The 163,567-nt window shown below is 37.7% G+C and carries 146 protein-coding genes, 6 tRNA genes, 5 pseudogenes and 1 riboswitch (1 of these 158 only partly in view); of the genes and pseudogenes, 58 read left to right on the top strand and 99 right to left on the bottom strand.

The genetic code is table 11. The features are described from left to right. Positions 1-143: 143 nt before the first annotated feature. From IMO47_RS12650 to IMO47_RS12565, 18 genes are all read right to left on the bottom strand, one after another. A tRNA-Thr gene (locus tag IMO47_RS12650) sits at positions 144-218 on the bottom strand. A gap of 12 nt (positions 219-230) precedes the next feature. After that, positions 231-306, bottom strand: a tRNA-Gly gene (locus IMO47_RS12645). A 33-nt stretch (positions 307-339) separates the two neighbouring features. Next, positions 340-423 (bottom strand) — tRNA-Tyr (locus IMO47_RS12640). Positions 424-477: 54 nt separating this feature from the next. Continuing rightward, a tRNA-Thr gene (locus IMO47_RS12635) sits at positions 478-553 on the bottom strand. A gap of 98 nt (positions 554-651) precedes the next feature. Further along, entirely contained in the window at positions 652-2,145 is a 1,494-nt protein-coding gene (trpE, locus tag IMO47_RS12630) for an anthranilate synthase component I (RefSeq protein WP_196076304.1), read from the bottom strand. Between the two features lie 142 nt (positions 2,146-2,287). Next, complete coding sequence (locus IMO47_RS12625) at positions 2,288-2,956, bottom strand: HAD-IA family hydrolase (protein ID WP_196076305.1); 669 nt, start codon at positions 2,954-2,956, stop codon at positions 2,288-2,290. 128 nt (positions 2,957-3,084) lie between these two features. Further along, complete coding sequence (locus tag IMO47_RS12620) at positions 3,085-3,819, bottom strand: FHA domain-containing protein (RefSeq protein ID WP_196076306.1); 735 nt, start codon at positions 3,817-3,819, stop codon at positions 3,085-3,087. Between the two features lie 175 nt (positions 3,820-3,994). Beyond that, entirely contained in the window at positions 3,995-6,241 is a 2,247-nt protein-coding gene (gene gspD / locus IMO47_RS12615; protein ID WP_196076307.1) for a type II secretion system secretin GspD, read from the bottom strand. 41 nt (positions 6,242-6,282) lie between these two features. Beyond that, on the bottom strand, positions 6,283-7,134 hold the full coding sequence (locus IMO47_RS12610) for a type II secretion system protein N (protein ID WP_196076308.1): 852 nt from the start codon (positions 7,132-7,134) through the stop codon (positions 6,283-6,285). Beyond that, the gene (gene gspN, locus IMO47_RS12605; RefSeq protein WP_196076309.1) at positions 7,131-7,877 is read right to left on the bottom strand and encodes a type II secretion system protein N; all 747 of its coding nucleotides are present in this window, start codon (positions 7,875-7,877) and stop codon (positions 7,131-7,133) included. Before gspN ends, IMO47_RS12610 begins: the two co-directional genes overlap by 4 nt. Positions 7,878-8,040: 163 nt before the next feature. Continuing rightward, entirely contained in the window at positions 8,041-8,367 is a 327-nt protein-coding gene (locus IMO47_RS12600; protein ID WP_196076310.1) for an H-NS histone family protein, read from the bottom strand. Between the two features lie 227 nt (positions 8,368-8,594). Beyond that, positions 8,595-9,032, bottom strand: a complete 438-nt coding sequence (locus IMO47_RS12595) for a thioesterase family protein (protein ID WP_196076311.1) — start codon at positions 9,030-9,032, stop codon at positions 8,595-8,597. A 9-nt stretch (positions 9,033-9,041) separates the two neighbouring features. Then, the gene (locus tag IMO47_RS12590; protein ID WP_196076312.1) at positions 9,042-10,235 is read right to left on the bottom strand and encodes a heme biosynthesis protein HemY; all 1,194 of its coding nucleotides are present in this window, start codon (positions 10,233-10,235) and stop codon (positions 9,042-9,044) included. A gap of 1 nt (position 10,236) precedes the next feature. After that, complete coding sequence (locus tag IMO47_RS12585; protein ID WP_196076313.1) at positions 10,237-11,070, bottom strand: hypothetical protein; 834 nt, start codon at positions 11,068-11,070, stop codon at positions 10,237-10,239. Beyond that, a complete protein-coding gene (locus tag IMO47_RS12580) occupies positions 11,067-11,849 on the bottom strand; it encodes a uroporphyrinogen-III synthase (RefSeq protein ID WP_196076314.1) in 783 nt (260 codons plus the stop codon). Before IMO47_RS12580 ends, IMO47_RS12585 begins: the two co-directional genes overlap by 4 nt. A gap of 10 nt (positions 11,850-11,859) precedes the next feature. Then, complete coding sequence (gene hemC, locus IMO47_RS12575; RefSeq protein ID WP_196076319.1) at positions 11,860-12,786, bottom strand: hydroxymethylbilane synthase; 927 nt, start codon at positions 12,784-12,786, stop codon at positions 11,860-11,862. A 96-nt stretch (positions 12,787-12,882) separates the two neighbouring features. Further along, positions 12,883-13,620, bottom strand: coding sequence for a LytTR family DNA-binding domain-containing protein (locus IMO47_RS12570; protein ID WP_004826215.1), 738 nt, complete (start codon positions 13,618-13,620; stop codon positions 12,883-12,885). A 52-nt stretch (positions 13,621-13,672) separates the two neighbouring features. Further along, positions 13,673-14,689 carry a histidine kinase gene (locus IMO47_RS12565; RefSeq protein ID WP_196076320.1) on the bottom strand — a complete coding sequence of 339 codons (1,017 nt, stop codon included), beginning with the start codon at positions 14,687-14,689 and terminating at the stop codon, positions 13,673-13,675. A 134-nt stretch (positions 14,690-14,823) separates the two neighbouring features. Between IMO47_RS12565 and argH the strand changes: the two genes are divergently transcribed. Then, the gene (gene argH, locus IMO47_RS12560) at positions 14,824-16,254 is read left to right on the top strand and encodes an argininosuccinate lyase (RefSeq protein ID WP_196076315.1); all 1,431 of its coding nucleotides are present in this window, start codon (positions 14,824-14,826) and stop codon (positions 16,252-16,254) included. A gap of 11 nt (positions 16,255-16,265) precedes the next feature. Further along, on the top strand, positions 16,266-16,535 hold the full coding sequence (locus tag IMO47_RS12555) for an oxidative damage protection protein (RefSeq protein WP_004826212.1): 270 nt from the start codon (positions 16,266-16,268) through the stop codon (positions 16,533-16,535). Between the two features lie 22 nt (positions 16,536-16,557). On the opposite strand, the gene IMO47_RS12550 is transcribed toward IMO47_RS12555, so the two are convergent. Both IMO47_RS12550 and IMO47_RS12545 read right to left on the bottom strand, forming a co-directional pair. Further along, positions 16,558-16,746 carry a hypothetical protein gene (locus IMO47_RS12550; RefSeq protein ID WP_196076316.1) on the bottom strand — a complete coding sequence of 63 codons (189 nt, stop codon included), beginning with the start codon at positions 16,744-16,746 and terminating at the stop codon, positions 16,558-16,560. 451 nt (positions 16,747-17,197) lie between these two features. Beyond that, on the bottom strand, positions 17,198-17,836 hold the full coding sequence (locus tag IMO47_RS12545; RefSeq protein WP_196076317.1) for a sterol desaturase family protein: 639 nt from the start codon (positions 17,834-17,836) through the stop codon (positions 17,198-17,200). A gap of 217 nt (positions 17,837-18,053) precedes the next feature. Here IMO47_RS12545 and IMO47_RS12540 point away from each other — a divergent pair, with 217 nt between their 5' ends. Together IMO47_RS12540 and aqpZ are read left to right on the top strand one after the other, a co-directional pair. After that, positions 18,054-19,061 carry an AraC family transcriptional regulator gene (locus IMO47_RS12540; RefSeq protein ID WP_196076318.1) on the top strand — a complete coding sequence of 336 codons (1,008 nt, stop codon included), beginning with the start codon at positions 18,054-18,056 and terminating at the stop codon, positions 19,059-19,061. A 284-nt stretch (positions 19,062-19,345) separates the two neighbouring features. Continuing rightward, on the top strand, positions 19,346-20,038 hold the full coding sequence (aqpZ, locus tag IMO47_RS12535; protein ID WP_196076528.1) for an aquaporin Z: 693 nt from the start codon (positions 19,346-19,348) through the stop codon (positions 20,036-20,038). Positions 20,039-20,127: 89 nt separating this feature from the next. Here aqpZ and IMO47_RS12530 read toward each other — a convergent pair whose 3' ends face one another. Both IMO47_RS12530 and IMO47_RS12525 read right to left on the bottom strand, forming a co-directional pair. Next, positions 20,128-20,373, bottom strand: a complete 246-nt coding sequence (locus tag IMO47_RS12530) for a hypothetical protein (RefSeq protein WP_196076529.1) — start codon at positions 20,371-20,373, stop codon at positions 20,128-20,130. 209 nt (positions 20,374-20,582) lie between these two features. Then, positions 20,583-21,662, bottom strand: a complete 1,080-nt coding sequence (locus IMO47_RS12525; RefSeq protein ID WP_196076530.1) for a DNA/RNA non-specific endonuclease — start codon at positions 21,660-21,662, stop codon at positions 20,583-20,585. Positions 21,663-21,958: 296 nt separating this feature from the next. On the opposite strand from IMO47_RS12525, the gene IMO47_RS12520 reads away from it, so the two are divergent. Then, the gene (locus tag IMO47_RS12520) at positions 21,959-22,309 is read left to right on the top strand and encodes a hypothetical protein (protein ID WP_196076531.1); all 351 of its coding nucleotides are present in this window, start codon (positions 21,959-21,961) and stop codon (positions 22,307-22,309) included. Positions 22,310-22,356: 47 nt separating this feature from the next. Here the strand turns inward: IMO47_RS12520 and IMO47_RS12515 are convergent, their stop codons facing one another. Beyond that, positions 22,357-24,237 carry a potassium transporter Kup gene (locus tag IMO47_RS12515; RefSeq protein ID WP_196076532.1) on the bottom strand — a complete coding sequence of 627 codons (1,881 nt, stop codon included), beginning with the start codon at positions 24,235-24,237 and terminating at the stop codon, positions 22,357-22,359. A 120-nt stretch (positions 24,238-24,357) separates the two neighbouring features. On the opposite strand from IMO47_RS12515, the gene IMO47_RS12510 reads away from it, so the two are divergent. Beyond that, positions 24,358-24,448: transfer RNA gene (locus IMO47_RS12510), tRNA-Ser, on the top strand. A 181-nt stretch (positions 24,449-24,629) separates the two neighbouring features. After that, positions 24,630-25,802, top strand: a complete 1,173-nt coding sequence (locus IMO47_RS12505) for an integrase arm-type DNA-binding domain-containing protein (protein WP_196076533.1) — start codon at positions 24,630-24,632, stop codon at positions 25,800-25,802. Between the two features lie 81 nt (positions 25,803-25,883). Here the strand turns inward: IMO47_RS12505 and IMO47_RS12500 are convergent, their stop codons facing one another. From IMO47_RS12500 to IMO47_RS12485, 4 genes are all read right to left on the bottom strand, one after another. Then, a complete protein-coding gene (locus tag IMO47_RS12500; RefSeq protein WP_196076534.1) occupies positions 25,884-26,891 on the bottom strand; it encodes a PoNe immunity protein domain-containing protein in 1,008 nt (335 codons plus the stop codon). Positions 26,892-26,896: 5 nt separating this feature from the next. After that, entirely contained in the window at positions 26,897-28,498 is a 1,602-nt protein-coding gene (locus IMO47_RS12495; protein WP_196076535.1) for a hypothetical protein, read from the bottom strand. After that, complete coding sequence (locus tag IMO47_RS12490) at positions 28,498-31,572, bottom strand: type VI secretion system Vgr family protein (protein WP_196076536.1); 3,075 nt, start codon at positions 31,570-31,572, stop codon at positions 28,498-28,500. The genes IMO47_RS12495 and IMO47_RS12490 overlap by 1 nt, the downstream gene beginning before the upstream one ends. 96 nt (positions 31,573-31,668) lie before the next feature. Next, positions 31,669-32,613, bottom strand: coding sequence for a hypothetical protein (locus IMO47_RS12485; protein ID WP_196076537.1), 945 nt, complete (start codon positions 32,611-32,613; stop codon positions 31,669-31,671). 628 nt (positions 32,614-33,241) lie between these two features. Between IMO47_RS12485 and IMO47_RS12480 the strand changes: the two genes are divergently transcribed. From IMO47_RS12480 to IMO47_RS12470, 3 genes are read left to right on the top strand one after another with little or no spacing between them, the layout of a single operon-like run. After that, entirely contained in the window at positions 33,242-34,813 is a 1,572-nt protein-coding gene (locus tag IMO47_RS12480; protein ID WP_196076538.1) for a recombinase family protein, read from the top strand. Beyond that, positions 34,795-35,685: a ParB/RepB/Spo0J family partition protein gene (locus IMO47_RS12475; RefSeq protein ID WP_196076539.1), complete on the top strand. Its 891-nt coding sequence runs from the start codon at positions 34,795-34,797 to the stop codon at positions 35,683-35,685. The genes IMO47_RS12480 and IMO47_RS12475 overlap by 19 nt, the downstream gene beginning before the upstream one ends. Positions 35,686-35,698: 13 nt before the next feature. After that, positions 35,699-36,574, top strand: coding sequence for a plasmid partitioning protein RepB C-terminal domain-containing protein (locus IMO47_RS12470; RefSeq protein ID WP_196076540.1), 876 nt, complete (start codon positions 35,699-35,701; stop codon positions 36,572-36,574). Positions 36,575-36,760: 186 nt separating this feature from the next. Here the strand turns inward: IMO47_RS12470 and IMO47_RS12465 are convergent, their stop codons facing one another. The 3 genes from IMO47_RS12465 to IMO47_RS12455 all read right to left on the bottom strand — a co-directional run bounded on the left by IMO47_RS12465 (position 36,761) and on the right by IMO47_RS12455 (position 43,985). Continuing rightward, on the bottom strand, positions 36,761-39,895 hold the full coding sequence (locus IMO47_RS12465; protein ID WP_196075828.1) for an HsdR family type I site-specific deoxyribonuclease: 3,135 nt from the start codon (positions 39,893-39,895) through the stop codon (positions 36,761-36,763). Between the two features lie 78 nt (positions 39,896-39,973). Further along, positions 39,974-41,227 (bottom strand): restriction endonuclease subunit S, encoded by a 1,254-nt coding sequence (locus IMO47_RS12460; RefSeq protein ID WP_196075829.1) that lies wholly within the window; start codon positions 41,225-41,227, stop codon positions 39,974-39,976. Position 41,228: 1 nt separating this feature from the next. Next, positions 41,229-43,985, bottom strand: a complete 2,757-nt coding sequence (locus tag IMO47_RS12455; RefSeq protein ID WP_196075830.1) for a type I restriction-modification system subunit M — start codon at positions 43,983-43,985, stop codon at positions 41,229-41,231. Between the two features lie 296 nt (positions 43,986-44,281). Here IMO47_RS12455 and IMO47_RS12450 point away from each other — a divergent pair, with 296 nt between their 5' ends. Both IMO47_RS12450 and IMO47_RS12445 read left to right on the top strand, forming a co-directional pair. Further along, positions 44,282-45,349 carry a hypothetical protein gene (locus IMO47_RS12450; protein WP_196075831.1) on the top strand — a complete coding sequence of 356 codons (1,068 nt, stop codon included), beginning with the start codon at positions 44,282-44,284 and terminating at the stop codon, positions 45,347-45,349. Next, the gene (locus IMO47_RS12445; protein ID WP_196075832.1) at positions 45,330-45,914 is read left to right on the top strand and encodes a hypothetical protein; all 585 of its coding nucleotides are present in this window, start codon (positions 45,330-45,332) and stop codon (positions 45,912-45,914) included. The genes IMO47_RS12450 and IMO47_RS12445 overlap by 20 nt, the downstream gene beginning before the upstream one ends. Positions 45,915-45,945: 31 nt before the next feature. Here the strand turns inward: IMO47_RS12445 and IMO47_RS12440 are convergent, their stop codons facing one another. The 4 genes from IMO47_RS12440 to IMO47_RS12425 all read right to left on the bottom strand — a co-directional run bounded on the left by IMO47_RS12440 (position 45,946) and on the right by IMO47_RS12425 (position 49,627). Continuing rightward, positions 45,946-46,173: an AlpA family phage regulatory protein gene (locus IMO47_RS12440; RefSeq protein WP_196075833.1), complete on the bottom strand. Its 228-nt coding sequence runs from the start codon at positions 46,171-46,173 to the stop codon at positions 45,946-45,948. Between the two features lie 81 nt (positions 46,174-46,254). Beyond that, entirely contained in the window at positions 46,255-47,190 is a 936-nt protein-coding gene (locus IMO47_RS12435; RefSeq protein WP_196075834.1) for a hydrolase or metal-binding protein, read from the bottom strand. A gap of 109 nt (positions 47,191-47,299) precedes the next feature. Then, on the bottom strand, positions 47,300-48,361 hold the full coding sequence (locus IMO47_RS12430; RefSeq protein ID WP_227552310.1) for a lambda-exonuclease family protein: 1,062 nt from the start codon (positions 48,359-48,361) through the stop codon (positions 47,300-47,302). Positions 48,362-48,595: 234 nt separating this feature from the next. Continuing rightward, positions 48,596-49,627, bottom strand: a complete 1,032-nt coding sequence (locus IMO47_RS12425; protein ID WP_196075835.1) for a DUF932 domain-containing protein — start codon at positions 49,625-49,627, stop codon at positions 48,596-48,598. Between the two features lie 321 nt (positions 49,628-49,948). Between IMO47_RS12425 and IMO47_RS19885 the strand changes: the two genes are divergently transcribed. Continuing rightward, positions 49,949-50,080 carry a hypothetical protein gene (locus IMO47_RS19885; RefSeq protein ID WP_262455250.1) on the top strand — a complete coding sequence of 44 codons (132 nt, stop codon included), beginning with the start codon at positions 49,949-49,951 and terminating at the stop codon, positions 50,078-50,080. A gap of 91 nt (positions 50,081-50,171) precedes the next feature. Here IMO47_RS19885 and IMO47_RS12420 read toward each other — a convergent pair whose 3' ends face one another. Next, entirely contained in the window at positions 50,172-51,287 is a 1,116-nt protein-coding gene (locus tag IMO47_RS12420; RefSeq protein ID WP_196075836.1) for a hypothetical protein, read from the bottom strand. 592 nt (positions 51,288-51,879) lie between these two features. Between IMO47_RS12420 and IMO47_RS12415 the strand changes: the two genes are divergently transcribed. From IMO47_RS12415 to IMO47_RS12400, 5 genes are all read left to right on the top strand, one after another. Then, complete coding sequence (locus tag IMO47_RS12415) at positions 51,880-52,134, top strand: hypothetical protein (RefSeq protein WP_151798676.1); 255 nt, start codon at positions 51,880-51,882, stop codon at positions 52,132-52,134. Positions 52,135-52,137: 3 nt separating this feature from the next. Beyond that, complete coding sequence (locus IMO47_RS19880) at positions 52,138-52,269, top strand: hypothetical protein (protein ID WP_265092642.1); 132 nt, start codon at positions 52,138-52,140, stop codon at positions 52,267-52,269. After that, entirely contained in the window at positions 52,266-52,490 is a 225-nt protein-coding gene (locus tag IMO47_RS12410; RefSeq protein WP_196075837.1) for a hypothetical protein, read from the top strand. Before IMO47_RS19880 ends, IMO47_RS12410 begins: the two co-directional genes overlap by 4 nt. 33 nt (positions 52,491-52,523) lie before the next feature. Continuing rightward, a complete protein-coding gene (locus tag IMO47_RS12405; RefSeq protein ID WP_196075838.1) occupies positions 52,524-52,985 on the top strand; it encodes a hypothetical protein in 462 nt (153 codons plus the stop codon). Positions 52,986-53,247: 262 nt separating this feature from the next. Next, a complete protein-coding gene (locus IMO47_RS12400; RefSeq protein ID WP_196075839.1) occupies positions 53,248-53,841 on the top strand; it encodes a hypothetical protein in 594 nt (197 codons plus the stop codon). A 598-nt stretch (positions 53,842-54,439) separates the two neighbouring features. Here IMO47_RS12400 and IMO47_RS12395 read toward each other — a convergent pair. After that, entirely contained in the window at positions 54,440-55,309 is an 870-nt protein-coding gene (locus tag IMO47_RS12395; protein WP_196075840.1) for an inovirus-type Gp2 protein, read from the bottom strand. A 640-nt stretch (positions 55,310-55,949) separates the two neighbouring features. Between IMO47_RS12395 and IMO47_RS12390 the strand changes: the two genes are divergently transcribed. Both IMO47_RS12390 and IMO47_RS12385 read left to right on the top strand, forming a co-directional pair. After that, entirely contained in the window at positions 55,950-56,924 is a 975-nt protein-coding gene (locus IMO47_RS12390) for a hypothetical protein (RefSeq protein ID WP_196085098.1), read from the top strand. A 358-nt stretch (positions 56,925-57,282) separates the two neighbouring features. Beyond that, the gene (locus IMO47_RS12385; protein ID WP_196077063.1) at positions 57,283-58,110 is read left to right on the top strand and encodes a TIGR02391 family protein; all 828 of its coding nucleotides are present in this window, start codon (positions 57,283-57,285) and stop codon (positions 58,108-58,110) included. A gap of 282 nt (positions 58,111-58,392) precedes the next feature. Here the strand turns inward: IMO47_RS12385 and IMO47_RS12380 are convergent, their stop codons facing one another. From IMO47_RS12380 to IMO47_RS12350, 8 genes and pseudogenes are all read right to left on the bottom strand, one after another. Then, the gene (locus tag IMO47_RS12380) at positions 58,393-61,530 is read right to left on the bottom strand and encodes a type I restriction endonuclease subunit R (protein WP_196077062.1); all 3,138 of its coding nucleotides are present in this window, start codon (positions 61,528-61,530) and stop codon (positions 58,393-58,395) included. A gap of 1 nt (position 61,531) precedes the next feature. Beyond that, a complete protein-coding gene (locus tag IMO47_RS12375) occupies positions 61,532-62,821 on the bottom strand; it encodes an AAA family ATPase (protein ID WP_196077061.1) in 1,290 nt (429 codons plus the stop codon). A gap of 1 nt (position 62,822) precedes the next feature. After that, positions 62,823-64,022 (bottom strand): restriction endonuclease subunit S, encoded by a 1,200-nt coding sequence (locus tag IMO47_RS12370; RefSeq protein WP_196077060.1) that lies wholly within the window; start codon positions 64,020-64,022, stop codon positions 62,823-62,825. Further along, positions 64,019-65,578, bottom strand: a complete 1,560-nt coding sequence (locus tag IMO47_RS12365) for a type I restriction-modification system subunit M (protein WP_196077059.1) — start codon at positions 65,576-65,578, stop codon at positions 64,019-64,021. The genes IMO47_RS12370 and IMO47_RS12365 overlap by 4 nt, the downstream gene beginning before the upstream one ends. A 182-nt stretch (positions 65,579-65,760) precedes the next feature. Further along, positions 65,761-65,916, bottom strand: a pseudogene (locus tag IMO47_RS19670) (AlpA family phage regulatory protein). A gap of 137 nt (positions 65,917-66,053) precedes the next feature. Then, on the bottom strand, positions 66,054-67,904 hold the full coding sequence (locus tag IMO47_RS12360) for a DUF262 domain-containing protein (protein WP_196077058.1): 1,851 nt from the start codon (positions 67,902-67,904) through the stop codon (positions 66,054-66,056). 77 nt (positions 67,905-67,981) lie between these two features. Continuing rightward, positions 67,982-68,932, bottom strand: coding sequence for a hypothetical protein (locus IMO47_RS12355; protein WP_196077057.1), 951 nt, complete (start codon positions 68,930-68,932; stop codon positions 67,982-67,984). 62 nt (positions 68,933-68,994) lie between these two features. Next, entirely contained in the window at positions 68,995-69,918 is a 924-nt protein-coding gene (locus IMO47_RS12350; RefSeq protein ID WP_196077056.1) for a GIY-YIG nuclease family protein, read from the bottom strand. A 694-nt stretch (positions 69,919-70,612) separates the two neighbouring features. Between IMO47_RS12350 and IMO47_RS19875 the strand changes: the two genes are divergently transcribed. Further along, the gene (locus tag IMO47_RS19875) at positions 70,613-70,738 is read left to right on the top strand and encodes a hypothetical protein (protein WP_265092649.1); all 126 of its coding nucleotides are present in this window, start codon (positions 70,613-70,615) and stop codon (positions 70,736-70,738) included. 56 nt (positions 70,739-70,794) lie between these two features. Next, positions 70,795-71,379, top strand: coding sequence for a hypothetical protein (locus IMO47_RS12345; protein WP_196077055.1), 585 nt, complete (start codon positions 70,795-70,797; stop codon positions 71,377-71,379). Between the two features lie 163 nt (positions 71,380-71,542). Here IMO47_RS12345 and IMO47_RS12340 read toward each other — a convergent pair whose 3' ends face one another. Next, positions 71,543-71,890 carry a hypothetical protein gene (locus IMO47_RS12340; RefSeq protein ID WP_196077054.1) on the bottom strand — a complete coding sequence of 116 codons (348 nt, stop codon included), beginning with the start codon at positions 71,888-71,890 and terminating at the stop codon, positions 71,543-71,545. 255 nt (positions 71,891-72,145) lie between these two features. Between IMO47_RS12340 and IMO47_RS12335 the strand changes: the two genes are divergently transcribed. After that, positions 72,146-72,373, top strand: a complete 228-nt coding sequence (locus tag IMO47_RS12335; protein WP_004826172.1) for a hypothetical protein — start codon at positions 72,146-72,148, stop codon at positions 72,371-72,373. A 669-nt stretch (positions 72,374-73,042) separates the two neighbouring features. Further along, positions 73,043-73,118: transfer RNA gene (locus tag IMO47_RS12330), tRNA-Thr, on the top strand. A 105-nt stretch (positions 73,119-73,223) separates the two neighbouring features. On the opposite strand, the gene IMO47_RS12325 is transcribed toward IMO47_RS12330, so the two are convergent. From IMO47_RS12325 to IMO47_RS12315, 3 genes are all read right to left on the bottom strand, one after another. Further along, positions 73,224-74,039 (bottom strand): class I SAM-dependent methyltransferase, encoded by an 816-nt coding sequence (locus IMO47_RS12325; protein ID WP_196074813.1) that lies wholly within the window; start codon positions 74,037-74,039, stop codon positions 73,224-73,226. A gap of 54 nt (positions 74,040-74,093) precedes the next feature. Continuing rightward, a complete protein-coding gene (locus IMO47_RS12320; RefSeq protein WP_196074812.1) occupies positions 74,094-75,392 on the bottom strand; it encodes an FAD-dependent oxidoreductase in 1,299 nt (432 codons plus the stop codon). A gap of 717 nt (positions 75,393-76,109) precedes the next feature. Beyond that, entirely contained in the window at positions 76,110-76,985 is an 876-nt protein-coding gene (locus IMO47_RS12315) for a pirin family protein (RefSeq protein ID WP_196074811.1), read from the bottom strand. Between the two features lie 276 nt (positions 76,986-77,261). Between IMO47_RS12315 and ycaC the strand changes: the two genes are divergently transcribed. After that, positions 77,262-77,888 carry an isochorismate family cysteine hydrolase YcaC gene (ycaC, locus tag IMO47_RS12310; RefSeq protein WP_196074810.1) on the top strand — a complete coding sequence of 209 codons (627 nt, stop codon included), beginning with the start codon at positions 77,262-77,264 and terminating at the stop codon, positions 77,886-77,888. A 118-nt stretch (positions 77,889-78,006) separates the two neighbouring features. Further along, positions 78,007-78,930, top strand: coding sequence for a LysR substrate-binding domain-containing protein (locus tag IMO47_RS12305; RefSeq protein WP_196074809.1), 924 nt, complete (start codon positions 78,007-78,009; stop codon positions 78,928-78,930). Between the two features lie 68 nt (positions 78,931-78,998). Here IMO47_RS12305 and ahpC read toward each other — a convergent pair whose 3' ends face one another. Beyond that, on the bottom strand, positions 78,999-79,562 hold the full coding sequence (ahpC, locus tag IMO47_RS12300; RefSeq protein WP_196074808.1) for an alkyl hydroperoxide reductase subunit C: 564 nt from the start codon (positions 79,560-79,562) through the stop codon (positions 78,999-79,001). Positions 79,563-79,759: 197 nt separating this feature from the next. On the opposite strand from ahpC, the gene IMO47_RS12295 reads away from it, so the two are divergent. Next, positions 79,760-80,095: a hypothetical protein gene (locus IMO47_RS12295; protein WP_196074807.1), complete on the top strand. Its 336-nt coding sequence runs from the start codon at positions 79,760-79,762 to the stop codon at positions 80,093-80,095. 207 nt (positions 80,096-80,302) lie between these two features. On the opposite strand, the gene IMO47_RS12290 is transcribed toward IMO47_RS12295, so the two are convergent. Continuing rightward, positions 80,303-81,208: an AraC family transcriptional regulator gene (locus tag IMO47_RS12290; RefSeq protein ID WP_196074806.1), complete on the bottom strand. Its 906-nt coding sequence runs from the start codon at positions 81,206-81,208 to the stop codon at positions 80,303-80,305. 183 nt (positions 81,209-81,391) lie between these two features. Between IMO47_RS12290 and IMO47_RS12285 the strand changes: the two genes are divergently transcribed. Beyond that, positions 81,392-82,297 carry a DMT family transporter gene (locus tag IMO47_RS12285; RefSeq protein WP_196074805.1) on the top strand — a complete coding sequence of 302 codons (906 nt, stop codon included), beginning with the start codon at positions 81,392-81,394 and terminating at the stop codon, positions 82,295-82,297. Positions 82,298-82,651: 354 nt separating this feature from the next. Here IMO47_RS12285 and IMO47_RS12280 read toward each other — a convergent pair whose 3' ends face one another. Further along, entirely contained in the window at positions 82,652-83,263 is a 612-nt protein-coding gene (locus IMO47_RS12280) for a hypothetical protein (RefSeq protein WP_196077852.1), read from the bottom strand. Positions 83,264-83,727: 464 nt separating this feature from the next. Here IMO47_RS12280 and yhhB point away from each other — a divergent pair, with 464 nt between their 5' ends. The 6 genes and pseudogenes from yhhB (at position 83,728) to IMO47_RS19665 (ending at position 88,057) form a co-directional block, all read left to right on the top strand. Then, the gene (gene yhhB / locus IMO47_RS12275) at positions 83,728-84,852 is read left to right on the top strand and encodes a cyclophane-forming radical SAM/SPASM peptide maturase YhhB (RefSeq protein WP_196074804.1); all 1,125 of its coding nucleotides are present in this window, start codon (positions 83,728-83,730) and stop codon (positions 84,850-84,852) included. After that, a complete protein-coding gene (yhhC, locus tag IMO47_RS12270; RefSeq protein WP_196074803.1) occupies positions 84,849-85,433 on the top strand; it encodes a cyclophane-containing peptide 2OG-Fe(II) oxygenase YhhC in 585 nt (194 codons plus the stop codon). Before yhhB ends, yhhC begins: the two co-directional genes overlap by 4 nt. 5 nt (positions 85,434-85,438) lie before the next feature. After that, positions 85,439-86,179: an HEXXH motif-containing putative peptide modification protein gene (locus IMO47_RS12265; RefSeq protein ID WP_196077818.1), complete on the top strand. Its 741-nt coding sequence runs from the start codon at positions 85,439-85,441 to the stop codon at positions 86,177-86,179. Positions 86,180-86,372: 193 nt separating this feature from the next. Next, positions 86,373-87,448: pseudogene (locus tag IMO47_RS12260) on the top strand (IS3-like element ISAbe6 family transposase). Between the two features lie 133 nt (positions 87,449-87,581). Next, positions 87,582-87,829: pseudogene (locus IMO47_RS19500) on the top strand (transposase); the annotation flags it as partial. 60 nt (positions 87,830-87,889) lie between these two features. Beyond that, positions 87,890-88,057 carry a transposase gene (locus IMO47_RS19665; protein ID WP_347339648.1) on the top strand — a complete coding sequence of 56 codons (168 nt, stop codon included), beginning with the start codon at positions 87,890-87,892 and terminating at the stop codon, positions 88,055-88,057. A gap of 432 nt (positions 88,058-88,489) precedes the next feature. On the opposite strand, the gene IMO47_RS12250 is transcribed toward IMO47_RS19665, so the two are convergent. Continuing rightward, positions 88,490-88,828 (bottom strand): helix-turn-helix transcriptional regulator, encoded by a 339-nt coding sequence (locus IMO47_RS12250; RefSeq protein WP_196076211.1) that lies wholly within the window; start codon positions 88,826-88,828, stop codon positions 88,490-88,492. A gap of 152 nt (positions 88,829-88,980) precedes the next feature. On the opposite strand from IMO47_RS12250, the gene IMO47_RS12245 reads away from it, so the two are divergent. Together IMO47_RS12245 and IMO47_RS12240 are read left to right on the top strand one after the other, a co-directional pair. Beyond that, complete coding sequence (locus IMO47_RS12245; protein WP_196076210.1) at positions 88,981-89,985, top strand: ATP-binding protein; 1,005 nt, start codon at positions 88,981-88,983, stop codon at positions 89,983-89,985. Positions 89,986-89,997: 12 nt separating this feature from the next. Then, entirely contained in the window at positions 89,998-92,514 is a 2,517-nt protein-coding gene (locus IMO47_RS12240) for a S8 family peptidase (protein WP_196076209.1), read from the top strand. 178 nt (positions 92,515-92,692) lie between these two features. On the opposite strand, the pseudogene IMO47_RS19660 reads toward IMO47_RS12240, so the two are convergent. Beyond that, positions 92,693-92,998, bottom strand: a pseudogene (locus IMO47_RS19660) (IS5/IS1182 family transposase); the annotation flags it as partial. 1 nt (position 92,999) lies between these two features. Beyond that, a pseudogene (locus IMO47_RS12235) lies at positions 93,000-93,173 on the bottom strand (recombinase family protein); the annotation flags it as partial. Positions 93,174-93,515: 342 nt separating this feature from the next. On the opposite strand from IMO47_RS12235, the gene IMO47_RS12230 reads away from it, so the two are divergent. The 4 genes from IMO47_RS12230 to IMO47_RS12215 all read left to right on the top strand — a co-directional run bounded on the left by IMO47_RS12230 (position 93,516) and on the right by IMO47_RS12215 (position 97,442). Beyond that, a complete protein-coding gene (locus IMO47_RS12230; RefSeq protein WP_196076208.1) occupies positions 93,516-94,001 on the top strand; it encodes a hypothetical protein in 486 nt (161 codons plus the stop codon). Between the two features lie 127 nt (positions 94,002-94,128). Then, positions 94,129-94,368 carry a hypothetical protein gene (locus tag IMO47_RS12225; RefSeq protein WP_196076207.1) on the top strand — a complete coding sequence of 80 codons (240 nt, stop codon included), beginning with the start codon at positions 94,129-94,131 and terminating at the stop codon, positions 94,366-94,368. 199 nt (positions 94,369-94,567) lie between these two features. Beyond that, positions 94,568-96,769, top strand: coding sequence for an ATP-binding domain-containing protein (locus IMO47_RS12220; protein WP_196077817.1), 2,202 nt, complete (start codon positions 94,568-94,570; stop codon positions 96,767-96,769). Next, the gene (locus tag IMO47_RS12215) at positions 96,750-97,442 is read left to right on the top strand and encodes a DUF2290 domain-containing protein (protein ID WP_196076205.1); all 693 of its coding nucleotides are present in this window, start codon (positions 96,750-96,752) and stop codon (positions 97,440-97,442) included. The genes IMO47_RS12220 and IMO47_RS12215 overlap by 20 nt, the downstream gene beginning before the upstream one ends. A 527-nt stretch (positions 97,443-97,969) precedes the next feature. Here IMO47_RS12215 and IMO47_RS12210 read toward each other — a convergent pair. The 9 genes from IMO47_RS12210 to IMO47_RS12170 all read right to left on the bottom strand — a co-directional run bounded on the left by IMO47_RS12210 (position 97,970) and on the right by IMO47_RS12170 (position 109,088). Next, positions 97,970-99,208 carry a tetratricopeptide repeat protein gene (locus IMO47_RS12210; protein ID WP_196076204.1) on the bottom strand — a complete coding sequence of 413 codons (1,239 nt, stop codon included), beginning with the start codon at positions 99,206-99,208 and terminating at the stop codon, positions 97,970-97,972. Between the two features lie 25 nt (positions 99,209-99,233). Next, a complete protein-coding gene (locus IMO47_RS12205; protein WP_196076203.1) occupies positions 99,234-99,842 on the bottom strand; it encodes a hypothetical protein in 609 nt (202 codons plus the stop codon). 564 nt (positions 99,843-100,406) lie between these two features. Further along, complete coding sequence (locus IMO47_RS12200) at positions 100,407-100,823, bottom strand: hypothetical protein (RefSeq protein ID WP_196076202.1); 417 nt, start codon at positions 100,821-100,823, stop codon at positions 100,407-100,409. 1 nt (position 100,824) lies between these two features. Beyond that, complete coding sequence (locus IMO47_RS12195; RefSeq protein WP_196076201.1) at positions 100,825-102,942, bottom strand: integrase; 2,118 nt, start codon at positions 102,940-102,942, stop codon at positions 100,825-100,827. Then, on the bottom strand, positions 102,935-104,491 hold the full coding sequence (locus IMO47_RS12190; RefSeq protein WP_196076200.1) for a site-specific integrase: 1,557 nt from the start codon (positions 104,489-104,491) through the stop codon (positions 102,935-102,937). The genes IMO47_RS12195 and IMO47_RS12190 overlap by 8 nt, the downstream gene beginning before the upstream one ends. Beyond that, on the bottom strand, positions 104,484-105,710 hold the full coding sequence (locus tag IMO47_RS12185; protein ID WP_196076199.1) for a site-specific integrase: 1,227 nt from the start codon (positions 105,708-105,710) through the stop codon (positions 104,484-104,486). The genes IMO47_RS12190 and IMO47_RS12185 overlap by 8 nt, the downstream gene beginning before the upstream one ends. 155 nt (positions 105,711-105,865) lie before the next feature. Continuing rightward, positions 105,866-106,450, bottom strand: a complete 585-nt coding sequence (gene ssb / locus IMO47_RS12180; protein ID WP_004826134.1) for a single-stranded DNA-binding protein — start codon at positions 106,448-106,450, stop codon at positions 105,866-105,868. A 51-nt stretch (positions 106,451-106,501) separates the two neighbouring features. Continuing rightward, positions 106,502-107,866 carry an MFS transporter gene (locus tag IMO47_RS12175; protein ID WP_196076198.1) on the bottom strand — a complete coding sequence of 455 codons (1,365 nt, stop codon included), beginning with the start codon at positions 107,864-107,866 and terminating at the stop codon, positions 106,502-106,504. A 139-nt stretch (positions 107,867-108,005) separates the two neighbouring features. Then, on the bottom strand, positions 108,006-109,088 hold the full coding sequence (locus tag IMO47_RS12170) for a DUF475 domain-containing protein (protein WP_196076215.1): 1,083 nt from the start codon (positions 109,086-109,088) through the stop codon (positions 108,006-108,008). Between the two features lie 237 nt (positions 109,089-109,325). Here IMO47_RS12170 and tenA point away from each other — a divergent pair, with 237 nt between their 5' ends. Next, a complete protein-coding gene (gene tenA / locus IMO47_RS12165; protein ID WP_196076197.1) occupies positions 109,326-109,997 on the top strand; it encodes a thiaminase II in 672 nt (223 codons plus the stop codon). A gap of 190 nt (positions 109,998-110,187) precedes the next feature. On the opposite strand, the gene IMO47_RS12160 is transcribed toward tenA, so the two are convergent. Further along, complete coding sequence (locus IMO47_RS12160; RefSeq protein WP_196076196.1) at positions 110,188-111,996, bottom strand: choice-of-anchor I family protein; 1,809 nt, start codon at positions 111,994-111,996, stop codon at positions 110,188-110,190. A 342-nt stretch (positions 111,997-112,338) separates the two neighbouring features. Here IMO47_RS12160 and mdtD point away from each other — a divergent pair, with 342 nt between their 5' ends. From mdtD to dinB, 4 genes are all read left to right on the top strand, one after another. Beyond that, complete coding sequence (gene mdtD, locus IMO47_RS12155) at positions 112,339-113,730, top strand: multidrug transporter subunit MdtD (RefSeq protein WP_196076195.1); 1,392 nt, start codon at positions 112,339-112,341, stop codon at positions 113,728-113,730. Between the two features lie 42 nt (positions 113,731-113,772). Continuing rightward, a complete protein-coding gene (locus tag IMO47_RS12150; protein WP_196076194.1) occupies positions 113,773-114,741 on the top strand; it encodes a hypothetical protein in 969 nt (322 codons plus the stop codon). A 13-nt stretch (positions 114,742-114,754) separates the two neighbouring features. Next, complete coding sequence (locus IMO47_RS12145; RefSeq protein WP_196076193.1) at positions 114,755-115,498, top strand: GH25 family lysozyme; 744 nt, start codon at positions 114,755-114,757, stop codon at positions 115,496-115,498. Between the two features lie 729 nt (positions 115,499-116,227). Continuing rightward, entirely contained in the window at positions 116,228-117,283 is a 1,056-nt protein-coding gene (gene dinB, locus IMO47_RS12140; protein ID WP_196076192.1) for a DNA polymerase IV, read from the top strand. A 15-nt stretch (positions 117,284-117,298) separates the two neighbouring features. On the opposite strand, the gene IMO47_RS12135 is transcribed toward dinB, so the two are convergent. Both IMO47_RS12135 and IMO47_RS12130 read right to left on the bottom strand, forming a co-directional pair. Continuing rightward, the gene (locus IMO47_RS12135; RefSeq protein ID WP_196076191.1) at positions 117,299-117,916 is read right to left on the bottom strand and encodes an alpha/beta hydrolase; all 618 of its coding nucleotides are present in this window, start codon (positions 117,914-117,916) and stop codon (positions 117,299-117,301) included. 29 nt (positions 117,917-117,945) lie between these two features. Then, positions 117,946-118,587, bottom strand: coding sequence for a glutathione S-transferase (locus tag IMO47_RS12130; protein ID WP_196076190.1), 642 nt, complete (start codon positions 118,585-118,587; stop codon positions 117,946-117,948). 148 nt (positions 118,588-118,735) lie between these two features. On the opposite strand from IMO47_RS12130, the gene IMO47_RS12125 reads away from it, so the two are divergent. Then, a complete protein-coding gene (locus IMO47_RS12125; RefSeq protein ID WP_196076189.1) occupies positions 118,736-119,182 on the top strand; it encodes a surface-adhesin E family protein in 447 nt (148 codons plus the stop codon). An 87-nt stretch (positions 119,183-119,269) separates the two neighbouring features. Here the strand turns inward: IMO47_RS12125 and IMO47_RS12120 are convergent, their stop codons facing one another. From IMO47_RS12120 to IMO47_RS12050, 15 genes are all read right to left on the bottom strand, one after another. Beyond that, positions 119,270-119,668 carry an OsmC family protein gene (locus IMO47_RS12120; RefSeq protein ID WP_196076188.1) on the bottom strand — a complete coding sequence of 133 codons (399 nt, stop codon included), beginning with the start codon at positions 119,666-119,668 and terminating at the stop codon, positions 119,270-119,272. 150 nt (positions 119,669-119,818) lie between these two features. Then, the gene (locus IMO47_RS12115) at positions 119,819-120,766 is read right to left on the bottom strand and encodes a pirin family protein (RefSeq protein ID WP_196076187.1); all 948 of its coding nucleotides are present in this window, start codon (positions 120,764-120,766) and stop codon (positions 119,819-119,821) included. Between the two features lie 432 nt (positions 120,767-121,198). After that, the gene (locus tag IMO47_RS12110; protein ID WP_196076186.1) at positions 121,199-121,501 is read right to left on the bottom strand and encodes a DUF3861 domain-containing protein; all 303 of its coding nucleotides are present in this window, start codon (positions 121,499-121,501) and stop codon (positions 121,199-121,201) included. 18 nt (positions 121,502-121,519) lie between these two features. Beyond that, positions 121,520-121,912 carry a transcriptional repressor gene (locus IMO47_RS12105; protein ID WP_196076185.1) on the bottom strand — a complete coding sequence of 131 codons (393 nt, stop codon included), beginning with the start codon at positions 121,910-121,912 and terminating at the stop codon, positions 121,520-121,522. A 22-nt stretch (positions 121,913-121,934) separates the two neighbouring features. Next, entirely contained in the window at positions 121,935-122,369 is a 435-nt protein-coding gene (locus IMO47_RS12100; protein WP_227552354.1) for a PadR family transcriptional regulator, read from the bottom strand. A gap of 425 nt (positions 122,370-122,794) precedes the next feature. After that, positions 122,795-124,498 (bottom strand): single-stranded-DNA-specific exonuclease RecJ, encoded by a 1,704-nt coding sequence (recJ, locus tag IMO47_RS12095; RefSeq protein WP_196076183.1) that lies wholly within the window; start codon positions 124,496-124,498, stop codon positions 122,795-122,797. Then, positions 124,499-125,155 carry a pyridoxamine 5'-phosphate oxidase gene (gene pdxH / locus IMO47_RS12090; protein ID WP_196076182.1) on the bottom strand — a complete coding sequence of 219 codons (657 nt, stop codon included), beginning with the start codon at positions 125,153-125,155 and terminating at the stop codon, positions 124,499-124,501. Positions 125,156-125,188: 33 nt separating this feature from the next. Further along, positions 125,189-126,520, bottom strand: coding sequence for a phosphoglucosamine mutase (gene glmM, locus IMO47_RS12085; protein ID WP_196076181.1), 1,332 nt, complete (start codon positions 126,518-126,520; stop codon positions 125,189-125,191). Positions 126,521-126,637: 117 nt separating this feature from the next. Next, entirely contained in the window at positions 126,638-128,104 is a 1,467-nt protein-coding gene (guaB, locus tag IMO47_RS12080; RefSeq protein ID WP_004826103.1) for an IMP dehydrogenase, read from the bottom strand. Between the two features lie 358 nt (positions 128,105-128,462). Further along, positions 128,463-128,828, bottom strand: a complete 366-nt coding sequence (locus IMO47_RS12075; protein WP_196076180.1) for a YkgJ family cysteine cluster protein — start codon at positions 128,826-128,828, stop codon at positions 128,463-128,465. A gap of 90 nt (positions 128,829-128,918) precedes the next feature. Beyond that, positions 128,919-129,716, bottom strand: coding sequence for an MBL fold metallo-hydrolase (locus IMO47_RS12070; RefSeq protein ID WP_196076179.1), 798 nt, complete (start codon positions 129,714-129,716; stop codon positions 128,919-128,921). A 216-nt stretch (positions 129,717-129,932) separates the two neighbouring features. Further along, on the bottom strand, positions 129,933-130,511 hold the full coding sequence (locus tag IMO47_RS12065; protein ID WP_196076178.1) for a TMEM165/GDT1 family protein: 579 nt from the start codon (positions 130,509-130,511) through the stop codon (positions 129,933-129,935). Between the two features lie 88 nt (positions 130,512-130,599). Beyond that, a riboswitch (yybP-ykoY riboswitch) is annotated at positions 130,600-130,756 on the bottom strand. A 137-nt stretch (positions 130,757-130,893) separates the two neighbouring features. Next, on the bottom strand, positions 130,894-132,855 hold the full coding sequence (locus IMO47_RS12060; protein WP_196076214.1) for a 2-oxo acid dehydrogenase subunit E2: 1,962 nt from the start codon (positions 132,853-132,855) through the stop codon (positions 130,894-130,896). 2 nt (positions 132,856-132,857) lie between these two features. Beyond that, entirely contained in the window at positions 132,858-135,566 is a 2,709-nt protein-coding gene (gene aceE / locus IMO47_RS12055) for a pyruvate dehydrogenase (acetyl-transferring), homodimeric type (RefSeq protein WP_196076177.1), read from the bottom strand. A gap of 281 nt (positions 135,567-135,847) precedes the next feature. Further along, positions 135,848-136,525 (bottom strand): M23 family metallopeptidase, encoded by a 678-nt coding sequence (locus IMO47_RS12050; RefSeq protein WP_196076176.1) that lies wholly within the window; start codon positions 136,523-136,525, stop codon positions 135,848-135,850. Between the two features lie 105 nt (positions 136,526-136,630). Here IMO47_RS12050 and IMO47_RS12045 point away from each other — a divergent pair, with 105 nt between their 5' ends. Then, a complete protein-coding gene (locus IMO47_RS12045) occupies positions 136,631-137,080 on the top strand; it encodes a DUF721 domain-containing protein (RefSeq protein WP_196076175.1) in 450 nt (149 codons plus the stop codon). Between the two features lie 98 nt (positions 137,081-137,178). Here IMO47_RS12045 and lpxC read toward each other — a convergent pair whose 3' ends face one another. From lpxC to gshB, 8 genes are all read right to left on the bottom strand, one after another. Then, positions 137,179-138,081 (bottom strand): UDP-3-O-acyl-N-acetylglucosamine deacetylase, encoded by a 903-nt coding sequence (gene lpxC / locus IMO47_RS12040; RefSeq protein WP_196076174.1) that lies wholly within the window; start codon positions 138,079-138,081, stop codon positions 137,179-137,181. 125 nt (positions 138,082-138,206) lie between these two features. Beyond that, positions 138,207-139,400, bottom strand: a complete 1,194-nt coding sequence (gene ftsZ, locus IMO47_RS12035) for a cell division protein FtsZ (protein WP_196076173.1) — start codon at positions 139,398-139,400, stop codon at positions 138,207-138,209. A 163-nt stretch (positions 139,401-139,563) separates the two neighbouring features. Beyond that, a complete protein-coding gene (ftsA, locus tag IMO47_RS12030) occupies positions 139,564-140,826 on the bottom strand; it encodes a cell division protein FtsA (protein ID WP_196076172.1) in 1,263 nt (420 codons plus the stop codon). Between the two features lie 63 nt (positions 140,827-140,889). After that, complete coding sequence (locus IMO47_RS12025) at positions 140,890-141,744, bottom strand: cell division protein FtsQ/DivIB (protein ID WP_196076171.1); 855 nt, start codon at positions 141,742-141,744, stop codon at positions 140,890-140,892. A gap of 3 nt (positions 141,745-141,747) precedes the next feature. Further along, positions 141,748-142,677, bottom strand: a complete 930-nt coding sequence (locus IMO47_RS12020; RefSeq protein WP_196076170.1) for a D-alanine--D-alanine ligase — start codon at positions 142,675-142,677, stop codon at positions 141,748-141,750. Between the two features lie 83 nt (positions 142,678-142,760). Next, the gene (gene murC, locus IMO47_RS12015) at positions 142,761-144,209 is read right to left on the bottom strand and encodes a UDP-N-acetylmuramate--L-alanine ligase (protein WP_196076169.1); all 1,449 of its coding nucleotides are present in this window, start codon (positions 144,207-144,209) and stop codon (positions 142,761-142,763) included. 13 nt (positions 144,210-144,222) lie between these two features. Next, a complete protein-coding gene (gene murG / locus IMO47_RS12010) occupies positions 144,223-145,320 on the bottom strand; it encodes an undecaprenyldiphospho-muramoylpentapeptide beta-N-acetylglucosaminyltransferase (protein WP_196076168.1) in 1,098 nt (365 codons plus the stop codon). A gap of 321 nt (positions 145,321-145,641) precedes the next feature. Next, a complete protein-coding gene (gshB, locus tag IMO47_RS12005) occupies positions 145,642-146,586 on the bottom strand; it encodes a glutathione synthase (RefSeq protein ID WP_196076167.1) in 945 nt (314 codons plus the stop codon). Positions 146,587-146,696: 110 nt separating this feature from the next. Between gshB and IMO47_RS12000 the strand changes: the two genes are divergently transcribed. From IMO47_RS12000 to IMO47_RS11990, 3 genes are read left to right on the top strand one after another with little or no spacing between them, the layout of a single operon-like run. Next, on the top strand, positions 146,697-146,897 hold the full coding sequence (locus IMO47_RS12000) for a DUF3565 domain-containing protein (protein ID WP_196076166.1): 201 nt from the start codon (positions 146,697-146,699) through the stop codon (positions 146,895-146,897). Positions 146,898-146,931: 34 nt separating this feature from the next. Then, positions 146,932-147,639, top strand: a complete 708-nt coding sequence (locus IMO47_RS11995) for a class I SAM-dependent methyltransferase (protein ID WP_196076165.1) — start codon at positions 146,932-146,934, stop codon at positions 147,637-147,639. Positions 147,640-147,650: 11 nt separating this feature from the next. Further along, a complete protein-coding gene (locus IMO47_RS11990) occupies positions 147,651-148,367 on the top strand; it encodes a VanW family protein (RefSeq protein ID WP_196076164.1) in 717 nt (238 codons plus the stop codon). A gap of 269 nt (positions 148,368-148,636) precedes the next feature. On the opposite strand, the gene IMO47_RS11985 is transcribed toward IMO47_RS11990, so the two are convergent. Beyond that, the gene (locus IMO47_RS11985) at positions 148,637-149,176 is read right to left on the bottom strand and encodes a hypothetical protein (RefSeq protein WP_196076163.1); all 540 of its coding nucleotides are present in this window, start codon (positions 149,174-149,176) and stop codon (positions 148,637-148,639) included. Between the two features lie 75 nt (positions 149,177-149,251). Beyond that, positions 149,252-149,902 (bottom strand): orotate phosphoribosyltransferase, encoded by a 651-nt coding sequence (pyrE, locus tag IMO47_RS11980; protein WP_004826066.1) that lies wholly within the window; start codon positions 149,900-149,902, stop codon positions 149,252-149,254. Positions 149,903-149,942: 40 nt separating this feature from the next. Here pyrE and IMO47_RS11975 point away from each other — a divergent pair, with 40 nt between their 5' ends. Together IMO47_RS11975 and IMO47_RS11970 are read left to right on the top strand one after the other, a co-directional pair. Beyond that, positions 149,943-150,761: an exodeoxyribonuclease III gene (locus IMO47_RS11975; RefSeq protein WP_196076162.1), complete on the top strand. Its 819-nt coding sequence runs from the start codon at positions 149,943-149,945 to the stop codon at positions 150,759-150,761. Positions 150,762-151,261: 500 nt separating this feature from the next. Continuing rightward, complete coding sequence (locus IMO47_RS11970; RefSeq protein ID WP_196076161.1) at positions 151,262-151,618, top strand: Spx/MgsR family RNA polymerase-binding regulatory protein; 357 nt, start codon at positions 151,262-151,264, stop codon at positions 151,616-151,618. A gap of 73 nt (positions 151,619-151,691) precedes the next feature. On the opposite strand, the gene IMO47_RS11965 is transcribed toward IMO47_RS11970, so the two are convergent. Next, positions 151,692-152,123 (bottom strand): DUF2147 domain-containing protein, encoded by a 432-nt coding sequence (locus IMO47_RS11965; protein ID WP_196076160.1) that lies wholly within the window; start codon positions 152,121-152,123, stop codon positions 151,692-151,694. A 159-nt stretch (positions 152,124-152,282) separates the two neighbouring features. On the opposite strand from IMO47_RS11965, the gene IMO47_RS11960 reads away from it, so the two are divergent. The 3 genes from IMO47_RS11960 to IMO47_RS11950 all read left to right on the top strand — a co-directional run bounded on the left by IMO47_RS11960 (position 152,283) and on the right by IMO47_RS11950 (position 155,504). Next, the gene (locus tag IMO47_RS11960; protein WP_196076213.1) at positions 152,283-153,191 is read left to right on the top strand and encodes an alpha/beta hydrolase; all 909 of its coding nucleotides are present in this window, start codon (positions 152,283-152,285) and stop codon (positions 153,189-153,191) included. 342 nt (positions 153,192-153,533) lie between these two features. Then, entirely contained in the window at positions 153,534-154,136 is a 603-nt protein-coding gene (locus tag IMO47_RS11955) for a GGDEF domain-containing protein (RefSeq protein ID WP_196076159.1), read from the top strand. Between the two features lie 180 nt (positions 154,137-154,316). Next, positions 154,317-155,504, top strand: a complete 1,188-nt coding sequence (locus tag IMO47_RS11950; RefSeq protein ID WP_196076158.1) for a GGDEF domain-containing protein — start codon at positions 154,317-154,319, stop codon at positions 155,502-155,504. Between the two features lie 18 nt (positions 155,505-155,522). Here the strand turns inward: IMO47_RS11950 and IMO47_RS11945 are convergent, their stop codons facing one another. The 4 genes from IMO47_RS11945 to IMO47_RS11930 all read right to left on the bottom strand — a co-directional run bounded on the left by IMO47_RS11945 (position 155,523) and on the right by IMO47_RS11930 (position 158,179). Then, entirely contained in the window at positions 155,523-156,194 is a 672-nt protein-coding gene (locus IMO47_RS11945) for a glutathione S-transferase family protein (RefSeq protein ID WP_196076157.1), read from the bottom strand. A gap of 128 nt (positions 156,195-156,322) precedes the next feature. Continuing rightward, positions 156,323-157,090 (bottom strand): transporter, encoded by a 768-nt coding sequence (locus IMO47_RS11940; RefSeq protein ID WP_196076156.1) that lies wholly within the window; start codon positions 157,088-157,090, stop codon positions 156,323-156,325. 15 nt (positions 157,091-157,105) lie between these two features. Beyond that, positions 157,106-157,648, bottom strand: coding sequence for an ankyrin repeat domain-containing protein (locus IMO47_RS11935; RefSeq protein ID WP_196076155.1), 543 nt, complete (start codon positions 157,646-157,648; stop codon positions 157,106-157,108). Positions 157,649-157,825: 177 nt separating this feature from the next. Next, entirely contained in the window at positions 157,826-158,179 is a 354-nt protein-coding gene (locus tag IMO47_RS11930; RefSeq protein ID WP_004826046.1) for an HPF/RaiA family ribosome-associated protein, read from the bottom strand. A 500-nt stretch (positions 158,180-158,679) separates the two neighbouring features. On the opposite strand from IMO47_RS11930, the gene IMO47_RS11925 reads away from it, so the two are divergent. From IMO47_RS11925 to IMO47_RS11915, 3 genes are all read left to right on the top strand, one after another. After that, positions 158,680-159,402, top strand: a complete 723-nt coding sequence (locus IMO47_RS11925; protein WP_196075789.1) for an outer membrane protein OmpK — start codon at positions 158,680-158,682, stop codon at positions 159,400-159,402. A 111-nt stretch (positions 159,403-159,513) separates the two neighbouring features. Continuing rightward, positions 159,514-160,038 carry a GNAT family N-acetyltransferase gene (locus IMO47_RS11920; RefSeq protein ID WP_196075788.1) on the top strand — a complete coding sequence of 175 codons (525 nt, stop codon included), beginning with the start codon at positions 159,514-159,516 and terminating at the stop codon, positions 160,036-160,038. A 234-nt stretch (positions 160,039-160,272) separates the two neighbouring features. Then, entirely contained in the window at positions 160,273-161,013 is a 741-nt protein-coding gene (locus IMO47_RS11915; RefSeq protein ID WP_196075787.1) for a hypothetical protein, read from the top strand. Between the two features lie 62 nt (positions 161,014-161,075). On the opposite strand, the gene urtE is transcribed toward IMO47_RS11915, so the two are convergent. The 3 genes in view from urtE to urtC are tightly spaced (at most 12 nt apart) and all read right to left on the bottom strand, a layout consistent with a single transcriptional unit that may run on beyond the window. Then, complete coding sequence (urtE, locus tag IMO47_RS11910) at positions 161,076-161,774, bottom strand: urea ABC transporter ATP-binding subunit UrtE (protein WP_196075786.1); 699 nt, start codon at positions 161,772-161,774, stop codon at positions 161,076-161,078. A gap of 12 nt (positions 161,775-161,786) precedes the next feature. Further along, positions 161,787-162,623: an urea ABC transporter ATP-binding protein UrtD gene (gene urtD / locus IMO47_RS11905; protein WP_004826035.1), complete on the bottom strand. Its 837-nt coding sequence runs from the start codon at positions 162,621-162,623 to the stop codon at positions 161,787-161,789. Further along, positions 162,623-163,567, bottom strand: the 3' portion of a protein-coding gene (gene urtC, locus IMO47_RS11900) for an urea ABC transporter permease subunit UrtC (RefSeq protein ID WP_196075785.1). Its footprint extends 126 nt past the window's final position; only the last 945 of its 1,071 coding nucleotides appear in the window; its start codon lies off the right edge, out of view; the stop codon is at positions 162,623-162,625. The genes urtD and urtC overlap by 1 nt, the downstream gene beginning before the upstream one ends.

Genomic DNA, 163,567 nt, shown 5'->3' with positions numbered 1-163,567 from the left:
TGCTCTTCCTCGTTTATGTCGAACACGAGTTAAACAACTCAGCATCGACAATCGTCTAAAAAACTAGACACCTAATACTTGAAAAGCAGACTAATAAGCCTGCTTTTTAAAAACTGGTGTAGAATAATCTACTAAATTGTATCTGGAGCTCTTATCGAGATTTGAACTCGAGACCTCTCCCTTACCAAGGGAGTGCTCTACCACTGAGCTATAAGAGCAATCATCTTCGATGGAGCGGGAGACGAGGGTCGAACTCGCGACATGTAGCTTGGAAGGCTACCGCTCTACCAACTGAGCTACTCCCGCTTAATGTTGGTAATTAACCACTTATCGAAGTAATGGTGGTGAGAGAAGGATTCGAACCTTCGAAACTTTCGTGGCAGAGTTACAGTCTGCTCCCTTTGACCGCTCGGGAATCTCACCATTTACACTTACTTTCAGTGTCGTTCGTCTACATTATAACACAAAACTTTAAGATGGTGCCGGCACACGGATTCGAACTGTGGACCTACTGATTACAAGTCAGTTGCTCTACCAACTGAGCTATGCCGGCGTTTCTTAGTGTTTCGTACGTTTCGTATCGGAACGGTGTGCAGTTTAGCAAAACTCAGAATCCTTGCAAGTGTTTTTTTCAAAAAAAACCTCAAAAACTCATAAAATCAATCCGTTTGATGATAATTCAACCGCTTTGATCACTGCGCGAGCTTTTATTTGGGTTTCATTCCACTCTGATTCAGGATTTGAGTCTACAACAAGCCCAGCTCCAGCCTGTACATAGACTTTATTTTCACGAATGACACAGGTTCTTATCGCAATCGACATGTCCATTTCACCATGCCAGCCCAAATAACCCACAGCTCCACCAAAAATACCACGTTTTACAGGTTCAACTTCGTCAATAATTTCCATCGCACGAATTTTTGGAGCACCTGAAAGTGTTCCTGCTGGGAAAGTTGCTTTAAAAACATCCAAAGCATCGACATCATCCAACACCTCCCCTTGCACATTGGAAACAATATGCATGACATGCGAGTAACGTTCGATCACCATTTGATCAGTCACTTGCACTTTACCGATTTTTGAGACGCGTCCAATATCATTACGCCCCAAATCAATCAGCATTAAATGCTCTGCGATTTCTTTTTCATCCGAAAGCAGATCTTTTTCCAGTGCCAAATCTTCTTCTTTGGTTTTTCCACGTGGGCGCGTTCCCGCAAGTGGTCGTACAGTTGCAATACCATTTTCAAGACGAGAAAGAATCTCTGGTGAAGAACCCACGATATGAAATGGTTTCCGGTCAGCAAGTGTTTGCCCTTGTACAAGAAATAGATAAGGTGAAGGATTTAAATGACGTAACGCACGATAGACTTGCAAGGGATCGCCATCAAAATCTGAAACCATGCGGTGCCCAGGTACAACCTGCATGACATCCCCAGCACGAATGTACTCTTTGACTTTTTCAATCGACTCTAGAAAACGATCATGTCCCGTCAAAGACTCAAAATGCGGTGCAGTATGTTTTTTTGCAACCAAACTGATTGGTGTTGCCAATAGCGCTTCTAAAGCATCCAGCTGTTGTTGCGCCTTGTCATAAGCCTGTGGATCATTAACATCTGCATGCACAATCAAGAACAAAGTATCTTTTAAGTTATCAAACACCACCACAGTCTTTGACAGCATCATCCATAAATCAGGCAATCCCACAGGGTCCGCCTCAGGGACATTGTTTAAACGTGGTTCAATATAACGTACAGCGTCATAACCAAAATACCCAACCAAACCACCCGTAAAATTTGGCAGTGCAGGTAAATCCTGTTGGGTGGGCACTTTAAACTGTGCTTGAAAATCACGAATATATTGAAATGGGTCAGTACACGTCTGCGTATCAATACGCCCATCCGGAAATTTAACTGTAAGCTGCCCAGCATTACAGGAAAATACGGTTGATTCGCCCAGTCCAATAATCGAGTAACGCGCCCAGTTCTCTCCCCCCTCAACAGATTCAAATAAATACGCCTGTTGGTGCTGTTGTAAACGTGCAAATACCGACAATGGGGTATCCGTATCTGCCAAACGTTGGCGATAAACAGGAATCAGGTTATATCCCGCTGATTTTAATTGTTCAAATTGCGTTAAAGTTGTCATGAGGAATTCTCTCTATTTTCGATATCACTAAGTGTAGGTTTGCATACAGTTCACTTAGTGACGCCATCGAAAAGTGCCTTTACCATTCATTCCTCTTTCCTTTTCTCACCACAATATTCAAAACAACATTCAAATCCAGGGATTAAGCCAAAAGCTCAGTCAAATCATCGACCACTTGTTGCGGTTGACACAAATGAATATCCTCACCGTGATTATAGCCATAGCTGACCACAATACAATCAACCTCTGCACGGCGTGCAGCTTCCACATCATTACTTGAATCACCAATCATTAAGGTTTTATCGACTGAAGATTGATATGTTTCAACACAGTACAACAATGGTTTTGGATGCGGTTTACGGACTTCAAAACGATCTCCACCAATCACATCAACAAAATAGTGATCCATTTTCAATTCTTCTAAGATTTTTCTTGCAGGCTGCTCAGGTTTATTGGTCACACAAATCAGTTTCTTGTTATTTTGCGTTCCCCAATCTAAAAACTCTAAAATGCCAGAGAATGGTTTGGTATCGACACAAGGTTCTGCATTGTAGATTTCCAAGAAAGTATCCAACAGCTGTTGATGCAGTGCAGGATCAACCTCACCTTTTAAATATTTTAATGTGCTTTCACAAAATAATGATGTGCCTTTACCAATCCAGACGCGAACTTGTTGTTCGGTGACTAAAGGAAGATTTAAACGTGCCAGGCTCAGATTCATGGCACGATATAAATCAAATGCTGAATCAACTAATGTTCCATCCAAATCAAATAAAATAAGTTCTCGTTGATCTAGCTTTGCCACATTCATGCTGTACACCCAAAATAGTTTTTAAAAATTTATTGCACCAAAAATAAAATCCAACTTCAGCCTTTATGCAGACCTCACATAAAACAAAGGCATGCGATTGCATGCCTTGAGTGTATCGCATTCACAGATTATTTAAACAACAGCCATGCAATAATTGCCAAAATGATTAAGCTCACCACAGTCATCAGGCCAACTTTGGCATTTTTCTGGGTTTCGACTTCTTCCTGAACACGCGTTACTGGCGCTTTAACTGCATCAGCTTCTGGAACTACAGGTGCATGAATATCCACACCCTCAGGAATTGGAGCCGGCTTAGGTACAGTTACACCTGATGGCATTCCTTCACGGGTGATTTGCACATTGCGATCTCGTGCGGAAAGCTCTGGCATACCTTGCTCACTCATTTGCTCAGCTGCGCTACGTTCTACAGGTGCAGTCTCTTTAAGCTCTGCTGTCGCCACCGCCTCAACCGGTTGCTGTACTGGAGTATCTCCAGTTTGTGTAAGCACTGGCTCAACCACCACAGCAGGTGGTGTCTCAACTTCGGATTGATGAGCCGTATCCTGCACTTTAGCAGGGGCAAGCACATTGAATTTAATGCTAGCAAATTGAACAATATCACCATCCATCAACATCTTATCTTGATCGATGCGGATATCGTTAACAAAAGTTCCATTTGATGACTTTAAATCTTGCACCCATAAAGCATCTTCTTTCAATAAAAAAGCAGCATGGCGACGTGAGATTTCCGCAGACTGCAATAAAAGATCTGCATCTTGATGGCGACCCACCAGCATGTCACGATCAATAGTGACTTCCTTCCCTTCTAACTCACCTGAAATTGCTTGTAATTTCCAAGTCATCGTCATTCTCTCATTCCAATTTACATTTATCTTAACACGACATTTCTAGAGTTCTAAATCCACTTAAAACCATACTTTAGCTTAAGAATCAAACAAGTCATTGCAACAAATTAACTGTAAATATCAAACACTCAATCAAAGAGAATGTTTGATTTTTAGTCCTTAAAAATATCCACTACTGCTTCAGAATATCGTTGGGTTCCTCTGCAACAGGTGTCGTGACCACATTGCTCTTATTGGAATTTTTCGCTGCTCCACCTGTGGGTACTTTCTGATACTGACTGGATGGCTGTGCTGTCGGCTGCGGTTGAACCAGTTTAGGCTGAGTACTCGGTGACGACGTAATAGGCAAACGCTGTTGGAATACATCATCAACATTGGCAGGCAGTTTGGCAAAATTACCGTCTTTATCCATCGCCAACTGCAAGCTATAAAGCTGATCATAGCGTTGTTGTGATAGACGGCGGATCTCTGTATCTCCACCCACGATGGTTGGATGGATAAACACCAAAAGATTGCGTTTAATATTCGATTTACCATCTGCTCTAAACAAACGTCCTAAACCAGGAATGTCTCCCAGGAACGGTACGGATTGACGTGAATGCTCGCTATCATCTGAAATCAGTCCGCCCAACACCACCGTTTGTCCATGATCAGCAAGTACCGTGGTTTTGATTGCACGTTTACTGGTAACCAAATCCTGAGCTTGTCCTTTATTCGATTTGACCCCTGAAACTTCTTGCTCAACTTCCAAACGAATTGAACCACCCTCTCCAATGTGTGGAATGACTTTTAAAGTCACCCCGACATCTTTTCGTTCGATTGAAGTATACGGGTTGACCGTTCCGCCCGTACCTGTAGATACCGAGCCCGTTACAAAAGGAACATTTTCGCCAACAACGATATACGCTTCTTCATTATCCATGGTCAGAATTGAAGGTGTAGAGAGTAGGTTTGATTTGGTCCGCTCTTTCAAGGCTTGAATCACTGCACCATAGAGCTTGCGTGAACCATCTGCACCTTCTTTATAATCCCCCAGAATAAGCGACGTACCCGAACCTACAGCACTCCCCAAACCTGCAGCACCACCGGATAGATAGCCTGCTGCCAATTTAGATAGACTGGTTCCGACATTGGAGAAATTAACTACCCCTACACCGCTGCTGATATCACCCAGAGCCCATTGCACACCCAATTGATCGATATCATTTCCTGACACCTCTAGAATGGTCGCTTCAATCAATACCTGTTGACGGCGTACATCAAGTTGCTGGATTGCAGCTTCTATCTCTCGCATCAATTGTGGTTCAGCTTTGACCACCAAGGCATTTTGTGCGCCATCAGCAATAATGCTGACACCATTGGCATTAAAACTGGTGACACTGTTTTGATTATTGTTATTTGAATTGCTGTTTAAATTAATCGCAGGTGTTGAAATAGTGCTACCTGAGCTGGAATTTGAAGATGTGCTATTGCTGTTATTATTTAAATTACTGGTATTACTAGAATTACTGTTAGTCGAAGAATTATTTGAATTCGAATTGACCGCTTGCCCAGTCACCAAGCCTTGTAAAATTTCAGAGAGATTTTTTGCACTGGCATATTTGAGTTTGAATACTTTTAAGCCGCCTAAACGGTCTGCCGATGGAACATCCAGCATCTCAATCATATTGCGGATACGTTTACGTGTACCCGTATCGCCTTTAATTAAAATACGATTGGTGCGTACATCTGCAATAATACGTACCCGTGCCCCTGCGAAATCTTTTGATGCACCGGTCGCACTCATGGCATCCAATTGCTTGATGATTTCTTCAGCCTGACTTTGCTGTAAAGGCACAGCCTCGATATCATTTTGTCCCGTACCATCCAGATTACGGATAATCGTTTCAAGTTGATAAATATTTGCAGCCCGGTCTGACACAATCAATGCATTGGTGCCTTGTATTGCTGCCAAGTGGGCGAATTGAGGCATTAAAGGTCTAAGTGCAGGGATGAGATCATTCGGATTGGTATTTTCCAACCAAATCACCCGTGTCACGACCTGATCGCCACGTGCATGATTACGGGGATCATAAGGCACACCTGAATTTTTAACATTACTGTCAGGCACTAGGCGAATCGTGTTACCAGAGGGAATAGCCACCACACCATTGACATTAAGTACACCTAGGAATAGGTCATAAACTTCGTTTTTATTGAGTGGTTTATTTGAAATAACGGTTACATTTCCACGTACACGTGGATCAACAGCAAAGTTTTTACCCGTAATATCTGCAACTTCATTGATAAAAGCCGTGAGATCAGCATCGCGTAAGTTAATCTTCCACGTCTGAGCATGTGCTGCTGTGCTAACCGCAACCATCATGGGTGCTGCTGCAACGATAGCCCAAAGTGGTCGATTGTGAGTCAAAAAAGCCATAACTTATTATCTATCCTAATTTTATTTGTAGTCCTAGCCACTTACAAACTTTGCTGAATGGTCATCACCTGATCACCACGCTTAATTTCAATTTTTACTTTTCCTTCACGCTTTGCCTGTTCTAGCAGTTGAACATCATTCTGTCCTTGACCGACTGACTGCCCATTGAGTGAAAGAATGCGATCCCCAGACCGAAGCCCTAATTTATTTCGAAGTGCTGCGGGGGTTTGTTCTGTCACCTCATAGCCTTGTCCGCTATTGGTGTTCACCCCCATGTTCTTTAGATATTGTTCTCGATTTTCATTCATTCGATCAATCGCCTGCCCCAAAGCATTTTGACTCGAATTTTGTTGTGGTGGTACAGCTTGATCTGGATTACTGGATGGCGATGCCGTATTCGAATCTGCAGGCTGCCCTGGCAAAGGCTGGTATAAATTAGCTAAACCTGTAAAACGCAACTCTTTACCATTATTGCCGCCTTGGCTTAAAACAATATGATCCCAGTATACCTCGGACAACTGATAACTGGTGCCTTCAATGGTTTCACCAACCACATAACGGTCGGCTGTTTCCTTGACTTTAATCACCGCTGAGGAAAAACGTGCAGGATAGCTCACCACTACGCCCTGCAATACCATTGGAATGCTATCATCGGCTGTCGCGCTCGAGCCCACTTCATTAAATAACGAAAAACTTGAAATATTAGGCACTTGAGCTTGTTGCGAACCTAAACTCACTTGTTCAGGCTGCATCACTTGCGGTGGTGCAACCACCCACCAAAAAATAGAGGCTAATTTCCAACACAATGCCAGAATTAAAATAAACAGGGCAACAGGTGCAAGATGCTCTGCTTTTTTCCAAGAAATATTTTCGAACTGTTCTTTTATATTCATTGGAAACCACCCTGAATCAGTGGTTGTCTTGAACTGATCACATATGTATCCAGTCCTGCTTTTCCATCATAAGACGGAACATTGAGCAACATTCTTTGGGTCAATTGCACATCCAACATCATGCTTGGATCTAAACTGATATTCGCCATTTTTTGACTGCGTTGATCCTGAATGTCAAAAATCAGTTTGCCTGCTTCATCTTTTAACTGAGCATTTAAAGAGGGGATTGTCATTTGATCTTGACGTTGACCAAAGGTATAACGCAACTCACCGCCTGCCCAATGGAGTTGGCCATCCACATCACTAAATCCAGTATCCTTTTTAAAACGAAGGCTCATGTCCGAAATCTGTATTGCATTTGCGGGCCATTGCCAGTTGGCGATATTTTTTAAAGTTTCAGGAGCAATCTGACCTTGCATTTGATTAACAATGATTTTTTTACCAAAACCATAACCCACAACTCCCTTGAGTTGAGTTTGCCCACTATGAACTTCAACATTTGCCCCAACACGCAGTAAGATTAAATCCCAAGGACGAGTGCGCCATGACACAGAACCCCGCAAGTTACCTTTGTGCCAATCTGCTTGTCCTTGCCAGATGTTGCCACTTACATTCTGTAAGGTTTGATTATTCTTATAAAATTTAGCAATTAACCATGTTGCAGGAACTTGTAAAAGTACAAAAATTAAAAAAGCAACAACTCCAGTAATCCACCAGGTCATCTGTTTTGATTTTTTATTCATCCAGCTTTACCATCATTGATTTATTCTTCCATGCAAGATGATGTCCTCTTGTTTATACATTATGCATAATTTTTTCATATCGCCAATTCACTCGTATAAAAAAACCAAGCAGTTTTGCTTGGTTCTTTTATTTTATCGTCATTGAATGACATTTAGATGAAGATTAGATCAAGAAATCTTCTAATTTAGCGCCTTTTTCAATTTCAGCAACTAACCAGCGAGGTTGCTTACCACGACCTGTCCAAGTTTCAGCCGCATTTTTCTTATTGCGGTAGCGTGGCTCAACAGCTTTACGTGTTGTCTTTTTACGTTTTTGAGCACCATACTCAATAAACTGCTCTAAGCTTAAACCCGCAGATTCTGCAATTTCAACAATCTTATTATAAGCATCTTCGATCGCTTGATCTTTTTTACTTTCAATTAAAGCTTCAGCTTCAGCTGTTAACTTTCTTAACTCTTCCACAGATAAATTACTAATATCAGGCATCATTAACGCTCCACATTAAACTTCGCAAACAGCTATTTAAAATAAATTCACAGCAATAGTATTTTTATTTATATCAATTGGCAATACATATATTCCCCAATAAATACATAAAACAACAAAAAATGATTATAACATGCCAAAATTGTTTATTTATCTCATTCAAAATAAACATACAACAAAAATAAATTTTCTTGTATGTTTTAAATATAATGATGATAACTGAAGCATTTTTATAAATTCAGCAAATTGTTTTGAACAGTTGACTCTAGATCAATTATAACTTTTCTTAAATTTTTAGGTATTAATGCTTTTTTCATAGAATGTTTATCTACAAATACGATGACCGCTTCACCATCAGCAACAATCTCCTGTTGCTGTTCACTGAATAATACATAATGCATGCGTATCGCACTATTTCGCATTTCCACTATACCTGCACCAATATGCAGCACATCTGGATAAAATACTGGTTTTAAATATTTACATTGACTTGAAGCAACCACAGTTAAAACATCTTGTTCAAATACATTTAAGCGATCGAAATATGCAATACGCGCACTTTCTATATAACGATAATACTGCACATTATTCACATGACCAAAAGCATCCATATCCCCCCAAGCAACCTTTTGTTCATAAATGATAGGAAACTGTGCCAATAGATTCATAATGTATTCTCAAATTTTAAACTGAATGTAATTGCTGTCTTTTTCAAAAATTGAATTCAATTGCTGAATTAATTCATCATTTCCATTTAACGTGGCTTTAATCCGCAAGTAATTCATCAATATATCATTTGGATATAATGACAAGAGCTGGTCCGCTTCTGTTTCTCGCTGGGTCGCCGTATATATATGCCACTTTGCAAAACTAAATACAGGAATGTTGATATATTTACTTTCCAGATGAATAATCTGTTGTTCCAGATATTCATAATCTGGATTTTGTCGAAGCAACTGTTGTTGAAACCACAAATAGAAAACATCCTGATCAAATTTCTCATCCAGCAATTGAATGGCAAGTTGTTGCTGTTGCTGTGCCAGCTCAGGTAGACGGGTAATTAACTTCAACCATAATACTTTGGTGTCATAGGGCATTTGTTCAAGTAAAGGGGCAATTTCAAAAAACTTATGCTGTAATAATTCCAAGTCTTCAAACTGTGCTTGATCATAACAACCTAAAAGCTCAATCAACCATTGTTGTTTGGTCGCTACTTCCAATTGTCCAAATTGACTTGAGTGCAAATAGTGCCAAGGTGACTGAATCGCAAACTGCCCCCATAACTTCTGTACTGATAATTTATAGCTTTCTGCAAGTTGGCTGAGCCATGGCGACAACTCATGACCATTTAAAAACTCGAGATGCGTCAAAGCTTGCTGGCTGTCATGCTGTGCCAAATAAATTTCGATACGTAGAATTTCCGCCAGTTCAAACGCCGAAGGTGGACTACTTTCTAAAGCGTGTAACTCTGCCGCATACTGACCTTGCTTAAACAATAATCGAGATTGAATAATCGGTTTTAATAAACCAGACTGATCAAAAATACTTTGAATGACTTGTTCTTGTTCGTCTTCGCCATCCAATAACCATAAGACGCCCAATTGCTCAAAAGGGTGCAAATCATTAAAGTTGAGTACTTGTTCTAATTTTCTTTTTTCTCTACGTAGATAGCGATTCAAGACATACCACATCACATGCATAACAAAGCTGATGATAATGCCTAGAAACAACAACACCCACAAGTTAGTCTGAATTTGAATATTATGCCAAAGTACATAGACATAGCCTGCCCCTGCGGCATAACTCAACACACTTAAAATCGCAAAAATAATCAGGCTAATAAAGGCATAGATCAAAAAGATATGTTTCATCTTACAACCCCAACACTGCCAAACTATTCAGTTTAGGTACGGGTGCCTGTGAGCTTTGCTTAATGTTGAGTAATTGCTGTTTGATTTTTTGGCTTGCTGCATCTGGCAGCAATTCAAGCTGTTGAATCGCCTGGTTCAGCATGGCTTTATATTCTACGTTCTGACCTTTAATCAACAATTGCTGTGCCAGCAACAGTCTCAACTGGGTTTCTTTTAAAATAAAGCGGCGATTGCTCAGTTCTGGTGCATCGGTATTGAGCACATCAACTTTGAACCATTTCTCCCAAAAATGAGCGCGCTGACTGGTGTTTAATTTGAGTTGATTATTTTTCAACTCTGCATTTAAACTTTGATCAACCTGTTTAATCAAGCTATCCAACTGATCTTGCTGCGCATTTCTTTCAATCACAAACTGTTGGATATTCTGCATATCTTGAGCAATGGTTTGATGCAGACTTTGCTTGACTGCTTCTGCCACGGCATACTGATCTAACGATTGGTTAATTTGGGTTAAATGCTCCAGAGCATAGACAAATTGCTGTTGTTGTATCGCAAATTGAACCAGCTCTAGTTGTTGTTTAATCAACACACTTGGGTTGATTCCAGTACTGGGTTCTTTAAATACAGGGGTTTGCTTGCTCGCTTCTTGACTCGGTTCATCCGCCTGTCTTTTTACTGCCACCAATTGATCGTTCAAACTGGCATTTTTTTGTTCACTTTTATGTAGTGTTTGTTGGATCTCATTCAACTGTTGTGAAACATGATAGAAGTCATAACTCAACTTAATGAGCCATCCTAAAGCGATCAACAATAAGATATAAATAAACTTCTTCATAATTTCCTTTGCAACTGCACGATGCTGTGTAAAATTGCTTCTGGTTCCAGTGTTAAAATTTCAGTGATATTAAAACATTTTTGAGTAGCATTTTTATCATGCATTAATAATTGATACAAACGCTCACCCAAAACCAAATAATGACAGGCATCGACCAAATGAGGATGCTTTTTTGTCAACGCCAACCAATTTCGCCAGCTTGCCTCACTACTGATGCAAATCCAATAAGGTGGCTCAAACTGATCAATTTGATCAAGCAAAGCAGCAAACCGTTTATGGGTTTCAGGTGGACATAGACGCTCATACAAAACAAAGTTTAAAACATCAATATGACGTTCTTGGCACTGCTGCATCATAAACTGACGACCACCTTCACCACGCCAAAATGCTATTCTCTGAATATTTTCTATGCTGTTAAATATCGGTAAACTCAGCATGCCTTCGGAGCTTTCTACTTCTGGGACATGGCTTTGAATACCAAACTCAGACAAATGTTGTGCGGTTTTCCTGCCTACGGCAATCCACTGTATATGTTGTATTTGCGCAAGTGACAGCCCAGACTGCTGAAGATATTGCATTCCCATCCGCACAGCCGTCGGGCTGACCACAACAATACACTGAGTTGTTAAAAGTTCTGCATACAGTGCAGATAAGCTATCGTCATATGGGCGGGGCTTTAACACCAATAAAGGCAGATCAACCACAGTAAAACCGGATTGACGCAAGCATGCTGTTAAAGGCTCAGCTCGATCAATCGGACGTGTATTGATAAACAGCATTGCAACCAAATTACTGTGTTTGATACAGTGCTTTGAGTAACTCTCCAGCACCCAGTTGTAATAAATCTTGTGCGAGTTGTACGCCCAACTGTTCTGCTTGATCGACTGTACCGAGAACTGTGCTACATAGCAAAGTCTGACCGTCGGTACTTCCAACACGCCCCTCTAAAGACAATATTTGATTGTTCAATGTTGCAAAACCGGCAATCGGTACCTGACAGCCCCCCTCCAGATAAGCATTGAAGGCACGTTCAGCACGTACACAGGCATTGGTTTCATTGTGCATCAAAGGCAGAATCAAATTTAAAGTTTCAGGGTCATTTGAGCGACACTCCAAACCCAATGCCCCTTGTCCCACAGCAGGTAAACTGAGCTCTGCTGAAAGCGTATGACGTATACGTTCTGCAAGTCCCAAGCGTTTTAACCCGGCACTGGCAAGGATAATTGCATCGTACTGACCTGCATCAAGTTTAGACAAACGTGTACCGACATTCCCACGTAAATCAATCACTTCCAAATCAGGGCGTTGTTTTAGAATTTGACATTTACGGCGCAGACTAGACGTCCCAAGCTTTGCGCCTTGCGGTAAGTCTTCAAACTTTGCATAGTGATTTGAAACAAAAGCATCAAATGGATCTTCACGCTCACAAATCACTGCCAGCTCTAAACCTTCCGGCAACTGCATGGGTACATCTTTCATAGAATGTACGGCTAAATCTGCACGTCCATCCATCAATGCTGCTTCAAGTTCTTTGACAAATAACCCCTTTCCGCCAATCTTGGCCAAGGGTGTATCTAAAATTTTGTCACCTTGAGTGACAAAAGTCACCAACTCTACTTTGATATGCGGATGCAATTGTTCCAAACGATCACGAATATGTTCTGCCTGCCACAATGCAAGCGGGCTTTGTCGAGTTGCGATTTTCAAGGTTTTCATCATTTCAGTTTTGCCAAACTTTTAAACACTCTAAACTTACCCTGCAATCTTAAAAATGCAAGTAAATTATCAAAATGATTTATCTTTCACACAAAGCTATAAATTCTGCATGCGTTCCCTAAGCAATGGTAAATGACGACGGCTCACGGCCAGACGTTCCTCTAGCTCACGACATCGCGCTTGATACTGTCCTGAAGCAACCATTTCCAGACCATCTAAATAATCTAAAGAAATGAGCGCATTACGATGTATTCGTATAAAACGATCTGAAAATTCAGTTTCCAGATCCTTTAACGTTTCATCAATCAAGACACTGCCATTTTTATGGCGAACGGTGACATATTTCTGATCTGCTAAAAAATAGTAAATATTTTCAACAGGGATTAATTCCAAACCACGATAGGTTTTTGCAGCAATCTGCTGCCTTTGCACTTTTTCTTCCATGAGTTCTTTTTTTTCTATCTGAGTTAATTGAGCTTGTGTCAGTTTAGTCACATTCCCTAAAACTGTTTCCAATTCATCCTTGGCAATTGGCTTTAACAAATATCCTTTTGCTTGAGATTGAATCGCTTGTAAAGCGTGCTCGTCAAACGCTGTACAAAATACGATTGCAGGCATCGGGTTAAAATGCGCCAAATGTTGCGCACAACTTAAGCCATCCATTTCTGGCATCTGAATATCCAGCAACACAACATCAGGCTCGAACTGTTGAACCATCTCCAACGCTTGCTTTCCATGTTGTGCTGTGGCAATAACCTGATGCCCAAGTTGCGACACCAGCCGTGATAAGCGTTCCACTGCAAGCGGTTCATCATCACAAATCAGGATGTCCATTGCTCCTCCTTACCCAAATACTTACATTATTTATTTTTAATACATGTTCCAATCATCTATTTTTATACTGATATTGAATGACCATTGTAAATAATCCATTCCCTGCATAATTCCGAAAATAAACAGAATCGCCAAAATGTGCTTTTAAACGCTGTTTTACATTTTCTAAAGCAATTCCATGCCCTTGTCTTACTTTTATTCTATCTTGTAAAAATGGGTTGGTAATGACTATATTGACTTGATTTTGCAATATTTCAACCAGTATACCGATCTTGGCCTCTTTCATTTGGTTTTCGACCCCATAAAAAATACTGTTTTCAATTAAGGGCTGTAATGTTAATAATGGAATTTGCACATATTCCAATAATCTAGGCTGTGGAATATTCCACTCAACATTCAAACGCTCGCCCAAACGGATTTGTTCAATTGCAATATATTGTTTCGATAATTGTATTTCTTCTTTTAAGGTCACCAATTTTAATTCTTGAAAGCTCGCTCTAAACAGTTTCGACAAATCAATCAGCATTTGTTCTGCTTTATCTGGATCAATTGCAATTAAACTCACCACACTGTTTAAACTGTTAAATAAAAAATGAGGATGAATTCGCGCCTGCATTGCTTGAACCCGCGCATTTAATTCACTGTGCTGCTGCAAAACAGCTTGCTCGCGAATATACATATAACGCAGGCAAAATGCGCCGAGTAATACGCCATAACTTAAATGCAAAATAAGATTATGACTGATCTCACTTACCGAAATATTTTGTAAAGAAAAATGCACAGCCCAATAGTACACAATATTCAGCACCACAGTAGTGCACATGACGATGATCTGTAAAAGTATAAAACTGAAAATCATCACCGATAAATAAGTATATTGCGCTAATCTTTTGGCAAATAAATCCTGAAAAGCAGCAAATGCCAATAATATCCAGTTAATATATAAAATATATTCTAAAACATGCCAAACATTCAGATTGCTCCACGACTGCGCCTCTGCCAAAGCCAGTAAAAAAGCCAGCACATTACTGGAAATAAATAATTCCAATAAATACTGACGACGCCCCATTTTGCTTAAAAAATACGAGGGCTGAAAATGCGATGCAGATTTTCTTGATGAATGATTGTGCTTTACTTCGGCAAGTGAGGTTGAATTTGTTATACTGCGTTTAGTTCTACTGCTTTTTTTCCTACTGAGCCGATATGACCACATCTTCTAATTCCTCTAATCCGTCACAAGCCCAAACTTCAGGCATGTGGGGCGGTCGTTTCTCTGAAGCTACTGATGCTTTTGTTGCTGAATTTACTGCTTCTGTCCAGTTTGACCAACGCTTTTATAAACAAGATATTGCAGGCTCTATTGCGCATGCAACTATGTTAGCAAAAGTTGGGGTACTTACAGAACAAGAACGTGATGACATTATCAATGGTTTGAACACAATTAAAACTGAAATTGAAGCAGGTCAATTCGAATGGCGCATCGATCTTGAAGATGTGCACATGAATATCGAATCTCGCTTGACTCAGCGTATTGGTATCACAGGTAAAAAACTCCATACCGGACGTAGCCGTAATGACCAGGTTGCAACAGACATCCGTCTCTATGTCCGCGATGAAATTGATGCAATTTTAAAATTACTGGAAAAACTACAAAAAGGTATTCTCAGTTTAGCCAGCAACAATACCCAAACCATCATGCCTGGGTTCACGCATTTGCAAACAGCACAGCCAGTGACTTTTGGTCATCATTTAATGGCATGGTTTGAAATGTTGCTACGTGACTCGGAGCGTCTGATTGACTGTCGTAAACGTGTTAACCGTATGCCTTTGGGTTCAGCAGCTTTGGCAGGAACAACCTACCCGATTGACCGCGCATTGACTGCGGAGCTATTAGGATTTGAAGCAGTTGCTGAAAACTCATTAGATGCTGTTTCAGACCGTGACTTTGCCATCGAATTCAACGCAGCAGCCTCACTGATCATGATGCATTTATCGCGTATGTCAGAGGAATTGATTCTTTGGACATCTGCACAATTTAAATTTGTGAACATTCCAGATCGTTTCTGTACTGGCTCTTCGATCATGCCTCAAAAGAAAAACCCGGATGTTCCTGAACTGGTCCGTGGTAAAACAGGTCGTGTCTATGGCGACCTTATGAGTCTGTTAACCTTAATGAAAGGTCAACCTTTGGCCTATAACAAAGACAATCAAGAAGACAAGGAACCTTTATTCGATGCGATTGATACCATTCGTGGTTCATTGATGGCTTTTGCCGATATGATCCCAGCACTGGTACCCAATGTTGATGTAATGCGTGAAGCAGCACTGCGTGGCTTCTCTACCGCAACAGATTTGGCTGATTATCTGGTTAAAAATGGGGTCGCTTTCCGTGATGCCCATGAAATCGTAGGTAAAGCAGTTGCATTGGGTGTGCAGGAATCTAAAGACCTTTCAGAATTAACGCTTGAACAATTACAGCAATTCTCTGATTTAATTCAGGCAGATGTATTTGAAAAGGCACTTACATTAGAAGCTTCAGTCAATGCCCGTAACCATATTGGTGGAACTGCACCTGCTCAAGTGGCTGCTGCGATTGAACGCGCTCATACACGTTTAGAAAAACTTTATGCATAAGGAGTTTTGATATGACTCGACAAGTATTTTGCCGTAAATATCAAAAAGAGTTAGAAGGTTTAGACTTTGCCCCCTTCCCGGGCGCAAAAGGACAGGAACTATTTGATACCGTGTCTAAACAAGCTTGGCAAGAATGGTTAAAGCATCAAACCACATTGATTAACGAAAAACGTTTAAATGTATTTGAAGCAGATGCAAAGAAGTTTTTAGAAGAACAACGTGAAAAATTCTTCAACAATGATGAATCGTTGGAAAAAGCAGAAGGCCTAAAACCAGAGTAATTTTCAAAGATTTATAAAATACTCATTGAAAACAACCTGTATATTGGTACTTCACAGAGAAATCCCCTACTGGGGATTTTTTTATGCTATCTCTCTGATCGACAGAGGAAAGTACCTCAGACATTTCAATGATCAATGCGCCAATCAGTTCAATATAAAGTCCATCTGTTGAAAAACGCATACCCAGCAAATGTAATTTTTCTTGATCCATACAATCAATCTGTTGCTGAAGGATATAAAGCCGTCATTGCTACACTTTACATCGAAAGCTTGAATAAATTTGCGTAGGCAATGCCCCGGCACTTCTTAAAAATAAAAACATGACAAAATTCTCTCGTTAAGCGAGGGTACAACCTAAACTCCCACTCAACAATGCTGATCGTACTCTATGGGAAGTCCGATTTTATGTTTTTCCAGACATAAAAAAAGGAGTCTTGGAGACTCCTATAAACTTGATAAACCACAGCTATTTGAAATATCAAACATATCTTGATGCTAGCCAGTATAATCATGAAAAAATGTTATACATTGACCAAACATACATATTTTATGACAAATTACGACAATCGAACTGATCATTTGCGCTTTCAGATCAACGGGGGTAAAAATAGCGCTCAAAACCAATCAGATTGATCGACGCTCAACTTCAATGAAATACAAATTCAGGCGACCGAATCCACACGGCTATCCAAATTTTGTTCAATCACTTGTGGCTTTTTCTCGACCCATTTGGCTGGGAAATACTTTTCAACGGTTTTTGAAACCCAACCTGCAATCGGCTGAGGCAGCGTGATCCCCAATGGATTCTGCTCTTTTAAATCTGCGGATGAGATCACCCGTGTGCCCATCAGATAGTCAAACCACGGTTTGGTCACACACCAGTTTGCATCTTGATTGGCATTCATATGATGATCATAATGCCAAGGAATTTTTTTCATTGCCCACTCAGGCTCTAAATGTGCACGGCGATGAATATAATAATAATTGCAGGCACTATATAACGATGCAGCCACCATGCCTTTTGAAATAGGATAAAAAATTAAACTCGCAGCACCCGCAACCACGGCCAATGAAACGATTTCATTTTTGGTGCGCCAATTCGATATGCCTTGCACATAGCCATCATCATGAAAATCCTGCTTACGGACTTCGCGATGATGTTCCCAGTGTGATTTCATACTTCTTGGCACAGGGCTAAAACGCGGTTTTCCAGGACGGTGTTGACCGTGCAAAATATAATTATGTGCAACCCACTCAAAGCCGTTCGCAAAGACCAGTCCAACTAAAAAGCCTTTTAACATCTTTTTTTCTCCTCTGCTTATTTTTTAATATAAAACGCTGCTGAAAAAAGATATTGACATAGAAAAGGCTTTTCATTGACAAATCACGACATAATCCATAGAGAAAATCCATGTCCAAGCGTATAAAATGCGACTTGTTTGCAGGAATTAAACTCGCTTAAAATAGCACCAAGTTTGATCTTACATGATGTAAATCACACAACCACAAGATGTGTTAATGATGCTATTAAAGGATTATGCAGGCTCCGTTTATGGAGGGCTTGGGCAATTACTCTATACCTTTAGCGAAGCTAAGGGCTTAAACATTTCACCCAAGCTGCAACACATTCAAAATCTTGAACGCTTTGACTATACCGTTTGGCGTGAAATTTTGGATGATATACAGTCACAGGTACACAGCCCTGCTTTGGGTTTGGAAATTGCCAATTTTGTCCAACCCAAACATATCGGCATCATTGCCTATATCGCACAATCCTGTGACAGCCTAGGTGAAGCGCTCACCCGTTATCATGATTTTCATCGCTTAATTTATGATGGCAGTCCACTTAAGATTGAGTATGTGGATGAAAAGTACATTTCGATCCGTTGGGAGAATCTACCTTTTCACCTAACCACGCAAATCACCAATGAAATCGCCATTGCAATGATGGTTCAATTTTTGCGCTTGTCGATTTCTTCCAACGATATTCGACCTCACCAAGTCAATTTTGTTCACCCTAAACCTAAAAACAGTAGGGTATATGAAAAATTTTTTGATTGTCCTGTAAAGTTTCAACAAGACAAAGTTGAGTTGATCTTTCCAACCAGCGCACTTACTATCCCCCTTAAACAAAGTGACCAAACCTTACAAAAGTTGCTTATGCAACAAGCGCAAGCTTTACTGGACAGCTTGCCGAATACCACCCAACTGGATGAGCGCTTACAACAAAGTATTTTATTGGGACTGCAAAAAAATAATTATCAAATTGAAGAAATTGCCAAGCAGCTCAATATGTCTACACGACAATTACAACGTCATTTACAAAGTCAAAATACCACCTATCAGCAACGTGTTCAGGACGTCCGGAAATTACTGGCTTTTCAATATTTGCAAGATCGCTATTTAGGACTGCATGAAATTGCTTTGCTTTTGAGCTACTCTGAACAAAGTGCTTTCCAACGCGCTTTTAAGCATTGGACTGGACTTACGCCGCAGCAATGGCGAATTCAAAACCCAAATACCTAAACCTCATCAAGCCTGATTTGAACGGATAAATATCCAGTAAATTTCGCATGTTATTGCCGTATTTAGATCATACTTTGGGCAAATCCAGATAGTTTTTTCCACAATTAAATCAGAACATTAAGTGATAGTATTAGCAATTTTTTTTATTTGTGATTCAATTTTCATATTTTTAAACTATGATAATGATGCTGAAAATATAAAGTTGTACCTCATCGAAAGGTTATCAACTATTTTAAAAATAGCGACATAACCCATTCCGTTCAAAAAAATAAATAGGAATCAATATGAATAAATATCTTGCAGAATTTATCGGAACCTTTTGGCTCGTCTTTGGAGGATGTGGTAGTGCCGTGCTTGCTGCGGCTTTTCCAGAGTTGGGTATCGGTTTTGCAGGTGTAGCACTCGCATTCGGTCTTACAGTCCTTACAGGTGCTTATGCACTCGGTCATATCTCAGGTGGTCATTTCAATCCTGCGGTCAGCGTCGGTTTATGGGTGGGTGGGCGTTTTGATGCCAAAGACCTCGTTCCATATATCATTGCTCAAGTTGTCGGCGGTATCCTTGCTGCTTTTATTTTATATTTAATTGTTCAAGGACAAGCTGGATTCGCTGGAACAGGTGGGTTTGCAACCAACGGTTATGGAGATTTGTCTCCTGGAAAGTATTCTTTGGTTTCAGCACTGATCATTGAAATTGTCTTAACCGCTGTGTTCTTGATTGTCATTTTGGGGGCAACAGATAAACGCGCACCTGCTGGTTTTGCGCCGATTGCCATTGGTTTAGCACTCACCCTGATTCATCTCATCAGCATTCCAGTGACCAATACCTCAGTGAATCCTGCACGTAGTACCGCTGTGGCATTATTTGCGGAAACGGCTGCACTGAGTCAGTTATGGCTGTTCTGGGTTGCACCGATCGTAGGTGCGGTTATTGGTGCAATTATTTATAAAGTAGTGGGCAATGAATCACACCATTAAGTCGTATTGATTCAACAACACGGTTGAGTCATTTAAATTAAAAAACCTGCTGCGGCAGGTTTTTTATTACAGCAGTATTGAGCGTATATTTAAAGAAATGGGTTTTCTATTTCACCTTCACTTTGCCGAACAATCTGCTCTGGCAGATCACTTTGCTTCTCCAAAGTTGCCACAATATCATTCAGATAACTTTGTAAAAGTTTGGCTGCCTTCAAACCTGCCTGATCCTTGGTAATCTGTAAGTTGCCATAGACATTGACACAATCCAGTTGATTTTCTAAGGTCAAATCATGAATTGCATGCGATTCCGTATCATTTTCAAAAGCTTTAAACATTTTAATTTTCTCTATTTTTAACGTTATAACCAAAAACCTGCTTGTATACGCCCTTTTTAGCATCTTCATTCAACTTTAAAGCACCGCCCTCATCGCCTGAGTCAAGGGAGTAGCCAGCTTAAATATCAATATGCTTTAGGCTGCATCAGTATTTCTTGATGAATAAAACAGTTCCAGTATAGATAGATTCTCTCCTGATCCTGCTTTAATTATTTCAAAATTTGTAAAATATAATGTAACAAAGCTTCCGCCAATTGTTTTACCAAAGCATCTTTGGTTTCTTCATCGACTTTAGGCACACCAATAGTGCTGTTCGATGTAGAACGGCTGCCAGGCTGGAATTGCTTTTGTACTGCTGTGATCTGATCTTGTGGCACAGCTTCGGCACATTGACTTTCTGCATCCCAATGAGAATATTCGATTTCCTTATTGGCTTTCACCTGATTGGCATTTAAAGGCAATTTATAGGTATTGCGCTTTTGTTCTTCAGTGAGCTGTGGAAATAAGTTGATCCCTAGCTGTTCCTCCAAATAACATACGCTGACGACTTTGACCTGCAATGAATTATTATTCGGTGCGTAATAAGCACCGATAATGCCATGTTTAGGCAAATAGATGGCTTTAAATACAGCGGTTGGAACGATCACTCCACGCCCAATCGTTTTGAGCTTTTTGCCACTAAACAATGGTCCAGTCACCACATAAACATCTTTTTTTTGCTTGGTCACAATTGCACGAGTGGCTTCTTCCAGTTCACGCCAGACTTGCTGATTATTTTTAGGCGCTTGCGGCACCATATTCGCCAAAGAAAAGCTATCGAATTGAGAAACTTTTGTCGACATATCGGCATTGGGTGACATATGCCCTCGGTCATAACCAGAGCCACGATAATCAGACAATAGCGCGCGATGCTGGCTGCTGATTCGCTCCTCTTCATGGAAGCTGTCTTCGCGCTTAATCTTTTGGCTTAAACGCTGTGGCGATAAATACTCTGCTGTCCAAAGTGGTGTTTTGGAAACACCCGAATACATCACATTAAAGCCATTAAAACACAGAGGATAACTGTTCTTTTTTAAACTGTCTTTCATCAAGATCGGCGGTTGATCTCGATAGAATTGATTTAAGCATTCAGCATTCAGAGAGCCGCCCTGCGTAAAAGGCAACAATTGCATAATTTTTTCTTGACCAAATGCGATCGCAAAGCTTCCAGTAGCCACAAGACCCAACACCAATTTAACTACTGAATTTTTCAACAAAAACCATCCCAAACAACATGAAGAACAATACATTCAAGTCAAACCCTATTCAGTTTTGACTTGAATGAAACAGCTTAACAAGCTCAGGCAATGAAAGATATTATGTGAATATTCAACTGAATAAAGCTTCTACAGATTTAACTCAATAAAACAATTCTGCTGTTCACAATAGAGGTTCTTAAAAAAACCAAGAAATTAAATCACTTCCCTGCTCTTGCTTGCACTTATGCTTTAGATTATGTCATGTTGATTCAATATCTTCGACAGCCTTGCGACATAATCTGTCGTATGATTTATATTTATCTATCCTATTTGCGGAATCACAGAGCATGCAAATATGCCGACGATTCAAACTCCACGCCAGATATGGAATGCTGCTGATCTTTACTTTGCTGCATTGCACTGCTTTTGCTGTTTCATCAACATCACATCAGCGTGTTGAAAAGCAATCCCCAGCCACAATAAAACCTCGTTTAGCGGATAAAAGCCAACATCATCAGCACTTAAAAACAACAGGGCTTCCCCCAGTTAAGCCTGCTCCACGTATGTTGGAAGTCATTCCAAAAGATCCTAACTCGACTGAGCCACGCCGAATTATCGATATTGCCCCTGTTCCGCGACACAAAGATCCCTCGCAGAATCCATCGTCCGCACCCACCTCAATACAGACAAGGGATTGAAACAAAAAAAGCCAGAATTACTTCTGGCTTTTGCGAGGTTGAGCGTTTTAGATCTCGATTTGACTGCCCATTTCCACCACACGGTTCGGTGGGATTTGGTAGAAATCACTGACAGGACTGGTATTACGTTGCATTGAAATAAACAGCTTTTCACGCCATGGCGCCATACCCTCACCCACAGTATGAATTAAACGATCACGTGAAATAAAGAAGCTGATATGCATCATATCGAACTCAACTTCAAGTTGCTTATATGCCAGCTCAAGTGCATTCGGAATATCCGGCTGATCTTTAAAACCATAATAAACAAAGACACGTTGAAAGCGATCATCAAGAACTTCAACACGAATCCGTTCTTGGTCAGGTACATAAGGCACATCACGGGTAATCACCGTCACCATGATATTGCGTTCATGCAGCACTTTATTATGCTTAATATTATGCAGCATCGCATGCGGTACGATATTTGGGTTACCTGTTAAGAATATCGCTTGTCCGGGTACAAACTGAGTTTCATCACTCAAGCTCACACTTTTAATAAACAGGTCCAGTGGCAAAGCATCTTTTTCCAAACGGTTAAAGACAATTTCACGTCCAGTTTTCCATGTCATCAAAATGGTAAATACGATTGCACCGATCAAAATCGGCACCCAACCACCAGATATAATTTTCAATGAGGTTGAGCCAATAAAAACACTGTCTATCACTAAAAATGGCACTGCAAATAATGCCACTTTCCACTTTGGCCAACGCCAGAAACCATAGGCCAAAATTGCGATTAAAATCGTGTCACACAGCATGGTCATGGTGACTGCCACACCATAAGCATTGGCAAGATTGGCACTGTTTTGGAAAATTACGATCAGCAGCAGGATTGAAACAAATAAAATCCAGTTAATAAACGGTAAGTAAATCTGTCCCTGCTCGACATCAGAGGTGTGATGAACCGTTAAGCGAGGTAAGTAGCGCAGTTGGATGGCTTGGTTTGCCATTGAGAATACGCCCGTAATCACCGCTTGTGAGGCAATCACTGCCGCTGCTGTTGCCAAGGCAATCATCGGGTACAGGCCCCACTCAGGCACGAGTAGGTAGAACGGGTTTTCGATCGCACTTGGATCACGCAGTAACAGCGCCCCTTGTCCTGCATAATTCAGTAAAAGACAAGGCAATACGATAATAAACCAGCCTAAACGAATCGGTAGTCGCCCAAAATGCCCCATATCTGCATAAAGTGCTTCCCCACCTGTTACGGTCAGAATCACCGCACCCATGGTTAAGAAAGCAACAAAAGGCTGATGAAAAATAAAGTTTAATGCCCAGTGTGGACTCAGCATGCTGAGTACATAAGGTGTTTGGCTAATACTGTGAATCCCGATCAAACCGATGGAGGCAAACCAAGTCAGGGTGATTGGACCAAAGAATTTCCCCATGGTCCCTGTACCGTGTCGTTGCACAAGGAACAATGCGGTGAGAATCCCAATCGCCAAGGGCATTAACCATTTGTTAAACATTGGTGTGGCAATACTTAAGCCCTCAATGGCAGAAAGCACTGAAATGGCGGGGGTAATGATCCCGTCACCAAAAAACAGCGATGCCCCGATAAAACCTAAAGCAATCAGGAAAATTTTTCGATTATCTGGAATTCGGTTGGAACGTAAGTTGAGTGCCAGCAAAGACATGATCCCGCCTTCACCATTGTTGTCTGCCCGCATGATGACAGTGACATATTTAAAGCTGATGGTGAGCATCATGCACCAGAAGATCAGCGATAGTATCCCCAGCACTGTTGCTTCAGTGATGGCGATGTGTGCAGTGAGAAAACATTGGCGTAGGGCGTACAAGGGACTGGTTCCGATGTCTCCAAATACCACCCCTAGTGCTGCGAGTGTGATCGCAGGTAACGCGGCTTTTTTTGCAGTACTTTGCATAGATTCGTCTTCAAAAATTAGACACTATTTTTGCGCAATCATATCACTGTGAAATTTTTTTTGCTCTAACTCAATTGTTGCTTGGCAGAATTCTTTTTTTTGGTTATCATCCTTCGCCTTGGTGAAGTGTCCGAGTGGCTGAAGGAGCACGCCTGGAAAGTGTGTATACGTTTATAGCGTATCGAGGGTTCGAATCCCTCTTTCACCGCCATTTTCAATTCTTACAATATCTCATGATGTCTTTAAAAGCTTAAACCTAAAGGGTTTAGGCTTTTTTTATGTCTGATATGATCTACTTTATCTGTTGCAAGCTTGATGTGATTGGGGGTATAACTGGGGGTATACTAAATTACCCCCAAAATTATACCCCCAAATTCTGTGGAAACATTACAATGCTTACAGATGCTCAAATCAGAAAAATAAAGCCATTAGAAAAGAAAACTAAATACGCTGATGAAAAAGGCATGTATCTAGAGGTGACCCCTTCTGGAGGAATGCATTGGCGTATGAAGTTTCGTTTGAATGGAAAAGAGAATATCTTCAGTATTGGTACATACCCAGAAACGACACTCGCCCAAGCTCGCCGTGCCAGAGATGAAGCTCGATTGAAATTGAAAGATGGGATTAACCCTAACGAAGCAAAAAAGCAAAAAAGATTACAAGCAGATGAAAATACACTTTTTAAAGCACTTGCTATGGAGTGGATGGAAGATCGTAAAACCGTCATAAAAGAAACCACTTACTTACGAGATCTGTCTGTATTTGAAAAAGATCTCTTCCCTGCTTTAGGTCACATGCCAATTGATCAAATTAAAGGTAAAGATGTACTTGCATGTGCTAAAAAAATTGAGGCTCGTGGTGCTCAGGAAATGGCAAAACGTTCAATTCCTTTAGCTGGACGTATTTTCCGTTTTGCAATCCGTAAAGGGTTGATTGAGAATGATCCAACTCCACATCTTCAAGAAGCGCTAAAGCCTCGAAAAGTGAAGCATATGGCTCGACTGGATATCTCTGAGTTCCCACCTTTTCTTGAGCGTATGGATCGTTATCATGGCAATCCTATGATCAAGACCGCAATACAGTTAATGACATTAACATTTGTGCGTACTGCTGAACTGAGAATGATGGAATGGAATGAGATTGATTTTGATAATCATTTATGGAGAATTCCTGCTGATAAAATGAAGATGGCTCAACCTCATATTGTTCCATTATCTCGACAGGCAATTGAACTGATTGAAGGATTACACCCACTGACGGGAAATAAACAGTACGTTTTTTATAATCACAGCACAGCCAAACCAATGAGTAGTAATGCCTTACTCTGTGTAATTCGAACAATGGGTTATAACGGAAAAATGACTGGACATGGTTTTCGTGGACTTGCATCAACGACATTACATGAAAAAGGCTATATGCATGATGCAATTGAAATTCAGTTAGCGCATAGAGTTGGTAATGCTGTGTCTCAGGCGTATAACCATGCACAGCATTTAGAGTATAGAATTAAAATGATGCAGGATTGGTCAGATTTTATTGATGAGTTGAGAAAAAAAACTATTTAAATCCGAGAACTAACTTATTGTATTGATACTCTATTGGATAAAATAACTCACCATCATCAGGTGAGTTATTTTTTATCATTTTTATAGGTCCATATACCAAATGGTTAGACCCCAAGCATTATTCGGAATCTCTGGCATAACTTCACCTTGGTTAAAATGACGCTTTTCCATATTGTTCGCAGGACTATACCACTCACCCGATTGTGGGCAGACTTCACCTGCAACGCAACGTAGACGACTTAAACCATCTTCAGGATTCCCTTGTTGGTCTAAAGGTGTGTATTGACTTCTGGCATAATCAACCAAGTCTTTTGGATAATAAGGTTTATCTCGATAACTACTGTCATCTACACGTAAAATAATTGTAACTGCTGCTGCTTCAAGTGACCAATAGCCTGGGAAAAAACTACTTTTATGACGGCCATGATACGGCTCTCGTTTGCTTGCACCATACCATTCATCCATATACTGAGACATTAGCTTCGGTCGATCTTCTTCTTTTGCTGCAAATACTTTATCTAGTTTTCTATAGGGCAATTGTCTTAAATAAATATTAGAAATATCTCTGTCTGGTAACCAAGGTGAGACTAACTTATCTAATAAAGCATCCTGTTCATCATTTTCGTAAGCCAAAATATCCATAATAGTTGATAGATGTTCAGGCTGGGCGAATAAGATGGAAAAGCAGACTAGTTGCAATGCTTCCCAATACTCATCGGTTGTCAATTCTAAATGAGGGACTAAGTGACCATCACATTCACTACTTTTATGAAAGTTGATATGGTGTTTAGCTAGAATTTGAAATGATTCAACAACTTTAGGGAAATATTTAGCAAGGTCTACAACATCTATTCCCGCGGAATAACTATATATAATTAGTTCCAAACTCTCTTTGAATAAAACATTTGATGCATTCATTAACCCTCCATAGTGATAGCCATCTACAGATAAATTTTCATCATTAAGAGATTTAATTGTCTCAGGAATACCATCTAATGCAGATGAAACAACCATTTGGTAATCTTTATATTTTTGATATGGTTCTCTCTTTTGTATTTTCCAACTACTTTCGTTAAGTAATGTGATCATTAGAACTATTCCATTAAAGCTGTATCAGGTAGTAAAATAACAGGTTGTTGAATGTTGTGTAATTTTCCTTTGGAACGATCATGCTGTTCATATTGCTTACCAGTTACCATATAAATTTCACGAAAATAAATTGTAATTGGACGCCTTGATCTTTGAGCATTCCTGTATTCAAGGATTATTTGATTTTTATACCCTGAGGATATTGAATCATCAACCATTATCGATGCATTAATCCATTTATGACTCATCTGGCGACCTTTAGTCTTTGTACCACCTAAACCAGCCTTGCCTTTACTGCCTTCCAAAGCACCCTCATTCTGAATAGAAGTTTCTGCACTGGTTGATCTTTTTCCTAAACCTGAGTGTTCATCATATTCCGTCTTATCATCAAATATTTTGCCAATCTCAGTACGATTGCCCTCAATAGCTTTGGCATCTGATTGTGCCATACCAGCTAAAAAAGAAAAATGACCAAAAATACTTCCCTTCGTTTCACCCACTAAATACTTCCGACCTTTATGACTTCCAAACCACAAATGATCTATACCAGTTTGGTTAATGTCTTGTTTACGTATGCGGTCACCATTCGCATTACGCTTTAAACGATCATATTCTTCAATCAGACGACCATGATCATTAACTTTTCTTAAGGTTTTACGTTTTTCTTTAGAGTAATAATCTACAATATGTTCAGCAGGAACGCCTGTAGACCAACGCTTTTTCTTTGCTTGGCGTATTTCATTACTTTTTTTAGGTTTTGGTTTTGCTGAACTTTGCGCTGTCGGTGCCTTATCCTTAACTTGTTTAGGTGCACCACCTCGCTGTGGATTTGAAGGTCGTTGAGATGGTGATGGTGTTGTCGTTCCTTTACCACCTCCACTCCCCTTACCAGATCCAGTCGGCACTACTGGTCTTGCTGGGACTTGGTGACTTGCTTTTCCAACAGCAGTCGAAGGTAATGGTGGATGCATATTCAGCATTTGATTTACTGTTTTTTGGATTTCAGCAAATGCAGAGTTAATATATTTAGGAGCATCCTTTTTGACCTGTGTCATCATCTGGACAACTTCTTTAACTTTTGCTCCACCCATAACTTGTTTTGCTAACCAAGAATCAAGTATATCTATAAACTCATCTAACATCTTGTTTAATAATGTAAGACACTCATTTTTCAGTTTATTCCAATCCATTTCTTTGAGTGCTTTTTTGGGATCAATCTTGGCATATTTACGCATTGCATCAAATACACGCTCTGCATTCTGGCCATTTTTTGCTAGCTTAAATCCTGCTTTGAACGCATCACCAAAACCCGGAATACATCCAATAAGCGTAATCACTAAATCTACCCACCCCATAACATTTGCTGGGGTTGCAGAAACAATAATAATGCCTTTAATGAGATCTCGCAGGTCAAATAGCTGTCCTACGACAGGAACGCAACCTAAGATTGCCGTCACAATAATCTGGCTTGGTCCGGTACCACTACCATCAACCAATCCTAAAAACCAAGTACCAACATCATCATCAGCTTTTTTTAGTTGTTGTTGAGAGACATGCGGTGGAATACTTCGAGTTGCATTTGCAGGTACAGAAGGTAAATTAGCCATTAAATATCACCTTCTTGAAAATTACGCTCTGTTTCATCCTCATCATCTGTTAATTCTTGGGAATGAGTTTCTGTGTAAGATTTAGTTTCAGGATTAAATTCATTTTCTAAAATATAGTCATCATAATGATCATGTGTAATGTCACCGCCATTCTGCATTTCTTCAATCTCATCATCGAAAAAATTATCAGTTAAAAATGACTGATATGAATCCGCAAATGAAGCCCTAACAGTTGAAACCTCACTCTCAGACCTAACTTTCTGATTTAATATTGGGTTTTCTAGGAGTTCGATGAAATGTTCAGGTTTAGTTCTTATATCTTCCCCATATAAAATTTTTGCTTTTTTTCCAAGCTCTATATTTTCAATTTTTGCATAACCATTTTCATCTAGTTGTCCCTTTTTGCTTGTGCCATCTTCAAACAGTAGCTCATAAGTTGCTTGTTTAACTGGTGACAAGTCTTCATAGACATAATTAAGTTCGATGAACCCCGTATTTTCTCCTATGACTGGTAAATAAGGTAATTCAGCACTAACACTTGCACCACTAGTAAATTTTTGCTGTCCAGATTTCACTTCAAACAATCCACCAGTCGTCGCAAACACACCTGAACCATTGATTTTTACTTCAGAGGTATCCGCAATCAATCTAATTTCTTTAGGACTCGTAATATAGATAGCGTCTTCTGTCGATATGATTTGAACCCCTTTACGTGCGATCAAATCAGCACCATCACCCTGAGCTTGAATTTCTAGCTTGCCTTTGCCTGCAAATAATCTTGCTCCTTCCTGAGCTGCGAATAGGCTGATCTTATTTTGTGCATGTGCAACTATGTTCTTTTGCGTACTGAAATTGATACTATTGCCCGCACTGTGATTAATTTGTCCGTCTGCTGAAAGATGAACATCTTCATTACTTGCTAAGCCAATAGAGTTCGGTGAAGTTAAAATCATTAGTGCTTGTTTAAAGGCTTTTGCTTTTGTCTCACTTTCTTGTTCGATTTGTTCAATAAACTGTTTTAGACCATCCAACATTTCTAAAGGATCAGTTTGTTGGTTTTTCGCAACTTCACTTAAAGCTTTTGAACTATTTAAGCTCGATTCTAACTGCGATTTTGTTTCAGCCGCATCCAGATGATTGCCCGATGCTGAATCTTGAGCAAAAGTAGAAAGCAATAAGCCTTTTTTCGCTCTTACTGCACCCCATTGATCAGTTCTTAGTTCAAAGCCTTCGCCACGACCTTCACTGGTCTCGGTTTCTTTAGGATGACTGAGATTACCTAAATTGAGTTGGCTTACGCCATGACTACTGTGCAACTGACTGCTGATCTGATTGGTCGTATCGTCAAATCTCAGTTGGTTGTAGCCACTACCCTGATATTCTTTACTTTTAATGCCTGAAAGTTTTTTGGTCTCTGGTAGTTTGCCTTTGTCATCAAACTTAGTCGGATGGCGGTGTCCTTCATGGATACGTCCCACCACGAATGGTCTATCAAGGTTACCATCAAAGAAATCTATAACGACCACCTCTCCAGCTCTCGGTAGGAACCGTGCCCCATAGCCTTCACCTGCCCAAGGGGTGAGTACATCGACCCAAGCTGAATCTGTGTCATTGTCGTTAGAACCTGCACCACCATCATGGCTATGATCTTCACTGCGAGTAAATAGGAAGCGAACTTTAATCCGTCCCCATTCATCAACATGAATTTCTTCCCCACTTAAGCCAACAACTCTGGCACGCATTGGATGGGCAGTTGGTCTTTGGGTTAGGGGATTATATTCAGGAACAATCTTAATATTACGTCGTTGTAGAACCAATTCATTGGCTTGGCGTTCTTCACTGTTGCTTGTGATGATATTGGTGGTCTGCCAATCACTTTGTTTCAGCAAAGTTTCAACTTGGTGGGCCAAGTCTTTCGGTAAATTATTCTGATTATAAAAGCGCTTCGCTATGATCAGAAACTGCTTATTTTGAGACTCGAGTTGAGATATGGTCGGATGTTCATCTAGCTCAAAAAAATAACCAACATGTGCATCTCGTACAGTGGAAGTAGCTGTAAATTGTTTGGCTTGTGAGTCGTAGTAATTACCCAAGTTTTCATTGAACTTTTCAATCTGACTGTTGCCTGATTTGGTTGCACCATCTTCACCATTCAAGTCTTGTATCCATGCTGGGCTAAAGTGCCAAGCTTGTTCTAAACCTAAACTGGTGTTGTCGTAGTTTTCACTGTGCTGATGGTTACTTTGAACAGAGCCTGCACCCTCTTCTGTTTCCAATGCATCTGCTTGCCATCGTTGGATATGCACTGCCGTCGGTTGAAGTGTACGTTGTCCTGTAATATTGATGATCGAATCAGAAGCTTCTACAGCAGAACTGCGATGAAAACGGATGTTACGTCGATCCAATGCTTGGTACTGATCATTGCTGTCAACAAGTCGTAGTTTTTGGGGTTGGATTTGTTCACTTGAACTGGACACTTTAAGCTGTGCTTCATCGATTAAAGTTGTAATCCCTTCCTCAGAAAGAAGCCTTTGAATGAATTCGGCATCTAATTCATTATTCTGCATAATGAATGGTCGGACATCATAGTCCTTGGTTAAGCCGCTTTTATCCAGTGTAAGACTGGTTGCAAACAAGGAACTTCGTTGTTGCCACTCAGAAAAAATGCATTGAACGATGTCCACAACAGATTTCGCCATGAACACTCTCGAATTTCTACGATATTTCCACAGCGCTGTCGGATCTTCTACAGTTAAACGATAAATTGTAAGGGCACCATCAGAGGCACCGACATCTGCTTTGGTCACAATGCCTGAAATTCGATTGAGTTCGGATTGATCGTTGACAATATCAATGGCGACTTGAGAACCAATGAAGGTCTTTAAAGGCAATTGAGCATTGGTTGAAAGGCAGATCAGCTGTAAGTGAATTCCGTCATTGAGGGCATGTGTGCCATCAATACGCTGAAGGAAGACTTGATCGTTGAGCATATCATTGCTGAACTTTAAGTGTATCGCACGTTGTTTTGCTGTAAGACCTAATTGCTCCAAAGCAGCATAAATATTGTTAGACATAGTTTATTATTGGATTTTAGATTGTGATCCATTCTACTCAATTACTTAATAATCTGTCTATACAGAACTGTCTATGATCATGTTCAGTACGACAATTTATGTCTCATTTTGTTTCAGCTTCTTAAGTAAATTGCGGCGATAATCCACTTGCCCTTTTGTGATTTGGAATAGCTCTTGTATTTGCTTTCGTTCTAAATTTTCTAACTCAAACTGATGTTGTCTCACCCAATCATAATCAGGTACTTTAGTCTCAACTACGATACCTAATTCTTTTCTGACATAAGCTTTTGCTTTCTGTAATTGAGATTCAGTCATATTTAACTGTAAAGCAAGACTTTTATCAGTTTGCCCTGAATTCAAAAGTAAGTCTTTATTGTCCAAAAACCATTGTTTTCGCTCCTTTCTTCGTTGCGCTCGTTGGATTCCAGTTATAGGTGATTGATTTTCCTCACACATTCTCAAATGTATGTCTCGTGCAATACTAATATGCACATTAAATTGTTCAGCGAGTTCGACAATTGTGTTGCAATGTACAATCTCATCTTTATGTTGTAAAAACATTTTTTCTCGCTCTACAACTTTGTGCAATGATCGACGTTTAAGCGGACCCGCAATGCCTTTACATCGCTGAAGATATCTCGCGTACCATTTCACTTGTTTTTTTGTCAATCCGTATTTTTCAAATAGTGTTTCAAAGCTTTCCGTAAACAACTCATCTTGATGGGCATAGACCCATTCATAATCTGCTTTTTGCTTCTTTCTCTGAATGTTGAGCTCACGCCTAAAACGCGTTAAAACATGCTTAGAAACTCCAAGTTGTCCTGCTAAGTCGTCAAGTTTCATGCTGCTGTTTTGCTTAATATAATCCGCAAGTTCAGACGTAAGTATATTTCCTTGGTTACTTCCATATACCTGCTCACTCATCCGACCTTTATATATCACCACTCCATTAATTAAATGTTTTTCCTCATAAACGTTCCAATCCTCACCCTGCCAATCCTTGATTATCTTTATTGGGTATAAATTATACTTTTTTGCCATAATAACTGAAATTTATTGTGTTGATGAATAACTCTTGTTTTATCAACTTCAGCTTAAAAATTGAAGTGTTTTTAAAAAAATGTAAAGAATTTGAAATTTTTTTGTGATTTAACATCAAAGTTATTTTCATTCAAAGGCTTGATCAACCTAGAATTAACGAAATTTAGAAAACTCTATTTAATCAATTGGTATTACTGTTTATGGATGAGCTTTCAATTAAATACATTGGCGGTGTACTTTACGGGCTCAGCCATGTATCCAATGTCGATGAGTTCAGCTATAAATATACCATGACAGGAAATGCCACTAAATATACAAAAAATAATGCAAGGGCAAATGTTTTTTTGTGGCTAATACAATCAATTAAAAGTTTGTCTCCCACAATTTCATTACAATTCAATTATTTTAAAACATAAAGTTGTGCACTCTTGATTTCTATTTTTTTCAATTAGCACATCATAGTTATTAGTCACAACAATGTCATAATGTAAATTTAGACTTAGACTTATTCAAGAGTAGTGGAATGACATCTTATTAGAATATTTTTTCCATTACGCATTTTTTATAAATCGTATTCAGCTTTTATCCCTTTCACTTTTATTTCATAAATTTTACTTAGGTTACTGTTATGGATTCAAACACCGCTGAACCACAACAAACTACTGAACTAGACAAGCCTATATTAGCGGCATGTTATGTCCGCATGTCTACAGATCACCAACAATACTCAACGTTAAACCAATCCGATAAGATTCAAGAATATGCAACCGCTCACAATATAAAAATCATCAAAACTTATTCTGATGATGGAAAAAGTGGACTAAGTCTAAATGGACGTTCTGGACTCCAACAATTAATACTAGATGTTGAATCACAAAAAGTTGATTTTAAAATTATCTTGGTTTATGACATAAGTCGTTGGGGTCGTTTTCAAGATGCTGACGAAAGTGCCTACTACGAATACATTTGTAAGCGTGCAGGCATTAATATCATTTATTGCGCTGAACAATTTGCCAATGATGGAACAAACTTTTCCAATGTCATGAAAAGCTTTAAACGAACAATGGCGGGAGAATATAGCCGTGAATTATCAAACAAAGTTTTTATTGGCCAATGCCGTTTAATTGAAATGGGTTTTAGGCAAGGCGGAACTGCTGGCTATGGCTTAAGACGAGCTTTGATTGATCAACATGGTAATTTAAAGACATTACTCAGAATGGGAGAACACAAAAGCTTTCAAATGGATCGAGTCATACTTGTAGCAGGACCAAAAGAAGAAATAGAAATTATCCATAAAATTTATGAATGGTTTATCCAGCATAATCTGACTGAATCTCAAATCGCAGAAAAATTGAATTCAGATAATATAAAAACTGACTTTGACCGTGCATGGACTCGAAATACAGTACATGAAGTGCTTACCAACGAAAAATATATAGGTAACAACGTTTTCAATAGAAAATCATTCAAACTCAAAAGGGTTCATATATCTAATCCTGAAGAACAATGGATTAGAAAAGATCAAGCATTTGAAGCAATTGTCCCTTTAGAAATGTTTTATACGGCACAAGGTATCATTCGAGAAAGGTCACGCAAATACACAGATGAAGAATTACTCGATTTATTAAAAAGCTTATATCAAAAACATGGTTTTTTATCTGGCATAATCATCAATGAATCTGAAAGTACTCCTAAGACAGGCGTTTATTCCAACCGTTTTGGAAGCCTGCTTCGAGCTTATGAGTTAATCGGGTTTCAACCTGAACGAGACTATCGTTATATTGAAATCAATAAATTTTTAAGGAAATTGCACCCTGAAATTACACAACATGTTATCAGTGAAATGGCTAAGTTAAATGGAGCGAACATTCAAAAAGATCCATTTAACGATCTCATTTTCATCAATGACGAGGTCAGTATTTCACTCGTTCTTACTCGTTGCCACCAACTTGGTAGTGGAAATTATCGCTGGAAAGTTCGTTTCGATACAATCCTGAATCCTGATATATCTGTTGTTGTACGCTTAGATTCAACAAATACAGCGATTAAAGATTATTACCTTTTACCTAGACTAGATTTTATGTGTGACAAAATTAACATTGGGGAGTTCAATTCAGTGGAGTTAGAAAGTTTTAGATTCGATAATTTAAACTATTTAATTGGAATGGCGGAGCGTGTCAAATGGAAAAGCGCGAGTTAACACAGTTAAGAGAAACCTCGATTCAACTTATTAAAATAGAGCAAATTGAAATTCTAAATCCGAGGGATCGAAATCCAAAAATCTTTGCAGAAATTATTGAAAGTATTCGTAAAGTGGGCTTAAAAAAACCCATTACAGTAACTCAGCGTATAAATAGTACCTTTCAATATCAACTTATTTGTGGCGAAGGAAGGATACAAGCTTTCAAAACTTTAGGAGAAATTGAAATTCCCGCTAGAATTATTGATGTTGATCAAGAAGATGCTCTGATTATGAGCCTGGTTGAAAATATTGCAAGAAAGCAACATAGGGCTTTAGATCTACTAAGTAGTATTGAAAGGCTATCTGATTTAGGCTATGACAAATTTACGATAGCCCAAAAAACGGGGCTTGTCCCTGAATATATCCAAGGAATTCTTACCTTGTTAAAAAATGGGGAAGAGCGTTTATTGTATGCTGTTGAACAAAAACGTATCCCATTGAGTATTGCTTTGACTATTGCAAAAACAGCAAATAATAATCCTGAAATGCAACTGGTTTTACAAGAGGCTTATGAGATGGGAAATTTAAAAGGAAATCAACTTTTACAAGCAAAGAGAATAATTGAACGTCGACAATTTTCAGGAAAAAGTCTGGGGTATGGTCAATATCAAATCAACAATAAAATTACGGCAAATGACATTGTTAAGACTTATCAAAAAGAAGTTGAGCGACAACAAATTGCTGTGAAAAAAGCTGAACAAACTAAACAAAAGCTAAGTTTTATTATAGGTGCTCTAACCCATCTAAAAGCTGATGAACTATTCAGTACACTATTAAGAGCAGAGAATTTAGATACTATGCCAAAATACTTAAATGAACAAATAAACTAGGGTGGTGATAAAAATGAAACAAACCAAAATATCATTCTATTTTCAGCCTTTATATCTCCGCCCAGAACAAATATTAGTCACTAGAAAATTAGGACCACATATTCCATATACCAGAAAATACAAGCAAATCAAAGCGTCCATTCTTGAGATAGGAGTTATTGAACCATTATCTATTTCAGAAATAAAAGGTGATAAAAATTTATTTTCGCTACTTGATGGACATCTGCGGCTTGAAATTTTAAAAGAATTAGACCATGCCGAAATTCCATGTTTACTTTCAACAGACGATGAAAATTATACGCACAATAAGCAAATTAATCGCCTTGCAACAATTCAAGAACATTTTATGATTCAACGAGCTATTGAACGAGGTGTAAGTGAAGAGCGGCTAGCAAAAGCTCTCCATATGGATATCAAATATATTAAATCAAAAATGAACTTACTCAATGGCATTTGTCCAGAAGTTGTTGAGCTATTAAAAAACAGAGAAATTTCACATCAGGTTTTTCCTTTTTTAAGAAAAATGAAGCCATTAAGACAAATTGAATGTACAGAACTTATGTTATCTGTGAATAACATAACGATGACATATGCAAAGGCATTACTTGCAGCAACTGATATCAATATGTTAGTTTCGCCTCCAAAAATAAAAAAAAATAGCCCTTCAGTTGATGCCATCAAAAAAATTGAAAATGACATCTCTAGTTTACACTTACAATATAAAGCAATCGAACAAAGCTACGCGCAAGATACGCTTAACCTTGTTATTGCTATTGGCTATATTAACAAAATCGTATCCAATGAAAATATTAAAAATCATTTAGTAAAATATCAGCCAGATATTTTATCTGGCTTCGACACATTAATTAATTCAAATGTGGTTAAGTAGCTTAACTAAAATTCAAATTATTCCATTAATTTTCAAAACCTTATCGCACCACAATATTAAATATAATATAAATTAACGTCAAAACATTCAAACGTCCTATATTTTCACGGATCTATGTAATCAAATGAATATTTTTGTATGTGATGGTATAAGGTAGTTGGTATTTCATATTAATGACCATCCATCCTAGTCGACATTTGAATTTTTCAAAACAAACTCTTTTAAAAAGGCTGCAACTTTCACATTGACTTTGAAAGGTGGTATCGCCTTTCCTTCTTCCTGCTCAAAATGTTGCTTTGCCTTTGTCTTATCCACAGTATTCAATAATGTATCAAAACGTGCAAATTCATTGATATTATTTTCATTGACATGCGCGCTGATCAACTGTCTTAGTTTTGACTCGTCTAGACCAAAAGAAGTCGCAATAGCATGTATTTCGTCCTCTTTGGCTTTAAATTGATACTCCGTAATATAATCTCTAAACGATTTATCTTCTTGTAATTTCACATCACCACGTTGTAAGTCATGCAAAAAGATATTGGCAATTCTTTGTTCATTATGCGTCAAAGCCGCAAAACTCTTATGTAACTCATTTAATGCGGCTTCAAGTGATATAGCTTTTTCACCATCATACAATGCTTTCAAATATTTGGTAAATCGACTGTTCATGTAATCTGAATCAATCTTATCAGTATCAATTTCAGTTAAATATCCCTCAACTTCAAATGGAACACTACCGCCACCACCACCGCTTCCAACTTCAGAAAATAACTCTTTGTATCGTAAAGCTAAAATTAAATAAGTCTGTTGGTCTATACAAACCTCAAATGGTGGCTCATTTGATTGTTTATCATCAAAGCAATAGGTAAGTTGCTTCCAATTAAAACCTTGAATTTTTGCAGCCTCAAGATGCTCATTGAACTGCTTAAATAGTTTTGCAAACTGACCACAATCATCTTTGTCTTCAGGTAACTTTTCAAAGTTTTCGATACCCGCACTTTTAAACAGTTGTTCTATATCAGTAAAAATCGCGTTTAATTTATTTAGGTTATCTTGCAGTTTATCTACAAATAAAGCCAAAGGCTTATCGCCTGAATACAACTTAACTGCTGCATCAATATTACGTTTCATCGTATGCGGACGTCGGTAATATCGAATGATACCGAATGGTTTATCTTTACCAAATAAGCGGTTGGTACGTGAGAATGCTTGAATCAAGTTTGCATACTCAAGCATCTTATCCAAATACAAAGTATTAACCCATTTAGAGTCAAAACCTGTCAGCATTTGATCAACAACAATCAATAGCTCAAGCTGTTTTTCAGGGGTATGTTCTACACGCTTATATAATTCTTTATGGGCTAAACGGTCAGCAATATCACGCTTCATTTTGGCGTGGGTGGCTAAACTGAACTCCATGCCATAACGATTATTATAGTCGCTTATGATCTCAACCAAGCCATCTTCTTTGAATTTAGCATTTTCATTATTATCAATATTTGGATCAAACAATGCCGTAATTTTTAGCTCAGGTTTTAATTTTTTAAATAAACGATAATATTCAATTGCTTCGGCAATACTACTGGTGGCAAACATGCCATGAAATTTATTATTTTGGCTATATTGAATCCAGTTCTCTAAAATATCTTCAACCACTTTATTTTGATGCTCAGGACGACGATACTGCTCTGTTGGCAAGTAATCTTCAATTCCTCTGATATAGTTGTTGGCTTTATCCCAATGACCTGCCATAGCAACCTGACTTTTATCCATAAAGCGTAAATAAATTTCTTTCTTTTTAGGATCAGCCATAGCCTCTCGAACAGTATTGGCTTTTGCTTCATCCAAAGCCACAGCTTCTCGTAATTTTGAATCTTTATAAGTTGAAATCAGGTAAGGATCAAAACCGAGTACGTTTTTATCTCGAATACCATCTGCAATACTGTAACGGTGCAACTCATGACCGAATACTGTTGCGGTGGTATTCATATTCTTTTCATTTTCGTCTTGAATCGGCGTCCCTGTAAAACCAAAGAAGACTGCCTGAGGAAAGGTTTCTTTAATGGTAATGAGCATATCGCCAAAGGTTGAACGGTGTGCTTCATCTACAATAATGACGATGCGCTTTTTCTGCATCTGCTCAATATCATGGGCTTTTAGACCACCCTCTTCTTGCTTGATATTACTCATTTTTTGAATTGAGCTAACAATCAGGACTTCGTTCGGATTGGTACTTTTGAGTTTGCTAATCAACGCATAAGTATTTTCAGTAGATTGTACAAAGTCGTCCGTGTCTGCAAAGTTATTGTATTGCTCTAATGACTGCGTGCCGAGCTCAATACGATCCATCAAGAAAATCACTTTATCTGCATCTTTAGAGGTTGCAATCAGATAAGCCGATTTAAAGCTGGTCATGGTTTTACCTGAACCAGTGGTATGCCAAATATAACCACCTAAACGATCTCGCCCGTCCCACTCGATACGCGCTACACGGTCAGAAATAGCACGAACTGCAAAATACTGGTAACTGCGCATGACCTTTAAAACGCCATCGGTTTTATCTGCTACGGTGTAAAATCCAATGAGCTGATGTGCCATCGGAATAGACAGCAAATGCGCAGCAATGTATTTCCAATAATTGATTGGTTCGTTGTTAAAATCTGCCCAGTTAAAATAGTAATCTGAGTTAAATGATCCATCTGGACCGGGATTGGCAAAGTATTTAGTTTCTTCTGGATTCATCGCTACAAAGATTTGTACCAATGAAAATAGCCCTGAAAAAATACCTGAACGGGCATAGTTTTCGATTTGATGTGCTGCCTGACTGACAGGGACGCCTGAGCGTTTCAATTCAATATGAAACAATGGCATACCATTGATCAGCAACATAATGTCGCCTTGTCGATCATTTAAAATCGTTGAAGACGTTGGGAATTTGGGTTGTTGTACGATTTGGTAACGGCTTTCCCCAGCTGCGATTTGCTGGCGGTCATAAATACTAAGGCTTATTTCTTTACCTAAGTGTGCTGGATCATTTGGGTTGTCTCGCTTGATAGAAACAGTTTTGCCATTAATAAAGCCATTGAGTGCCAACGGTGTACGCAAAGTTTTAATTTGTTCGAGTATTTGCGCCATTTCGGAGTCAGTCAGTGGCTGACCATTCAGCCGATCTATACCGCTGTTATTTTCAAATAAAATTTTTGCCCAGTTGTTAATTAAATCCTGTTCCGTTGGATTTTTTAGAACTGTGCTTTCCCACCCTTTGTTAAAAAGAGTTTCGATAAATGCCTGTTCAAATTCTTTTTCGCTTTTAAATGTCATGGTCGATTTGCTTTTATCAAGTCAATTTATAAAAAGTCTCCCTTTTACAAAGGGAGACTTAGAGGGATTAATATAAATTCAAACAAACATCTTTTCTAAAAAAGCCTGTTTTAGTTTTTTTAAGGTTTGAAGCTGTTGCTGTTGTAATACTAGAGTTTCATCGAGCTCTTTGAAAAAACTCGCAATAGCTTTTTGCTCATCATATTCAGGCACATCACAAACAAAAGCCAAAATTTTATTTGGGGAAGTATGTTTTACGGTTGTACCTGTGGCAGATAAAACAATATATTTATGATACGACTCAGTTTGTAACAAATAGAAAAGAAAACCTTTGTCTAATTCATCGTTCTCAAAAGTTATTAATCCTAACCGTTGATTATGGAGTAATATTTTTCCTCGAATTAAAGGAACCAAAGCAGGTAAACCCAAAGTGTCACTTTCTTTACTCAAATCAGTCATCGTTACTAACAGATCATTTTCTTGAAGTATATAATTTTTAGGTACTGCACCATTATAGTAAATGAACTTCTCAGCTTTGAAGCCACCACCAATCATAAAATTGCCAGGAGTCAATAAACATAAATTTGTCTCAGTTTCACTGAAATATGTCCCATCAAATGCAAAGCCATGTTTAATCGAAATAAAATTGGATAATTGAAAATTCCTCCACTTCTCACTAAACCCTTTTAAACGAATCTCAGGTTGCGTACTTCCTGCTTTTGGAAACATTTTTTCCAGCATGGCTTTTTTAAGATTTTGTGTTTGAGTCAGTTTCTTTTCGTGTAAGGCAATAGATTGGTCTAGATTTCGGAAAAAATTACCGATTTGGGTTTGTTCACCTGATTCAACTGATGGGGCAAAAAACTCCATTTGAGCAAGCTGATTTCTTGAAATTTCTAAAAAAGTAGACCCTGAAGCTTTACTCAAGGCAAACTTCTTGATTTTAGCTCCCATCGAATAGAGGAAATAAACATCAATACTATTGGCAATAAAAGATTGAAATCCTTGATTCGTTGCAGCTGGTTTACCCAATATTGCCATATCGCCAATGCCAGCTCTTGAACTGAATAACACTGTTTTCTTTGCAGGCAATACTTTTGCAGAACTATTTTTTAACCCTGATGCCGTGATCTTTTTTAGACTTCCATTAACATAAACATTCTCACCAATTTCAGTAGGCGAATACCAATCTATATCACCATTCCAAAATTCAGGCACGTTAGTATCAGGTGTTCCACCGCCTACAATATCAACAACTTCTCCTAATGTTGTTTCATTCCAATCATTTTTATACTGACTAAAACGAAGCTCAGGACACGTTTGCTTTTCCAAATTAAGCCCCTTTTAACAATGCTTGAAACTGTGCCAAACCTTGCATATCAAAATCATCACCTGTTAAATCATCTATCAAGTCAGCAAGACTATGCTCCGCTTCAATCAACTTTTGCGTGGTTTCAGTATAGGTTACGGCATACTTATCTGCCAAAGCCTGTACCACATCAGCCAAATGCTCAATCACTTCATTCGGCAACGCCAAAATTACAGATAGAATTGGTTGTACCCACTTCGCTTCCAACAACTCTAAAATTTGTGAATTTTCTAGTGCTTCAATCGTAGTTTTGGTCAACAAATGCAAGGTATTGGCATCGGCTTTAATCTCGGTTTTCAGCTCTTTTTCCTGTGCAAGCAAATCTTCCACTTGGAACAACTTCGCTTCCAGAGAGTCTTCCGCAAAAGTAAAATTAGCTTGTAACGTTTTTAAATACGCTTTCACTTTTCCTACTGCATAAGTACCGTTTTTATTGGCTTCAATCTTCGCCCACTGTACTTCAGGATGTGCCTGAACAAACTGTTCCTGTTCTGGCTTTTTCGCTTTATTGGCAAGCAATTCTAATAATTCATTAATCGCACGGATTTCTGGCGTTTCAATATATTCGAATGCCTGTTTCAATGCTTTAGAAATTTCTGCTGTAACAAACGCATCATTGGCATCGTTCAACAAAGTATCTTTATCTTCCTCAGACAACGAGTCCATGATCGCTTCAATTTCAGCACTGGCTTCAGTTAAAGCACGTTCTTTATTTTGCAACGCAGTGAGTTCATCAATAAGTAAATGTTGTTGTACCAAATCAAATGGCAACACATAACCCACCCAACCGTCTTGAACTTCCTGCTCTTTACCATCTTTCTTTTTTAAGACCATGTTAGGATTTACGACTTTGACTTTGTTCAAACCTTCTGTTTGGATAATTTCCAAATCTCCTATAATGGTTTGCCATTGATCATCCAAGGCTTGATAGGCTTGATATTTGTCAACTAAAGCAATATTTTCCAAACGCTTGAAAATATCCTGACTTAAAACATTTTCCTGCTGTGCAATATGCAAAGACTGCATCTTACCAATGAGTTCAGCTTTTAAATAATCATGGAAATTGGCAAAAGCCGTATTAAATTGCGTTTTAAATGTTTGAACATTGGCATGCTGATGAATAGCGTTACTGATTTCTGTCGTGGCTAAATCGACATAAGGTGTATCGCTGTCAGTAAATAAGTCTTGGCGTAACTGAGGGAACGCCTTCCAATACTCGGCATAAGCATCAATTTCTTTCTTTGGAATACCGCCAAACATGGTGGCATAAATATCCCAAGTTTCTGCTGTTGCAGACGAGTCTACATAACGAGGAATATTTAAGTTATAACCTTGCTCACGGATTTCTTCCAAGCTGACCAATTTAGAAAATTGCTCAATGTCTTCACGCTGTACAACGGCATCAACAATTTTCTTAATGTTGGATGCTTGTAGATGGTTATTTTTACCAACCTTGATAAAGCCTTTCGATGCATCAACAAAAAGCACATCACTGCTTTGTCGACGTTGTTTTAAAATTATGATTACAGTTGGAATACCTGTACCAAAGAAAATATTGGCAGGTAATCCAATGATTGCATCTATATGTTTATTTTCAAGCAAGTTTTTACGAATACGTTCTTCTTCACCACCACGGAACAATACGCCGTGTGGCAAAACAATCGCCATGATGCCATCAGGTTTTAAATGATATAGATCATGTAGTAGAAACGCATAGTCCGCCTTGGTTTTTGGTGCTAAACCAAAACGAGCATAACGTGGATCAGATTCTTTATTCGCTGAATCCCATGCTTGAGAATAAGGCGGATTAGACACCACAGCATCGACATACAACGGTGTATAAGTACTGATTGGATCATGGTCTTCAAAATACGGCCAATCATCCTCTAAAGTATCGGCATTTCGAGCCACAATGTTCGCAGGCAAAATACCACGCATCACCAAATTCATACGGGTTAAGTTATAGGTATTTTCCTTTAACTCTTGTGCGTAATATTTGATTTTATTTTCATCGTTGACGTGCTTGGCAACTGAACTACCAATATTTATCAATAGCGACCCAGAACCACTGGTTGGATCGTAAATTTTGATTTCTTGCTGATCTTTTAAGTGATGCGCAATGATTTCAGACATCAACACAGATACTTCATGTGGAGTATAGAACTCACCTGCTTTTTTACCTGCATTAGCAGCAAATGAGCCAATCAAATATTCATAAATAAAACCAAGTACATCGTAGTCTTGCTTGTTATTCATCGGAATAACTTTGATCAATTGCAATAAATCACTGATAGCTTTGGTTTGACTGTTTGAGTTGTCACCAAGTTTACTCAAACCTGTTTCTAGTGTTTTAAAAATACCATCGAATACTTTTTTATGTGATGGACTAATTAAACGAGAAAAGGCAGACAATGCATCACGAACATTGGCAACGTTGAAGTCATTGCCTTTTTTCAGCCATGTCGAAAACAGATTGTCATAAGCAATAAAATAGCCTATACCATCTTTAATAAATTCAACCGTTTCTGGGTCTTCTTCAGTGAGTGCTTCAATATCTGCTTGACTAAAATCTTTCGCTTCTAAAAAGGCTTGTTCTTTGTCAGATAAAAACTTGTAGAACATGAACCCTAAGATATAGTCTTTATATTCATTTGCCTCAATCTTTGAGCGCATTTTGTTTGCTGAGTCCCAAATTTTGGAAGCGAGTTGTTGCTTGTTCATAGGTTGTCTACAATGCTTAAAATTGGTTTAAAGCTCTCCTAAATATTCAAGAAAGCTAGAATTGCTTGTATTCTCACTAATTTGAGTACGGTTCTCAACCTATTGTTTCATTCTGGATTAAAAAATCTAATCAAAGAAATCTATACGCAAGATTTTGCATATATTGAATACAGCAATTTATTAACTATGCGAGAAAACACTTACTACCAAAGAAAACACTAAACTCCTTGTTATTACTTTTAATATTTTATACTATTTTCAATAACATATTTTAAAACAAACAATAATGAGGCAACATGACAGCAAGTTCACGTAAAGTAGTTCATGATATAGCGTGTGCATTTTATAAAATTAGTTTTAAAAATGAAAAACTACCAAAGCAACCTCGTGGGAAATTTACTCACTTTTTTAGTGTAGAACAGGTTTTTAATTTTATTGCGAAAAACAACCATAAAGATTTAACAGTTTCATCCGTAAAAGGTCGCTATGTTTACTCAATCACTGAAATTACTAAAAAGGATAATACTTTATATTTATTGATTGAACGATCTGATAAAGAAAGCGAAGATGTAAGAATATTTAATAGACCAAAAGCAGAAACGAAATTAGTTCCATTTGAAGATGGAGACGAATTGCAAAAATTTTTCCATGTAGTCATCCAATTGGATCCAAAAAATAAAAATTCTGCATTGATGGTGCTTGAACAATATGCAGGTGGCACAGGGTTTACTTTGGGCTATATCATCACAAATATTTTACATAATTTACGCGAATCAAATATCCAACCTGATTTTTTTAAAGCTCCATATGGAGGTGGCGGAACAAATGAAGATGGTACTCCGCGTATGGTTGAGTTTGCCACAAAAGCTGAAGTAGATAATGTTTGTGGTTTATCAATTCTTGACAGAGCAGCACAAGGAAATTTACTTAGTATTAGTGCAATTGAAGAAAAAACACAAAAACAAATTGAAAATGATCCGTTGTTAACTATTGCAAAAAAAGAATTTAAATATATTCCAGATCGTGCAATCTTTTTAGATCAAAATGGGCAAGAACTAGAAAAAGGCTTACTTAGTGTAGCTTTTAATAGTGTCTTAAATAAAATTAAAAACGATGCATCTTTAGGTGAAAACTTATTCTACAGAGTTCGCTGTAAGGAAAAATCTCGCACTATGAGTATTGATATTAAGGGTGATTTTACTGAATCTGATTTTGGCGTAAAAATTGAATTTATTGAAAGCTTTGAACGTCAACCTGTGACGCAAAATGCAACTTCTGACCAAAAACTTTTTAGCAGAATGAATACAATATTATCTCGTCACAAAGGCTTGGACATATTACCTAATGATGGAACTAATTCTTAAGCCATTAGCGTATTTATATATTAAATGGGCGATTGATGACTTAAATGGACGAAATAAAAAGCCAATTTTTGATTGGCTTCTACCTATTTTATTCTCAATTCTCGTAACAATTTTTCTGTATCTAACATTAGATCTCAATTCATCTAAATTTAAAATTTTTTTTGAATCAAAGGGTTTTGAAGTTCTTGGTAACTTTATATTAGCGCTACCTGGCTTTTTATTCGCAGCATTGACAGCCGTAGTATCATTTGGCAACAAAGAGCTTGATATTACTGCAAAAGTTAATCCACCCATTAATAAAGATGGTCATGAAATTTCAAGAAGGCGGTATCTATCCAATGCCTTTTCATATCTAACTTTTTTGAGTCTAGCATTACTAATTGCCACAGTTTTCATAAATTACGCCTATAGCTCAAACATTTTAGATTTTGGATTTACCTATTATAAATGGGGTTATTTGTTAACTTCTTTAATCTATTTTACTTTTGTTTTTCAAATGCTTTTTATTCTTATAATTACACTGTATTACATTGGTGATAAAGTACATCAACCATCCAGTTATTAACAAAAAAATAAGGGAGCTTTCGCTCCCACAATTATCGGCTTTCTATTTTACCTTCAATCCATTGATTAACCTCCCAAGCCACCCAACCAATACGTGAATCACTTAAACGTACTGGTTTCGGGAATGTTGGATCATAATACTTAGAACTAGCATTGATCATTTCATAGATTTTTGCTCGGCTGATACTTGTGAACTGAATCACTTCTTTAATGTTAATTATTTGATTCATTTGAAAAGTTTGACCTGTGAACGCATTCATGATGTTTACTCCTGATCATTGATGCGAGCGCTACTGCTCAAATAACCCCAAGATCTGTAATTTTTTAAACTTTGAGCTCATTCAGTTCACCGCCCTCACACTTCCCTGCAATCCCTGCTGAATATACTGCACAAACCCATCCCCCTGATTGAGCTTAGGCTTAACTTTAGATTTTGACTCAGGTTGTGCTTGTTCAGACTCAGTAACTTCATCCGTATAAAACTCCTCCACCAAATCCAGACCCTCTTCAGAATTCACCTCAAATCGTGCATTACTAAAACACTGTCGAGCCATCTGATCTAAAGCATTTTGATTAAATCCAGATGCTTTACTTTGCTGATCAATCTCTTTTGCCATTTGAATGGCTTGTTGAAGATTGACACCATCTCGTAGAGTTAAGTCCACGTAATACACAGGTGTTCGATAGCTTTGTGTGGTGGACTTACCTCGTAGCGTCAATTGCAAAGGCAAACATGAAAGTAAACCATTCGATGCCGCATGGTAATAAGACAAGCGTGCTGCCAAAGTACGGATACTATTGAATCCTGTAGTCCTAAAAATAAACGTACCGAGTTCATCCGATTCATCTAAGTTGACATGCAATCTACCAAAAGGCTTACAGTTCCCTCCTTGTGCCAATGGGCATAAATCAGGGGATGGACATGGATGTTGTTCTACGCCTTGATTGGTTTGTCTTTGGCAAGTCTCACCATTGCCAATACATACGGGTCGTCCTGTTTGGCGATCAAATAAGGTGTACTCAGCTCTGAGATTAAGCTCAGGATCATTGAAGATCATTCGGACTGGAATTATTCTAAGTTTTTGGTTTTGATTTGGTGCTTTGGCTCGAAGTTGTTCATCCAGTGGATGTTTAATCCAGCCATCTTTTCCTTGGATTTGGCTGGTAATGGTAAATTGGTCATCCTTTTCAGGGAGTCGTTTACCATTCTTTTCAACAATTTTACCAATGCTGATTCTACCGAGTATGGGTGGTGTAATCGCTAAACCTTTAATCATGATATTTCTCTCTTTTGAATAAATTAATGAGACATAAAAAAATCCCATACACTCTGGCATGGGACTTTTAATTGTTTATTTCACTTCAAATTACTTAGGCTAAATTCCTTTAATCATCGTTTGTATAGATGTTGAAACGCCTAGAACCTTGTTTGTTTTGTGGAAATTGATTGAGATATTCAGGGTACTGTTTGAGTAATGCCTTGCTATCTAAGCTGATTGAGTCTTTAGACTTTTTCCACGTCACTGAACCTGTTTTAAAGGTCGCTCGTTCAGCCTGTTGCATCTTGACTTGTAGTTGATGTTTCATCAGATCGAATGTCTCTTGACCAGTTTCAATTTGATGGCGTGCTTGAATCAATTGCTCAAACTGTTGATTGGCTTGTTCATCTTCGGATAGGTCAGTGGTACTGAGTGGCACATGTTCAGGATAAAGCTGTTGTAAGGCTTTGGCTGCTGATTCAGATGCATCAGCATCAGGTGGCGTATCTTTTTCCACATATTCCCAGAAATGTCGTTCTGCATTGATGATATGTTGGATCACTGATTCTGAACGAGTCACTTTAAAGATTCGGGTTTCATGTCCACAAATCAGTACACAGATATGTGCTGCTTTCTTGCCTGTCACTGCCAGTTGATGTTGCACTTGGCAAAGTACATATAGCGGTACACCATCTCGCCAAAGCTTAGCACCATGTTCTCCAGCGGTTTTACATTCCAAGATTTGTACATCTGCGTCACCAACAACGGAGTAATCTAAGTTGGCTAACATAAAGTGTTTATCAGCTTCAGGATGTTGCAATACCGCATTGACTCGACGCACTTTGTAGTTGGTATGCATGCTGTAATATTCAGCCACCAACGGCTCGAGTCGTTTGCCCCAATAGAGAGGTGCATGCCCTTCACTTTCATCCTCAATATTCTGTTGGATGCGTCCTGTTTTAATCATCCACAGTTCCAACATCGACATATAAGGATTGAGTCCACAGGCTGCTGCACAATCGCTACTGCCAATACCTTGTTTTCTTACTTCAAGCCATTCGGCTTGGCTCATGTGTTTGGTATTCACTAAGCGTTTAGCGGAAAAGAATTTAGGGGCATTAAATGTTGTGGAGGTTGTTGATGGAAGTAATTGAGCAGATTGAGTCGTGATATTGACATGGTTATTCATATCTACATTCCTATTGAATTATATTTTGGGCATAAAAAAACCATATCCGTAGATATGGTTAAGTTTTGTTAGATGATGGATATGGAAGGCTTTTAATCAGAGCGTAAAAAATCAGGCATAAAAAAAACCACACTTGGCGTGTGGCTATAAAATAGGTATGTGCAACCGAGGGGTATTCGCACATACTCAGCATGTTTGATAAGATTATTATTCAATCTTAAACTTAAATGAAGCTTAAGCTAGCATTTTTAATGCTTGTTCCAAACCTCGCTGTTTTAAGCCTGCGCCTGCACCAAACCATGCTGAATCGAGCCGATGATCCTGACTCATTGCACGACGTTCATGATCACAAAATTCTGTAATAGAACACAATAAGCCATAAGCCGTATCTTTGGCTGAAGATAGTGTTGCTCCTCGCCCATGCCCATTAAACATGGTCATGACCTTAGACATTGCTCTTCGGTTCGGTTCAGTTTTATTCGCCTCTGCTTGATTAGCAACATTGCGATAGAACTGAATGATGCTTTCATCCTGTTCGGCAATACTCAAACTCGTATTATTAAATACCGCATCAAAGTAAGCAGCCGCTTCTTGTTGAGTCACTTTTCGTTGACTGAGTTGTTTCATTTCATACATGTGTTCATCCCATGCACGGATTGAAATACCTAATTGTTGCTTGACCTTTTCAGCATCAAACTTGGTACTGTGTGGGACTTTGACTACACCATGGCTTGAATCTTGTCCTTTCAGTGCAATGGCTAAGGTATTGTTACATACCACACGAATGGAAGTAAATTGTGCAGTAGTAGCGAGTGTTCCATCACAAGCCGTAGCTAATAGAATATAGCCATTGCTGACATCTTTACCTTTAAGTGCATTCGTTTGTCCAGTTCTCGCCAAAGCCCAGAATTTCTTACCACCTTTTAGTACGCCTGCTGTTTCCAGTTCAAAGCCAGATTGTTCTGTTAAGTCTTTGTAGAAATGTAGAATCTCTTGAGGTTGTACTTCCTGAAAGCGTTGACTAACCACAGACAAAGGTGCATGGGTATCTGAACGATAAAGTACCCGTTGTTCTTCAAATGGCATGATGATACTTTGCCCACGATCATTCTGTGCCATATAACTGACATTTGAAGATTCAATTCGCCAATCCATACCTGCCTGTTGTGCCCAAACCGCTATGGGTTGGTTCTGCGTCAGTTGGTTGCCTAAACCATGCCAAGGCGTTTGTCCAACATATGCCATTTGTTCAATTTGATGTGCCATAAGAATTTTCCTATTCGTCATTTAATTGTTTAGATCCTCTATCCAAATTTGGGCATAAAAAAGGCTTGCGCAAAGAGCAAGCCGAAATTGTGATTCACCATATTTAGATTCAAATCAATTGATTCACTTAGATGATATATATTTGAAATTATTTGAAATAATCTTAAACCAGTTCTGCTATTTGTATTTTAGTGTTGGGTTTAAAAATCTTATTTTACAACTGATTAAAAAATAATCTTTTTGGTGATTTTAAGGGCAATATCGATTTTTTAGGTAAATAATAATGTGCTTGTCAAATACTCAATACATAAGGAGAGAATGATGACAAAGACAGCAAATGATCAACGTTCAACAGTAAAAAATCCGAATAATGATCAATTTAAACAAGCTCAAGATAATCGTGCTAATCAACTCAATCCAAATCATCGACCAACAAAATCAAATAGAGGATAAAGAAATGAGTAAAGCGGGTTTTCCGAGCACTACAGGCAATCCATCAGGCGGCGGACGTGATAACAATCCCCCACGAAGTAAATAGTCAATTTTAGCAATCCTGCGATATCAATTCGGAAGGCCAGATATGTTTGCCTTCCGAAGGGTATTGATTTAAAAAAGCGCCCCATATCATTATAAACTCTTCCGATAAGGCTAAATCACTTACACTAGCTGTCTTTTTAATGTGCTCGTAATAAAAATTTTGCCAATAATAAATTAACCATAAACCACTAATTGCATTGATACTTTCAAACCATTTTTCTTCTGGGAGCTCATTTTTTAGAAATAAGTGGTTTTCCCAACATACTTGCTCATAAATTTCATCGTTATGAAATTCACCATAGGGTAGCCCTATGAACTTATATACTTCATCCAAATAACATTGCCTTTGGTTTTCTCTCATTTTTTTTAAAAGTGTTCTAAATTTTTTGACTTGTTGATCATCTGTTTCTGGATCTAACCATTGATCAAACTTTCGAAGTTCAGGAATTTTTTTTAAGATGTCTACTTTTTGCCCCTTATTCGCTTCAAATTTAGCATTGATTTCACGAATAAATACCAAAAGATCAGTAAATGTTTTGGATGGGTAATAAGGTTTTCCCTTTTTAAACTTAAATTTCAATGCTTGGTTCATACAAATGGATTTGAATGTCCATTTTCTTGATATTAAATGATCTAGGTGAAGTAAAATTAAGAGGATATTGATACCAGGATTTCTCAGCATCGGAATAGAGATAAACTCTTTTAAAACTTCATTAAAATTGAAATTATCTATAAAAAAAATCTTTAATTTATTTGCATATTCCTCTGAAAATCCATTTCTTTCTAATTGTGAGAATAAATTAATGTGCTCATTCCAATAAGAAAAGTCTTCATTTTTAATTGGATATAGCCCTAAAATTTTTAAACAATATGAAAAAGGATAATAGCTCTCCTCCAATACTAATGCTGTGGCTGAATTAATTACAGTTTTTCCTGTTTGTGAACCTTGATGTTGTTTAGGGGGAATAATTTTTTCAGCAAATTCAGATTTAATTTTGATTATTGCAATTTCTTCATTTTTAAAACTTAACTTGGCAAACTTTTTTTCAATCGACACTATTTTTTTAGCTAGGTCCTTATCTAAATTTTTAATGATTGAATAGTTGAACGACAATAAGTCCATAAAAGACCCTATCTTTTAAATGCCAAGAGTAATTTAAAAAGCTTACCCATATTTTTTTTACTTCACCACTCCGGATGATTCATATTGATTTAACTCGCTTTTCAATTATGATTGATTGACTAAGTCTATCCTTAATTCTATCATTCAACTGCTGACCTACATTGTCAGTCGGTTTTAGCAGACCGTTTACCCAAAGCACGCTAAAAAGTTTAACTTTTTGGTGGGCTACCCTGCGTCTCCCCCTCTGCGGCGGAACGGGAGGGGGACACCTTCGGGTGTGCTGATCTTTTTGGGTATCAGTCTGCTAACCCCTTTTCGTTTCGCCACCATTATTTAGCAGTAATTTGGTGAAACTTCTTTATACCCAAAGGAGTCATTACCATGACTAAATCTTATCTATCTTTACTCTTTTCTCTAAAGCTCTATCGGCTATTGCCCTGCCTTTGGTATAACAGCTAGTTTTTCATTCAACAGACATTCAATCTAAAGACTTATTTGTCCTTGGAATAGGACACCTTTGTCTTTGCATTTTGTCATGCTGTTGAAATGATCAATTCCAAAATAAGCAATAACAATAAATTAGGGGGGAATGATGAAAATTCAAACTTCAATTTTAATCATTGGTTGTTCACTCATAACACTCGGTTGTGCCAGTAAAGCTGAACGAGAGTTTCTTGGAGGTTGCCAATCTACAGGGATGGAGCGATCCGCCTGCAAATGTGTCTATCAAAAACTAGAGGCTAAGTACGGAGAGGAAGGTTTTAAAAATAATCTTTACACCCTCAGCCAGACTGAAGCCTTTCAAAACGATATGGTGCAAACCAGTTTGCAATGTATGAGAGAGTAAGCGATGAGAGTTATTGCTGGAATCATCTGTATTGTTGCAGTCATTTGCTTTCTGGGTCTGCCATTCATCGGCATGATGATTGTTTTTGGTTTGTTTTACTTACTTGCTCAATATGCATTTGGTGGAAATAAATGAATACATCTATTACTTCTTGGTTAATCCGTTCTTATTTGATTATCGGTTTACTGTTTGCAATTTATCAAAACTTTTGGGGTCAACATAGCTATAAATCATTTGCCTATCACTTAGGGCAAGGCGTGATTTGGCCAGCAGTCATGTTCCCATCTGTGGGTAAATTCATTGGTGGAATACTTATTCTTGTAATCATCGGTGGCTTAGTGCTTCGCTCTAAATAAATTCTAATCTAAAAATATTCAAAGGATCTTCTCATGAAAAAATTCACATTAATGGCATTCATACTGTGCATGTATTCCACATCTCAAGCAGCACCTAACGTCTGGCAAAATGGATTTGCACAAGGGTTTAGCTATTATTTACTCAAAAATAGTCAAAATCAGAAATTGACTATTTCATGTAATACGGGTGCAGGACCAGACACCGAGCACTCTGTACAGCTTGAAACCGGAAATAAAGCGTATGCAAGCTTTAATAAGCGATCATCTTTTAGCTTTATCATTGATGGAAAGGCATTTGATGCACCTTCTGAAACACGAACTAGGCTTAACGGCAATGATTGGGATAAATTTATCGCTCACGTAGGAAAAGCCAAAAAAGTTGAGGTTTTTATAAACAATAAAAAAATGGCTGCTTTCATGCCTAAAAATGCAAATAGAGCGTTTTCTAAAGAGTTGATTGAGGCATGTACTTCACTGCAATTCTCGAATTTCTAATCGTTGCGCTCGTTCCATTACTACTTAGATACATGATCAAAAAAATAAACATGCCTAGGCTTAAAAACCTAGGTTCCACTTTCCAATAAAGGTAAAGAATCATCCAAGCTAAAGCCTTCGATAGCGTGAAGCATAAAACGACTTAGTAACATTAGCATGGTAATGAAATGTTTATTTTATTCATGATCTATAGCGGATTATTTTTAATCTAAATCAGTGGTATCGATGCGCATAGTTAACAAAATATCAAAAGGATAATTACATGAAAAATCATCTGCAACTTATCTTCAATGTGATCATTATTATTGCCCTAGCTGGAATAGCTTATCTTGTATGGAATCAATCTAAGCAATCACCAATCAGCAGCAACGTTCCATCAGATATTAATCCTGATCAAATACACGCTTCGCAAGCTGGAACAATGACTGCCCACCAACCAGACATGCCAGAAGATACTCATGAGGATTCTCTAAATCAACCAGAAATGACTGAGAATATTCAACCCAATACAAACTCACCAATAAAAGTTCAATCTTGTGGTGCAGATGAATACAGTGCTGATTGTGAGAATCGAAAGGTACCTCGTCTTTATTTCATGTACAGCATGAGCCCTAAAAATCCTGCATGGGTCGAATTTATCACTTTAGGTAAACCTATTGGATATCCAGATATCTTGATTGAGGAAGTACAAATAACATCTAAAGATGGTCATTCCTGTATGGTCGATTCATGGGGGCCAGAAGGTGAAACTATAACTGACAGCGACATAAACGTTTTAATCACCCCTGCTTGTCCTGAAAAGCAAATTAAACATGTTGACTTAAAAATTGATGGGAAACTCTATCGATTCGTTTAATTTTAAAATCAAAAAATCAAGATTTCTACTAAAATAAACCGATGTTTCGAAAAACATCGGTTTTTTTTGATTCTCTTCATCAATCGTTTTTACTTTAGAAAATAAGAACAAAGCTCAAATATATGCATGATAAACTGATAGTCATCTATCAAATCTATTTAAAAGCCATGACGATCATCTGCCAAATTCATGTATTAAAACTGCGATGGCAAGATTCACAATAGAACTTTATTACAATTCCAGATTCTGAAGTACTATGTTTCAATTCAAGTAAATAATTAATCAAGCCACTTAATATCACCTCTGCCAATTTCAACATCCAAGGCGATAACGGTGAACCAGATGAAAGCCGCTTCATGATCATGGTTGCTAAGCCAAGCTTTGAGATGGATGTCTTATTTGAAAATAAATGAATGACTTGCTGCTGATGAGAAACAAATATTCGGTGTACTTGAGTAGACTGGCAATATGGACAACATGTTGGCATACAAAACATCTCCAATGAAAAATATGAAAGGGTTTATTTCTATAAACCCTCATTTACAATCACATAGATCGTGATCTTCATGTAGATGATGTATGACTCAGTTTTCTTTTATTATCCGAATGTACGCATACGTTTTTTACACTTCACACGTAGATGCTGGTTTTCTTTTTCAGGTCGAACTAAATATTTGATCGTGTTTAACATATTATTCACTTGATCTTGATCTTTACGATAAATCATCCCTATACCTAAAGTATCTCGATCAGAGAATTGCTGAAGATACTTAGGATCATGACAATTAAAATAATTCCCTTTACCGCTGGTGATATTTCCCCATATGTCACCTACTCGTTTGGCGATACCATAAGCTTTCTGACGCTCATGTCCTTTGTAGACCAATAATAAATGGCAGTGGTAGCCTTTATCCTTACCCTGTTCTAATGCCCATGCATATTCAATTAAACCCTCAAATATTCTATCTTTATCACGTAATCTAGTACGTAATACTCGCATATCCTCATTAAATTCTTGAATACCAACTTGGTCTTGATGTTTAAGAGGATAAGCTAAATCTACACGAACCACTAAAATACGTGAATAATGATCAGTAACCCTCTCCATACGTTCAACTAAATTCTTCGTATTTACAGATTCACTATATTGATGATCACGTAATTGACGTAAATGCCTGCGATGGTGCTTTTTAAATCTTTCTTTAATTCCAGTAAAAGAAACTCGTTTTAATTGATCATATAAAGACTGCCAGTTATTTAGATCTCTATCAAAATCGATCAGCAATTCAATTAAAGCATCCACACAAGTAGAGTAATAGAAATCAGGATTATATATTTTATCGAGTTGAAAAATTAAATCAGTGAGTTTTCTGAAGAACTGGCGCGGTTCTCGGGATCTATTTACGACATCATCCACAAAGTCTTCGATTTCGATAAGGGTCCTAGATTCATTAACTTGATTATTCATGTTACACCTATGAGAATTTAATTCATAGGAATACACAGAGTGTATTTTTTATCTAGTAATGATAATAAAAATTCTATTTAACTAGCTTTATTAATTTAAATAATATTAAAAACCCTCAAGAAATAAATATTAAAAGCTATAAGGGCATTAGAAAAATTTAAAAAAATAAAGCAATAATTATCCCAATAAAAAAATAAATTCTCATCTTATTAAAATCTAACCAAAAGTTAAAATAAATATACTTACAATTAAAAACTTCCACCCCATAAAAAGCAATAATTTGAAATGTGTACATTAAAAAACATTAAATATTTAATTTAATCAGAATAAATTAGAACTCTTGCACAATTAGGTTTTTTTGATCATCTTTACCTTATGTAACACCTTATAAATCAAAGATCATTTTTGATCAAATTTCAATCTTTACAAGAGTTCTATTGTGGCAACTGAAATTCTATAAGCTGAAATGTCTAAAAACATAAGAAAAATTATGGAAATTGAATAGATTTAAGATAAAGCTTATATATATTTCAATACCTATCATACGATATAACTCAATATTCAACACTTAAAAAACACTGAAAATATGTATATAATCACTACATAATTTCTACTACTTTTACTACACAAGGAATCGCAGATGCCTGGCTTTGATGAGGATATTCATGAAGTTCAAAAAACAGACGTTAATGTAAATAATAGTCTAGATACTGTTGAAGAAATATTAGATGAAGAATTTCTAAAATCATTTGAAATCACTCTAGAAGGATATTCAGATGAAGACCTTATCTGGATTTCCATAGATTTTTTAAATTTTAAAGAGAACCTTAAACATGGACTAAAAAAAAATTATCATGAAATTAATGATTTGAGACATTTTTCAAATTTCTCAGATTTAAAAAACAATCTAATAGACCAAATAAAAAAATTAAAATCAAAAGAAAATATTAATAACTTCCTTAAAGAAATTAAGAATAGTAAAAATAGAGTCTCACAAACATTAATAGAAATAAAAGAAAATAAAAGATTGTGTATTTTTATATTCAATTACATAAAAAACTCGAATTCTGATTTTTTAAAATTTGAATACTACCCAAACATATATCTCTATCTAGTACATTGGTATTTCACAGATAGAAACAATGAATACAGGAAAAATCATAAGATTAATAATGCTATAAAATATTTTACTGATAATATTATTTTAAAAGGAGAAAAATACTCCAAAAAAGTCAAAGATAATAATTTCGTTGATTGGGTATATTTATACTTAAAAAGAATTGACGATAATTTTAAAAGGGTAAATTACATACCAACATGTGAAAATAATTATCAATTATTAATAACAACGTATCTAGACTATTTATACTTCCATAATAAGGTTCAACATGAAAATGCAATCAATAAACTTAATAAGGCATGGAGTCAGAAAAAATTTAGGGATGGGGGAAAAGTAAAAACACCCCACCATCTCCCTCTCACAAAAAAGACAAAAGAAAAACTTAAAAAGCTATCGGCTTTCAAAGATATGTCAGAATCTGATATGTTAGAAGAGATAATAGACCAAATTTTTCTTAAAGAAATGTGCGATGAAAATGGAAAGCTAAAGTACTAGTGTTCATATTTTTTTGTATTAATTTTTTTGGGGGTATAATTGGGGGTAAGGATAAAAATTCCTATATATTTTTATAAATTATTTCAATAATATAAATTAAAAAGATGGCTCCCTCTTTCACCGCCATTTTCAATTCTTACAATATCTCATGATGTCTTTAAAAGCTTAAATCCAAAGGGTTTAGGCTTTTTTATGTTTAAAAAAAGATTTTAATGATGTGTCTCTATAAAAATATTGAGCAACTTCTAAATGCTTTTTTCCCCAAATAAAATTATATCTTAATTATTCAAAATTATAGATTTTTACTTATTTATACTCCATCATTCACTCTACCACTGATAAAAAGAAATGATAAACTATGTTTCAAACTAAAAATTATTATCACATTGAGTATTTAGGAGAGGTTGGTATAACACAAACCTGCTTGTTGAGCCTTTATAACCTACTACAAACTCATTCTGATCTTTCCTATGCTTTACTTCTGACTTCTGATCAAACCCACGCATTAATCCTCAAGGATCAGTTTGAAAGTTATTATATTATCCGTTCAGGATTTACATCTGGTTACTCAGGCGAAGGACCAAAAGGATTAGCGACAGCTTTAACTATATTAAATAAACATGAAGTCGAAACTGAGGAAATTCTAATTTCATCAAAAATAATGAATAAACTGAATAGTTCAACGCTCAGTGATGAAGATATTGATTTAATTTTTAAGCAAAGAATTATTCGTCCTATACGATTACACGACTATATCTATCCTTTTAGCAATGAGGTTTCAACAACTTTTAACCTAAAGCGTTATTATCCTCTTGAACTACCCTACTCAATCATTGATGACAGAATTTTTGATTTAGCTTTGCTTTTTAAAAACGATCCCGATTCTGCACTGATAAAAGCATATAAGCGCTTAGAAGATATTGTAAGAACAAGAACAGGACTAAATGAACACAGTAGTAAATTATTCTCTCAAGCTTTTGCAGCACCTAATGCCCCTCTTACTTGGGATTTACCAGACAAATCTGAAATCATAGGTCGTGCAAACTTGTTTATTGGTGCATACCAAGCTTTTAGAAATGCACGTACACACAGAGAAAAACCTCAAGAAAATTTAGTCCATCAATATCGTGAATTTTTATTGATTAATGAACTGTATCTGCTCGAAACAGAAGCAAAAAATATATAGCTCGAATAAATAAAAGGTCTTTTGAATGAAATTCTTTCAGGTAATGATGGTTTTAGAAATCATGTGTGCTTAATTATGTGAATATTAAAAAAATTAAACGATCCAAATACTCAGAAGTATTTACTTAACTCCGAAAATCAAGATAGATTAATATTTCTTGTGAACTAAATGATCGAGTAAACAGATTAATTTCATCAATATATAGAAGTAACAAAGATTCTATGAGATTTACAGTCTATAGAATCCTATTTTTTTATACGAGACTGAAAAACTGAGTGAAGTTTAAATATTTACCCCCACTCCTTTAAATTTTTCGACCAATGTAGCAATTTTTTTGAAAATGCTTTGCTTTTTGATCAAATACTGAGGATTCAATGGGCTCATCTTCGGTAGAATCGCATTTAGTTCAGTACCATTCTCACTTGCAAATTCTTTCTTCAACGAATTTGCGATATAGCGTTTAGCAGCATCCTCATTCAAGTTTTCATCACTTATTAATGCCTGCACTTCACGCTGTTGTTCTACTTGAGCGAAAGTATAAAAGGTATCCATCACACTCGCTTTATCATCAATCTTATCTAGATCAGTTTGATTAATAAAATCAACGATTAAACTTTCTTTAGATCGATTACCTAGGCTAGCACGAATCACTCGACGCATATCCTCAACCAAAGTTGCCTTATCTTTCACTTTTTTATTATTTTCAAAAATTAGCTCTAAAATGTAATCTAGATTGATCTCTTGTGATTTCAATAAATCAACTTCAAAAACTACATCATCCCAATCAATGATCGACTTTTCTTTTTGTTCAGCAGTTTTTTCTCTACGCAACCAATCACGTATATCATTATAACTAGACCGATAATCTTGAATTTTCCGTTCAGCTGGTATTTGAATCGATTGCAGTTTAAATAAATCTTCATCACTTAAATAATACTTATGCTTAAATGCTTCTACTGCCTCAGCATCATTCATATCCACCGTTTCAAGTTCTTTTAAACTTGCAAACTCATCGTAGTTTTGAAGAACATTTTCAACACGTAAATATTCACCAAATAATTTTGCAAAAGCTTTTTTATCTGATTCTTTAAAAATCTCATCAGGATTTGGGAAATGTTGCTCTAAATCTCTTACAATATCAACAAATCCTCGCCGTGCCTCACCAGTCAATACATCGGTGAAGCCCTCCATATATTCCTTATAGCTTTTTTCCAATACTACATTTTTGGTATTGTTATCACCAAACAAGGTAATAGCATCAATAGTTGCTTGTTCTAAATCACGGAAGGTAACAATATTACCAAATGTTTTAGTTGCATCAAAAATACGGTTTGTACGTGAATAAGCTTGCATTAAACCGTGGTAGCGTAAGTTTTTATCTACAAACAAAGTGTTGAGTGTAGGTGCATCAAAACCAGTGAGAAACATACCTACTACGATTAGAAGATCGACTGTTTCATTAACAGGTAGCCTTTTCCCATGAGAATCTTCACCTTTTACACGCATTGCTAAGTCACGGTAATAGTTTTGGAATCCTTTATTATCAACACTAAAGTTAGTTTTAAATAATGTGTTATAGTCTAAAATTGCCGAACTTAAAAACTCTTTTGCACTGCTATTCATGGCTGAAACATCAAAACTTTCATCCTGAATATCACCTACAGCATCTTGTTCCTCATTCGCTGTAAATGAAAAAATAGTCGCTATTTTTAAAGGCTTATCAATGCTTTCCTGCAAATTTTTAAGTGCTTCATAGTATAACTTTGCAGCATCGACACTACTTACCGCAAACATAGCATTGAAGCCCTTACTATTCGCCTGTAGTCGATGAGTTTTTTGTCGAAAATTATTTAAGATGTACTGACTAATCTCACGAATACGATCAGGATGTAATAAAGCTTGTTTGTTTTCATACGCACTCAGCTTTTTCTCATCTCGCTCGGTTTCAATTGATTTAAATTGTGGACGCACATCGTTATAGTCCACCTTAAACTTCAACACTTTCTCATCTCTAATTGCATCTGTAATCACATACGAATGCAACTCTCGACCAAATACACTAGCCGTATCTTCTGCACCTAAAGCATTCTTTCCAGCAAAAATTGGAGTACCAGTAAAACCAAATTGGTAAAACTTTTTGAATTTTTTCTTTAAGTTTTTTTGTGCTTCACCAAACTGACTGCGATGGCACTCATCAAATATAAAGACCACTTGCTTATTGTAAATTAACAAGTCACTTTCTGTTTTCATTAAGTTGTTTAATTTTTGAATCGTCGTAACAATAATTTTATTATCATCTTTATCCAAATTTCGTTTTAAGCCCGCAGTACTGTCAGAACCATTAACACTATCAGGGGAAAAACGTTGATACTCTTTCATAGTCTGATAGTCGAGATCTTTACGATCCACGACAAAGAATACTTTATCAATATAATCCAACTCGGTTGCCAAACGTGCGGCTTTAAAACTAGTCAAAGTTTTACCTGAACCTGTTGTATGCCAAATAAAGCCACCGCTTTCGGTTTTGCTCCAGTTTTTAGCTTCAAATGAGCTTTTAACTTTCCACAAGATACGTTCAGTTGCTGCGATCTGATAAGGACGCATCACGAGTAAATTATCGCTCACATCAAATACAGAATAATTGAGCAATACATTTAGTAGAGTATTTTTTTGGAAGAAAGTTGCTGTAAAGTCTTTTAAATCTTTGATGAGCTTGTTATCTGACTTCGCCCAGTTCATTGTAAAATCAAAAGTATTTTTATTACGTGCTGTTGTATTGGCAAAATATCGTGTATCAGTTCCATTAGAAATAACAAAAAGCTGTAAATACTTATAAAGCGAGTTATCACTGTTGAAACTTTCTTTACTATAACGATGTACCTGATTAAAGGCTTCTCGTATAGCGATACCACGTTTTTTTAACTCAATCTGCACTAAAGGTAAGCCATTGACCAAAATAGTCACGTCATAACGATTAGCATGACTACCCTTTTGTTCAAACTGCTTTATCACCTGTACTTTATTACGAGCAATGTTTTTTTTATCTAAGAGGTAAATGTTTTGAATACGCCCATCGTCAAAGACAAAATCATGGATATAGTCATCGTGAATTTTTCGTGTTTTATCTACAATGCTGTCGCTTGATTTATCTAAATAAGTTTCAACAAAACGTGACCACTCACTGTCTAAGAATTTTAAATTATTCAATACTTGTAATTGCTCTCGCACATTATTCAACATGGCTTGAGCATTATTTAAAGTGGGTAAAAATTCATAGCCCTGATTCACTAAATCCTGAATAAGCTCATGCTCTAAATCGCTTTCACTTTGGTAGCCATCTGCGATCTGCCGACCTTTACTGTATTTATCTAAAACAATAAAGCTATTTGATTCTGCAATAGTTTTTTTTTGCTCTAACATTCTATTTTTTCTCCCCCATAAAACCATACGTTGTAGTCAAAAACTTAACCAACTCGGTAAGCTTATCTTTATCTTTATCTTCTATATCAGTCATCTCTTCACCAGAATGAGCAGAGTGACTTGAGAGATTTAGAATTCTGTTTGCAAATGGATCTGGATTCCCATCATCTGTTTTCTGAAGAAGGTATTCCCAATGGGTATATCCTAGAAATGTTGCTGTTTTCTCTAAAATATTCCTTAGAAAATTAAAATGATATTTCTTGATTTGCTTTTCACTTATGGACTTTCTAAGTTCATCTAATAAGAATAAATGATAAGAAAAAGGATGGTCATTAGATGTGATTAGCTCAAAAGTCTCATCAGCCATTTTATTTAGTCTGTATTTTTGTGATTGTCCACGCTTATAAAGCCAAGTTGGCGTTCCATTCTCAATCGGATTTTTAAGATCGTTATTTAATTCATTATATAAAACATTATAAAAGAGTGGGCTATGTGTCGTAATAATAAACTTTAGTCCCTTACCCTCTGTATAATCACTATTTTTTATTAATTTCGCCAAATCAACAGCTAATTCAATCAGGTGAGAATCATCTAGAGAACTCACTGGATCATCAATAAATATATATTCCAACTGATTAAATTTATCAGTAATTCTATTTGTTATATCACGCTCATTAAGTGTTGATATCGCCTGCTCTAAAAGAGTGTACATAACACTCCAAACGAAGTTGCTCTCCTCGCCTTTAGAGATTTTTATCCTTTCATATTGCCCTTCAACTACTGCATGATCATCAACTATAGCAATAGCATTTATTTCTTTTGGCTTAACCGCTATATTAAAAAAAACTTCAGAATATGCAGGAACAGTGATTTCTATTAATTTTCCGCTATGATCTTTATGTTTATATTTATACTCCTCATTAAATTCTGGTGTAATCTTCTTACCGTTGTATCGTTGAAAATTGGTAACTATATTACCCTCTTCCCCCAAGTCCTTAAGCAATAAAATTAACCAATTAGTAAATGTATTCGGTTGGATTTTCAACTTGAGCTCAACATCGCCTTCCAAATCATTATCCCAATAAAATAGGTCTTCAGTAAAGGCGTTGTAGTATAAAATTTTATTTCGTGGAAGCTCATACTCTTCACTCTCCGCACTTTTAGGGGCAATCAACTCTTTAAATTCCCTTGAAAGGCGTGTTTTCCCCGTGCCATTAAAAGCATAAATTAACTGCACTTTTTTATCATTATTTCTTAGTTCATGAGCGATTTCCATAAGTGACTTGCTCATTTTATACAACTACCTCTGTATGGTTTTTTGGAAAACTCAACAATAAATCACGATAATATTCATATTGCTGTTGGCGAAGCTCAATTTCACCCAGTAATCCCTCGCTAGTAGAGTTTATTAACGCATCAAACTTATCAAGAATAGTAACAATTCGTTTTTTTTCATTAAGTGATGGATTTGGAATACGGATACTCTCTAAATTCTTTTTATTAAGCTTAGGTTGAGCAGCACCCGATATATATGGCGTTAGATCAATACTATTCAAATAATACTCAACATACCTACGTTCAGCATAAGTATCAAATTTAAGTACATGAGCATGATTATTCACCCATGTCTTACCACTAATGCTAAATGCAATAGGTGTATTTCGAGCTAATAAATTTGCACCATCTTCAGAAACCAGTAGAAAATCTCCATCAAAAATATAGTTTTTAACGTAGTCAACAATCCCAGATGCTCCATAATAAGGAATATCTCCTACATCCCTTAAACCACTCGTTATTGGCTTTCTTTTGGAATCAAGATTTTCTGCTAACTCCCCCAATACCTTCCACTCAACCTGCCCATATTCAAAATTTAACAAATGGTCACGATAATAGTTGTATTGTTTTTTTCTTATGTTTAGCTCGGCGGTCAACTCAGCGGTTATAGCACTAAATGCATCTAAAATTCGAACAATTTCAGCCTGAATTTCAAGAGATTTTTTAGGATTTTCAGGACATGGAATGGCTATTTTAAATTTCCTAAAACCATCCATATCTACAGAAGCAAAACTCGACATGGTTGTATTTTTTTTGCACCAATCTGCCAATAAGAAACAGTAGTAAAAAATAAACTTCATATCAAAAACTTTTGCATAACTATCTTTCAAACTTAAGTTAGTAAACCTTTGATTCGCCAAATATGGAACAGTAATTAAAGCATGTTCACCAATGGTTGCCGATGTTGAAATTATGATGGAATTAGCAGGAAATAATTTGCCACTCTTCACAGCACTTTCTGAGATCTTTTGTAATGAGTCATCAAGGATTTGACCCTTCTCCCGGATGTCATCCATCCTAAACCAAGGAATAGAGCCATTTTCCCAAAGTTCTTTTTTCGATGTAGATGGCGTATAGCCATTTTTTAAATGAAATATTTCTGAAACTGCCTTCCATTCAACCTCAACACCATCTAACAAGTTCTCTAAAAAATTCATGCCACATCCCCACCTTCAATTTCGGCCACAATTGCATCAATCTCTTTACGAAGCTGATCAATTTTAGTGACGATAGTTTTTATCTCGCTATTCAGCTGGGTAATATTCACGACTTCACGGTTGTCTTTGGCTTCTACATAACTACTAACTGATAGATTATATTCTTTCTCATTTACTATTTCTTCGTATGCTACAGATTTAGCAAAATGCTTTACATCCGCTTTGCTGTCAAACACATGCATAATCTGTTCAATGTGTTTGTCAGTCAAAATGTTACTGTTAGTTTCTTTCTTAAATAAACCACTCGCATCAATAAACTGAGTCGTATTGTCAGTTTTATGTTTAGATAGCACCAAAATATTCACAGCAATCGTTGTTCCATAAAACAGATTCGGTGCAAGTGAAATTACAGTTTCTACATAGTTATTATCGACTAAATATTGACGAATTTTTTGCTCAGCACCTCCACGATAAAAAATCCCAGGGAAGCAGACAATCGCTGCACGACCTTTACTTGAAAGATAACTTAAAGCATGTAATACAAAAGCAAAATCAGCTTTTGACTTAGGTGCAAGTACTCCTGCTGGAGCAAAACGATCATCATTAATTAAAGTCGGATCATCTGTACCAATCCATTTCACCGAATAAGGTGGATTAGAGACAATTGCATCAAAAGGCTTGCCATCACCAAAATGTGGAGCAGTTAAAGTATTGCCGAGTTGTATATTAAACTTATCATAGTTAATGTTATGCAAAAACATGTTCATACGTGCCAAGTTATAGGTTGTATGATTGATTTCTTGACCAAAAAAACCATCTTCAATAACATGTTGATCAAAATGCTTTTTGGCTTGAAGGAGCAATGAACCCGAACCACAAGCAGGATCATAAATTTTATTTACTTTAGTTTGTTTATGCATTGCAAGTTGTGCAATTAACTTAGATACATGCTGCGGTGTAAAAAATTCACCACCTGATTTACCTGCGTTTGCGGCATAGTTAGAAATCAAAAACTCATAAGCATCACCAAACAAATCAATTTGGCTATCTTGAAAATCATCACTAAAATCCAATTCAGCTACACCTTTGAGTACAGCAGCTAAACGTATATTTTTATCTTTGACTGTATTACCTAAACGATTACTAGTAGTATCAAAGTCAGCAAATAAACCTTTGATATCTTTCTCAGATGGGTAGCCATTTGCAGAACTTTCAATAGCAGAGAAAATAGCTGCTAAATCTGTATTCAGGTTTTCATTATTATTAGAATTTTTTTCGATATTGTTAAACAGTTGACTTGGAGCAATGAAATAACCTTTTGTTTTTATTGCATCATCTTTAATTTCAGCTGTGATAACACTATCAGGTAACTCAGCATATTTGATGCTATCATCACCACCCTCAATATAATTAGCAAAGTTTTCGCTGATGAAACGGTAGAACAATGTACCCAGTACATATTGTTTAAAATCCCAGCCATCAACTGCACCACGTACATCGTTGGCGATCTGCCATATTTGGCGTTGCAATGCTGCACGTTGTTGGGTACTGGTCATTTATAAATCCAAAAATAATCTTCAAAGTTAAATCGAATATTACCTTAAATTGAGTTAAGTAAACACAATAAGCACTGCTATCACCACCTATTCTCCAATTCTAATTCCTAATCAAAATAAAAAAACTTTCGCTCCCACAATTATCGGCTTTCTATTTTACCTTCAATCCATTGATGAACTTCCTAAGCCACCCAACCAATACGTGATTCACTTAAACGTACTGTTTTCAGGAATGTTGGATCATAATACTTAGAACTAGCATTAAGCATTTCATAAATTTTTGCTCAACTAATGCTTGTGAATTGAATAACCTCTTTGATGTTAATAATTTGATACATCTAAAATATTAGACATGTGAATCCATTAATGAAGTTTAATCTGAATCGTTTTTTAAGTAGTTAAGCGATAAGGGCAAGTGTAATCCATTCAGATTGCCGACTTCACTTATTACCCTTATCATCTTAATCTTTAATATTTATGCATCTACTATATCTTTGTGTCCTACTAAAAATTGATATTGATCAAGTCGCTGATCATTAAATCGCCACACATCTAACGCAAGATCTAACATGATCTGTTGACGAGCCGTAATCGCTTGTTTTGACCAACTTTCAAACATGTAGTTTTTGCTATTTTTAAAACGAGTAATTGCCGTCTGTTTACCAATATTATATTGGTGATCTAACAAATTAACAGTCAACAAATTAGATTTTGCATATTCTTGCTGTTTCTGCTCAAACCAATTGGTTGTTAGGTCATTCATTTTATTTATGGCTTGGTTAATAACACTTTCAAGTAAAGTCACGTTGCCTAACTTATAAATGGTATTGTTGTATTCAGCCTTATCCAAGAACTCTTCTGGCAACATATTATCTTTTGGTGTTTGTGGGAAAATGTGCTCTATTTCTAATTGCCCGATTTGCTTAAAGTTAAACTCGGATAGTCCTGCTTGAGTACGTGCCTGATTTTCTAACAAACCTAAAATAAAACGCTGACGATACTGAGGATTATAACCATCATGACGGATATTTAAGAATTTGAATTTCAGGCTCTCTAAGCGATCTAGTACATACGGTACAATGGTTTTTTCTACAGCTTGTTGAATTTCTTCTATGGTTGTTTTGCCACGGAATGAAACCACCCAATTGGCAAATGAGTGTTCATTACTTTTACCTAAAATGCCCACTGTATTCGTGACAAAGTAAAAGCTTTCTATTTGCTGAGCCAAATAATCAATCGCTTGTTTATCTGCTTTTTTTGATAAAGCCAGCAATATCACTAAATGTTGTCTAGATTTATATTTATTTAAAAAACCAATATTTGTGACATGTGGATAGTCACTACCGTCAGCTAATCTTTTGGTTGCATTCACTAAGCCCGAATAACGCTGTGCCATAAATTCAATTTCTTGAACCAATGCAATAGGTTGTTGTTCATATTTCAAAATTGCTTTACCAGGAGCTGAGATAATCCATTTATAAATATCATCTTCTCGCAGAATCCCATTATGATAACGTGCCATCATGAAGTAACGGAGGAACCGTAATGGATTTTCATCTTCCCCACAGCTTTGTAAAGCATCATTAATCTTTTTCCATGTTTCTTTAATGGTATTAAATTGGCTTTCATTGGCTTGACTAAATAATAGATTTTTTACCAAATCCATTGCATTTAAGCTTGCACCACGTTGGTTGATAGTTTCAAAAATTTTTAATGCACTTCCGACATCTTCAGATTCAATTAATACTAGATCAATTTTACTCATAAAATAGCGTGCAAATTTGGTTAAAGCAGGCACACCTTTTTGCAAAATATTTTGAAGGTAAGTGTAAATTTGATTATAAGCAGCACGCATTTTTTGAATGGATGCAGTATTTTCACCCTCATATTTTTCTTTCAGAATGAGTGTATCTAGAAAATTCTTACTTTCTTCGTATTGTAGTTCAAGGCGAAGTAGATGCTTTTCAGTGTCTAAATCAAAACTATACAGCAAGTTGTTTACAGTGCTTAAATGGTTTTTTTGTAACTCAGTTAGCTCTTGATTGGATAGTAAATCTCGAATTGCACACAAGGTTAGTGTGATAGTTGTCAGACGCTGCTGACCATCAATTACGTCATACTTATTTTTATTTTTAACAATGATTATTGACCCAATAAAATAGCTTTCTTGTTGCTCAACATCTTCATCATATTCATTATCAATATCTGTTAAAAATTGTTCAACCTGATCATCAGCTTTCCAAACATATTCACGTTGATAATCAGGTACCAAAAAAAAATAGTCCTTTAATTTTTCAATCGATTTTACTTGTGCATCAATTTTCATATTCACCCCAAAATATTTTAACCACATCTTAAACGTACTAGTTAACACCAAACTTTGGATGTTAAAGTTTATTAATATCATTCATCCACTTTCTTAATCCTCTCCACAGTAATATACTCATTTGGAATTACGATCTGCTTTTCAATATTTTTAACTTTATAAGAAATCAAAGTATTTTTACCAATACCTTGAAATAAGACTTTGATATCTTTAAAAATAAATATTTGATCTTGGTTAAGCTCTTTGGTTGTCGTTTTAGGTAAATCAATTAAATTCGCATAAGGAGCTTTGATATAGAGTGTCGCTTTTTCGGTACTGACACCTGTTTTTTGCATTGTATAATCCAAAAATAACTTACCAATATCTCCAATCAAAAACATCGGAACAAGCGGTGTCAGAACAATAAAAAACGTCATTTGTATACTGTCTTTAATATGTATTTCTAATCTTTTAAGTTTGGTCGTTGCAAAGGTTTTAAGGTTATCACTCGCATTTGGATCATCAATTATTTCTTTTAAGTTTTCAAATTTATTACTAAATTCTTTTATTTTCAGCCGATTTATATAAAAAGGATAATAAAATAATGCAATGAGAGCAGATGTAAGTGCTACATATAGGCTAATTTTCCAATGTAATAACAGCAAACCTCGAGTGACATATAAAAAGTAAATTGATATAAACAATGTAGTTATACTAATCTTTGGAAAAGGGAGCTTTTTTCCTATTCTTATATGAGGTGGTAAATATTTATCAACTGTACTGAAAATTAGATATACCAATGGGGTGAGAGATATACCAAAGAAAAATAATACCATGCTCAATCCACCATAGACGAGGGAACATGCCACAAAAATCAGTAAAAAAACAAGGGTATCACCAAAGCTAATTTCCGATGGTATGTAACCAATGCTTACTAGATACGCAACTAAACACATTATTCCAATCGCAATAATAGCCTTAATGCTTGTCAGTATAAGTTCATGCCACTGATGAAAATTATTTAAAAGTCTTAATGCTAATTCATACATAAGTTATTGAACCAATTCTAATAATGATATTTATAATTTCTCTAATTTAACTGCCTTTATCTTTAATTATATATCTTTTTTTTAACTTGCCTTTCCTCCCAATCCTTATAACTTGTTTTTGGTTCGCCTAAAAGTTTCCATACAGTAGGTCCTGCTGTTGGGCGACCAAACAACATCGCTGCAGGTGTTGACGTACTGGTAAAAGCAACATCTTGGGTAAACTCTATTTTCTCATCATCGATTCGAATCATTCCCTTATCTATTAAAGATTGACGTTGATTAATAATATAATTGTGTTGAGATTGAGTTTGTTGTTTCTTTCCAATAGATCCTTGGCGAACATAAAAAACTCCATCCTTGATATAAGCCTGCCCCGCTACTTTATGATCACGGCTTGAAATCATAAACTCTACATCACCTCGCTCTTTTAAAGCTAATATAGAATTACTTTGATGATCAGGAATAGAAGTAATAGGTGTAAGAACATTGACACCTAAAGCAGGTAAAACAAAACTTAAATTATCAAAGAACGTTTCCATATCCGAAATATCGGCATCAGATAGCTTTCCTGCATAGTTTTTAAGTTCTTGCTTGTTTTCTAATTGGTACAAGGTTTTTTCTTTAATGAATTGATAAGTTCGATACTCTAAATAAGCACAATGTGTTTTGGTTAAAGTCGTATCCTTACACTGAACGAGAATCACTGTATCCCAAAAATCTTTATTATAGTCATGGTGTTGCATTCTTAGGATACCATTAACAGTTTCCCCAATATAGACACTGTACTTTCCTTCAAGCTCTTGGGCTTTACTTATCAAAAAGTAAATTCCTGAGCCGTGCGCATCTTCTTTTTCAATGAGTTGCTTTAAACTTGCTCTTGGTGCTGCATAAACATAGCCCGTCCAATTCATAAGCTCAGCTCTTACGATACCGTTATGCTGTCCATCTACATAAAACAGACGAATTTGACGACCACGCTTTTGCATTTTTTACCCTTAGAATAAATTGTCTTAAAACCAAAGCACAAACAAATTTTTATAGGTTAATTTTATCTATCAAAAGCATATCATTAATTTAATAGTCACTTGCAAAAATATCTTTTCTAATCATTATTAAAAACCCTACACATTTAGTTCGACTTTTTAAATCACGATATTATTATCGTAAATCAATTTATATATTACATCCCCTCCCTAAAACCTCCCCCACACCCATTTGACTAAACCCACCCTAAAACTTATCATTCAACTGCTGGCCTACATTGCCAGTCGGTTTTGACAGACCGTTTCCTAAGAGCACTAAAAGAGTTCATCTTTTGGTGTGAGTTCTCGTGCTCCCTCTGCGGTAGAACGGGAGGGGGACACCTTCGGGTGTGCTGATTCTTAGGTTCAGTCTGTCAACCCCCTTTCGTTCTGCCACCATAATCAATTGACAGTGATTCGGCAGGACTTCTTTAACCTAAGGAGTAGTCGATCATGACTCAACATTTCTTATTTTTATTTCTTTCTCAAAAACGTTTTAGGCATATCCCCTGCCTTCGGCAAACGTCATAGATTTATTTCAGCTTAGATTGATCTAAAGGCATAACTGCACTTTGGACAGGCAAACTACGCCTTGAATTCGATCAAATCGCTGAATCTAAATTTAAAAAATAATCACAACAATAAATGAGAGAGAATCATGAACATTCAGACTTCAATTTTAATCATCACCTGTTCACTCCTGACGCTCGGTTGCGCCAGCAAATCAAAACGTGAGTTTATCTGGCGTACTAATTCTTTTGATCGTCGGTGGATTGCTGCTTAAATCCAAATAGGCTTTGACCATCATCACCTTTTATAAAAAATAAAAAGGAGAATGACATGAAACTTCAGCTACAAATCATTATCATTGCCATCTTGATGGTTGCCCTTGCAGGGATTGTGTATATTTTATTGACCCATTCCCAACAAGCCCAACGAGAGAACTATGCTAAAGCAATGCTTCAGCCTGATCAGCCCCAAAGCTCGGCATCAGAAGCCACTGTCACAAACACCTCACAACATGATTCTTTACGCCTTTCTACACCACCTTTAACAACAAAAGCAGTAAAAGCATCATCAAAATCAGCGATGAACATGCAGCATTGTGGTTCAAATGAATACAGCGTTGATTGTAACAATCCTACATACCCGCTGATCTGGTTCATGTACACCGCAGATCCAAGACCCCATATAGATCAGATTATTAGTATTGAATTTATGAAAGCCCATCAATTCAGGGATCTGTGGATAGATGAGTTAAAGATTGCAACAAAAGATGGTCGATCTTGTGAAATTGTGACTTGGGGAGCGGATGGTGAAAACCTGACGGATGAGGGTTTGAGTATTATTCTAGATCACTGCCCAACCAAACAGATCAAATATGTTGAACTTGAAATAGAAGGTCAGCTTTATCGGTTCACTTAAGTCCGGGTATGGTCTATCGAAAACATCAAACACAGATATGATGTAACTTTGACTGAAACCGATTTGTATTGGACACCTCGGTTTCTATTCCAATCCGATTGAATGGAACAATCAGAAACTGTCTCACTTCTACCCACTTGTTAGCTTGATCGAAAAATAAGAGCTATCTCGTTTCAGTCGGCATCACTACATCTGCTGACTGACACACCTCTTGCCACTTGAGTTTAAAATCATCAATGGCTTTTTGCCGGGTTAAAGGAATTTGATAAATCGGAACATCCTTTGCATCGTCAATCATACCTTTTAACAATACCTGTTCTTTGGGAGACAAGGCTTCAGGATTAAAGTCCACATCATCCAACGACAAACCACGTTGACGTAACTGCATTAACATTTCGGAGGTCTCTTCAACCAACTGACATTCATTCGGAACTTCAGCATGTGCGACCGAAACCAAAAATAATAAAATACTGAATCTTTTCATTCTCAATTGTTCTGATTTTAACTTCATTGAGTTATACGATATTTAACCGACTTTTTGAAGCAAATAGATACATATCCACTCAATGAATCAGACAATTCCCTATTTCAATTCATACTTTCTTGAATTAGTATCAAGTGAAAAGAACTTCTCGTGACATGCATAGGAGGTGAAATACAAAATAAAAATCATATAGATGTAATATTCTCTTTAGATAATGATGATGCAGTAACTCTTAGCGATTCAAACAAGTTTATGACATAAAACTGCTATTCGGGAGCCATAATGAATAACAGCGCCAATTATGTAAGACAAGTCAAAAATGCTAAACGTGGTGGATACACCCCAACAATTGCCAAAGATGTAAATAAACATAAAATTCAGAAAGCTATCCAGTTGATTGAGCAATGGAGAAAACTCGCAAACGAATTGAAACCCCAAATGCAATTTGATATGGCAATCACTCTAGAAGAATGCGCACAAGATTTAGATCATATTTTGAGGAGAAAATAAGTCTATATTTTTAATATCGGATAAAGATTTATTCAAATTCACTTAAAACCATAAGGCTTACATTACCGTAAGCCTTTTTGCCAGCATACAGCGTTCACCTGTATTGCTTTCATTTACTTTAGGTCAGTTTAGGCTGAATAATGTATATGCTCAGATTGTTCCAGAAGATGTTTGACATCAATCCACACCATTGACAGAAAGATAAGATCACTCACGATCAATTTTTTATGGTTTGGTTTTAAAAATACTTAAAAAATAATATGTTTTTTTGAAATAATAAATACTTCACTATTTACATATCAAATCAACTTTGATACAAATAATGCATATTATTTCACATTAAAAAATAAATACCATGAAAAATTTCCAGATCATTTTATTTGCAATTTTACTGCTTGCCAACAGTGTGGTTTTTTCAATGACAATTTTTGGCTAAACCTCTGAAACCATCAAAATTTTAACATTACACGCTAGATCGCTTTATACACCCATCTATGTTTTATCTATCATGATTTAATTTTTTAATTTCCTTTAATCAATCTTTCGGTATCACAGCGCTCGAAAACATATAAAAAGTCTTTGATTTTAAATAAAATTACTCAACCCCAATTAAGTGCTTATTTTTTGGCTTGCATTCTTATCATTTTTCTGTAGAATTCTCGCCACGTTGCCGGCATAGCTCAGTTGGTAGAGCAACTGACTTGTAATCAGTAGGTCCACAGTTCGAATCCGTGTGCCGGCACCATTTTTACTTAGCCTCGCTTTTTAGTGAGGCTTTGTTGTTTTTGGCGGATGCATTCATCATGCGTATTTTAAGTCAATTGAGACGGTTCAATCGAACCGACTATCGTTATATTTTTACCGCATTGACCTGTATATAACGCATAATCCCTTCTGCAAATAAGGTCTTACATAGCTTTGCGGTCATTTGTATTTTAAATTGGTCTAGCCCCCGCCCCATGTCTTTTCTTGAAGCAATATATTGACTGAACCCTGCAAATACCGCAGTGGACAGATCTTGAATATTGATCTGCTCAAAATGATGCTGCGCCAAGGTTTGCTGAATCTGCTGCTCTGTCATTAAAGCGTTGAAGCGTACATCTGCGGCTTTAAGTAAATAACGATATTTGAGTTTTTGTTTTGAATTTAAATGCGCATCTGACAGCATCAGATAATGAAAACCTAAACGTCCTTTTGAATTTAAAAGGGGTGAGACTGAAGCCAAGAAGGAATTTAAATCGCTGTGATAGGCCGCATCGATACACATCACCACATCAAAAAGATCTGAAAATGAATTTCTGTTTAAATTCAAAAATGATTGGCAATGTACTGCTTTAAGTTGCGGTAGCTGTTTTTGAATATGATCGACACACTTTGGCTGTAACTCTACCGCTTCAAGATCTTTGATCTGATGCTGTGCTAACCAATACTTTAAACTCGCACCTTGCCCACAACCCAAATCCAGCACACGATCATGTGGTTGTAGTTGTACCGCTTGCGCAAGCCGTTCTGCCAACTGCTGACAGGCTTGCGGATACGATGCTGTAGTATCGGTCCAAAAACCGAGATTGGTCCAAGCACATTCAGCCGTATCGCCCAACATCTCTGCATTGATTGCATATTTATGTTGGGGAAGCTGCTGCTGAATTGCTTGAATCCATTTCATGGTTAAATGCTCAATCTATCGTGCTTGGTCATACACCATTGGATTGATTTAGTCTTAATAACCCAGTTGTGGTGCAACCTCAACATTAGGCTTTAAGCCTTTAAATGGCAATGGGGCATTAAAAATCTCTGCAATATGCATGGCAGAAGTCACCGCAGACTCTAGAATCGGTAAACCATCACATGACCATGAACCGCAATAAAACACTTTGCGATTTGCCACTTTATGACGTGCTTGTAACTCTTTATTCAAGGCGACCGTTTCCGAATCAACTACAGCACGGGTTAAAGTCACCGTAGAAATCACTTTCTTGGGATCAATGGCTGTCACTGGACGCCATGTCTGAAACACTGGAGATTTGCCGACAAGGCTCGGTTCGATCGAATTCAGCCAGACTGTAAACTGTTGCTTGGTAAATTTACGGTCCATCATATAACTCAGCACTGACCAGTCTTTACGATTGGGCGGCATCACCGTTGCATCGGTATGCATCACCAATTCGCCCTGCTCAAACTTAAACTTTTTCAAAAGTTCAATGTCATCAGCAAACTGTTCAGCATTTAAAAAGCTTTCCAATTTATTGGTCGGTGTAGCCACCACAACACGGTCAAATTGGAATTGCTCACCTTGGGCATTTTTAACCAATACACCTTCGCCCTGTTCTTCAACAAGCCTAATTTCAGAACTGCTGTGTATATCAATGCCTTCAATTAATTTATCGACAAAAGCAGGAGTTCCCCCATGCAAACGCAGTAAAGCATCGCCATCGGTCAATTGCTTTAAAAAGATTAACAGCGGTTTTGCTGGCCATTCACCAATGGTTTTAGGGTCACAGGTACAGATGGTATAGAGCACTGGCATCACTGCTCCATGCCAAAATACTTCTTCGATTTCATTATGATTGATAAAATCAGCGAGGGTAATCTCCTGATTTTTAGATTTAAAAAACTGAGAAATGGCTGTTTTAAGTTGCAACATGCCTTTCACTAAGCGCCATCCGTACTGCTTGATGCCTTTGCGGTTATTGATAATCGGAAAATTACCAATCCGAGTGCGTGATGTGGTCAACCAAGTTTCTGTCTTGTCTTCAAATAACCAACTGCACGCCATAAAAGTGCGGACAGGAAATGTTTTTATACCCAAATGTGTCGCGAGGCTCAGTGTATTTTTCCATAAATGTGGATTCATCACACGTAATGGCGCATCAATTAGACCACCTTCAAACTCAATACTGTGACTATCCATACCACGACCAGGTAATGCTTCAAAGATGGTAATGTGATGACCTGCATCTTTAAGAATTCTTGCGGTAGCTAGGCCAGCCATACCACTACCAATCACTGCAATATCCAAAGTTATTATCCGTGCGTAACCATTTTTTTTATTATGAGCTATAGCGGATTAAATCGCGGTATTAAAAAGTTCCACATTTAACTTTTTTTGTTGGAAATTTTTTAGAAAAAAATGCTCATTTTAAGCTTACCATTCATCGGAATCCTAAACAGTGATCAGGTGTGCGATCTACATGATTTATATTTCATTTTTATTTTCATATATTCAAAAATTCTGTTAAAAACATGAAGATAATTTAACTATTTATTAAAAAATCGTTTACAAACCATATTTTCTTATTTATGATTTACAGCATAAAAATGATAATCAAATCACATTTACAATAAAAACAAATAATTATGACAATACCGACAATAAAAGAAACTACAGCATAAAAAGGATCTCTATAGTGTGGAATAGAGATCCTTTTTTTTCACTTGGAAAAGGGTTTATGGAAAGAAAATTTTGACCTTGCTGTCGCAATATGTATCGATCATTCTTAATGGTCATGATCATAATTTAAACAAATAAGCAAATGTGTGCTTTACTTCACATTTTTTATTAATTATGATGCATGAAATACATTAAAACCACCAGATAAAAATACAGATTCCGAATACAAGAAAACTACAGCGTGAAGAGCTTTTGATTGATGAGATCAAAGCTCTTTTTCTTTTTTAGCTAGTGCTTGTTTCGATTTAAAGTATAAAAAAAGCGGATTTTACAATCCGCCTTCGTTTAAGCTTCAGCTGCAATTTCACCGAATTTACCTTGATTGAAATCGTTAAACGCTTGTACGATTTCTTCTTTGGTATTCATCACAAATGGTCCATAACCTTGAATAGGCTCATTCAATGGTTTTCCTGTCAACACCAAAAACTTAGCGTCTTGCACCGCTTCGAGTTGGATTGCAGCATCGCCATCTTGATCAAACATGACAATCGAACTGTCGAGTACTTTTTGTGTACCGTTGAGCAACATTTCACCTTCAAGAACAACCACCAAGGCATTATGGTCCACTGGAACATGAATAATCTGCTCATGACCTGCTTTTAATTGACCATCCCAGACATTCACAGGACTGAAGGTTGATGCAGCGCCTTGTTGTTCAGCATATTTTCCAGCAATGACACGTAGATGACCTGCATCATCATCAAAATCAATCACTGGAATATCCTGCGCAGCAATGGCCTGATATTTCGGTTGGGTCATTTTATCTGCCGCAGGTAAATTCACCCAAAGCTGAACCATCTCAAAAATTCCGCCTTTTTCAGTAAATTCATGTGAATGGAATTCTTCATGGACCAAACCGGCACCCGCAGTCATCCATTGCACATCGCCTGTTTTAATCGTTCCACCACCACCATGTGAATCTTTATGTGTCACTTCACCTTGGTAGGCAATGGTCACAGTTTCAAAGCCACGATGAGGATGCGAGCCCACACCATGCTGTTCATGACTAGGTGCAAAAGTATACGGTGCAGCATAGTCCAAAAGTAAAAACGGGCTGATTGCCTGACCTAGACGATCATACGAAAACAAGCTTTTTACTGGAAAGCCATCACCCACCCAATGCATATTTTGATTGCGGTATACACCGATAATTCTTTTCATCTCAATACTCCTATCTCTAGGCTCTAATATGATTGTATTTTATGTTTTTTAAAGTGCTGGATATAGGAATCCATCAATACACTGTATCTCAAAAATAGGACATTAGCCCCCAATACTCAGCCTTACATGCCCAATAATAATCTTATATATAGGATTATTTATCTCGTTTTTTAGGCTTATTTGTTCAATATAAACCCCTTAAGATAAAGTTCATACAAAGCAGTTTGTTTTGTTTTTAAGCATAATTTCAACTTTTTTAAAGTCAGGATATAAAAAATGGGAAAACCTTACGTTCGTTTAAATAAAGAAGATGCAGCCGTATTGTTGGTCGATCATCAAACGGGATTACTGTCTTTAGTCCGTGATATCGATCCTGATAAATTTAAAAACAATGTATTGGCACTGGCAGCAGCAGCCAAATATTTTAACCTTCCTACCATTTTAACCACCAGCTTTGAAAATGGTCCCAATGGTCCGCTTGTACCTGAACTAAAACAATTGTTTCCAGATGCACCTTATATCGCTCGTCCAGGTCAAATCAATGCTTGGGACAATGAAGACTTTGTCAAAGCGGTAAAAGCAACGGGCAAGAAACAATTGATTATTGCAGGGGTTGTCACTGAAGTCTGTGTGGCTTTTCCTGCACTTTCTGCACTTGAAGAAGACTTTGAGGTCTTTGTCATAACGGATGCTTCTGGCACATTTAATCCACTTACGCGTGATTCAGCATGGGATCGTATGAGCAGTGCGGGCGCACAGTTAATGACTTGGTTTGGTGCTGCGTGTGAGTTACATCGCGACTGGCGTAATGATATCGAAGGCTTAGGTACATTATTTGGCAACCATATTCCTGACTATCGCAATCTCATCAACAGCTACAACCAGAATACTTCTCAAAAATAAGACAATCCATACTCAAATAGAAATGTAAGCCCTTACATTTCTATTTTGAGTGGATATGATTGAGCATATTTTCCTATCAATGATATGATCTAAAGCGACTTCATTCAGGGATAAAACTGTGCATTCTTTTGATGACTACTATTATTTTTATTTGGTTGTAAAGCACGGCGGATTTAGTGCTGCAAGTGAAGCCAGTAATATTACCAAGTCAAAACTCAGTCGACGCATTCTGGATTTGGAAGCAAAATTTAATGTCACTTTGATTCAACGCTCGACACGTCATTTTAAAGTCACCCCTTTAGGACAGGAGTTTTTTGAAGAGTGTTCAAAAATCATTGAGCAAGCAGATACTGCACAGAATGTACTGTTAAAACAGAAAGTTGAATTACAAGGGTTGATTAAAATTAGTTGCCCACCCGTCATGTTAGAACACCAAGTTCGTCCTATTTTAAATCGGTTTTTAAAGAAATATCCCAAGGTCAATGTTGAATTGGCACTGACCAGTCGACGTATTGATGTGTTACATGATGATATTGATCTGGCGATTCGTACCAATTTCACCATGAATGAAGACTCTAGCATCATTGTTCGCGACATTATTAAAACGACCCATTGTTTAGTCATTAGTCCTGAACTTTTGGGTGATCGTAAAATTCAACATGTGACTGAATTATGTGAATTTCCCAGCATTGTCTTAGGTACCGACAAACAGCACTATCATTGGCATTTACATCATAATGAGCAACAGGAAGAAATTGATATTCCACTACAGCCGCGTATCAAAAGTAATGATCTGATGGGGGCTTATTATGCAGTTTTAGATGGTTTAGGTATTGCCGATTTGCCATATTTAACGGTAGAACAAGATATTCTTTCAGGCCGATTAATCCATCTTTTACCGGAATGGTGTTCCAATATAGGGACTGTACAACTGGTTTATGCCTCAAGAAAAGGACAACGCTTGGTGATGGAAAAACTCATTGAAGACCTTGTTGAAGGCATCCGTGCTTATGCACCTCAACATGAGGGTTATCTACTATAAAACCCATTTAAAAATAAAAACCAGAAGTAATACTTCTGGTTTTTTGATTCTAAAAAAAGATTGAACAATTAGATTTTACCAATCAGATCAATCGATGGTGCAAGTGTCGCATCGCCTTCTTTCCATTTAGCAGGGCAAACTTCACCCGGGTGTGCATGTACATATTGTGCAGCTTTGACCTTACGCAATAACTCTTGTGCATCACGACCAATACCGCCAGCATTGATTTCAATGATTTGAATCTTGCCTTCCGGATCGATCACAAAGGTACCACGGTCTGCAAGACCTTCAGCTTCGATCAGCACTTCAAAGTTTTTTGCCAGTGCCCAAGTTGGATCACCGATCATTGGGTATTGGATCTTTTTGATTTCGTCTGAATTGTCATGCCAAGCTTTATGGGTAAAGTGTGTATCGGTCGATACTGAATAAATTTCTACTCCCATTTTCTGGAATTCAGCATAATGATCGGCCAGATCACCTAACTCTGTTGGGCAAACAAAGGTAAAGTCTGCAGGGTAGAAAAACACCACTGACCATTTACCCAAAAAATCTTTTTCAGATACTTCAGTAAATTCACCGTTTTTATATGCAGTTGCGTTGAAAGCTTTAACTTCAGTATTAATTAAACTCATTGGGTCTTCCTTCAATAGGTTTCAGGGATTGCTTGTCTGTGAAACCACTATACGAAAAATAATTAAATCGGTAAAACTGTAGTTTTTAATAAAATAAATCGGTTTTATAAATTAACAAACTTTCTCATTCTTCGTGAAAAGCAGCTTGACCTCGCAAGATTTAATCTGTAGATTTTCTTTTTGCGTGGACTTTAAAAATGACGTTCTCAGCTATTTTGGAGCAATTCCAAAACCTTCCTTTTGGTACCGATGCATTTAAACAATTGAAAATAAACTGTGAAGATCAAATTCTTGATTGCGAATCAGATTTTGAGAAAACAGCTTTGTTTATGATTTATGGCTTTGCCAAAAACTATGTTTTACTCTATGAAGATCAAGCCATCACCGCTGAGTTTGCAAGCAAAGCAAAATCACAATTACTTGAGTATATGCATCAGTTCAATACAGCACTTCGCACCAACAGCAGTCAAAAAATTCTCGAAACCTATAATCAAGTGACCAATCACTATATGCACAGCTCGCGCATTTTTTAAATGACCAGTTTTTCACTTAAATGCATTCAACAAGGTTGATCATTCAGCCTTGTTGGGTGAAATCGACATATATTCAATATATTGCCAAAAACGGTTTAAAGCATTCATGTAGTATTCGTTTTAGCAGATACCTGAGCATTGAAATTCTTATTTTTGTTGTGATCATAAAAACTATCCATGATCAGTTCTATATAGCAAAGCCTTGTTTTAGTTTCCGATTTCAGGGTATCGATCATATTTATCGCGACTTTTCTCCTCTTTTCTCATTTGAGACGGAGAATAACCAAAGTGCTTTTTAAAGCGATTGCTAAAATGACTACTTGAGCTGAATCCGTATTGTTCTGAGATGTCCACCAAACTTGCTGTCGTTTGTAGTAAAGCCTGGTGAGCCAATTCTAGACGACGTTGCATCACATATTGATGAGGTGGTATCTGCATGGATTGCTTAAACATATGCGCAAAATGATATTCACTCAGTTGAGCCTGTTGAGCCAAATCAGATAAGGTCAAGCTGTGCTGAATATGCTGATCAATCCATGCCAACAAGTGTTTGAGTGTATAAGGTGACAAGCCTCCCTTGATCTCTGGCGCCTGCCACTGAGCAGCACTGTAATTTTTAATGAGATGATTCAGCAACAGTGTCGTGGCTGTACTCATTTGCAGGTGATTTTCACTCTGCTGCCAAGTCGTATTTAATAAAAAGTGACGATAGATCATGGCAATCTGTGGATCAGCGACAAAAATTTGCGGGTCTAGAATAATTTGACTCGGTTCACGGTCCCATACCTGTTCGGCAACGCGTTGTAGATGTTGCTTGGTATAGTAAAGGTGTACAAAAGTAAGGGAATCACGTAAGTCCCATGTGGACTCAAAATCATGTGGCATCAAACACATACGATCGGGACCACCGCCGTTATGCCAACCTTGTGCCGTCTTTTGATAACTGTGATAACCCCCTTGAATATACATGCTTAAGGTATGGTGGTTACTGCAAACACTGACGCGGTCTTGATCATTTTGCCACATGGCCAATTGCATACCGGAACCCAACTCAACCGAATCAAGCAGTTGCGCTTTATGCTGTTGCAATTGATCGAGAATCTGATATTTCATCGTCTATAGGCAGTATTAAATTTGAATATTTTGAGTAGGACTTCAGGCTTATTTTATCATTGATATAAACATGTGAGTAGAAAAAAACCACAAGATCATGATAGCAATCACAAGGAGGTACAAGAAATAACGGGCTTAAATCAAGCACAATAATGTCGATCGTTTGAGTTTGATTGAAAGAATATGAATGCACTCTTATATGTGTTGGTCGTGGTGATCTGGGGAACGACATGGATTGCAATTAGTCTGCAACAGCAAAGTGGAATATCGGTGAATGTAGCGGTGTTTTGGCGCTTCTTTATTTCAGCAATGTGTCTATTTGCCTTGATTCTTTTGTGTCGAAAAAAGCACAAGTTGGCTTTAAACGACCATTTATTCTGCATGCTGCAAGCTTGCTGTATTTTTGGTTTCAACTTTGTTTGCTTTTACTTTGCAGTTCAATATATCAGTAGTGGTTTAGAAGCTGTCATTTTTTCGATGGCAGTGATTTTTAACACACTCAATGCCAAAATTTTCTTTAAGCAAAAGATTTCTAAAAGTTTTTATCCTGCTGCTCTGCTCGGTGGCTTGGGGATTATTGCCTTGTTTTGGCATGATGTGATGGGAAGCAGCTTAAATCAATATACGTTGATGGGTATAGGTCTTTGCATATTGGGAACCTATGGCTTTTCTCTGGGAAATATGATCAGTACGCGCCATCAAAAAAAAGGACTCGATATTTTTACCACCAATGCTTACGGCATGTTATATGGTTCAATCTTAATGGCATTGATCGCAGTAATGAAGCAGGATGAGTTTTTCCCAAGCATGCAACTCAGTGCAGTCAGCGCTTTATTATATTTGGCTGTGTTTGGCTCAGTGATTGGCTTTACTGCTTATTTCTATTTAGTTGGGCGTATTGGTGCGGGTAAGGCGGCTTATAGTACCTTGTTGTTTCCATTGGTCGCATTGGTCATTTCAACCTTCTGGGAAGGCTATCAATGGCATATCAATGCTGTGATCGGGGTAATTTTGATTTTATGTGGCAATGCGATTTTCTTTATAAAATTGCCGAATTTTAGGCTATCTCAGATACTTAACCGAAGCTAAATAACTAAAGGTTTGATCCCAACACAAAATAAAAATCGCCGCGCCTATTGACCCAATACGCGCGGCGATGTATTTCAGCAAGCTTTTGAGTTTAAATTACTTTGGATAAAATTAATCTCAAACAGCCTAGCCAATCCTTGAGATATATGATTCAAAAGGGATACACACCATAACTTAAAAATAAACATTTATTTTCAATAATTTAATAAAACCATGTAAAGTATTTTGTTAAATTTAATAGCTAAATCTTCAAAAATTTAACATTTATAAAGGATGTACTTTCTAATAATGATTCTGTAATTCACAATATTGGAATCAATCTACAAATATTACATCCATTTGATTCAATAGCGGCTAATCTTTCCTTCTTAAGACTATAGCAGCATCTTCACATATAGATTGATCCCACATAACAATAGGGTTTACTTTTAATCTTTCAACAATTGTAGTTTTAAAACCTTTAACATCTCTTACTGGTCCATCACCAAAATGTGGATGACATATAACACCATCATCTTTTAAAATTTTACTAAAAATAAGATAATGATCATCATAAGAAAAATTAGCATATTCAGAAATACCTCCATAGTCATAAGCATCATTGAATATAAAATCATATTCTTTTTCAGGTAGATCAATTAATCTCCAATCCCCTAAAGTTGCTACTACTCCACTATTCTCTTGAGTAAATGCAAGTAAATCTTTGAAGATATTAGCTTCTATTTCGACTATATGATGTTTCGTAGGTATAAGATGCTTTTGAATTAAACTACCAGAAATTCCAAGACCAAATCCTATTTCTAAAATAGAATCAGTACAAAGATTTAATTTTTCCAGAATGATAAACATTTTCTTAAAATAATCTTCCTCAGTACGAGACATTATGATTTCATTATTCCAAACAAGAAGATCCTTATTTTTTATATCAAATTTCAACTTAAAATTTTTAACTTCCGAATTATCCATTGGAACTTCCTCACATTGATAACAATACTCTTTTTTACATTTTTCTATATATCATTTCATAGTAATATTAAAAACAACCAAATAAAATATATATTTTTCAGTCAGATATACCTTAAGTGTATTTCTATAAAGCTTCTGTATAAATTTGACACAATCTATTTTTTAAAATATTTTTCATTTAATTTCAATAAGTTATATAAATTATAACACTCATTAAAATCTATAACCTATTTATTTTATTTGTTTTTTTCAAATTCTATTTTATAATTAGATCAATAATTAAACGAGTGCACTATCATGCAGCCAACTACACAGTCAACAGTAAATGTTAATAGCATCAAGCAACCAGCTTTAAATAGTGTCGTGTTACAACGACTAATTAAAGAGGTAAAAATGGAAAAAGAACAAATGTCATGCGTTGGCGGTAACTATGACCGAGTTCATAACCGACATAATCGCTAATAATGTTCAATAATTTAGATACTCTGTTAATCAAGGTTGCTAGCAGATGTAACCTTGATTGCAGTTATTGTTATGTATATCAAGGTCAAGATCAAAATTGGGTTAACCAACCTAAAAGAATTAGTAACGAAACAATTGATTCTATTTGCAAAAGTATAGATCAAGTCACCTCATTTCAAAATAATGGTTTCGCGGTTGTACTACATGGTGGTGAGCCATTACTATTAGGTTCTGTAAAATTAAAAGAATTACTTTCAAAATTACGCAGAGTTTTGCCTAATTATGATAAGTATCCAATAGCTATCCAAACAAATGGGATACTATTAAGCGATGAAATAATCGAAATCTGTAGTCATTATAAAACTAGCATTTCTGTAAGTTTAGATGGTGTAAAGAAATCAAATGATATTGCTCGATTCACACATGATGGGCAAAGTTCATTTCAAAAAGTTATAAATGGCATAGATAAGTTAATTGCCCATCCTGAAAATGATTTTTTATTTTCAGGAACATTATCTGTGATTCAGCCAACTACATCACCTGTCGAAAATTATGAATACTTAAAAAGTATAGGTAGTAAAAGTATTGATGTACTTTTACAGGATGGCAACCATACGTACTTACCAAAAGGCAAAGAAAATTTTGAAAGTTTAGAATATGGTAGATGGTTGGGAGAACTATTAGAGCATTATCTGAATGACCCTAATCCAGTTCCAATTCGCTTTTTTGATGATTTAATAAAAATAATTCTTGGAGGAAATCCTGACAAAGAGGGAAAAGGAGAAAACTCTTATGGAATTTTAGTAATTGAGACTAATGGAGACATCCGTAAAAATGACACATTAAGGGCAACTTTTAATGGTGCTGATTACTTTGAGAATAATCCTAATATTAATGTGGCGAATGCCTTATTAAATGTTCTAAGATCTAATGAGTATAAAGAAAGTTCTAAAATTCAAAAGCCTACATGTAAAGATTGTATCAACTGTGAAATAAATTTCATTTGTGGTGGCGGGATGCCTTTATCAAGGTGGAGTAAAGAAAATGAATTCGACAATCCATCTATTTACTGTGAAGATCATAAACACTATATTTATAAACTATTAAGTTTAATGGGGATTAAATGATTAATATTTCAAAAGATATACCTCTAGAGATATATCCTTATAAACATTTTTTTTCTAATTATTCTATAGATGAATGTTTAAAAGAAAGCATACAAAATTGGCTATTAAATGATGCCCAATGGAACTTAGTAGAAGCCAGTTTTTATACACAATATGAGTTTAGTTTAAAAGATACTGAATTACCGAACTTCCTAAAATTTATAATATCAACTGAATATCTTTCAGACTTAAAGGCAAGGATAGAAAAGATTTATGCAGTTGATTTACTTGACAACATTGATGTAGTAGCTCATAAATTAACGAAAGGTCATGTCATAAAAATACATAATGATTTTCTAAATGAAGACTCAATAAAAGAAAGTCACAGACTACTTATGCATTTCAACTCGAACTGGAATGTTGAGAACGGTGGATTATGTATGATCTTCACTAACAATGATGCATCATCGATACATAATATAATAGTTCCTACAGGAAATTTACTACAAAGCTTTGAAATATCAGAAAATTCTCATCATGCTGTAAGTGAGATATATTCAGGAGATCGACTCACTATTATTTTTACTTTTTATTCGAGATAATTTTCATGCATAAATTTTTATATCCGTCTAAAGAGAATATTTTAGATTTATTAGATAGTGATATTCACTATAGAAACTACAATACTTTTGACTATATAAATGACTTAAATAACTTAAATGAAAATTTATGCATATTACAAAAGTTACCAGACTACATGTCTAATATTTGGTCAGATATTGGCATTAATCTTGATCAAACATATGATCTTAAAAATTCAATGCTACAAATTAAAGATACTTTTGAATATATTACCAAATATGATAATGATCATATGGGTTTTTATACAAAGTCATTAATTAAGTCGATTCATTTATTAAAAACAGAAAATGATTATAATGATATTAGTTTTAGCGACCCGAATTTACCTTATACAGTTTTCATAAATTTACCTGATATTAATCTAAAAAATTGGCTTGAAAGGACTGTAGAAAATTTGATTCATGAAACTATGCATTTACTACTATCTTTATTAGAAAAAAAATATGATTTCTATCTTTCGACAAATAAAAAAATATATTCTCCTTGGAAACATGAACCTCGAAATAATAAAGGAATACTGCACGCTGTTTATGTATTTTCGCATCTAAAAAAATTCTGGGAAAAAGTCTATATTTCAGAGAAAACTTCCTTCTCAAAAAAACGCATAGAAGAAATTCAGAAACAATTAAGTCTTCTAAAAGTTGAAAAACTAACAGATTTTTATTCCAAAGATGGCTTAAAACTTTTAAACCTCTGTTTTATTTAATAAAAATTTTAAATTAAAGATTATAGTATAAATTTATTTATCTAATCATATTCATATGTAGAAAAATTTTTTCACCTTTCGTAATGGTAGGCTCAAAAAATCTTTTAGGATATTGAATGCTTTGGTAATCCCCCCTCAAAATAATTGAACTCAAAAGTAGAAAATCGAATAATCCTGTTCAAGGAGATTTTTTATGAAAACATCTAAATATTCAGACAGCTTAATCATGAGCATTTTAAAACAAGCTGAATCAGGAACACCTGTGCCTAACTTATGCCGTGAACATGGTATGAGTTCCGCTACATTTTATAAATGGAAAGCGAAATATGGAGGTATGGATATTTCAATGATGACACGACTTAAAGAATTAGAAGCTGAAAATGCTCGTCTGAAACGTATGTATGCTGACGAACGTCTTAAAGCAGATATTCTTCAGGATGCACTGTCAAAGAAGTTATAAAGCCTGCACAACGTAAATCTCTTGCTCAGCGAGCCGTTGAACAATTTAAGATTTCAGTGAGTAAAGCTTGCTTCATCTTTCAACTTAGTCAAACCTGTTATCGTTATAAAGCTCAATTAGATGAGCAAAATAAGATGATTGCAGACTGGCTACTGAAGCTCACCAACGAGAATAAGACTTGGGGCTTTCAGCTTTGCTTCTTGTACCTACGTAATGTCAAAGGCTATTCATGGAACCATAAACGTGTTTACCGAATTTATAAGGAGCTTGAGCTTAACCTACGAATTAAACCAAACAAACGCATTCAGCGAATAAAGCCTGAACCGCTTACAGTCCCATCAACACCAAATGAATCGTGGTCAATGGACTTTATGCATGACCAACTGAGTGATGGTCGCAGTTACCGAATTCACAATGTTATTGATGATTATAACCGTGAGTCACTGGATATATTGATTGATTTTTCTTTGCCAGCTCAACGAGTGCTGAGGGGATTGGATCAATTAATTGCATGGCGAGGTAAGCCAAAACGTATCCGTAGTGATAATGGACCCGAGTATGTTAGTGATTTGATGGAAGCATAGTGTACTCAACATGGAATTGAGCATGTATTTACTCAACCTGGTCATCCACAACAGAATGCTTATGTAGAACGCTTCAACAGGACGGTTAGATATGAATGTTTGAATCAATATTTATTTAGAGAGCTTGAAGAAGTTGAAGACTATACAACGATATGGCAACACTTTTATAATCATGAACGACCACATATGTCAGTTGATGGTAAACCACCTAAATTTAAACAATGATAAGAACTTTGGCTTTCTACTTATAAAATCAATTAAAAATGGGAGTATTACCCTTTGGTTATAGCTTTTGTATGCAGTGTGCTTTGCTGCACAAACCTATCTCTAAAGGCTTTTCCCACAATATAATTTCCAAATGAATAAGCCTACACCTAAAATTTATCGTACAACCAATTGGTCTTCATACAACCAAGATCTCATTAATCATGGAAATATGCCATGTGGTTTGATCCTAATACTTAGTGTTATGAACAACCGCAAGGAAAACAAGGTAGAAATCAAACATACTCTGACACAGCAATCCAATGTTGCATAATCATTAAATCTTTATTTCGTCTATCTTTAAGTACGGTCACTGGCTTTGCTCAAAGTCTCATTAAACTTTTGGCTTGGAATGGACTAAATATCCAATAATTTTGGACTGCACCCCTATCCTAGACAAATATGATCTATTCTTTTTGCATAGAAGAAAACATTATGAGTGGACAACGTTATACCCCAGAATTTAAAGGTGAAGCTGTAAAATTGATTACTAAGTGCGGATATTCTATCACTCATGTCACAGAACATTTAGGTGTACACACCCCCAACACAGTATTCATAAATAGCTAAAGGCAGTACAGCCTTAACACAATAATACTGAGGAACATGAACTGCCAGAGGCTAAGAAAGAAATCCTTCGCCTTAAAAGTCATCCCAAACAAACTGAAGATGAACGGAGTTTTCTAAAAAGGCAACAAGTTACTTTGCAAGCCTACCTGACTAAAGTATCAGTTTATCCTAAAATACAGCCATCAATTTAAGATTAAAACTATGTGTCGGATTCTAAAGATTGCTCGTTCTGGCTACTATAGTTTGGATGCCTGAACCCGAATCAGGCAGGACCATTGAAAATAAACGGTTATGCCACATTACGCTGGATTTTAAAGAGCTAGGTGAAAGCTGTGGATCTAATCGTGTGCTGAAGATCATGAAACACAATGGTATTGCCGCTGTTCGAGGATACTCAAGTCTTTTTAAATCATATTCTATGCAATTAAACTTCTAACTAGTTGATAAAATCCTAATGAGTTTAGCAACTAGTTGTCTTGTATTCGCTTGCTCCTGACCATCCAGTAAAGACTGAACAAGATTGACTAAAGTATTTGTTGTTATTTCTACATCAGCATTGCTATCACTTACATTTTTATTTTGCATATAAATATTCATACATTGAATTAAAAGTGTACTCGGTGGAGATATAAATCCACTTTCATACTTTGATATTAATGACTGTTTACTGCCTACTCTTTTCGCAAAATCTTTTTGGTTTTCATTAAAATATTCTTTTCTAGCAAATTTTATCAGTGATTTTGCTTGAAGATTATCAGCATTAATTTGCATATAACGAGCCTTTTTGATAATATTCATATATTGAATATTTATGCTATCTATAATTATAGTCAAGGTCAAGAGTAGTTAGCTTTAATAGATGGCTTTTATTAATGATTTAACCTAAAATTTAATTAAGCCAAATAGTTTTGAGGAGATCTCAAATGGCAAGTGCAGAACAATTGAAAGCATTATTAAAATCACACATGGATGGTGATGATGCTCATTTTTATTCAGTTGCAATGCAAGTCGCTGCTCGTGAAGCAAAAATGGGGCATGGTAAGTTAGCTCTTGAACTAAAAAAAATTATCGAAAATGCAAAGAAAAAAAACTCAATAGAAAATACGTTAGAAAAAAATAAAGCTGTTATTCATATCGCTCAGCCTAGAGGAGAAGTAGCAAACTTATTAGAAGTTTCTTTTCCTATTCTTAAAATTAATGACATGATTTTAACTCCACCAGTAGCTAGACAGTTAGATCGAATAATCTTAGAACAAAGAAATGTGCATAAAATTAAAAATCATGGTCTTCATCCTCGTCGAAAACTACTTTTAGTAGGACCTCCTGGGGCTGGGAAAACTATGACAGCATCAATGCTTGCTGGGGAGCTTGGTCTTCCTTTGTTCATTGTCCGCTTAGATGCTCTTATTACAAGATTTATGGGTGAAACCTCAGCAAAACTTCGTCAAATTTTTGATGCTATTAGAGATACTAGAGGGATATATTTTTTTGATGAATTTGATGCTATAGGCTCTCAAAGAAGCTCAACAAATGATGTAGGAGAAATGCGGCGTATTCTTAATAGCTTCTTAATTATGATTGAACAGGATATATCGAATAGCTTAATTATTTCTGCAACAAATCATCCTGAAATTTTAGACTATGCATTATTTAGACGTTTTGATGATATTATTGAATATGAATTACCGGATATTGATCAAATCGCCGATGTCTTAAAAATTAGACTAAATAACTATATGAATAATCGTATTAATTGGAAAAAATTAGCAGTGCATGGCGTTGGTTTGAGTTATGCTGATATCACTCGGGCGTCTCAAGATTCTATTAAAGATGCTGTAATTCGTGATCTTAATAAAGTATCAATTGATGATGTAATCTTTCATTTAAATGAAAGAAAAAGTGCTAATTTCAATAATTTTGTAAAATAAAGAGCATATTTTATGCAAGATAAAGTTAATAAAAAGAACCCCCACTTTTTATTGCAGAATAGAGTACAAAGTAATTCTTATATATCAGCTTTAGATGGAAGATCACGACCTATCAGTCAAAAAGATCGATATTCCCATGGAAACGCTCTTATGCGACAATTATTACAGATTGAAGCAGATGCTCCTGGTCAAATTCTAAATCAGCTTGACAAAGAATCTAATCTGTACAATGAAGGAGTATTGTTGTCAGTTAATGGATTTTCTGGAGAACCATTAAAAGCTGAGGCTTTAGAGTCTTCAAAAACAAAAATTGAATTACGTAATATTAGAAAAAGTTTAGAAAATGACGAATTATCAGCAACCCTTTTTCTTCCAAATGCAGATATACCGTTCATTAAAGAAAAAATTTTAAACTACACAAATGATGTTAAATCAGCTAGCGGTAGAAGACTGTTTAATAATGATCTCTTTAACTCTATACAGAATATGGGACTAGCAACCTTTTATTCTTTGTGGAACGATGATCCTAAAGTCTTACCAATTAATTTTGATGACAAAATCTGGTGGGAGGTGTGGTTACCTGTTGAAGAAGATAGACTTTATGCAGTTGACCAATTCTTAAGAATATGTGAAATATTGAAAACACCAATTTCAAACGCACTTGAATTTCCTGAACGGACGGTATTTCACATTTATTGTAGTAGAAACGAACTTGAAAGCAACTCCAACTTATTAAATGTTATTGCAGAAATTCGTAGGCCAAAAGAAACGACTCATTTTTTTTCAAAAATGTCTTCAATAGATCAAACTGAATGGATCAAAGATTTATCAAGTCGTATAATTAAATCATCAGACACACCTGAAACACCTTATATATGCTTGATTGATGGTGGTGTGAATTTACATCCTTTTCTTAATCCTTTTTTAGATGAAAATGATTTACATACAGTGAATGAGTCGTGGGGATACCATGATGAATATGGTCATGCGACTGGTTTAGCAGGCTTATCATTAATTGGTGACTTCACAGACCATCTGATTCACAACAAATCAGTAAAAATTAACCATAGAATTGAATCAGTTAAGATTATATCAGAAAAAGAAAGTAATAATTCCAAGTTATACGGTAACTTAGTTAGAGAAGCTATAGCAATTCCAGAAATAACTAATCCTTATCGAAAAAGATTGTACAGTATGGCTGTAGCCTCTATGGACGGGCGTGATCGAGGAAGACCATCTTCATGGTCTGCTGCTTTAGATAATGCCATATGCGATAATTTAAACAACTTCAAAAATCCTAAACTTTTTATTGTTTGCGCTGGTAATCTTGAACCAACTCAAGAAAACTATGCTAACTACCCTAGTAGCAATCAAGTGAATGAGATTCATGATCCAGCCCAAGCTTGGAATGCTTTAACAGTTGGAGCTTGCACTCACAAAACTACAATTGATGAATATGGTACTGAATATTGTACCGCAGTTGCAAAGTCTGGATCATTAAGCCCTCATAGCTCAACATCACTTGTATGGATGAATACTCAATGGCCTTATAAACCAGATGTAGTCTTTGAAGGTGGTAATATCTCACATGATAGTAAATTCGGGGCTTTCTTTGACACAGAAAGTTTAAGTCTTCTCACCCTTAATCATGAACCTCATATTGGAAAAAATTTCACTATTACATCTCAGACAAGTGCAGCATCCGCATTATGTGCAAAAATGGCTGCTGAAATTATGGCACATTACCCTAATTACTGGCCAGAAACTATCCGAGCTCTCATTGTCCATTCATCTGAGTGGACGGAAAATATGAAAAAAGACTTCTTAGGGGGAGATGAAAAGAAATCTGACTATGTAAAATTACTACATCACTGTGGATATGGAGAACCTAACTTAAATAAGGCTCTTTGGAGTGCTTCAAATTCACTAAGCCTAGTTTGCCAGGAAAGCCTTAAACCTCTCAAAAGAAATGGAAGTAAAATCGATTTTAATCAAATTAATATCCATAATTTACCTTGGCCAAAAGATGAACTTTTAGATTTAGGCCACACTCCTGTTGAAATGAGAGTAACACTTTCTCATTTTATTGAGGGAAATCCAGGAGCATGTGATGCATCTTTTTCTGGAAGTAAATACCAATATGAATCTTTAGGTTTAAGATTCGAAATAAGACGCCCCGCTGAACAAGTACCAGAGTTTTTAAAACGTATTAACCGCTACGAACGAGAAAAAGGAGTGAAGTTTGAAAGTACAACAACTGATAGTGGATGGTTAATAGGTCCCAAAAAAAGAGTACGTGGATCAATTCACTCCGATATATGGATTGGAACAGCAGCTGAATTAGCGAACCGAGGTATGTTAGCTGTTTTTCCTATAACAGGCTGGTGGAAAAATTCCATAAATAGAGAACGATACAATCAAAGTATTAGGTATTCACTTATCGTAACCATTACTACACCAGAATCAGAAATTGATTTATATGCAGTAGTACAAAATCAAATTTTAAATGAAAAATCAATTGACATTTAAATGTCATTATTTTTAATATAAATATTAGATTTCTAGCGTCAGTCAAAATCTGAGCAGACATGAGATTTGATCTATTAGGTATTATATAAAGCTTATAAATAAGCTGAATGAAATATTAGTATTGGATGGCTTTGTTGCAAAAGATTTACAAGTTAATACTTCACCAAGCAACTCAAATTTAAGGCATAACTTGGATATATGGTCGACTTAATTCCGTAAATCTATTGAGGACTGCTATAAATTCATGAATCTTATTGACTTGGCTTTGAAAGTTTCTCGATCTGAGTTTATCCCCTAATAATTTTATGCAATGCATCTTGGTTTCGACCAAACTTCAGCGATGATAACCAGATCACTTTTCCCAAAAGGCTCTGCCTAAACGTTTGACTATTTTTAATAATTCATTTCTCTCTAAAGATTCTGTTTTGTGATCTTTCCAAGGTTTTGCATTTTTTGGCGGAATAACAACATGTGCTTGCTAATCTTGAGTCATCAAGGAGTTGATTTAGAATCGATCTATCAAGCTTTGTGTCCGATTCATTTTCTACGTACTCTTTAACGTCACTTTCTATGGAAAGGGCGAATTTTTTTAAATCATCCAATGCCCTTTGTGTATTCTGGTCTTTAGTACTTACTCGAACATAAATTCTTGTCGTAATTTATCATTTAACTACTAATTTCAAACTTCAATGCTAATGCTAATGCTATCATTAAATTTTAATAAATAGTCTTATGATAGTCAGATTATCGCTTAATCTGATTCTATTTAAGGTATAGTTCAATGATAGGTTGATTTTAATAAAAATATAAATTGACAATAAAAATTAAATTTACTAGCATCAATATGGATCAATATGTGATATCAAATATCCAAATATGTTGCCTTAATATCGACATATTGATTTAATATTGAAGTCAACCAAAGCTGTATCAAATCATTTTGACGAAGGATTGATACAACCTTGATTAACATTAGTTAACCCTAGACAGGATCAACTGTTATGAATAATAGCATTTCAAACCCTAAAGCTCTATTAGAATGTGATTTAGTCGTACTAGCCCAGTTTTTTGATTTTATTAAAAAGGCTGGTTTTGAAACTTTTGAGGAATATTTTCAGTTTACAATGGATGAAAGTGCTAAAAATGAGCTAATTACTCTAAGTAAAATAGATATTTCTCAAATTATTAATTATTTGAGTGAATATCTATTAGATGCTGATAGCTCATGGATAGACAACTTTAATCCATTTAAATCAACGAATTCCTTTACTTTTGTCTATCTATACAAATCTGCTCAGAAGAATGATGAGAACTTCCCTTTCGCAGATTGGAACTTAATAAGTAGGCACAGTAAAATTACTTTAGGTAAGGAATTCAAAGAGTTCGTTCAGAAAACTGAAGATAGTGCTGAAAAAGGTGAGTGGTATATTAAAAAGGATGGCTTGAATATGAGTAGTGCAGCACTGTACAAGCTTATTCAAAAATAACTCTTAGATCGTACCAAAAAGAAAGCTCTTAGACAGAGCTTTTTTATTACATAAATATCAACTGTATAAGTTATCAATTTTATAGTCAAATAAGATGATTTAATTGCAAACATATAAGGAAGACTTCGTGGAACTTAAAGATAAACTGCAACTTAAACCTGATGAAAAGTTGGTGGAAGTGAGTCATCGTATGAAAGGATCAATGCAAGAAACGGATATTTACAAATATGAAATTATAAACTCTAATGGGGATGTTGTTGGCTATGTTGATTACACTGACCATACTTCAATTAGAGGCTTTAGTAGAACACGGACTGCTACTCAGTATGATGTTAATTATAAGAAGATTGTTGATATTGATTGGTAGGTTATCTTAAATCATACTTTGGATGAGATATCTCAAAATATTTGGCTATATCTCATCTACTCTAAATGGAAGGTCGCATTTAATAAAAATAAAAAGCAAAATTATTCAATTTTTGCTATTATTAGATTAATACTAATTTTGATATTGAGAATTAAATTTTGTTTTAATTCAATAATTTATTTCTATTGGGCTTTGTGAAATGACAGAAATTATTAAAGGTACCAACCAAAAACCTAATGCTAGTAGTGTATTGGTTGAGCTGTTTTCTCAAGCAAATTTGGGGGGTGTTCTATATGTTGGTTATCCTTTGATTTCTACACCTCATGGTAAAGAGGGTATTGATGCTGTTTGGATTTCTGAACAAAAAGGTTTAGTTATCTTCAGTTTGCTTGAGGGGCAAAATCCAATCGAACAAGAAGACTTAGAGCAAGTACAAGATAATAGTGCTATTCTGCTTGAGTCAAAACTGAAGACTAGTGATAAAAGGCTTTCATTTAAACGAAAATTACGCATCCCCATAAATACACTAACTTTTGCGCCTGCATATTCCTTACATATGCTCTCAAATTATTCCGATTCTGAATATGTAATAGCTAATGAAGAAAACTTATTGGAGGAAATATTAGCTGTTGAGGAGTGGACTGATAAAGAAGATAGTATCTATGAGTTAGTGCTATCTTCACTACAGAATATTTCTAATGTAAGAGCAAATGGTAATACACGTCATATAACAAATCAAAATTCTAAAGGCTATAAGCTAAAATCTTTAGAAGATTCGATTGCTACTTTAGACGTAAGGCAAAGTAAAGCAGTTATTGAAACTGTAAATGGGGTTCAGCGAATCAGAGGATTAGCTGGATCAGGAAAAACAGTTATTCTTGCATTGAAAGCAGCATATATTCATGCTCAACACCCTGATTGGAAAATAGCGGTTACTTTTAACACTAGATCCCTGAAAGGACAATTAAAAAAATTAATCCATAACTTTACTATATCTGCTGCTGGTGAAGAGCCAAATTGGGAAAATCTTAAAGTTATTAATGCTTGGGGGGGAGCAGGTAATGCTGATCGCTCTGGCCTATATTATGAATTTGTCTCTAAAAAAGGTTTAGAGTATTTGGATTTTGGTTTAGCTTCTAAAATGTACGGATCGGATTTGGCATTTAGTGGTGTTTGTCAAAAAGCTCTTTCTGATTTGAGTATTAAAGGTAATGACGAGTCTAATTATTTATATGACTTGATATTGGTAGATGAAGCACAAGACTTTCCTCCTGAATTTTTAAAGATGTGTTATTTAGCATTAGGGGAAGAAAAAAGATTGGTCTATGCATATGATGAATTGCAACAACTATCTAGCCATTCATTACCTAGTCCTGAAGAAATTTTTGGTAAAGATGCTAATGGTCAACCTATAGTTTCCTTAGAGCCAAATTCTAATCAAGATATTATTTTGAGTACTTGCTATAGAAACTCTAGACCTGTATTAGCAACCGCTCATGCAATCGGATTTGGTATTTATCGGAAGCCTAATCCCAGAATTGGTACAGGTATTGTTCAGATGTTCCAGAATAAGCAACTGTGGATGGATGTAGGTTATGAGATCCAAAATGGAAGCTTAGATATGGGAGAGCATGTAAGATTACAAAGAACCGATAGAAGCAGTCCAAAATTTTTAGAAGAAAATATTGATTCACCCACAAAATTAATTGAATTTATTAGTTTCCCTACAAAAGAAGAACAAGATTTTTGGGTGGCTGAAGAAATTAAGAAAAATTTAAGTGAAGAAGATTTATTACCTGAAGATATTATTGTAATTAATCCTCATCCATTAACTGCTAAAAATAACTTAGGTCTAATACGCCGAACTTTATTTGATAATAGAATAACAACACATTTTGCTGGTGTAGATACTAGTGCGGATATCTTTTTTAATAAAGGTTCTATTGCTTTTACTGGTATATATAGGGCTAAAGGTAATGAAGCAGGGATGGTGTATATTGTAAATTCTGATGAATGTGTTAGTCCATCCAATCAAGCAACGCTAAGAAATAGGTTATTTACGGCAATTACAAGAAGTAAGGCTTGGGTAAGAGTTCTTGGTGTGGGTGCTAGTATGGATGAACTTAAACATGAATTTGATCAGGTTGTGGCTAATCAGTTTACTTTAGATTTCGTATACCCAACCGAACAGCAAATTAAAGATATTGCGGTTATTCATAGGGAAATGACACGTGTTGTTGAAAACGAAGTTAAGCAAGTAAACCAATCATTAGATGAAGCAATTGAACAACTTAGAAAGCTTCAGCAAGGCGATACTGCTGTAACAAGACAAGATATTGATGAGAAATTGTTTCTTCTTAAAGATTTATTTGAAAGTTTAGATGAAAATGGCAAATCATAATCATATTCTGAATGAAATTGAGCGTATTCAAGGCTTTTTAATTGAGAAAGGCTATGCGTCTAAAGCAAAATTTCTTACTGCGAAGCAGATAGCAAGAGACTCTTATGATATAGAGGTTGATCTTGGTGATAAGTTGTTTTTGAGTGATGCAAATGATTGTTTAAGCTACGAAGAGCTCTACTTTTTTTATTTAGAAAAGGAAGTATATACATGCCAATTTATTGATGGGGCCCTGCTTCAAATTGAATATAGTATAAGAGGTGGAGATTTGTGGTCATATAGGTTAGGTTTTTTTCCTCATCCTAAATTAGCTGCGCAAGAATTCTCACCTGAATTCTATGATTCCGAAGATTTGTTTTTCGTAGATATACTTAATAAGCCCGTAGTTCATCCAGTACTGAGGTTTGATTTTGATAATGACCCTGAAAATTTTAAACCTTGTGTTCATTCACGATCACACTTAACTATTGGGCAATTAGACTCTTGTCGAATAACAGTTAATAGACCTTTAACCCCTTTTTCTTTTTTACATTTTATTCTTAAGAATTTTTACTCTAGTCTATTTAATAAAATCTCCAAAGATTTTTTTGCAAAATGTAAACATCATCAATTGAGTTTTGATGAGTGTATTGAAGTTGAAGAAAAATTGGAACTACATATGGTTTTCCAATAATTTTTTTAATTTTTCTTCATTTAAGAGGGCTTCAGCAAATGCTTTTTTCTCCTGTAATCTAACTCGCTAGATTTAATGTTTCTCAAATTAAAACTTATACTTGGATAAAGCTTTTTTAGTTTTACCTCAAAATGTCTTATGAGTTTCTCAGCTAAAGTCTTATCATGAATAAATTCACATTTTTCCTTTTTTAATCTACCATTTAGGCTGATGTAGACATGGGCTTTTTCCTCATCATTAATACCTTTTTCTTCGAAATGAAGACCATAACTTGGTGACCAACCTTCTCTAAATGTATTAGGTAAATCTCCATAATAAAGAAAAGCTTCAAGAGTATATAATTGTCTTAACTCGTTATCTTTTATGATCGATCTCTAGAATCTTACACTGACTTGATAGTGTAATCTTCACCTAAGTACCTTATTTCCGATTGATTGAAATATTCACTGGAATCCCTAATATCCTCCAATTCCTAATACATCAAAAAGAAGGATAGACATCAATTTAGCTATTCTAATTTTAGAGTATTATTTCAGCTTCGAATAAAACTTACGCTTACTGTCATACTGATAAGGTACAATTTTATTTACTTTAACCATCCGATTTCTGTCATTCAAGTCCGTTCCTTTATAATGAATCTGGAATGGATAAAATGGTTGTCCATTTTGGTTAACTTTGATTGCTGAAGAATAGCCGTACTCTGGTTGTTCTGAAACTTTTCCCTCATCAAACATTTGTTCAACAATATAGCTTTCTTCATTTAACAGAAGCAGTGACCATACGCTTTCCCCATAACCATTACCGTAATAACCATCAATGGTGTAGCTTCCTAGTGTATTGTTTCCAAAAGCTTGTAAATTCCTCTTAAACTCTTGGGCGTTCCATGAGGTTCGACCATATCCCTCGATACTTTCAACTCCCCCCTGGGCTGTTTTTGAAACCATTTGGAATTGTCCATTGCCCAACTTTTTAAAGAGATATAATTCCAAAGTACCTCGTGTAGTATGTGAGGTTTCTATCCTGCCTTCGATTGCTAAAGTCACTTCTACAGGGACTAAATAACGGGTTTCGCCCTGCATATTTTGGTATGTAAAAATAGGGGCTATACTGATCACAGCGTCAGTGAGATCGTCCAAGTCACTAGGCTTATTGACATAATAGTATTTGCCACTTCCCCAATAATCATCTTTTTTTCTTTCTCTGGATGATGTTACTTTATAAAAACTTCGAGCAACGGTATCTGTACTTAGGTTAGGAAGTACCACCTGCTTAAAGTTTTTAGGTTCAAGCTTGGATGTATCATAATATTTAATGGCTGTTGTGGCTGTTTGTACTGATGGCGTATGAACAGCATTGAGCTGTTGTGCTTTAGCCTGCAATGTATTGTATAACTTGACTGCTTCAGGTTGTCCCTGCCGTGCAGCACTTTGTAATAAGGCTATACCTTTTTCTGCATCCTGTGGCACACCATCTCCATTTAAATACATGGCCGATAATACGTACTGGGATGGAGCATAACCATTAGCGGCTGACTTGGAGAACCATTCAGCAGCTTTTTTATGATCTATGGGTACGCCATTTTTACCTAGGTAGTAAAGCATCCCCATATTATGGTTACTTTGGTTGTTATCTCCCTTTGTTGCTACTTGAGACAGAACATAGTTTAACCCTGCTGACAGGTTCACTTTTTTGGTTTCAGCACATACTTTTGAACTAGTTACGACCATACTAATAGTCATAACAAAACTGAGCATTAATTTTTTCATCTGATTCTTATCCTATATATTGTTGTTATTGATAATGATCAGCCGATAGTAACTGACGGATTTCACTTGCCATTTTTGGACTACGCCAAGGGAACAGCACCTTAAGGCTATAGTTAGGTTTAAATTGATCTCGTGTTCCAATATTGACTTGGAACTCACGCTTCATTGGTGTTCGATGTTCACGCTGATTAACATGTGTACCCATCATCGGGTTACTGATCACGGTAGTCGTGGTTCTGAAGCGATCTTCGACCAAGTTGTAATGACCTACAGAGGTAATGTAATCAAAAGGATATTTAACTAAACGTTGATCAGGCTGATCAAAAAGAATGATGGTCTTGTCTTGGCTATCAATCCAGACTCCACGATTTTGATAATTAAAGGTTTCACCCTGACGTTTGAGCTGCTCGGTCATCCCATCAAAGTAGGTATTTCCGTATTGATATAGGTAGTAAATGATCACAAACCAGAATAGGTCAAAGCCAAAGAAGACATAGGCGAAAGCGCCAAAAGAAAAAATCTTGGCAACAATTAAAAAGATCACAATCGGTAAGACTACACACTTTAAAAATAGCTTGGATTTCTTTGGGTAGTTTTCGATTGGAATGATTTTTGGTTTGGTTAATTCAGTCATAGTTATTCCCACACATGTTTAATGCAATAACTCACAATCACAAGGGGGACATAAAAATAGGTATTTTTTATAGGCGTGACTTAGCCACCCACCTTATGAATTGTTCTATTTAAAAATGTTGCTTTTAATACAGCTAATTAAGAATTAGCTCTGTATTCCCCATTGTCTGAAATAACGAGGCTGAGCATGTGGCGAGGCACAGAAGAGAAAAAATGAATGAGACATGGTAAATTCCTATATGCAAATAAAAGTCTACCAAATCACTGCTAAATGATGGTGGTAGAACAAAGAGGGGGTTAGCAGACTGGGCATATAGAACCAGCACGCACGAAGCGTCCCCCTCCCGTTCTACCGCAAAGGGGGAACAAGAAGGTTTCGCACATAATCCATACTTTGATAAGTATGAATCTGGTACGCTATACGCCACGGTCTGCTAAAACCGACTGACAATTTAGGTCAGCAAGGGAATGATAGTTTTTAGCAGCCGTCCAGTCAATTACTTTGATTTTTAGTGGGGTCAGAAAATAGCATTCACTGATCAATTTATCTTATTTATACTTAGAATTAATCCGAACTTTTCTTGCTCATCGGCTCATTCAATTTAGCAATACTTAATCCATATTTATGAGCATTGTATTGCCACACTACGAACTGCTCTAACAACATAGCGTTTTCTTTTTCGAGTCTGGCATTCTTGACTTCCAAAGCCTCAATTCTAGTTTGAGCAATTTTTAAACTAGGAGGTAATTTCTGTGTTGTATTACTCTTAACCTGTGTAGATTTTGGTTTTTTGCATTGATCATAGGCATTCTTAATACGTACATATTTCTGTAATGTTTGACGAGTTGGCGCAGGCACAAACTCTAGCTGTAGCTCAATAGCTTTACATAGGAGTTCCCAAGTCAATTTCTGATCTAAAGGCCAATAATCAAGAAGCTCAACAATATTCTCGATGTCTTTATCGGTTAAATGCTGTGCCATATCAAATCCATAAATCCATTTGCAATGCAGGACTGAGCAAATGTGGTTCATCCTCTATCTTTTTACGTTGAGTATTCTCAATAACGGAGATACGTTTACGACCTGCTTTTTGATACGCTAAATCGAGATGCGTAACATCTTCAGAAGGGGGCAGACTAAAAGGTGTTCCATCAGGAATGTTTGGATCATCCAGTAGAGTAATCATCTGTTCACAACGTTTAATTGTAAGCTCTCTAGTTTGCAACCAAACCGTTGCACCAGTAACATTTTTACTAACAGCCTCCTTATCCTTTGCCCATAAGATTTTTTCTTTTCTAAGTCGATCTTGAAGCCGTTTTTTCTTTTCTGCATCACCTTTAATGCAAACATGTTCCGTACAATTCAAACAGTTTCGATATTTTAAGCAAGGTTCATCAATATAGGAATGTGTACAGAGACCAAACTCGGTAGTGTGCATGGACAATGTTGTTTTGGTATTTAGCTCTTGTAGAGTACGAGGTGTAGCGATCTGAAATGTAAATGCACTATCTGTATTTACTGTACCAACCTCATTTTTCTGCATCTCAATTAAGCCAAAATTACGATCTTCAACCGAAGTATGGTCATATACTCGATTTTGCTTCATATCAGCCCGCCCTGACCATTTAGCGAGTAACATGCTATCCATTCCATTGGTATTTGCTATCGTATTCAATAAATGTCGGAACTGATGGGTAGACATACTATAGTCACCATATCCCCACCGTTGAAAAATAGATTGGACATTTGATAACTCATCTTTTCCTCTTAATTTCTTTTTGGTTGGTGATAAATCTTCATTTAAAGTATCAATATGTGGTATCCATAATTCTGAGAAAATAGTCGCTTTATCACTATGGAATTGGTTTGCGAAACAACAAAATAAGGCTTCTGACCATTTAACCTGAATACCATTACCTGTTTTAAAAGGTATATAAGGAAAACCTTTAGGTAGTCTATTTCGCAGAATAATATTTAAATCATTTAGGCAGACTTCGTAATCACTAATAGGAATACCTCTTGTTTTTAAAAACTTTATACCAGCGTTATTCGAGTTTTCATAAGAAGATATATCCAACCCCATCGCTAATAGTACATCAGAACGCTTTAAGAACTGATCATCAGGCACTTTAGGACAAAGCTCATGTCTTGGAAATTTATCGCTTGTCTCAAGCAAATATGCTAAATGTCTAGGCTTTTCTGACATCTTTTTTAAACGTGCAATTGCCCGTTTGGCCGTCGGAATCATGGCACTCGGAATATATTTAATGTCATACCCAAAATTTTTTTGTGCATACCATCTAATACCGAATACTTTTTCAAGATTAGAACCATCTGCCACAAGCCCTAAACTGCTCTTAGAAAGCGCTTGGACTTCCTCTTCGTGGATACAATTATGCTTTAAGAAAAACAGTTCTGATGCTCGTTCTGGTGCAGATAGAAGCAACCCAACAGCACTGGTGACAAAAATATCTCTATCTGACAACTCAGAATCTTTCCGTGAGAAAATATCAGCTAATGCAAAAATCGCATCCTCATCTGGAAGTTTAGATGCTCTATGTTCCTCGGACTCTGTATCTAATACAATTGATTTATCAGAAGGCTTTTTAATCGGATTTTTCCATTCTGGTAAAGCAACTATTTTTAATTTCCGAATAAAGTCCAATAGAATTTTTAATTGTCTACCTACATGATACGCAGAACTTGCTTTATAGTTTATCTTTGCATTCTCAGCAGCTAAGTCAAAATCTGCAATAACCAATTTAGTTAAATCAACTTCACCATATCGGTCTAAGCATATTTGTTCTATTGCCCGAATTGCAAAAATCGTATCTTGGGTTTTTAACTTATTATTAATTCTTTGATACTTAACATACGCCTTGGCAAATTCTATAATTGAATGATGCAAAAGATTTTCAGGTAATCTATCTTTGGAGGAAATACCCGTTTTGACAAAGTTTACTTCACCTTTCCAATAATTCTCATCAAATCTAATATCTTCATTTAATTCTGATAACTGTTTAACAAAATCAATAAACCGCTTTATTTCGGAGTAAGGAGACTGGATTTTGTCAGATGGAAAATATATTAAATTATCCATGATTGAACTCCTTACAAGCATCAATTACTTGCTGAACGGCAATAATTGTTCGGTCATTCACGGCAGCGACCTCAAGGCTACACCCCATCGTAATTAGATCATCCCGTTCTTTAATTAATTGCTCTAGAACCAGATGATGCGGTGCATTTGCCCAAGGCATAAACTTGCTACACAGATAACATGCTATTGGTGCATAATCGTTACAGTATTGATGTGTACCACATGAGCCGACATCACAATCCTGTTCTACATAAGAAATTCTATTCGCATCTTTAACTTGTGATTGAGCCTCACTCTCATCCTTTACAACTTTTCCCTGAAAAGCATCTGCATATTTGCGTAAACTTTCATCCATGATAGATGATATTTGCTGTGCAATTTCAGGAATACTTTGCACATAGCAATACGCATTCTGGGTGTCATGATGATCTAACAGCTTTGCAATAACATTCACGCCTGCTTTTTGCCTAGCAGCATTTGTACCAAGCGTGTAGCGAAACCGATATGCAGTTATATGTATTGGTTTACCAGTTTCTCTAGAACGGACACCAAGCTTCACCACAGCATCTCTCAATATTTGAGTTAATTCAACAGTAGGTAAATGAATAATTTCCTTTGATAAAATTTCTGAAATTTCATTCTGATTGCCCCAATCCAGATTAGCTAATTTCTCAAAATCATAGAATAGAGGTAACTCTGCAAACTCTTGTTCAGATAACGCTCGCTTTATCTGTTTAGTTAATTTCTGCTTTAAAATTTGAATATGCTCAAATAGAATTTTCGCAATACTTTCACGAATTCCCACTTCACTAAAAGCAAATCGGAATCCACTAGCACCCCTAACTTTAGCTCTCGGAATGTTAAGGATATGAACTGCATTTGCATCATTAAAATTATATTTATCCGACACGTATAGGTCTTTCACCTTTAATCCTGCAATTTGGATTGGTCTTCTACCAGTCGCACAGAAAATACGAATTAAAGCAGCCTCGTAATATGAAATCTTATTTTCTGCTAAATATTCGTTGGTTCTAGTGATAATTGCTTGAAATTCAAATGGACTAAATGGGCCTTCATCTGGATCAAGGGAAAGGACTGCTCCTCCTTTTTCATTGCCACTTAATCTCCATGAATCCATTAAATCGTAAATTTCATCATCTACTGAGGAATAACCTAAATCATATAGTTTCTTCAAAAAGACTCGTAGCATAGCTACTTTGTATTCATCTTTTTTTGCCGAATAAAAATTTTTATAATTTAAAAGACCTTTAATTGAAAAATGATTCTCTCCTGTAATATCAAAATATTTACCAATATATTCGCACATGTTTGCTGTATGTGAACTTGAACTATACTTAGCAAAATGAACCAAAGTCATGACCACATCTGATTGGACAGAAAACTCATAATTTCGTATCCGAGAGATATCTATAGTTTTATTGATATCTAATACCCATTTCTGATCATCGATACTAAATTCATATCCTTTGAATGAGGTAAAGGTATTTTGTAATTCATCGAAAATATCGGTTTGAATTGATTTATTCATTTTCATCCTCAAATTTTCCTTGGATAATTAAGCTAACCTCTACGGCACGCTTATTCTCTGCACGTCTTGAATATCTTCTTGCACTTTGTGAGTTAGGTATCCATCCCATCAGATATGCACGATCATTTTCAACTTGTGATTCTGTAGTTTTGCCTGTTGCCACTAAAATTTGTGACTTCTCAGAAAATTTATCATTCCAAGTATGTCTAAATGCATGTGCATGTACATTGAATTGAACGACTTTAGAGATTTCAGAAAAGACTTTATCTAAGGCATTGATTGATAAAGGCTGTCCTCTTTTTGATAAAATCAAAAAGTCTGTTAGCTCTGCATTAGGTGCTGTTGATCTATAATTTAAAATATAAGTCTCTAATTTTCTCTTTAGATTTTGATTGACTGCAATTGATCGACTTCTAGTTTTAACCAAAGGTTGATATAGCCGAGAATCACTTCCATCATGAGGATTACGCTTAATAGTAAGATACGATGTACCATCTTGAGAAAGGATTATATCTGTAATTTTTATATTTAATAATTCACCTTTACGACATCCAAGATATAAAAACAAATAGATAATTAGCTCATTTCTATAAGTAAGGTAATCTGAAGTCCAGATACGATTCTGATTATCGGGATCAACCGCCTTGAAAATTTTATTTAATTGATCACTATCAAAAGATTTGTATTCAGACTGAGTATCCATGGACTTACGAGGTCTACGAGATTTTAACAAACGTTTTGTACTTGTTATTGCTGATGAATGAAGATGCGTCTCAAACCATCCAATATATTCAGCAAAATTAGTTAACCGCCGATATATTAATTGTTTAGATACATAGTCCTGAGTAACAACCAATTTTGCTCTAGATCGCTCTTTATTATTACTTTTTGGAAAACTTATGATCTTTTTTTTTGAAGCTGCCCCGCCTAATCGACTACGATTGAAACTGGTTAAATTTACTATAGCTTCTATTTCGTTTAGTTTTAAAAAATCTTTACTTTTTATCCTTTGTTCCAAGTCAATTCCTAACTTATCCAACAACTGAAGGAGCAACTTAATATCTTCCAAAAAAGCAGAAATTGTATTGATTGATTGACCACGATTTCTTAAATGAATGATCGTATATAAATTTGGATAAGTCATAGGAACACCATCACTATTCAAAAGAACAGCAAATCTCTCACCACTACTCATTACAAATCTTTTAACAGACATCATAGTTAAATTTAACAAAATATCTAAGTATTAAATATCATAAGATATAAGTAAAAAAATTTACAGAACCATTTCTAGTATCTGTAAATTTTATTTGTAACTAACTGCTAATAAAGAATAATTTTATAAACTTTACAAAACTATATCTCTAGTAGGTGTCAGAACGGAAGATCATCATCTAGATCAGCTGGAGCCGTTGCAGGCGCCTGTTGTGGTTTAGGCGACTGGAAACCCTGATTGACATTGTTTCCACCATTGCCATAACCTCCTTGAGGAGCTGCATTGCCATAGCCACCTTGGTTGCCTTGATTATAACCACCACCTTGGTTGTTGTTAAAACCACCTTGTTGATTGTTATTGAAACGGGGTTGATTATACCCGCCGTTTTCACCCGCTTCACCTTGCTGACGGTTGTTATCCAACATTTGCATTTGCTCACCACGGATTTCCGTTGTGTAGCGTTCTTGACCATTTTGATCTGTCCACTGACGAGTACGTAAAGAACCTTCAATATATACTTTTGAGCCTTTACGTAAGTATTGCTGTGCAATTTCACCTAAGCGGTTATGCAATACAATACGATGCCATTCCGTTTGTTCTTTTCTTTCTCCGGAATTTTTATCTGTCCAAGATTCACTGGTCGCTATTGAAAATTGAGTAAGAGATCCCCCATTTGGGAATGTTTTCGTCTCAGGATCACGACCCAAAGTACCAACTAAAATAACTTTATTTACACCACGCATTAGATGTTATCTTCCTATTCGATTCTATGTTTTACTTTATAAGAGTTATGTTTAAATGGCTACCTCTTTCCCGAACAACTGCGTTAAATGTTGTCGCGCAGCATCATCAATCTGCTGTTTATCAACCTTTATATACGCCACTTGCTGGTCAGACATCACCACGACCTCTTCAATACCACGAATTGACAATAACTGAGAAGTCCAATTATCGGGTTGTTTATCCTCAGGTAATCGCAAAACGATTGATGTCAAATATCGTGGTTGAGCCAGCCCAAAGCTAATGAGCAACCAAAGTATAGCAATAGCTGCTAAAACACTCCAACCCATTGTTGTATTATTAAGCAAAATTAATTGCCCGCCGAGTGTACCACCAAAAAAAGCACCTAAAAATTGAGCACTTGCATTGACACCCATCGCGGTCGCTTTGGACTGAATCGGAGCGGCTTTGGACAACCATGAAGGCAACAAGGCTTCCATCACATTAAAAGCAATAAAGAATAAGCCCAGACCCAACAATAAAATATATTTGGATTCATAACCAAATATAAGAATAACCAGCCCAGCAATAATGCCTGCAATGGCTGTTAGAAAAATACTGCGCATCTTGCGGTATTTTTCAGCAAGAATAATGCTTGGAAAAGCAAAAAATAGGCTAATTACCAACAGCGGCAAATAGACGATGCCATGCTTGGCCAAAGGAATGCCTGCAAAATTAATCAACTGAGAAGGCACATAGATAAACATTGCAGTGAGCAACAAATGTAAAGCGAATACTGAAACATGCAAACGATTCAGATCACCCATTTTTAACACTTGTTTAAGCTGATGGAGATAGCCTTGTTTAAAGTTCTTATGATGGCGAGTGGTTTTGGGTACCAGAAACAACATTGAAATAGCCAACAGTCCCATCACCGTCGTCACCCAAAATAGCCCTGAAATACCGACCAAACTGGTTAGCCAAGGTCCAAGGCTAAACGCAACTACAAAAGATAGACCGATACTCATGCCCATCACGGCCATCGCTTTGGTGCGATTTTCTTCGCGGGTTACATCCGCCAGCAATGCCATGACCACTGCCGATACAGCCCCAGCGCCAGCAATCGCACGCCCAAGAATCACACCATAAATGGTTTCTGACATTGCTGCAATTGCACCACCGAAAGCAAACAGCAGCAAACCAAAAACAATCAACGGTTTTCGACTAAAGCGATCGGCCCATAAACTGAATGGGATTTGCAGAATGGCCTGACTTAAACCGTAGACACCCACCGCCAAACCAATCAAGGCAGGTGTTGCATATTGATAAGTCTGTCCCACCACCGCAAACACAGGGATAATCATGAACAGCCCCAACATGCGTAAAGCAAAAATACTACTTAATGCAAAGGTAGAGCGGCGTTCTAAAGGATTCATCATATCTACTGGCTTATCAAAACTGGCGAGCTAATTTTCCAACACATCATCGCATATTGTGGCAACTTTGTGGAAACATTGAGCATAAAAAAGAGCACTTTCAAAGTGCTCTCCCATTGTAATCTCTTTTCTTAAAAAAGGATTAATGTTGCTGTTCAATTCTCTTGTTATATTGGATTGACGCAATCACCGCCCATACAATAAAGGCAACACCGATCAAGCCTGTGACGACTTCAGGTACATGGAGCCCTGTACCACTTGCAATCATAATGAAAGCCAAAGCACCAATCGCGTAATGCGCGCCATGTTCAAGGTAGACATAAGCATCCAGTGTACCTTTATCAACAAGATAGATCGTCATTGAACGGACGAACATTGCACCGATCGCCAAGCCCAACATGATGATGACTACATCAGAAGTGATGGCAAAAGCGCCGATCACGCCGTCGAAACTGAAAGAAGCATCGAGGACTTCCAAATAAATAAAACCACCGATCCCAGCTTTGATGATACCTGTCGGTGCACCATTGGCGTCATGACCTACTGCATTGCCCTCTTCGTCAACCTCTGGTTCACCGCCCAGTAAATGACTGAGCACTTGCACACCGATATAAATCACGATGCCCCAAATACCCGCCATGGTCACCACAAGGCGTTTTGCTTCTTCAACGTTGGCTGCCATCACCAACAAAGCAATGAGTGCCAGGAAAACCGACATCGCAGGCACATTGGCCAAGTTGGCTAAACGCTTTTCAAGCCACTTAAACCAGTGGGTATCTTTGCCTTCATCCAAGAAGAAGTTTAAGAAAACCAACAATAAGAATGCCCCACCAAACGCAGCAATTTCTGCGTGGTGTGCCAATAATTTTTCTGAATACTGGATCGGGTCATTCAAGGCCATTTTTACCACTTCAAGCATGCCCATGTCCGCGGTAACCGCAACGATCACAACAGGGAAAACCAATCGCATGCCAAAGACAGCAATCAAGATTCCCACCGTTAAAAAGATCATTTTCCAAAAATGATCCCAATTGCGTAACACAGAGGCATTCACCACAGCATTATCAAAAGACAATGAGACTTCCATGACAGCCAAAATCGCGGTAATGGTCATTGCTGACAGCATGGCTTGGACACCTGCATTTGGACCATGGGTAAAACCCCAATATGCAGATATAGCCAAACACACAACCGTAAAAAAAATTGAGAAACCAAAATGTTTCATCATGAGAATACGACCTACGGAGAATAGTTTTTTAATCAGAACACTGAAATAAAAATTGGGTTTTTAATGCGCACATTATGACGACTTTTTCAAGTTTCTCCAAAAGTTCTTTGTCATATTTTTATGCTAACTCAGTTGAATTTTCGGCATTCAAATACCTAAACAGACCTAGAGTTGTTATAGTCTTGCCAGTTAAAAATGACTTTAAACGCTTGAATGATTGTATAGGAAAATAACATGCGCTTTTCTGAACAGCTTTGGCAACGTAATCTTGCCTTATATAACAAAACATTAGCTTTGCCATTTAATCAGGAACTGGCTACAGGCACATTAAACAAAGACGTTTTTTGTCATTATGTAATTCAGGATGCCCATTATTTAGTCGCGTATGGACGCGCATTGGCTGTATGTGGTGCAAAAGCATTTGATGCTGACGATATCATTCAATTCACACAAGGCGCGAAAGAAGCCATTGTGGTTGAACGCAGTTTGCATGATGGATTTATGCAAAACTTCGGTATCAGCAAAGCGGATTTTGAAAACACACCACTGACGCTTGCCTGTCATCACTATACTTCTTTTTTAACTGCAACAGCGTGGTCTGAAAGCTATCCAGTGGTATTGGCATCGCTGCTGCCTTGCTTCTGGATTTATGCTGAAGTCGGTAAAGACATTGTCAACAAATCTGTAGCCAACAATCCTTATCAAGCATGGATCGATACCTATTCAGGTGAAGAGTTTAATCAAGCAGTCAAAAATGTTTTGGCAACCATTGACCGTATTGCTGAACATTGTGATGCCCTGACACTTGAGAAAATGCATCAGGCTTATACCAAAGGTGCCGAGTTAGAATGGTTATTTTGGGATAGTGCCTATCATCAAAGACAGTGGTTAGGTTTAGATCAGTAATGTAACTTTATTGAGAATTGACCAGGTATATAAAGATGAATAATCAATCTACATTATATCTCTCATCTACAACTATCCTTCTGCTTTATGAGGGATAGCTTCAATACTTAATTCATGTATAAAAACATCATTTTAAAAATAAAAAAGAGTGCTTTGGCACTCTTTAAAACGAAGGGATACGTTTAAAATTCTATTTTAAATTAATCTGATAAATTGCTGTACTGCCACTGACCTCATTACCCACGATCAGCATCGGTTTAGCGTTTGGTGAATCCTTGGCAGAAACAAAAGTGAGTCCTTCAGGTCCCAAATCACTTTTTTCAATCAAAATAGATTCACCTTTAGCATTGATATAAGTTTGATCCTGTTTAAAAGTACGGTTATTAAAATACTGTACAAAAACAGGTTTTAGTGGATTGCTAATATCATAAACCATGATCCCACTTTGACGCTCCAAGCCAATAAATGCGAAGGTTTTCTTACCAATCGTTCCTAAAGCCAAACCTTCTGGTTCAGGTCCTTTATTGTCACTGCGGTCATCAAAAACTGCTGCTTCATGATCACTGTTAAAGTAATTCGGGAATAATTCAGCCACTTTACGTTCGAACTCACTGCCTGAGTCCCAAACCAGTTTACCTTGTGTATCCCATATGCTAAATGAACGAGCCCCATAACTATACAGCTTTTTGTAGGTCAATAATCCATTGGCATCCAGTTTTGGAGAACCATCGGTATTGGTCTCATAACCCATATTCCATGCAATATTTAAACGCCCCAATTGATCGTCTTCGCGACATAAACCTGGACCAGTTGCTGTTGCTCCACAGTATGCAAAGACTGTGGCATCCAATTTAGCCCCTTTTACGCCTGCGACAAGATTGCTCAAATGCGCAGGATAGTCACCTTTATTATTGAAACCTTTAACGTTGAATAAATGCTTCATCCGAATTGCTTCAGCAAAACCTTTGCTTTGATCTCCAGCATAATAAGCCGTTGAGTCCTTCAGCCATTCACGTGAGTCACCCTCATTTGCGGTCACTAAATAACTGGTACCATTGGCTTGATAGTGGGCGATTGAATCAGGTTGGTACATTCCCATCAGACCTGGCCAGGCTTGAATATTAATTTTTTTATCTTTATCGCTGACATCCAAAGCATTGTTTGCCAGACCATGATCTTTATAACCCAATGGTAAAATATCAGTGACTTTTTTAGCCACAATATCAATTTTTGCAATCGCATTATTTTCTTGTAAGCTTGCCCAAGCCGTTTTACCGTCTTGGCTCACTGCGATGTACTCGGGTTCCAAGTCCTGAGCAACTGTCGCTTTAGGACCAAAAATTCGTACACCGGATTGAATCAACTCAGCTTTTTTATCATTAAACGCTTTAAAATCAGCAATGGTTGCTGTTGGCTGACGAATATTACTGAGGTCGATAATGCTGATTGAGCCTTCAGGATCAATACTATAATCTTCATTCGGTTCAGCCTCATTGGCAACCAAAACTGTTTTCCCATCAGGCGTAAAGGTCAGCATATCAGGTAAAGCTCCCACTTCAACTTTACTGATCAGTTTTAAATCTTTGGCATCGAAGAACGCTACGATCCCCTTGTCAGTTTTTTGCTTGGCTTGAACAGCAAGCGCAACAATACCATTTTTGATTGCCACAGAATTTACTTCTGACTCTGCCAAAGCTTCACGCGCAGAGAGCTCGCCAATATGTACAGGTGTATCTGGTTTAGATAGATCAAGAACATCGACTAAGCCTTTTTTGGCATTGACCACAAATACCCGTTTGGTGGTTGAATCATATGCAGGAATTTCTGCTGCACTTTCTGCAAAAACACCTGTTTCATAACGTCCCAATAAACTCAGACTAATGCTTTCAGGTGTTGCTTCCTCAACCACGGGGGGTGTGGATGAATCATTGTCATCATTACACGCAACCAACCCCACAGAAAGCATTGCCAAACACAATACAGAAATCTTTACGTTCATGCGTCAATCCATTGCTGTTTAAATTTTCTTCACTATAGAGATAAGGGGTGTAAATTTGATGACCAACAAATGACAGTTTTATTTAAGTTTCTTGACGTTTGAGGTGCCCTCTTTTGCTCAAGCATTCACAGAGGATAATTTTCAAATCGGGTTAGATCTGATCAGCCATGAAACTTTTACGATTGCATGGCAATAAGTACATCAGGACCAATTTTGCAAAGCCTTGATTTTCTTAACGCATGGAAGAAGCCTTATTTATCTCACGGGTTCAACAACGATTTCATACAGATTTAAGCTAAGCATTGTTTTAAACTATTCACAAAATTGACTTATTTCCGTTCTATGACTGCAACGCCATCGCACAGTAAATTACAGCCCAAATTTTATTTATTGGTTTTTTTAGTTTCGATCGGCTTTTTCATGCAAGGCTTGGACACCACGATCATCAATACAGCCTTGCCTGCAATGGCAGAAAGTTTGCAAGAAAATCCATTAAAAATGCATGGCATTGTGATCAGCTATGTACTGGCTGTTGCTGCCTGTATTCCGCTGAGTGGTTGGTTGGCTGATCGCTTTGGTATCCGCAATACTTTTTTTATCGCGATTGTGATTTTTACCTCGGCCTCTTTAGGCTGTGCGCTATCCAACAATTTTAATTTATTGATTGCATTTCGAGTCATTCAGGGCATTGGCGGGGCACTACTGGTGCCAGTCGGTCGTCTCGCCATGTTAAAAATCATTCCTCGTGAGCAGTTTCTTTCGGCGATGAGCCTAATGAGTTTGGCAGGGCTACTTGGACCATTGATGGGTCCTGTTTTGGGTGGATGGTTGGTTGAATATGCCTCTTGGCATTGGATTTTTCTGATCAATTTACCGATCGGCATCTTAGGCACATTTGTCACCTTTAAAGCCATGCCCAATGTCAAAGAAGCTTCCGTGAAATCTTTTGACTTCAGCGGTTTTGTTCTTTTAGCCATTGCGATGGTGGGTATGGCACTCGGTATTGAAAATATTGCCAGTAAAGAAATATCTCGAAACTTCAGCATCAGCTTACTTTTAATCGGTCTAGTGTCAGCATGTATTTACGCTTATCACGCGCATACACATCAGAATGCACTCTTTCGTAGCCGTTTATTTAAAAATAAAATTTATGCTATCGGTGTATTGGGAAATTTCTTTGCCCGTTTTGGTGGCAATGCCGTGCCTTTCATTTTACCGCTGATGCTACAGGTGGCTTTTAAGATGGAACCCTTTATGACGGGAATCATGATGACGCCCATTGTTTTGGGTTCATTGTTTTCCAAACCCATCATCCGCCCTATTTTACAACGCACAGGCTATCGTCCATTTTTATTGGTCAATACCTTATTGATCGGTGCGTGTATTGCCAGCTTTGCCTTACATAGCGTCGACACGCCACTTTGGCTGCGGACTGTCCATTTCTTTATTTTTGGCGTGCTCAATTCATTGCAGTTTGTGACCATGAATACTTTGACGCTGAAAGATTTAACTCAACAAGATGCCAGTAGCGGCAACAGCTTCTTGTCGATGATTATGATGCTTTCAATGAGTATTGGTATTGCCTTAGCAGGTACATTATTAAATACTTTTACGGTATATTTTACCGAGACACATATTACCCAAGCTTTTCACTATACACTGATCTGCTTAGGTGCTATCAATATTATTACCGCTTTAATTTTCTTTCAAATTCCAAAAGACACCCGAGATTAAGCGGAGCAAAATAACACTAAATAAACGATAAGGACGCTGGATATGATTATTCCAAAGTATTGGGCGGAAGCAAAAATAACAACGCAGTACGAAAAACGCCAGATCACCATCAAACGCTTTGGTTGGTCAGATATGAGTATGCAAGATGCATATATGCATGCGGAAACACGGGTTACAGAAGCACTTGAGCAACTTAAATCAGGACAAAACATTCGAAAACTTGACCATAAGATTCCCTATAATGGCAGTGAAGGTTTGCCCATTCGTGAAGAAATTATTCAACAGCACGATGATGTGGTGATCACACGTAATTCTTATGGTGCGCTCTGCCTCAATACGCCCGATGTTTTATTTGCAGATATTGATTTTAATTACGCACCAAACAGCCGACTGTATTTACTCGGTTTTGTATTGCTGTTTTTTATCGGCATTGTCGGTGCCGTATTGTTGAAGTCTTGGTGGGTATTGGCAATAGGCTTATTTTTTTCAATTGTACTTAGTCGACAAACTGCTGAAATATTACTGGGTATTCAACACAAATGGCTGGGCTCACCCGAACAACAAGCTTTAAAATCGATTCGTCAATTTTCTATGCAACATCCATCGTGGCATTTACGCGTTTATCAAACGCCGAAAGGCTATCGCGTTTTGGTCATGCATCAGGTCTTTGAACCACGCAGTGAAGAAACTCAGCAGTTCTTTAGCGCACTGCAAGCCGACCCGAATTATGTACGCATGTGCAAAAACCAAAACTGTTTTCGTGCAAGGATCAGCCCTAAACCGTGGAGAATCGGTGTGGATGCCTTACGTTTAGGGGTTTGGCCAGTTCAAGAAAACCGTATGCTTGACCGAGACAGATGGATTGCTGAATATCAGGCACGTGCCAAAAAATATGCATCATGTAAATTTATTGAACAATTGGGTAGTCAAATGACGCACCCTAAAGCGAAACGCGTACAATCAACACATGATCAGTACTGCAACGCGACGACTAACCTGGAAATCGCATGACATTGGCATCAGGATGATTTTTGTGAGACATCAACCTAAATATCGTTCTATCATCACCCGTATCGGATGTATCAGTTTATTGAGTACGATCGGCTACTTGGCATTGTTCCATCCGCAGAATGCAGGTGCTCAAGATTATGCCATTCAAGGATTTGATGTTTCACACCATCAAGGAGAAATTGATTGGAAAAAAATCTCTCCTCAGCAATACCAGTTTGTTTATCTCAAAGCCACTGAAGGTGGAGATTATCAAGATGATAAGTTTCAGGACTATTGGTTAGAAGCACGTGAACGTGGCATGCGTGTAGGGGCCTACCATTTCTTCCGCTTATGTCGTGATGGTGAAATCCAAGCACAAAACTTTATCAAGACAGTACCCAATAAAAGCAATGCCTTACCCCCTGTCATCGACTTGGAGTATGACAGTGCCTGCATCAACACCTATACCAAAGAGCAGTTACTAAAACAAATCAAAATCATCTATGATCAATTGCATCAACATTATGCCAAACAACCAATTTTCTATACGTCCAAAGTCTTTTATAACATGGTACTTACCGGTGAGTTTAAAGATACACCGATCTGGATTCGTGAATATAAAGATCAACCCGATTTAAAAGATGGTCGGAAATGGACGTTTTGGCAAAAAACCAATCAAGGCCATATTCAAGGCATTGCTAAAAATGTCGATTTAAATGTTTTTTATGGTGATACTGAGCAGTGGAAACAGTTTTTACAGCAGAATAATTTAAATTAGCCCACCCAACATCATAATCCACTCGACTTTGGTGCTACCGCTTATTCATCTGTATGGATCGTCGATCATAGTCAAACCACCTAAATATCCATAGAGATAATTAATGGGAATTTAAGATTCTTTGTATTTTTGATTCACAGATGGTCTTGCTATCGTGAGGCGACATGGATGTCGCCATGTTGAGCGGGGGGATATGAGCAAAAACAAAGCACTGCTTTGTTTGCAGCGCAAGAACCCTGTTAAACGAAAGATTTTTGTCATCTTTTCATCTCTGAAAAGTGAGGCATCGCCTACGTAAATCTATTTTAAAATTTAGCTGTAAAGCGTGGCAATGAAAGCTTTAGATAACCAAAAAAATACATCTATAGCATTGATTCTATTAATCAATAAAAATTATATTTTGCTGTATCATTTTTTCTATGGATTGACTATAGCTGTATTATGAGCAATTCAAAATCAATTCATTTTAGATGATCGATTTCATCCTCCTCTCAAGTCTGGATTTAATCTGCATGGATATGTAACGCCTATGTTTGTGTGTTGGCAAAGCCAATGTAGCTTCAATGGATGCAGCTGAGCGTAAAATATTTAAAAATCCCCAAAATAGCCATACAAACTCAGCATCTCGACACAAACTGTCGCAGATTCGTCTCAAATGCCAAATTCATCACTTACAACAAATCAAGATCGGTTAGAATAAACATACAGCGCTGCAACACTGTGTCATTCATGAGAAAAATCATCCATATCGACATGGATGCATTCTATGCATCTGTAGAACTACTTGAACGTCCTGAATTAAGGCACTTACCTGTGGTGATTTCTTCACATCATCCTCGGGCAGTGATTGCTGCGGCATCTTATCCTGCCCGTCAATTCGGCTTACGTTCGGCAATGTCGATGGCACAAGCAAAAAAGCGCTGCCCACAAGTCTATGTGATTGAACCCAATTTTGAAAAATATCGTGATGTTTCCTATCAAATTCATGAAATTTTCCAAAAATATACCCCACTCATTGAACCTTTATCTTTAGATGAAGCTTATCTTGATGTGACTGAAAATTTATTAAATATTCCCAGTGCCACCGAAGTTGCTGAACGCATTCGTGCGGATATTTATCAGCAAACGGGTCTTACCGCCTCAGCAGGAGTGGCGCCAAATAAATTTCTGGCCAAAGTGGCTTCGGATTGGAATAAGCCAAATGGCATTTGCATCATTAAGCCCAGCCAAGTTCAAAATTTTATTCAAGATTTAGCCCTAAAAAAAATTCCTGGCGTGGGTAAAGTTACTCAGGAAAAACTCAAGAGTTTAAATTTAGAAACTTTAGGTGATTTACAGAAAATCGAAGAAAGCATCTTGATTCACCATTTTGGCAAATATGGCAAACAATTATTTTTATATGCTCAAGGCATCGATGAACGCCCTGTACAGGCAGAACGGCAACGACAGCAAATTTCAAAAGAAACCACATTTGATGACGATTTTAATCTCGAACAATGTGCAATCTATTGGGATAATTTAATTACACGGGTTTGGCTCAGTTTAGAAAAAAAGCAGATGCAGGCACGTGGTGTAACAGTCAAACTCAAACTCAAGAATTTTCAAGTGTTGCAGCACAGTAAAAGCTTTAAAACCGCACTCAAATCACCACAAGAAATGACCCAAGTCATTCAAATCCTATTGAATGAAATGCAGATTCCTGAGCATTTTCAATTTCGTTTAATTGGCGTGGGTCTATACCAACTTACAGAGCAACAGGATGAGTCACAATTATCCTTGTGGTAAAGCATCCATATGCTTTTATTTTTTATGCTGAACTGATTGATATTCGGAAATAAAATTTTCAATCAATGCTGATACGGAATGGGCAAAAACATAAGCTAAATCATGTTCACCCTGGGCAACCACATGCAAGGTTGAATTGCCGATTTTTTCATGTAAATATTCACCTACTTTGAGAGGGCTAATTGGATCTGAATCACCCCAAATCAACAGAACGGGGCAGGAAATCTGACTGAGTAATTCATCCATATAAGATTGATGATCAACAAACCAGCTCGGAACAGCAAAAGTCTGCTGATAATCTTTTCGCCAATCTGCCACATGAAACGGCGCTAAATCAATTCCACCCGAAGTTGCCACCAACACCAATGCTGCAATCTGCTGTGGTTTCTGCAATGCTGCCTGTACTGCAAAGATCCCGCCCATCGACTGGGCAATCACAATCGATGGATGTTGAATCTGCGCAATCACGTAGTCCTGTAAATCTTCAAAGCTTTGGATATCGGGGTGATCGGGAGATCCGCCAAAGCTCGGATAAGCAAGCACTGTTTTTTGATGATTCACCGACAGGTTGTGCATGACAGGTTGCCAAAATTCAGTACTCCCCGATGCACCTGGTAAAAAAATTAAATTCATTTACAGTCCAATTTTTAATACAACAGAACTTAATCACCACTTTTTGCTTTTGCACGTTGATAAGCAGGTCGCTGTTGGATACGTTCCGCATAGGCTGCAAGATGGGGGGTATTGTTTTTAGTTCGTTGTTGCATGGCGACAACAGGAAAACTCATCTGAATATCAGCAAAAGAAAACTCTCCTGCTGCATAGTCATGCTGACTAAAATAATCTTCCAAAAACACTGAATGTTCTTTTAAGCGAGGATTGATAAAACCGCCACGGACACCTTCTGAGATTTTTTTTGCGATTGGCCGAATCAAAAATGGGACATGTTTGGGCATATTGGTCATCACTAAAGTCATGACCAAATAAGGCATTAAAGAACCTTCTGCATAATGCATCCAATAGTTATATTGCATCAGATCTTGAGGATTCTGGGGCTTAAACTGGTTTTGGCTATCATAGATCGTTTGAAGATAGTCTAAAATCACTGCAGATTCAGCAATTGTTAAATCACCATCGGTCAACACAGGTGACTTTCCCAATGGATGAACAGCTTTTAACTCGGGTGGTGCAGCAAAAGTCGGCAACCGCTTATAGTGCTTAATTTTATATTCAAGCCCCAGCTCCTCCAAAGCCCAAATAATCCGTAATGAACGTGATTGATCTAGATGATGTAATGTAATCATTTTTATTGCCTCAATTATTGTATCCTGACTATAGAGGGATCTTGGCTTTTCAACAATTGTATTGCTATATTTTTAACACTTTTATCAGTGTACTCTAGAATGACTGTGATTATAATCCGTATGAATATCAGCCATACTGAAAATAAAAATGAAGCATTTACTCTGTTTAACGCTGTTATTGGTGTGCGCCAAAACATATTCCTATCAACCCAAACTTATTTCGCTGGGGGCTATAGAACCTCAGGGTCAAGTCCTTCTTGACGCCAAGGCGCATACAACCATTCGTGATTCCTTTAAGCAAGCGGTGATCTACGAAAAATATGCTCAACCGATTCAATTGAACAGCGATGAACCTTATCAATCGGTCATTAAACAGCTTATTGTCGATTGTAAAGCGAAGACTATTGCCATTCGGGGCGCTGATTACTTTGCCGGAAAAACATCGAACAGTAAATTAGTGAAAAAATTTGACCACATTACGTTGAGTCATGATGGCGAAACTGGAGCCGCTTTTTATTCTTTTGATGATTTAGAGTTCAAGCCCTTGAATCAAGGTAAATTTTATACACAAATATATGGGATGAGTTGTAAATAAATCATCAGCAATATGTACAACATTGCAAAGACATTTTGTAGAACGGCAAAATGTCTTTTGCAAATCAAATCATTTTTTCAAGACCACTTAAATAATCGTGGTATTGATTTCTAGGCTTCTTAACAAAGTTTTAGTCACAGGGGTTTTTTGACAAATATCCAATACTTTTTGATGCAATTCCTCTGACAGCGCATTGGCAAAAGATAAACGGCGTTCAATCCATTCTTTGCCTTCTTTATTGGCATTAAAATCTGCTTCGACAGTAAACTCGCCCAAATCAAAACCTTTATGTTGAGCGTACATACGTAAAGTAATCATGGTACAGGAAATCAAACCTGAGCAAACAAAATCATAAGGTGCTAAACCTTTATCTTGTCCACCAAATGATTCTGGCTTATCCGTAATCAGTTGATGCTTTCCGCTAACGACTTCGCCTGACCATGGTTCCGGATAGGTTTTTACTTTTGCATTTGCGATGATTGCCATTTTATTTTCCTTTCATATTAAATTTTTTTAATAAATGCCTGTATAGATAAACCTTGTAAATTCAGCACTTGCGCTAAAGAATGAACCCACAAACCCTTAACGCAAATGATTTACTCTGCATCTATCTCTTAAGATTACCCATACGGTAGATTACTTCGATGGTCGCATCTTGTCTGGAAATGCAGGTGCTTCCAGACGTGGACCATCATAATCAGGAATTGTTCCAAAACGCGCATCTTGATTGATCCATTGTTCTGTCGCAGTCTTCAGTTCCTCTTGTGTACGTCCCACTAGGTTCCACCACAACAAAATAGGAGATTCAAACGGTTCACCACCTATCAATAGCAAACGTGAACCTTTTGGAAGCTCTACGTCAATTTGCGAGATTCCAGGTTCTAGCACCACCATATTGTCACTAGTTAACTCATGACCATTCACGATTGCATTGCCTTCCAGAGCCATAAATCCATATTCAAATTTAGGATTGAGTGGAATACGCGTTTTGGTCTGTTCTTTGGCAAAGAAATCGATACCCAATAATTCTGTATGGACTTGGACAGGTGATACAGTGTCCATAAATTCACCAACTAAAACAGTGAACTCAATATTGTCCTTTTCAACCACAGGCAAAACTGGATAGTGGTCAAATTGAGGTGCCATGTTGATTTTATCATCAGGCAATGCAATCCAGAGTTGTGCAGCATGCATTCGAGTCTCGGTATCAGGCGCAACTTCTGTATGAGAAATACCATAACCTGCGGTCATCAAATTGACCTGCTTTGGGCGGATCAATTGTTTTGAGCCAATGCTGTCTGTATGCATCATTGTGCCTTCAATCATCCACGTAAAAGTCTGTAAACCAATATGTGGGTGTGGTCCGACATCCAGTCCATCTCCCTGAGGAAATGTTACTGGTCCTGCGTGATCTAAAAAGCACCATGCGCCAATCATACGTTTCTGACGACTGGGTAATGCGCGCTTAATGACGGTGCCTCTGCCTATTTCTGCTGAACGGATTGGAAAGTCTTGAATAAATTGATTCACATATTTTTCACAATCATCAGAATGAGAAATCTCGGTATAGTTGGTATTGGTCATTTTGTTATCCTAAAGTTGTTCATCAGCTCAGGATGTTATTTCAACATCTGCTATTTCAATCTATCTAGCCTAGCGGTTTTATATCCATCAACCTATAGCTATCTTAATACGCTGAATACCATGAATAGGACAATAATAGTGTGGTTTTTGTTATAAAGTCGGTGGTCTTCGACTGATGATGCTGCAATTCCAGATTCAGGCTTATTGCTCAAATCCTCTCAGCCTGATCTCGATCCAACACCATCCATGTGCAGAACTTTTTTGTTTCAGGCACTGGCGTTACAAGATTGACCAATAAACCTGTAAAACCATCGTCAATAGGAAAATTAGCATCAGCCAAGTGGCATATTTTGTTGTTAACCTGGGAATTTTACTCAAGATCATTGCCGATTGAGCTTGCCTTACAGCTTATTTGTGATTTGAACTTTTTAATCACGCCTCTTTCTTTACATTTTGCTTTAAATTTTTCATGAATTGCCTTACAGCCGGTTCAAAATCTTTGAATAAAATATGATCACGATGTGTAATCATCACTTCTAAAAACAACTTGAGCCCTACTGCAAATGCCTTAGTTGTTTCTTCATCAAAAAACTCGGCTTTTTTTAAACGTTCAACAATTTCAAAAATATCGTCGTGATTTCCAACATTAAATTCAATGTTTTCACTGTAGTTTGAAGCTTGACCTTTTGCATCTGCAAGATGCTGTACCGTGACATGGTATTGATGTTGTTTCATGTGATTTCTCTACTTAATCTAATGAGGGGAATTAAACTCAATATCTAAAACATCGACATTGAATTGTTCAAAAACCTTTTCCAGTGATTTAATCAAGGAGGATTTATTGATCTGCTTCAGATCAACACAATGGATATTGAGACATTCAGCTTCAGATTTGTTAATCAAGATATAGTGCGCTTCATCTCTACCATTCAGTTTCTGATGCAGCAAACCTGCCCTTTCCAAGTCAGTGACCACGCGATAGATGGTGGATAAGCTAATTTGCTGATGGTTCAGATAAAGTTGCTGATAAATTTGTTTAGCCGTCAGTGGTACGTTTTGATCGGATAAGACTTTGAATACACTCACTCGTGCCTGAGTAATTTTTAAGTTTGATTGGCGCAATTTCTGTTGGATTTCAATATTCATGTCTCACCTTTTGGATGTCATGTTATAAACGCCCAATCTTTACAGCAGCTTGATCAATGATCTCAGCAACCTGTCTGACCTGTTCTGCATTAAAATCTTTGCCTTTCAGCTTTAAACGCAACGCGGTTTTTAAATTTTCCATGGCACGGTGTACATCCACATACTGGTCATTCTCATGTAGTTCACGACGTGTTTCTAAACGCGCCAACAAATGTTGGATGTGTTGATTTTGCTCTTTTAAATGCAATCTTCCAGCTTCAGTGATGTGATATTGCTTGCGATCATCTGCTGTATTTTCCACAACAACAGAACCAATTTCTTCGAGATAGGTCAGTGTGGGATAAATGGTGCCTGAACTGGGTGTATAGCCACCACCGACCAAGTCACTGATGTCCTTGATTATTTCATAGCCGTGTTTGGCTTGCTGTTCAATCAGATGAAGTACCAAAAGCTTCATTTTTCCCGATTCAAACAAACGACCTCTACGTCCAGCATAGCCTTTTTCTGGATGATGTTCACGATGTTCAAAGCCATGCTGTGAATGATCATGCCGAGCTGATTTCATGTTTATTTTTCTCAAATTGACTAATTTATGATTATTAAGATATATCTTAATATATCTTTATTCAATAAAATGTTTGAAATTAATTATAACTTATTGTTTTATATCAAATTTATTTTACAAAGAGATAGATCTTAATACATAAAAAGACATTCTTTGTTTTTTGAAGTGGACATGAACAGTTCAGAAATAACAGCAGGTTAAATCCCTGTGCCGATTGAATCAGCACCTGACGTGTTTTTATTCAGACAATTAAGGCATTATATTTTTTATCATATGGCAATCAAAAAGCGCCTATATCCGCACTTTTTCATTCGAAATTACTGTTCCAGATGCAACATTCTCAATTGCAAACTTATGTTGCCATTAAATTGATTTTTATCCAATTCATAGACGATACGAACGCGATCCTGCATAGGATCAAAATTAAATTTATCACGGACATTAAACCCGATTGCATCTACAGCTTGCCCATCGGCCAAAGCCAAACGTAATTTTAAGTGAGCATCTTTCAGCCAGCGGTAATCAATCACCTTAAACTGCCCTTCGAACACAGGAGCAGGAAACTTTTGCCCCCAGGGTCCTAATTGTTCGAGGGCATCAACTGTTTGCAGTTGAAAGGCTTGAGCAGGTAATTCGCCATCTGTCCATAGCACTGCTTGAAACAGAGATTCATCCGATTGAGCAACCAGCTCAATAAAACGCTGTTTAAATGCGTCAAAATGCTGCTTTTGAATGGTTAAACCTGCCGCGGCTGCATGACCACCAAAATGGCTAATTAAATCAGGATGCTGTTCTGCCACTTTTTCAATCACATCTCGAATATGGATGCCCTCAATCGAGCGAGCAGACCCTTTGATATGAATGCCATCTTTATCGGCAGCAAATACAATACTCGGACGATGAAACTGCTCTTTTAAACGACCTGCAACAATACCAATCACGCCTTGATGCCAATGTTCTTCAAACATCACCAATGCAGCAGGTAAATTGTCTTGGTCCAGTTCCAGTTGCTCTAGCTCGGTCAGCGCTTCTTGTTTGATTTGCGATTCAACCTGACGGCGTTCTAAATTTAAATCATTCAACTGTCGTGCGAATACATAGGCCGTTTGCATATCTGTTGCCAATAGACATTCAATCCCAATATCCATGGTTTCCATACGTCCTGCGGCATTGATCCGTGGACCCAGAACAAAGCCCAAGTCAGATGCTTTTAACTCAGCTGGATCACGCCCTGCGATATCCAATAATGCACTGATTCCGGCACGACATTGGTTTTGCTGGATTCGCTTGACACCGGCATCCACCAAAATACGGTTGTTATAGTCCAGACTCGCCACATCTGCATAAGTACCCAGAGCAACCAAATCTAGATACTGCTGCATTTTCGCGGTCGATTTGGCGAGTTTGGCACGATGACTGCTTAAATTCGCCAACAGATAGAATGCGACACCCACACCCGCCAATGCCTTGCTTGGAAATTCACATCCCAGCTGATTCGGATTCACCACAGCTTCAGCTTGCGGTGTTTCCTTCGTGGTCAAATGGTGGTCGGTAATGATGACCTGCATACCCAGTAAATGCGCTTGATCAACCCCTGCATGACTGGAAATGCCATTATCAACAGTGATCAATAAATCAGGTTGAAATTTTTCAAAAGCTAAATCGGCAATTTTAGGCGTTAAACCATAACCATACTTAAACCGATCAGGGACTAGATATTGAACATTTGCCCCCATTTCATTTAATGCCAATATCATGAGTGCGGTACTGGTCGCACCATCGGCATCATAATCCCCCACAATGACGATTTTCTTGTATTCATCTATGGCGTGGTCAATGATCTGAATCGCCTGCTCCAAACCTTTCATTTTGGGCGCAAGTAAATATTTCAGCTTTAAATCAAGTTCCTGTTCCGATTGCACTCCACGTCTTGCTAAAAGTTCAGCAATAAACGGGGATACGCCCTGAAAATGCTCAGGGCGTGTCAGAAGGGGTCGTTGTTTAATCTGTATTTTTTGCATTTAAGGCATCAAACGTTGTAATTTCCAAAATCCATCAGCTTTTTCATAAGTTAAACGATCGTGTAAACGGTTTGGACGACCCTGCCAAAACTCATAATAGTCGGGTTGCAGACGATAGCCTCCCCAAAATTCGGGTTTTGGCAGTTGGTCTTTTTCCGCGACCTGATCATACAGTGCTTGAAAGCGTTGTTGGAGCTGTTCACGGTTCTCAATGACACCACTTTGGGGTGTACTGATATGTGCGGCTATTTGGCTATCACGGGGGCGCTTATGATAATAGTCGATAGATTCTTGCTCAGATATTTTCTCAACTTGACCACTGACACGAACTTGACGCTCCAGCTCAGGCCAGTAGAAGAGAAGTTCTGCATAAGGATTTTCAGCTAAATCCAAACCTTTTTGACTGTCATAGTTGGTATAAAAGTCATAACCAGCTTCTGTTGCACCACGCAATAACACTGTTCTCACATGCGGACGACCTTGTGCATTTGCAGTCGCCAAGGACATTGCATAAGGCTCATGAAGTTTGGCTTCTAAAGCCAAATTAAACCAATTGAGAAACTGTTCATGTGGATGAGCATCCACCTGCTCCTCATGTAGTTCACCTTTTTGATAGGTTAAACGAAGCTCGCTTAAATCTTTAATCACATCACTCATGAACCCAAACCTTCTACAGATTAGAGACTATTTTTAGGCAGCATTCTTGCGTACAGCATCTGCCAAATGATTTGCTAAATCAGTTACTTCTTGCAAATCATCACCTTCTACCATAACACGGATAATCGGTTCAGTCCCAGATTTACGAATTAAAATTCGACCACGCCCTTTGAGTAATGTTTCTGCTTTATCAAATTCTGCGACCAAGGCGGGTACTGCAAATGGGTCAAACATTTGCTCAAGACGAACATTCACCAACACATTGGGCAACGCTTTAAAGTCGGCAACCAGCTCATCTAAAGCTTTATTTTGCTCAACCAACACCGTCAATACTTGCAATGCAGCGATGATGGCATCCCCTGTAGTGCTTTTGTCTAAAGTCAAAATATGACCTGATGGCTCACCACCGATGACCCAGTTGTTTTCTTCCAGATTTTGTAAAACATAGCGGTCACCCACTTTTGCACGTACAAAAGGAACTTTTGCCTTTTCCAATGCCAACTCTAAAGCCATATTGCTCATCACTGTACCCACAACACCTGCTGGTTTCTGTGAGGACTGTGTGGCCAAGATATAAAGAATATGGTCACCATCAACTAGCTTTCCATGACGATCAACCAATACAACACGGTCAGCATCGCCATCAAAAGCAATTCCTAAATCCGCTTGATGTTCAACAACGGCTTTTTGCAAGTTTTCAGGATGCGTTGATCCGCAATCTTTATTGATATTTAAACCATCAGGATCATTGTAGAGTGCGATGACTTTGGCACCCAACTCACGAAATACCGCAGGACCCACGCTGTAAGCCGCGCCATTGGCACAGTCAACAACAATTTTTAAATGGCGTAAATTAAAATGATAAGGAAAAGTCGATTTACAAAATTCGATATAACGTCCATTGGCATCTTTGACCCGCACACTTTTGCCCAAATTCGCCGTATCATCGATGACAATATCATTCTCCAATTCACGATTAATCGCTTCCTGAATGGTATCCGGTAATTTCTTACCTTCATCGGAGAAAAACTTAATGCCATTATCAAAATAAGGATTGTGCGATGCCGAAATCACGATACCTAAGTTGGCATGCAAAGCACGGGTTAGATGTGCAATCGCTGGGGTAGGCAATGGTCCAAGCAAGTGCACATACACACCTGCTGCATTTAATCCTGCCTGTAATGCTGCTTCAAGAATATAACCGGATAAACGTGTATCTTTACCTAAAACCACAATAGGTTTTGTTTTTGGGCTAATTTGCTTTAATACTTTGCCCGCGGCAAACCCCAGTTTAAGTGCAAATTCAGGGGTAATTGGGAGTTCACCAAATTTTCCACGAATCCCGTCAGTACCGAAATAACTCATTTTTTACCCACTTATTATGCGTTGTATAACCATCAATTTTTCACGTTTATACTTTACACCAAAATAAAAAAGCCGTCATAAACTGACGGCTTTTTTCAATCAAAATATTACAAAAGATTAACCCACTCGATAGTTTGGTGCTTCTTTAGTAATCGTCACATCATGTACATGCGACTCTTGCATACCTGCCGCAGTAATTTTCACGAATTTTGCATTTTGACGAAGATCTTCGATGGTTGCTGAACCCGTATAGCCCATTGATGAACGCAAACCACCCATCATTTGGTGTACGATGTTGCCCATTGGTCCTTTGTAAGGTACACGACCTTCAATACCTTCAGGAACCAACTTTTCAGCACCTGCCTTAGAGTCTTGGAAATAACGGTCTGCAGAACCTGTTGCACCTGCCATTGCACCCAAAGAGCCCATACCACGGTAAGCTTTATAGTAACGACCTTGGAAGAACTCTACCTCACCAGGTGCTTCTTCAGTACCTGCCATAAGTGAGCCCACCATAATGGTACTTGCACCTGCACCGATCGCTTTCGCCATATCACCAGAGAAGCGGATACCACCATCAGCAATTAAAGGAATTTGATCTTTCAGTGCATTTGCAACACTATCAATCGCTGAAATTTGCGGCATACCAATACCTGCAACAATACGTGTTGTACAGATTGAACCAGGACCGATCCCGACTTTTACAGCATCTGCACCCGCGTCAAGCAATGCCAATGCTGCATCACCTGTTGCGATATTTCCGCCAATGACTTGAACCTGTGGGAAGTTTGCTTTTACCCAACGTACCCGTTCAATCACACCTGCGGAATGACCATGTGCAGTATCGACCACAATCGCATCGACACCTGCTTCGACCAACGCTTCAACACGGCTTGGCGTTTCGGCACCCGTACCAACAGCAGCACCAACACGTAAACGGCCTAATTCATCTTTACAGCTGTTTGGATAAGATTCTGCTTTGCGGAAATCAGTGACGGTAATCAAACCTTTCAAGGCATGGTTATCATCTACCACCAACACTTTTTCAATGCGATGCTGTTGTAATAATGCTTGGATATTTTCTTTAGATTCATTTTCACGAACCGTCACAAGACGATCTTGCCCTGTCATGATGTTACTTACAGGTTGCTCTAAGTTGGTCACAAAACGAGTATCTCGCCCTGTCACAATGCCAACCACCTTGCCGTCTTTAACAACAGGCACACCACTGATATTGTTGGCTTGAGTAATTGCAATCAAGTCACGAATCGTCGTTTCAGGAGTCACGGTGATAGGATCTTTCACCATGCCTGCTTCAAATTTTTTCACACGGCGAACTTCCGCAGCTTGTGCAGAAATATCCATGTTTTTATGTAAAATACCGATACCACCATTTTGCGCCATTGCAATCGCCATACGTGACTCAGTCACTGTATCCATTGCTGCTGAAACCATAGGTATGTTCAGTTGAATGCCGCGTGTGAGGCGTGTCTTTAGAGAGACATCTTTTGGGAGGATAGTAGAATAGGCAGGGAGTAATAAGACATCATCGAAGGTTAACGCTTCTTGAACGATGGTCAACATAACAGTCTCGCTGGTAATTTCCGTGAGCTATTATATACAAATTTCCGTTCAATTTTCATTTTTTATTGTGAAGAATAAAGATAATTCATGTTCAATGCCTGAGGCTTTATAATATTTTGGGTTTCGAACAGTATTAAGCCTTTATATTTCCTCGTATTCAATCCAACTTTCTCAGGTTGAACGCCAATACAAGCATCTTTGAAAAACCATCTGCACTAAGTGCTCGCTCACTTGAGCATAACGGTTAAAAAACCATGCTCTTGATCATTTTGATGTATATTCAATATTTTAAGCTAAATCATAAAGGAACATGAAACATTCTCAATTTCATTTCATGCGCAATTAAAATAAATGCTTTTTAACACACCTGATCAAAATCTTCATCATTACTCGGTGTCATGACATCAATATCAATCAAGGGAATTAAATTATGCGCCTGCCTTGCTTTGGCACATTGTGCATCTCCAGCCTGCACTTCTTTGCAAGATGAACTGCGTTGTTCATACATGGTACAACTGACCTGCTGCCCAACCACTCCATCCAATGCAATACAGCGGGGTTGTTTTTGATTGGTCCCTTGCATACAGGAATATACTGCAGTTAACGGTTCTACATAATCAGCAGGCATTGCTTCTCCCTCTGCCCAATAAAATGAGACTCGGAAAAAGGCGCAACACGCCCCGCAGCTTAAGCACGCATCCTGTGCTGAGATTTGTGACAACATTTTTTTAAGATTCTCGTTATCAGTTTAAGATTTTGGCAAGAAAATCCTAAAAAAAGTCGTATCCAAACACAATAGATTTTTTGAGTTTTTTTATTGAGGACAGGTAAACACGGTTTCATCCATCAAATCAACGCCACACTGTAAATTCTCAATCCAGTCTAAAAACTGACTGATCATTTCTTTTCCTATAAAAGGCTTGCCGTGCTGGGGTACGATCATTTCAATATCCATTTGACGCACCATTTTCACCCATAAACGAATGACCCGATTGGTACACATGTAACGTTGATGGAAACCCCGCATACTTGGAATATGGCTATTAAAATCATCAATCGGTGTAGAAGCATCATCAACGATAGATGCACCCATATCTCCCGAGAATAAAATTTTAGAGATGGGATCGTAAAACTGGAAATTCCCTACTGAATGCAAAAAATGCGCAGGGACTACAATAATTCGAGTTTCACCTAGAGGAATCGATCCACCTTGGTCAGGTAGCTCAATCAAACGTTCTAACCAGCCCCCTTTCATACGATCACTCATAAAAGCGGAATTTAAGTGGGGTAAAAAGCGTGCCCATAATTTTGAAGCCACCACTTTGGCATCGGTATATACCAACCAACGTGGCATCGAGGTGATAATGTCTGGATCTTGATGAGATGCCATCACATAGTCTAGGTTTTGCAGGCGTGTGTACTTATTTAACTCCATGGTTAAAGGTACATAGGTCAAATCACCACCTGGATCCAAAACTGCTGCACGTTCGTTGTTGAGAATCAAAAATTGATTGGCTTGTACACCCTCACCTTTTACCAAACTGGTAAAACTGATACATTTATGTGTGCCATTATCAAACAAAACTTGCGATGTGGTGCGATCTAAAGCCATACCCAGAACCCCAAAACCTTTTTTAAAATAAATCTTTATTTATCCCATACAACATATAAGGTTTTCTTCAAAGTTACAATAAATATACAACCTAAGTTTTATGATTATTTGTGTGATTATTCTCAAAATAATAAAAAACCCAACACTGGGTTGAGTTTTTTATCTTGAAAAAGCACTCATTCAATCACAGCTTAAAACTGCATTGAAAAAATCGCCTTAAAAAAAGTAATGTTGAACCAATGCCGCAACCCCAATAATAAAGAATATCGCTGCACCAATTTTATGGATTAAAGAAATTGGTAATCTATCCGCCAACTTATTGCCAATAAATACAGCAGGTGCATTGACCAACATAATGCCCAGTGTGGTTCCTAGAGTAACCCATCCTATACTGTCAAAACGTGCAGCAAGTGCCACAGTCGCAATCTGAGTCTTGTCACCGATTTCAGCCAGAAAAAACAGCACGAATGTTGCGCCAAAGACTCCATATTTCTGCCATTTATTGATGCTTTCAGACTCATCATCCAGTTCATCAGGAATCAGCATCCAGCCTGCCATCGCGATAAACCCGAGTGAAACAATCCACAACAGAACAGTTGGACTGAGTACCGTGGTAATCCATTGTCCCAGCACGGCAGAAACGCCATGATTGACCAATGTCGCAAGCAGAATCGCGAATAAAATCGGAATAGGTTTACGGAAACGTGCAGCAAGAAGTAATGCGAGTAGTTGCGTTTTATCGCCCATTTCGGATAAAGCAACAACCACCAAAGAGATGAGGAAGGCATTTAACATGTCAAAGTCTCTGGCTAGCAATATTACCGATGACTTACCCCTCCTGCTAGCCAATATGAATAGTCACCTATCCAACGCGGAGTGATAAATCAAAGGTCTTGCCAACAAAAGATAGCTGAGTACACGCCTTCAGCTAAATTGGTTCTTTGCTATGATGACCATACTCTGTTGAGTAATTATGTTGATCATCACCCGTTTATTATCTTTTGGATAAAAAACAGCGGCTACTCCCCAATGAAGTACAACTATTCTACAATGCTTTGTAGACGCATTTCAATTTTTAAAAATTAAATATTTTAAACGACAGACAAATATTAAAAAAAATTACAGATTGAGGAATAAAAAAACCCCGCATAAAGCGAGGTTTTCCAGGACTTTAAACTTAAAGCAGGATATTACGAATGTCAGACAACAGCTTGGTCAATTTATTGGTAAATCGAGCTGCATCCGCACCATTAATCACACGGTGATCATAAGACAATGACAGTGGCAACATCAATTTTGGATCAAAGCCTGAACCATTCCAAACAGGTTGCATGGTTGCAGGAGAAATACCCAGAATTGCAACTTGTGGCCAGTTCACCAACGGTGTAAACGCCGTACCACCAATTGAGCCTAAACTGGTAATGGTAAAGTTCGCACCCTGTAAGTCTTTTGGAGAGAGTTTCTTATCCCGTGCTTTTTTACTGAGTTCACCCAATTCAATCGCAATTTGCTTAATTGATTTTTGGTCAGGATTACGTAACACAGGAACCGTTAAACCATCTGGTGTTGCTACTGCAATTCCCATATGAATTTCTTTACGCAATACCACTGACTTTTGATCGTCAGCAAGATGACCTGCAAAATAAGGTTCCTCTTTCAACAAGAACGCCACGGCTTTTGCAATAAAGGCAAGAATCGTTAAGCTAATACCGTCTTGCTTAAACTTACCTTTGAGTTCACCACGCCAAGCTTCCAGCTCAGTAATATCCGCCAAATCAAACTGTGTCACTTGTGGAATAAAATTGTTCAATGACAACTGTGGTACAGAAACCTGCTGTAAACGTGTCATTGGTGCGATTTCACTGCCACCAAAGGCACTGAAGTCAGGTAACGCAGGCAAGCCTGAAGCAACCTGGGCAACTGCAGCTTGCGGTGCTGCCTGTGGTGCAGTCAGTTTTGCTTTAACAAAAGCAAAAACATCGTCCTTCATCACACGGGCATGTGGACCTGAAGCTTGAACTTGAGAAAGTACAACACCCAGTTCACGCGCAAGTTTACGTACTGCTGGACCTGCATAGACTTTGGCATTTTCAGCTTGCTGTGCTTTTGATAATTTCTCACCTGAGTCTAAAGCAACCGTTGCTTCTTTTGCAGATGCAGTAACTGGCGCTTGAGCTGCGACTGGCGCAGGCTCGGATGCCGGCTTCGCTTGAGGTGCTGGAGTCACTTGACCTTCCGCTTCAATCGTCACCAATGCTGTACCCTGAGTCACAGACTGATTCAACTCCACATGAATGGCGCTGACCACACCTGCAACTGTACTTGGAACTTCTACAGATGCTTTATCAGATTCTGCAACACACAGACTCTGGTCTTTTTCAACACGGTCACCCACATTGACCAAGATTTCAGAAATAGTGGCTTTGTCTACGCCCAAATCTGGCACAGTGACCTCAACCTTGCCAGATTGAGTCGCTGCAGGCGGCTCTTGCTCTTGCGCTTGTACAGGTACTGTTTGCTGAGGTGTTGCTTCAACGGACGGTGCTGTTGAAGATGCTGAACCGCCTACAGTTTTCACTGTGACCAACACCACACCCTCTTTAACACTGTCACCTTCTTTCACGACAACACTTTCAACTGTACCTGCAACTGTACTTGGAACTTCGACTGTTGCTTTATCTGACTCGACAACAACGATGCTGTCATCCACAGCAATTTCATCGCCTGCTTTTACCAGCACTTCGCCAACCAAAGCTTTTTCCACACCAATATCTGGAACTTTCACTTCAACTGTTTGCGATGTTGTATTTGTAGATGCCGCAGGCGTCGCAGACTCAGTTTTAACTTCTGCAGCAGCTTGGGCTTTTGCAGGCTCTTGAGCGGGTGCTACAGCTGCTTCTGTCGCTGTTGCAGCCGCAGATTCAACTTCAATCAATACTGCACCTTCTGAAACTTCATCACCTTCAGCAACCGCAATACGCTTCACCACACCTGCTGAAGTGCTAGGCACTTCAACAGAGGCTTTATCAGATTCCAACAAAACAATACTGTCATCCACGGCAATGGTATCGCCGACCTTGACGAGGATTTCGGCAACAGTTGCCTTATCTACACCAATATCAGGAGTTGTAATTTGCATCATTATTTCTCCTCAGTAGATTCAGTATAAGCTGCAACTTCCTGCACAGATGGATGCGCCTGAGGTAACCATGCAACTGGACGGTCAACATCAAGTTCGAATGAAGAAATCGCATCTTTCACTAAACGTGCGTCCACTTCACCTTCATCAGCCAGTTTTTTCAATGTTGCCACCACAATGTGAGCCGCATCTACACCGAAATAGCTACGCAAGTTACCACGCGTATCCGAACGACCGTAACCATCTGTACCTAAAGTGACATATGGACGGCTATCCGGGAGGTAAGCACGGATCTGCTCGCTATAGGCACGCATATGATCTGTTGCTGAAACCACGATACCATCCGTATCGCGCAACTGTTGAGATACCCAAGATTCTTGACCGTCTTCGAGTGGATGCAAGCGATTGTATTCTTCAACAGCCATACCATCACGAGCCAATTCATTGAAGCTGGTGACACTCCATACATTGGAATGAATTTGGTACTCATCACGTAAAATCTGTGCTGCTTTGATCACTTCACGTAGAATTACACCTGAACCCAATAACTGCACTGTTGCTTTTTCATCTTGCTTGAATAAATACATACCGCGCTTGATGCCTTCTTCAGCACCTTCAGGCAATGCAGGTTGGTCGTAGTTTTCATTCATCAGCGTCAGGTAATAGAACACGCGCTCTTGATTGACATACATGCGCTGTAAACCATCATGCACAATCACTGCCAATTCATAACCGAAACAAGGATCATAAGCCACACAGTTTGGAATGGTTGCCGCCAAGATATGTGAATGACCATCTTGGTGCTGTAAACCTTCACCATTCAATGTCGTACGACCTGCTGTTGCACCACACAAGAAACCTTGTGCTTGAGAATCACCTGCAGCCCATGCGATATCACCGATACGTTGGAAACCAAACATAGAGTAATACATATACATTGGAATCATTGGCAAGTTATTGGTTGAATAACTTGTACCCAATGCTGACCAAGCACTCATCGCACCTGCTTCATTGATTCCTTCCTGTAACATGTGACCATCTTTGGCTTCACGATAGTTCATGAGCTGTTCTTGGTCTTCAGGCGTATAGTTTTGTCCATGTGCAGCATAGATACCTAACTGACGGAACATTCCTTCCAAACCGAAAGTACGCGCTTCATCAGGTACAATTGGAACAACACGGTCTTTGATGGCTTTTTCTTTTAACAATGCTGCAATCAAACGCACCATCACCATCGTTGTAGACTGTTCTTTACCGCCACTGCCTTTTAACACGCCATCAAATACTGAAAGTTCAGGAATTGCCAAAGCTTCACTTTCTTTACGGCGTGCCGGTAAATAACCACCTAAAGCTTCACGGCGTGCTTTCATATATTTCAATTCAGGTGAGTTTTCACCAGGACGATAGAATGGCAATTCTTCAAGCTGCTCATCATTGAATGGCAAATTGAAGCGATCACGCACATATTTTAATGAATCAAGCTGCATTTTCTTGATTTGATGCGTTTTGTTGACTGCTTCGATTTCATCAGACAAACCGTAACCTTTCACAGTTTTCGCCAAGATGACCGTAGGTTGACCATTGCTGGTCATAGCTGCCGCATAAGCTGCATAAACTTTATAAGGATCATGGCCACCACGATTTAGATTATCAATATCCTCATCGCTCAAACCTTTCACCAATTCCGCCGCTTCTGGATATCTGCCAAAGAATTTTTCGCGAGTATATGCACCGCCTTTGACTTGGTAGCGTTGATATTCGCCATCCAGAGTTTCATCCATCAGTGCTTTCAAAGCACCAGAAGTATCCTTATCAAGCAGTGGGTCCCAATGGCGTCCCCAAACCACTTTAATCACACGCCAACCGGCACCACGGAATAATGATTCAAGCTCTTGGATAATTTTACCATTACCACGAACAGGACCATCCAAACGCTGTAAGTTACAGTTGACCACCCAGATTAGGTTATCGAGCTTTTCACGCCCTGCAAGCGAGATCGCACCCAAACTTTCTGGCTCATCCATCTCACCATCGCCAAGATAAGCCCAAACCTTACGGTTTTCCTCTTTGATCAAACCACGATTCATTAAATATTTTTGAATGTGCGCTTGATAAATGGACATGATCGGACCAAGACCCATCGAAACTGTTGGGAATTGCCAGTAATCAGGCATCAAGTAAGGATGAGGATAGCTTGAAAGCCCCTGACCGCCCACTTCACGACGGAAGTTACTCAATTGATCTTCAGTTAAACGACCTTCCAGGAATGAACGTGCATAAATCCCAGGCGCACAGTGTCCTTGGTAATAAATCATATCGCCGCCAAAGCTATCACTATTGGCACGGAAGAAATGGTTAAAACCAACATCATATAAAGTTGCAGATGAAGCGAAACTTGCCAAGTGACCACCTAAGTCATCACCTGTTTTATTGGCACGCAGTACCATTGCCAATGCATTCCAACGGATCAATGCACGAATGCGGCGTTCCATATCTTGGTCGCCCGGCATTGCTGGAGATTCTTCTACAGGAATGGTATTTAAATAAGGAGTATTTAGACGCTGAATGGGAACATGCTTTGAAATGGCTTGCTGATATAATTTTTCTAATAAAAACGCAGCACGTTCAGTCCCCATATGCTGGAGCACTGAATCAAAGGCATCTTGCCATTCTTGTGTTTCCTGAGCGTCGCTATCACCGTAATACGCCATTTTCCACTTACTCCTTGAATAGTTTTCTATATATTATATGTATCATGTTTTAGCCCTGTTAAGTTATCGTTACAGACGAATGCAGATTGTAGGTATTATTTAGGAACTAAATAGTTGTTGACTAAATGACACTTAAAATAACAAAAAACCGCCAATAATGGCGGTTTTTTATACAATATAAATTCAATTTAATGCTAGTCTGAATACAGGATTTAATTCAACGCGACACTGAATATCATCCTCGTATACAACACAGCCACTCAATGAATTGGGTAATTGTTTTATGGCAACATTGCTAGGTAAGAAGAAGGATTCTTGCGTTGACCATCTTTTACAACTTCATAATGTAAATGAGGACCTGTACAACGACCTGTACAGCCTACATTTGCAATATGCTCGCCTGCCTTGACCTGATCACCTACACGAGCAATCAGACGAGACGCATGTGCATAACGAGTGATATAGCCATTACCGTGATTGATTTCAACATATTGACCATAGCCTGTACCCCAACCTGATTTGGTTACAATACCGGGGCCTGTGGCATAGATTGGTGTACCGCTTGGTGCAGAAAGGTCTAAACCTGAATGATGTTCAGCACGACCACCCATGGTACGACCACCAAAGTCAGAACTTACACGCTTCATGTCTGGAAGTGGATGAGTCACCAACCATGAATATGGAGAACCTGCTGAATAACGAGAAGTGGAATTTGAGCTAGAACCGTATTTTTGAGCAATGCTTGCGTTGTTTAGCTCAATAGGAGCATCTGAACTGCGTAGCGTGACATTCATTTTTGCCGAAGCAGGAAGGTCTAAATCATCTGGATTGTAAGAACCTTGAGAAAGTGTCTTGGATAATTTTTCTAAACGATCTGGAGTTTGAATCAAGTCTGCGAATGTCGCAGTAGCAGCTGAAGCAGCTAGAGTAAAAGCTAATAAAATACGTCGCGTATGCATAAAAACCTCTTTAACTGTTTTTGGTCAAGTTTCTTGTGTGATCTCATCCTTGATATCTGCTGAAACAAGCGCTTAAGATAGGACATAAACATGTAGGAACAATGTATGTCTGAACCCAAAAACGTCTTTCAACCAACAAGACAACACTTAAAAACAGGAAACTTATCGTTTCTTACAAAGCAAGTTGCTGAATGGCAAAAACTTACTAAATTAATTCAACCGCTACTTCCTCAACCTGAGAATTGGCGGGTTGTCTGTTATCAATACGGTATTTTGACGATCACCGGTGAAAATCAAGCCATGATTAGTCAACTCGGTTATCTTCAAAAACAGTATATTTCTCAATTATCACAAATCAATGAACTACGTGATTTACAAAAACTACAAGTCCGATTACATATTGAAAATAACAATACTGAAACGTCCTTACAACCCCATAAAACGGTAAGCTCGATGCAACCTGCAACATCCGAAATGTTACAAAATGCCGCTAGTTTCGTGAACGACCCTAAGCTTAGCCAAGCTCTACTACGTTTGGCAAGCAATAAAAAGTAAACAGAATAGATAAAATTAAGATTTGAAACTGTTTAAAATATGACTTAATTCACACTTATTAATGTTATACTATAACACAATCTAGAGAACACAATGACTTATGTCACATTGACGAAATGAATTGGACACAATTTCTCGTCATCAAATGTTACAATTTCATAGCTGCTTGGATCACTTTTCACATTGCGTAAAAGCTGATTATTCAAAGCATGACCAGATTTATAACCATCAAATTTGGCAATAATTTGATGTCCGAGCAAATATAAATCGCCAACAGCATCTAGAATTTTATGACGTACAAACTCGTCAGCAAAACGCAATCCTTCCTCATTGACGACGCCAGTATCATCCAAACCCACAGCGTTATCCAAACTTGCACCCAATGCTAGATTATTGGCTTTTAAATAATCTAAATCTTTCATAAAGCCAAAGGTACGAGCACCACTGACTTCATATACAAATGTTTCAGTTGAAAAATCAATGGTTGCTGATTGATATTCTTTAGCAAAGGCTGGATGATCAAAGTCAATGGTAAAGTTTATTTGGAAACCATCATGGGGAGAAAAAATTGCACGCTTATCATCAATCAACGCTTCAACAGGTTTGAGAATACGAATAAATTTCTTCGGTGCATCCTGTTCAACCAACTCACCTTGCATGAGTAAGTAAATAAATGGACCGGCACTTCCATCCATAATCGGAATCTCAGACGCCGAGACTTCGATAATCAGGTTATCTATCCCTAAACCTGCAATCGCACTGGTGACATGTTCAATCGTGCCGATTTTGGTTTCTTTACTGACCAAGTTTGAACACATGAATGCTTCTTGGATCAGTTGGGCATCTGCCGGGATATCAACAGGCGGATTTAAATCGATGCGTCGAAATACAATACCCCCGTCCGCCACATGAGGCAAAAAGTTAATCATGACTTTTTGTCCACTATGTAGTCCGATGCCACTCGCTTTAACGACTCGCTTCAGGGTACGTTGTTTCAACATGCTAATTCGGTCTTCATTCTCAAATCCGCTATACGTTAGCACATTTAGCCATTGATAAAAAACAAAAAAGGTAATGAATCTCACTACCTTTTTCGACAATATTAAATCTTTTTAATATTTTTCAATCATTTACGCTGTTGATTTTTCAAATAATCTTGAATGCTCATTGGCGTAGAACGACCACTTGAACTTGGTGCCGTCACAGGTACGCCTTCTTCCTGACGCTGTTTATTGATTGCCGGAATATCATCTTCATCCACAGCTTGGGAATGGGTTTGTTGTAAATGTGTCTGTGCTGCACTATTTACATGCGTTCTACGTCTCGCTTCAGTCGCGTCACTTGCGTTACGTGTCAGACCTGTTGCTATCACAGTCACACGGATTTCATCACGTGCATCTGGATCAAATACGGTACCAAAGAACACTTCACCTTCTTCAAGGTCAACAATTTGGTTAACTACATCTGTGATCACTTCTGTTTCACGTAAAGTCACATCCGCACCGCCAGTAATGTTGATCAACACACCTTTAGCGTTCATGATATTTACATTATCCAGCAACGGACTACGAATCGCCAAACGCGCAGCTTCTTCAGCACGATCTGGACCACTACTTTTACCTTCACCCATCATGGCATAACCACGGGTACTCATTGCAGTTTTCAAGTCAGCAAAGTCAAGGTTAATATGACCCGGGCGCACCACTAAATCAAAAATACTACGAACAGCATTCAACAATACGTCATCGGCTTTACGGTAAGCATCCTGCATAGAGATGTCACCATAAACGCTGAGAAGGCGTTGATTTGGAATAATAATTAAAGAATCAACATGCTGTTCTAATGCTTCGATCCCTTTTTCAGCTGAACGCTGACGGCGACGGCCTTCGAAATTGAATGGCGTAGTCACAACACCTACAGTTAAAATTCCCATTTCCTGAGCAATTTCAGCAACAACGGGCGCAGCACCTGTCCCTGTCCCCCCCCCCATACCGGCAGTGACAAACACCATATCCGCACCTTCAAGATGCTGACGAATTTGTTCGCGGCTTTCTTCAGCAGCAATTTGACCTACATCCGGGTTCGCTCCTGCACCTAAACCACGTGTACTTTGCTCACCAAGTTGCATTTTAAAAGGCGCATTCATACGATCCAGAGCTTGTTTATCTGTATTTGCACAGACAAATTTCACGCCCTTAATGTCAGATTGCACCATGTGTTGTACAGCATTACCACCGCCGCCACCAACACCAAACACAGTAAAACGGGCTTGACCGTTGTTATCGGTTTGTCCATCGTCTAAAAATTCAAATGAGGCCATGACCTTTAGATTTCCTAATATAATGTGGCAGTCACTTAAGCCCGTATACTGCCTTGATCTTCAATAATAAAAATTGTTTTTAGGATGCTGTTCATTACAGAGCTTGTCAAGTATTGGCTAGAACACTTACAACTTCCTAACAATATTCCCAAAAAAAATACACCTAAAAAATACCTTTTAATTTGTTATTCAAGGCATTCCAACCATTCACAATTCGGTCAAAGAATGGTCTTCCCCCTTGAACTTCAGGCTCCTCAATTGCCTCTTGCATGTCACTTTGACTAAATAAAAGTAAACCTGCCGCTGTAGCATACATTGAACGACGCAGTGAAGGTAAGTTCTGATCGTCGGTGACCACTTGTAAAGGTGGATTGCCTAGATGTGCAGAAACGCCCAACATACGACGCGCCAAAGTCACCATCCCTTCAATTTGACAAACATCACCTGTCAGTACAACACCATGATACAGGCTTTGCAGGGCGCCTCGCTGTTCCAATTCGTAGCGCACTTTGGTTAAAATATCTTCATAACGTGCAATAATGATTTCAGCAAGTTCTATGCGACTGATGGTTTGCGGACCATCGATTGCCTCAAACTGAATCATATGATCAGGTTTGACTTGATGGATATCGACACAACCGTGAAGCAACTTGATCCGTTCGGCTTCTTCAGTTGTGGTTTGCAACACTGTCGCAATATCACGTGTTACATTTTCGCCACCACATTGAATGGTGCTGGCTAAAGCCAAATGACCTTCTATATAAACAGCGATATTGGTGGTACCTGCGCCAATATCGAGTAGGCAAACACCATATTCTTTTTCATCTTTCAGCAAACTGCCTTCAGCAGTTGCCAAACATGAAACCACCATTTTCTCAACAGAAATATTGGCGCCTTTCATGGCGCGATCCAAGTTCTGCATAGTACTGATCGGCATCATCATTAATTGATAATGCGCAGTCATACTATTGGCAGATAAGTTAATCGGATTCTGCACCCATTCACTGGAATCATCCAACTCAAACCCTAAAGGTACAGCACTCGCCAAATAATGATCGGCTGCCATATGACTGGCTTTTGCCAACTCTAGGGCACGCACCACTTCAGTTGTGGTGATGGTACGTTCGGCATTTGAAATCGGGGTACGTCCAATTGCATAATGGCTTTGTAATTCAGTACTTGGAATCGACACCCATGCTGAATGTATACGACATTCAGCCATATCTTCAGCTTCTTGAACGGCCTGTTTAATTGCATTTGTGACTTTATCAAGGCTCACAATTTTGCCTTTATTCATTCCTTTATTACGTGCGCTTGCCATGCCAATGACCTGAATATTATCAGGGGCATGTACTTTACCAATCAGTACTGAAACTTTATGTGTCCCAATGTCAATTGCAACAACTGAGGGAACAGCTTCATTCATCACTTTGCTACCATTATCTTCATTGTTTATGTTTGGCTCTACGCCTCTTTTTCAAGCCACATATTATGGCTGTGCAACGATCCCACCTGCAACGCCTATGTCATTACTGGTTACAACAAACTGACCGTTGGTAATTTTGGGTGGAACTGAATTTTTCCACTGAATTGCCAAACCATTTCGGTAACGCAGATCAATTGCAGAAATATTCGACCATACGGGTTTTAAATCTGTTTGTGCCAAGTGACTAAGACGTTGTAGCTTACTCATGGTTTGATCCTGATCAACAATCACACGCAGACCTGAATCAAACTGCATAAACCAAGTCATACGTTCAGTGAGATAAAGCTCTTTTAAACGTAAATTGACTGGGTGAAATAATTGGTTAATTTCATTATAGCGACGCATCATGACTTTGGATTGGCTGAGTGGTCCATGAAGCAACGGCAAATTGGAATGATTGGTCACCACTGCTTCACTGTAGACATCTCCAGCATCACTGAGTAATCGCCCTGTTCCCCAACGTGCGATTGCATGACGCGGCATAACGCGCACTCGAATACCATTTGGCCATGCGCGTGAAACCACTACACGGTCTACCCACGATACTTCCAGTGCTTTATCTCGAATTTGCTCCAAATCCGAGGTGAAATAATTATCTTTCACAACAGGTTTCAAGTGTTGTGTAATCGCCTGCGATTCAACCGAAGAGTCAGTTCCCACCACTTCAAGTGTTGCAACTCGCGCATCGGTGATCACTTTATAGAGACCATAGATTCCTGCAAATAATACAGCTATAGCAACAACCATAAGCAACCAGCTACCCACGTTCAGCAGTTTATCCTGACGTGTCGGTGGCTTATCGTGTATTGATGTAATCGCCGCTCGTTTGCGACGCATCGAAGCAGGAAGTTGAGCCATAAATTAGTGAGCTTGTTCCGTGAGTGTTTGCGCTAAAATCGCAATACACAATTCATCAAAACTATAACCAACTGCTTTTGCAGCTTTAGGCACAAGAGAGTGACTGGTCATACCTGGAACAGTATTCACTTCTAATAGCCAAAAATTACCCTGCTCATCCAGCATCGCATCAATACGTCCCCATCCGCTAGCACCTACAGCTTGGAAAGCACGCAAACATAGCGCTTGAAGATTCTTTTCTTCAGCTTCACTTAAACCGCATGGAATACCATATTCCACATCATTACGGTTGTATTTTGCTTCGTAATCATAGAATGCTACATCTGCTGGAGGTTGCAAACGAATCACGGGTAATGGCAAACCATTCAGGAATGAAATGGTATATTCACGCCCTGTAATCCATTTTTCCGCCATCACCACAGCATCATGTACCGTCGCTTTTTCAATTGCAGCAATCAGGTCTTGTGCTTTTTCAACCTTGCTCATTCCTACGCTTGAACCTTCGTGAACAGGCTTGATGATTAACGGTAAGCCCAGGCTCTCGATCACTTCATTGAGATCAGAGTCTTTTGAAATAATACGATAAGGTGCGGTTGGCAGGTCTGAACCTTGCCAAATTTGTTTGGTTTTGACTTTATCCATACCAATCGCGGAACCTTGTACGCCTGTCCCTGTATAAGGAACATTCATCCATTCCAAGGCACCTTGGATTTGACCATCCTCACCCCCGCGACCATGCAGTACAATAAATGCACGATCATAGCCCACAAGTTCCGTCACACTACGCTCTTGCGGATCGAAAGCCTCAGCATTCACACCTGAACGTAATAATGCTTCTAAAACAGCTTTACCACTATCTAATGACACCTCACGCTCAGCAGATTTACCACCAAGCAATACCGCTACTTTGCCGAATTTAGAAGCATTTGACACGTTTAAATCCTTAAACTTATAAGTTAGTCAATTTCAATTTTTAAGACTGTATTCAAATCCAAATTTAAACACAGCCAAATCAATTATTTTAAATACAGTTGGTTTTGAGCCAATTCTACAGAAATTGCTCCCACGTTACCTGCACCTTGTGTTAATAACAAGTCATTCGCTTGTAACACTTTTTGTATCACGTTCTGCAGATTACCTTCTACAGGGTCAATTAAGATCGGTTCAACTTCACCACGCAGACGGATACTACGTGCCAAAGCGCGACTATCTGCCCCAACAATTGGCTTCTCCCCGGCAGGATATACTTCTAATAGTAACAATTGGTCGACTTGTGACAACACATCGACAAAATCATCAAAACAATCACGGGTACGACTAAAACGATGCGGTTGGAACATCATGACTAAACGACGATCTGGATGGCTCGCTCGAGCGGCTTTAATCGTTGCTTCAACTTCTTTGGGATGATGACCATAATCATCGACCAGTTTCACGGTACCTTTATCAAGCGGATATTCACCTTGAACTTGAAAACGGCGTCCTACACCGCTGAAGCTTTCCAAAGCACGTGCAATCGCAGCATCAGATACACCTTCATCAGTTGCAATACCAATCGCAGCCAATGCATTGAGAATATTATGCAAACCTGGAAGGTTGATTGTTAAACGCAAAGGTTCACGACCTTTACGCAATACGGTGAAACTTGACTGCATACCCGTTTGGTCAATGTCAATCGCACGAATATCATTATCTTCATTGAAACCATAGGTCACGACAGGACGACCGATCCGCGGCATGATTTCACGAATGTTGGCATCATCACCGCATATCACAGCCAAACCATAGAACGGCATTTTTTGTAAGAACTTGACAAAAGTATCTTTCAATACATCAAAACTACCGCCATAGGTGTCCATATGGTCTGCATCGATATTGGTGACAATCGCTGCCATTGGCTCTAAATGCAGGAACGAAGCATCTGATTCATCGGCTTCAGCAACGATAAAACGACTCGCTCCCAATGCAGCATTTACGCCTGTGCGATTTAACAAGCCGCCAATCACATAAGTTGGGTCCATATTTTCTTCTGCCAACATACATGTGACCAAACTGGTGGTGGTGGTTTTACCATGTGTCCCCGCAACAGCGATCCCATGGCGATAACGCATTAACTCACCCAGCATTTCAGCACGACGCACCACAGGGATACGATTTTCAATTGCGGCTTTGACTTCTAGGTTTTCTGGATCAATTGCTGTGGAAACCACCAGTACATTTGCGCCTTTGATATTGTCTTCTGCATGCCCGATAAAAACTTTAATCCCGTTCTGTTCAAGCTGTACTGTCGTTTTTGATGCTTTAATATCAGAACCAGAAACCTTATAACCTTGGTTTTTTAATACTTCTGCAATACCGCACATGCCTGCGCCACCGATACCCACAAAATGGATATGCTTAATACGGCGCATTTCTGGAATTTTAATCAGGTTCTTTGCTTTATCAGCTGGGCTTGTTGGTGACATAATCAACTCTAACTTACAAATCTTGAATTAAATCAACCACACGTTGTGTCGCATCTGGTTGAGCTTGTTGACGGGCTTTAACTGCCATTTCCATCAATAACTGACGGTTCATCAACGGCGTGAGTAAATCTTTTAAGGAATCTGGTGTCATGGTACTTTGTGGACAAATTTTCGCAGCACCCGTTTTTTCCAAAAACTTGGCATTGGCAGTTTGGTGATCATCCACAGCACTTGGCAATGGAACAAATATCGCAGCCACACCTGCCGTTGCTACCTCAGTCACCGTTAGCGCTCCTGCACGGCAGATGATTAAATCTGCACTGCTATAAGCCTGTGCCATATCCTCGATAAATTGCTGAACTTCAACCTGCATATTGTCAGGGGCATTAGCATATAAGGCTTGGGTCGTGTCCTGCTTATTTTGACCACACTGATGAAATACGTTTAATGGCACATTGAGCTGCTTCAATGCTTCCGGCACACATTCATTCAATGCTTGTGCACCCAGAGAACCACCTACAATTAAAATATGTAATGGTTCATGGGCATTTTCTCGTTCTTTATAACGAAAAGATGGATTGTAAATTCCGGTAATCTCTGCACGTACAGGATTTCCTGTCGTCACAATTTTCTCACTTGGAGGGAATGTATTTGGGAAAGCTTCACATACCGTTGTGGCAATACGTGAAAGTTGGGTGTTGGTAAACCCTGCAACTGCATTCTGTTCATGGATCAGAATTGGAATCCCCAATAAGCGTGCCGCCAAACCACCTGGTCCTGCAACATAGCCACCAAAACCAGCCACAGCATCAACTTTGAGCTGTTTCATATATCGCATTGCGCTTAAGGTTGCTTTTAAAATTTTAAACGGAGCAGCCAGTTTACGAACAATTCCGTTGCCACGCACTCCTTGAATGTCAATTTGATAAATTGGAATATCATGTTGTTTTAAAAGTCGATTTTCCATACCTGCTGGTGTTGCCAACCAAGACACTTGACTGCCTTGTTGTTGCAATTCTTTTGCAACTGCCAGGGCAGGAAATACATGTCCGCCTGTACCCGCCGCCATCATCATGACGTGTTTCGGTGTGCTTTGCTGAGGTTTGGTCACGGTCTAATTCTTCAATGCAAAAAATAAATGTTTAACGAATATTTTAAACAACCAATTGTAATCACAATCCGCTATGGGGAAAAGTTTATTTACTTTTTTTCACCAAGCCTTTCATTGTTTTTTTCTACTGTTTTGAAAGTTTAAACTACTTTTGTCATTAATCTGCTAAAAAAAGTCGAATTCAATGTTATTTTTTTTATTTTTGCATGATTTATCCTGTCCACGCAAAAAAATAGAGTCTGTCACGACTCTATTTTTTAGCAGCATTTAAAAATCAATCAATCATCTCAATATAAGATGTCATGGCACTGAATATGGTGTTTAAGCAGATTTTCCCGTCTCCAGTACATCAAACAGGTCATCTGCAATTGAGGTACCAAATTGAGTATCAATCTCACGGATACAGGTTGGGCTGGTCACATTGATCTCAGTCACATAATTACCAATCACATCTAAGCCAACAAAGACCAAACCTTTTGCTTTTAAAAATGGACCAACTTTCGCAGCAATGGCTTTGTCATTTTCTGTTAATGGACGCGCCTCACCTAAACCACCCGCAGCTAAATTGCCGCGCACTTCACCATTTTGTGGAATACGCGCCAAACAATACGGCACTGGCTCACCATTAATCATTAAAATGCGCTTATCACCTTCTACAATTTCAGGAATATAGCGTTGCGCCATAATCGGTTGTGTACCATTTTCCGTTAAAATTTCGATGGTTGAACCAATGTTTACCCCATCTTGATATAAGCGAAAAATCCCCATTCCCCCCATACCGTCTAAAGGCTTAACAATCACATCACCATGTTCTTTTAAGAATTCGCGAATCAGACTTTGTTGTGAGGTGACTAAAGTGGGTACTTGCAAATCAGGGAATTGTGTTGCAAAAAGTTTTTCATTGCAGTCACGTAAACTTTGCGGTTTGTTAATAATCCACGCACCTTCCCGTTCTGCCTGCTCTAAAATATACGTGGTATATACAAAGTTCATATCAAAAGGAGGGTCTTTACGCATCAATACCACATCATAGGCAGCAATTGATTCTTTGGTCTTTTCACCCAGCTCATAATAATGATTGTAGTCTTCAAAAACTTGAAGAGGTGAAATCAAACCAAATGCTTTGCCTTGATCAATATATAAATCTTGTTGCAATGCATAACCCAATTCATGTCCACGACGTGCCGCAGCCCATAGCATCGCCATAGTTGAGTCTTTCTTGAGGTTTACACTTTCGATGGGATCCATCACAACAAGTACACGCATTTTGATACTCTGATAAAATTTTGTATTGCATGCAGTATAGCGGAGATTATGCCGTTCTTTTCCGAAATTTCGCTAAACTATTGGCAATAATTGTGAATAAGATGATCAAAATGTTGCAAACCATCATTGGTTTTGAAATAGATGAAGAATATCATTATGTTGCTTTACTTTGTTGTGGTCACCGCCAACACATGCGCCATCTTCCACCTTGGCAAAATCGCCCTTGGGTGATGACTGCGCAGGGTCGTAAGAAAAAAATTGCAACACCTATCGATTGCAAACAGTGTGATTCCCCCCAAAATAGTTTATAAATTTATGCATGCGCCAAATAAAAAGAGCTACCCGATGTCAAACAATTCTGAATTAGAAATAAAAACTTACTATAACAAACTCGCTCAAAACTATGACAACAATCGCTTTAACAACAGTTATGGACAATATTTAGACCAACAGGAACGAGATTTTCTCAATCAGGCACTTAAAAACATATCCCCTGAACGGTGTATGGATTTAGGTTGTGGTACAGGTCGTCTACTGGAATATGCCGACTATGGCGTGGACTTTAGCTCTGAAATGCTGAAAGTTGCCAAAACCAAGTATCCCAACAAGGTACTGCTTGAAGGTCGATTAACGGACATACCCATCGCCAACCATAGCCTAGATGCTATCTATAGCTTTCATGTGATCATGCATCAAGATCATGCAACCACCATCCAGTTTCTAAATGAGGCACATCAAAAATTAAAATCAAAGGGTAAACTTATTTTCGACTTTCCTTCCGCCAAGCGTAGACAAGCGGTCAAGCACCAACAGAGCAACTGGCATGCAGCCCATCAAATGACCTTGTCGGAAATTGAAAAAATTGCAGGCACTCAGTGGAAAATCATTGCCTGTCAGGGTTTTTTATTCTTCCCCATTCATCGTATTCCCATACGTTTCCGCCCGCTCTTCAAAACCTTGGATAATCTACTTTGCCGTTCATTTTTAAAAAAATATGCTTCTTACTTGGCTGTTGTTTTAGAAAAACAATCCTCTCTTTCATCCGACCACTAGCGTAACTTTACATGAAAAAATATTTACCCAAATCATGGAAATTACGTTACCAGCAGTTGCGAAGGTATAGCCGAGAACATCTATTTTCCTCAGCAGATTTTGCGTTGACACAGCAAAATTTATGGTCATCGAAACATCAAGTTTCAACATTGCAAGAAATCAAATTGAATGCTTATTTCGCAAATAAAATCCATAATATTGATCTTGCCATTCAAAGCTTAAATGGCGTAATCATTCAGCCACAACAGATTTTTTCATTTTGGCATTTGGTGAAAGCCCCTACCTTAAAAAATGGCTATAAAGCAGGGCGTAATTTAGTGAATGGGGTGATTTCAGAAGATCTAGGCGGTGGAATTTGCCAAATATCATCTTCACTCTATATCACGGCATTAAAAGCTGGTTTGGGAATTGTTGAACGACATTCCCATTCCATAGATATTTATCAGGATCATGAACGCTTTACACCTTTAGGTAGTGATGCCACTGTGGTATATGGATATAAGGATTTGCAGTTTCAGAACAACCTCAACCTTGCTCTTCAGATCCAGATTTCAAGACAGCACAATCAGTTGATCACACATTTGGTGAGTTTAGACGCTATTCAAGAATATACATTAAATTTCACCATCGAAGAGTTTCAAACCCACCGTATTGCCCATACTTTTCAAAATCAAAAACATATTGCTCAAAGTATTTATTTACTCAATTTACATAAAGGTGAAAGATAAGCTGTTTATATCTGGCTCATGCCATCACTTTCGGTGTATAAAATTTTGCATGAGGGTTGTCATCTGCCATGTTTTACTCCTCATGTCGAAACAAAACATATACCTAGCGCGGGTCGCAGGTTAATTTTGAAATTGAATGACGGCTGAGAGACACCACCAAGATCATTTTTTCAAAAAGTTGATCGTATTGATTGGTATCCGTTTGATTCAAATCCAAGGGTGTTATACAGGACTGTCAGCAACAGCCCCTATGCTTCTTTTCATCTTGGTTATTTCGAACTTTTTTCTTTAAATTGTTGTTGGTTATTTTCAATCAAATATTGATATGCAGTTTTTGGATTGCGTGGTAAGTCTAATTTTACGCGACAGGAAAATTCATCATCCCTTTCAAAAACAATAATTTCAGCATTTATTTCAATTGGACGACCAATTTCAAAATCTGTTTGATCCAGACTCGCTCCAAATAATTCAGCATACTTTGTTTCTAAATAGCCAATCGTGAAATCTTGCACCATCACTTTGATCGTATAATGCTGTCTCGGGTACTCTGGTTCACGCTGAATGGATGATTTTCTGATATAACTGTCATTTGACGGTCTTAACATCAGTTGATTGATCAATTTTTTTTGCGCTTGCGCATTGATATTTAGAACCAGTTCAAACTGCTCTAAACCTTTCCACTGAAAAGGATATTGTCGAAAATACATATCCCTTTCAAATTGGTATCGTTGCCAGCGTCGTTGATCGATCTGTTTGGCTAAAATAATGCCCAGTACCGCCACAACAACGAGTATCACAAGAATTAACATTGAATATGGTACCTAATCCTTCATTGACCATAAAAATAAGGAGCTGATGCTCCTTATCTTATCTAATTTTTCAGCTTATATGCCATATTTCACACGGTAAGCTTCCATTTTTGCTAAAGCATCTTTGTCGCCTTTCGCATCCAGATAATCCATCAGGTCTTTCATGGTAATTAAAGCATGAACTGGAATCTCAAGTTCTTTCTGAACTTCCTGAATCGCAGACAACTGACCCTGACCTTTTTCTTGGCGATCAAGTGCAACCAATACACCCGCAATTGTTGCACCTGCATTTTTAAGAATCGTGACAACTTCTCGAATGGCAGTACCAGCTGTAATGACATCATCGATAATCCACACTTTTTTGCCTTCAACTGACGCACCAACCAATACTCCACCTTCACCATGATCTTTTGCTTCTTTGCGATTGAATCCCCAAGGCACACTCTGGTTGTGAACTTGAGACAGTGCTACAGCAGTCGCAGCAACGAAAGGAATTCCCTTGTACGCAGGTCCAAAAATCACTTCGACGTTGTTACATTGTGTTAATTTATCTGCATAACCTTGAGCAAGAAGCGATAATGCTTCACCATCGTTGAGTAAACCTGCATTAAAAAAATAAGGGCTCACACGACCTGATTTTAAAGTAAACTCACCAAATTTAAGCACACCACGTGATAATGCGAGTTCGATAAAAGCTTGTGGGTTAAACTGAGCTGGCGTTGACATGAGGTGCTCCAAAATTCATACATTGAGGTTATGACTGCGCATGATACCAAAGAGTAGCTATCCAAGTGATCAAAAAATTTTAAGAGTTGTCTCAATTAACGTAAATGGCTTACGTTCATCCGTCACCAAAGGCTTACTCGAATGGATGGAAAAGTCAGATGCCGACGTGATCTGTATCCAAGAAAGCCGTATCACACATGAGCAATGGACAGACAAGTTTAAACCAGAAGGTTGGTTTACCCATCTTTTCCCTGCGCAAAAATCAGGTTATGCAGGTACAGCGATCTATAGTCGATTGCCTTTTAAATCGATCAGCGATGGTCTTGGCTTTGAACTTGCAGACAGTCAAGGGCGCTTTATTCAAGCGGAATTTGATCTTGGCTTAGATAAACCGGTACAAATTTGCTCATTGTATCTGCCTTCTGGCTCATCTGGTGATGAGGCTCAGGCACGTAAAGATCATTTCTTAGAAGAATATGCAAAAATTTTAAAAAAATGGCGGGATGAAGACAGATCAATCATTGTCTGTGGTGATTACAATATTGTACATAAACGTATCGACATTAAAAACTGGTCGGGTAATCAAAAATCGTCCGGTTGCTTACCTCATGAGCGTGCTTGGCTTGACCATATTTATGATGATTTAGGTTATGTCGATACCTTCCGTGAGGTCCGCAAAGAAGCTGAACTATATTCATGGTGGTCCAATCGTGGACAAGCGCGAGCAAAAAATGTGGGGTGGCGGATCGATTACCATGCCTGCTCGCCTGACTGGAAAGACCGTACCGTCAACGCCTGGGTCTATAAAGACGAATGGTATAGCGACCATGCTCCCGTGGTGATTGACTACAAAATTTAAGTCATTTTGAGTGGATTTTAATCAAAATTCACTTAATTAGTGTACATTTGTACACTGAATATGTGGTAAAAACCTACAAAATTTGTCGTGTTATCGTATATTTTCTTCACCTCAATAAGCGCATTATAGCTTCCACGGCACAGGGACATTGTCAGGATGACAGCAAAGGGATAGGACGCCGTAGGACGAAAAGAAATAAATATGTTGAGTATTTATTTTGCAAGGATGTGACATTGGACGTTGTAATGAGACCCGCATAATCAGGATGATTAGATGCGGGTTTTCTCTTTTTTATTTTTGCTTTTCTATTGCTTGGTTATTTTAAAATCTTTTATCTCAGTCGATCTCATGTCAACTTATTCAAAAGATTAATCTCACAATATTAATTTTTTATGACAGAACACCCTTGTTTCAAATTATTTTATCTATTTTATACCGTTTAGATCGACAATTTTGATACTCTTTCAGTTAAATGATGCGATTGTAAATTAGGTTGAGACATGTTGAAAATTTATGGCATTAAAAATTGCAACTCAATGAAAAAGGCGTTTGATCTGCTTACAGCACTCGGATTGAACTATGAGTTTCATGACTATAAGAAACAGGGTATCGACAAAGATACAGTGCAGTTATGGCTGGATCACTTAGGAAAAGATGTCGTTCTCAATAAAAAGGGGACAACATGGAAAAAACTCAGTGAACAGGAACAACAGCTTGCCTTATCCAGTGATGAAAACTTAATTGACGCACTCACTACTCATACCAGTTTGATTAAACGCCCTGTGATTGATCAGAATGGTCAATATGTGGTGGGTTATGATGAAGATCAAATCAAAGCCTTAAAAACCGATGCATGACCGCTCTACGGAACAAACGACAAAAAAAGCCTGATCGAGTGAACAGGCTTTTTATTTGGCTCAAGCATTCGTCTTAGTTTGCACGTACCCATGTTTGGTTACGACCTAAAGCCGAGATACCCATATATCCGCGCAACTTTAATTGATTTCCAGCAAGCTCGCCTTTCAGTTTATACGTTTTACCATTTTTAGGATCAAGAATCGTACCATTGTCATAAGCCTTACCACCGACATTTTGTAGACCATGAACGATGGTCACACCTTTCAATGATTTGTTGTGATAAGGTCCTTCACATTTGCTACAAGAGTTTTCTTCACCTGGTGTTAAAATGCTTTGAATCGTTGCCGTCAATGTTCCATTTTTTTGTTCAGTGAATTTCACAATTGCTTTTGGTTGCTTCGTTGTATCATCAATTGTTTTCCAAACTGTTCCATTGAGTGGATCTGCAGCGTTTGCAAGAACTGTTGCCGATAATACGCCTAATGCGAGTACAATTTTTTTCATTGTTTTGTTTTCCCTAGTCTAATTGACAATCTATAGTATCAAAAACTTGCGTCAATTAAGCAATTCTTCTATGTGACTATATAGTGTACCCTTGTAACAAATGTTGGTAAATCAACAAAAATAAACTCGAAAATTTAACAATATGGAATAAACGTGAAGATGAACTCAGCCCTGAAACAATATCTTACAGAATCTATTCTTAAATCCAGCTTCAAATTTCCAAGTCGATTTAATCTTCCTCCTGCTACAGCGCGTTTTGCCATAGAACAACTTGCACGCGTTTTCCCGCAGCGTAAAGATGTACAAATACGCCCTTTGCGGATTGCAGGAATTCGAGCAGAAGAGATCAAGCCTCAGGCACAATCAACGCAAATGATTCTACATATTCATGGTGGTGCTTTTTTTGTAGGATCGCTGAAAACACATCGTGCTTTTCTTTCTGAAATTGCAGCACGAACACAAATGCAAGTGTTACATCTTGATTATCCACTTGCACCTGAAAATAAGTTTCCTGAAGCGGGTGACGCCATTTACGATGTCTATCAACAACTTTTGGATCAAGGCATTCAACCAAAAGACATCATCATTTCAGGTGATTCTTGTGGTGCAAATTTGGCTCTGGCATTGACGTTAAGAATTAAAGCAGAAAATAAGCAGCAACTTCCAAGCGCATTAATCCTGATGTCTCCATTTCTAGACTTGACCCTCACAGGAGAGTCTTTACGTTATAACCAAAAACATGATGCGCTGCTCTCTATAGAAGCACTTGAGTCTGGCATTGATTTTTATGTCCCCAAAAATTTAGATCGCTCGTTGCCTGCACTCTCCCCAATTTTTGGAGATTTTGAAGACCTTCCTCCCACACTTGTACAAATTGGTTCCAAAGAAATTTTGCTTTCAGATGCACAACGTTTTGAAGAAAAAGCCAAAGCTGCAAATGTTCAGGTTAACTACAAGCTCTACACAGGCATGTGGCACAATTTTCAGATGTTCAGCCCATGGTTTGAAGAAGCAAAACGATCTTTAGCCGATCTCGCAGAATTTGCACATAAAATTGATCAGGATTAGTCCTTAAAACCCTGCCTAAACAACAAAAACAACAGTGAATCAACTCAATTCACTGTTGTTGTTTCATTTTTATCAATCACAAAAATAAGTCTTGCACACACAGCTGAAATAAGATTTTTGCGATAGATCATCTTTTATCTAAATGCTTATTTTTTAATTCTCGTTTAAAGAGAATACGACTATTTTTATATTGTTAACTTTTACTGCAAAATTAGTCACCCTTTTATAAATTATGTTTATATTCATCAATTATTTACAGCAACTTAAATTTGAGTTTGACTGAATAAATTGATACATTCTCAGAATCACAAAATAAAAATCCAAGTACGGATGGATTAGACAATGCGTAATAAAATTTATTCTGAAAGACGGCGTAAAATTCACTCATTATTCAATCAAGTGTTGAAACATTCTTTTATTGCTAAACTTATCCATAAAAATCCTGCCAATCATGAGTTAGAAATTGATCCACAGACGGGTATATATAACCAATTTGCAATTAACAGCTATTTAAAAGAACTGCATCCTCAAAATGATACTCATTATGGGATTATTTTGTTGAGCGTCGATAATCTGAATACGGTTAAAACGCAATATAGTTTAAAGACTGCAAATAAAGTATTGGCAGCTATTGCTGTGGAATTATCACAAAATATTCGCGAAACAGATTTGATCGGTCGCTATAGTGAGTCCGAATTTATTCTAATTTTAAGTGATGTCAACCAAGCCCAGGCTCAGCAAATTGCATTGCGTTTAACGGATTTGATCAACAACCACGAGTTTAAAATTAACAACAAAACTTTGTCACTTCAAAGCAGTTCTGGCGTTTCTGTTTCGAAACAGGACAGTATGAGCAATACGGTCTTACAACAGGCTGATGAAGCACTGTACATAGCAAAATCCAATCGTCATCAATTTTATTCAAGTACAGGAGTTCGATCTTAATAAGATATAAGATGTTTTTAAATCATTGAAACGCCGGTTTTAATGTTGGTTTTTTTATAAAAGTTTTTAACAAATCATGTATAAGAATGTTTTGTTAACATAGATTATAGTCATTATAATTTAGAAAATATCATTAATATACAATTATGACTGACTGACAAAATAGAGGAATAAATATGGATGGCAGAATCAAATTTAGGCATTAACCTTTTTTTAAAAAAACTGAAAACACAATTTGATTCAAACATCATCATGAATTGGACCAGTTTACATAAATGTATTTTGATCCTTTTTCTCACGATCGCTTTACAATTTTCTTGGATTGCATGGAAAGTCTTTATTGTATTGAATCCAGAAATTTGGCAATGGGTGAATATCTCACTGATCCACTCACAACTGATTCTCAATACCGCCTCAACCATATTACTTTTTTTCCTGATCGCATTTTGCTATTTTTTTCAAGATAAGAAATGGGCAAATACTTATTTACCCCATATTGTTATCAACATTTTTATTGTTTTAATGCTGGCAGATGGCTTTTTAGTGGGTATCTATAGCCCAGCCACGGTATTTGCATTCGTATGTATTTCAGGTTTGGGGCTGATTTTATTTAATCGAAAAATTATTTATATCCAGCTTGTAACCGCCTTGGTGATTTATATTTCAATGATGTTCTTGACCTATTGGCACATCATTCCTTATGCACCAATCTTCAGTACACGCATCTTAGAGAATAATCGCCATGACAATCTGTTTTGGGTAGGTTCCATGCTGTATTTTATTGTTCCTATTTTAATTGTAGGTTTAGTTTTATGTGAAATTTTACTTTCACAATGGCGACATAGGGAGTCTTTAATCAAAAAACTCAGTGAAACAGATCCATTGACCAATTTATATAATCGCCGCTTTTTCAATGAAAAACTTGATGCGATCCAAAAAGCACAAACCCATTATGTAATTATCTTAATTGATATCGACCATTTTAAAGAAATCAATGATTTATATGGTCATCACTTTGGTGATGAAGCATTATGCCAAGTCGCTCAGCTATTAGTTTCACATATTCGTCTATCCGATATTGTCGCACGCTATGGCGGAGAAGAATTTATTATTGCCTTACCAGAAACCTCTTTAAGTGTTGCTCAAGCAATCGCTGAACGTTGCCGCTTGGCCATACAAAATCAAGTCCTTGAATCGCTTGATCATCATTATGTACAACTCACTGCAAGTTTTGGCATCGCCACTTCTGTTGACGATGACAATGTGAGTAAAGTCATTCACCTCGCAGATAAAGCACTCTATCAGGCAAAACAATCAGGGCGTAATCAAGTGCGCTTGTATCACACACCGATCAACGAAATCGCTTAATGTTGGTGTTCAGGCAGATCATGTTCGATATTGTTCTTCACATGCTACAAATCGAAACTCAGCTTTAGCTTCTGCAACCCATTGTTGTACAGCGTGCACCGTCAATAATTTTTGAATATAGCGCTGGCCGTTGTCTGGCACAGGAATGCCATAAGTCTTGAAACGCATCACAACAGGTGCATAGAATGCATCAACAATACCAAAGTGTTCACCGCATAAAAAACCATCAAGCTGTGGGCGTTCAGACCATAAGTGTAAAATACGATGTACATCTTGCTGTAACGAATGATCTTGCCAGAGTTTTAAACCCACCTCTTTTAAATCTGCATCAATATTCATGCCGCATGTACTGCGTAGTGCAGTAAAGCTACTGTGCATCTCCGCAGACATAGATCGAGCACGTGCACGCTGTTTGATCTCCTGTGGCCATAATTTTTTTTCGGGAAATTTCTCAGCAAGATATTCACAGATCGCCAAAGAGTCCCAAATTAAAAAGCCATCATCCATCAGTGCAGGCACTTTTCCTGTAGGATTAATTTTTAAAATACTTTGTTTAAACTGACTGTCCATAGCAAAGTGATCAAAAGGGATTAAGCGTTCCATGAAGGAAATGTTAAAATGTTGCATCACCAGCCAAGGTCGCATGGACCAAGTTGAATAGTTTTTATCACCAATAAAAAGTTCTAGCATTTTTATCTTCCTCTATTTATATACGCTTCAATAAAAGCATAGCGAGGTTTTCGCCTGTCTAAAAGTATAAAAACTCAGCAACAAAAAAGGAGCAGTTTAACTGCTCCTTTTTCTCTGAACGGTATGACTTAGAATAAATAAGAAATACCCAAACCTGCTTTATAGCTGCGATCACGCCCATTTAAATCTACACCGATACTGCCATCAAGCTGAGTACGTTGATTCACAGCATAGATCAAACCTGAACCTAGACCATATTCATAGCTTTTGCTTTCAGTTTTCGAATAAACAAATTCTGAGAAACCTGAAAGATTGCCGGCAATTTTATAGCCTACTGTAGGAATTGCTGTGACTGACCAGTGCCCGTCTTGCACTGCATAGTTCATGGTGATGCCCGTATTGACCAAATCGTTATAATGGTAATTTAAAGACGTTCCGATACTGTAAATATCGTCTTCTTCAGAAAAACCATCATTCCCGGTTGCAATCAATGCTTTCGCCAAGATCGCCATAGACAACTTATCATCTTTTAAATCAATGGCTTTTTTAATTCCAATAGAAACATCACCCAAACCTGAGTCATCATCTTTCATGCCTCTATACTTGGTTTGTGTCCAAGCCGGACCTTGCCAACCTAACTGCAACTCCATACTTGAGGTTAAACCTGTACGAAGTAGCATATCGCCATTGAGGGTCACAGTTTTTGCTTTTGCACCATCTACTCGAGTTTCAGTATAGGTTGCACTCGGTAAACCCTGCTCCCAGGCCAATTGACCTACGGGAGTAATTCCTGTTCCAAAACCTGATCCAGGACGATCAAAAGAAAATTCTGCTGCCATTGCGCTTATACTTAGACTCGAAGCAAGGGCTAGTGTGATTCTATTTAAAATTGCCATATGAAGACTCAAAATTTACGATAATTCTTTGGACATTTTCGCACCGCGACTACGTAGTAACTCTAAAGATTCTTTCTCTTCAGGTAAAGCCTGAGACCAATCTATTTGATCAAATTCACAATCAAAGAACAAATCACTGATCGATGACAAAATGGTTTTACCTTCATCATCTTTGGTATTTGGATCAACTTTATGATCTAACAGCTTTTGAATTACGGGCACACATGCGGCACTTGCTGCGTCCCATAAAGGACCATAGCACTCTTCTGCATCCCATAAATAAAAATTTGCCTTGGCATGAATCAAAGCATCTAAAATATCTAAATGCGGTTGTAAATCTTGAGCTTTCTGTTCTGCACTTAAGGGTTGCCCTGCTTCATAAGCATCACAGACTTTTTCCCACCATTTAAATAATCCATCTGACCAGATAGATACTGCTGGTCCTTTTTCTGGCTCCATAAAGTTAGGGTCAAACCCATCTGCGAGCAAACGTTTAACTTGAGCAAGGTCTAAATCTTCTAAAGCCTGTATAAAGACTTGTTGTTGTGCTGATAACATTTTGATCTCACTATTCTATTCCTATCAATATTATGACGAATATTTTAAAAATAGTTTTGAAAAAATTTAATCCTTCATTTTTTTGGTTTAAATGGCATTTATTGTTAACTTATGACAAAGTGCATCGCTCTTTTTGTTTTTGTTTCATAAAAAAAGGCCCGAAGGCCTTTTTTATACTCATGCTTCATCTGCATCTGCAAGTTCTAACTTACCACCACGCGGATTTTCAGTTTTCTCCAAAACATGCTCTAAACTGCGTTTTACACGATCAATCGCACCATGTAATGAAAGATCTATATTTTTAGCGCGATGTTTTACTACCACCGGTTTTAGACCTGCCGCTTTCACTTCGATCATACATTGAATATCATCATCCCCACCTTTGTCCCCATTTTCATCACTGATATGAACTGAAAACTGGGTAATACGCTCGCTATGACGTTGGAATTCTTGATTTAGCTCGTCGCGTACGTAAGTAATTAAACGATCACTATTTCTAATATTTTTATCTGTACGGATTTCAATATTCATAAAAAAACCTCTTTTTTCATCTAAAACAGTGCAAAACTTATATTTTTGGCTCATTCAAAGCCTACTGTTTAAAACAGCTTTTCACCTTCAATAAATTGGAACCTGAACTCCTCTATTGGAAAGATGAACACTTTTAATGATCTGCAGACAGGTGTTCTTATATCTTCAATATCAGGCCATATTGAAAAATATGCAAGCGGATTTTTAACTTTTTTATGAAAACAATATGAAAAATGACATCTTGTTACTTTACTTTATAATTTAATGATTTTTTTAATTTTTTTAGCATCAATCCTGAGTAAATCAATCAACTTCATATCATGCTATGCAGATGGATCAAATCCAAAAGTTCATTTTTCAATTTATTTTTAGATTCACCTTTTCAGCACACTTTCCTACTTGATGTTTACATATTTATTTACATTCCATCTATTTTTAGCTTTATTTTTATCGCGGAATCTGTATCCTTGAAGCGCTTTTCTTGGGGGGAAAGATTTTTCATGAAACTTACACATCTCGCTGCGGTTTGTGCAATCGCTTCAACTGCAACTTTGGCTCAAGCTGCGCCAGTTTGGCAAGATTTCAGTATTACTGGTCTGTATGGTGAAAACTATGAATTAACGCCAGATGAAAAACAATCTACAATCACTTTTGAGTATGCTGCAAAGCTAAAATACGGTGATTTTTTTGCATTTGCAGACCGTACTCACAGTGGTGGTCAATCAGACACTTATTTTGAGGTTTCACCACGTCTCAGTTTAGGTGCAGTTTCAGGAAAAAAACTTGAACTTGGCCCAATCAAAGATGTATTGATCGCAACCACTTGGGAAGGGGGTAAAGATATGAACAATTACCTCTATGGCGTGGGTGTAGATTTAGCAATTCCATATTTCCAATACGCACAGTTAAACTTCTATCGTGCCAATAATGAAATCCAAGAAGATGACTACCAATTGACATTTACTTATGGAATTCCATTTAAAATTGCTTCTGAAGAGTTTCTCGTAGATGGTTTCCTAGATTGGTCAACTGCAGAGAAAGATCAAGTTGCTCACTCAAGTGAATTGAATTGGACCACACAATGGAAATGGAATGCTGGTAAGCACATCTCTCCAGATACTCGCCTGTACCTTGGTGTGGAACATTCTGTATGGCACAATAAATATGGTGTCCCTGGCAAAGATGAAAATAATGTCAGTGCACTTGTGAAATATCACTTTTAATTGATTGTTTATATATTGATGAAAAAGCAGGGTTTCAACCTTGCTTTTTTATTGCCCTTAAAAATAAATCTTTTTAAAATAAACAGACAAATTTTCTTTTGATCGAGATCCATGAATTTCCAGATCCGTCCTGCTAAAATCTCAGACCTGCCTGAGATCATGCATATTTATAATCAAGAAATTAAAACAGGTTTAGCCACTTGGAACAGTCAATTAAAAACCTTAGATGATTATCAACAATGGTTTTTAGAATTAGAACAAAATCAATTCCCGATTTTTGTGGTAGAAGAAATCTCTACACACGCGATTGCAGGATATGCAGATTATTCGAGTTTCAGAGCAATTAATGGCTATAAGCAAACTGTAGAGCATTCTGTTTATATTGATCCAACTTATGCACGACAGGGGCTAGGTAAACGTCTCATGCTCAAACTCGTTGAACATGCCCAACAGCAAGGCGTACATGTGATGGTAGCCGCAATCGATCACGAAAATGCAGCATCAATCTATCTACATCAACAACTGGGATTTACCCAAACTGGATATATGCCTCAGGTTGGTCAGAAATTTGGCATGTGGCGTGATTTGGTATGGATGCAACTCAATTTTGACAACTCACCGAATGAGTTAAATTAAAAAAATTAAGTTTCTATCAAATTGAATATCTCTTTTCAGCAAATCTGCTGAATTAAGAGTGCTCCCCCAATATTTGAATTGAGTCTATTGAGTATCCCTAACTTTTCTAAGATTAAATAGCCACCCGATCAGAATTGAAGATGAGTTATACACAATAAATCGCAAAGTTTATTTTTGGCTTTTCCAAAATCTGTTGTATAACAATGAATAATATTGCCTAATTTCCGAGCATCTATGAATAAAATTGTAATCAGCCTACTGGCACCATTGGCTCTGACCCTTCATACATCAAGCTATGCTGATGATTACAATGAACCAAATGTAAAACAGGGCTGTGCCAAACTCAGTCAATATCGTAAATTGGGACAAAAATTTTACGACCAGAAAAACTATAAAAAAGCGCTTGATCAGTTTCAAAAGCAAGCATCCTGGAGCGATTTTTGTCAGTCGGTTGGTCAAGAAGAGACGGGCATCCAAGTTTCAGACAATGACATCGACATTGCCAATAATAATGTGGGTTTAACGTATAGCAAACTCAATAAACCATTATGGGCAAGAGCATGGTTTCAAATCAAACCCACAAAAACCAGTCAATTTAATTTAAAAAAGTTAGCAGTCCCTCAAGCAAATAATGACTTTACCGGAGAATATGTCAGTTATGCAGGTTTTGGTGAGTGGAACCGGGTTAATGTTAAAAAGCGTGATCAAAAATATCACATTGAATTCACTGGTTTATGGATGGGACCTCGAAGCCTAATTTATGGCCCTAATATTGGCGAGTTTGAAACAGAAATGCCTCTTCAAGCGAAGAAAGCAAGCTATCGTTATAAAAATTGTCGAATTGCCATCAATTTTACTTATAGCCCGTCTTTAGGAAATTTTATTGAAGTAGAAGAATTAACTGAACAGACCGATTGTGGCTTTGGTATGAATGTTTCATCAACGGGCTATTATCAGAAAGTTGAACCTCGATAATATAGGGCTTAATCCCACCTCCCTTTGTTGAGGGAGGTGAACAAAAGATTTTCACGATTTTGTTAAATTGCAACTAAATCACGAATCCCTTTTACAGGCATTTCTGCACCAATGCCTTGTGCAACCACCTGACCACGTGCCATAACGGTATAGTTATCTGCCAGCTCCTCGGCAAAATCGTAAAATTGCTCGACCAATACAATCGCCATTTCCCCACGATCTGCTAGTTTTCGAATCACCCGCCCAATATCTTTGATGATTGACGGTTGGATCCCTTCGGTCGGTTCATCTAAGATCAGTACTTTGGGTTCTGAGGCCAAAGCTCGTGCAATGGCTAATTGCTGTTGCTGTCCCCCTGATAAATCGCCTCCACGGCGATGTTTCATTTCATCGAGGACTGGAAAAACTTCATATAAATGCTCAGGAACTTTACGGGTTTTTGCGCCGGAAAATTTTGCCATGCCGATCAAAATATTTTCCTCTACCGTCAATGTAGAAAAAATATCCCGCCCTTGCGGAACATAAGCCAACCCTGCTCTCACCCGCTGTTCAGGGCTCATTTTGGCAATATCTTGACCATCCAAGAGAATCTGACCAGACTTAATTGGCAAGATTCCCATCAAACATTTTAATAACGTGGTTTTTCCTACACCATTTCTCCCCAAAACCACCGAACATTCACCGATTGGCGCATTGAGGCTAACATCACGGAGAATATGGCTTCCGCCATAAAATTGATTGATGTCTTTCACTTGCAACATAATATGTCCCCCTTAGCGCCCTAAATACTTTTCAATCACATCTTCATTCGCCTGCACTTCTGCCAATGTGCCTTCAGCGAGTATTGCACCTTGCGCAAGTACGGTGACTTTTTCACTGATGGTATCGATAAAGCTCATATCATGCTCAACCACCAGTAAAGTATGATTCTTTTTTAATTCCAAACACAATTCAGCAGTACGTTCAGTTTCCGCATCGGTCATACCTGCAACAGGCTCATCCAACAGAATCAGTTTTGGACGCTGCATCAACAGCATCCCGATTTCAAGCCACTGTTTTTGTCCATGTGACAATAAGCCGGCTGGCTTTTGGATAAACTCTTGCAGACGAATCTGCTGTAAAGATTCGTCTAATGCCAACTGAGCATCAGGGCTTAATTTACTGAAGAAACTTTTTTTCACCGTTTTATCTTTAGGTGCGGCAAGCAACAGATTTTCCATGACCGTAAAATTTTCAAATACAGTCGGTTTTTGAAACTTGCGACCAATCCCGGCTTCAGCAATTTGCTCGGTACTCATTTTGGCTAAATCATAGTTTTGACCAAAAAAAGCAGAGCCTTCTGTTGGACGGGTTTTGCCTGTGATGACATCCATCAGTGTGGTTTTTCCAGCGCCATTTGGACCAATGATGCAGCGTAATTCACCTTCTTCAATATAAAGAGACAAATCATTTAAGGCCCGAAAGGAATCAAACCATACGCTGACTTTTTCTAAGTACAGCGCAATACCATGGCTAAAATCGGCCCCCTCGGCTTTAGGTCGACCGTAGCCTTCACCAATTTGACCACCATGCTGAGCATTTAAACCTAAGTCTGATAAGAGCGCTGACATTAGTGATCTCCTTTTTTGAAACGTTCAAATAACCCAATCACACCTTTCGGGAGGAAAATAGTCACAACAATAAATAGTGCCCCTAGAATCAATAACCATGCTTCGGGATAGGCCACGGTAAAATAAGTTTTCACTCCATTGATTAAGCCTGCACCAAGAATTGGTCCAATTAACGTGCCTCGTCCACCTGCAGCAACCCAGACAGCCATTTCAATGGAGTTGACGGGGTTCATTTCGCTTGGATTAATAATCCCTGCTTGTGGGACATACAGTGCACCTGCAATCCCAGCAATGACCGCTGAAATCACCCATGCAGACAGTTTGTACCACAGAGTGCGATAACCTAGATATTGCAAACGGTTTTCACTGTCACGGATTGCTCCAAGTACTCGACCATAAGGTTTATTCATTAAACTGCGTAAACCGATAAAACTGAGTAACAAGACCAAGGCTGTCAGAAAACATAATGTGGCACGCATAGAGGCGGAGGTTATGTCCATGCCCAGAATAGTTTTAAAACCTGTAAAACCATTGTTGCCGCCAAACCCTGTCTCATTACGGAAAAACAACAAGGCTGCGGCAAAGGTCATGGCTTGGGTGATAATTGAAAAATACACCCCTTTGATTTTGGAGCGGAAAGCAAAAAATCCAAAAACAAATGCAATCACACCAGGTACTAGAATCACTAAAGCCAGCGCCCAAACAAAATGTTGGGTCCCTACCCAATACCAAGGCAATTCAGTCCAACTGAGGAATCGCATAAAGTCAGGAAGTTGATCACCTGCCGACTGACGCATCAAGTACATACCAAAAGCATAGCCCCCCAAGGCGAAGTAAAGCCCATGCCCTAAACTCAGGATGCCTGCGTAGCCCCAGACCAAGTCTAAAGCCAGCGCAACCAAAGCCAAGCACATGATTTTGCCGATCAAAGTGACCCAATAAGC

Source organism: Acinetobacter sp. Res13-Abat-PEC15-P4-01 (assembly GCF_015676285.1).
Lineage (GTDB): Bacteria > Pseudomonadota > Gammaproteobacteria > Pseudomonadales > Moraxellaceae > Acinetobacter > Acinetobacter nematophilus.
The sequence above is the reverse complement of the archived record's forward strand: the minus strand, read 5'-3'. Positions and strand labels throughout refer to the sequence as shown.

Coding starts and splice junctions, on each gene's coding strand:
- IMO47_RS12070 (WP_196076179.1), bottom strand. CDS start 129,716: ATGGCTTTAGATCGCACCACATCGCAAGTTTTGTTTGATAATGGCACA.
- glmM (WP_196076181.1), bottom strand. CDS start 126,520: ATGAGTTATTTCGGTACTGACGGGATTCGTGGAAAATTTGGTGAACTC.
- IMO47_RS12200 (WP_196076202.1), bottom strand. CDS start 100,823: ATGGCACAGCATTTAACCGATAAAGACATCGAGAATATTGTTGAGCTT.
- IMO47_RS11925 (WP_196075789.1), top strand. CDS start 158,680: ATGAAACTTACACATCTCGCTGCGGTTTGTGCAATCGCTTCAACTGCA.
- IMO47_RS12515 (WP_196076532.1), bottom strand. CDS start 24,237: ATGCAAAGTACTGCAAAAAAAGCCGCGTTACCTGCGATCACACTCGCA.
- IMO47_RS12445 (WP_196075832.1), top strand. CDS start 45,330: ATGATGGAACTAATTCTTAAGCCATTAGCGTATTTATATATTAAATGG.
- IMO47_RS11930 (WP_004826046.1), bottom strand. CDS start 158,179: ATGAATATTGAAATCCGTACAGATAAAAATATTAGAAATAGTGATCGT.
- trpE (WP_196076304.1), bottom strand. CDS start 2,145: ATGACAACTTTAACGCAATTTGAACAATTAAAATCAGCGGGATATAAC.
- argH (WP_196076315.1), top strand. CDS start 14,824: ATGACCACATCTTCTAATTCCTCTAATCCGTCACAAGCCCAAACTTCA.
- IMO47_RS12590 (WP_196076312.1), bottom strand. CDS start 10,235: ATGAAACATATCTTTTTGATCTATGCCTTTATTAGCCTGATTATTTTT.
- IMO47_RS12545 (WP_196076317.1), bottom strand. CDS start 17,836: ATGTTAAAAGGCTTTTTAGTTGGACTGGTCTTTGCGAACGGCTTTGAG.
- ftsZ (WP_196076173.1), bottom strand. CDS start 139,400: ATGGCCTCATTTGAATTTTTAGACGATGGACAAACCGATAACAACGGT.
- IMO47_RS12550 (WP_196076316.1), bottom strand. CDS start 16,746: ATGGATCAAGAAAAATTACATTTGCTGGGTATGCGTTTTTCAACAGAT.
- IMO47_RS12000 (WP_196076166.1), top strand. CDS start 146,697: ATGTTGCAAACCATCATTGGTTTTGAAATAGATGAAGAATATCATTAT.
- IMO47_RS12025 (WP_196076171.1), bottom strand. CDS start 141,744: ATGGCTCAACTTCCTGCTTCGATGCGTCGCAAACGAGCGGCGATTACA.
- IMO47_RS12195 (WP_196076201.1), bottom strand. CDS start 102,942: ATGGATAATTTAATATATTTTCCATCTGACAAAATCCAGTCTCCTTAC.
- aqpZ (WP_196076528.1), top strand. CDS start 19,346: ATGAATAAATATCTTGCAGAATTTATCGGAACCTTTTGGCTCGTCTTT.
- IMO47_RS12135 (WP_196076191.1), bottom strand. CDS start 117,916: ATGAATTTAATTTTTTTACCAGGTGCATCGGGGAGTACTGAATTTTGG.
- IMO47_RS12565 (WP_196076320.1), bottom strand. CDS start 14,689: ATGGGGCGTCGTCAGTATTTATTGGAATTATTTATTTCCAGTAATGTG.
- gspD (WP_196076307.1), bottom strand. CDS start 6,241: ATGGCTTTTTTGACTCACAATCGACCACTTTGGGCTATCGTTGCAGCA.
- IMO47_RS12370 (WP_196077060.1), bottom strand. CDS start 64,022: ATGAATTTTTTAGAGAACTTGTTAGATGGTGTTGAGGTTGAATGGAAG.
- IMO47_RS12230 (WP_196076208.1), top strand. CDS start 93,516: ATGAATAATAGCATTTCAAACCCTAAAGCTCTATTAGAATGTGATTTA.
- IMO47_RS11915 (WP_196075787.1), top strand. CDS start 160,273: ATGAATAAAATTGTAATCAGCCTACTGGCACCATTGGCTCTGACCCTT.
- tenA (WP_196076197.1), top strand. CDS start 109,326: ATGCGCTTTTCTGAACAGCTTTGGCAACGTAATCTTGCCTTATATAAC.
- IMO47_RS12060 (WP_196076214.1), bottom strand. CDS start 132,855: ATGCAAATTACAACTCCTGATATTGGTGTAGATAAGGCAACTGTTGCC.
- IMO47_RS12075 (WP_196076180.1), bottom strand. CDS start 128,828: ATGTTGTCACAAATCTCAGCACAGGATGCGTGCTTAAGCTGCGGGGCG.
- IMO47_RS12280 (WP_196077852.1), bottom strand. CDS start 83,263: ATGGATAATTCGGAAGTTAAAAATTTTAAGTTGAAATTTGATATAAAA.
- IMO47_RS12160 (WP_196076196.1), bottom strand. CDS start 111,996: ATGAACGTAAAGATTTCTGTATTGTGTTTGGCAATGCTTTCTGTGGGG.
- IMO47_RS12125 (WP_196076189.1), top strand. CDS start 118,736: ATGAAGCATTTACTCTGTTTAACGCTGTTATTGGTGTGCGCCAAAACA.
- IMO47_RS12110 (WP_196076186.1), bottom strand. CDS start 121,501: ATGAAACAACATCAATACCATGTCACGGTACAGCATCTTGCAGATGCA.
- IMO47_RS11940 (WP_196076156.1), bottom strand. CDS start 157,090: ATGGCAATTTTAAATAGAATCACACTAGCCCTTGCTTCGAGTCTAAGT.
- IMO47_RS12455 (WP_196075830.1), bottom strand. CDS start 43,985: ATGAACAAGCAACAACTCGCTTCCAAAATTTGGGACTCAGCAAACAAA.
- IMO47_RS12220 (WP_196077817.1), top strand. CDS start 94,568: ATGACAGAAATTATTAAAGGTACCAACCAAAAACCTAATGCTAGTAGT.
- IMO47_RS12205 (WP_196076203.1), bottom strand. CDS start 99,842: ATGACTGAATTAACCAAACCAAAAATCATTCCAATCGAAAACTACCCA.
- IMO47_RS12400 (WP_196075839.1), top strand. CDS start 53,248: ATGAAAAATCATCTGCAACTTATCTTCAATGTGATCATTATTATTGCC.
- IMO47_RS12435 (WP_196075834.1), bottom strand. CDS start 47,190: ATGATTAAAGGTTTAGCGATTACACCACCCATACTCGGTAGAATCAGC.
- recJ (WP_196076183.1), bottom strand. CDS start 124,498: ATGCAAAAAATACAGATTAAACAACGACCCCTTCTGACACGCCCTGAG.
- IMO47_RS12145 (WP_196076193.1), top strand. CDS start 114,755: ATGATTTTTGTGAGACATCAACCTAAATATCGTTCTATCATCACCCGT.
- IMO47_RS19665 (WP_347339648.1), top strand. CDS start 87,890: ATGATCTATTCTTTTTGCATAGAAGAAAACATTATGAGTGGACAACGT.
- IMO47_RS12475 (WP_196076539.1), top strand. CDS start 34,795: ATGGAAAAGCGCGAGTTAACACAGTTAAGAGAAACCTCGATTCAACTT.
- IMO47_RS12050 (WP_196076176.1), bottom strand. CDS start 136,525: ATGCATACGCGACGTATTTTATTAGCTTTTACTCTAGCTGCTTCAGCT.
- IMO47_RS12265 (WP_196077818.1), top strand. CDS start 85,439: ATGCATAAATTTTTATATCCGTCTAAAGAGAATATTTTAGATTTATTA.
- IMO47_RS12490 (WP_196076536.1), bottom strand. CDS start 31,572: ATGTCTAACAATATTTATGCTGCTTTGGAGCAATTAGGTCTTACAGCA.
- IMO47_RS12325 (WP_196074813.1), bottom strand. CDS start 74,039: ATGAAATGGATTCAAGCAATTCAGCAGCAGCTTCCCCAACATAAATAT.
- urtE (WP_196075786.1), bottom strand. CDS start 161,774: ATGTTGCAAGTGAAAGACATCAATCAATTTTATGGCGGAAGCCATATT.
- yhhB (WP_196074804.1), top strand. CDS start 83,728: ATGTTCAATAATTTAGATACTCTGTTAATCAAGGTTGCTAGCAGATGT.
- IMO47_RS12360 (WP_196077058.1), bottom strand. CDS start 67,904: ATGAAAATTGATGCACAAGTAAAATCGATTGAAAAATTAAAGGACTAT.
- ycaC (WP_196074810.1), top strand. CDS start 77,262: ATGGGAAAACCTTACGTTCGTTTAAATAAAGAAGATGCAGCCGTATTG.
- IMO47_RS12470 (WP_196076540.1), top strand. CDS start 35,699: ATGAAACAAACCAAAATATCATTCTATTTTCAGCCTTTATATCTCCGC.
- IMO47_RS12115 (WP_196076187.1), bottom strand. CDS start 120,766: ATGACCAATACCAACTATACCGAGATTTCTCATTCTGATGATTGTGAA.
- IMO47_RS12525 (WP_196076530.1), bottom strand. CDS start 21,662: ATGTATTGTTCTTCATGTTGTTTGGGATGGTTTTTGTTGAAAAATTCA.
- IMO47_RS12405 (WP_196075838.1), top strand. CDS start 52,524: ATGAAAAAATTCACATTAATGGCATTCATACTGTGCATGTATTCCACA.
- aceE (WP_196076177.1), bottom strand. CDS start 135,566: ATGGCGTATTACGGTGATAGCGACGCTCAGGAAACACAAGAATGGCAA.
- lpxC (WP_196076174.1), bottom strand. CDS start 138,081: ATGTTGAAACAACGTACCCTGAAGCGAGTCGTTAAAGCGAGTGGCATC.
- IMO47_RS12485 (WP_196076537.1), bottom strand. CDS start 32,613: ATGGCAAAAAAGTATAATTTATACCCAATAAAGATAATCAAGGATTGG.
- IMO47_RS11950 (WP_196076158.1), top strand. CDS start 154,317: ATGGCAGAATCAAATTTAGGCATTAACCTTTTTTTAAAAAAACTGAAA.
- IMO47_RS12450 (WP_196075831.1), top strand. CDS start 44,282: ATGACAGCAAGTTCACGTAAAGTAGTTCATGATATAGCGTGTGCATTT.
- IMO47_RS12215 (WP_196076205.1), top strand. CDS start 96,750: ATGAAAATGGCAAATCATAATCATATTCTGAATGAAATTGAGCGTATT.
- IMO47_RS12420 (WP_196075836.1), bottom strand. CDS start 51,287: ATGGACTTATTGTCGTTCAACTATTCAATCATTAAAAATTTAGATAAG.
- IMO47_RS11985 (WP_196076163.1), bottom strand. CDS start 149,176: ATGTTAATTCTTGTGATACTCGTTGTTGTGGCGGTACTGGGCATTATT.
- IMO47_RS11920 (WP_196075788.1), top strand. CDS start 159,514: ATGAATTTCCAGATCCGTCCTGCTAAAATCTCAGACCTGCCTGAGATC.
- IMO47_RS12340 (WP_196077054.1), bottom strand. CDS start 71,890: ATGAAGTTAAAATCAGAACAATTGAGAATGAAAAGATTCAGTATTTTA.
- IMO47_RS12530 (WP_196076529.1), bottom strand. CDS start 20,373: ATGTTTAAAGCTTTTGAAAATGATACGGAATCGCATGCAATTCATGAT.
- IMO47_RS12620 (WP_196076306.1), bottom strand. CDS start 3,819: ATGACTTGGAAATTACAAGCAATTTCAGGTGAGTTAGAAGGGAAGGAA.
- IMO47_RS11970 (WP_196076161.1), top strand. CDS start 151,262: ATGTTGAAAATTTATGGCATTAAAAATTGCAACTCAATGAAAAAGGCG.
- dinB (WP_196076192.1), top strand. CDS start 116,228: ATGAGAAAAATCATCCATATCGACATGGATGCATTCTATGCATCTGTA.
- IMO47_RS11935 (WP_196076155.1), bottom strand. CDS start 157,648: ATGTTATCAGCACAACAACAAGTCTTTATACAGGCTTTAGAAGATTTA.
- IMO47_RS11990 (WP_196076164.1), top strand. CDS start 147,651: ATGAAAAAATATTTACCCAAATCATGGAAATTACGTTACCAGCAGTTG.
- IMO47_RS12375 (WP_196077061.1), bottom strand. CDS start 62,821: ATGAGCAAGTCACTTATGGAAATCGCTCATGAACTAAGAAATAATGAT.
- guaB (WP_004826103.1), bottom strand. CDS start 128,104: ATGTTGACCATCGTTCAAGAAGCGTTAACCTTCGATGATGTCTTATTA.
- IMO47_RS12625 (WP_196076305.1), bottom strand. CDS start 2,956: ATGAATGTGGCAAAGCTAGATCAACGAGAACTTATTTTATTTGATTTG.
- ahpC (WP_196074808.1), bottom strand. CDS start 79,562: ATGAGTTTAATTAATACTGAAGTTAAAGCTTTCAACGCAACTGCATAT.
- IMO47_RS12520 (WP_196076531.1), top strand. CDS start 21,959: ATGCAAATATGCCGACGATTCAAACTCCACGCCAGATATGGAATGCTG.
- IMO47_RS12540 (WP_196076318.1), top strand. CDS start 18,054: ATGATGCTATTAAAGGATTATGCAGGCTCCGTTTATGGAGGGCTTGGG.
- IMO47_RS12500 (WP_196076534.1), bottom strand. CDS start 26,891: ATGATCACATTACTTAACGAAAGTAGTTGGAAAATACAAAAGAGAGAA.
- IMO47_RS12045 (WP_196076175.1), top strand. CDS start 136,631: ATGTCTGAACCCAAAAACGTCTTTCAACCAACAAGACAACACTTAAAA.
- IMO47_RS12290 (WP_196074806.1), bottom strand. CDS start 81,208: ATGAAATATCAGATTCTCGATCAATTGCAACAGCATAAAGCGCAACTG.
- IMO47_RS12410 (WP_196075837.1), top strand. CDS start 52,266: ATGAATACATCTATTACTTCTTGGTTAATCCGTTCTTATTTGATTATC.
- IMO47_RS12210 (WP_196076204.1), bottom strand. CDS start 99,208: ATGAAAAAATTAATGCTCAGTTTTGTTATGACTATTAGTATGGTCGTA.
- IMO47_RS12120 (WP_196076188.1), bottom strand. CDS start 119,668: ATGGCAATCATCGCAAATGCAAAAGTAAAAACCTATCCGGAACCATGG.
- IMO47_RS12395 (WP_196075840.1), bottom strand. CDS start 55,309: ATGAATAATCAAGTTAATGAATCTAGGACCCTTATCGAAATCGAAGAC.
- IMO47_RS12100 (WP_227552354.1), bottom strand. CDS start 122,369: ATGAAGCTTTTGGTACTTCATCTGATTGAACAGCAAGCCAAACACGGC.
- IMO47_RS11945 (WP_196076157.1), bottom strand. CDS start 156,194: ATGCTAGAACTTTTTATTGGTGATAAAAACTATTCAACTTGGTCCATG.
- IMO47_RS12295 (WP_196074807.1), top strand. CDS start 79,760: ATGACGTTCTCAGCTATTTTGGAGCAATTCCAAAACCTTCCTTTTGGT.
- IMO47_RS12240 (WP_196076209.1), top strand. CDS start 89,998: ATGCAAGATAAAGTTAATAAAAAGAACCCCCACTTTTTATTGCAGAAT.
- pdxH (WP_196076182.1), bottom strand. CDS start 125,155: ATGAGTGATGTGATTAAAGATTTAAGCGAGCTTCGTTTAACCTATCAA.
- IMO47_RS11960 (WP_196076213.1), top strand. CDS start 152,283: ATGAACTCAGCCCTGAAACAATATCTTACAGAATCTATTCTTAAATCC.
- IMO47_RS12580 (WP_196076314.1), bottom strand. CDS start 11,849: ATGCTGTTTATCAATACACGTCCGATTGATCGAGCTGAGCCTTTAACA.
- IMO47_RS11975 (WP_196076162.1), top strand. CDS start 149,943: ATGATACCAAAGAGTAGCTATCCAAGTGATCAAAAAATTTTAAGAGTT.
- IMO47_RS12335 (WP_004826172.1), top strand. CDS start 72,146: ATGAATAACAGCGCCAATTATGTAAGACAAGTCAAAAATGCTAAACGT.
- IMO47_RS12480 (WP_196076538.1), top strand. CDS start 33,242: ATGGATTCAAACACCGCTGAACCACAACAAACTACTGAACTAGACAAG.
- IMO47_RS19880 (WP_265092642.1), top strand. CDS start 52,138: ATGAGAGTTATTGCTGGAATCATCTGTATTGTTGCAGTCATTTGCTTT.
- IMO47_RS12570 (WP_004826215.1), bottom strand. CDS start 13,620: ATGGACATCCTGATTTGTGATGATGAACCGCTTGCAGTGGAACGCTTA.
- IMO47_RS12555 (WP_004826212.1), top strand. CDS start 16,266: ATGACTCGACAAGTATTTTGCCGTAAATATCAAAAAGAGTTAGAAGGT.
- ssb (WP_004826134.1), bottom strand. CDS start 106,450: ATGCGTGGTGTAAATAAAGTTATTTTAGTTGGTACTTTGGGTCGTGAT.
- IMO47_RS12495 (WP_196076535.1), bottom strand. CDS start 28,498: ATGGCTAATTTACCTTCTGTACCTGCAAATGCAACTCGAAGTATTCCA.
- gshB (WP_196076167.1), bottom strand. CDS start 146,586: ATGCGTGTACTTGTTGTGATGGATCCCATCGAAAGTGTAAACCTCAAG.
- IMO47_RS19885 (WP_262455250.1), top strand. CDS start 49,949: ATGACAAAGACAGCAAATGATCAACGTTCAACAGTAAAAAATCCGAAT.
- IMO47_RS12130 (WP_196076190.1), bottom strand. CDS start 118,587: ATGATTACATTACATCATCTAGATCAATCACGTTCATTACGGATTATT.
- murC (WP_196076169.1), bottom strand. CDS start 144,209: ATGTCACCAACAAGCCCAGCTGATAAAGCAAAGAACCTGATTAAAATT.
- gspN (WP_196076309.1), bottom strand. CDS start 7,877: ATGAATAAAAAATCAAAACAGATGACCTGGTGGATTACTGGAGTTGTT.
- IMO47_RS12595 (WP_196076311.1), bottom strand. CDS start 9,032: ATGAATCTATTGGCACAGTTTCCTATCATTTATGAACAAAAGGTTGCT.
- yhhC (WP_196074803.1), top strand. CDS start 84,849: ATGATTAATATTTCAAAAGATATACCTCTAGAGATATATCCTTATAAA.
- hemC (WP_196076319.1), bottom strand. CDS start 12,786: ATGAAAACCTTGAAAATCGCAACTCGACAAAGCCCGCTTGCATTGTGG.
- ftsA (WP_196076172.1), bottom strand. CDS start 140,826: ATGAATGAAGCTGTTCCCTCAGTTGTTGCAATTGACATTGGGACACAT.
- IMO47_RS12190 (WP_196076200.1), bottom strand. CDS start 104,491: ATGAATAAATCAATTCAAACCGATATTTTCGATGAATTACAAAATACC.
- IMO47_RS12170 (WP_196076215.1), bottom strand. CDS start 109,088: ATGAAACATTTTGGTTTCTCAATTTTTTTTACGGTTGTGTGTTTGGCT.
- IMO47_RS12175 (WP_196076198.1), bottom strand. CDS start 107,866: ATGATGAATCCTTTAGAACGCCGCTCTACCTTTGCATTAAGTAGTATT.
- IMO47_RS12285 (WP_196074805.1), top strand. CDS start 81,392: ATGAATGCACTCTTATATGTGTTGGTCGTGGTGATCTGGGGAACGACA.
- IMO47_RS12430 (WP_227552310.1), bottom strand. CDS start 48,361: ATGAATAACCATGTCAATATCACGACTCAATCTGCTCAATTACTTCCA.
- IMO47_RS11965 (WP_196076160.1), bottom strand. CDS start 152,123: ATGAAAAAAATTGTACTCGCATTAGGCGTATTATCGGCAACAGTTCTT.
- pyrE (WP_004826066.1), bottom strand. CDS start 149,902: ATGTCAACGCCAGCTCAGTTTAACCCACAAGCTTTTATCGAACTCGCA.
- IMO47_RS11955 (WP_196076159.1), top strand. CDS start 153,534: ATGCGTAATAAAATTTATTCTGAAAGACGGCGTAAAATTCACTCATTA.
- IMO47_RS12380 (WP_196077062.1), bottom strand. CDS start 61,530: ATGTTAGAGCAAAAAAAAACTATTGCAGAATCAAATAGCTTTATTGTT.
- IMO47_RS12105 (WP_196076185.1), bottom strand. CDS start 121,912: ATGAATATTGAAATCCAACAGAAATTGCGCCAATCAAACTTAAAAATT.
- IMO47_RS12440 (WP_196075833.1), bottom strand. CDS start 46,173: ATGAATGCGTTCACAGGTCAAACTTTTCAAATGAATCAAATAATTAAC.
- IMO47_RS12585 (WP_196076313.1), bottom strand. CDS start 11,070: ATGAAGAAGTTTATTTATATCTTATTGTTGATCGCTTTAGGATGGCTC.
- IMO47_RS12415 (WP_151798676.1), top strand. CDS start 51,880: ATGAAAATTCAAACTTCAATTTTAATCATTGGTTGTTCACTCATAACA.
- IMO47_RS12425 (WP_196075835.1), bottom strand. CDS start 49,627: ATGGCACATCAAATTGAACAAATGGCATATGTTGGACAAACGCCTTGG.
- IMO47_RS12610 (WP_196076308.1), bottom strand. CDS start 7,134: ATGAATATAAAAGAACAGTTCGAAAATATTTCTTGGAAAAAAGCAGAG.
- urtD (WP_004826035.1), bottom strand. CDS start 162,623: ATGTCAGCGCTCTTATCAGACTTAGGTTTAAATGCTCAGCATGGTGGT.
- IMO47_RS12600 (WP_196076310.1), bottom strand. CDS start 8,367: ATGATGCCTGATATTAGTAATTTATCTGTGGAAGAGTTAAGAAAGTTA.
- IMO47_RS19875 (WP_265092649.1), top strand. CDS start 70,613: ATGAACATTCAGACTTCAATTTTAATCATCACCTGTTCACTCCTGACG.
- mdtD (WP_196076195.1), top strand. CDS start 112,339: ATGACTGCAACGCCATCGCACAGTAAATTACAGCCCAAATTTTATTTA.
- IMO47_RS12465 (WP_196075828.1), bottom strand. CDS start 39,895: ATGACATTTAAAAGCGAAAAAGAATTTGAACAGGCATTTATCGAAACT.
- IMO47_RS12505 (WP_196076533.1), top strand. CDS start 24,630: ATGCTTACAGATGCTCAAATCAGAAAAATAAAGCCATTAGAAAAGAAA.
- IMO47_RS12385 (WP_196077063.1), top strand. CDS start 57,283: ATGTTTCAAACTAAAAATTATTATCACATTGAGTATTTAGGAGAGGTT.
- IMO47_RS12365 (WP_196077059.1), bottom strand. CDS start 65,578: ATGACCAGTACCCAACAACGTGCAGCATTGCAACGCCAAATATGGCAG.
- IMO47_RS11995 (WP_196076165.1), top strand. CDS start 146,932: ATGTCAAACAATTCTGAATTAGAAATAAAAACTTACTATAACAAACTC.
- IMO47_RS12355 (WP_196077057.1), bottom strand. CDS start 68,932: ATGTATGAATTAGCATTAAGACTTTTAAATAATTTTCATCAGTGGCAT.
- IMO47_RS12315 (WP_196074811.1), bottom strand. CDS start 76,985: ATGAAAAGAATTATCGGTGTATACCGCAATCAAAATATGCATTGGGTG.
- IMO47_RS12390 (WP_196085098.1), top strand. CDS start 55,950: ATGCCTGGCTTTGATGAGGATATTCATGAAGTTCAAAAAACAGACGTT.
- IMO47_RS12250 (WP_196076211.1), bottom strand. CDS start 88,828: ATGCAAATTAATGCTGATAATCTTCAAGCAAAATCACTGATAAAATTT.
- IMO47_RS12345 (WP_196077055.1), top strand. CDS start 70,795: ATGAAACTTCAGCTACAAATCATTATCATTGCCATCTTGATGGTTGCC.
- IMO47_RS12150 (WP_196076194.1), top strand. CDS start 113,773: ATGATTATTCCAAAGTATTGGGCGGAAGCAAAAATAACAACGCAGTAC.
- IMO47_RS12350 (WP_196077056.1), bottom strand. CDS start 69,918: ATGCAAAAGCGTGGTCGTCAAATTCGTCTGTTTTATGTAGATGGACAG.
- IMO47_RS12065 (WP_196076178.1), bottom strand. CDS start 130,511: ATGTTAAATGCCTTCCTCATCTCTTTGGTGGTTGTTGCTTTATCCGAA.
- IMO47_RS12185 (WP_196076199.1), bottom strand. CDS start 105,710: ATGATGTCTGTTAAAAGATTTGTAATGAGTAGTGGTGAGAGATTTGCT.
- IMO47_RS12245 (WP_196076210.1), top strand. CDS start 88,981: ATGGCAAGTGCAGAACAATTGAAAGCATTATTAAAATCACACATGGAT.